200 protein-coding genes and 3 pseudogenes (1 of these 203 running past the window's edge) are annotated in these 219,190 nt (G+C 67.9%); 104 read left to right on the forward strand and 99 right to left on the reverse strand.

Going from position 1 to position 219,190, the window contains the following annotated elements; translation table 11 throughout:
• The 3 genes in view from QRN67_RS07245 to QRN67_RS07255 are tightly spaced (at most 43 nt apart) and all read left to right on the forward strand, a layout consistent with a single transcriptional unit that may run on beyond the window.
• Positions 1–465, forward strand: the 3' portion of a protein-coding gene (locus QRN67_RS07245; RefSeq protein WP_106938277.1) for an ABC transporter permease. Its footprint begins 438 nt before the window's first position; the window shows 465 of its 903 coding nt (coding positions 439–903); its start codon lies beyond the left edge, outside the window; it ends in the stop codon at positions 463–465.
• A gap of 43 nt (positions 466–508) precedes the next feature.
• Complete coding sequence (locus QRN67_RS07250) at positions 509–1,606, forward strand: ABC transporter substrate-binding protein (RefSeq protein WP_285411258.1); 1,098 nt, start codon at positions 509–511, stop codon at positions 1,604–1,606.
• 18 nt (positions 1,607–1,624) lie between these two features.
• On the forward strand, positions 1,625–2,755 hold the full coding sequence (locus QRN67_RS07255; RefSeq protein WP_285411259.1) for an FAD-dependent monooxygenase: 1,131 nt from the start codon (positions 1,625–1,627) through the stop codon (positions 2,753–2,755).
• 113 nt (positions 2,756–2,868) lie between these two features.
• Here the strand turns inward: QRN67_RS07255 and QRN67_RS07260 are convergent, their stop codons facing one another.
• Complete coding sequence (locus QRN67_RS07260; protein ID WP_285411260.1) at positions 2,869–3,825, reverse strand: hypothetical protein; 957 nt, start codon at positions 3,823–3,825, stop codon at positions 2,869–2,871.
• A gap of 609 nt (positions 3,826–4,434) precedes the next feature.
• On the opposite strand from QRN67_RS07260, the gene QRN67_RS07265 reads away from it, so the two are divergent.
• From QRN67_RS07265 to QRN67_RS07285, 5 genes are all read left to right on the forward strand, one after another.
• Positions 4,435–6,888 carry an alkaline phosphatase family protein gene (locus tag QRN67_RS07265; protein ID WP_285411261.1) on the forward strand — a complete coding sequence of 818 codons (2,454 nt, stop codon included), beginning with the start codon at positions 4,435–4,437 and terminating at the stop codon, positions 6,886–6,888.
• 112 nt (positions 6,889–7,000) lie between these two features.
• Positions 7,001–8,398: a cytochrome-c peroxidase gene (locus tag QRN67_RS07270; protein WP_285411262.1), complete on the forward strand. Its 1,398-nt coding sequence runs from the start codon at positions 7,001–7,003 to the stop codon at positions 8,396–8,398.
• A gap of 18 nt (positions 8,399–8,416) precedes the next feature.
• Complete coding sequence (locus QRN67_RS07275; RefSeq protein WP_081267629.1) at positions 8,417–9,067, forward strand: SEN1982 family lipoprotein; 651 nt, start codon at positions 8,417–8,419, stop codon at positions 9,065–9,067.
• Between the two features lie 41 nt (positions 9,068–9,108).
• Complete coding sequence (locus QRN67_RS07280; RefSeq protein ID WP_285411263.1) at positions 9,109–9,780, forward strand: SEN1982 family lipoprotein; 672 nt, start codon at positions 9,109–9,111, stop codon at positions 9,778–9,780.
• Between the two features lie 4 nt (positions 9,781–9,784).
• Positions 9,785–10,663 (forward strand): 2OG-Fe(II) oxygenase, encoded by an 879-nt coding sequence (locus QRN67_RS07285; protein ID WP_285411264.1) that lies wholly within the window; start codon positions 9,785–9,787, stop codon positions 10,661–10,663.
• Here QRN67_RS07285 and QRN67_RS07290 read toward each other — a convergent pair.
• The 3 genes from QRN67_RS07290 to QRN67_RS07300 are packed head-to-tail and all read right to left on the reverse strand — an operon-like array spanning position 10,656 to position 16,422.
• Complete coding sequence (locus QRN67_RS07290) at positions 10,656–12,380, reverse strand: OPT/YSL family transporter (protein ID WP_285411265.1); 1,725 nt, start codon at positions 12,378–12,380, stop codon at positions 10,656–10,658. The two genes, QRN67_RS07285 and QRN67_RS07290, sit on opposite strands and share 8 nt — an antisense overlap.
• Positions 12,380–15,406 (reverse strand): bifunctional diguanylate cyclase/phosphodiesterase, encoded by a 3,027-nt coding sequence (locus tag QRN67_RS07295; protein ID WP_285411266.1) that lies wholly within the window; start codon positions 15,404–15,406, stop codon positions 12,380–12,382. Before QRN67_RS07295 ends, QRN67_RS07290 begins: the two co-directional genes overlap by 1 nt.
• The gene (locus tag QRN67_RS07300; RefSeq protein WP_106938529.1) at positions 15,403–16,422 is read right to left on the reverse strand and encodes a TRAP transporter substrate-binding protein; all 1,020 of its coding nucleotides are present in this window, start codon (positions 16,420–16,422) and stop codon (positions 15,403–15,405) included. The genes QRN67_RS07295 and QRN67_RS07300 overlap by 4 nt, the downstream gene beginning before the upstream one ends.
• Before the next feature lie 189 nt (positions 16,423–16,611).
• Between QRN67_RS07300 and QRN67_RS07305 the strand changes: the two genes are divergently transcribed.
• Positions 16,612–17,823: a serine hydrolase domain-containing protein gene (locus QRN67_RS07305; protein ID WP_285411267.1), complete on the forward strand. Its 1,212-nt coding sequence runs from the start codon at positions 16,612–16,614 to the stop codon at positions 17,821–17,823.
• Here QRN67_RS07305 and QRN67_RS07310 read toward each other — a convergent pair.
• Entirely contained in the window at positions 17,820–18,476 is a 657-nt protein-coding gene (locus tag QRN67_RS07310) for an O-methyltransferase (RefSeq protein ID WP_234383060.1), read from the reverse strand. The genes QRN67_RS07305 and QRN67_RS07310 overlap by 4 nt on opposite strands.
• Before the next feature lie 82 nt (positions 18,477–18,558).
• Here QRN67_RS07310 and QRN67_RS07315 point away from each other — a divergent pair, with 82 nt between their 5' ends.
• From QRN67_RS07315 to QRN67_RS07325, 3 genes are all read left to right on the forward strand, one after another.
• On the forward strand, positions 18,559–19,191 hold the full coding sequence (locus QRN67_RS07315) for a TetR/AcrR family transcriptional regulator (protein WP_285411268.1): 633 nt from the start codon (positions 18,559–18,561) through the stop codon (positions 19,189–19,191).
• Positions 19,192–19,303: 112 nt separating this feature from the next.
• The gene (locus tag QRN67_RS07320) at positions 19,304–20,248 is read left to right on the forward strand and encodes a lactonase family protein (RefSeq protein ID WP_285411269.1); all 945 of its coding nucleotides are present in this window, start codon (positions 19,304–19,306) and stop codon (positions 20,246–20,248) included.
• Between the two features lie 5 nt (positions 20,249–20,253).
• Positions 20,254–20,745, forward strand: a complete 492-nt coding sequence (locus tag QRN67_RS07325) for a lactonase family protein (RefSeq protein ID WP_285411270.1) — start codon at positions 20,254–20,256, stop codon at positions 20,743–20,745.
• 2 nt (positions 20,746–20,747) lie between these two features.
• Here QRN67_RS07325 and QRN67_RS07330 read toward each other — a convergent pair whose 3' ends face one another.
• A complete protein-coding gene (locus QRN67_RS07330; protein WP_285411271.1) occupies positions 20,748–21,731 on the reverse strand; it encodes a GlxA family transcriptional regulator in 984 nt (327 codons plus the stop codon).
• An 83-nt stretch (positions 21,732–21,814) separates the two neighbouring features.
• Here QRN67_RS07330 and QRN67_RS07335 point away from each other — a divergent pair, with 83 nt between their 5' ends.
• Together QRN67_RS07335 and QRN67_RS07340 are read left to right on the forward strand one after the other, a co-directional pair.
• Positions 21,815–23,044 carry an MFS transporter gene (locus QRN67_RS07335; RefSeq protein ID WP_285411272.1) on the forward strand — a complete coding sequence of 410 codons (1,230 nt, stop codon included), beginning with the start codon at positions 21,815–21,817 and terminating at the stop codon, positions 23,042–23,044.
• Between the two features lie 662 nt (positions 23,045–23,706).
• A complete protein-coding gene (locus QRN67_RS07340) occupies positions 23,707–25,143 on the forward strand; it encodes an aminotransferase-like domain-containing protein (protein WP_285411273.1) in 1,437 nt (478 codons plus the stop codon).
• A gap of 22 nt (positions 25,144–25,165) precedes the next feature.
• On the opposite strand, the gene QRN67_RS07345 is transcribed toward QRN67_RS07340, so the two are convergent.
• The 3 genes from QRN67_RS07345 to QRN67_RS07355 are packed head-to-tail and all read right to left on the reverse strand — an operon-like array spanning position 25,166 to position 30,160.
• On the reverse strand, positions 25,166–25,900 hold the full coding sequence (locus tag QRN67_RS07345) for an amino acid ABC transporter ATP-binding protein (protein WP_285411274.1): 735 nt from the start codon (positions 25,898–25,900) through the stop codon (positions 25,166–25,168).
• A 19-nt stretch (positions 25,901–25,919) separates the two neighbouring features.
• Entirely contained in the window at positions 25,920–27,179 is a 1,260-nt protein-coding gene (locus tag QRN67_RS07350; protein ID WP_285411412.1) for a M20/M25/M40 family metallo-hydrolase, read from the reverse strand.
• A 14-nt stretch (positions 27,180–27,193) separates the two neighbouring features.
• Entirely contained in the window at positions 27,194–30,160 is a 2,967-nt protein-coding gene (locus QRN67_RS07355; RefSeq protein ID WP_285411275.1) for an FAD-dependent oxidoreductase, read from the reverse strand.
• Between the two features lie 105 nt (positions 30,161–30,265).
• On the opposite strand from QRN67_RS07355, the gene QRN67_RS07360 reads away from it, so the two are divergent.
• The 5 genes from QRN67_RS07360 to QRN67_RS07380 all read left to right on the forward strand — a co-directional run bounded on the left by QRN67_RS07360 (position 30,266) and on the right by QRN67_RS07380 (position 35,077).
• Complete coding sequence (locus QRN67_RS07360) at positions 30,266–31,162, forward strand: dihydrodipicolinate synthase family protein (RefSeq protein ID WP_106938311.1); 897 nt, start codon at positions 30,266–30,268, stop codon at positions 31,160–31,162.
• A 62-nt stretch (positions 31,163–31,224) separates the two neighbouring features.
• Entirely contained in the window at positions 31,225–32,055 is an 831-nt protein-coding gene (locus QRN67_RS07365; RefSeq protein ID WP_081267647.1) for an ABC transporter substrate-binding protein, read from the forward strand.
• Between the two features lie 40 nt (positions 32,056–32,095).
• The gene (locus QRN67_RS07370; protein ID WP_285411276.1) at positions 32,096–32,815 is read left to right on the forward strand and encodes an amino acid ABC transporter permease; all 720 of its coding nucleotides are present in this window, start codon (positions 32,096–32,098) and stop codon (positions 32,813–32,815) included.
• A gap of 25 nt (positions 32,816–32,840) precedes the next feature.
• The gene (hydA, locus tag QRN67_RS07375; protein WP_285411277.1) at positions 32,841–34,295 is read left to right on the forward strand and encodes a dihydropyrimidinase; all 1,455 of its coding nucleotides are present in this window, start codon (positions 32,841–32,843) and stop codon (positions 34,293–34,295) included.
• Positions 34,296–34,390: 95 nt separating this feature from the next.
• Entirely contained in the window at positions 34,391–35,077 is a 687-nt protein-coding gene (locus tag QRN67_RS07380; protein ID WP_081267650.1) for a GntR family transcriptional regulator, read from the forward strand.
• Between the two features lie 21 nt (positions 35,078–35,098).
• Here the strand turns inward: QRN67_RS07380 and QRN67_RS07385 are convergent, their stop codons facing one another.
• Positions 35,099–35,314: a DUF3606 domain-containing protein gene (locus tag QRN67_RS07385; protein WP_081267651.1), complete on the reverse strand. Its 216-nt coding sequence runs from the start codon at positions 35,312–35,314 to the stop codon at positions 35,099–35,101.
• A gap of 187 nt (positions 35,315–35,501) precedes the next feature.
• Entirely contained in the window at positions 35,502–36,335 is an 834-nt protein-coding gene (locus tag QRN67_RS07390; protein ID WP_106938314.1) for an IclR family transcriptional regulator, read from the reverse strand.
• Between the two features lie 160 nt (positions 36,336–36,495).
• On the opposite strand from QRN67_RS07390, the gene QRN67_RS07395 reads away from it, so the two are divergent.
• From QRN67_RS07395 to QRN67_RS07430, 8 genes are read left to right on the forward strand one after another with little or no spacing between them, the layout of a single operon-like run.
• Positions 36,496–37,794, forward strand: a complete 1,299-nt coding sequence (locus QRN67_RS07395) for a 3-isopropylmalate dehydratase large subunit (protein WP_285411278.1) — start codon at positions 36,496–36,498, stop codon at positions 37,792–37,794.
• Positions 37,791–38,324: a 3-isopropylmalate dehydratase small subunit gene (locus tag QRN67_RS07400; protein WP_106938315.1), complete on the forward strand. Its 534-nt coding sequence runs from the start codon at positions 37,791–37,793 to the stop codon at positions 38,322–38,324. Before QRN67_RS07395 ends, QRN67_RS07400 begins: the two co-directional genes overlap by 4 nt.
• A 16-nt stretch (positions 38,325–38,340) precedes the next feature.
• Positions 38,341–39,204: a branched-chain amino acid ABC transporter permease gene (locus tag QRN67_RS07405; protein ID WP_081267654.1), complete on the forward strand. Its 864-nt coding sequence runs from the start codon at positions 38,341–38,343 to the stop codon at positions 39,202–39,204.
• A gap of 13 nt (positions 39,205–39,217) precedes the next feature.
• The gene (locus QRN67_RS07410; protein ID WP_106938317.1) at positions 39,218–40,192 is read left to right on the forward strand and encodes a branched-chain amino acid ABC transporter permease; all 975 of its coding nucleotides are present in this window, start codon (positions 39,218–39,220) and stop codon (positions 40,190–40,192) included.
• Positions 40,189–41,040: an ABC transporter ATP-binding protein gene (locus QRN67_RS07415; RefSeq protein ID WP_285411279.1), complete on the forward strand. Its 852-nt coding sequence runs from the start codon at positions 40,189–40,191 to the stop codon at positions 41,038–41,040. Before QRN67_RS07410 ends, QRN67_RS07415 begins: the two co-directional genes overlap by 4 nt.
• The gene (locus QRN67_RS07420; protein WP_503010876.1) at positions 41,024–41,767 is read left to right on the forward strand and encodes an ABC transporter ATP-binding protein; all 744 of its coding nucleotides are present in this window, start codon (positions 41,024–41,026) and stop codon (positions 41,765–41,767) included. The genes QRN67_RS07415 and QRN67_RS07420 overlap by 17 nt, the downstream gene beginning before the upstream one ends.
• Before the next feature lie 42 nt (positions 41,768–41,809).
• Positions 41,810–43,024 (forward strand): ABC transporter substrate-binding protein, encoded by a 1,215-nt coding sequence (locus tag QRN67_RS07425; RefSeq protein ID WP_106938320.1) that lies wholly within the window; start codon positions 41,810–41,812, stop codon positions 43,022–43,024.
• A gap of 37 nt (positions 43,025–43,061) precedes the next feature.
• On the forward strand, positions 43,062–43,958 hold the full coding sequence (locus QRN67_RS07430) for an isocitrate lyase/PEP mutase family protein (protein ID WP_106938321.1): 897 nt from the start codon (positions 43,062–43,064) through the stop codon (positions 43,956–43,958).
• A gap of 27 nt (positions 43,959–43,985) precedes the next feature.
• On the opposite strand, the gene QRN67_RS07435 is transcribed toward QRN67_RS07430, so the two are convergent.
• Positions 43,986–44,894 carry a LysR family transcriptional regulator gene (locus tag QRN67_RS07435; protein WP_285411414.1) on the reverse strand — a complete coding sequence of 303 codons (909 nt, stop codon included), beginning with the start codon at positions 44,892–44,894 and terminating at the stop codon, positions 43,986–43,988.
• A 171-nt stretch (positions 44,895–45,065) separates the two neighbouring features.
• Here QRN67_RS07435 and QRN67_RS07440 point away from each other — a divergent pair, with 171 nt between their 5' ends.
• Together QRN67_RS07440 and QRN67_RS07445 are read left to right on the forward strand one after the other, a co-directional pair.
• Positions 45,066–46,274: a CaiB/BaiF CoA transferase family protein gene (locus tag QRN67_RS07440; protein ID WP_285411280.1), complete on the forward strand. Its 1,209-nt coding sequence runs from the start codon at positions 45,066–45,068 to the stop codon at positions 46,272–46,274.
• A gap of 52 nt (positions 46,275–46,326) precedes the next feature.
• Positions 46,327–47,331 carry a Bug family tripartite tricarboxylate transporter substrate binding protein gene (locus QRN67_RS07445; protein WP_106938324.1) on the forward strand — a complete coding sequence of 335 codons (1,005 nt, stop codon included), beginning with the start codon at positions 46,327–46,329 and terminating at the stop codon, positions 47,329–47,331.
• Positions 47,332–47,411: 80 nt separating this feature from the next.
• Here the strand turns inward: QRN67_RS07445 and QRN67_RS07450 are convergent, their stop codons facing one another.
• The 8 genes from QRN67_RS07450 to QRN67_RS07485 are packed head-to-tail and all read right to left on the reverse strand — an operon-like array spanning position 47,412 to position 55,865.
• The gene (locus QRN67_RS07450; RefSeq protein ID WP_285411281.1) at positions 47,412–48,263 is read right to left on the reverse strand and encodes an alpha/beta fold hydrolase; all 852 of its coding nucleotides are present in this window, start codon (positions 48,261–48,263) and stop codon (positions 47,412–47,414) included.
• 34 nt (positions 48,264–48,297) lie between these two features.
• Entirely contained in the window at positions 48,298–50,250 is a 1,953-nt protein-coding gene (locus QRN67_RS07455; protein WP_285411282.1) for a TRAP transporter large permease, read from the reverse strand.
• On the reverse strand, positions 50,247–51,260 hold the full coding sequence (locus QRN67_RS07460; RefSeq protein WP_285411283.1) for a TRAP transporter substrate-binding protein: 1,014 nt from the start codon (positions 51,258–51,260) through the stop codon (positions 50,247–50,249). The genes QRN67_RS07455 and QRN67_RS07460 overlap by 4 nt, the downstream gene beginning before the upstream one ends.
• Before the next feature lie 59 nt (positions 51,261–51,319).
• Complete coding sequence (locus tag QRN67_RS07465; protein WP_285411284.1) at positions 51,320–52,909, reverse strand: acyl-CoA synthetase; 1,590 nt, start codon at positions 52,907–52,909, stop codon at positions 51,320–51,322.
• Positions 52,906–54,075, reverse strand: coding sequence for an acetyl-CoA acetyltransferase (locus QRN67_RS07470; protein ID WP_285411285.1), 1,170 nt, complete (start codon positions 54,073–54,075; stop codon positions 52,906–52,908). Before QRN67_RS07470 ends, QRN67_RS07465 begins: the two co-directional genes overlap by 4 nt.
• 12 nt (positions 54,076–54,087) lie before the next feature.
• Positions 54,088–54,897 carry an SDR family NAD(P)-dependent oxidoreductase gene (locus tag QRN67_RS07475; protein WP_285411286.1) on the reverse strand — a complete coding sequence of 270 codons (810 nt, stop codon included), beginning with the start codon at positions 54,895–54,897 and terminating at the stop codon, positions 54,088–54,090.
• A 22-nt stretch (positions 54,898–54,919) separates the two neighbouring features.
• Positions 54,920–55,318 carry a PPC domain-containing DNA-binding protein gene (locus QRN67_RS07480; protein ID WP_081267669.1) on the reverse strand — a complete coding sequence of 133 codons (399 nt, stop codon included), beginning with the start codon at positions 55,316–55,318 and terminating at the stop codon, positions 54,920–54,922.
• Positions 55,311–55,865, reverse strand: a complete 555-nt coding sequence (locus QRN67_RS07485; protein ID WP_285411287.1) for a PCC domain-containing protein — start codon at positions 55,863–55,865, stop codon at positions 55,311–55,313. The genes QRN67_RS07480 and QRN67_RS07485 overlap by 8 nt, the downstream gene beginning before the upstream one ends.
• Before the next feature lie 120 nt (positions 55,866–55,985).
• Between QRN67_RS07485 and QRN67_RS07490 the strand changes: the two genes are divergently transcribed.
• Positions 55,986–56,912, forward strand: coding sequence for a LysR family transcriptional regulator (locus QRN67_RS07490; RefSeq protein ID WP_285411288.1), 927 nt, complete (start codon positions 55,986–55,988; stop codon positions 56,910–56,912).
• Positions 56,913–56,965: 53 nt separating this feature from the next.
• Here QRN67_RS07490 and QRN67_RS07495 read toward each other — a convergent pair whose 3' ends face one another.
• From QRN67_RS07495 to QRN67_RS07520, 6 genes are all read right to left on the reverse strand, one after another.
• Positions 56,966–57,565: a VOC family protein gene (locus QRN67_RS07495; RefSeq protein ID WP_285411289.1), complete on the reverse strand. Its 600-nt coding sequence runs from the start codon at positions 57,563–57,565 to the stop codon at positions 56,966–56,968.
• A 38-nt stretch (positions 57,566–57,603) separates the two neighbouring features.
• Positions 57,604–58,608, reverse strand: coding sequence for a zinc-dependent alcohol dehydrogenase family protein (locus QRN67_RS07500; protein WP_285411290.1), 1,005 nt, complete (start codon positions 58,606–58,608; stop codon positions 57,604–57,606).
• Between the two features lie 2 nt (positions 58,609–58,610).
• Positions 58,611–59,189, reverse strand: coding sequence for an amino acid synthesis family protein (locus QRN67_RS07505; RefSeq protein WP_081267673.1), 579 nt, complete (start codon positions 59,187–59,189; stop codon positions 58,611–58,613).
• 21 nt (positions 59,190–59,210) lie between these two features.
• The gene (locus tag QRN67_RS07510) at positions 59,211–60,182 is read right to left on the reverse strand and encodes a tripartite tricarboxylate transporter substrate binding protein (protein WP_081267674.1); all 972 of its coding nucleotides are present in this window, start codon (positions 60,180–60,182) and stop codon (positions 59,211–59,213) included.
• Between the two features lie 91 nt (positions 60,183–60,273).
• A complete protein-coding gene (locus tag QRN67_RS07515) occupies positions 60,274–61,134 on the reverse strand; it encodes a fumarylacetoacetate hydrolase family protein (protein WP_081267805.1) in 861 nt (286 codons plus the stop codon).
• 310 nt (positions 61,135–61,444) lie between these two features.
• The gene (locus tag QRN67_RS07520) at positions 61,445–62,167 is read right to left on the reverse strand and encodes a GntR family transcriptional regulator (RefSeq protein ID WP_285411291.1); all 723 of its coding nucleotides are present in this window, start codon (positions 62,165–62,167) and stop codon (positions 61,445–61,447) included.
• A gap of 36 nt (positions 62,168–62,203) precedes the next feature.
• Here QRN67_RS07520 and QRN67_RS07525 point away from each other — a divergent pair, with 36 nt between their 5' ends.
• Both QRN67_RS07525 and QRN67_RS07530 read left to right on the forward strand, forming a co-directional pair.
• A complete protein-coding gene (locus tag QRN67_RS07525; RefSeq protein ID WP_285411292.1) occupies positions 62,204–62,782 on the forward strand; it encodes an NADPH-dependent FMN reductase in 579 nt (192 codons plus the stop codon).
• Positions 62,783–62,956: 174 nt separating this feature from the next.
• Positions 62,957–64,483, forward strand: coding sequence for a GGDEF domain-containing protein (locus QRN67_RS07530; protein ID WP_285411415.1), 1,527 nt, complete (start codon positions 62,957–62,959; stop codon positions 64,481–64,483).
• A 15-nt stretch (positions 64,484–64,498) separates the two neighbouring features.
• Here the strand turns inward: QRN67_RS07530 and QRN67_RS07535 are convergent, their stop codons facing one another.
• Positions 64,499–65,305 carry an IclR family transcriptional regulator gene (locus tag QRN67_RS07535; RefSeq protein WP_199852008.1) on the reverse strand — a complete coding sequence of 269 codons (807 nt, stop codon included), beginning with the start codon at positions 65,303–65,305 and terminating at the stop codon, positions 64,499–64,501.
• A gap of 131 nt (positions 65,306–65,436) precedes the next feature.
• Here QRN67_RS07535 and QRN67_RS07540 point away from each other — a divergent pair, with 131 nt between their 5' ends.
• From QRN67_RS07540 to QRN67_RS07580, 9 genes are read left to right on the forward strand one after another with little or no spacing between them, the layout of a single operon-like run.
• On the forward strand, positions 65,437–66,423 hold the full coding sequence (locus QRN67_RS07540; protein ID WP_081267807.1) for a Bug family tripartite tricarboxylate transporter substrate binding protein: 987 nt from the start codon (positions 65,437–65,439) through the stop codon (positions 66,421–66,423).
• A gap of 6 nt (positions 66,424–66,429) precedes the next feature.
• Positions 66,430–67,350 carry an amidohydrolase family protein gene (locus tag QRN67_RS07545; RefSeq protein ID WP_285411293.1) on the forward strand — a complete coding sequence of 307 codons (921 nt, stop codon included), beginning with the start codon at positions 66,430–66,432 and terminating at the stop codon, positions 67,348–67,350.
• Positions 67,347–68,333, forward strand: coding sequence for a Bug family tripartite tricarboxylate transporter substrate binding protein (locus QRN67_RS07550; protein ID WP_285411294.1), 987 nt, complete (start codon positions 67,347–67,349; stop codon positions 68,331–68,333). Before QRN67_RS07545 ends, QRN67_RS07550 begins: the two co-directional genes overlap by 4 nt.
• Positions 68,334–68,373: 40 nt before the next feature.
• Complete coding sequence (locus tag QRN67_RS07555) at positions 68,374–69,063, forward strand: RraA family protein (protein ID WP_285411295.1); 690 nt, start codon at positions 68,374–68,376, stop codon at positions 69,061–69,063.
• Positions 69,060–70,001 (forward strand): NAD(P)-dependent oxidoreductase, encoded by a 942-nt coding sequence (locus QRN67_RS07560; protein ID WP_285411296.1) that lies wholly within the window; start codon positions 69,060–69,062, stop codon positions 69,999–70,001. Before QRN67_RS07555 ends, QRN67_RS07560 begins: the two co-directional genes overlap by 4 nt.
• A 37-nt stretch (positions 70,002–70,038) precedes the next feature.
• Positions 70,039–71,019: a Bug family tripartite tricarboxylate transporter substrate binding protein gene (locus tag QRN67_RS07565; protein WP_285411297.1), complete on the forward strand. Its 981-nt coding sequence runs from the start codon at positions 70,039–70,041 to the stop codon at positions 71,017–71,019.
• A gap of 46 nt (positions 71,020–71,065) precedes the next feature.
• Positions 71,066–72,022, forward strand: a complete 957-nt coding sequence (locus QRN67_RS07570) for a tripartite tricarboxylate transporter substrate binding protein (RefSeq protein ID WP_285411298.1) — start codon at positions 71,066–71,068, stop codon at positions 72,020–72,022.
• Positions 72,023–72,029: 7 nt separating this feature from the next.
• The gene (locus QRN67_RS07575) at positions 72,030–72,917 is read left to right on the forward strand and encodes an amidohydrolase family protein (protein ID WP_285411299.1); all 888 of its coding nucleotides are present in this window, start codon (positions 72,030–72,032) and stop codon (positions 72,915–72,917) included.
• A 30-nt stretch (positions 72,918–72,947) separates the two neighbouring features.
• Positions 72,948–73,889, forward strand: a complete 942-nt coding sequence (locus QRN67_RS07580) for an SMP-30/gluconolactonase/LRE family protein (RefSeq protein ID WP_285411300.1) — start codon at positions 72,948–72,950, stop codon at positions 73,887–73,889.
• 12 nt (positions 73,890–73,901) lie between these two features.
• Here QRN67_RS07580 and QRN67_RS07585 read toward each other — a convergent pair whose 3' ends face one another.
• Both QRN67_RS07585 and QRN67_RS07590 read right to left on the reverse strand, forming a co-directional pair.
• The gene (locus QRN67_RS07585) at positions 73,902–75,896 is read right to left on the reverse strand and encodes an acid phosphatase (RefSeq protein WP_285411301.1); all 1,995 of its coding nucleotides are present in this window, start codon (positions 75,894–75,896) and stop codon (positions 73,902–73,904) included.
• Between the two features lie 249 nt (positions 75,897–76,145).
• Entirely contained in the window at positions 76,146–76,769 is a 624-nt protein-coding gene (locus QRN67_RS07590; RefSeq protein WP_285411302.1) for a TetR/AcrR family transcriptional regulator, read from the reverse strand.
• 144 nt (positions 76,770–76,913) lie between these two features.
• Between QRN67_RS07590 and QRN67_RS07595 the strand changes: the two genes are divergently transcribed.
• The 4 genes from QRN67_RS07595 to QRN67_RS07610 all read left to right on the forward strand — a co-directional run bounded on the left by QRN67_RS07595 (position 76,914) and on the right by QRN67_RS07610 (position 83,605).
• Positions 76,914–78,122 (forward strand): efflux RND transporter periplasmic adaptor subunit, encoded by a 1,209-nt coding sequence (locus QRN67_RS07595; RefSeq protein WP_285411303.1) that lies wholly within the window; start codon positions 76,914–76,916, stop codon positions 78,120–78,122.
• A 15-nt stretch (positions 78,123–78,137) separates the two neighbouring features.
• On the forward strand, positions 78,138–81,299 hold the full coding sequence (locus tag QRN67_RS07600) for an efflux RND transporter permease subunit (RefSeq protein ID WP_285411304.1): 3,162 nt from the start codon (positions 78,138–78,140) through the stop codon (positions 81,297–81,299).
• Between the two features lie 10 nt (positions 81,300–81,309).
• A complete protein-coding gene (gene adeC / locus QRN67_RS07605; protein WP_285411305.1) occupies positions 81,310–82,770 on the forward strand; it encodes an AdeC/AdeK/OprM family multidrug efflux complex outer membrane factor in 1,461 nt (486 codons plus the stop codon).
• A 190-nt stretch (positions 82,771–82,960) separates the two neighbouring features.
• Complete coding sequence (locus QRN67_RS07610; protein WP_285411306.1) at positions 82,961–83,605, forward strand: SGNH/GDSL hydrolase family protein; 645 nt, start codon at positions 82,961–82,963, stop codon at positions 83,603–83,605.
• Positions 83,606–83,620: 15 nt separating this feature from the next.
• On the opposite strand, the gene QRN67_RS07615 is transcribed toward QRN67_RS07610, so the two are convergent.
• Positions 83,621–84,652, reverse strand: coding sequence for a HAMP domain-containing sensor histidine kinase (locus QRN67_RS07615; RefSeq protein WP_285411307.1), 1,032 nt, complete (start codon positions 84,650–84,652; stop codon positions 83,621–83,623).
• A gap of 6 nt (positions 84,653–84,658) precedes the next feature.
• Positions 84,659–85,354 (reverse strand): response regulator transcription factor, encoded by a 696-nt coding sequence (locus QRN67_RS07620; protein ID WP_285411308.1) that lies wholly within the window; start codon positions 85,352–85,354, stop codon positions 84,659–84,661.
• Positions 85,355–85,478: 124 nt separating this feature from the next.
• On the opposite strand from QRN67_RS07620, the gene QRN67_RS07625 reads away from it, so the two are divergent.
• The 3 genes from QRN67_RS07625 to QRN67_RS07635 are packed head-to-tail and all read left to right on the forward strand — an operon-like array spanning position 85,479 to position 91,113.
• Positions 85,479–86,927: an efflux transporter outer membrane subunit gene (locus QRN67_RS07625; protein WP_285411309.1), complete on the forward strand. Its 1,449-nt coding sequence runs from the start codon at positions 85,479–85,481 to the stop codon at positions 86,925–86,927.
• The gene (locus QRN67_RS07630) at positions 86,924–88,042 is read left to right on the forward strand and encodes an efflux RND transporter periplasmic adaptor subunit (protein ID WP_285411310.1); all 1,119 of its coding nucleotides are present in this window, start codon (positions 86,924–86,926) and stop codon (positions 88,040–88,042) included. Before QRN67_RS07625 ends, QRN67_RS07630 begins: the two co-directional genes overlap by 4 nt.
• Positions 88,039–91,113, forward strand: coding sequence for an efflux RND transporter permease subunit (locus QRN67_RS07635; RefSeq protein ID WP_285411311.1), 3,075 nt, complete (start codon positions 88,039–88,041; stop codon positions 91,111–91,113). The genes QRN67_RS07630 and QRN67_RS07635 overlap by 4 nt, the downstream gene beginning before the upstream one ends.
• A gap of 36 nt (positions 91,114–91,149) precedes the next feature.
• Here QRN67_RS07635 and QRN67_RS07640 read toward each other — a convergent pair whose 3' ends face one another.
• The 9 genes and pseudogenes from QRN67_RS07640 to QRN67_RS07680 all read right to left on the reverse strand — a co-directional run bounded on the left by QRN67_RS07640 (position 91,150) and on the right by QRN67_RS07680 (position 101,666).
• On the reverse strand, positions 91,150–92,322 hold the full coding sequence (locus QRN67_RS07640; protein ID WP_285411312.1) for a CMD domain-containing protein: 1,173 nt from the start codon (positions 92,320–92,322) through the stop codon (positions 91,150–91,152).
• The gene (locus QRN67_RS07645) at positions 92,315–93,637 is read right to left on the reverse strand and encodes an acyl-CoA thioester hydrolase/BAAT C-terminal domain-containing protein (RefSeq protein ID WP_285411313.1); all 1,323 of its coding nucleotides are present in this window, start codon (positions 93,635–93,637) and stop codon (positions 92,315–92,317) included. Before QRN67_RS07645 ends, QRN67_RS07640 begins: the two co-directional genes overlap by 8 nt.
• 10 nt (positions 93,638–93,647) lie before the next feature.
• A complete protein-coding gene (locus tag QRN67_RS07650; protein WP_285411314.1) occupies positions 93,648–95,225 on the reverse strand; it encodes an ABC transporter substrate-binding protein in 1,578 nt (525 codons plus the stop codon).
• Between the two features lie 34 nt (positions 95,226–95,259).
• Positions 95,260–96,273 carry an ABC transporter ATP-binding protein gene (locus QRN67_RS07655; RefSeq protein ID WP_503010881.1) on the reverse strand — a complete coding sequence of 338 codons (1,014 nt, stop codon included), beginning with the start codon at positions 96,271–96,273 and terminating at the stop codon, positions 95,260–95,262.
• A 60-nt stretch (positions 96,274–96,333) separates the two neighbouring features.
• Positions 96,334–97,323 (reverse strand): annotated as a pseudogene (locus tag QRN67_RS07660) (ABC transporter ATP-binding protein); the annotation flags it as partial.
• A complete protein-coding gene (locus tag QRN67_RS07665) occupies positions 97,320–98,219 on the reverse strand; it encodes an ABC transporter permease (protein ID WP_081267698.1) in 900 nt (299 codons plus the stop codon). The pseudogene QRN67_RS07660 and the gene QRN67_RS07665, both read right to left, overlap by 4 nt.
• Positions 98,216–99,190, reverse strand: a complete 975-nt coding sequence (locus QRN67_RS07670; protein ID WP_081267699.1) for an ABC transporter permease — start codon at positions 99,188–99,190, stop codon at positions 98,216–98,218. The genes QRN67_RS07665 and QRN67_RS07670 overlap by 4 nt, the downstream gene beginning before the upstream one ends.
• Positions 99,187–100,680: a SidA/IucD/PvdA family monooxygenase gene (locus QRN67_RS07675; protein WP_503010882.1), complete on the reverse strand. Its 1,494-nt coding sequence runs from the start codon at positions 100,678–100,680 to the stop codon at positions 99,187–99,189. The genes QRN67_RS07670 and QRN67_RS07675 overlap by 4 nt, the downstream gene beginning before the upstream one ends.
• Complete coding sequence (locus tag QRN67_RS07680; RefSeq protein ID WP_285411316.1) at positions 100,677–101,666, reverse strand: LysR family transcriptional regulator; 990 nt, start codon at positions 101,664–101,666, stop codon at positions 100,677–100,679. The genes QRN67_RS07675 and QRN67_RS07680 overlap by 4 nt, the downstream gene beginning before the upstream one ends.
• A 412-nt stretch (positions 101,667–102,078) precedes the next feature.
• On the opposite strand from QRN67_RS07680, the gene mdcA reads away from it, so the two are divergent.
• Genes mdcA through QRN67_RS07720 form a run of 8 tightly spaced genes read left to right on the forward strand, consistent with a single transcriptional unit; the run spans position 102,079 to position 109,165 of the window.
• On the forward strand, positions 102,079–103,725 hold the full coding sequence (gene mdcA, locus QRN67_RS07685; protein ID WP_285411317.1) for a malonate decarboxylase subunit alpha: 1,647 nt from the start codon (positions 102,079–102,081) through the stop codon (positions 103,723–103,725).
• A gap of 12 nt (positions 103,726–103,737) precedes the next feature.
• Positions 103,738–104,055 (forward strand): malonate decarboxylase acyl carrier protein, encoded by a 318-nt coding sequence (mdcC, locus tag QRN67_RS07690; protein WP_285411318.1) that lies wholly within the window; start codon positions 103,738–103,740, stop codon positions 104,053–104,055.
• Positions 104,052–104,981, forward strand: coding sequence for a biotin-independent malonate decarboxylase subunit beta (locus QRN67_RS07695; protein WP_285411319.1), 930 nt, complete (start codon positions 104,052–104,054; stop codon positions 104,979–104,981). Before mdcC ends, QRN67_RS07695 begins: the two co-directional genes overlap by 4 nt.
• Complete coding sequence (gene mdcE / locus QRN67_RS07700) at positions 104,968–105,705, forward strand: biotin-independent malonate decarboxylase subunit gamma (protein ID WP_285411320.1); 738 nt, start codon at positions 104,968–104,970, stop codon at positions 105,703–105,705. Before QRN67_RS07695 ends, mdcE begins: the two co-directional genes overlap by 14 nt.
• Positions 105,680–106,363 carry a malonate decarboxylase holo-[acyl-carrier-protein] synthase gene (gene mdcG / locus QRN67_RS07705; protein WP_503010877.1) on the forward strand — a complete coding sequence of 228 codons (684 nt, stop codon included), beginning with the start codon at positions 105,680–105,682 and terminating at the stop codon, positions 106,361–106,363. The genes mdcE and mdcG overlap by 26 nt, the downstream gene beginning before the upstream one ends.
• Positions 106,360–107,256, forward strand: a complete 897-nt coding sequence (gene mdcB, locus QRN67_RS07710) for a triphosphoribosyl-dephospho-CoA synthase MdcB (RefSeq protein ID WP_285411321.1) — start codon at positions 106,360–106,362, stop codon at positions 107,254–107,256. Before mdcG ends, mdcB begins: the two co-directional genes overlap by 4 nt.
• Positions 107,253–108,221 (forward strand): AEC family transporter, encoded by a 969-nt coding sequence (locus tag QRN67_RS07715; protein ID WP_285411322.1) that lies wholly within the window; start codon positions 107,253–107,255, stop codon positions 108,219–108,221. The genes mdcB and QRN67_RS07715 overlap by 4 nt, the downstream gene beginning before the upstream one ends.
• Complete coding sequence (locus QRN67_RS07720) at positions 108,218–109,165, forward strand: ACP S-malonyltransferase (RefSeq protein WP_285411323.1); 948 nt, start codon at positions 108,218–108,220, stop codon at positions 109,163–109,165. The genes QRN67_RS07715 and QRN67_RS07720 overlap by 4 nt, the downstream gene beginning before the upstream one ends.
• A 132-nt stretch (positions 109,166–109,297) precedes the next feature.
• Here the strand turns inward: QRN67_RS07720 and QRN67_RS07725 are convergent, their stop codons facing one another.
• The 8 genes from QRN67_RS07725 to QRN67_RS07755 all read right to left on the reverse strand — a co-directional run bounded on the left by QRN67_RS07725 (position 109,298) and on the right by QRN67_RS07755 (position 115,798).
• Positions 109,298–110,212: a LysR family transcriptional regulator gene (locus tag QRN67_RS07725; protein ID WP_285411324.1), complete on the reverse strand. Its 915-nt coding sequence runs from the start codon at positions 110,210–110,212 to the stop codon at positions 109,298–109,300.
• 106 nt (positions 110,213–110,318) lie between these two features.
• Positions 110,319–111,500, reverse strand: a complete 1,182-nt coding sequence (locus QRN67_RS07730) for a carboxylesterase family protein (RefSeq protein WP_285411325.1) — start codon at positions 111,498–111,500, stop codon at positions 110,319–110,321.
• Between the two features lie 442 nt (positions 111,501–111,942).
• The gene (locus QRN67_RS07735) at positions 111,943–112,530 is read right to left on the reverse strand and encodes a bacteriohemerythrin (RefSeq protein ID WP_285411326.1); all 588 of its coding nucleotides are present in this window, start codon (positions 112,528–112,530) and stop codon (positions 111,943–111,945) included.
• 376 nt (positions 112,531–112,906) lie between these two features.
• The gene (locus tag QRN67_RS07740) at positions 112,907–113,197 is read right to left on the reverse strand and encodes a tripartite tricarboxylate transporter substrate-binding protein (RefSeq protein WP_350226828.1); all 291 of its coding nucleotides are present in this window, start codon (positions 113,195–113,197) and stop codon (positions 112,907–112,909) included.
• The gene (locus tag QRN67_RS33205; RefSeq protein ID WP_350226829.1) at positions 113,092–113,316 is read right to left on the reverse strand and encodes a hypothetical protein; all 225 of its coding nucleotides are present in this window, start codon (positions 113,314–113,316) and stop codon (positions 113,092–113,094) included. Before QRN67_RS33205 ends, QRN67_RS07740 begins: the two co-directional genes overlap by 106 nt.
• 117 nt (positions 113,317–113,433) lie before the next feature.
• Complete coding sequence (locus QRN67_RS07745; protein WP_285411327.1) at positions 113,434–113,685, reverse strand: high-potential iron-sulfur protein; 252 nt, start codon at positions 113,683–113,685, stop codon at positions 113,434–113,436.
• An 88-nt stretch (positions 113,686–113,773) separates the two neighbouring features.
• Positions 113,774–114,310 carry an NUDIX hydrolase gene (locus QRN67_RS07750; protein ID WP_285411328.1) on the reverse strand — a complete coding sequence of 179 codons (537 nt, stop codon included), beginning with the start codon at positions 114,308–114,310 and terminating at the stop codon, positions 113,774–113,776.
• Between the two features lie 9 nt (positions 114,311–114,319).
• A complete protein-coding gene (locus QRN67_RS07755; RefSeq protein ID WP_285411329.1) occupies positions 114,320–115,798 on the reverse strand; it encodes a trypsin-like peptidase domain-containing protein in 1,479 nt (492 codons plus the stop codon).
• 137 nt (positions 115,799–115,935) lie between these two features.
• Between QRN67_RS07755 and QRN67_RS07760 the strand changes: the two genes are divergently transcribed.
• The 3 genes from QRN67_RS07760 to QRN67_RS07770 are packed head-to-tail and all read left to right on the forward strand — an operon-like array spanning position 115,936 to position 118,358.
• A complete protein-coding gene (locus QRN67_RS07760) occupies positions 115,936–116,463 on the forward strand; it encodes a flavodoxin family protein (protein ID WP_285411330.1) in 528 nt (175 codons plus the stop codon).
• 3 nt (positions 116,464–116,466) lie between these two features.
• Positions 116,467–117,927: a trypsin-like peptidase domain-containing protein gene (locus QRN67_RS07765; protein WP_285411331.1), complete on the forward strand. Its 1,461-nt coding sequence runs from the start codon at positions 116,467–116,469 to the stop codon at positions 117,925–117,927.
• A gap of 56 nt (positions 117,928–117,983) precedes the next feature.
• On the forward strand, positions 117,984–118,358 hold the full coding sequence (locus QRN67_RS07770) for a TraR/DksA family transcriptional regulator (RefSeq protein WP_285411332.1): 375 nt from the start codon (positions 117,984–117,986) through the stop codon (positions 118,356–118,358).
• A 16-nt stretch (positions 118,359–118,374) separates the two neighbouring features.
• Here the strand turns inward: QRN67_RS07770 and QRN67_RS07775 are convergent, their stop codons facing one another.
• The 3 genes from QRN67_RS07775 to QRN67_RS07785 all read right to left on the reverse strand — a co-directional run bounded on the left by QRN67_RS07775 (position 118,375) and on the right by QRN67_RS07785 (position 120,405).
• Positions 118,375–118,926: a hypothetical protein gene (locus QRN67_RS07775; RefSeq protein WP_285411333.1), complete on the reverse strand. Its 552-nt coding sequence runs from the start codon at positions 118,924–118,926 to the stop codon at positions 118,375–118,377.
• 76 nt (positions 118,927–119,002) lie between these two features.
• Complete coding sequence (locus QRN67_RS07780) at positions 119,003–119,746, reverse strand: Crp/Fnr family transcriptional regulator (RefSeq protein ID WP_285411334.1); 744 nt, start codon at positions 119,744–119,746, stop codon at positions 119,003–119,005.
• 74 nt (positions 119,747–119,820) lie between these two features.
• Positions 119,821–120,405: a hemerythrin domain-containing protein gene (locus QRN67_RS07785; protein WP_081267712.1), complete on the reverse strand. Its 585-nt coding sequence runs from the start codon at positions 120,403–120,405 to the stop codon at positions 119,821–119,823.
• 166 nt (positions 120,406–120,571) lie between these two features.
• On the opposite strand from QRN67_RS07785, the gene QRN67_RS07790 reads away from it, so the two are divergent.
• Complete coding sequence (locus tag QRN67_RS07790) at positions 120,572–121,078, forward strand: universal stress protein (protein ID WP_285411335.1); 507 nt, start codon at positions 120,572–120,574, stop codon at positions 121,076–121,078.
• Positions 121,079–121,085: 7 nt separating this feature from the next.
• On the opposite strand, the gene QRN67_RS07795 is transcribed toward QRN67_RS07790, so the two are convergent.
• The 11 genes from QRN67_RS07795 to QRN67_RS07845 form a co-directional block, all read right to left on the reverse strand.
• Entirely contained in the window at positions 121,086–122,609 is a 1,524-nt protein-coding gene (locus tag QRN67_RS07795) for a bifunctional aminoglycoside phosphotransferase/ATP-binding protein (protein WP_285411336.1), read from the reverse strand.
• Positions 122,610–122,657: 48 nt separating this feature from the next.
• Entirely contained in the window at positions 122,658–123,500 is an 843-nt protein-coding gene (locus QRN67_RS07800) for a universal stress protein (RefSeq protein ID WP_285411337.1), read from the reverse strand.
• A 146-nt stretch (positions 123,501–123,646) separates the two neighbouring features.
• Entirely contained in the window at positions 123,647–124,354 is a 708-nt protein-coding gene (locus QRN67_RS07805) for a VIT1/CCC1 transporter family protein (RefSeq protein ID WP_081267715.1), read from the reverse strand.
• Between the two features lie 13 nt (positions 124,355–124,367).
• Positions 124,368–124,925: a cytochrome b gene (locus tag QRN67_RS07810; protein ID WP_285411338.1), complete on the reverse strand. Its 558-nt coding sequence runs from the start codon at positions 124,923–124,925 to the stop codon at positions 124,368–124,370.
• Positions 124,926–124,936: 11 nt separating this feature from the next.
• A complete protein-coding gene (locus QRN67_RS07815; protein WP_285411339.1) occupies positions 124,937–125,725 on the reverse strand; it encodes a hypothetical protein in 789 nt (262 codons plus the stop codon).
• 79 nt (positions 125,726–125,804) lie between these two features.
• Complete coding sequence (locus tag QRN67_RS07820) at positions 125,805–126,260, reverse strand: hypothetical protein (protein WP_285411340.1); 456 nt, start codon at positions 126,258–126,260, stop codon at positions 125,805–125,807.
• A 202-nt stretch (positions 126,261–126,462) separates the two neighbouring features.
• A complete protein-coding gene (locus tag QRN67_RS07825) occupies positions 126,463–126,843 on the reverse strand; it encodes a hypothetical protein (RefSeq protein WP_285411341.1) in 381 nt (126 codons plus the stop codon).
• Between the two features lie 57 nt (positions 126,844–126,900).
• Entirely contained in the window at positions 126,901–127,938 is a 1,038-nt protein-coding gene (locus QRN67_RS07830; protein WP_285411342.1) for a zinc-dependent alcohol dehydrogenase family protein, read from the reverse strand.
• Between the two features lie 58 nt (positions 127,939–127,996).
• A complete protein-coding gene (locus tag QRN67_RS07835; protein ID WP_285411343.1) occupies positions 127,997–128,263 on the reverse strand; it encodes a hypothetical protein in 267 nt (88 codons plus the stop codon).
• Positions 128,264–128,590: 327 nt separating this feature from the next.
• Positions 128,591–129,775 carry a DesA family fatty acid desaturase gene (locus QRN67_RS07840; RefSeq protein ID WP_285411344.1) on the reverse strand — a complete coding sequence of 395 codons (1,185 nt, stop codon included), beginning with the start codon at positions 129,773–129,775 and terminating at the stop codon, positions 128,591–128,593.
• Between the two features lie 63 nt (positions 129,776–129,838).
• The gene (locus QRN67_RS07845; RefSeq protein ID WP_285411345.1) at positions 129,839–130,714 is read right to left on the reverse strand and encodes an MBL fold metallo-hydrolase; all 876 of its coding nucleotides are present in this window, start codon (positions 130,712–130,714) and stop codon (positions 129,839–129,841) included.
• A gap of 86 nt (positions 130,715–130,800) precedes the next feature.
• Between QRN67_RS07845 and QRN67_RS07850 the strand changes: the two genes are divergently transcribed.
• From QRN67_RS07850 to QRN67_RS07860, 3 genes are read left to right on the forward strand one after another with little or no spacing between them, the layout of a single operon-like run.
• Positions 130,801–131,127, forward strand: a complete 327-nt coding sequence (locus tag QRN67_RS07850; RefSeq protein ID WP_285411346.1) for an ArsR/SmtB family transcription factor — start codon at positions 130,801–130,803, stop codon at positions 131,125–131,127.
• Entirely contained in the window at positions 131,127–131,561 is a 435-nt protein-coding gene (locus QRN67_RS07855) for a YeeE/YedE family protein (RefSeq protein WP_285411347.1), read from the forward strand. The genes QRN67_RS07850 and QRN67_RS07855 overlap by 1 nt, the downstream gene beginning before the upstream one ends.
• Before the next feature lie 10 nt (positions 131,562–131,571).
• Entirely contained in the window at positions 131,572–132,009 is a 438-nt protein-coding gene (locus QRN67_RS07860) for a YeeE/YedE family protein (protein WP_285411348.1), read from the forward strand.
• Positions 132,010–132,038: 29 nt separating this feature from the next.
• On the opposite strand, the gene QRN67_RS07865 is transcribed toward QRN67_RS07860, so the two are convergent.
• Positions 132,039–132,338, reverse strand: coding sequence for a universal stress protein (locus QRN67_RS07865; RefSeq protein WP_285411349.1), 300 nt, complete (start codon positions 132,336–132,338; stop codon positions 132,039–132,041).
• Between the two features lie 221 nt (positions 132,339–132,559).
• On the opposite strand from QRN67_RS07865, the gene QRN67_RS07870 reads away from it, so the two are divergent.
• From QRN67_RS07870 to QRN67_RS07880, 3 genes are read left to right on the forward strand one after another with little or no spacing between them, the layout of a single operon-like run.
• Complete coding sequence (locus QRN67_RS07870) at positions 132,560–133,018, forward strand: universal stress protein (RefSeq protein ID WP_285411350.1); 459 nt, start codon at positions 132,560–132,562, stop codon at positions 133,016–133,018.
• 48 nt (positions 133,019–133,066) lie between these two features.
• Positions 133,067–133,684, forward strand: coding sequence for a hypothetical protein (locus QRN67_RS07875; protein ID WP_285411351.1), 618 nt, complete (start codon positions 133,067–133,069; stop codon positions 133,682–133,684).
• 33 nt (positions 133,685–133,717) lie between these two features.
• Positions 133,718–133,969: a BON domain-containing protein gene (locus QRN67_RS07880; RefSeq protein WP_081267811.1), complete on the forward strand. Its 252-nt coding sequence runs from the start codon at positions 133,718–133,720 to the stop codon at positions 133,967–133,969.
• 6 nt (positions 133,970–133,975) lie between these two features.
• Here the strand turns inward: QRN67_RS07880 and QRN67_RS07885 are convergent, their stop codons facing one another.
• The gene (locus QRN67_RS07885; protein WP_285411352.1) at positions 133,976–134,209 is read right to left on the reverse strand and encodes a hypothetical protein; all 234 of its coding nucleotides are present in this window, start codon (positions 134,207–134,209) and stop codon (positions 133,976–133,978) included.
• Entirely contained in the window at positions 134,206–134,616 is a 411-nt protein-coding gene (locus QRN67_RS07890; RefSeq protein ID WP_285411353.1) for a hypothetical protein, read from the reverse strand. The genes QRN67_RS07885 and QRN67_RS07890 overlap by 4 nt, the downstream gene beginning before the upstream one ends.
• Positions 134,617–134,767: 151 nt before the next feature.
• Here QRN67_RS07890 and QRN67_RS07895 point away from each other — a divergent pair, with 151 nt between their 5' ends.
• Positions 134,768–137,137, forward strand: a complete 2,370-nt coding sequence (locus QRN67_RS07895) for a phosphoketolase family protein (RefSeq protein WP_285411354.1) — start codon at positions 134,768–134,770, stop codon at positions 137,135–137,137.
• A 21-nt stretch (positions 137,138–137,158) separates the two neighbouring features.
• On the opposite strand, the gene QRN67_RS07900 is transcribed toward QRN67_RS07895, so the two are convergent.
• Positions 137,159–139,138, reverse strand: coding sequence for a YadA family autotransporter adhesin (locus QRN67_RS07900; protein ID WP_285411355.1), 1,980 nt, complete (start codon positions 139,136–139,138; stop codon positions 137,159–137,161).
• Positions 139,139–139,286: 148 nt separating this feature from the next.
• Between QRN67_RS07900 and QRN67_RS07905 the strand changes: the two genes are divergently transcribed.
• The 3 genes from QRN67_RS07905 to QRN67_RS07915 all read left to right on the forward strand — a co-directional run bounded on the left by QRN67_RS07905 (position 139,287) and on the right by QRN67_RS07915 (position 143,232).
• Positions 139,287–140,288 carry a helix-turn-helix transcriptional regulator gene (locus QRN67_RS07905; protein ID WP_285411356.1) on the forward strand — a complete coding sequence of 334 codons (1,002 nt, stop codon included), beginning with the start codon at positions 139,287–139,289 and terminating at the stop codon, positions 140,286–140,288.
• Between the two features lie 99 nt (positions 140,289–140,387).
• On the forward strand, positions 140,388–141,119 hold the full coding sequence (locus tag QRN67_RS07910) for a winged helix-turn-helix domain-containing protein (protein WP_081267728.1): 732 nt from the start codon (positions 140,388–140,390) through the stop codon (positions 141,117–141,119).
• Positions 141,112–143,232 (forward strand): PAS domain S-box protein, encoded by a 2,121-nt coding sequence (locus QRN67_RS07915; protein WP_285411357.1) that lies wholly within the window; start codon positions 141,112–141,114, stop codon positions 143,230–143,232. The genes QRN67_RS07910 and QRN67_RS07915 overlap by 8 nt, the downstream gene beginning before the upstream one ends.
• A 19-nt stretch (positions 143,233–143,251) precedes the next feature.
• Here QRN67_RS07915 and QRN67_RS07920 read toward each other — a convergent pair whose 3' ends face one another.
• Positions 143,252–143,983 (reverse strand): Crp/Fnr family transcriptional regulator, encoded by a 732-nt coding sequence (locus tag QRN67_RS07920; protein ID WP_081267730.1) that lies wholly within the window; start codon positions 143,981–143,983, stop codon positions 143,252–143,254.
• Between the two features lie 207 nt (positions 143,984–144,190).
• On the opposite strand from QRN67_RS07920, the gene QRN67_RS07925 reads away from it, so the two are divergent.
• The 3 genes from QRN67_RS07925 to QRN67_RS07935 all read left to right on the forward strand — a co-directional run bounded on the left by QRN67_RS07925 (position 144,191) and on the right by QRN67_RS07935 (position 146,515).
• Positions 144,191–144,694 (forward strand): Rossmann-fold NAD(P)-binding domain-containing protein, encoded by a 504-nt coding sequence (locus QRN67_RS07925; protein ID WP_285411358.1) that lies wholly within the window; start codon positions 144,191–144,193, stop codon positions 144,692–144,694.
• Between the two features lie 137 nt (positions 144,695–144,831).
• On the forward strand, positions 144,832–145,485 hold the full coding sequence (locus tag QRN67_RS07930) for a BON domain-containing protein (protein WP_285411359.1): 654 nt from the start codon (positions 144,832–144,834) through the stop codon (positions 145,483–145,485).
• A gap of 34 nt (positions 145,486–145,519) precedes the next feature.
• Positions 145,520–146,515: a zinc-dependent alcohol dehydrogenase family protein gene (locus QRN67_RS07935; RefSeq protein ID WP_285411360.1), complete on the forward strand. Its 996-nt coding sequence runs from the start codon at positions 145,520–145,522 to the stop codon at positions 146,513–146,515.
• A gap of 34 nt (positions 146,516–146,549) precedes the next feature.
• Here QRN67_RS07935 and QRN67_RS07940 read toward each other — a convergent pair whose 3' ends face one another.
• Positions 146,550–147,374: a universal stress protein gene (locus tag QRN67_RS07940; RefSeq protein WP_285411361.1), complete on the reverse strand. Its 825-nt coding sequence runs from the start codon at positions 147,372–147,374 to the stop codon at positions 146,550–146,552.
• A 235-nt stretch (positions 147,375–147,609) separates the two neighbouring features.
• On the opposite strand from QRN67_RS07940, the gene QRN67_RS07945 reads away from it, so the two are divergent.
• Both QRN67_RS07945 and QRN67_RS07950 read left to right on the forward strand, forming a co-directional pair.
• Positions 147,610–149,190 (forward strand): oleate hydratase, encoded by a 1,581-nt coding sequence (locus QRN67_RS07945; RefSeq protein WP_503010878.1) that lies wholly within the window; start codon positions 147,610–147,612, stop codon positions 149,188–149,190.
• Between the two features lie 236 nt (positions 149,191–149,426).
• The gene (locus tag QRN67_RS07950) at positions 149,427–149,708 is read left to right on the forward strand and encodes a hypothetical protein (protein ID WP_285411363.1); all 282 of its coding nucleotides are present in this window, start codon (positions 149,427–149,429) and stop codon (positions 149,706–149,708) included.
• 31 nt (positions 149,709–149,739) lie between these two features.
• On the opposite strand, the gene QRN67_RS07955 is transcribed toward QRN67_RS07950, so the two are convergent.
• Both QRN67_RS07955 and QRN67_RS07960 read right to left on the reverse strand, forming a co-directional pair.
• A complete protein-coding gene (locus QRN67_RS07955; RefSeq protein WP_081267737.1) occupies positions 149,740–149,949 on the reverse strand; it encodes a hypothetical protein in 210 nt (69 codons plus the stop codon).
• 43 nt (positions 149,950–149,992) lie between these two features.
• Positions 149,993–150,562: a hypothetical protein gene (locus QRN67_RS07960; RefSeq protein ID WP_285411364.1), complete on the reverse strand. Its 570-nt coding sequence runs from the start codon at positions 150,560–150,562 to the stop codon at positions 149,993–149,995.
• A gap of 319 nt (positions 150,563–150,881) precedes the next feature.
• Between QRN67_RS07960 and QRN67_RS07965 the strand changes: the two genes are divergently transcribed.
• Both QRN67_RS07965 and QRN67_RS07970 read left to right on the forward strand, forming a co-directional pair.
• Positions 150,882–151,499 carry a LexA family protein gene (locus QRN67_RS07965; protein WP_285411365.1) on the forward strand — a complete coding sequence of 206 codons (618 nt, stop codon included), beginning with the start codon at positions 150,882–150,884 and terminating at the stop codon, positions 151,497–151,499.
• A gap of 221 nt (positions 151,500–151,720) precedes the next feature.
• Entirely contained in the window at positions 151,721–151,957 is a 237-nt protein-coding gene (locus tag QRN67_RS07970; RefSeq protein WP_285411366.1) for a hypothetical protein, read from the forward strand.
• 14 nt (positions 151,958–151,971) lie between these two features.
• Here QRN67_RS07970 and QRN67_RS07975 read toward each other — a convergent pair whose 3' ends face one another.
• The 11 genes from QRN67_RS07975 to QRN67_RS08025 form a co-directional block, all read right to left on the reverse strand.
• Complete coding sequence (locus tag QRN67_RS07975; protein ID WP_285411367.1) at positions 151,972–152,676, reverse strand: sulfite exporter TauE/SafE family protein; 705 nt, start codon at positions 152,674–152,676, stop codon at positions 151,972–151,974.
• 2 nt (positions 152,677–152,678) lie between these two features.
• Positions 152,679–154,082: an oxygen-independent coproporphyrinogen III oxidase gene (gene hemN, locus QRN67_RS07980; protein WP_285411368.1), complete on the reverse strand. Its 1,404-nt coding sequence runs from the start codon at positions 154,080–154,082 to the stop codon at positions 152,679–152,681.
• Positions 154,083–154,084: 2 nt separating this feature from the next.
• Positions 154,085–154,351: a hypothetical protein gene (locus QRN67_RS07985; protein ID WP_285411369.1), complete on the reverse strand. Its 267-nt coding sequence runs from the start codon at positions 154,349–154,351 to the stop codon at positions 154,085–154,087.
• Positions 154,348–154,632 carry a FixH family protein gene (locus QRN67_RS07990; protein ID WP_285411370.1) on the reverse strand — a complete coding sequence of 95 codons (285 nt, stop codon included), beginning with the start codon at positions 154,630–154,632 and terminating at the stop codon, positions 154,348–154,350. The genes QRN67_RS07985 and QRN67_RS07990 overlap by 4 nt, the downstream gene beginning before the upstream one ends.
• A gap of 18 nt (positions 154,633–154,650) precedes the next feature.
• On the reverse strand, positions 154,651–156,066 hold the full coding sequence (ccoG, locus tag QRN67_RS07995) for a cytochrome c oxidase accessory protein CcoG (RefSeq protein ID WP_285411371.1): 1,416 nt from the start codon (positions 156,064–156,066) through the stop codon (positions 154,651–154,653).
• Positions 156,067–156,078: 12 nt separating this feature from the next.
• Positions 156,079–157,017 (reverse strand): cytochrome-c oxidase, cbb3-type subunit III, encoded by a 939-nt coding sequence (ccoP, locus tag QRN67_RS08000; RefSeq protein ID WP_285411372.1) that lies wholly within the window; start codon positions 157,015–157,017, stop codon positions 156,079–156,081.
• A gap of 12 nt (positions 157,018–157,029) precedes the next feature.
• Positions 157,030–157,170: a cbb3-type cytochrome oxidase subunit 3 gene (locus QRN67_RS08005; protein WP_081267746.1), complete on the reverse strand. Its 141-nt coding sequence runs from the start codon at positions 157,168–157,170 to the stop codon at positions 157,030–157,032.
• 19 nt (positions 157,171–157,189) lie between these two features.
• Positions 157,190–157,822, reverse strand: a complete 633-nt coding sequence (gene ccoO / locus QRN67_RS08010; protein WP_106938439.1) for a cytochrome-c oxidase, cbb3-type subunit II — start codon at positions 157,820–157,822, stop codon at positions 157,190–157,192.
• Positions 157,823–157,830: 8 nt separating this feature from the next.
• Entirely contained in the window at positions 157,831–159,267 is a 1,437-nt protein-coding gene (gene ccoN / locus QRN67_RS08015) for a cytochrome-c oxidase, cbb3-type subunit I (RefSeq protein WP_285411373.1), read from the reverse strand.
• A gap of 65 nt (positions 159,268–159,332) precedes the next feature.
• The gene (gene ccoS / locus QRN67_RS08020) at positions 159,333–159,470 is read right to left on the reverse strand and encodes a cbb3-type cytochrome oxidase assembly protein CcoS (protein WP_081267749.1); all 138 of its coding nucleotides are present in this window, start codon (positions 159,468–159,470) and stop codon (positions 159,333–159,335) included.
• Entirely contained in the window at positions 159,470–161,797 is a 2,328-nt protein-coding gene (locus QRN67_RS08025; RefSeq protein ID WP_285411374.1) for a heavy metal translocating P-type ATPase, read from the reverse strand. Before QRN67_RS08025 ends, ccoS begins: the two co-directional genes overlap by 1 nt.
• Positions 161,798–161,901: 104 nt before the next feature.
• On the opposite strand from QRN67_RS08025, the gene QRN67_RS08030 reads away from it, so the two are divergent.
• The 3 genes from QRN67_RS08030 to QRN67_RS08040 all read left to right on the forward strand — a co-directional run bounded on the left by QRN67_RS08030 (position 161,902) and on the right by QRN67_RS08040 (position 165,968).
• Entirely contained in the window at positions 161,902–162,345 is a 444-nt protein-coding gene (locus QRN67_RS08030; protein WP_081267751.1) for a universal stress protein, read from the forward strand.
• A 305-nt stretch (positions 162,346–162,650) separates the two neighbouring features.
• A complete protein-coding gene (locus QRN67_RS08035) occupies positions 162,651–163,712 on the forward strand; it encodes a ThuA domain-containing protein (RefSeq protein ID WP_234383088.1) in 1,062 nt (353 codons plus the stop codon).
• Positions 163,713–163,742: 30 nt separating this feature from the next.
• Entirely contained in the window at positions 163,743–165,968 is a 2,226-nt protein-coding gene (locus QRN67_RS08040; RefSeq protein ID WP_285411375.1) for an outer membrane protein assembly factor BamB family protein, read from the forward strand.
• A 76-nt stretch (positions 165,969–166,044) separates the two neighbouring features.
• Here QRN67_RS08040 and QRN67_RS08045 read toward each other — a convergent pair whose 3' ends face one another.
• Genes QRN67_RS08045 through QRN67_RS08065 form a run of 5 tightly spaced genes read right to left on the reverse strand, consistent with a single transcriptional unit; the run spans position 166,045 to position 170,829 of the window.
• Positions 166,045–167,457, reverse strand: coding sequence for an ELWxxDGT repeat protein (locus QRN67_RS08045; RefSeq protein ID WP_285411376.1), 1,413 nt, complete (start codon positions 167,455–167,457; stop codon positions 166,045–166,047).
• 16 nt (positions 167,458–167,473) lie between these two features.
• Entirely contained in the window at positions 167,474–168,754 is a 1,281-nt protein-coding gene (locus QRN67_RS08050; protein ID WP_081267754.1) for a TRAP transporter large permease, read from the reverse strand.
• The gene (locus tag QRN67_RS08055) at positions 168,751–169,314 is read right to left on the reverse strand and encodes a TRAP transporter small permease (protein ID WP_285411377.1); all 564 of its coding nucleotides are present in this window, start codon (positions 169,312–169,314) and stop codon (positions 168,751–168,753) included. Before QRN67_RS08055 ends, QRN67_RS08050 begins: the two co-directional genes overlap by 4 nt.
• Before the next feature lie 46 nt (positions 169,315–169,360).
• Positions 169,361–169,807, reverse strand: coding sequence for a type II 3-dehydroquinate dehydratase (locus QRN67_RS08060; protein ID WP_081267756.1), 447 nt, complete (start codon positions 169,805–169,807; stop codon positions 169,361–169,363).
• Positions 169,808–169,827: 20 nt separating this feature from the next.
• On the reverse strand, positions 169,828–170,829 hold the full coding sequence (locus QRN67_RS08065) for a TRAP transporter substrate-binding protein (protein ID WP_285411378.1): 1,002 nt from the start codon (positions 170,827–170,829) through the stop codon (positions 169,828–169,830).
• A gap of 137 nt (positions 170,830–170,966) precedes the next feature.
• Between QRN67_RS08065 and QRN67_RS08070 the strand changes: the two genes are divergently transcribed.
• Positions 170,967–171,749 (forward strand): IclR family transcriptional regulator, encoded by a 783-nt coding sequence (locus tag QRN67_RS08070; RefSeq protein ID WP_081267758.1) that lies wholly within the window; start codon positions 170,967–170,969, stop codon positions 171,747–171,749.
• Between the two features lie 25 nt (positions 171,750–171,774).
• The gene (locus QRN67_RS08075) at positions 171,775–172,791 is read left to right on the forward strand and encodes a TRAP transporter substrate-binding protein (RefSeq protein ID WP_285411379.1); all 1,017 of its coding nucleotides are present in this window, start codon (positions 171,775–171,777) and stop codon (positions 172,789–172,791) included.
• A 62-nt stretch (positions 172,792–172,853) separates the two neighbouring features.
• Here QRN67_RS08075 and QRN67_RS08080 read toward each other — a convergent pair whose 3' ends face one another.
• Positions 172,854–173,384 (reverse strand): TetR family transcriptional regulator, encoded by a 531-nt coding sequence (locus QRN67_RS08080; protein WP_285411380.1) that lies wholly within the window; start codon positions 173,382–173,384, stop codon positions 172,854–172,856.
• A 116-nt stretch (positions 173,385–173,500) separates the two neighbouring features.
• Between QRN67_RS08080 and QRN67_RS08085 the strand changes: the two genes are divergently transcribed.
• The 7 genes from QRN67_RS08085 to QRN67_RS08115 all read left to right on the forward strand — a co-directional run bounded on the left by QRN67_RS08085 (position 173,501) and on the right by QRN67_RS08115 (position 180,154).
• Entirely contained in the window at positions 173,501–174,394 is an 894-nt protein-coding gene (locus tag QRN67_RS08085) for an SDR family oxidoreductase (protein WP_285411381.1), read from the forward strand.
• Positions 174,395–174,632: 238 nt separating this feature from the next.
• Complete coding sequence (locus tag QRN67_RS08090) at positions 174,633–175,478, forward strand: STAS domain-containing protein (protein ID WP_285411382.1); 846 nt, start codon at positions 174,633–174,635, stop codon at positions 175,476–175,478.
• Positions 175,479–175,490: 12 nt separating this feature from the next.
• Entirely contained in the window at positions 175,491–175,865 is a 375-nt protein-coding gene (locus QRN67_RS08095) for an STAS domain-containing protein (RefSeq protein WP_081267763.1), read from the forward strand.
• Positions 175,855–176,259: an anti-sigma regulatory factor gene (locus QRN67_RS08100; protein ID WP_285411383.1), complete on the forward strand. Its 405-nt coding sequence runs from the start codon at positions 175,855–175,857 to the stop codon at positions 176,257–176,259. The genes QRN67_RS08095 and QRN67_RS08100 overlap by 11 nt, the downstream gene beginning before the upstream one ends.
• Before the next feature lie 29 nt (positions 176,260–176,288).
• Positions 176,289–177,281 carry an ATP-binding SpoIIE family protein phosphatase gene (locus tag QRN67_RS08105; RefSeq protein ID WP_285411384.1) on the forward strand — a complete coding sequence of 331 codons (993 nt, stop codon included), beginning with the start codon at positions 176,289–176,291 and terminating at the stop codon, positions 177,279–177,281.
• 3 nt (positions 177,282–177,284) lie between these two features.
• Entirely contained in the window at positions 177,285–178,163 is an 879-nt protein-coding gene (locus QRN67_RS08110) for a sensor histidine kinase (protein ID WP_081267766.1), read from the forward strand.
• A 2-nt stretch (positions 178,164–178,165) separates the two neighbouring features.
• Positions 178,166–180,154, forward strand: a complete 1,989-nt coding sequence (locus QRN67_RS08115) for a hybrid sensor histidine kinase/response regulator (protein ID WP_285411385.1) — start codon at positions 178,166–178,168, stop codon at positions 180,152–180,154.
• A gap of 5 nt (positions 180,155–180,159) precedes the next feature.
• Here the strand turns inward: QRN67_RS08115 and QRN67_RS08120 are convergent, their stop codons facing one another.
• The 4 genes from QRN67_RS08120 to QRN67_RS08135 form a co-directional block, all read right to left on the reverse strand.
• Entirely contained in the window at positions 180,160–181,878 is a 1,719-nt protein-coding gene (locus tag QRN67_RS08120; RefSeq protein ID WP_285411386.1) for a thiamine pyrophosphate-dependent enzyme, read from the reverse strand.
• Positions 181,879–182,026: 148 nt separating this feature from the next.
• Positions 182,027–183,529 (reverse strand): tripartite tricarboxylate transporter permease, encoded by a 1,503-nt coding sequence (locus QRN67_RS08125; protein WP_081267769.1) that lies wholly within the window; start codon positions 183,527–183,529, stop codon positions 182,027–182,029.
• Between the two features lie 10 nt (positions 183,530–183,539).
• Positions 183,540–183,962, reverse strand: a complete 423-nt coding sequence (locus QRN67_RS08130; RefSeq protein WP_345891203.1) for a tripartite tricarboxylate transporter TctB family protein — start codon at positions 183,960–183,962, stop codon at positions 183,540–183,542.
• A 149-nt stretch (positions 183,963–184,111) separates the two neighbouring features.
• The gene (locus QRN67_RS08135; protein ID WP_285411387.1) at positions 184,112–184,576 is read right to left on the reverse strand and encodes a phage integrase family protein; all 465 of its coding nucleotides are present in this window, start codon (positions 184,574–184,576) and stop codon (positions 184,112–184,114) included.
• 242 nt (positions 184,577–184,818) lie between these two features.
• On the opposite strand from QRN67_RS08135, the gene QRN67_RS08140 reads away from it, so the two are divergent.
• Complete coding sequence (locus QRN67_RS08140) at positions 184,819–189,189, forward strand: DEAD/DEAH box helicase (protein WP_285411388.1); 4,371 nt, start codon at positions 184,819–184,821, stop codon at positions 189,187–189,189.
• 9 nt (positions 189,190–189,198) lie between these two features.
• Here the strand turns inward: QRN67_RS08140 and QRN67_RS08145 are convergent, their stop codons facing one another.
• Together QRN67_RS08145 and QRN67_RS08150 are read right to left on the reverse strand one after the other, a co-directional pair.
• Positions 189,199–189,918: an MgtC/SapB family protein gene (locus tag QRN67_RS08145; RefSeq protein ID WP_285411389.1), complete on the reverse strand. Its 720-nt coding sequence runs from the start codon at positions 189,916–189,918 to the stop codon at positions 189,199–189,201.
• A gap of 87 nt (positions 189,919–190,005) precedes the next feature.
• The gene (locus tag QRN67_RS08150) at positions 190,006–191,442 is read right to left on the reverse strand and encodes an aldehyde dehydrogenase family protein (protein ID WP_285411390.1); all 1,437 of its coding nucleotides are present in this window, start codon (positions 191,440–191,442) and stop codon (positions 190,006–190,008) included.
• Positions 191,443–191,589: 147 nt separating this feature from the next.
• Between QRN67_RS08150 and QRN67_RS08155 the strand changes: the two genes are divergently transcribed.
• Together QRN67_RS08155 and QRN67_RS08160 are read left to right on the forward strand one after the other, a co-directional pair.
• Entirely contained in the window at positions 191,590–192,492 is a 903-nt protein-coding gene (locus tag QRN67_RS08155; RefSeq protein WP_285411391.1) for a LysR family transcriptional regulator, read from the forward strand.
• A gap of 50 nt (positions 192,493–192,542) precedes the next feature.
• Entirely contained in the window at positions 192,543–193,706 is a 1,164-nt protein-coding gene (locus QRN67_RS08160) for a PDDEXK nuclease domain-containing protein (protein ID WP_285411392.1), read from the forward strand.
• Positions 193,707–193,788: 82 nt separating this feature from the next.
• Here QRN67_RS08160 and QRN67_RS08165 read toward each other — a convergent pair whose 3' ends face one another.
• Positions 193,789–194,265, reverse strand: a complete 477-nt coding sequence (locus QRN67_RS08165; protein ID WP_285411393.1) for an Lcl C-terminal domain-containing protein — start codon at positions 194,263–194,265, stop codon at positions 193,789–193,791.
• Positions 194,266–194,486: 221 nt separating this feature from the next.
• On the opposite strand from QRN67_RS08165, the gene QRN67_RS08170 reads away from it, so the two are divergent.
• Genes QRN67_RS08170 through QRN67_RS08190 form a run of 5 tightly spaced genes read left to right on the forward strand, consistent with a single transcriptional unit; the run spans position 194,487 to position 199,695 of the window.
• Entirely contained in the window at positions 194,487–195,719 is a 1,233-nt protein-coding gene (locus tag QRN67_RS08170; RefSeq protein WP_285411394.1) for a SpoIIE family protein phosphatase, read from the forward strand.
• A gap of 13 nt (positions 195,720–195,732) precedes the next feature.
• Positions 195,733–196,305, forward strand: a complete 573-nt coding sequence (locus QRN67_RS08175; RefSeq protein ID WP_081267779.1) for a SiaB family protein kinase — start codon at positions 195,733–195,735, stop codon at positions 196,303–196,305.
• Between the two features lie 34 nt (positions 196,306–196,339).
• Entirely contained in the window at positions 196,340–196,729 is a 390-nt protein-coding gene (locus QRN67_RS08180; RefSeq protein WP_081267780.1) for a DUF1987 domain-containing protein, read from the forward strand.
• A complete protein-coding gene (locus QRN67_RS08185; protein WP_285411395.1) occupies positions 196,730–197,476 on the forward strand; it encodes a GGDEF domain-containing protein in 747 nt (248 codons plus the stop codon).
• The gene (locus QRN67_RS08190; RefSeq protein ID WP_503010879.1) at positions 197,473–199,695 is read left to right on the forward strand and encodes a putative bifunctional diguanylate cyclase/phosphodiesterase; all 2,223 of its coding nucleotides are present in this window, start codon (positions 197,473–197,475) and stop codon (positions 199,693–199,695) included. The genes QRN67_RS08185 and QRN67_RS08190 overlap by 4 nt, the downstream gene beginning before the upstream one ends.
• Before the next feature lie 23 nt (positions 199,696–199,718).
• Here the strand turns inward: QRN67_RS08190 and QRN67_RS08195 are convergent, their stop codons facing one another.
• The 4 genes from QRN67_RS08195 to QRN67_RS08210 all read right to left on the reverse strand — a co-directional run bounded on the left by QRN67_RS08195 (position 199,719) and on the right by QRN67_RS08210 (position 204,281).
• Positions 199,719–201,527 (reverse strand): acetolactate synthase 3 catalytic subunit, encoded by a 1,809-nt coding sequence (locus QRN67_RS08195; protein ID WP_285411397.1) that lies wholly within the window; start codon positions 201,525–201,527, stop codon positions 199,719–199,721.
• Between the two features lie 266 nt (positions 201,528–201,793).
• Entirely contained in the window at positions 201,794–202,264 is a 471-nt protein-coding gene (locus QRN67_RS08200) for a Fur family transcriptional regulator (protein WP_285411398.1), read from the reverse strand.
• 47 nt (positions 202,265–202,311) lie between these two features.
• A complete protein-coding gene (locus QRN67_RS08205; protein WP_285411399.1) occupies positions 202,312–203,991 on the reverse strand; it encodes a cyclic peptide export ABC transporter in 1,680 nt (559 codons plus the stop codon).
• 50 nt (positions 203,992–204,041) lie between these two features.
• Positions 204,042–204,281, reverse strand: a complete 240-nt coding sequence (locus tag QRN67_RS08210; RefSeq protein ID WP_285411400.1) for a hypothetical protein — start codon at positions 204,279–204,281, stop codon at positions 204,042–204,044.
• 177 nt (positions 204,282–204,458) lie between these two features.
• Between QRN67_RS08210 and fhuF the strand changes: the two genes are divergently transcribed.
• From fhuF to QRN67_RS08240, 7 genes and pseudogenes are all read left to right on the forward strand, one after another.
• On the forward strand, positions 204,459–205,211 hold the full coding sequence (fhuF, locus tag QRN67_RS08215) for a siderophore-iron reductase FhuF (protein ID WP_285411401.1): 753 nt from the start codon (positions 204,459–204,461) through the stop codon (positions 205,209–205,211).
• Between the two features lie 66 nt (positions 205,212–205,277).
• Positions 205,278–206,216 (forward strand): annotated as a pseudogene (locus tag QRN67_RS33295) (alpha/beta hydrolase); the annotation flags it as partial.
• Positions 206,217–206,762: 546 nt separating this feature from the next.
• Positions 206,763–207,359, forward strand: a pseudogene (locus QRN67_RS33300) (GNAT family N-acetyltransferase); the annotation flags it as partial.
• Positions 207,341–208,645, forward strand: coding sequence for a lysine N(6)-hydroxylase/L-ornithine N(5)-oxygenase family protein (locus QRN67_RS08225; protein ID WP_285411403.1), 1,305 nt, complete (start codon positions 207,341–207,343; stop codon positions 208,643–208,645). The pseudogene QRN67_RS33300 and the gene QRN67_RS08225, both read left to right, overlap by 19 nt.
• A 160-nt stretch (positions 208,646–208,805) precedes the next feature.
• The gene (locus QRN67_RS08230; protein WP_285411404.1) at positions 208,806–209,402 is read left to right on the forward strand and encodes an RNA polymerase sigma factor; all 597 of its coding nucleotides are present in this window, start codon (positions 208,806–208,808) and stop codon (positions 209,400–209,402) included.
• An 8-nt stretch (positions 209,403–209,410) separates the two neighbouring features.
• Positions 209,411–210,454, forward strand: a complete 1,044-nt coding sequence (locus QRN67_RS08235; protein ID WP_285411405.1) for a FecR family protein — start codon at positions 209,411–209,413, stop codon at positions 210,452–210,454.
• Between the two features lie 167 nt (positions 210,455–210,621).
• Positions 210,622–213,063 (forward strand): TonB-dependent siderophore receptor, encoded by a 2,442-nt coding sequence (locus QRN67_RS08240; protein ID WP_285411406.1) that lies wholly within the window; start codon positions 210,622–210,624, stop codon positions 213,061–213,063.
• Positions 213,064–213,140: 77 nt separating this feature from the next.
• Here the strand turns inward: QRN67_RS08240 and QRN67_RS08245 are convergent, their stop codons facing one another.
• The gene (locus QRN67_RS08245; protein WP_285411407.1) at positions 213,141–219,185 is read right to left on the reverse strand and encodes a non-ribosomal peptide synthetase; all 6,045 of its coding nucleotides are present in this window, start codon (positions 219,183–219,185) and stop codon (positions 213,141–213,143) included.
• Positions 219,186–219,190: the final 5 nt, after the last annotated feature.

Consider the following 219,190-nt stretch of genomic DNA (forward strand, 5'->3'; position numbering starts at 1 on the left):
GCGGTCGCGCCGATCATCGTCGTGTGGCTGGGCTTCGGCATCGGCTCGAAGGTGATGATCATCTGCCTGCTGACCTTCTTCCCCGTGCTGGTGACCAGCATCGCGGGCTTCAAGGCGGTGGACCCGGACCGCATCGATCTGCTGCGTTCGCTCTCCGCCACGCAGTGGCAGATCTTCCGCAAGGCCAAGTTCCCGAGCGCGCTGCCCTATATCTTCGCGGGGCTGAACATGGCCGCGGCCTTCAGCGTGGTCGGCGCGGTGGTGGGCGAGTTCGTCGGCGCGCAGGCCGGGTTGGGTGTGCTCATCCTGCAGATGGAGGCCCAGGCCGACACCGGCGGCAGCTTCGCGGTGTGCGTGGTGCTCTCGGTGATCGGCATCGTGCTGAGCGACCTGCTGCGCCGCATACAGCGCCGCGTGCTGCACTGGATGCCGGCCGACGCCTCGCAGCGGACGGTGAACGCCTGAGCCCCTGCATCCCCGCATTTTTTTCCGTCTGAAGGAGTGAGCGATGTTGACGCGACGTGATTTCGGGCTGGGCCTCGGTGCCCTGGGTTTCGCTGCAAGCCTGCCGGCACTGGCGCAGGGCGTGCGGGTGATGAAGGTGGCGAACACCGCGGCGGTGAACGATCCGCAGCAGTGCTTCGCCACCGCGGGCCAGCATCCCAGGCTCGACTTCTACAAGCCCAGGGGCGTGGATATCGAATACGTCAACATGTCGAGCATGACGCAGGCGCTGCAGAGCCTGCGCGCCGGGCACGTGGACTTCGGGCCGGCGGTGCCGGCCATCCTGCTGCCTGCGATGGCGAAGGATCCGTCGCTCGACCTGGTGAGCGTCTACAAGTGGCTGCCGCGCAATGCCAACGTGATCGTGGTCAAGCCCGGCAGCCCGATCAAGTCGGCCGCGGACCTTGCGGGCAAGCGCATCGGCGTGCGCAGCCAGGGCGACACCGGCATCGTCATCACCAGGATCATGCTGACCGAACTGGGCCTGAAGGACGACGGGTGCGAGTACATCGCGATCGGCGACGGCGCGCCGGCCGGCGCGGCGATCGACAACGACCGCGTGGACGCGATGGTGGCCTTCGACACCGCCGCCGCGCGCATCGAGCTGGTGGGGACCAGGCTGCGCTATGTGCCGCTCACTCCCAAATTCGCGCAGCTCGGCTCGGGCTGGATGTGCGTGCCGCGCAAGCTGCTGAAGGATGAGCGCAAGGCGCTGGTGGCGCTTTTCCAGGGCATCGCGAAGTCGACCATCTTCTCGAACGCCAACCTTGATGCGGCCATCGACCTGCACTGGGCCACGTACCCCGAGAGCCGGCCCAAGGGCCGCAGCGAGGACGAGGCCCGCAAGGAACTGGCCTTCATCCTCAAGGACCGCAAGAACAGCTGGATGCGCCGCAGCGACGATCCGGACCAGCGCATGGGGGCATCGTCGCTGGCCGAGTGGCAGGCGAACATCGAGATGAGCGCACAGAGCAGCAAGAACCCGAAGCTGGCCGGCGAGCTCGGCGACCCGAACCGGCTGTTCACCAACGAGCTGATCGACGACATCAACGCCTTCGACAAGCAGGCGGTGGTGCGCATGGCCAGGGAATTCAAGCTGTAGTCGGCGAAGGAGAAGCCCATGGACGTACTCATTTCCGGCGCCAGCATGGCCGGCCTCTCGGCCGCCCACTGGTTCGCCCGCCTCGGCCACCGGGTGACCGTCGTCGAGCGCGCCGACGGCCTGCGTCCCGGCGGCGCGCCCATCGACGTACGCGGGCGCGCGCTCGCCACCGCGCGGCGCATGGGCATCCTGGCGAGGATCGATGACGAGAAGGTACGGTTCTTCGACCCGGCACCGGTGCTCGACGGGACGGGGGCGCAGGTCGCGACCCTCGACCTGCGATGGTTTGCCAACGAGACCGACGAGGACGTCGAGATCACGCGCGACCGCCTCAACCGGATCCTGATGAGCGCCATACCCGACGGGGTCGAGTTTCGCTTCAAGGCTTCCATCGCATCGATCGCCGATGGCGCGGGCGGAGTGGAAGTCGGCTTCGCGGACGGCTCGCAGGGCCGCTACGACCTGGTGGTCGGCGCCGACGGCCTTCATTCCAACGTGCGCAGGCTCGCCTTCGGACCCGAGAAGGAATATGTCCGTCACTTCGGCCACTACGTCGCGCTCGTCGATCTTCCTGCCGACCGGCACTGGCACCGCGCCATGCTCAGCGTGCCAGGCCTGACGATCGCCGTGCGTGACGCGGGCGATGGTCCGCAGGGCCTGATGCTCGCCGCCAGCCCCGAGATTGGCTATGACTACCGCGACTTGGATGCCCAGCGCGCACTCATCGATCGGCTGCTGTCCCGTGTCGATGCGTGGCAGGTTCCTGCGATGCGCGCGGCGTTCGCCGACCCTGCGGCCAAGGGCTTCTACTTCGACTCGGTGAGCCAGACCCACATGCCGAGCTGGATACGCGGCAACGTCGCGGTCATCGGCGACGCGGGCCACTGCGCTGCACTGCTGTCGGGCATGGGGACGACCCTGGCGATGGTGTCCGCGGAGATCCTGGCGAACACATGGACCGAGCATGGCGGACGCATGGAGGCGGCGTCCGCGGCCTACCACGCGCAGCTGCGCCCTTATGTGGCGCAGTGCCAGGCATTTGCAGCGGAAGGGGCACCGATCATGGTGCCGCCGACGCAGGAGGCGCTCGAAGAGCGCAATGCGATGTTCCGCGCCTATGCGGCCAGATTCGCGGAGACCGGCGCCTAGTGAAAGAACAGGGCGATCAGGATGATGACCGGGATCGGCACGCCGAGAAACAAGAGCAGAAGCGAACGCATGATGAGGATCTCCTAGGAAGTGTGTTCACGCAGGCCGGTCGTTCAGAGGTCGCGCCGGCGCCCGCCGTAGGTCGCGGCGAAGCTGGCGACGAAGGCGCCGATCAGCATCGAGACCACCAGCCACAAGGCGGCATACGCGGATGCCTTGCGGGCCGCGTCGGCGGCTTCCCGGGCTTTGGCCTGCGCGTCGCGCAGCGTGGCCTGTGCCTTTGCATAGGTGTCGTTCACGCGCTTCTCGGCGTCCTGCTGGCTCAGCCCCGTGCGCTGCGCCACGACCTGGCCGACATACCGCGCATCCTCCGGCGGCAGCGCACCGGTGCGGATGCTGTTCAGGAAGATGCGGCTGACTTCGGCGTTGGCCGCGGCCGTGCCGCGTTCCGGCATGGCGGGCTGCCCGGTGCCCGCGTCGCCGGTCGCGGCGGCAGGAGCGTTGGCGTCGCGACGGAACAGTGAATCGATGAAGTAGTTCATCGGGCCCGTGCCGCCGTCCTGTGCCGACTGCGACGCGGCAGCGCCTGCGCCAGCCCCCGCCATGCCCACAGCCGTGGCCGCGCCGCTCGCGACAGTGGCACCAGCCTGCGCACCCGCGCCCACGATCGAACCCACCACGGAACTGAGCAGCGCGGCGGTCAGCAACGTCGCGACAGACCAGGCCAGGAAGCCATGGGCCGTGTCGCGGAAGTAGACCTCGTCCGTATGCACGCCGGCCCACTTGGTACGCAGCCGGCCTGCCAGATACCCGCCCATGCCCGACGCGGCGATCTGGGTGAAGCTCAGCCACAGGATCGTCGCGACGCCGATGGCGCCCGCACTGGCGCCCTGATGGGTCCAAGGGCTGACGGAGGACATGCCGAGGCCGGTGCCCAGCACCAGCAGGATCAGCGACAAGGATGCGGCGCCGGCCGCGCCCGCGACGATCGCGCCCCATGAGACACCGCTTCGGCTGCCCTCCGCGGCGAGCACGCCGGGGGGTGGTGTATTGACGCCATATGAGCTCATGGTCGCTCCTTGTCTGCTTGTTGTGGAGCTCGCACTTTTTGGCTTGCGCCGCGGCGCTTCGGTCGGTGGCCGGCGCTAGCGGGGGTAGGCAATGAGCCCGAGCGGGGCATCGCTTTGCCGCAGCAATGCGCGGCCGTCAATTCAAGAGCTGATTGATTTGCAAATCAATTTGTGGAAATTTTGATCGCGTGGCGGGCTTGGCAATTGACTAAAAAAGAATTGGAGATCCGGTGATTTTCCAAATCCGGATGCCCAGATGAATTGATTTTTGCCTGGATCAATTGATTTTTGGATTGCGATGTCCGGCTTGGGAAGCGCTGCGTTGCATACCGGGCGGCCTCTATGTGTCGCCCTTGTAATCCACGTCTAACTAATTGCTAACTCTCACCTAAGTTTTAAGTCAGCTTCTGGTCAGTCGATAGCGCCGACAGAAATTCGGATGAAAAAACGCGCGTGAGATTCGAGGATGTATTGCGGTTTGACACACAAATGTCACCCGCGATTTCTACATTTCTCCTCGATGCGGCATTTGTTAATACAAAAGCAGCTGCCTCTGTTGCCGCTTGCAGGCCGGAAAAACCATCCATAACTCTCAGCCCCAAGATTCATATGAACATTCTCAATAGAAAAGCCCTGTTCACGTCCCTGACGACGGTCGCGGCTTGCGTGCTCGCCGCTTGCGGGGGAGGAAACGGCGGGCCCGGCGCGATCGTCTTCCCGGCCGGCACGACGCCCGCCGCCAGCCCCACCACCTACAGCGGCGTGGTCGCCGCCAGCGGCTTCGTGCCGGGCAGCGCCACGGGCAACCCGACCCTCAAGGCCGGCTACTACCAGAAGGCCACGGTCTTCGTGGACACCAATGGCAACGGCGTGCTCGACAGCGGCGAAGCGTCGGCCGTCACGGACGCCAGCGGCAAGTTCACGCTGACCACGACCCAGACCGGCCCGCTGGTGGCGGACATCGGCACGGGTGCGATCAACACCGCCACCGGCACCGCGGTGGCCAGCCACCTGATCCTGCGCGCCTCGGCCGCCCAGATCGCGGACCAGGGCGCGGGGAAGGTCGTCATCAGCCCGCTGTCGAGCGAAGCGCAACGCCTGGTGGAAGCCAACGGCAGCAGCTACGCGGCAGAGAAAGCCAACCTCGTCGCGCGCCTCAACGGACCGGCGTTCAATCTCGGCACGGCCACGGTCGCCGACCCGCTGGCGGACGTCAACATACTGAGCGGCGCCAGCCAATATGCGGTGCTGTACGAAGACAACCAGCTGACCAACCGCTACACCTATGCGACGACCAAGCTCGACCGCAAGGACATGTTCCCCGACAACCTGGCCGTCGCGGGCGGCGACCCGCGCCTGGTGGGCCTGTCGAGCGTGACCATCACCAACAGGGACGGCAGCAAGGTCACGCCGTCGGTGCCGACGCAGAAGCAGGCGCCCATCACCTTCGCGCAGGCGCAGCAGGCGGCCTTCAACGTGGAAGGCGTGCCGGCCTACGACAACATCTTCGTGGTCGTCGAGGAGAACAAGTCGACCGACGTGATCGTCGGCAACTCGCGGGCCGTGAACATCAACTACATCCTGAACAAGTACAACCAGCTGACGACGTACTACTCGACTGGCAACCCGTCCGAGCCGAACTACACCGCACTCGGCGGCGGCGACGACTTCGGCATCAACGACGACAACTGGTTCGGATGCGGCGTGATCGCCGGCAGCGCCAACGCCATCACCGACGTCGCATTCACCGGCGGCACGGCCTCCGACGGCCAGCCGCTGCCGGGTCAAGGCCCGCTGCCACCCGCCGGCAGCGCCACGCGCGCCGGCTACAGCGCGGCCAGCACCTCCTGCGGCGACAACCCGACCAGCGGCACCGTGCACAACGTCCTCGGCGACAACCTGTTCACGCTGATGTCCAGGACGGGCCGCACCATCCGCACCTACAGCGAATCGATGAACCCCGGCCAGGACGTTCGCGCCGACAGCATCGCCGACGCGTCCGTCACCGCCACCTACGACGCAGGCAACCGCCTGAACGGCTTCACCAATCTCGACGGCTCCACCCCCAGCCTTACCGGCACCGCCAACTTCGGCGTGGTGAACGGCCTGTACAAGGTCAAGCACGGCCCGTCGATCGCCTACCAGAGCGCGCGCAACTTGCCCGAGTTCGTGGCCACCAACCGCACCATCTTCGGCACCCAGTACCAGGAAGCGGATTGGCTCAAGTCCTCGGCCTACCCGATTCCGAACGGCTGGGTCTATGACCAGTTCAGCAAGGACCTGGCCACGGGCGACGTGGGCAACATCAACTTCATCGTTCCGGACCAGTGCGACGACATGCACGGCGTCGGCAGCGACACGAGCTGCGTGAGCAACAACAACGGCCAGGCCAACGGCGTCATGCGCGCCGACATCTACCTTGGCATGGTGGTGAAGAAGATCCAGAACTCCGCGCTGTGGAAGAACCCGCAGAAGCGCGTTGCGATCGTCGTGATGTACGACGAAGGCGAAGGCGGCAGCAACGGCTCGTGCTGCGGCTGGAACGCCGGCGGCAAGAACTCGGGCGCCGCACCGGTGACCGTGGATGCGAACGGCAAGGCGACGGCCACCACGGCACCGGTCAACTACACCTCGGGCAACTTCGGCCACGGCAACTCGATCTTCGGGATCATCTCCAACCAGCAGGACGTGGGCACGGCGAAGAAGAAGATCGCGGACAGCGACTCCTACAGCCACTTCTCGTTCGTGCGCACGCTGCAGGACATGTTCCAGATCGCCGACCCGGCCGTGGATGCGACTTACCTGAACCGCGCCAAATACACCGAAGCCTTCATCACGGCCAACATCACGGCGTTGCCGGAATTCGCGGGCAGCGTGGACACGCACTTCGACTCGGTGCGGCCCATCAACCATGCCTACGTGATCCCGGGCAACTACACGCAGAAGCTGTATGCGGCCGACATCGTCGGCCAGGTCGACACGCTCACGGGCAAGCTGGAAGGCCAGATCACCCCGCAAACGGGCCCCGACGCAAGCCAGGCCAACGTCTGGGCAATCAAGTAAGCCGAAGGCCGCCCCGGGGAAACCGGGGCGGTGTTCCAGGCGGAACCCGTTGCGGGGCCGCCTGGAACAGCTTTTTCCGGCCTTCGAGCAACAGTGAATGATGAATCTGGCAATGGAAAAGACGCTCCCCCTCGTCGTGGCGCTCGCGGTGGCGCTTCTGGCTTTGGCGGGCTGCGATGGCAAGGGCACGGCGATGGCGGCAAGCGCCGGCCCGCGCGCGCCGGCCCTGAGCCCGGGCGCCCAGGTCGGGCAGATGTTGTTCTTCGACAAGAACCTGTCGAGCGGCAAGAACATGTCGTGCGCGAGCTGCCACGACCCGCAATACGCCTACGGGCCGCCGAACAGCATCTCGGTGCAACTTGGCTCCGACATCACGCAGGCCGGCGCGCGCGCCGTGCCCTCGCTGCGCTACAAGGAATCGACACCCGCCTTCGACGACGACGCGCCGAACCCGGACGGCGTGACCTCCAACTCGCCCGGCGGCGGCTTCATGGCGGATGGCCGCGCGGCGACGCTGGCGGCGCAGGCCGCGCTGCCGCTGCTCAATCCGCTGGAGATGAACAATCCCTCGAAGGAAGAGGTCGTGAAGGCGGTGCGCAACGCCGCCTATGCCGGCCTGTTCAGGCAAGCCTTCGGCGCCGACGTCTTCAACGACACCGACAAGGCCTTCGACGCCATCGGCACCGCGATCCAGGCGCTGGAGACGGAGGACCTGAGCTTCCACCCGTACAGCAGCAAGTACGACCTCTATGTCTTCAACAAGGCAGGCGGCACGCTGACGCCGGCCGAACGGCGCGGCGAGGTCGTGTTCCACAGCAGCGGTGTTGCCAACTGCTCCGGCTGCCACTACACGGGCGCCAACTTCAACGGCAACTCCGGCCTGATGACGGACTTCACCTACCAGGCCCTGGGCGCGCCGCGCAACGACAGGTCGATCCCGAACAATCCGGATCCGATTCCCGCCAACGACGATCCGAAGTACTTCGACATGGGGTTGTGCGGCCCCTACCGCACCGACCACATGCCCGCCACGCCGCAGACCCCCAACCCCTACTGCGGCATGTTCAAGGTTCCGGTGCTGCGCAACGTGGCGACGCGAGGCGCCTTCTTCCACAACGGCGTGCTCCATTCGCTGGAGCAGGTCGTCAACTTCTACAACACGCGCGACACCAACCCGGAGTACTGGTATCCGGCCGACAAGGACGCCACCGGCGCGCCGCAGGCCAACCCGGCCTGGGCGCTGCAACCCACCCATGTGCCGGGGGCGACGGTCCGCAAGTACAACGACCTGCCGCCTGCGCAGCAGGGCAGCATCGACGAGGAAGTGCCGATGGGCACGGGCGAGGGCGGCGACAAGACGCTGGCCAGCGGCACCAGGCCGCGCGCGCCCGGCTCCCCGCCGGCCATGACGCCGCAGCAGGTCGACGACCTGGTCTGCTTCCTGGGTGTCCTGAGCGACGGCTATCAGCCTGCCGCCAAGCCACCGGCCACCGGCAAATGCGTGAACTGAAGACGGCTCGTTAATTCGATGACGCAAACAACCTCATTCCTCGCACGCCGCGTCGGCGGCGTCGGCTTTCTTCTGGCGCTGCTGGCCTTGCTGGCCGGCTGCGACAACGAACAGGCGCGCTTTCCGGACCGCGACAACTTCACGGCGACGGTCAATGACTATCTCGCGCAGCGCGGCCATGTCTGCCTGGCCAAGTACACATGGCCGATCACGGTGGCGGCCGGATCGCACGAACCCGATGCGCAGCAGATGCCGTTGCTCGAGAAGCTGGGCCTGGTGACGGGCAGGGATGTCGCGGCCAGCCAAGCGAACGCGCCGGCCCGCGAATACGCGCTGACCGACGCGGGCCGCAAGTACTACCTGCAGGTGCCCGTGGTGATTCGCACCACGACGCAGACCGTGACGCACCCGGGCGACTTCTGCGCGGCCACCCTGAGCCTGGACCGCCTGGTCGGCTGGGATCCGCCGCAGACGCGCGACGGCCGCACCGCGACCTCCTTGCTCTTCACCTACCGCATCGCGCCCGACCAGTGGGCCGGCACGCCTGAAGTGCAGCAGGCCTTTCCGCTGCTGGCGCGCGCCATCCAGCGCGAAGGAACCATGCAGGTGCGCCTGGGCGTGCACCTCACGCGGCGCGGCTGGGTCGCGGACGAGCTGGACATGCACTGAGTCCGCGATCGCCCTTGCTCCTGAAAACAACCACAGATCCCATGAATCTCTTTTCCATCTGCCCGAGCCGGTGCCCCCTGGCCTCGATCAAGACTCTGACGGGCATTGCGCTGATCTGCGCACTGGCCGCATGCAGCGCGAGCCACGACCCCAAGGCCCCCACCGCGGAAAACCTCGCGCCCGCACTGGATGAGCATCTGGCCCAGCGCGGCGACATCTGCCTGGCCATGTTCGACTGGCCCATCGATCTGACCGAGGCCGAGGCCGGCTCCGGCGCGCGCCATGCCATCCAGTTCCCGGTGATGGAACAGCTGGGCCTGGTGCACAGCACCATCGTGGCCGTGCCGAAGAGCAGCGAGAACCCGGACGGCGCCGTCAAGCGGTTCGAGCTGACGGATGCCGGGCGCAAGTTCTACAAGCCGCATCCCTACGTCACCCGTGGCGCCGAGCACGCCAACGACTTTTGCGTGGCGCATCTCAAGCGCGAGAAGATCGTCGACGTCAAGGTCGACACCTCCGACGCGAAGCATCCGCTGGCGGTGGTGAGCTACACCTACCAGATCGACACGGCGCCGTGGATGCAGAACGCCGACGCGCAGCGCGTGTTCCCGATGATCACGCGCATCGCCAACGGCGCGGGCGGGCAACTGCAGCTGCGCCAGGGCTTCACCCTCGGCGACAAGGGCTGGGTCGCGCGGCTGGGGCCCGTGTGAATCCATGAGCACCGTCGTCCGCTTCTCGCCCGATCTGGGCCGCTGGCTCACGCACAACCTGAATGCCGGGCGGGCGCCGCAGGCACTGGTCTCCACCATGCTCGGCCAGGGCATGAACGAGCGCTCGGCGCGGGCTATCGTGTCCGCTTACGTCGATGCACGGCAGCGCGGTACCGCGATGCCTGCCGATGCCATCGAAACTCCGGAAGAGTCCCCCGGCAGGCCCGCGGCGCGGCTCGCATCGGGCACGCGGATCCCGACCACCGATCGCGAGGTCGTCGTGCATTCGCGCGGCGGCGATCCGGTATACGCCGCGCTCGGAAATGTCGTGGATGCGCACGAGTGCAAGGCCGTGATCGAGATGGCGCGTCCACGCCTGAAGCCTTCCACGCTGGTCGATCCGATGAGCGGGCGCGACGTGGTGAGCGACAAGCGCACCAGCTGGGGCATGTTCTTTCGCCCGGGCGAGAACGAGCTGATCGCGCGTCTCGACCGGCGCCTGTCCGCGCTGATGAACCTGCCGCTGGAAAACGGCGAGGGGCTGCAGGTGCTGCACTATCCCACCGGCGCGGGCAGCGAGCCTCACCACGACTACCTGGCGCCCACCAACGCCGCCAACCGCGAATCCATCGCGCGAAGCGGACAGCGCGTGAGCACCCTGGTGAGCTATCTCAACGACGTGCCGGACGGCGGCCAGACCGTCTTCCCGCAACTCGGCCTGGCGTTCTCGCCGATCCGGGGCAACGCCTGCTACTTCGAATATGGCGACGACAGCGGGCGCGTCGATGCGCGCTGCCTGCATGCCAGCGCGACCGTGGACCGTGGCGAGAAGTGGGTCATGACCAAGTGGATGCGCGAGCGCCAGTTCGTGGCGGCTAGGTGACGGCAGCGAGCAGGCTGGCCACGCCCAGTCCCACCGCGGCCAGCGCGTCGCCGGCGATCAGGCCGCCGCCGAACAGCGAGGCGCTGCTCATGTCCTGTGGCGCATCTCCGCGCGCGGGTGCGCGGGCGGCCCACAGGCTGCCGGCCACGCCCCCCGCTGCGAACCACAGCGACGCCGACAGCGGCACGAAGCCGCCGAACGACAGCGCATACGGCGACGGCAGCACGATCGCGTCGAGCACGAAGCCGCGCGGCCGGATCCACTTGCGCAGGCCCTCGATCACGAGGCCCGCGGCAATTCCGATGCCGATCGCCGTGCGCTGGTAAGGCACGTCGTCGGTGAGGCTGCGCAGCACGCCGACGAACTTGTAGGTCATGGCCGAGGTCCAGCCGCCCGGCTGCTGATCGGCCTTCAGCACCGTCTGGTCCTGCAGCAGCACCGGGTAGGCCGCCATGAACAGGCGCGCGAACACCACCGCGAGCACGGCGCCCACCACGATGCCCATCACCTGGTAGCGGAACTGCAGCGTGCGCGAGCTGCCGAGCCTCCAGCCCGTGGAGCGGTCCTGCTGCATGTCGCAGGCCACGCCCGTGGCCATGAGCAGCACCGCGCCGGCCATCAGGCCCACCGTGGGGTCGCGCAGTCCGAGCGCGGCGAGGATGACGACGGTCACGACGAAGGCCGACGAGATCGGATTCGAATCGCTCACGCCCACCGAGATCCCGTTGACCAGCGCGAAGACGAACACCAGCGCCACGGCCACCACCAGATAGAACACCGGCTGCGCCAGCAGCCAATGCCCGCAGGCCACGGTGGCGGCGCCCCAGAACAGCACCCAGAGCGCGAGACCGCGCGTGACCCCGGGCCTGGGCATCTCGTCGTGCGCTGCGGCCTGCCGCCGTGCGCCCGGCAGTGCCCGCCGGAAGATCAGCGCCATGTCCAGGATCGCCGCGCCCATGATCGCGCCCAGCGCGATGAGGAACATGACCTTGCGCGGCGCGTCGTCCGCCTGCAGCCAGCCGGCCGAGACGAACCACGGCTTGAGCGCAAGTCCGATGAGGCCTCCGGTCAGCGCCGGGACGCCGATGCGCGCGCCCACCACCAGCCCCGCGCCCAGGGTCGATGCCGACATGCCGATGGCGCCCAGCACCGCCAGCCGCGCGGTGGCCAGCCCCGCCACCAGCCCGATGCCCATGCCGCCGCCGAGTTGCTTGACCGAGCGCCGCAGCAACGCCGGATCGGTCAGCGCGCGCAGGATGTTGGCCACGGCCAGCCCCGACGGATAGGTCAGCCGCATGCGTTCCACCAGCACCGGCGTATAGAGCATGCCCACGCCCGCGCCCAGCATGCCGATGCAGCCCAGGTACAGCATCAGCTGCCATGCCGGCGGCTGCGGCATGCCCATCCACGCCATGGCCTGCAGCAGCACGCCCAGCCCGCTCATGGCGGCCACCGAGGCGGCCGCCGTCTGGATGTAGTTGGCGCCGTGCCGTCCGCTCGCGCCGTAGCCCGCCGTCACGGCCGAGCCCAGCAGGCCGGCGAGCACCTGGCCGCCGACGAAAAAGCCGAGCGAGAAGTTCATGTAGGCCGCCGTCACGCCGGCCAGCGGCCCCAGCACGAGGGCGCCCGCGGCCACCAGCAGCAGGTGGTAGCGCCAGCTGCCCTCGGCCGGCAACCAGCGCCGGCGGGCTCGCGGGGAGGCTTGCGAGGGCGGCATCAGGCGGCCGTGTCGAATTCGAGTTCGCGTTCGTAGAGGTGCAGCGGCTGGGGCCGCCCGAACAGGTAGCCCTGGCACACGCGGCAGCCGTGTCGCTCGAGGAAGTCGCGCTGCGCCTGTGTTTCCACGCCCTCGGCCACGATCTGCAGCTCGAGGTTGCGCGCCATGCCGATGATCGTCTGGATGATCAGCTCCACCTTCGGGTTCAGGCCGATGCTGTGCACGAAGAACTTGTCGATCTTGATCTGGCTCAGCGGCAGCTGCGTCATGTACGACAGCGACGAATAGCCCGTGCCGAAATCGTCCATCGAGAACTGGATGCCGAGCGCCGCCAGCGCGTTCATCTTGCCGATGGCGTCGACCACTTTTTCGTGCAGCAGGCTTTCGGTGAGCTCCAGCTTGAGCTTGCGCGGGTCGGCGCCGGTGCGCTGCAGCACCCGGCTCACCTGGTCGACGAAGTCCGCTTCGCGGAATTGCCGCGCACTCACGTTCACCGACAGCTGCAGGTGGCCCAGGCGCGGGTCGTCCCGCCAGGCCACCAGCTGCATGCAGGCGGCCTCCAGCACCCACAGGCCGAGCGGGATGATGAGCCCCGTGTCTTCCGCCACGTCGATGAATTCGTGCGGCAGCAGCAGGCCGCGCACCGGGTGGCGCCAGCGCACCAGCACCTCCGCGCCCGTGACCTTGTTCTCGTCGGTGACCTGGCTCTGGTAGTACAAAACGAACTGCCGGGCGGCGATGGCCGCGTGCAGCTCGCTCTCCAGCGTGGCGCGCGCGGTGATGGTGGTCTGCATGCCGGCCTCGAAGAAGCGCAGCGCGTTGCCGCCGTCGGTCTTGGCGTAGTACATCGCGATGTCCGCCTGCTTGAGCACTTCCTCCATCGATGCGTTCCCCGCATCGAAAAGCGCGGCGCCGATGCTGCAGGTGCTGTGGTGCTGCTGAAGGCCGAGCTGGTAGGGCTGGCTCAGCCGCGCGAGGATGGCCGCGCCCATGGTCTCGGTCTGCGAGGTGGCGACGACGTTCTGCGTGTCCAGGTCTTCGAGGATCACGACGAACTCGTCGCCGCCCAGGCGCGCCACCATGTCGCCTTCGCGCAGGCATTCCTTCAGCCGCTGCGCCACCTGCTTGAGCATGACGTCGCCGATGTCGTGGCCGAGCGCGTCGTTCAGCGTCTTGAAGTTGTCGAGGTCGAGAAACAGCAGCGCGCAACGGCGCGAACCCCGCGCATTGGAGCCCATGGCCCGCTTGAGCCGGTCCAGCAGCAGGCGGCGATTGGGCAGGCCGGTGAGCGTGTCGTAGAAGGCTAGGTGCTCGATCTCCCGCGCCGCGCGCTTGCTCTCGGTGATGTTGCGCAGGATGACGATGAAGCGCGCGTCCCGGCCGTCGCCTATCGATTTGCGCGAGGCCGAGATCTCGAACCAGTCCTTGTCCCCCGCGTGGCGCAGCTCGAACTGCCGGCCGGCCGAATGGCCCTTGGCGTCGGCGTCGTGCAGCGCGCCCATGACTTCGGCGGTCGCCTCGGCGGGCAGCAGTTCGGACAGCAGGTGCCCGACCGGGTCCGCGATCTCGATGGCCGGGAACGGCACGCGCGGCGAGTGGCAGCCGTGGCAGCGGCCGTCCAGGCCGACCTCCAGCAGCAGGTCGGGCAGCGCATCCAGCGTGGCCTGCAGCTGTGCCTTGCTCTCGATGATGGCGGCCATGTGGCGGCGCTTCTCGGTGATGTCCTGGTAGACGCAGACGATGCCGCCGTCGGGCGTGCGGCTGCGCGCCGCGCGGATCACCTGGCCGCTCTCCAGCAGCGCCTCCTGCTCGGAGTAAGGCTGATCCATCTGCGGCGTGTTCAGCGCCGTCCAGCCGGCCGGGCCCTGGTCGTACACCACATGCCGGGCGGTCTCGTCCATGATCTGGCGAAACGGCAGCTGCGGCGCGATCATCGGCGCGACCCACGGGAACATCGCGACGAAGCCGCGGTTCCAGGTGAGCACGCGGTCGTCCGAGTCGAGCAGGATGAAGCCGTCGATCATCGATTCCAGGGCCTGGTCGAGCGTGAACTTGGAACGCAGCAGCTCCATCTGCGCGAGCCACTGCCTTCGCAGCTGGATGTGCGTGAAGCAGGCCACCGCCAGGATCATCAGCCCGATGGCGACGGCCGTCCAGGCGATCAGGTCGCGCTCTCGGCGCCACTCGCGCAGTGCCGCGGTCAGGGGAATGCTCGCGACGATCAGCAGGTTGCGGTGCAGGGTCGGGCGGGCCACCACGATGGCCGGCAGCCCGCTCAGGCGCGCCGCCATGCGCGAGGGCTTGCCGTCGCTCGTCCTCTCGTGCAGGGCGGGCTCGATCTGCCGGCCGTCGAGATCGTCGCGCGGCGGCAGGCTCGCCAGCAGCGGGCCGCCGTCGCGCTCCAGCGTGACTTCGAGCCCGTAAATGCCGGCGCCCTGGGTCATGATGGTGGCCAGCAGCGAGAGCTGCACCTCGGCCACCGCCACCATGCGCGAGCCGTCGGCCAGCGTCGTGGCGCGCGCGAAGAACAACACCCTCTGCGAGGTGACCAGGCTGGTGGCCGGCTGGCTGATGGCCAGGGTGGACACCGGGTTGGCCAGCACGCTGTCGATGAAGCCGGCGGGCAGCACCAGCGGCAGCTGTGCGCCGCGCCGGTCGGAAGATGCCACCACGGCGCCGCGTGCGTCGACGAAGGCGACGTGGCGCACCAGCAGGTTCTGCCGCACCACGGTTTCCAGCAGCCGATGGTCCTCGAAGCGACCCATGTCGTTGCCGGCGCTGCCGACGGTGGAGCCGCGCAGCAGTTCGTTGGCGCCCGCCAGCAGCATGTCGACGCTCAGCAGCGAGCGGTTGAGCGCCGCCTCGGAGCCGCTGACGAATCGCACGGCCAGGTTCTCGTGGTCGCTGATCGCCTTCTGGCGCCCATCCCAGACGATGAGGCTGGCCACGGTCACCACCGTGGCGAGAAAAAGCACGGCCACGCCGAAGACGATGGCGGTGACGCGGCGCGGGAAATGCGGCTTCACTGAACTGAAGGAGCGCGCAGCCCCACCACCGGCGCCAGCGTGTCGTTCCAGGCCTTGGCGCACTCCGGGCCGCAACGCCGCACCCAGCCGGGCAGCACGCGGTTCGCGAAGATCTCGCGGCGGCGCGCTTCGTCCTGCGGCGACGGCCGGACGGCCGTCATGCGGCCCTTGGTGGGCTTGGTGCAACCCGCCGCACCGGTGTTGCAGGCGATGCCCTCGTCGGTTTCCCGCTCCGACTGGGTCCATACCGCGTTTTCCAGCTTGGGCAGTTCCTTGCGCAGCAATGCCTGAAGATCGGCCGGCAGCGCATTGAAGCTTTCGCGGTTGGCCGCGAACACCGCGACGCCCCAGCTCAGCGGCAAGGTGTAGATGGTGCTGGTCACCTCGTACAGGCCCAGCGTGTGGCCCGACATGGTGCCGGTGACCGCGCAGTCGGTGTTGCCGGACCTCATGTTCGCCATGATCTGCGAGAACTCGGTGTAGACCGGCGTGCCGCCCACCGCGGCGATGAAATCCGCCTGCGTCGAGCTCGACACCCGCGTGCGGCGGCCCGCCAGGTCGGACAGCTGCTGCAGCGGCTTGTTGCAGAACACCTCCTGGGCCGGGTAGATGTACACGGCCAGCAGTTCGGCACCGTAGCGTTCGCGCAGCGCGGCGGCCAGGTAGGGGCGAAATGCGCCGACCGTGCGCCGCAGCGTGGACACGTCGGGGTTCAGCCCCGCCATGTCGGCGGCGCCCAGCTCCGGATACTGCGTCGATACCTGGCTCAGCAGCGCCGTGCCGAAAGGCACCACGCCCAGCTGCATGAGGTTGAGCATCTCCTGTCCCGGCACGCCGGCACGGTCGAAGGGCACGATGCTGGCGGTGTAGCGGCCGCCCGACAACGTGGCCAGATCCCGGGTCCAGAACTGCTCTTCGTGGCCGGTGTACTGCGTGACGCCTCCCAGGCCGCCGACGATGCGCAGCCGTTGCTCGGGCGCCGTCTGCGCGTGGCAGAGCAGCGAGGCGAAAAACATCAGGAGTCCGGCGAGGTAAACCAACATAAGCCCTAAGCGAGAAGGGTTTCAAATCATTACACAGGTTTCACGGGCGGCGATGGGTGAACGCCCTCGGATGTTGTAACGGGCTCGGCGCCGGCCGGGACGGCTTGGTGTCCAATGCGCTGCACATCGTCACTCATCACCGTCTCGCATGGAATTCTCAGCATGAAGCTTGGCAAGATCGTTCTCGGGGGGCTCGCCGTGCTGGCCATCGCCGGGGCCGCGGGCTGGTTCAGCCTGGACAAGGAAACGCGCGGGCTGCTCTCCACGCTGCCCACCAACAGCGATGTGCTGTTCTGGAGCCAGCGCCAGCGCGATGCGGGCTTCCGGGCCCTCGACCGCTTGCCGGTGCTGGCCAAGGCGCACGTCGTGGCCGCCGGTGCCGCGCCGTCGGCCTTGCCGCCGGGGCCGCCGTTGGCGCTGTCCCTGGACGTCGGTGCATACATGGCGCAGCAGCGCAGCGCCGCGCTCGTGATCCTGCAGGACGGGAAGCTGCGCCTGGAGCGCTACGGCCTGGGCTTCGACCGCGAAGGGCGCTGGACCAGCTTCTCGGTGGCGAAATCGATCACTTCCACGCTGCTCGGTGCCGCCGTGCGGGACGGCCACATTCGCAGCCTCGACGACAAGGTCAGCGACTACATCGTGGAGATGAAGGGCTCGGCATATGACGCTGTCAGCATCCGCCAGCTCCTGACGATGACCTCCGGCGTGCGCTGGAACGAAAACTACGGCGATCCGCAGTCGGACGTGGCGCGCTTCAACAACCATCGGCCGGAGCCGGGTGCCGACGCGCTGGTGAGCTACCTGCGCCAGCTCCCCCGGGCGGCACCGGCGGGCACCCGCTGGAACTACAGCACGGGCGAGACCAATCTGGTGGGGGTGCTGGTGGCACGGGCTACGAGCAAGCCGCTGGCTACCTATCTGTCGGAGAAGATCTGGCGGCCCGCGGGCATGGAGCAGCAGGCCACCTGGATCCTGAACCGCTCGGGGCAGGAGATCAGCGGTTGCTGCATCCAGGCGGCCACGCGCGACTTTGCCCGCTTCGGGCAGTTCGTGCTCGACGGCGCACGCATCGGCGGCCAGCCGATCGTGCCGGACGGCTGGCTGGCCGAGGCCACCACGCGGCGCACGGACATCGGCCAGCCGGGCCGCGGCTACGGCTATCAATGGTGGACCTACGACGACGGCAGCTTCGCGGCGCGCGGCATCTTCGGCCAGGGCATCTTCATCGACCCGAAGCGCAGGCTGGTCATCGCCTCGAACGGCAACTGGGCGGGTGGGGCGTCGAACCGCGCCGACAGCGCGGCGCGGGACAGTTTCTACAGGGCGGTGCAAAAGGCCATCGACGACGAAGGCGTGGGGAAGCCCGGCGGCTAGCCCACCCGCATGGACAGTTCCACGTCGGCGGCGAAGGGGACCGACAGGTATCCGCCGTCGGACGCACGCACGCGTGCGAGGTACTCCGGGCTGTGGTCGGCGTTGTCCGCCACGATCAGCGCACCCGGCCGCAGGCGGCTCTCGACCAGCGCCAGGATGTCGGGGTAGAGCGCCTTCGCGCCGTCCAGCAGCACCAGGTCGATGGTCTGGGGCAGGTCGACGGCCAGCGTCTTCAGCGCATCGCCTTCGCGGATTTCGACCAGGTCGCTCACGCCCCCTTCAGTCAGGTGCTCGCGGGCCTTGGCGATCTTCGATGGCTCGAACTCGCTGCTGATGAGCCTGCCGCCGCCGTTGTCGCGTAGCGCGGCAGCCATGTAGAGCGTCGACAGGCCGAAGGAAGTGCCGAACTCCACGATGTTGCGCGCGTTCATGCTGCGTGCCAGCTGGTAGAGCAGCACGCCGGTCTCGCGCGACACCGGCAGCCAAAGATCCTTCATCCGGCCATAGAGGTCGAGGTACTCGGTCTTGCTGTGCATCAGCCGTTCGCGTTCCTCGCGGCTGATGCTGGCGATGGCAGGGCTGGTTGCCGCGGCGGCCTGCAGGAACAGGCGGTCGAGCAAAGGGGCGAGGGGAGGGGAGGTCAGGGTCGTCACCGGGTTCTTTCGTGTGAAAAAGCAGATGCGAAATAATATGAAGAACCCTTCACGTTTTCCATTCGCGTTACGGATCCTGCCCATGACAGACCGCCCGAGTGCCTCCATCTCCTCTCGCAGAAAGCCCAAGCAGGCGCGCTCGGCCGACCTTCTCCAGGCCATTCTTCAGGCAGCTATTCAGGTTTTGGCGAAGGAAGGGGTGAGCCGCTTCACCACCACGCGCGTCGCCGAGAGGGCCGGGGTGAGCGTCGGTTCGGTCTATCAGTACTTTCCGAACAAGGCGTCGATCCTGTTTCGTCTGCAGAGCGACGAATGGCAGCAGACCACGGAAATGATGCGCGGCATTCTGGGTGACATGCAGCGGCCCGTGCTCGAACGCCTGCGCATGCTCACGCACGCCTTCATTCGCTCCGAGTGCGACGAGGCGCAGGTGCGAACGGCGCTCGGCGACGCCGCGCCGTTCTACCGTGACGCGCCCGAGGCCCGGGAAGTGCGCGCCGCCGGCGGCGAGATCGTGAGGGTGTTCATGAAGCAAGCCCTGCCCGCGGCTTCCGATGCCACGCGTGAAATGGCGGGCGACCTGATCGTGAGGACGCTCAGCACGGTGGGCAAGGATTTTTCGGAGAGCCCCCGGACCGCCGCCGAGATCGAATCCTGGGCGGACGCGATGGCCGACATGCTCTGCGCCTACCTGGAAAGCCTCGCATCGCGCTGAGCCCGGCGCTCGGAGTCCACACCGTTCTACCTGTTCTCGGGGATGGCTTCGGAAAGCCTCCTTCGTTAGCCTGCGCGTTCGTCAAAAAACGCTTCACTCGCCGACCATCCCGATGACGCTGCATTCCGCCTTTTCGCGCCGCGCTGGCTACGCCCTTGCCACGGCAATCACCCTCGTGCTTGTTGCCTGCGGCGGAGGAGGAGGGGGCGGGGAGGGCGGCTTCTTCCCGGTCATTCCCGCATCCTCCTCGACTCCACCCGCGTCGACGCCTGAGCCGTCGCCGCCGCCGGCTGCACCGACTTACGCCGTGAGCGGCACGGTCACCGGGCTGCTGGGCTCGGGCCTCGTGTTGCAGAACAACGCCGGCGACGACCTGCCCATCGCCGCCAACGGCCGCTTCAGTTTTGCGACACCGCTTGCCGGCGGTGCGAGCTATACGGTGTCGATAAAGTCGCAGTCCAAGATCCTGACGCGCGTATGCACCGTCGCCAACGGCAGCGGAACCATCGCGGCGGCCGCGGTGGACGACGTGCAGGTCGTCTGCGCCGAGCCTCCTTCACGCTTTGCCTATGTGTCGAACGGCGGCAGCAACAGCGTGTCTGCCTACACCGTCGATGCGTCGACAGGAGCGCTGCGCGCTGCGACGACGCTGTCGGTGCCGAGTCCGTACGCGCTGACCGTCGATCCATCGGGCCGCTTCGTGTACGTTTCGAGCACGTCGGGCGCCGGCGTGTCGGCGTATTCCATCGACCGTGCGACAGGTGACTTGACTGCCATCGGTGCGCCATCCGTGGCAGTTGGTGCCATCTCGGCAGGGATGGCGGTGGACCCCACCGGCCGCTTCGCCTACTTCGTGAACCTGGCGGGCGACCGCGTGCTGGCTTTCGACGTCGATGCGAATACGGGCGCACTGAGTCCGATGGCGGTGTCGTCCGTGGAGACCGGCGGATCGCCTTACGGTATAGCCGTGGACCCCACGGGCCGCTTCGCCTATGTGGCGAACACCGGCGACGGTACCGTGTCGCCTACAACATCGATCCCACGTCCGGAGCGTTGAGCCCGATGACGATTCCCACCGTGACGGCCGGATCCGGAGCCCGCGACATTGCCGTGGATCCCTCGGGCCGCTTCGCCTATGTTTTGAACCAGGGCGACAGGACCGTCATGGCCTATGCCATCGACCCCGTGTCGGGCGTGCTGACGCCGCTTGCAGCAACGCCGCCCGCGACAGGTGGCGGTCCATTCAGCATCACCGTGGACCCGAAGGGACGCTTTGCCTACGTGGCGAACCTGGACAGCCACAACGTGTCGGCCTACGCCTTGAACGCCTCGACCGGCGTGCCGACGCCTGCGGTGACGCCGACGATTTCCACCGGCAATCGTCCCGCTTCCGTGGCGATAGACGCGAGCGGCAAGTTCGCCTATGTGGCGGACAACACGGACGGCAAGGTGTCGATCTACACCATCGATGCGGCGTCGGGTGTGCTGGATCCGCAGGCGACGCTGACGGTCAATGCCGGACAGGCGCCGAACAAGATTGCCCTGTCGAGGTGAGCTCAAGCACGAGGCGCCCCGGCGGGCGCCGCCGCTCGCGCCATGCGCCGCAAGGCCTGCGGCGGTTGGCCATACACGCGCACGAACGCGCGCCGCATGCGCTCCGGGTCCTCGAAACCGGTGAGCCGCGCAACCGCTTCGATGCTGCTGTCGCCGCCTTCGATGTGCGTGCGTGCAACTTCGGCACGGATGCGCTCCACGGCTTTGGCCGGCGTCTGTCCCGTCTCGGCCTTGAAGGTGCGCATGAACTGGCGCGGGCTCACGCAGGCCACTTCGGCGAGCCGGTCGATGTCGAGGTCGGCCGTGAGGTTCTCGCCGATGTGTGCGAGCACGGCGCGCATGCGTTCGCTCTGCGGCGCGAGGTCCTGCAGCGCGGAGAACTGCGACTGGCCGCCCGTGCGCCGGTGGTAGACGACCATCTCGCGCGCCACCGCGCCCGCGATGTCGGCGCCAAGATCCGCCTCGACCAGTGCCAGTGCGAGATCGATGCCGGCCGCGATGCCCGCCGAACTCCACACATGGCCGTCGCGCACGAAGATCCGATCGGCATCGACGGTGATGGCGGGATAGTTGCGTTGCAGCAGCGCGGCCTGGCGCCAGTGCGTGGTGGCACGGCGCCCGTCTAGCAGGCCCGCCTCGGCCAGCAGGAACGCGCCGGTGCACACGCTGGCCACGCGCCGCTTCGCTGCCAGCGCGGCGCGCAGGTGTTGCACCAGCGCGGGCGTGGCCGCGCCGGGCTTTCGTGCGCCCTGGCCGCCAGGAACGATGACGGTGCCGGCCTGCGAATCGCGCCACGAGCGCGTCTGCATTTCGAGTCCGGCCGAACACGCCACGCGACCCCCGCGCTCGGAAAACACCGCGATTTCGTAGGCGGGGCCGCGCCGGCCGCGTCCGATTTCGGCGGCCACCTGAAACACCGACAGCGGGCCCGCCATGTCGAACAGCTGGAACTCCGGAACGAGCAAGAAGGAGACAAAGCGGGTCATGTCGTTTAACGAGGGAAGTATGTCATTCGTGCCGGAGTGTCGTTGCCTAGAGTTCAGGCTGTCAAACCCGCTCCTTCGCTTTCATGACCGACAACACCGCCACCATCTCCACCGGCCGCCGCGATGCGCGAGTGCTCGCGATCTGCCAGGGTCTCTACACGGCGGCCGTTTCGATCGACCTCACACTCACCGCGCTCACGGGCCACATGCTCGCGCCCGACAAGTCGCTGGCGACGCTGCCCTTTGCGCTCATCACGGTAGCGGGGGCGGTGGTGACGTGGTTCGCGTCGCTGCTGATGCAGCGCATCGGGCGGCGTGGCGGGTTCGCACTGGGCGCGCTCGCGGGCACGGCGGGCGGCCTCGTGTCGGTGTGGGCTGTCTTTCACGACAGTTTCTGGGTGTTCTGCGCCGGCACGGCATTGGTGGGCGTCTACCAGGCCTTCGCGCAGTTCTACCGGCTGGCCGCGGCCGACGGCGTGGCGGTTGCCGACAAGAGCCGCGCCGTGTCGACAGTGCTGGCCGGCGGCGTGATCGCGGCTGTCGCGGGGCCGGCGCTCGCGGCCTGGAGCAAGGACCTCTTTCCGCCAGTTCTGTTCGCGGGGGCCTACCTGATGGTGGCGGTTCTGGGTGCGATCTCGGTTGTCTTGATCGTGGCTCTCTACCGCGACACGCAGATGCACTCCGCGGCGGCCGGGCCGGTCGACACTCGGCCGGCCCGGCCGCTGGGCGAGATCGCAAGGCAGCCCATCTTCATCGCCGCGCTGGCCAACAACGTGGTGGGGTCGGTGTCGATGATGTTCGTGATGACGGCCGCGCCGCTCGCGGCCGTGGCCTGCAACCACTCCATCGACGACGGCGCGGGGATCATGCAGTGGCACCTGGTGGGCATGTATGCGCCGGCGCTGTTCGCGGGCGCGCTCATCCAGCGCTGGGGCTTGCCGCGTGTGGTGAGCCTGGGCATGGTGCTCAATGTCGTGTGTTCGGTCTTGGCGATGAGTTCGACCACGCTGCCTGCCTTCTACGCGGCGCTGTTCTGCCTGGGCGTGGGCTGGAACTTCATGTTCGTCGGCGGCACCACGCTGCTGGCGCAGTCATATCGCCCGCAGGAGCGCGGCCGTGCGCAGGGCGCCGCGGAGTTGCTGCGCAACGTGTGCACGGCTTTCGCGACGCTCGCCGCCGGCCCCGCGCTCGATCACTTCGGCTGGGCGCCGCTCAATGCGGCGATGCTGCCGGTGGTTCTGCTCGCTGCCGCCATGACGTTCGTCTGGGCGCGTTCCACGCGCGCTGAACGGCTGCCGAGCCTTCGCGGGTGAGCCGTTTTCCTGGCGCTGTGGCGATCGGTGACGTTAGAAATTCATGCAATGTGTCTTATGTTAACTTTGACTGCTCGCAAAGGAGAGTTGCGGTTAGAAGCAAAGCACGAATTACGAATTTTCCTGCGTACAAGAAAATTCGTATGGTTGGAAAACGTAGCGTGCAAATCGCGACGAGGTTATCGAAAACTTCCAATAACTACATGGTCAGGTCCAAACCCATCCTTTTGCAAAATTCAAGGGTAAGGAACAACATAAGGAAAGACGAAGCGACGAATGCCAATCCCACCTTGATGGACGTGAGCAACACGGCAGCCGTCTTTTGATTCTTGTATTTCTGTCCTCGAACGTAATGCCACTTCACGGCCAAATACATGCCGACGCTGAGCACGAGGATCTTGAAAATAACAAAAGAAACAGGAATCGAATTCATGATTTAAACGAAATGAAAAGCCAATCTGGTAAAGCTACCGACTGGCACCACAGAAGCACTTTCAACGTGTTGTCGAGTGTTCACTTTTCAGACTGATACGTACAGAACCAGATCGGCTCCAGATTTGCATATCAGATGCCGGGCGGCCGGTAGTCGCGCCGGCGCATGCCGACGTCTGATACGAAAATCTGTGAAGCGGTCCCGAATGACCGTATCAGGAGGAATGCCCATGAACCGCTACGAGAAGCTCGCCGACAACATCGCTCAGCGCATTCGCGCCGGCAGGCTGAAGGCGAACGATCGCCTTCCCTCGGTGCGCGAACTGAAGTCGCAGATGGGCATCAGTGCGTCCACCGTGTTCTCTGCTTACTACCTGCTGGAGGCGCAAGGGCTCGTCGAAGCGCGGCAGCGGTCGGGATACTTCGTTCGAGCGGGCGCGGAAACGACGGCCAACGAACTCGCCGCCAGCGCGCCTGTCCTCCGGTCCATGTCAGTCGACGTCTCGTCGCTCGTCTTTCAGGTCCTTGCACAGGCGCGCGAGCGCGACATGGTCCCGCTCGGTTCGGCCTTTCCGTCGCCAGAGCTGTTTCCCTTCGAGCAACTCGCCGCCGGCCTGACGCGAGCGCTCAAGCGGATGGATCCTTGGCAGACCGTCGAGGACCTGTCACCCGGAAACGCGCTTCTACGCCATCAGATCTCCCTGCGTTACGGCAGCGTCGGAATGGATGTTCCCGCGTCGGAACTGGTCATCACCAGCGGGGCGATGGAAGCACTCAATCTCGCGCTCGAATCGGTGACGCAGCCGGGCGACGTCGTGGCGATCGAAACACCGACCTTCTATGGTGCGTTGCAGGCACTGGAGCGGCGCGGTCTTCGCGCGGTCGAGGTCGAGACCCACCCGCGTACAGGTGTAGATCTCGACTCGCTTGCGCGCGTGATCGACCAGCATCCGGTGAAGGCCTGCTGGTTCATGCCGACCTTCCAGAATCCGATGGGCTGCACCATGAGCGACACAGCCAAGGAGCAACTGGTCGGCATGCTCGCCACCCGTTCCATACCGCTGATCGAAGACGACGTGTACGGCGAGCTCGCGCATGGCGCTCGTAGACCGCCACCAGCCAAGGCCTGGGACCGGGACGGCTGGGTGCTGCACTGCAGTTCTTTCTCGAAATCCCTGGCACCCGGATATCGCATCGGTTGGGTAGCGGGTGGCCGCTTTGCAGCCACTTTGAGCCGGAACAAGTTGATGAGCTCGCTGGCGACGGCCCTCCCCTCCCAACTGGCGTTGCAGGAGTACCTGCAACACAAGAGTTTCGATCGTCACCTGCGCGTGCTGCGGCATTCGCTCAGCCGCCAGCAGGCTGAGTGCTTGCGACTTGTCGATCGATACTTTCCGGCTGGCACGCGGGTCACGCGCCCCGAGGGCGGCTACTTCCTGTGGCTCGCGCTGCCGGAAGGGGTCGACTCGCTCGCACTGCACCAGGACGCTCTTCGGCTCGGCATAGGCGTAGCGCCGGGGCATTTGTTTTCAGCCGACCGCCGGTACACCCGGCACCTGCGCATCAACTACGGGTATCCCAGCGATCCGCGCCTGGAAGGGGCGATCAGGAGTCTTGGAGATCTCGCCAACGAGCAGCTCGAATCTAAAACCGGAAAATCGGGGTGATCAGGCTCGGCAACCGCCGGCGTCAGTGCTGGAGGATCTTCGAGAGAAACTGCTGCGCCCGGTCGGAGCGGGCCGACGGGTCGCCGAAGAACTCGTCCTTGGCGCAGTCTTCCACGATGCAGCCGCGGTCCATGAAGATCACCCGGTTCGCCACTTTGCGCGCGAACCCCATCTCGTGCGTGACGCACATCATGGTCATGCCCTCGCGGGCCAGGCCGACCATCACGTCGAGCACTTCGTTGACCATCTCGGGGTCGAGCGCCGAAGTGGGCTCGTCGAACAGCATGGCGATGGGGTCCATGGCCAGCGCGCGTGCAATGGCCACGCGCTGCTGCTGCCCGCCCGACAGCTGGCTCGGGAACTTGTGGGCATGCGCACGCATGCCCACGCGCTGCAGCAGCGCCATGGAAGCGGCGCGGGCTTCGGAAGCCGAGCGCTTGAGCACCTTGACCTGCGCGATCGACAGGTTGTCCTCGATCGACAGATGGGGAAACAGCTCGAAGTGCTGGAACACCATGCCGACGCGCGCGCGAAGCTTGTTCAGGTCGGTCTTGGGGTCGCCGACGGACACGCCGTCGACCGTGATGCGCCCCTGCTGGAAAGGCTCCAGCGCGTTGACGCACTTGATGAGCGTGGACTTGCCCGAGCCCGAGGGCCCGCAGACCACCACCACTTCGCCCTTGCGAATGTGGGCGGTGCAGTCGGTCAGCACCTGGAAGGCGCCGTAGCTTTTGTTGACGTGGCTGATTTCGATCATGGCTCGGCTCCTTGGCGCTTCAGCGCGTCAACAGGTGGTGCAGCGTGTTGGCGACCACGCGGGTGGCCTTGCGCAGTTCGTCCAGCGGCACACGCTCGTCGGCACGGTGGCCGTTGGCTTCGAGCAGCGATTCCGGGCCGGCGCCATACATCACGGTGGGAATGCCCGCTTCGCTGTACAGGCGCGCGTCGGTGTAGAGCGGCACGCCGATTGGCGTGACCGGCTTGCCCATGACATCGCTGGCCTCGCGGCACACCAGGGCGGCCAATTCGTCGGCCCCGGGCGCCGGCGCGAACGGGCGTGCCAGCAGGATCTGGCGGATCTCCACCGAAATGCCGGGCAGCGCGCGGCAGGCCGATTCGATCACTTCGCGCAACTCGGCCTCCACCGCCTCGGGCGATTCCTCGGGCACGATGCGCCGGTCGATTCGCAGGCTCAGTGCATCGGCCACCACGTTGGTGTTGATGCCACCGGCAATGAGGCCAACCACCATGGTCGGATGGGTGATGCCTGGCGTGCGCGAGGGCCGGTCGGCCAGGCCGTCGCGGTAGCGGTACAGCGCAGGCAGCAACGTGGCGGCGGCCTCGATCGCGTCGTGGCCGGTGTCGGGCCGCGCTGCGTGTGCCGAGGTGCCGCGCACCGACACCTCCAGGTGCAGGCAGCCGTTGTGCGCGACCACCACGTGGTGCGAGAACGCGGCGGAGAGCACGAAGTCGGGCCGGCTCAGGCCCTTCGACAGGATCCATCCGGGGCCGGTCACGCCGCCGGTTTCCTCGTCGTAGGTCAAGTGCAGCTCGACCGTGCCGCCCAGCGGCGTGCCCGATGCGGCCAGGTGCTTGAGCGCGCGCATCGCGAACGCGTAGGTCGTGAAGTCGGATTTCGACACCGCAGCGCCGCGGCCGTACAGCCAGCCGTCGCGCACCTCGCCGCCATAGGGGTCGACGCTCCAGCCGGCGCCCGGGGGCACCACGTCGCCGTGGGCGTTGAGCGCGATGACGGGGCCTTCGCCGAAGCGCTCGCGAACGATCAGGTTGGTCACGCTGCGCATGCCGTGCGCGGCGGCGTACTCGGGAGGCACTGCATGGCGCTCGACCTCGAAGCCCATGGCTTCGAGCAGGCGGGCGGTGAGTTCGGCATGCGGCGCGCAGTCGCCGGGCGGGTTGTCGGAGGGGCAGCGCACCAGTTCGGCGAGCGTGCTCACCTGCTCGTCGAAGTGGGCGTCGATGAACTGGCGCAGCGAATCGCGCGCAAGGGTGAAGGCGGGGGCGTGGTCGGTCATGTCGATCATGGCGGTCAGAGAAAGCGTTCGATGCGAAAAGGCGTGATGTCGAAGTCGGTGCGCCCGCGCACGATCAGCTCGGTGACGAGTTGTGCGGTGACGGGCGCGAGCGTGTAGCCGTTGGAAGTCACGGCGTTGTAGAAACCAGGGCATCCCGGCACCTCGCCGAGGATCGGAGCGCCGTCGATGTTGACGTTCATGCCCGCCCAGCAGCGCACCATGTGCAGGCCGCGCACCGCGGGCAGCACGCGGCGCGCGACCCACAGGTTGCCCTCGATGCTGTCGCGCACGGCGCGGTTCAGGCGCATGTCTTCGTTGAAGGCGGCGGTCCAGCCGCCGCCGACGATGAGCCCGCCGCTGGCGGCCTGCTTCAGGCTCAGGTGCCGGTCGGCATGCGCGACCAGGTGATTGACCAGCGGCGGCGCGGGCTCGGTCACGATCATCTGCAGCGGCGCGCCCTTCACCGGGATGGTGATGCCCAGCATGCGGCCGATGGCGCTCGACCAGGCGCCGCTTGCGTTGACCACGCGCCCCGCATGGATGACGCCGCGCGACGTGCGCACGACGTAGCCGGCGCCGGCGCCCGGCAGCCGCTCGATGGCCTGCACGTCGCAACCGCGCAGCACGCGCGCGCCCTGCTGCTGCGCGCGCCGTGCCACGGCGTAGGTCGCCCGCAGCGGGTTGATCTTGCCTTCCATGGGGCACAGCTCGGCGCCGAGCAGCTCGCCCGAAAGCGCGGGCGACAGGCGGCGCAGGTCGGCGCCGTCGATCACCTGCGCATCGATGCCGTGGCGCCGCTCCAGCGCGGCCTTGGCCTCGAGGAAGCGCATGCCGGCTTCGCTGTCGGCGACCATGAGGCCGCCGGTGATCTTGATCTCGAGGTCTTCGCCGCAGTCGGACTCGATCTCCTGCCACAGGCGCACCGACATCGGCCCCAGCGGCAGCGTGGCCGCGGCGGGGCCACCGCCCTCCTGGGCCTTGGCACCGAAGTCGAAGGACAGCAACTGCACGTGCAGGCTGCCCGCATTGGCGCCCGAGGCCTGCAGGTTGAGGTCGTCGCGGTCCACCACTGTGACGTCCCGGCCCGCCTTCGACAGGAAGTAGCCCAGGCATGCGCCGAGCACGCCCGCGCCGATGACCAGCACGTCGGTGCGCAGCGGCTCCAAGGGCGCGTGCTCGACCGGCCGTGCGAGGTTGGGCGTGATGGCGGGCTTGTGGCCGCCCCATTCGGGCTTCTCGAAACCGAGCGCGCCGGCGGGCACCGGCTTGGCGGGCGGACGCGGCGCGAAGTACTGCTCGACCTCCGGCGGCCGGCCGGTGAGCTCGGCCACCAGCCGCCCGGCGGTGACGGCGCAATAGCGTGCCTGGCAGCGCCCCATGCCAAGGCGCGTGTTTCGCTTGATGGCGGCCAGGGTGTCGGCACCGGCACGGATCTGCTCGCGCACCGAGCCGAAGCTGACTTCCTCGCAGCGGCACAGCAGGGTGTCGTCGGGCACAGCGGCCAGCGTGACGGGCGGCGGGGTGTAGATCGACCACAGTGCCTGCTGGAAGCACTCGGCGCGGTGCAGGCGGGCCGGTGCGTCGGCCAGCGTCGCCGACGCCTTCGCATGCAGGCCCAGGTTGTGCGCCGCCGCGGCGCCGGCCAGCGCGCCGCGCGCCAACGCCACGCGTGAGCCGCCCAGGTCGGCACCGTCGCCCACCACGTAGACGCCGGGCACGCTGGTGGCGCCGTCTTCCTGTGTGATGGTGGCCAGGTGTCCCAAGTGCCGGTCGGCGAGCCGGTGCGCGCAGCCGAGCATGCGCGCGAGCTCGGTCGAGGGGATGAAGCCATAGCCCAGGCAGAGCGTGTCAGCCTCCAGCGTGCGCCGGGTTCCCGGCACCGCGCGGCCTTGGGCGTCGATGCGCGCGATCTCCACGCGGCGAAGGCCGCTCGTGGCGTCGGCATCGCCCTGTGCCTCGACCACGGCATGCCCCCACAGCACCGGTACGCCGGCGGCGCGCAGCCGCCGCAGATAGCGCCAGCCGTCGACCACCAGGTCGGGCGCGGTGCGGGCGGCGGCCAGCAACTGGCGCCAGTGGCGCAGCGACGGGCGCGGGGCCGACTCCAGCACGGCAACCACTTCAGCGCCGCCGGCCAGCAACTCCGCGGCCAGTTGAAGGTTGAGCGGTCCGTTGCCCGCGATGACCACCCGGCGGCCCGGCGAGACACGGTAGGCGCGAGCCAGCGTCTGGCCCGCGCCGGTCGTCATCACGCCGGGCAAGGTCCAGCCGGGGAACGGCACCGGACGCTCATAGGCGCCGGGCGCGATCACGAGCTGGCGGCATTCGATGACCGTGGCGCGCCCGTCAATGACCGCCGCGACCTCCGTCGGCGAGAAGGCGGCCCAGACCTGGGCGCCCTGGATGACCGTGACGCCGGCGGCGCGCACGTCCTGCGCCAGCGCCAGCCCCTGGGCGAACTGGCGGTCCGACGGCGTGGCTGCGCGATGGGACGGTGCGAGCGGCTTGTAGAACTGCCCGCCCGATTCCAGGCGCTCGTCGAGCACGAGGACTTCGGCGCCGGCCTGGCGCGCGGCCAGCGCCGCCGAGAGCCCGGCCGGGCCGGCGCCTACGACCAGTACATCGACCTGCCGCCGGGCGGGCTCGGCGCCGGCCTCGGGCGTGAGCGGCTGCAGCGGGTCGTCCGGCGTGCCGGCCGGCAAGGTGGAGCGCACCTGCTGGCCTTCGGCCACCTTGGTCAGGCAGGCGCGCTGGCTGGCCTGGCCGTCCACCGTGACCAGGCAATCGAAACACGCGCCCATGCCGCAGTAAAGGCCGCGGCGCTCGTTGCCGCGGGTATGCCGCATTGCCTTGATGCCACTGGCCGCGAGCGAGGCCGCGATGGTCTCGCCTTCGAGGCCGTCCACCGGCTGGCCGTCGTACCAGAAGCGCACGGGACGTCCGGCCGTGGCGATCGAGGGGTGGTTCAGTCTGGCGCTCATGGGCAGGTGCGAGGAAAAAACGGAATCCGCGTTGACGCGTTTGAATGTATACGTATACTACACGTATACGTATACTTCGTCATCCGATTTTCCAAGGACTGCCCCATGACAGCGTTCCGCGGCACCTATACGGTGCTCATCACCCCCATGACCGACGACGGCCTGCACGTGGACGTGCCGGCACTGAAGAAGCTGGTCAATTGGCAAATCGAGGAGGGAATCCACGGGCTGATCCCCTTGGGCAGCACCGGAGAGTTCCTGTCGCTGACGCCCGATGAGCGCCAACTGGTGATCGAAACCTGCGTGAGCACTGCAGCAAAACGCGTGCCGGTGCTGATCGGCACCGGCGCGGAGTGGACCGACGAATGCGTGCGGCTGAGCCGCGAGGCGCAGAGCATGGGTGCCGACGGCGTCATGATCATTCCGCCCTTCTACAGCACGCCCACCGACGACGAGTTGTTCGCGCACTACCGCAAGGTGGGCGAGTCGATCGACATTCCGATCATGGTCTACAACAACCCGGCCACCGCCAACGTCGACCTCAAGCCGGAACTGGTGGCCCGCCTCTCGCGCATCGACAACTGCAAATACATCAAGGAGTCGACGCTCGAGGTGACCCGTGTGCGCGACATCATCGAGCTGTGCGGCGACCGCATGACCGTGTTCGCCGGCATCCTCGGCTACGAGTCGTTCTGGCTCGGCGCGCAGGGCTGGGTGGCCGTGTGTTCCAACCTGATCCCGAAGATGTCCGCGCGCCTGTTCGAGCTGGTGGCCGACGAGCGCGACATGCCCGCCGCACTCGCCCTCTACAAGCAGATGCTGCCCATCGTGCGCTGGGTGGGCGGCCACCGGTACGTCGCCGCCTCCAAGGACGGGCTCACGATGATGGGCCTGCCGGTCGGCAAGCCGCGCGCGCCCCGCCTGCCCCTGCCCGAGGCCGACGCCGCCGACTTGCGCAGCGCCCTCGCGCGCCTCGACCTGCTGGACTCGATCCACGCCTGAGCGCCCGCCCTCTTACCAGTTCACCTCGTCGCCTCGTTCGTTCATTCCTCAAGGACACTCCCATGAAACTGCTCTCCGCTCTCGCGTCGGCAACGGCACTCTTCGTCTTCTGCGCGGGCGCCGCGAACGCGCAGGCCTGCAAGTCGCCCGTGCCCGACTCGGCGCTCGTCAAGAAGGGCACGCTGACCATGTCGGTCAACCCCACCCTGCCGCCGATGCAGTTCGTCGACCAGACGGGCGCGCTCAAGGGCATGCGCGTGGAACTCGGCGAGGCCATCGCCAAGCGCCTGTGCCTCACGCCCGAATACGTCCGCATCGAGTTCTCCGCCATGATCCCGGGCCTGCAGGCGGGCCGCTGGGACGTCATCAACACCGGCATCTTCTACACGGAAGAGCGCGCCAAGCTGATGCAGATGCTCATCTACGAAGACCAGGCCATCAGCATCAGCACCGCCAAGGGCAACCCGCTGAAGATCACCAAGCCGGACGACCTGTCGGGCAAGAGCATCGGCGTGGAGCTCGGCGGCTTCGAGGAGCGCAAGGCGCGCGAGCTCGACAAGCAGCTCACCGACAAGGGCATGAAGGGCATGACCATCCGCACCTTCGAGAACTTCGCCATGGCGTTCCAGGCGCTGCGCGCGGGGCAGGTCGAGGTGGCACTGTCGATCGACTCGACGGGCGCCGAGTACCAGAAGCGCGGCGACTTCGAACGTGTGCTGCATGGCCTGTTCCCCACGCCCGTCGCGCTGGCCGCGCGCAACAAGGACCTGGCCGCCGCGATGGCCAAGGTCATGAACGACATGAAGGCCGACGGCAGCTTCCAGAAGCTGTTCGACCAGTACGGCGTCAAGGCCGTCGACGGCGCGGTGAGCGTCAAGGGGCCGGCGGGCTGAGCCCCGCCGCCATCGCCATCGAGCACACCAAGGAACACTCATGGGACAAGGCTGGAGCTGGTCGGGGTTCGTCGACTACCTGTTCAATCCGTACATCCTCAGCGGCGCGGTGACCACGCTGTGGCTCACGCTCGCGGCCATCGCGGGCGGGCTGGTCGTGGGCTGCACGCTCGCGCTGGCCCGGCTGTCGAGCCGCCGGTGGATCGCGGGGCCCGCGCACTTCTACATCTGGGTGTTCCGCGGCACGCCGCTGCTGGTGCAGCTGATCATCATCTACACCGGGCTGCCGCAGCTGGGTCTGAAACTGTCGGTCATCGAGTCGGCGCTTCTGGGGCTGATCCTCAACGAGGCGGCCTACCTGGCGGAGATCGTGCGCGGCGGCATCCAGTCGATTTCCGCCGGCCAGACGAACGCCGCGCGCGCAGTCGGCTTCAGCAGCGCGCAGACCATGCGCTACATCGTGATGCCGCAGGCCATGCGACTGATCGTGCCGACGCTGGGCAACAGCATCAACGGCCTGCTCAAGACCACCTCGATCACCTCCGTGATCTCCATGGAAGAGCTGCTGCGCCGCACGCAGGTGCTGATCCAGGAGAAGTTCATGGTGCTGGAGCTGTTCGTGGTCGCGGCCATCTACTACCTGCTGATGACCACCGCGTGGGACTTCGTCCAGCGGCGCATCGAGCGCCACTACGGCCGTGCCTACGGCAACGCGAGCGCGCCGGCGGTGCCCGCCGAACCGGCGCTCGAGCAGCGCTAGAAAGAAAGCCTCCGGAGCACGCCTCATGACCACTTACGACCTGATCCTGCGCAACGCCGACATCGCCACCGCGGGCGACCGCTACACCGCCGACATCGGCGTGCGCGACGGGCGCATCTGCGCCATTGCGCAAGGCCTCGACGCGAGCGCCGGCCACGAGATCGACGCGCGCGGCCGGCTGGTGACGCCCGGCGGCGTGGATGGCCACTGCCACTTCGACCAGCCGACCAGCGACGGCTCGCGCTTCGCGGACGACTTTCTCACCGGCACGCGTTCCGCGGCCTGCGGCGGCACCACCACCGTGCTGCCCTTCGCCGCGCAGCAGAAGGGCCACAGCATCCAGGAGGCGGTGGACGATTACCACCGCCGCGCCGAAGGCAAGGCCGTGATCGACTACGCCTTCCACCTGATCGTGGCCGACGCCACGCGCGACGTGACGCAGCGCGAGCTGCCCGCATTGATCGAGAAGGGCTACACCTCCTTCAAGATCTACATGACCTACGACGACCTCAAGCTGGACGACCGGCAGATCATCGAAGTGCTGGCCACCGCGCGAAAGCACGGCGCCATGACCATGATCCACGCGGAGAACAGCGACTGCATCGCCTGGCTCACCGAGCAGCTGCTGGACGCGGGGCTCACCGCGCCGCGCTACCACAGCAGCTCGCGGCCCATGGCGGTGGAGCGCGAGGCCACGCACCGCGCCATCGCACTGGCCGAGCTGGTCGACACGCCGATCCTGATCGTGCACGTGTCCGGCCGCGAGGCGGTCGAGCAGATCCACTGGGCGCGCGGACGCGGCCTGCCGATCCATGCGGAGACCTGCCCGCAGTACCTGTTCCTGAGCGCCGAGGACCTGGGCATCGACCCCGACGATCCGATGCATGGCGCGCGCTGCATCTGCAGCCCGCCGCCGCGCGACAAGGCCAACCAGCAGTTCATCTGGAACGGGTTGTCGAGCGGGCTGTTCACCATCTTCTCGTCCGACCACGCGCCCTTCAACATGGGCGGCAGCGACGGCAAGCGCGTGGCCGGCGACCACGCGTCCTTCGACCGCATTCCCAACGGCATTCCGGGCGTGGAAACCCGCTTGCCGCTGCTGATGAGCGAGGGCGTGCTCAAGGGGCGCATCGACATTCACCGCTTCGTCGAACTCACGGCCACCAATCCGGCGCGGCTGTACGGCCTCTACCCCCGCAAGGGCACCATCGCGGTCGGCAGCGACGCCGATTTCGTCGTGTGGGACGTGTTCGCCCAGGGGCAGGAGAAACTGCTCACCAACAGCATGCTCCACCACGCGGTCGACTACACGCCCTATGAAGGCATGCAGCTTCGGGCGTGGCCGGGCGTCACCGTCTCGCGCGGGCGCGTGGTGTGGCAGGACGGCGAGTTCCTGGCCGAACCGGGGTCGGGGCAGTTCCTGCCCTGCCTGCGGCCGCGCGTGCCGAACGACGGCAATCCGCTGGACAAATGGCTTTGACGCAACCGGGCCGCACCGCGATGCGGCCCTGCTAAGCTCTCCCGCCCCCACCGGCCTGCTTCGCGGCCTCCCTCGTGGCCTTTGTTCCTTTTCGCATGCCCAGCCTTCCAAGCCCCACGCAGCCTGCCACCATCACGATCGCTCCGCTGGAGGTGCGGTCCGCCAGCCTTGCCGAGCAGGCGTACGAGCGGCTGCGCACGCTCATCCTGGACCGCCAGATCTCCGCCGGCAGCCCGTTGCAGGAAGCCCGGCTCGCGGAAGACTTGCGCATCTCGCGCACGCCGATGCGCGAGGCGCTCGTGCGGCTGGCGGGCGAGGGCTTGCTCGTGCGGCGCGACGCACGCTCCTACGCGGTGCGCGCACTGGGCACCAAGGAATACTTCGACTGCATGCGTGCGCGCGAAGTCATCGAAGGCGAAGCGATCGCCATGGCAGTCGGCAAGATCACCGACGCGGAGATCGATGCGCTGGAAGCCGACATCCAGTCGCTGAACGCCGGCGAACACAGCGAGACCGAGCACTGGCACTTCGACGACCGGTTCCACCTGCTCATCGCCAGGGCCAGCGGCAACGTGGTGTTTCCGCGTCTGGTGGAAGAGCTGCGCGTCAACGCCCGGCTGTTCCGCCTGCACAGCCCGCTGCACAGGCAGCCGGAAAACCACGACGAGCACGGCGCGATCATTCGTGCCTTGCGCGCAAGGGATCCGGAGAGCGCGCGCGTGGCCATGCGCGATCACCTGCGAAGCCTGCAGGAAGACGTCAAGCGTGCGCTGACCGAGTAGGCCAGGGTAACGGCGCGCCTTCTATTTCCCCTTTCCAGCCGCGCTCGCGGTGTCCGCGTTCGTCGAGCTGCGGCTGCCCTTGAGATAGAGCTCCACATCGGCCGCCTTGTCGCCGACCTTGGCAATGGCCTGGGCCAGCTGTTCGTCGGTCACGTCGAATTCGCGCGTCCAGCGCGCGACCTGCGCTGCGTCGCTCTTGTCGATGCGGGGTGTCGTGGAATCGCCTGAATTGGCCATGAGATGTCCTGTGCGAAGTGGGTGGGGAAGTGGGTGGGTTGAGAGAAATCCGTTCGAAGCGGCTGTCCAAAAATTAGGCCGCGTGCCCTGCCCTTCTTGTAGGAGCACAAGCCCTCGCCTTGCGCGTGCGTGCCGTGGACCGGGCTTCGACCGCGCGGCGGATCCGAGGCGGCCGCCCGAGCCCCCTTCAGTCCCCTTCCACGCCCTCGTCCGATGCCGCCGTGGCCGAGCCTGCGGTGCCCAGCATTGACGCCTCGATCTTGCGCACCTCGCGTCGCAGCTCTCGCGCCATGTCCTCGCGACGATCCGCGCCCAGCCGCCCGGAGATGGCCGCGATGCTGATCGCGCCGACGGGGTTGCCCTTCGGGAACGCCATGCCGATGGCGCCGGTACCCGGTGTCACCGCACTGTCGAGGAACGCGTAGCCCTGTGCCCTGCCCCGTGCCACCGCCTCGCGCAGGAAGTCCGCGGTGAACGATGCGAACTTCTCGTAGCGGTGGCCGTTGGCCTGGATGATGGCCTCGGCCTCCGCCTCGGGCATGGCGCACAGCATCGACAGGCCGCCCGCGCCCACGCCCAGCGGCCGGCGGATGCCGATGTCCAGCGGCATCGCCTTGATGGGAAAGTCGCCGAGCGCGCGGTTGGTGCACACGGCCTCCATGCCGCTGCGCTCGCTGAGATAGAGCGTGTCCTGCGTGACGTCGGCCAGCCGGTGCAGTGCACCGTCGCACAGGTCGCTCAGCCGGTAGCGCGGCCGCGCGAGCAGGCCCAGCTCATGCAGCAGCGGACCGAGAAAGTATTTGCGCGTGGCCACGTCGCGGTCGACCAGGCCTTCGATCTCCAGCCGCGCCAGCATGCGCGCGCAGGTCGATTGCGGCAGGCCGCTGGTGGCCGCGATCTCGCCGATGCGCATGCCGCGCCGCCCGCGCGACGCCACAACGCGGAGCATGCCGACTACGCGCTCGATGCTCTGCGTGCCGGTGCGAGTGCTCTCACCTTGTGGCGATTGTTTGTCCGCCATGTCTGGCCTCCTGCTTTTGTCACCTGGGTGTCGCTTTATATTGCATCCACATTGTGGATATTTAAGGGTTAACCTCATCCGGAGCCATACCGCTGCTCATCTGTAATTCATGGAAGACGGCAATACATGCCGCCACATTGTGGATATCCAAGGAATGCAGATGCCCCAGACGATGACCGAAAAGATCCTGGCCCGCGCGGCCGGGCTTGCCAGCGTTCGCGCCGGCGACGAAGTGCTGGCCCGCCCCGACTTCGTGATCGCCTACGACTTCCCCGGCTACACCGACGTGTTCTTCAAGGAGGCGCGTGAAGAGTTCGGCGTGGACAAGGTGCCCAGCCCCGAACGCTTCGTGCTCTTCATCGACCACATGGTCCCGGCCACCGCGCCCAAGGAAGAAGAGCTGCACAAGGTCACGCGCGCCTGGGGCAAGGAACAGGGCGTGCCGGTGCACGAGCGCGAAGGCATCGGCCACCAGGTGTCGGCCGAGCTTGGCTACGCCACGCCCGGCGCCTTCGCGGTGCACTTCGACGGCCACGTGAGCCAGCTCGGCGCCTTCGGCACGCTGGCGATGGGCGCGCGCAAGAGCGTGCTTGAAACCTTCGTGAGCGAGACCATGGCGCTGACCGTGCCCGGCACGGTGAAGATCGAAATCACGGGCACGCTGCAGCCCGGCGTGATGGCGCGCGACGTGTTCCACCACATGGTGCGCGTGCTCGGCCCGTCGTCCTGCCGCTTCAAGGTGGTGGAGCTGTGCGGCCCGGTGATCGACGCGATGAGCATCGAGGGCCGCCAGACCATCTGCGGCCAGGCCATGTTCCTGGGCGCGACCACCATGCTGATCGCGCCCGACGCGAAGACGCTGGCCTACGCCGAGGGCCGCTCGAAGATCGCGCTTGCGCCGGTGTACCCGGACGCCGGCGCCGTGTACGACCGCGAGGTCAGCATCGACGTGAGCGAACTCACGCCCATCGTGGTGGCGCCGCCGAGCCCCGCGAACACGCGCGACCTGAGCGAGTACGCGGGCCTGGAGGTGCACACGGGCTACCTCGGCTCCTGCGCCAGCGGCCGGCTGGAGGACCTGCGCGCCGCGGCCGACGTGCTGCGCGGGCGCCGCATCAAGCCCGGCTTCCAGCTGCACGTGGTTCCGACGTCGCAGGCGATCATGTCGCAGGCCGCCAGGGAGGGGCTCATCGCGACGCTGGTGGATGCCGGCGCGTTCATCAGCTCGTCAAGCTGCGACTACTGCTACGGCCGCATCGCGACCATGACCGACGGCCAGCGGGCGGTTTCCACCGGCACGCTCAACACGCCCGGGCGCATGGGCAGCGCCGACTCGGAGATCTTCATCTGCAACGCGGCGGTGGTTGCGGCCTCGGCGCTCGAAGGCTGCATCGCCGACCCCCGGCCCTACCTGGCGCAGGCTGCGCAGGCCCGCGCCCTCGAAGGGAGCGCCGCATGAGCATGCCGAACCTGCAAGGCCGCGCGGCCTGGATCTTCGAGGAAGACGACTTCGACATCGACCTGATCGTCGGCATCAAGAACATCAAGATCACCGACATCCACGAGCTCGCCGCCGTCACCATGACGAGCTACGACCCCGCCTTTGCCGCCTCGGTGAAGAAGGGCGACCTGCTGGTGGGCGGCCACAACTTCGGCTACGGCCATCCGCACTATCCGGCGATGCGCGCGATGCGCCACCTGGGCGTGGCGGGCGTGATTGCCGAGTCTTTCTCGCCGGGTTTCTTCCGCGGCGAGATCAGCATGGGTTTTCCGCTCGTCACCTGCCCCGGCATCCGCGAGATCACCAGCCGCTGGGATGAACTGAAGGTCGACTGGGAGGCCAGCACGGTGACCCATGTGGCCAGCGGCAGGTCGCTGCCCTTCGAGCGGCTGTCCTCCGTGGAGCGCGGCACGCTCGAAGCCGGCGGCTTCATCCCGTACCTGAAGGCACGGCTCGCGCGGCAGGGCGAAACCCCTGCGGCCGCCTGAGCCCGGAGCGCAACGCATGCTGCAGATGATCGTGAGCGGCGTCGCCCTGGGCGCCATCTACGGGCTCATCGCCCTGGGCATCGTGATGGTGTTCAAGGCGACGGGCATCCTCAACTTCGCGCATGGCGAAGCGGCCATGCTGTCGGCGTTCACCGCGTACACGCTGGTGCGGCTGGGCCTGCCGATGTGGGCCGTGGTGCCCATCGTGCTGCTGTTCGGCGCGGCACTGGGCATGCTGATCGAGCGCTTCATCATCCGGCGCTTCATCGGCAAGGCGCTGCTGTCGTCGGCCATCTGCACGCTGGGCCTGTTCCTGATCTTCGGCGACCTCGCCATCTGGATCTGGGGCAAGGACACGCAGGAGCTGCCGAGCGTGTTTCCCGCCGCGCCCATCGACGTTGGCGGCGTGATCGTCTCGGGCATCGACCTGGGCATCGTGGGCGTGTGCGCCGCGCTGGCCGCGGCGCTGTTCGCGTTCTTCCGCTTCACGCGGCTGGGCATCGCGATGCAGGCGACCATGGAGAACCCGACGGCCGCGCGGCTCATGGGCATTCCCATCAAGCGCATCTACTCGCTGGCCTGGGCGCTGTCGCACGTGATCGCGGCGGCCGCCGGGCTGCTGATCGCGCCGCTGACCTTCGTTCATTTCTCGATGATGCAGAGCGCCCTGCACTTCGCCTTTGCGGCGGCCGTGCTCGGCGGCATCGGCAGCATGCCGGGCGCGCTGCTGGGCGGCGTGATCATCGGCGTGACTTCCAACCTCACCGGCGCCTACCTGTCCTCCGAATGGAAGGACGCGGTGCCCTTCATCGTGATGCTGGCCATCCTGATCCTGCGCCCGCACGGGCTGCTGGCGCGGCGCCAGGTCAAGAAAGTCTGAGCAGGCACACCCCATGACACGCATCTTCGACTCGCGGCCCTGGCTGGCACCGCTGGTGTTCATCGCGCTCTTCGTGCTCGCGCCGCTCATCCCCGGCGGCTATGTGCTCTACATCTTCACGCTGGTGCTGATCTACACGCTCGCGTCCTTCGGCACCAACATCCTCACCGGCTACACCAACCTGATCTCGATGGCCGGCGCGGTGTTCTTCGGCATCGGTGCCTATGGCAGCGCCATTCTCACGACCCACTTCGGCGTGCCGCTGGTGCTCTCGATGCTCATCGCTGCGGCGATCGCCACCGTGGTGGGCGTGTTGCTGGCGCTGCCGGTGCTGCGCCTGGAAGAGGTGTTCCTGGCGATCGCGACGCTGGGCTTCGTGATGATCTCGGTGGAGATCGCCAAGTCCGGCGGCGAGCTCACGGGTGGCGAGAACGGCATGGGCGCGCCCGGGCCCACGCTGTTCGGCTTCGCGCTCGGCGAGCGGGCCTACCACCTGTTCGTGGCGGTGGTGCTGGGCGCGGCGCTGTGGGTGGCGCGCAACCTGTCGCAGAGCCATTTCGGACGCGGCTTTCTCGCGCTCAAGGGCAGCGAAACCGCTTCGCGCGCGCTAGGGCTCAACGCGACCAGGCTCAAGCTCATCGCCTTCGGCGTGTGCGCCTTCTACACGGGACTTTCGGGCGCGCTGTATGCGCCGGTGGTGCGCTTCATCGACCCGTCGCTGTTCAACATCATGGTGTCGATCAGCTTCGTGTCGATGGTGATCGTGGGCGGGCTGGGCTCGATCATGGGCTCGGTGCTGGGCGCGGTGTTCGTCATCGGCGCGCCGCAGCTACTCACCTATTTCGGCTTCGACCAGTTCCAGCGCGCGCTGTACGGCGTGGCGATGATCCTGGCGCTGATGTTCCTGCCCGACGGGCTGGCCAGCCTGCTCAAGCGCAGGAAGCTGCCGGGCGCGGACGCGCCCGCCGGTGCGGAGGTGCCGCGATGAGGGCACTGATCGAAGGAACGCCCGTCGCGACCCGGGCCCGGCTGGTCCCCGGCACCGCGCCCCTGCTGCGCCTGTCCGACGTGCGCATGAGCTTCGGCGGCATCGTCGCCGTGCAGGATGTCGGCTTCGACGTGATGCCCGGCACCGTGCATGCGCTGATCGGCCCGAACGGCGCCGGCAAGACCACGATGCTCAATTGCATCAGCCGCTTCTACACCCCGCAGAAGGGCACGATGCGCCTGCGCACGCCCACCGGCGAGCATGACCTGCTCAAGTGCAAGGCACACCAGATCTCGCGCCTGGGCATCGCGCGCACCTTCCAGAACCTGGAGCTGTTCTCGGAACTCACGGTGTTCGACAACGTGCTCATCGCGCGCTCGGGCGCCATGCGCTGCACGCTGGCCGAGGCGCTGCTGCGGCTGCCGCGCCAGCGCCGCGAGGAACGCGAGCAACGCGAACGCACGCAGCAGATCATCGACAGCCTGGCATTGGGCGCTCACGCCCACACGCTGGTGCGCGACCTGCCCTACGGCACGCAGAAGCTGGTGGAGCTGGCACGCGCCATGGCGCTGGAGCCGGTGCTGATGCTGCTCGACGAACCGGCCGCCGGCATGAACAACCGCGAGATCGATGCGCTGGGCGACACGCTGCGCCGGCTGCAGCAGGCCACGGGTGCGACGCTGCTGCTCATCGAGCACAGCATGCCGCTGGTGATGTCGATCTCCGACACCATCACCGTGATGCACAACGGCGCCTTCCTGGCGCAGGGCTCGCCGCGCGAGATCGAGCAGAACCCGGCCGTGGTCGAGGCCTATCTCGGAGGAGGCAAGAGTGGCAAACGCCGTTGAACCCCCCAAGCGCGCAGGGACGCTGCTGCGCGTGGACAACCTGAGCGCCGCCTACGGCAAGATCCGCGCGCTGCACGGCGTGTCGATCGATGTGCCGGCCGCGGGCATCGTGTGCGTGCTGGGTGCCAACGGCGCGGGCAAGACCACGCTGATGCGTGCGCTCTCCGGCCTGCTGCCGGTGGCCGGCGGCACCGCCGTCTTCGACGGACAGAGCATCGCCAACGTGCCGGCGGAACAGCTGGTGCGCCGCGGCGTGGTGCACGTGCCGCAGGGCCGCATGGTGTTCGCGCAGCTGTCGGTGAAGGAAAACCTGGTGCTCGGCGGCTACACCCGCCCGGCCGCCGAGGTGCGCGAGGACATCGACCGCGTGCTCGGCTACTTCCCGCGTCTGAAGGAGCGCATCACCTCGCGCGCGGGCACGCTGTCGGGCGGCGAGCAGCAGATGCTGGCCATTGCGCGCGGCCTGCTGGCCAAGCCGCGCCTCCTGATGCTCGACGAGCCCTCGATGGGCGTGGCGCCCATCATGAAGGACGCCATCTTCTCCACGCTGCGCGACATCCGCGATCGCGAGCGGCTCACGCTGCTGATCGTGGAGCAGGACGCCGACATCGCGCTGGACATATCCGACGAAGGCTACGTGATCGAGACCGGCCGCGTCGTCATGCACGGGCCGGCGGCCGAGCTGGCCGGCAACGAGGACATCCGCCGCGCCTATCTGGGCGGCTGAGACGCACCTATTTCCCCCTATCAACGACAGGAGACACACCCGATGAAACACATTGCTTCGCGCCGCACGGTGCTCGCCACCACCGCCGCGCTGCTGGGCGTCGCCGCGCTGCCCACGCTCGCCCTTGCGTTCGAGAACAAGGCCGAAGGCGTGCTCGACAAGGAGATCGTGCTGGGCTCGTCGCAGCCGATGTCGGGCACGCTGGCCTACATGGGCAAGGCGGTAGACGAAGGCATCCGCACCTACTTCGACATGGTGAACGAGCAAGGCGGCGTGAACGGCCGCAAGATCAAGCTCATCACCTATGACGACGAGCTCAAGCCCGCGAAGTCGGTGGCCAACGCCAAGCTGCTGGTCGAGCGCGACAACGTGCTTGCGATGGTGGGCAACATCGGCCACGCCACCAACATCAGCGCCTACGAATACAGCTCTACGCGCAAGGTGCCGACCATCGGCGCGCTGAGCATCTCGGACCTCACGAGCACGCCGCCGCGCGAATTGCTCTACGTGCTGCCTTCGCCGCAATCGACGGAGACCGCTGCCTACATCGACTACGCGGTGGAGAAGCTGAAGGCGAAGAAGATCGCGATGCTCTACCAGAACGACGGCTGGGGCAAGCCGGCCTACGACATCGCCATCAAGCAGCTCGACAAGCACGGCCTGAAGCTGGTGGAGGCGCAAAGCTTCGAGCGCTTCGCCACCGACATCACCTCGCAGGTGTTCAAGCTCAAGCAGGCCGAGCCCGACGTGGTAATCGTCTATGCGCTGGGCCAGGAGGCGGTGCTGTTCTTCCGCGGAGCCGAAAAGCTCGGCTGGAAGCCGACCGTTTTCGGCGCGGGCGGGCTGAACGACCCCAAGTTCGTCGAGCTGCTGGGCAAGAGCCCGGCCAAGCTGTACGTGGCCTCCTACTACGACGCGGTGGAAGGCGACAACCCCGCCATCAAGGACTTCTTTGCGCGCTACACCAAGCTGTACCCCAAGTCGGCCCCCTCCTCCACGGCGCTGATGGGCTACTCGGCCGCGGCCGTGACCGTCGAGGCGCTCAAGCGCGCGGGCAACGAGCCCAGCCGCGCCAAGGTGGTGGCTGCGCTGGACGGGCTGTCGGGCTTCGACCAGAAGATCGGGCCGAAGATTTCCTTCCAGCCCATCAGCGCTGGCGGCTATGCGCGGCGCGGCCAGACCGGCGTGGCGCTGATGGAGCTCAAGGACCAGAAGTTCGTTTCGCTCGGCGGCTACATCGATCCCGTCAAGCGTTGATTCCCGCCCGCAACACCCGCAAGGAGCGACTCTTCCAATGACCTCAGTCCGCAAGACGATGCGTGCGCGCATCACCTCAGGCCCCACGTTCTGGATGGCCGGCGCGCAGGACGCGCTGTCGGCCCTGCTCGTCGACCAGTCGGGCTTCGACGGCATCTTCACCACCGGCTTCGGCATCTCGGCGTCGCTGCTGGGCCAGCCCGATGTCGAGCTCTACACGCTCACCGAGAACGTGGGTGTGGTCAACCGCATCGCGAACATCGTGCGCAAGCCGATATTCGCCGACGCCGACACCGGCTACGGCAACGTGATCAACGTGGCGCGCACGGTGCGCGAGTTCGAGAAAACGGGCGTGGTGGCCATCTCCATCGAAGACCAGTTCAGCCCCAAGCGCTGCCCCGCGGCGGCCAGCACCATGCCGCTGGTGCCGGTGCGCGACGCGGTGGCGAAGATCCGCGCGGCGGTGGACGCGCGCCAGGACCCCGACTTCCTGATCGTGGCGCGCACCGACGCCATCGACCCGGCGGAGGCGACCGACCGTGCCTGCCAGTACGCCGAAGCCGGCGCCGACCTGATCCAGCCGATCTCGCGCACCTTCAAGGGCTTCGACGACCTGGTGAAACTCAAGGAGGCCACCGGCCGGCGCCTCTCGCTGCAGCTGATGCAGGGCCTGTGGATGGCCAGCCTGAGCCGCGCGCAGATCGAGTCGGTGGCCGCCTTCGCGACCTATCCCATCGTCACGCTCATGAGCACGGTGCATGCGCTGCAGGCCAACCTGGAGGTGCTGTCGCAGCGCCGCACCGGCGACGTCGATGGCCTGCCCGGCGGCCAGACGACGATGCCGGCGTTCAAGGAAATCATCGGCTGGAACGCGGTGGAGGAACGCCAGGCGTACTACGAGGTGGATGCGCCGGCGCACAAGCGCGCGGCCTGAGGCGCTCGCCGTGCGGGCTCGCGCGCGTCAGTCCATGCGCGGGCGCGATCCCTGTTCCCTTTCCACGAGAAAGTCGATCAGCGTCCGCACGGCTTGCGTCTGGTACCTGCTCGGCACGTAGAGCAGAAACTTCTGCGTCGACAGGAAGTCCAGGTCTTCTTCCTGCAACGCCAGCGCCTGCATTTCTCCGCGCGCAATGGGCGCCTGCACCATGTAGTCCGGCAGCAGCCCCACACCCAGGCCCTGCGCGATCGCGTCGCACAGAAAATGAAAGTTGGCCGAAATCAGCCGAGGCCGTGTCTGCAATGAACGGTGGCCACCGGCCTGCCCGCCGGCCATGCTCAGGCGCTCGCTGGTCTGCTGCGAGGTGATGAGCGGCAGCCGCTTGAGTTCTTCCAGGCTCGTCGGCATTCCATGCCGTGCGATGAACGACGCAGTCGCACACGCCACGTACCGCACGCGCCCCAGCTCGCGGGCGATCAGCTGCGCCGGTGGCTCGGCCATGACGCGCACCGCGAAATCGACCGAGCCCTTCACCAGCTCCTCGATGTCGTTGTCGAAGATCACGTGCAGCGTGATCTCCGGATGCCGCTCCATGAACTCCGCCAGCCAGCCCGACATGCGCAGCTGCCCGTAGCCGCTGGGCACGCTCAGGCGGATCATTCCCTGCAGGCCCTTGCCGAGGCTGCTCACGGCTTCGGCCGCGGCCTTCACCTCGTGGCGTACGGCACGCCCGTGCTCGTACAGCTTCATGCCCAGCTCGGTGGGTTCCAGCTGGCGCGTGGTCCGTCGCAGCAGCTGCGCACCGAGTTCACGCTCGAAGCGGTTGATCCGCTGGCTCACGTTGGCCCGGCTCATGCCCAGCATGGTGGCGGCCTTGCTCAGGTTGCCGGCTTCGATGATGTCGACCAGCAGGCCCAGGGCTTGAACATCAATTGTCAATTTCAGATTTACATCAACGTCAAAAAACCGAACGATTGTAAATTTTCAGGCGGCGGCAAATAATCCGTGCATCCCCTGCTTGCCGCCCGCACGCATCGCAAGGCCCGTCCTGCGGTTGCCGTCCGTCTTCGCTCGTTCTCGTTCGCCTTCGCCCGTCCGTCCCCCATGCCTCAAGCCGCTCCCGTCCAGCCCCTGGCTGGCCTACGTGTTCTCGACCTGTCCCGCGTGCTCGCGGGCCCGATGTGCGCCATGGCGCTGGCCGACCTGGGCGCCGACGTCATCAAGGTCGAGCACCCCAGCCGCGGCGACGACACGCGCGACTGGGGCGTGCGCGTGGGCACCCGCAACACCTCGTATTTCAACAGCGCCAACCGCAACAAGCGCTCCGTCACCATCGACCTGCAGTCCGCCGCGGGCGTGCAGATCGCGCGCGAACTCGCCGCGAGATCTGACGTGGTCATCGAGAACTTCAAGGTCGGCGGCGCCGACAAGCTGGGCCTGGGCTACGAGCAGCTCAGCGCGTCGAACCCGCGCCTGGTCTACTGCTCCATCTCGGGCTATGCGCGAAGCACCTCGGAGGCACAGCGCCCGGGCTACGACCTCCTGGTGCAGGGCGAGGCCGGCATCATGGCCATGAACGGCGAAGCGGGCCAGGGGCCGCTGAAGTTCGGCGTGGCCGCGGTCGACATGTTCACCGGCATGTACGCCGGCCAGGCCATCCTCGCCGCGCTGTACGAGCGGCACGCCACGGGGCGCGGGCGCCATGTGCAGATGGCGCTCTACGACTGCGGCCTGATGATCACCTCTTACTACGGCATGGAGGCCCTGCTGAAGGCGGGCGATCCGCCCAAGTTCGGCAACGCGCATCCTTCGATCGTTCCCTACGGCGTCTTCGATGCCGCGGACGGCCCGGTGGTCATCACCGTGGGCAACAACGGCCAGTTCGTGCGCTTCTGCGAGCAGGTCGTCGGCCGGCCCGAGTGGGCCGCCGACCCCCGCTTCGCCACCAACACCGAGCGCTCGGCCAACCGCGAGATCCTGCTGCCGCTGGTGCGCGAAGCCCTGCGCGGGTTGAGCCGCCGCGAGTTGCTCGCCAGCCTGGCGGCGGCCGGCATCCCCTGCGGCGAAGTGCTGGGCATGTACGAGGCGCTGACCTCGCCGCGCACCGCCCAGGCCAACCTGCTGCACCACTTCGACGACGCGGAAGCCGGGCCGCAGAGCGTGCTCGCGCCCCCCTACGTGATGGACGGCGAGCGCACGCCCGTGCGCCGGCCGCCACCCCACCTGGGTCAGCACACCGACGAGGTGCTGCGCGAAGTGCTGGCCATGGACGACCAGGCCATTGCCGCGGCGCGCGCGCAGCAGGCGATCTGACCCGCCGCGGCCGCACGCCAGGACACCCTTTCATCTTTCAGAAAGAACAGACATGAACCAAGCTCACATCATCAGCCGCCGCCACCTGCTGGCCACCGGCGCCGCAGGCGCACTTTCCACCCTGGGCCTGCCGGCCTTCGCGGCAGACGCCGAATGGCCGGGCAAGATCGTCAAGATGGTCGTGGCCTTCCCCGCTGGCGGCCCGACCGACACCGCCGCGCGCATCACTTCGCAGAAGCTCGGCGAACGCCTGGGCACCTCGATCATGGTGGACAACCGCCCCGGCGCGTCCGGCTCCATCGGCACGGCCCAGTTCATCAAGTCGCCGGCCGACGGCAACACGCTGTCGATGTTCGGCATGCCGGCACTGCTGGCGCCGCTGCTGTACAAGAACGGCGCCTACGACGTGGAGAAGGACTTCATGTGCGTGGCGACCGTGTACGACCTGCCCATGGCCATCGTCGTCAACCCGACGCTGATGCCGGGCGTGGACTCGCTGCAAAGCCTCATCGCCCATGCCAAGGCCGCGAAGACGCCGCTGAACTACACCAGCTCGGGCGCGGGCAGCTTCGGCCACCTGGCCATGGAGCAGCTGAAGGACCTGGGCGGCTTCGACATGCAGCACGTGCCTTACCGCGGCAGCGCGCCGGCCGTGACCGACCTGCTGGGCGGCCAGCTCGGCGTGATGTTCGCGGACGTGGTCGCGGCCCTGCCGCACATCAAGTCGGGCAAGCTGCGCGCCGTCGCCGTGAGCTCGCCGCGCGGCAACGTGCTGCTGCCCGGCGTGAAGACGGTGTCGGCCCAGGGCTTCCCCAACTTCGACTTCGATTCGTGGGGCGGCCTCATCGCACCGCTAGGTACGCCCGCATCGGTGGTGGCACGCATCAACAAGGAGCTCTCCGACATCCTGTCCAAGGACAAGGACGTGCAGGACAAGCTGGTCCACGCCGGCGCCATCGCCGCGTACCAGCCCGCCGCGGCCATGCGCAAGCGGCTGTCCGCGGATGCCGCGCGCTGGACCAAGGTGGCCAAGGACAAGAACATCAGCGCCGTCTGAGTCTTCGCGGCCCGGCCAAGCTTCCCGAAATGCCGGAGGCCGTGTCCGGCATCCGCTTTTCGGGGGCCTCGCACCAGGCATCAACCGGCGAATCCCGCGAGCAGCGCATTGAACTTCCCCGCGTTCTCGATGAACATGAAGTGCGAGCCCGCTTCCCCTTCTTCGAAGATCTCCACCCTGGCGCCGGGCACCTGGGTCGCCTCCCACCGCATGCAGCTGTGCGGCACCAGGCTGCCCTCGCCGCCGATGAAGAGCGTCGGCCGGTCGATGCGCGGGAGCACCTCGCGCCAGTCCTGGTGGCAGTGGTTGTAGAGCAGGTCGGCCGCCGCGGTGCGTGGCATCTTCAAGTTCATGTCGACGATCCACTGGAAGGCCTCGGCGGGCATGTCGGCCGTGACCATGGAGCGCAGGAAGCCGACCGTGGCCTCCACCCCGCCCGCGCCTCGCAATGCATTGGCGGTCTCGACCACGCTGTCGGCCGTGAAGATGGGGCCGTAGTCGGCGACCTGCTGGTCGGTCCACTCGGGGTTGCGCGTGAGGCATGTCGCCTGGTCGCAGAACACGTACCGGCCGATACGCCCGGCTGCGAACAGGTCGAAGTGGCACCAGAGCACCGAGCAGCCCATCGAGTGGCCGACGATGGTCACGTCCCGCAGGTCGAGCGCGACCAGCGCATTCTGCAGGTCGGCCGCAAGGCGCGGGATGCGGTAGCCTCGCCCGGGCTTGTCCGAATCGCCATGGCCGCGCAGGTCGAACGCGATCACGCGATACCGGTCCGCCAGGCCTTCGAGTTGGTACCTGTACTGTTCGGCCGTTTGCGACCAGCCCGGTATGAGCACCAGGGGAGCCCCGTTGCCGGCCTCCAGGTAGCTCAACCGGACGTCGCCGTCCACGGCGACGGTCTTGCGGGCGATGCCTGTCTTGGTTTCCATGCTTTTCTCCTTGGTGTGCGCAAACGGTTGAATTTCAGAGGAACCCGATGGAAAGCCACGGAATGGCCGCCACGGTTGTGGTGCCGACGAGCAGGGCCAGCATGTAGCCGACGATGGGCCTGATGCCCTCGTCGGGCCGCACGCGGCCGATGGCGCAGGCAGCGTAGTAGCCCACGCCCAGGGGCGGCGCGAACAGGCCCAGCCCCATCGACAACACGACGACCATGGCGTAGTGCACTTCGTGGATGCCCAGTTGCCGCGCAATCTGAAACAGCAGCGGGCCGAACAGCACGATGGCCGGTATGCCCTCGAGCACGGAGCCCAGCACCACGAAGGCGACGAGCGATACCGCCAGGAACATCGGCGCGCCGCCGGGCAGGCTGCCCATGACCTCCGCCAGCCAGCGCGAGAAGCCCGATTGCGTCAGCCCCCAGGCCATGGCGGTGGCCGTGCCGATGATCAGCAGGATCGCGCCCGACAGCGAAGCGGTGGCCACGAGCATCGGGCCCAGCCGCCGCCAGTCGAACTGCCGGTACACCACGAGCCCGGCGACGACGGCATAGACGATGCCGATGGTCGACACCTCGGTCGCCGTGGCCACGCCTTCGACGACCGCCGCGCGGATCACGAACGGCAATGCCAGTGCGGGCAGCGCCACCAGGCCCAGCTTCAACACCTGCCGCACCTCGGGCCGCGCGACACCGCTCAGGTCGTCGTGCCGATTGCGCACGTACACCACCACGCACAGCATCAGGCCCAGGACGACGGCCGGCAGCAGCCCGCCCGTGAACAGCGCCGCGATCGACACGCCCGTGACCGAGCCGATGGTGATGAGCACGAGGCTGGGCGGCACGGTCTCGGTTTGCGCGCCTGTGGCCGCGAGCAGCGCCACCAGTTCGCCTTCGGCGGCGCCGCGCTTCTTCATCTCCGGGAACAGCGCGGGCGCGATGGCCGCCATGTCGGCCGCCTTCGAGCCCGAAATGCCCGACACCAGATACATCGCCCCCACCAGCACATAGGAGAGGCCGCCCCTCACATGCCCCAGCAGGCTGGCCAGGAACGAGACCATCGCCTTCGCCATGCCCGTCATCTCGATGAGCAGGCCCAGAAAGACGAACAACGGCACCGCCAGCAGAATGAGGTGCGACATGCCTTCGTCCATGCGCCCGACGATCACGGGCAGCGCGGTGTCGGTGGTCAGCGCGAGGTAGCCGAAGGTGCCGAGGCCGAATGCGAACGCGATGGGAATGCCGCACAGCACGCAGGCCAGCACCACGCCGACGAAGAAAACCAGCAGGTTGAGCCGGCCCAGGTCTTCGAACACCGCGCGGCCCAGGGTGAATGCCGCAATGAGCGTCACGACGATCGCCAGGGCCTGCAACGACGTCTTCCAGTCGAAGTCTCGCAACAGCCGCAGCGCCGCGAACATGGCCATGAGCGCCACGCCCACCGGCAGCGCGGCGGCGCGCCAGGCGTTGGAGATGTCCAGCGCCGGCGTGGTGATGAAGCGCTCTTCCGACGCGTATTCCCACGCAGGCCACACCACCATCGCCAGGAAAGCGAGGGCTGCGTAGAGCGACACGGCCTCGGCGAAGCGGCGGCGCGTCGGCGGCAGTTTCGACACCAGCGCGGTCATGCGCATGTGCTCGCCGCGCCGCAGCGCCACCACCGCGCCCAGCATGGCGAGCCAGATGAAGAGCATCGAAGCGAGTTCGTCCGACCAGATCAGCGGCTGGTGCAGCACGAAGCGCGCGACCACGCCCGCCAGCAGCACCACCACGTCGGCCAGCACCAGGGCGCCGGCCGCGCCGTCCACCAGCGCGCCGAGCAGCCGCTCGATGCGCGAGGTCAACGAGGTGAACGAGCTCGGGTCGGCCTCGTTGGCCGCGTCGCCGTGGCCGTGGCCGTGCGCGCCGGCCGGGTCTTCCACGGTCGGGGAACCCGCGTGATGCTCGGGCGGCCGCGCCGCCGGGCGCGGCGCGTTCATGCGAGCTTGCCCGCGCTGCGCTCCAGCAGCGCCCATGCTTCGTCGCCGTACTTGGCTTTCCACTCCGCGTAGAAGCCGGCCTTGCGCAGCTGGTCGCGGAAGGCGCCGGGGTCGGGCTGGCTGACCTGCATGCCCTTGGCAGCGAGCTCCTTCTGCAGGTTGGCGTTGAGCTCGGCGACGTCGGTTCGCTCCTTCAGCGCCGCCGCGTTGATGTGCTTCGCGACGATGGCCTGCAGCGCGGGCGGCAGCTTGTCCCATGCACGCTTGTTGGCCAGGAACCAGAAGCCGTCCCACATGTGGTTGCTCATCGAGCAGAACTTCTGCACTTCGTAGAGCTTGGCGGTCGAGATGATGGCAAGCGGGTTCTCCTGCCCGTCGACGATCTTCGTCTGCAGCGCGGAATACACCTCGGCGAAATTGATCGACGTGGGCGCGGCGTCCAGCGCCTTGAACATCGAGGTCCACAGCGGCGACACCGGCACGCGGATCTTGAAACCCTTGAGGTCGGCCGGCGACGCAATGGCCTTGTTCGACGACGTGATCTGCCTGAACCCGTTGTCCCAGATCTTGTCCATGGCCACGATGTTGGACTTGGCGATCTGCATGCGGATATGGCTGCCCAGGTCCCCGTCCATGGCCTTCCATACGCTCGCGTAGTCGGGAAATGCAAAGCCCACGCCGCTGATGGAGGCCGCGGGCACCAGCGTCGACAGGATGAGTCCCGACAGCGTGAAGAACTCGACGCCGCCCGCGCGCAACTGGCTCAGCACGTCGGTGTCCGAGCCCAGCTGGTTGTTCGGGAAGATCTGGATGTCGACCTGGCCGCTGGTCTCCGCGCGGATCGCGTCGGCCATCTCCTTGGCCCGGATGTTCATCGGGTGCGAGACCGGCAGGTTGTTGGCGTACTTGTAGTTGAAGACGTTCTTCTGCGCGAAGGCGTGGCGCAGGGGCATGGCGAGGCTGGAAGCAGCGGCGGCGGTGCGCAGCACGGTACGGCGGTTGATGTTCATCTGTTGTCTCTATGTTCTGGTTAGTCTTGAATCCGATCGTCCGGGGAGAAAAGGCAGGCTCAGTGGGTGGTGGCCTCCCCGATCTCTCCGCGCTCCGAAAGGAGCCGGCGTATTTCGTTCTTGGTGACCTTGCCGTAGCCTGACTTGGGCAGCGACTCCCAGAAGAAGACGCGCCGCGGCCAGCGGTACCTGGCGCAGCGGCCGTCGAGGTGGCCCAGGATGTCTTCGGTCGTCACGCCTTCGCGATCGCACACGAGCACGGCCACGCCCACCTCGCCCCACTTGGCGTCGGGCAGGCCCAGCACGGCGGCCTCGCGCACGGCGGGGTGCGTCAGCAGGATCTCCTCGACCTCGCGCGGGTAGACGTTGGAGCCGCCCGAGATGTACATGTCCGACTCTCGGCCCGTGATGTAGAGCAGTCCCTGCGCGTCCATGCGCCCCAGGTCGCCGGTATGGAACCAGCCGCCGCGCACGGCCTTGGCCGTGGCCTCCGGGTTGTTGAAATATCCCGCGAACACGGCCGGTCCGCGGCAGCAGATTTCTCCGACGGCGCCGGCCGGCAGCCTTTGCATCTGCTCGTCGAGGATCGCGACTTCCATGCCGGTGCGCGGCCGCCCGCATGAGCCGATGTGCGCGTTGGCATCCGCGTCGTCGGCCGAGTGCATCGTCGGCGGCAGCACCGTGATGCAACCCGTCACCTCGCCGAGGCCGAAGTACTGCACGAGCACCGGCCCCAGCTTCTGCAACGCGCGCTTCTGGTCGGCGCGGTACATCGGGGCGCCGGCGTAGATCAAGTAGCGCAGCGAGCGGTGGTCGAACTCGTCGACCGACGGGTCTTCGACCAGCATCTTGACGATGGTCGGCACTGTGAAGAGGTTGCTGACCTTGTGGCGCTCGACCAGCGACCAGAACGCGCGCGGCTCCAGCCGGTCCGACGACGGCAGCACCGTGGCCGCGCCGCGCGCGACGTTCAGCAGCGCATGAATGCCCGCGCCGTGCGACAGGGGCGCCACGGCGATGGAGCAGTCGTTTTCGGTCGTGCCGGGAATCAGGTCGGCGAGATGGTTGGCGACGACGAAGGCGAGCTGGCCGTGCGTCAGCACGGCCGCTTTCGGTTTGCCGGTCGTGCCCGAGGTGTAGAAGTACCACAGCGGCGTGCCGGCCTCGACATCGGCAACGGACTTTTGCGCGCCCGCATTGGCGGCGATCAGCGCCTCGTAGCCCTGTTCGCCCTGGCGCGGCGCCCCGATGGTGACGACGTGGCGCAAATGCGCGCTGGTACCGCGCACTGCGTCGACGTGCGCGGCAAAGCCGTCTTCGGCCAGCATCACCGTCGCCTCGCTCGAGCTGCCCAGGTAAGCCACTTCGGGCGGCGTGAGCCGGAAGTTGACCGGCACCCATACCGCACCCATGCGGAATGCGGCCCAGCAGCTCTCGAACAGCGCGAGGTTGTTGCGCGACTGCACGAGCAACTTGTGGCCGCGCTGCATGCCCAGCGCGCGCAGCCCCTGCACGAGCGCATCGACGCGCGAGTCGATCTCGTGCCAGGTCCAGCTGCGGTCCTCGAGGATCAGGCCGGCGCGCGCAGGAAACAGCGCCGCCGTCTGCGACAGCAGCACCGACAGGTTCGCGGCCTGCGCCTGGCTCATGCCGCCTCCAGCACGCTGAGGTAGTTGGCGACGGCGGCGCCGCCCATGTTGAACACGGCGCCGGGCTTGCCCGTGCCCACCTGCATGTCGCCGGCCGTGCCGGTCAACTGCATCGCTGCCATCACATGCTGCGACACGCCCGTCGCGCCGATGGGGTGGCCGCGCGACTTCAGGCCGCCAGAGGGGTTCACGGGCAGCCGGCCGTCCTTGCGCGTCACGCCGTCGAGAATCGCGCGTGCGCCCTGCCCGTGCGGCGCCAGGCCCATCGCCTCGTACTCCAGCAATTCGGCGATCGTGAAGCAGTCGTGCGTCTCGACGAAGCCAAGATCGTCGAGCGTGAGCCGTGCCGCTTCCAGGCCGCGCCGCCACGCCAACGCCGCACCTTCGAAGCGCGTCGGGTCGCGCCGCGACAGCGGCAGGTAGTCGTTGACCTGCGTGTGCGAGCGCCAGCGCACCGCCGGCACCTTGGCCGACCCGACGCGTGTCGACGAGATGACCAGCGCCGCCGCGCCGTCGGACACCAGCGAACAGTCGGAGCGCTTGAGCGGTCCCGCGACGAAGGGGTTCTTGTCCGACGGATTGCGGCAGAAGTCGAACCCCAGGTCGCGCCGCATGTGCGCATGGGGGTTGTGCACACCGTTGGCGTGGTTCTTGGCCGCGATGGCCGCGAGCGCATCGCTCTGGTCGCCGAAGCGCTCGAAGTAGCCGCCCGCGATGTGGCCGAACACGCCCGCGAAGCCTGCGGGCGTCGTGCCTTCCTCCTTCACATAGGAGCAGCGCAGCAGCGTCTGCGCGATGACCGGGCCGGGCACCGCGTTCATGATCTCGAAACCCACCACCAGCGCGCGGCGCACGCGGCCGCTCTTCACTGCGTCCAGCGCGGCCCAGATGGCGGCCGAACCCGTGGCGCATGCGTTCTCCAGCCGCACGGCCGGCACGTGGCGCAGGCCGGGCACGGCCAGCGCGACCAGCGACGCGCTGAAGTCCTGCAGCACGAAGCCGCTGTTGAAGTGGCCGACAAAGATGCCGTCGATGTCCGCGGCCTCGAGCCCGGCTGTCTGCAGCGCGGGCTCGACGGCGTCGCGGATCAGTTGCTCGCCGTCGGCCGCGTCGAGCTTGCCGAAGGGCGTGTGGCCCCAGCCGATGATGTAGCTGTCGTTGCTCATGGGCTTCGCTCCTCAGGCGTGGTCGGCCTGCGCGGTGGCCGCGCCCCGGCGCAGCGTCGGCAGGCCGACGCCGGCAGCGTCGAAGCCGCCGTCCACCGCAATCACCTGGCCATTGATGAAGCTCGCCGCATCGCTGCACAGGAAGCCCACCGCGTTGGCCATTTCCTCGACGCTGCCGTAGCGGCCCAGGGGAATGGCGTCGACGTAGTCGGAGCGGATCGCCACGCTGTGCACCAGCTTGGCCATTTCGGTCTCGACCGGGCCGGGCGCGATCACGTTCACGCGCACGCCCGCGTTGCCCAGCTCCACTGCGTACTGCTTCGTGAGGTGGATGAGCGCTGCCTTGCTGGTGCCATAGGCCACGCGCAGCGTGCTGGCGCGCAAGCCCGAGATCGACGCCACGTTCACCACCGCACCCCTGCCGGCTTCGACCATCGAAGGGCTGAATGCCTGCGTGCAGAGGAAGGCGCCATCGAGGTTCGTGCCCATCACTGAACGCCAGTCGGCGAAAGAGGTGTCCGCGATGCGCTTGAACACCGCGACGCCAGCGTTGTTGACCAGCGCGTCGACGCGCCCGAAGCGGCCGGCGACGGCCTTGGCCGCGGCGGCTACCTGCGCCGCGTCGGACACGTCGCAGTGCACGCCCAGCACGCGATCGGGCAAGGCGAGTTCGGCGACGGCCGCATCGAGCGTGGCATGGTCGTTGTCGAGCAGCGCGACGTGGTAGCCGTGGGCCAGGAACCACTGTCCGATGGCAAGGCCTATGCCGCGCGCGCCTCCGGTGACGACGGCGACGCGGGGAAGGAAGGGGGTGTCTGTCATGGTTGCCTTGGGGTTTTCGAAATCAGGAATCTTCGGAAGGAAGCCACTCTTCGAGCGTGATCTCGAAGGTGACGCAAACAGCGTTGGCGCCGGCCACGAACGGACCGCCATGGACCCGGCCTTCGGTGTCGGCGACCACGCCCGTGAGGGCCGCGCGCAGCGTGCCGTCGGGCTGCAGGCGCACCTCGCCGGCCAGGCTCACGATTTCCACGGCGGGGCCGCGGACTACCTGGCACGCGCCGTCGGGCCGCTCCAGGCATGCGTCGATCAGGCTGCCGAGCGCACCGCGCACGAAGGCATGGCGCATGCCCTGGGCCACGCAGAGTTTTTCCACGCTCTGCACCAGGTCTTCATTGGGGCCGATGCGCGCGTAGGCCACGCGGCCCATGCGGCCGCGCTCCACCAGGCGAACGTCAGCCATGGGCCACCGCCCGCGCCTGGGGGCGCATCAGCGGCATGCGCGTTTCTTCGTCGTAGGCCACGCGCAACTCGAAGCTGTCCAGCGCGGTCACCACCACGGTGACGGGACTCCGGCCGACCAACGTGCGTTCGGCCAGGATGTGCCCGCCGCGCATGCGCCCGTCGACTTCGCGGAACACGCCATGGCAATGGACGATGGGGCCGCCGTCGGGGCGGCGGCCCATCGTGGCGTTGCCGAAGATCAGGCGCGCACAGCGCAGCGCCTCCGGAGCGCCGTAGGTCGCGAGCACACGACCGGCGGGATCGGGCAGCGCCGTGCAGAAGCTCAGGTGTTCAAGTTCGCCGTCGATGAGCGTCATCGAAGCACTGGCCACGTCTTCGGCGGCCAGCGCCTGCACCAGGCAGTCGTGCAGCGTGCGGCCCGCGGGGAGCGACAGCCGGAAGTGCCTGCCCTTGTCGGCATGCATGTGGGCGATCCGCACAGGACCGTAGGGGCCAGGGTGAACCACGGTCCGTGCTCGTGGCAGGGCCGTCGCTTTTTCGGTCATCTCTTTGTCTCCTTGGGGTGCGGCAGCGGGTAGCGCCAGCGTCCTCGGAGCAAAGTCTAGGATCGGACATCCATAGCAACAAATCTACAATTCATATCGATCAATACAGGATTCAGATCGATGGAACTGCGTCACCTCCGCTGCCTCGTCGCTGTGGCCGAAGAGCTTCACTTCGGCCGTGCCGCGCAACGCCTGCACCTGTCGCAGCCGCCGGTGAGCCTGGCCATCAAGGAGCTGGAAGACGAGCTGGGCGTGGCGCTTTTCGAGCGCACGTCGCGTCGCATCGCGATCACGCGCGCGGGCGAAGACGCGCTGCACGACGCGCGCGCCGTTCTCGCGGGCATGGAAACCATGCGCCGCCGCGCGCAGGACGGCGCGGCCGGCATCATGGGCTCGATCGCCGTCGGCTTCATCAGCCTTCCCGCCTATTCGTTCCTGCCGCCGACGCTGCGGCGTTTCAACGAGGCGCACCCCCGGGCCAGTGTGGCGCTGCGCGAAGGCATCACCGAGCAGATCGTCTCGGACGTCGAGGCCGGCCACCTCGACGTCGGCATGGTGCTGCAGCCGTCCGACATGCCGGCCACGCTCGGCTCGCGGCTGGTGCAGAAGGACACATTGATCCTCGCCCTGCCCGAGGCCCACCCGCTCGCGGGCACGGGGCCGGTGGCCCTGGAGAAGTTCTCGAGCGAACGCTTCCTGGGCTTCGAGCGCCACATCGGCCCGCAGATGTTCGATGCCATCGTCGCGACTTGCATGCGGCGCGGCTTCAGCCCGCTGATGTTCCCTGCGCGGCAGATGAATACCATCGTGAGCCTGGTGTCGGGCGGCGTCGGCATTGCGCTGGTGCCGGCATGCGTGAAGGCGCTGCACCGTGAAGGCGTGGTGTACCGGTCGCTGAAGGGCGAGAAAACCTACGTCGACACGCTGGTGGTCTGGCGCAAGTCGGACGAGTCGCCGTTGGTGAAAGCCTTGCTGGCCTTGCTGCCGGACGAAGGCGCGAGCCGGCGCGCAAGGGCGGTTCCTGCGGAGACGAGAGGCAGGCTCTGAACATCGCCAGGGGCGTCATCCTTGTCCAGGAGCCCTGTCGCCCGGGTCGCCGGTCACCGCTGGACCGGCGCCGGCTGACGCTGACGCTCGCCGTCGGCCTTCGATGCGCGCAGTGCCGCACTTCGCTGCGCGAACAAGGCGGCCCATTCCTGTGCGGGCATGAAGCTCGGGTCCGAGCGCACCACGCGCTCGGTCTGCGCCCAGATCGCTTCGTCGGTCTCGTCGAGGTCCAACGGATCGCCATGCGGCTGGCTGACGTACCACGGTGTGTCGAGGTAGACCTCGACCGTGTTGTCCTCCGGGTCCATGCAGTAGATGGACAGCGCGTTGCCATGGTTGAGGCCGCGCATCTTCGTCGCGCCCAGCGACAGCGCGCGCCGGCGCGCTTCGCGCAGGTGGTCGATGGTGTGGATCTTGAACGAGAGCTGCATCACGGTGCTCGGCGCATCCGCGCCGCGGCCGCCCGCCAGCACCAGTTGGTGGTGCTGGTCGTCGCGTCCGCTGAGGAACACCAGCTCGTAGCGGAAGGTGCCGCCGACACCGCGGTCGGTCTCCTGCATGTCGAACACGCCGGTGTAGAAGCGCTTCATCACCGCGAGGTCGCGGCAGAAGATGCCGCAGTGCGACAGGTTGGGAATGTAGGGTGTGCTCAAGACGGTCTCCGCCGGTTTCGGGTTCGTCGGTTGGGGGTTCACGGAACGAGGACAAGCTTGCCGAGCGCGCCGCCGCGGTCGAGCAACTCGTGCGCATGCCGCGCCTCGGCCAATGGCAGGCGGGTGGCGCGCGGCGCGCGCACCCGGCCCGCGGCCATCAGCGCGATGGCCTCCTCCATCAGGCCGCGCCGATGCGCGATGTCCCTGTCGACGGTGTGGATGGAGAAGGTGCGGATCGCCAGGCTCTTGCCGAGCAGCTTTCGCAGTTCGTCGAACACGTCGCCCGCGGGCGGGCCCGCGAGGATGTTGTAGGAGACCGCCATGCCGAAAGGCGCGAGGGAGCGCAGGCAGGCGATGAAGAGCGCGCCGCCCACGTGGTCGAAGGCCAGGTCGGCGCCGCGCCCGCCGGTGAGCGCCATCACGCGTTCGGGCAGCGTGGCAGGGTCGCCGTCGATGACCTCGCTGGCGCCGTTGTCCAGCGCGAAGGCGCGCTTCTCGTCGGACGAGGCGGTGCCGATCACGCGCAGCCCGCGCGCGCGGGCCACCTGCGCCACCGCGGTGGCCACGCCGCCCGCCGCGCCCGGCAGCAGCACGGTCTGCGCGGGCAGGTTGCCGTTGCTCGCCAGCAAGGCGATGGCCAGCTGGAAGTTGCCCAGGCTCACGGCGTCGTCGAAGCCCAGCGCCGGCGGCAGCACGAAGGGCGCAGCCTCGCTCACGCAGATGCATTCGGCGTAGCAGCCGCCGCGCTGCGCGAGTTCGCGCGCGCTCACGAGCACGCGCTGGCCCACCGACAGCCGCGTGACGCCGGCGCCGACCGCGTCGACCGTGCCCGCCATCTCGTTGCCCGGAATGGCCGGCAGCGGCGGCATCCACTTGTAGGTGCCGTTGCGGATGAGCACGTCGGGCCCGCCCGCGCCGATGGCGGCCGCCCGAACGCGCACCTGCCCCGGGCCGGGCTCGGGCAGCGGCAGGTCCACCAGCTGCAGGACTTCGGGGCCGCCCGTCTCGGACAACTGCACGGCGCGCATGGTTTGCGTCGCCATGCTCAGCGCTGCCCGTCGTTCACGCTGACCTGCTCCTTGGCGAGGCCGCCCAGGCGCGAATGGATGCGCCCGCCGTCGGCCATCACCAGCGCGAAGAGGATCTCGTCGGGCCGGGGAGCGTCCTGGATGCCGACCTCGACCGTGTTGAAGTGGCTGCGCACGTAGGCTGCGTGGATGTAGTGCAGCGGCACCATCAGCCGGTAGCCGGTGGCGGCTACCGCCTTGGCCGCGGGCACGATGGCCTTGGGCTCGCCCAGCACCTGGCGCATGGCCCAGCCGCCGGCCTCGTGCCAGACAGCGCCGTGCTCGAGTTCCCCGTTGACGCCGACGATCGCCGCCTTGCTGTAGGCCTCGACGTTCTCCTTGCCCAGCGTGGCCACCAGCTCTTCGGCCAGCGCGGTGCCAAGGCTGCGCAGTTCCGCCATGAAGGGCAGAAGGTCGGGCTCGTAGCGGCCGGCATAGGGGTTGCGGATGACGGCGCACGCGGCGGCGATACGCAGCGGCTTGTCGGGCGGCGGGCCGCCTTCATGGAAAACGGTCTCGACGGTGAGGCTTCGCTTGCGCAGCGCGATCAGTGACATGGCATTGCTCTTTCGTTCATTTCATTGCCTGGGAATCTTTGCATCGGCGACCACCTGGGTCCACTTCTCAAGTTCGCGCGCGACCAGCGCCTTCATTTCCTCGGGCGTGCTGCCGCGCGCCTCGCCGCCCATGTCTTCCAGGCGCTGGCGCACCGACGCGGCCTGCAGCGCATGCAGGGTCTCGGCGTTGAGCCGGTCGACGATGGGGCGCGGCGTGCCCGCGGGCGCCAGCACGCCGGCCCACGAACGCACGTCATACCCCGGCACGCCCTGCTCCGCAACCGTCGGTACCTTGGGCAGGCCCGGCCAGCGTTGCGGCCCGGTGGCGGCCACCGCGCGCAGCCTGCCTGCCTGGATGTTGGGAACCACCGCCGTCGGCGGCGCGATGATGAACGGCACCTCGCCGCCGAGCAGCGCGGTGACCGCGGCCGCGTCGCCGCGGTAGGGCACGTGCATCATCGACACGCCGGCCATCTTGGTGAGCAGCTCGCCCGCCAGGTGGTGCGTCGAGCCGATGCCGGCGGTGCCGTAGGCGACCGTGCCCGGCGCGGCCTTGGCCGACGCGAGGATCTCCGCGAGGCTCTGCACCTTGGAGCTGGCGTTGACCACGATCAGGAACGGAAAGTAGGTGACGGTCGAGACCGCCTCGAAGTCGGCCACCGTCTTGTAGGGCAGCGTGTTGTACAGCGCCCCCGCCACCGCGTGGCCGCCGGTGGCCAGAAGCAGCGTGTAGCCGTCAGGCCTGGCGCGCGCCACGGTGGCCGCGGCGATGGTGCCGCCCGCGCCGGCCTGGGCCTCGACCACGACCGGCTGGCCGAGGGTCTTGCCCATCTCGACGCCTATGGCCCGGGCGATCGCGTCGGCGTTGCCGCCCGGCGCGAAGCCCTGGTAGAGCTTCACTGGACGTTCCGGGTAGCCCTGCGCGAAGGCACGGGCGGCCGGCCATGCGGCGGCCGTCGCCGCGCACGCGGCGAGAAGGGTTCTTCGTTTCAAGTGTGTCTCCTGAGGCGGCGCCCTTTGCGGGCGTCTCGCACGATTGCGGTGGGGCGTTGCGCGGCGATGGGGCCGTTGCAGGCGGGTTGCGTCAGTCCTGCGCAACCACGGGGTTGCGCAGGAGGCCCACGGCCTCGATCTCGACTTCGACCACGTCGCCCGGCTTCATGAAGCGCGGCGGCTTCTTGCTCCAGCCCACGCCGGCCGGCGTGCCTGTGATGACGACGTCGCCGGGCACCAGCGTGAAGATGGTCGACGCATAGGCGATGAGCCGCGGAATCGAGAAGATCATGTGGCCCGTGTGGCTGGACTGAACGACCTCGCCGTTGAGGCGCGTCTCGAGCCTGAGTTCGCGCCCCGGCGCAATCTCGTCGGCCGTCACCATCCACGGACCGAAGCCGCCGGTGGACTCGAAGTTCTTGCCCGAGGCGATCTGCTTGGCGTGGAACTGCCACTCGCGCACGCTCCCGTCGTTGTAGCAGCTGTAGCCGGCCACGTGCTTCCACGCGTCGGCCTCGGCGATGTCGCGTCCGCCCTCGCCGATGATCACCGCGAGCTCCCCTTCCCAGTCGAGCGACTCGGACACGCGCGGACGAACGATCGGACCTTCGTGCGGTGTCTGCGAGCGCCAGACGCGCAGGAAGATCGGCGGCTGCTCCGACAGCTCGCGCTGCATGCCGGCGGCCAGCACCTCCTGGTGGTGGTCCATGTAGTTGCGCACGGCGCACACGATCTTCTCGGGCTTGGGAATCACCGGCAGGTAGCGCACGTCGGACAGCGGCGTGTCGGCCGCGAGCCCCTCGACCAGCGCGTCGCGGCGCGCGAAGTCGGCGCTGGCGATGAAGTCGGCCAGCGTCGCGTGGCCGGTACGCGCGGCCAGATCGACCACGCCGCCTTCGACGACGGCACCCCAGGTTTCGCGGCCCGCGAGCGAGTAGGACATCAGTTTCATGCGTTGCTTCTTTCGGATGGGTACGTTGCACATCGGGCCGCGGTCGACCCGTCGAATGCACAGATTAATGCATGAAGGTATTTTTGTGCATAAAACAAGATTGATGCATAGTGGTTTTTACCGACGGTCTGGCGAGCGCGCGCGGCCTCGCGCCGCGTGCCTGGAACGCGGGACGCGAGGCTGAGAGAAACGGAAAGAAGCAGATTGGGGGATGGCGTCAAGCCACTGGCGAACGCGCGCGCTGCGCGGGGCGTCGCGTTCTCTCCGCGTGCAGGCGGCTGCACGCGGGCGATCCTGGCGCGGCGGCGCGCTAGTTCTTGTCGGCGCGCTCGGCGGCGCCCAGCACCGCCATCACATTGCGCTCGGTGCTGAGGATGTGTTCTTCGAGCAGTGCGCAGGCCGTCTTGGCGTCACGGCGTAAGGTGGCGTCCATGATCTTGCGGTGCTCGTTCGACTTGCGCCGCGCCGTCTTGCGAAAGCGCGCGGAATAGCGGCGGTAGCGCTCCGCCTGGTCGAACAGGCTCGCGCTCCAGGTGCGCAAGCGCTCCGAAGGGCAGGCCGCCAGCAGCGCGGCGTGGAAGGCCGAGTGCAGCTGGGCCCAGTCGTCGTCCAGCACCACGGGCCCGTCGCCGAGGCGGCCTTCGATCTTCTCGAGCCGGTGGTAGGCACCGACCACCGACGCCTCCCAGGCGTCGTCGCCGTTCGCGATGGACTCGCGCAGTGCCTGCACGTCGAGCATGACGCGCATGCGGGTGATGTCCGCGAGGTCTTCGGGCGAGATGTCGGCCACGCGGAAGCCGCGTCGTTCGTCGGCACGGATCAGCCCCTCCTGCGCCAGCCGGCTGAGCGCCTCGCGCAGCGGGCTGCTCGAAAAGCCGTAGGCCGTCTGCAGCTCGTCGAGCTTGAGCTTCGCCCCGGCGCCGTAGGTGCCCGAGAGCACGTCCTGGCGCAGCCGGATGAAGGCCTGGTCGACGAGCGGGAGCGCGCGCTCGGCAGTCGATTCTTTTTTGTACATGTTTTCAATTTTATGCATAAACTCCCGCCGCTTGAAACAGAGGAACCCCCCGCTTTGAACGACACCACCCACCCCACCACGCGACTCGTCGCCATCTCCGGCAGCATTCGCCGGGCCTCGAACTGCACGGCCGTGCTGCGCAGCCTGCAGCCGCTGCTGCCACCGCATGTGGCGCTGGAGATCGTGCCGCTGGACGACATTCCCATCTACAACGCCGACCTCGACGGCGACACGCCGCCCGCGCCCGTGGCACGCCTGAAGAGCGCCATTGCGGGCGCCGACGGGCTCGTGCTGTGCTCGCCCGAATACAACTACGGCATGCCGGGCGTGCTGAAGAATGCCATCGACTGGGCCTCGCGGCCGGGCTTCGCGTCGCCTCTGAAAGGCAAGCCGGCGCTGGTGATGACGGCGTCGCCCGGCACCGCAGGCGGCGTGCGCGCGCAGGCGCAGATCCGCGATGCGCTGGCCGCCACGCTGGCCCGCCCGCTGGTGCGCCCGCACGTGGCCATTGCCAATGTGGCCTCGCGCATCCAGGACGGCCGGCTGGTCGACGCGGCCACGCTGGACTTCATCGGGGCGGCGCTGGCCGAGCTGCTCGAGGAGATCGCGCTGCTCGCCGGCGCGCGCCGATAGTCACGCCGGCTCCTGCCCGGGCGCGCTTCCGGTCAGGTAGTAGATTTGATCAACAACCTGTCCGCGACATATAAACGCGCGATGGCGCCCTCTGTGGCGCCGGTCTCCCTGGTCAGGCATCGCCGCGCATTTCCGCCAAGGTCCTGCACGGCAGCCATCGACAACAAAAGCGTCATGCCCCCGCGTCCCTGCTCACAGAGACTTGCCACGTCGGCAGGTCATCACCCCTTGATCGTCGGTGGGCTGGGGACGCTCCTGACACTGGTCGTGCTGTCCATCAGCGTCCTCACGCTGTGGGCGGACCGGGAAACTGCCGTCGAACATGCGCACGGGATGTCGAAGAACGTCGCAGCCGTTCTGGCGAGCAACATCTCGCGGACCGTCGAATCGGCGGATCAGTCGCTGCTCATGCTGATCGCCTCCTTGGACAAACCCGTTGTGCGAAGCCTGAGTCCGGAGGTGCGGCACGAATTGCTGTTCGGCTCGACCGTCTCCGCCCGCTATGTCACCGGCATGGGCGTCACGGACGACAAGGGCCAGCTCATCGACGGTTGCTGCTCCAGCACGCATCGTTGGGATTTCAGTGACCGCGACTACTTCACCGCGCATCGCGATGCCACGAACCTCGGCCTCTATGTCTCGTCGGCCTATCGGGCACGCGCGCGCGAAGGCGTTGAGGCCATCGCGCTGAGCCGAAGAATCAACCGCCCGGACGGGACTTTCGGGGGCACCGCGCTCGTCGCCATCGACCTCGATTACTTCAAGCACTTGCTGGACGACCTGGAAATCGGCCCGCGCGGCGTGGCGGCGATCGTTCGCACGGATGGCACCCTGGTTGCAAGAAACCCCGCTCCGGGCAAGGCGCTCACCCACGACCTGAAAGGGTCGCCGACGTTTCCGCGCATGGTGAATCGGGAGTCCGGCTTCTATGCGGCGTCCTCGGTCATCGATGGAACGATTCGCCTGTACACCTTCCAGCGCGTGCCCGGAACGCCGTTCATTGCGGTGATTGCCCCGGCCTTGGACGATGCCCTGGCGTCCTGGAAACGGCTGTCGTGGATCGTCGGCCTTTCGTCGCTGCTGGTCAGCAGTGCCTTCTGCGCCGGTGTGTGGCTGCTCGCGTTTGCGCTGCGAGGCCGGGTGATCGCGGAGCAGCACCTGAGGGAGCTGACCCAGACCGATTCCCTCACGGGCCTGAAGAACCGGCGCGCGCTCGACCTGGCGCTGGAGAGCGAATGGGACCGCCTGCAGCGCGGCGACGGTTGCCTGTCCGTGCTCTTCGTGGATGCGGACAATTTCAAACGCTACAACGACGCGCATGGGCATGCCCATGGCGACGTCGCGCTCCAGCATCTCGCCAACTGCATCGCAAGGCACGTGCGGCGACGCGGCGATGTTGCGGCACGGTATGGCGGAGAGGAGTTCATGGCCGTTCTGCCCGACACGGACGAAACAGGGGCCATGCGGGTCGCCGAGGCCATACGCGCCGAAGCCGAAGGCTCCCGCCCCAACGATGGCGCGCAGGACCTGGCACCACTCACCGTGAGCGTCGGCTGTGCCACGGCACGGCGATCGAACGCCGCGTCGCTCGATGCATTGACGAAAGCAGCGGACACCGCGCTCTACCAGGCCAAGCGAAGCGGCAAGAACTGCATCGTCTGGACGTCGGTCGAGGCGACATCCCCGACTCGCACAACGTGATGGAGGAGGCGCGGCCTACGGATGCCAGGTCGAGACGACGGCCGGTGTCTGCGCGGTGGGGCGGCCGGCCAACGCATAGGACAACTCGTTCGCCGCTTTCATGATCGTCTTCGCGTGGCCGATGAGCTTGGCTTTCGGCAAGCGGTCCGCCGGCCCGGAAATGCATACCGACCCGAGCAAGGCCCAGCGCAGGCCGAAGACCGGCGCCGACACCGTCGCCACGTTCTTCTCGCGCTCGCCGATGGAAAAGTGATAGCCCTTCTTGCGGATGTCCTCGTACAGCTTTCCCTGCTCCCCGGAAAACGCGAGGATCACCCGCCCCGGCGACCCCAGCTCCAGCGGAAGCATCGCGCCCATGCGCGCGTGATGGCGGATCGGCTGCGGTCCTTCCACGCGCGCGAGGCAGGTGCGCGAATTGCCTTCGCGCACATAGAAGGCCGCGCTCTCGCCCGTGGCCTGCGATAGCGCAAGGAGCATCGGCTCCACCACGTTGTTGGCGTCGAAGCTGGCCTGGTAGCGGGCACCGAGCCAGCCCGCGGCAGGCCCGAGCCGCCATTCGCCGTCGTCGCGCTGCACCACATAGCCGGCCAGCGCCAGCGTGCGAAGCAGCCGCAGGATGGTGGTCTTGTGCATGCCGGTGCGCCGTGTCAGCTCGGCCAGCGAAAGCCGTTCGTCCTGCATGCCGAAGGTGTCGAGCAGTTGCAGGGCGCGGGTGACCGCGGTCACGCCGCCTGTCGTTTCGAGATCGGCTTCGCGCGGGACCTCGACGACTTCGGTCGGTCGCCTGCGCCTTGTCGTCCCGGCACTTTCCTCAACAGTCATTTTGTTTCACTGGATGGTTCATGGTCCGCCTCATGAACCACCATTGTATGGCGCGAAACGCAAAACCAAAATCGCTGCATGCCCTGGAGCCCGTCTGCCAGGCACTCATCGAACGATTCGGAGACACCTACATGCGTAACTCGAGCCACAGCTCAATTTCCCGCCGTGCAGCGCTCGGCGCCGCCCTCCTGCTCACCTGCGGCATGGCCCTGGCGCAGGCCTATCCCTCGCGTCCGATCCGCCTGATCGTGCCCTTCCCGCCCGGCGGCGGCACGGACATCATTGCCCGCGAAGTCGCCAACAAGGTCGCGACATCCGAAGGCTGGACCATCGTCATCGACAACAAGCCGGGCTCCGGCGGCAACATCGGCGTCGATGCCGCGGTCAAGGCCAGCCCGGACGGCTACACGCTGGTGCTGGGCCAGACCAGCAACCTCGCGATCAACCCGTCGCTGTACGCGAAGCTGCCGTACGACCCGGTGAAGGACCTGGCGGCGGTGGGGCTTGTCGCGTCGGCGCCCCTGGTCGTGGTGGTGTCCGCCGCATCGCCCTACAAGAAGCTCGCGGACGTGGTTGCCGCCGCCAAGGCCAAGCCCACTTCGCTCAACTATGCGAGCTCGGGCAACGGCACCGTGGCCCACCTGGCCACGGAGCAGTTCCAGAAGGCCGCCGGCGTGCAGTTCACGCACGTCCCGTACAAGGGCGCCTCGCAGGGCCTGACGGACCTCGTCGGCGGCCAGATCCAGATGTACGTCTCGTCGGTGCCGACACTGATCGCCCAGATCAAGAGCGGCCAGCTGCGCGCACTGGCGGTGACCTCGCTGCAGCGCAACAGCGACCTGCCCGACGTGCCCACCGTTGCCGAGTCGGGCTACAAGGACTTCGAGGCCGTGACGTGGTTCGGCGTCGCCGGCCCTGCCGCCATGCCGAAGGACGCCATCGCCAAGCTGAACGCCGCATTCAACAAGGCCCTGGCGACGGACGAGGTGAAGAAGAAGCTGGTCGCGCAAGGCGCGGAAGTGATGACCGGCACGCCCGAGAAGTTCGCCTCGCTGATCCGCACCGACGGCGTGCGCTGGAGCGCGATCGTCAAGTCGTCCGGCGCCAAGATGGATTGACTCCGCATGGCCGCGATCGATGCTTCGTGCGCGAATGCGCTCATCGCTCCGTTCTCCGCGGGGCGCGGCCGCACGCCCGTCGACGTTCCGCCCGGTGCCTGCGACTGCCACGTGCATCTGTACGACGCGCGCTATCCCGCGGCGCCCGCTGCCACGCTGCGGCCGCCGGACGCCAGCGCGGCGGACTACCGCCGGCTGCAGCGGCGCACGGGAACGCAGCGGGTCGTGTTCGTGACGCCTTCGACCTACGGCACCGACAACGGGCCGCTGTGCGACGCACTTGCCGCCTTTGGAACGCAGGCGCGCGGCGTGGCCGTGGTCGACGAACGGGTCAGCGATTCCGAACTGGAGGCGCTGCACGCCCGCGGGGTGCGGGGCATCCGCCTGAATCTGTCGCTGGGTGTCGTGAATTCGGCCTCGCAGATCGAACCGCTCGCGCGCCGTGTCGCGCCACTGGGCTGGCACCTGCAGCTGCTTGCACCCGCGCACGCGTGGAGTGACCTCGCAGGCGTGCTGGGCGACTTGCCGGTGCCGGTCGTGTTCGACCATTTCGGCCGGCTCGCGCCCGCCATGGCCGGCAGGCACGCGTCGCATGCGCTGATCCTTCGCTTGCTCGAAGAGCGCCGCGCCTGGGTCAAGCTGTCCGGCGCCTACATCGTCAGCGAGCGGGGCGCGCCGGGGTACGAAGACGTGGCCGCACTGGCACGCGGCTTCCTGGAAGCCGCGCCGGATCGCGTGCTCTGGGGCAGCGACTGGCCGCACGCATCCGCCAGCGCTGGCCACCAGGCGATGCCGGACGACGCACAGCTGATGGCGCTGCTCGCCGGCTGGACCGGCACACGTCCAGCGCTGCACCGCGTGCTCGTCGACAACCCGGTCGCGCTCTACGGCTTCGACCGCCCCACCACAACTCTGGAGACTCCATGATCCGCATTCATCGGCGCCGGTTCGGCGCGCTGGGCCTGGCCGCGCTTGCCGCCGTGTCGTTGCCCGTTCTCGCTCAAGGCCAGTGGCCCACCGGCAAGCCCATCACCTGGGTGGTGCCGTACCCGCCGGGCGGCACCACCGACATCCTCGGGCGTGCCATCGCGCTGCGCCTGGGTACCTCCCTGGGCGCCACGGTGATCGTGGACAACAAGGCAGGCGCCACGGGCACGATCGGCTCCGCCTTCGTCGCCCGTGCGGCACCCGATGGCTACACGCTGCTGGGCACATCGATCGGCCCGCAGGCGATCGTGCCCAACCTGCTGCCGAAGATGCAGTACGACCCGGTCAAGGCCTTCGCGCCGGTGTCGCTCATCGGGACCATCCCGCATGTGCTCATCGTCGGTGCGAACCAGCCGTTCCGGACGGTCGCGGACCTTGTCGCGCAGGCGAAGGCGCGCCCCGACGAGATCTCCTTCGCCTCCGGCGGCAACGGCACGGTGCTGCAGATGCAGGGCGAACTGCTGCGGCTGCAGACGGGCGCGAAGCTGACGCACGTTCCGTACAAGGGCGACACGCCGGCCATCCAGGACGTCCTGGCAGGCCATGCCACCTTCATGTTCGCGCCGGTGGCGGCCGCGCTGCCGCACATCCAGAGCGGTCACCTCAAGGCGCTGGCCGTCACTTCGGCGGCACGCCTGAAGGCCCTGCCCGATGTACCGACCATGGGGCAGGCCGGCTTCAAGGACTTCGTGGTGGAGCAGTGGCAGGCCGTCTACGCGCCGGCCGGCACACCCGCGCCGGTGGTCCAGCGCCTGCACGACGAAATCGTGCGCCAGCTGAAGGACCCCGAGGTCGTCGCGATGGCCGACAAGCTCGGCGTCACGCTGGTGGGAAGCACGCCGCAGCAGCTCGCCGACACCCAGAAAGCCGACCTGTCCAAGTGGGCCAAGGTCATCAAGGACGCCGGCGTCAAGCCCGACTGAACTTCATTCCATTCCTCTTCATTTCCCTGAAAGCACTCCCATGTCCTCGACCTTTCCCGACATCATTCGCAACTTCGAGCGCGTGCCCGCGAACATCGTGGCGCAGGCCGCAGAGTTCCAGCCGGCCATCCTCGCCGACGTGGCCGGCCGCCGCGGCGCGCTCGACGGGCGCATCAAGGCCCTGCGCCCGCGCATGAAGCTGGCCGGCACCGCGCTCACGGTGGAAGTGCGCCCCGGCGACAACCTCATGATCCATGCAGCCATCGCCATGGCGAAGCCCGGCGACGTGCTCGTGATCGACGGCAAGGGCGACCTGACCTCGGCGCTGATGGGCACGATCATGATGACGGCCTGCAAGAAGCTCGGCATCGCTGGCGTGGTGATGGACGGGGCCTGCCGCGACAGCCTCGAGATCGACGAGATGGACTTCCCCGTCTTCAGCGTGGGCACCAACCCGAACGGTCCGACGAAGAACATCGGCGGGCGCATCGGGCACCCGGTGTCCATCGGCGGCGTGACGGTGCGTCCCGGCGACTTCGTGATCGGCGACGGCGACGGCGTGGTCGTGGTCGAGCGCGAGAAGATCGAATCGCTGCTGCCGCTGGCTGCCAAGAAGGTCCGCGACGAGGCCGCGCGCATCGCCGCCATCAAGGAAGGCGACACCGCGGCCAAGTGGCTGGATTCCGCGCTGCGCGCGGCCGGCGTGCTGAAGGAAGGCGAGACGCTGTGACCGCGACCAACGCAAGCTCCATCCTCGTGACCGGTGCCGACCTGGCGCCGCAGGCAATCGCGCTGCTCGAAGGCCATGAGATCGTCTACGCCGGCAAGGCGCCGACCGAGGACGACCTGGTCGCCCTTTGCCGCGCGCATGATCCCGTGGCCATCATCGTGCGCTACGGCAAGGTGGGCGCCGCCGTGATGGACGCGGCGCCTTCGCTGAAGGTAATTTCCAAGCACGGCAGCGGAACCGACACGATCGACAAGACCGCGGCGCACCAGCGCGGCATCGAGGTGGTGGCGGCCGTGGGCGCCAATGCGGCCGCGGTGGCCGAACAGGCGCTCGCCCTGCTGCTGGCCTGCGCCAAATCGGTGGTGGCGCTCGACGCGCGCATGCATGCCGGCCACTGGGACAAGGCGACGCACAAGAGCCTGGAGCTCGGCGGGCGCACCATCGGCCTCATCGGCCTGGGCGCCATCGGCCTTCGCTTCGCGCGCATGGCCGACGCGCTGGGCATGCGGGTGCTGGGCTACGACCCCTACGCCAAGAACCTTCCGGCCTATGTGCAACCCGCCGACCTGGCAACCCTCTGGGCCGAGTCCGACGCCGTGTCGTTGCACTGCCCGCTGACCGACGACAACCGCGGGCTGCTCAATGCCCGCACACTGGCGCAATGCAAGCGCGGCGTGATCATCGTCAACACGGCCCGTGGCGGGCTGATCGACGAAGACGCGTTGCTGGCGGCCGTGCGTTCGGGCCAGGTCGCCATGGCGGGGCTGGACAGCTTCGCGGTCGAGCCGATGACGCCCGGCCATCCGTTCCAGGGCGAAAAAAACATCGTGCTCAGCCCCCACATCGGCGGCGTGACCAGCGATGCTTACGTGAATATGGGCGTCGGTGCGGCAAGGAACCTGCTGCAGGTGCTTTCGCGCCAGGCTGCGACCACCTGAAGCATGGCCGCCGCCGCTCGAAAAAAAGGAGACAGAAATGAAGAGGAATAGAAGCATCCGCGGCGTTGCGGCTGCCTTGGGGCTGCTGACGGTGCTGGCTGCACAGGTGCACGCACAGGCATGGCCCGCCAAGCCGGTGCGCGTGCTCGTGGGCTTTTCCGCGGGCGGCCCGACCGATGTGGTGGCGCGTGCCTTCGCCGACCACGCTTCGCGTGCGCTGGGCCAGCCGTTCATCGTGGACAACAAGCCCGGCGCGAACACGATCCTGGCGGCCGAGGCCGTCGCGGCGGCTCCGGCGGACGGCTACACGCTGCTGCTGGGTGCGACCAACCACACGATGATTCCCGCGCTCTACAGCCAGCGGGTCAAGTTCGATGCCGTGCGCTCGTTCGCGCCGGTGTGTTCGCTCGCCGTGAGTCCCACGGTGCTGGTGGTCGGCCCGTCGATGCCGGTCACCTCCTTCGGGGCGTTCCTGCAGGCGGTGAAGGCGGAACCCGGCAAGCGCACGTATGCCACGCCGGGCTCCGGCAGCTCCGGGCATTTCGCGAGCGCGCACTTCACGCAGCTCACGGGCACGTCGATGAATCACATCCCGTACAAGGGTGCGGCGCAGGCGACCACCGACCTCATGGGCGGGCAGGTCGACAGCTCCTTCGCCACGCTGGGTTCTGTGCTCACGCAGGTGCAGTCCGGCAAGCTGAGGGCCCTGGCCGTGGCGTCGCCCAAGCGCTCGGCGCTGCTGCCGAACGTGCCGATCTTCGAGGAAGTGGGCGTCAAGGGCTACACGGCCGATGCCTGGTACGGCCTGCTGGCGCCCGCGAAGACGCCGCCGGAGGTGCTGGCCGTCCTGCGCCGTGTCGCCACCGAGTTCGCACAGTCGCCGGCCACGCGGGAGAAATTGCGCTCGCTCGGCATGGAGGCGCAGAACACCTGCGGCGATGCCTTCGGCGCGCAACTGGCGCGCGAGGTCAAGCTGTACGGCGAACTGGCCCGCTCGCTCGACCTCAAGACCGAATGAAAACGCTGCGCCCTGCCCGCAGCCGCCACGCCATATTGGAGACAACATGAAATTTCTCGTCCGGGGCATGTTCGCCCTGTGCCTGTGCGCCGCCGCGCTCGCCCACGCCGCCTATCCCGAGCGCCCCATCACCCTCGTCGTGCCGTATGCGCCCGGCGGCTCGGCCGATGCGCTGGCCCGTGTGCTCGCGGTGCGCGTCGGCCAGAAGCTCGGCACCAGCGTGATCGTCGACAACCGGCCCGGCGCCAGCGGCACCATTGGCGCGGCCTTTGCCGCCAAGGCCGCGCCCGACGGCTACACCGTGCTGTACGACGCCACGCCGTACTCGATCAACCCGCACCTGTTCCCCCGCATGCCATATGCGAGCAATGCGCTGCAGCCCCTGGCGCTCGTGGCACTGGCGCCGAACATCGTGATCGTGCGCGCGGAGTCGCCGCTCAAGAGCATCAAGGATCTCGTGGACAAGGCCAAGGCCGAGCCGGGCAAGATGAACTACGCATCGGGCGGCAGCGGCACCGTGCAGCGGCTGGCGGCGGAGCTGCTGCGCCAGCGGCTGGGCCTGGACATGGTCCACGTCGGCTACAAGAGCGGCGGCCCCGCCATCGTCGACGTGATGGGCGGCCAGGTCGACTTCATGTTCAGCACCATCGCCGCCTCGTACCCGCTGGTGTCGTCGGGCAAGCTGCGCGCGCTGGCGGTGTCGTCGCCGCAGCGCTCGGCGCGACTGCCGGAGGTGCCGACCCTGGGAGAGACGGTGGTCCCCGGCTACGAGGCCTACGAATGGAACGGCCTGCTGCTGCCCGCCGGCACGCCCGCCTCCATTGCCGACAAGCTCCACAAGACGGTCGTCGAAGTGCTGAAGGAAGACGATGTGAAGCGCCGCTTCGTGGACGTCGGCGTGCAGCCGGTCGGCTCCACGCCGGCCGAGTTCGCCGACTTCCTGAAGAAGGAAGATGCGAAATGGGCGGACGTGATCCGCAAGGGCAACATCAAGCTCGACTGAAGACGCCATGAACAACGTGCCGGACTCTCGACCGGTTCCCCATTCCGTCGGCATCGACCGGCCCGCGCACGCCCTGCCCCAGGATGCCTGCGACAGCCACATGCACATCTTCGATCCGCGTTTCGCGCCGTCGCCGCACTGGACGCGCCAGCCGCCACACGCCGATGTGGCGGCCTATCGCCGGTTGCAGCAGCGGCTGGGGACCTCGCGCACGGTGGTGGTCAATCCCTCGACGTACGGCACGGAAAACGCCTGCACGCTCGACGCACTCGCGCAACTGGGCGAGCGTGCGCGCGGCGTGGCCGTCGTCGGCCAGCAGGTGGCCGACAGCGAGCTCGATGCGCTCGCGGCGCAGCGCGTGTGCGGCCTGCGCGTGAACTTCGTCACTCCGCAGTCCTGGGGAACGACCACGCCGGAGATGCTGACCACGCTGGCCCGCAAGGTGGCCCGCCTGGGCTGGCACGTTCAGGTCTTCGTTCAGCCGGAGCAGCTGGTGGCGCTGGCCCCGGTGCTCGCCGCGCTCCCGGTGCCGCTGGTCATCGACCACATGGCCCGCATCGATCCGGCGGAAGGCGTCAAGGGCGAGGCCTATGCGGTCGCGCGCCGGCTGCTGGACGGCGGCAACACATGGATGAAGCTGTCGGGCGTGTACATGCGCTCGCGCGACGGGGCGCCCGCCTACGGCGACGCATTCGAGCTCGGCCGCGCGCTGGTCACCGCCGCGCCGGAGCGCCTTGTGTGGGGCAGCGACTGGCCCCACACCACCGAGGCGCCGGACACCGTCAACGATGCCGACCTGGCCGACGTTCTCGCGGCCTGGTGCGACAGTACCGCGGTGCGCGACCGCATCCTGGTGGACAACCCGGCGAAGCTCTACGGCTTTGCGGCCGCCTGAGCCGCAGCACCGCCTTCCCAGGAGACCGATATGTACTTTCTGCAAGCGCCCCAGGTGCTGGAACTGCAGACCTTCACGACCATGCCCGCGTCACTGCGCCGGACGCAGCGCAGTGTCTGGGCCGACGCCAACCGCGGCGGGCAGCCGACCGACTCGTTCCTTGAAGGGCCGGTGTTCGACGACGCCGGCAACCTCTACGTCTGCGACATTCCCTTCGGCCGGATCTTCCGGATCGACCCGGCCGGCGCATGGACGCAGGTGGCCGAGTACGACGGCGAACCCAACGGCATGAGGTTCATCGACGACCACACCCTGCTCGTCACCGACTACAAGAACGGCCTGATGCGCGTGGACGTGCAGACCGGGCAGATCACGCCGCACCTGCAGCGGCGCAACACCGAGAGCTTCAAGGGCGTGAACGACCTCGTGCTCGACGCCCAGGGCAACATCTACTTCACGGACCAGGGGCAAAGCGGGCTGCACGATCCATCGGGCCGGCTCTACCGGCTGCGCCCGAACGGCCAGCTCGACCTGCTCCTGTCGAACGTGCCCAGCCCCAACGGCGTGGCCCTTTCGCCGGACGGCAAGGTGCTCTACCTGGCGGTGACGCGGGGCAACTGCGTCTGGCGCGTGCCGCTGCTGGCCGACGGGAGCGTGGCCAAGGTGAGCCAGTTCTTCACCTCGTACGGGCCCAGCGGCCCCGACGGGCTCGCGGTCGACACGCAGGGCCGGGTGCTGGTTGCGAACCCCGGGCTGGGCTACGTCTGGGTGCTCAACACGCGCGCGGAGCCCGTCATGGTGCTGCGCGGTCCTGCCGGTGCCTCGACCACCAACATCGCTTTCGGCGGTCCGAACCGGTCCACGCTGTTCGTGACCGACTCCACGCATGGGAATGTGCTGACGCATTCCCTCGACACCCCCGGCGTCGAGCTGCACCCTTCCCGCTTGAAGAAGGGGCAGTCTGTCGGCTAGATCAACGGGTGGTCATGCGTCGAAGCGCACGACGAGCTGCGTGCCCGTGTAGGTCGGCGTGACCTTGAAGCCCGGTGCGTTGATGGCCGAGAAGCGGCCGGTCAGGGTACCGCTGCTGATGACGGTGAGCGTGTCGCCCGCGCTGGGCGCAAAGCCAGGCTTGAAGCTCAGGTTCAGCGTTCCGTCGAGAGCGGCCACACCCGCCACGCTCAGTCGGCCCGCGCCGTTGCCGCCCAGGTTCAGCTGCAGCGTCGTGCCCGCCAGCTGCGTGTAGGCGCCCGCCATCGTGACCGTCGAAGCGGCGTTGCAGACGAGCGTGCCGCCACCGACGTAGACGTTGCCCTTGCCGAAGGCGGCTGCCGCGTCCGCCTGCAGCGAGCCTTCCATCAGCTGCGTGCCGCCCGTGTAGCTGTTGCTGCCGCCGAGCGCGAGCGTGCCGCTGCCCTTCTTGGTGAGCTTGCCGGCGCCGGAGATGTTGTTGCGCCAGCTGTCCAGCGCATTGAAGCCGCCGCGGCTGGCGTCCATGGTCACGACCACGTCGCCGTTGAAGACGCCGTAGCCGTCGGCCGCGTCGAACAGGTTGAGGCGGCCCCAGCCTTCGGGGTCGTCCATCACCGGGTAGCCGGAGGCCACGGCCGTGGTCTTGAGCACCACGCGGCGCTGCGTGGCATCGAGGTACGGCAGGCGCGTTTCGAGCAGCACTTCGGCGCCCTTGGGCACCACGGCGGGCTTGGTCGTATCTGCCACCGGCTTGAAGCCGAAGGTCAGGCGGCGCAGGTAGTCGGCCTTGCTCGCGGCATGGTCGGCAAAGCGGTCGGCCGCGGCGCCCTGCGAATGGGCGAAGCTGTTGAAGGCGGCGGCATCGCTGGCGCCCACCGCGGTCATCAGCACGCTCTGTGCCTGGGCATAGGCCGCGCTCTTGCGCGCGGCGTTGGCGCCGGTGGCCAGGCTCGCGGCCGCCACGGCCTGGCCGTGCAGTCGTCCGCCGACCACGTCCAGCGGCGAATGCATGCCGGCCAGGATGCGGTTCTCGCCGAGCTCGAGGCCGCGCGCCACCATTTCCTGGAAGCGCTGCGGCACGACGTAGGCGGAGGCGATGGCATCGCGCACCGCCTCGGCCGTGTGGCCGCTCACGAAGCCGCCGTCGGTGGCGGGCGTGCCGCTCTTGGCGGGCTCCAGCGCGGGCACCACCTTCACGCTGCTGCTCCAGCGCCAGGGACGTGCGTACTTGTAGAAGCGCTTGGCGGGCTCGGTGGAACCGTTCTCGCCGATGTTCTTGAGCAGGTCGACCACGGTGCCGAAGGCCGGGTTCGAGGCACCGCCCACGCCCACGTCGTTGCCGCCGTCGTTGTAGAGCACCGTGGTGGCATCCGGTGCGATGCCGGTGATGGTGGTGACCTGCTGCGTGGCCGCGCGCCAGGCGCTGGTGAGCGGGCCCATGCCGTCGCTGATGCTGTAGCCCTTGCCGCGGCGGTCGTCCAGGTAGGCGGCCAGCTCCTGCGCGCTGGTGCGTGCATTGGTGGCGTCGACGACGTACTGGATGTTGCTGTTCAGCACCCCGCTGTTGAGGATCTTGCCGTCGGAGGCGTCGCCCGGAATGCCGCTCCACGTCGACTGAACGACCGCCGGAAAGCTCCCCTGCGCCGGCGCCGACACGCCCGCGTCGACCAGCAGCGTGCTGGGCTGCCAGAAGTCGAGGAAGCCGGCCACCACGCGCACGCCGGCATTGGTTTCCTTGGTCGCGTAGCGCGCATCGCCACGCTGGTTGGTCGCGACGTTGTCGACGAAGGGCGGAATCGCGGCGGTGTCGGGCACGGGCGCGGTGTCCGTGAAGCCCAGGTCCTTCGGAGGCCCGGCCACCACGACGGCGGCCGGATTCGTGGTGGCCGGCGTGCCCGAGATGGGAAACGAGACACCGTCGTTGCTGCCGCCGCCGCAGGCCGAGAGGCACAGGGCCGCGACGAGGGTGATGGCGAAGGGGCGGGCGTAGGGAAAGAGATGCGGCATGAGGAAGTGAATGGAGGTAAGAAGGCGCGGGGCTCGGCATGTCGGCCCTCTGCGGCCACGCGCAATCTAGGGGGGCAAGAAGTCATTGCCGTGAACGGCAGGCCCATATCGCACGGCTGTGATGAAGCTGCGACAGCCCCTTGATCCGGACGGCCATCGGGTCAGGCGCCGGTCAGGGTCGATTCCTGCCATCAATTGGCAGTTGAATTGAAAAAAGCGATTGCCAGGAGGCGTGCCTGCCTGCCGTCCTCACTCGGCAGGCCGGCCCTCCGCGGCGTATCCGCCAAGAAACACCTGCACGGCGCGCCGCGTCGCCTCGCGAAGCTCCTTGCGTGTCAGCGGTCCCTGGATGCCGATCAGGCTCGGCTTGACGGTCTCCGAATCCAGAAGGCTCATCAGGTGGTGTGCCGCCACGACAGGGTCGGCCGTTCGCAGCCGGCCCTTTTGCATCTGCCGGGCCAGGAAGTCCGCCATTGCGGTCACGCCCTTCCTGGGCCCGCCTTCATAGAAGAGCCGGCCTATGTCGCTGCGGCCGGATTCGGCGATCACCGCCCTCTGCGCCTGGATGACCTCTTGCGAGCACACCACGGCCAGGATCTTCTCGCCGAAACGCTGCAGCACCTGGGCGAGGTCGTCCTCGCCCTCCTGCGCCAGCGCCGTGAAGATCGGATCGAAGTGCTTGCTTGCGGAGGCGTGGATCACCGCAACGAACAGTTCTTCCTTCGAGCTGAAGTAGCCGTACAGGGTCGCTCTGGAGCCCCCTACGCGGGCAGCGATCTCCACCATCGAGGCGCCCTCGAACCCCAGCTCCCTGAAAACTTCCGATGCCACCTGGACGATGGCGTCGCGCTTGGCTTCTGTCTTGACCCGCATACCGTGTGCCTCCTTATTTTTGTACACGTCTGACTATTTTAATTGACACCCTCCTGAAGTCAAAATACATTTCAGTACAGCACTGTCTATTTATGAGTCGGCGAGACAAAACAACGTCCCGTCGTTTTTCCCAGGAGAATCGCGATGCGCCCCCCTCTGACCTACGGCCTGACATTCCTCACGGCCGTCATGTCCACCTGCATGCTCGTGGCCTGCGGCAAGCCGCCGGGCGGCCCGCCTCCGGCGGCCGGCACCCCTGAAGTCGGCGTGGTCACGGTGCAGCCGCAGCGCGTGGCCATCACGACCGAGCTGCCAGGGCGCACCGTGCCCTTTCTCATCGCCGACGTGCGCCCGCAGGTCGGCGGCATCGTCAAGACCCGCCAGTTCCGCGAGGGCAGCGACGTGAAGGCCGGCGAGGCGCTCTACCAGATCGATCCCGCCACCTACAAGGCGACCTACGACAGCAACCTCGCCGCGCTCGCCAAGGCGCAGGCCAGCCTGGTGACCACGCGGCTCAAGGCCGAGCGCTACAAGGAGTTGGTGGCCATCAAGGCCGTGAGCCAGCAGGACTACGACGACGCCGCCGCTTCGCTGCAGCAAGGCGAGGCCGACGTCGCCTCGGCCAAGGCCAACGTCGAAACGAGCCGCATTAACCTCGCCTACGCACGCATCGACGCGCCGATCTCGGGGCGCATCGGCAAGTCGTCGGTCACGCCGGGCGCATTGGTCACGGCCAGCCAGTCGACCGCGCTGGCGACCATCCAGCAGCTCAACCCGATCTACGTCGACGTGACCCAGCCCAGCGCCGCGATGCTCCAGCTCAAGCAGGCGATGGCGCGCGGCGACCTGCAGAAGAGCGGCGCCAATGCTGCGAAAGTGCGGCTGCTGCTGGAAGACGGCAGCACCTACCCGCTCGAGGGCAAGCTCGAGTTCTCCGACGTCACCGTGGACCAGAACACCGGCGCGATCACGCTGCGCGCGGTGTTCCCCAACCCCGACGCGGATCTGCTGCCCGGCATGTACGTGCGCGCGGTGCTGCAGGAAGGCGTGAAGGATCAGGCGCTCATGGTGCCGCAGCAGGCGGTGTCGCGCGACGGTGCCGGCAAGCCCGTGGCCTATGTGGTGGACGCCCAGCACAAGCTGCAGCGGCGCGCACTCGAGACCGAGCGCGCCATCGGCGACCAGTGGCTGGTGCGCAGCGGCCTGAAGGCCGGCGACCAGCTGGTGGTGGACGGCCAGCAGCGCGCGGCGCCAGGCGTCGAGGTGAAGACGGTGCAATGGAACCCCAAGTCCGGGCCAGGCACCGAGACCGCCAAGGCAGCTCCGTCCGAGCCTGCCGGCGCGGCCAACTGATCGCGAAAGACCGTCATGGCACGTTTTTTCATCGACCGCCCCATCTTCGCGTGGGTGCTCGCCATCATCGTGATGCTGAGCGGCGCAATGGCAATCGCCACGCTGCCGATCGCGCAGTACCCGAGCATCGCGCCGCCCGCCGTCGCCATCACCGCCAACTACCCCGGCGCTTCCGCCAAGACGCTGGAGGACACCGTCACCCAGGTCATCGAACAGAAGATGAAGGGGCTGGACCGGCTCAGCTACATGGCCTCGACCAGCGAATCGTCAGGCTCGGTCACCATCACCCTCACCTTCGAGAACGGCACCGACCCCGACACCGCGCAGGTGCAGGTGCAGAACAAGCTCTCGCTGGCCACGCCGTTGCTGCCGCAGGAGGTGCAACAGCAGGGCGTGACCGTCACCAAGTCGGCCACCAACTTCCTGAACGTGCTGGCCTTCACCTCCGAAGACGGCAGCATGAACGGCTCCGACCTGTCGGACTACGTGGCCGCGAATGTGCAGGAAGCACTCAGCCGCGTGGAGGGCGTCGGCGACACCACGCTCTTCGGCTCGCAGTACGCCATGCGCATCTGGCTCGACCCGAACAAGCTCGCCAACTTCAGCCTCACGCCGCTGGACGTGAAGACCGCGATCCAGGCACAGAACGCGCAGGTGTCGGCCGGCCAGCTCGGCGGCATGCCGGCGGCCGCCAACCAGCAGATCAACGCGACCATCACCTCGCAGACGCGCCTGAAGACCGCGCAGGAGTTCGAGGACATCCTGCTGCGCACGCAGACCAACGGCGCCCAGGTGCGCCTGCGCGACGTCGCCCGCATCGAGCTCGGCAGCGAGTCGTACAACACGGTTGGCCGCTACAACGGCAAGCCGGCCGCCGGCCTGGCCATCAAGCTGGCCGCGGGCGCCAATGCACTCGATACGGTCAAGGCCATCGACGCGCGGGTGGCGGAGCTCGAGAAGTTCTTTCCGCAAGGCATGAAGGTGCAGAAGCCCTACGACACCACGCCCTTCGTGCGGATCTCCATCGAGGAGGTCATCAAGACGCTGGTCGAGGCCGTGGTGCTGGTGTTTCTGGTGATGTACCTGTTCCTGCAGAACTTCCGCGCCACGCTGATCCCGACCATCGCGGTTCCGGTGGTGCTGCTGGGCACCTTCGGCGTGCTCGCGGCCTTCGGCTTCACCATCAACACGTTGACGATGTTCGCGATGGTGCTGGCCATCGGCCTGCTGGTGGACGATGCGATCGTGGTGGTCGAGAACGTCGAGCGCGTGATGACCGAAGAGGGCCTGTCGCCCAAGGAGGCCACGCGCAAGTCCATGGGCCAGATCACCGGCGCGCTGGTGGGCGTGGCCCTGGTGCTGGCGGCGGTGTTCGTGCCGATGGCCTTCTTCGGCGGCTCCACGGGCGTGATTTACCGGCAGTTCTCGATCACCATCGTCTCGGCGATGACGCTGTCGGTGCTGGTGGCGATGGTGCTCACGCCGGCGCTGTGCGCGACGCTGCTCAAGCCGGTGCACAAGGGCCACGCGATGGCGACCACCGGATTCTTCGGCTGGTTCAACCGCAGCTTCGACCGCGGCAACGGGCGCTACCAGGGCATCGTGCGGCACATGGTGGCCAAGGGCTGGCGCTACGTGGCGGTGTACGCGGTGCTGCTGGCGGTGGTGGTGGTCGGCTTCATGAAGCTGCCGGTGGGCTTCCTGCCCGACGAGGACCAGGGCACGATGTTCGCTCTGGTGCAACTGCCGCCGGGCGCGACCAACGCGCGCACGGAAGAAGTGATCCGCCAGGTGGAGCATCACTTCCTGGTCGACCAGAAAGATGCCGTCTCGGGCATCTTCACGGTGGCCGGCTTCAGCTTCGCGGGCAGCGGGCAGAACACCGGCTTCGCCTTCATCAAGCTCAGGCCGTGGGACGAACGCAAGGGCGAGGCCCTGAGCGTGACCGGCGTGGCGGCCAAGGCCGGTGCCTTCTTCAACACGATCCGCGACGCCAAGGTGTTTGCCTTCGCGCCGCCGGCCGTTGCCGAGCTCGGCAACGCGACCGGCTTCGACCTGATGCTGCAGGACCGCGCCAACCTCGGGCACGCGGCCCTGATGCAGGCGCGCAACCAGCTGCTCGGCACGCTGTCCAAGGACAAGCGCCTGGTGGCCGTGCGCCCCAACGGCCTGGAGGACACACCCGAATTCAGGCTCGAAATCGATCCGCACAAGGCGCAGGCCCAGGGCCTTTCGATGTCGGACATCAACGACACCTTCTCGGCCGCCTGGGGCAGCAGCTACGTCAACGACTTCATCGACAAGGGACGCGTGAAGAAGGTGATGCTGCAGGCCGATGCCCGCTACCGCATGCTGCCCGAGGACATCGACCGCTGGTACGTGCGCAACAGCGCCGGAACGATGGTGCCCTTCACCTCCTTCGCCAAGGCCGGCTGGAGCTCGGGTTCGCCGCGACTGGAGCGCTACAACGGGGTGCCCTCGGTCGAAATTTTGGGCATGGCGATGCCGGGGAGCGCATCGAGCGGCGAGGCGCTCGCCATCGTGGAAGCGGCGGTTGCGCAGCTGCCGGCGGGCATCGGCTACGAATGGACCGGCCTGTCGCGCCAGGAGAAGGCATCGAGCGGCCAGACCGGCCTGCTGTACGGGCTGTCGATCCTGATCGTGTTCCTTTGCCTTGCCGCGCTCTACGAGAGCTGGTCCATCCCGTTCTCGGTGATCCTGGTGGTGCCGCTCGGTGTGCTGGGCGCACTGGTCGGAGCGATCCTGACCTGGAAGATGAACGACGTGTACTTCCAGGTGGGCCTGCTCACCACGATCGGGCTCGCTTCGAAGAACGCCATCCTGATCGTCGAGTTCGCGAAAGACCTGCATGCGCAGGGCAAGGGACTGGTCGAGTCGGCGCTGGAGGCGGCACGCCTGCGCCTGCGGCCCATCCTGATGACTTCGCTGGCCTTCATTCTCGGCGTGCTGCCGCTGGTGCTGGGCAGCGGCGCCGGGGCCGGCGCACAGCACGCGCTGGGCACGGCGGTGATCGGCGGCATGCTGTCAGGCACGCTGCTCGCGATCTTCTTCGTGCCGCTTTTCTTCGTGCTGGTGCGCGGTCTCTTCAAGGGCGGTTCGGCCACTCCCGCTGCTCCCGTCGCCCCCCACGCACAACCGGCCGCGGCCGCATCCTGAGGCATCCGCCATGAAACCATTCCGTCTAGCGCCCCTCGCGCTCGCAGTCCTGATGGCCGGCTGCAGCCTGATGCCTGCCTACCAGCAGCCCGCCGCCCCCGTGGCCGGCAAATTCGCCGGCGACACGGGTCCCGCCGACCCGGCATCCACGCCAGTGTCCGATCTTGGCTGGCGCGACGTCTTCACCGATCCATCGCTGCAGCGCGTGATCGAGATGAGTCTTGCCAACAACCGCGACCTGCGCGTGGCGGTGCTGAACATCGAGAAAGCGCGTGCCCAGTACCGCGTGCAGGACGCGGCGCTCTTTCCCACCGTCAATGCCAGCGCTGGCGGCAGCGGCAGCCGCACCCCTGCCGACCTGTCGTCCACCGGCGAGGCGCTCACTGCGCGCCAGTACAGCGCGTCGCTCGGATTCAGCGCCTATGAGATCGACCTCTTCGGTCGTGTGCGCAGCCTGAGCGCGCAGGCGCTGCAGCAGTTCCTCTCCACGGCCGAGGCGCGCCGCAGCACGCAGATCAGCCTGGTGGCCGAGGTGGCGACCGCCTATCTCACCCTCGCCGCCGACCAGGACCGGCTGGCACTTGCAGGCGACACGCTGCGCAGCCAGGGCGACTCCTACCGGCTCAACCAGCGCAGCTTCGAACTGGGTGCGGCTTCGGCCCTCACGCTGAGCCAGGCACAGACCAGCGTGGACAGCGCGCGCGTGGATGTCGAACGCTACACCTCGCAGGTCGCGCAGGACCGCAATGCGCTGGTGCTGCTCGTGGGCGCCGAAGTGCCCGACGAACTCCTGCCGCGCGCGCTCCCCGACGGGGCGACGGCCGAGGCCAGCCCGCTGGCCTCCATCCCGCCGGGCCTGCCCTCGGACCTGTTGCAGCGCCGCCCCGACATCCTGCAGGCCGAGCGCGACCTCAAGGCGGCCAATGCCTACATCGGCGCGGCGCGCGCAGCCTTCTATCCGCGCATCAGCCTCACGGCCTCGGCGGGCACGTCGAGCAGCGAACTGTCGGGCCTGTTCAAGGGCGGCTCGGGCAGCTGGAGCTTCGCGCCGCAGATCACGCTGCCGATCTTCGACGGCGGCACCAACCGCGCCAACCTCAAGATCGCCACGGTGAGCCGGGACATCTCGGTGGCGCAATACGAAAAGGCCATCCAGACGGCATTCCGCGAAGTGTCGGACGCGCTGGCGCAACGCAACACGCTCGGGCGCCAGCTCGATGCACAGCAGTCGCTGGTGAACGCGACGGCGAACAGCTATCGCCTGTCGCAGGCGCGCTTCAGCCGCGGCGTGGACAGCTACCTGAGCGTGCTCGATTCGCAGCGCTCGCTCTATACCGCCCAGCAGGACCTGATCGGCACGCGCCTGTCGCGCTTCACCAACCTGGTGACTTTCTACAAGACGCTGGGCGGTGGATGGGTCGAGACCACCAACACGCCCGTGGCCGCGAAGCGTTCGGACAACGCCTCCTGAATCGACGCGCCTGGAATCTCCGCGCATCCATCGCATGGCGCGGCACATCCCCTGCCGCTTCAGCTGCTGACCGGCACGAAGTCTCCATTTTTTCTCCTTCTTTGGCCCCTAGCCTCAGGGAATGCCTGATCTCATCCACGTTCCGCCTCGGCGAGCCGGCCGGTTCGGAACGATCGCCCGCATCTTGGGCATGGCGCTGGCCACCGGTTGCGCGCAAGCCCCCGTGGTCCCCTCGGAAGACCACGTCAAGAGCAGCGGCGTGTCGCCGGCAAGCCGTGCCGTGGCGCGTGCTGCGGCGCCCCAAGGCGCATGCAGTGTCGAGCTCTATGGCGACTCCATCCTTCATGGCGGTTTCCTGGGCGACCGGCGGCTCGATGAAAGCCCGGCGGCCGCTCTGCGCCGGATGCGTCCCAGATACCGGGTGATCGATCATTCCGTGAGCGGGGAAACAGCCAGCGCACGGTCGGCGGCATTCGCAAGCGAAGCACGTTCGAGCCGCATCGTGGTCATCCAGCATGGGCTCAATGACGCGATGCAGAACTTGCCCCTGGAGCCGGCGCTGCGCGCCATGGTCAACCAATCCAGGGCCGAGGGGCGCGACGTGGTCTTGACGGGCCTGTCGCAGACGCTCGCCGGTGCCGACGTGCGTGCACGAGGCGACGCGACGGTTCGGCGACTGGCGGGTGATCTCGCAGTGCCGTTTGCCGACTGGGGCAGCGTGCCGATGCGTCGCGGCGAGATGGCGGACATTCTCCATCCCTCGCAGATCTACTCGACTCGGCTCGTCGAGCGCCTGGTCAAGGTGCTGGACCACCTGGCCCCCGAATGCGTGTGAGGCGCCACGCGCACTTCAGCGCGGCAGTTCGATCCTGATGCGCAGGCCGCCGTTGTCGGCGAGCGATGCCTCGATCGTGCCGTCATGGGCCAGCACCGCGCTGCGCGCGATGGCCAGGCCCAGCCCGACACCACGATCGACCTCGCGGCGGTCGATCCGCACGAACGGCACGAAGATCGCTTCGAGCATGTGCGGCGGCACGCCCGGCCCGTGGTCGCTGATCACCACCTCCAGCAAGCTGCCCTCCGTGCGCAGGCTCGCGCGCACCTCCACCGTGCTTCCCTGCGCCGTGTGCTTCACGGCATTGCGAATCACGTTCTCGAAGGCGCGGTAGATCAGTTCGCCGTCCACCTGGGCGACGAAGTGCTCGGGCGCCTCGATGCTCACCGAGCGGTTCGTCGCGCTTCCCTCGAAGTCGGCGTCGGCCACGATGTCGTGCAGCAGCTCGATCACATCGACCGCGCTGCGCGAGACGGGGGCCGATGCCGTCAGCCGGTGCAGCGTGAGCATTTCGTCGATCAGCGCGTCCAGGCGCCGGGTCTCGCGCTCGACGCGCTCGACCATGGCACCCACCTGCGAGGAATCCTGCTCGAGCAGCCCTATGGCCGCCTGGATGCGCGACAGCGGTGAACGCAGCTCATGCGAGATGTCGTGCAGCAGGCGGTCGCGCGCGGCGATCAGCGCCTGCAGCTGCGCCGCCATGCCGTCGATGTCGTGCGCCAGATCGGTGATCTCGTCGCGGCGCCCTTTCATGAGCGGTTCGACGCGCGTATCGAGGTGCCCTTGCGCCATGCGCTGGAGCCCCCAGCGCAGGTGCTGGAGCGGCCGGGAGAGATACCAGGCCAGGAAGCCGCCGAAGACCAGGCTGGCCAGCACGGCGATCATCGCGGGAACGACGGGAATCCCGCTCACCTTGGGCACCGGATCGCTGGGCGGCGGCACCGCGCCGATGAGCCAAAGATAGAGCGCCGTCAACCCGATGCTCGAGATCATGCAGCTCGACAGCACCAGCAACAGCTTGCGGAACAGGCGCGTGGGCCGGGCCATGGACGTTCAGTCCTTGAGCAGCTGGTAGCCGAGGCCGCGCACGCTCTGGATCCACGAACGGCCGTCGTCGCGCGTGCCCATCTTCTGGCGGATGCTGCTGATGTGCACATCGATGCGGCGATCGAAGCGCGTGAGCGGCCGGTCGAAGGCGGCCAGGGAGATGTCCTGCTTGCTGATCAGCTGCCCCGCATGGCGCACCAGGACTTCCAGCAGGTTGAATTCGGTGCCCGTCAGCTCCAGCGGCGCACCCTGCCAGGCGGCCTGGCGCGTGCCGGGCCAGAGCGTGAGTGCGCCGGCCGTCAGCATCAGCGCGGCGTTCGCGCCTTCGGGCCGGTTGCGGCTTTCGGTGCGCCGCAGGATCGCATGGATGCGCGCCACCAGTTCGCCGGGCGTGCATGGCTTGGGAACGTAGTCGTCCGCGCCCATGTTGAGGCCGACGATCTTGTCGACGTTGTCGCCGCGCGCCGTGAGCATGAGCACCGGCACGTTGCTCGTGGAGCGGATCCGGCGCAGCGCTTCGATGCCGGACAGGCGCGGCATCATGATGTCCAGCACCACGAGCGCATAGCTGCCGCGCAACGCCTCGTTCACGCCCGCCTCGCCGTCATGGACCACACGCACATCGAAACCCTCGCGGGAGATGTAGAGCGACAACATCGATGTGAGGTCGACGTCGTCGTCGACAAGCAGAACCCTGTGCATGGGCGGAGTATGGCGCCGATCCGGCAGAGGCTCGTCAGGCAGGCGCCGATATTTACCCAGCTTAACGCTGGTTGACCGCAGCCAACAGGGGGCGCTTCTAACCTCGGTGGAGGAAGAAGATCTGATGACCACACCGCTGCGCTCCCTCTTCGTCACCCCGCTGGCCGTCTGCCTGGCCTGGGGCCTGGCCGCCTGCGCCACAGGCCGCCTCGAAGGCCCGCCACAACCGCAGGCACCGCCTTCATGGCAGTCCGAATTGCCGCACGGCGGGCGCACCGGCGACCTGCGGCAATGGTGGCAGCAGTTCGACGACACACGTGTCGCCCGCCTGGTCGAGATGGCCGAGCGAGACAGCCCCTCCCTCACGAAGGCCTGGGCCAGCATAGAGAAGGCACGCGCCACCCTGCGCAGCACGCGCGCGCAGGCCCGGCCCAGCGTGACTGGCAGCGCATCGGCCTCGCGCAGCAACCAGTTGCAGTCGGGCGAGTCCACGGCCACCGGCACCTCGCGCAGCGCCGGCTTCGATGCCTCGTGGGAGCTGGACCTGTTCGGCAAGGTCCGCCGCAACACGGAAGCATCCGAGGCGCGCATCGAGGCACGCGCCGCCGACTGGCACGATGCGCGCGTCTCGCTCGCGGCGGAGGTTGCCGACACCTATGTGCAGTACCGCGCATGCGTGTTGCTCGCGGACGCGTACCAACGCGAGGCAGCCTCGACGGCCACCACCGAGAAGGCGACGGAGGCCGCCGTGCAGGCCGGCTTCACCGCGCCGTCGGACGGCGCCCTGGCGCGTGCGAGCCTTGCAAGCGCGCAGTCGAGTCTTCTGCAGCAGAACACGCAGTGCGACATCCTGGTCAAGTCGCTGGTCTATCTCACCGGCAGCGACGAGCCGTCGCTGCGGCGGCTGATCACAGGCGGGGACGACCCCGTGCCGCGGCCGGCCGACCTGCAGGTGCAGGCGGTGCCCGCGCAGGTGCTGCGGCGGCGCCCCGACCTGGCCTCGCTCGAGCGCGAGGTGGCCGCCACCGGCGCGGAGATCGGCGCGGCGCAGGCGGATCTGTATCCGAGCCTTTCGCTCAGCGGATCGGTCAGCGTGTCGGCAAGCAGCCTGGCCTCGCCGGCCACGCTCTGGTCGTTCGGACCGTCGCTCTCGATACCGCTGTTCGACGGCGGCAAGCTCGATGCCGCGGTCGATACGGCGCGCGCCAGCTATACGTCTGCACTCGCCGCCTATCGGCAAGGTGTGCGCACCGTGGTGCGGGACGTGGAAGAAGCCCTCACGAACCTCAACGGCGCCGCCCTGCGGGCGGATCAGGCGGAGAAGGCCGCGCGCGAGTACCGCAGCTACTTCCTGTCTTCCGAGACCAACTGGCGCGCGGGGCGCGCCAGCCTTCTCTCGCTGGAGGAGGCCCGGCGCTCGGCGCTGTCGGCGGAGATCACCGAGATCACGCTGCAGCAGAACCGCGTCCAGTACTGGATCGCCCTCTACAAGGCCGTCGGCGGCGGATGGCAGCCCGGCACGCCGGCCGTGTCGCCCGGAGCGCTGGCCGATGAAAAGACGAGAACGCCATGAACATCACATCGAAACCCAAGCTTCGCCGCGGCGCCGCCGTCGCCGTGGTCCTTCTCCTGGCTGTCGGCGGCGCGATGCTGCTTCTGCGGCCGCCGACCCGGGCGCTTGCGCCGAGCGCGCCTGCCAGCGCGATGACGGTCGAGGTCGTGACGCCCGACAACCGGGTCTGGCCCCGGACCCTGCAGGGCAGCGGCCCCGTGACGGCATGGCAGGAGATCATCGTGAGCCCCGAGACCGGCGGCTACCGCATCGCCGAGTTGATGGTGGATGTCGGTGCCACCGTGCGGCGCGGCCAGGTGCTCGCGCGTCTGGCGGACGAAGGCCTGCGGGTCGACCTGCGCAAGCAGGAAGCGGTGGTCGCGCAGTCGCGCAGCAGCCTCGAGCAAGCCAGCGCGAATGTGCGGCGGGCGAAGGTCGTCGGCACGACGGGGTCGCTCTCCGCGCAGCAGATCGAGGAGTACCGCATCACGGAGGACTCGGCGCGCGCGACCCTTCAGTCCTCCCAGGCAGACCTCGACAGCGTGAAGCTCAAGCTCACGCAGACGCGCGTACTGGCTGCCGATGACGGCGTGGTGTCGTCGAAAACCGGCGTGGTCGGCAATGTGGTGAGCGCCGGCACCGAACTCTTCCGCCTCGTGCGGCAGGGCCGGCTCGAGTGGCGGCCCGAATTCGATGCCCGCGAGCTCGCCTCGGTGCAAGCCGGCCAGAAGGCCGAGCTGACGCTGCTCAACGCAGAGCGCGTCGAGGGCACCGTGCGCATGGCGGCGCCCACCTTGTCGACGACCACCGGGCGCGCCACGGTGTACGTCAGCCTGAACGGCGGCAGCACTGCGCGCGCAGGCATGTTCGCCAGCGGCCTGGTCAGGCTGGGCAATGCGCCGGCCGTGACGCTTCCGCAATCGGCGATCGTGATGCGCGACGGGCGCGCCTATGTCTATCTCGTGGATGGGAGCAGCAAAGTCTCCGCGCAGGCCGTGGCGACGGGCCGGCGCCAGGACGACCGGGTCGAGCTGCTGTCGAAACTGCCCGCTGACGCGCAAGTGGTTGCCAGCGGCGGCGCATTCCTGTCCGACGGTGTGCAGGTGACGGTGAAGCAACCGGAGGCCAAGCGATGAATATCTCGTCCTGGTCGATCCGCAATCCGGTCCCCGCCATCCTGACCTTCATCCTGCTCACGGTGCTGGGGCTGATCGGCTTCAGGACGCTGCAGATCCAGGATTTTCCCGACACCGACCTGCCGACCATCCAGGTCTCCGCTTCGCTCGAAGGCGCCGCGCCGGCACAGCTCGAGACGGAGGTTGCGCGCAAGATCGAGGACAAGCTCGCGTCGCTGAGCCGGCTCGACCACATCACCACGACCATCACCGACGGCCTGGTGAGCATCAGCGTCAGCTTCGAGATCGACAAGAACTCGGAGGAAGCGCTCAATGAAGTCCGCAACGCGGTCGACAGCGCCAAGGCCGACCTTCCGGCCAGCATGGCGTCGCCGACGGTCTCCAAGCTGACCACGGCCAGCAGCGCGCTGCTCACCTACACCATCGAATCGAAGACGATGGATGAGAAAGACCTGTCCTGGTTCGTCGACAACCAGGTCACCAAGAGCCTGCTGGCCGTCAAGGGCGTCGGTTCCGTGTCGCGGGTGGGGGGCGTCAGCCGCGAAGTCCACGTCGATCTCGATGCGCGGTTGATGGCGGGCCTGGGTGTCACGCCTTCCGATGTGTCCACGAGGCTCAAGGCGACGCAGAAGGAAGCCTCGGGCGGGGAAACCTTCGTGGGCGGCCAGAAGCAGTCGAGCCGCACCCTGGCCACGGTGGGGTCGGCCGCCGAAGTCGCGGCCATCACGCTGTCGCTGGGCGACGGCCGCTATGTGCGGCTCGACCAGATTGCGCGCATCAGCGATGCGAATGCCGAGCGCACGACCATGGCGTTTCGCGACGGCAAGAAGGTGATCGGGTTCCAGGTCACGCGTTCCCGGGGATTCTCGGACGTCGGCGTCGCCAACGATATCCGCGAGGCGCTGAAGAAGTTTTCCGCCGCGCATCCCGAGGCAAGGGTCGTCGAGGCCAGCAATACCGTCACGCCGATCCAGGAGAACTACCAGGGCTCCATGGAGCTGCTGCTCGAAGGCGCCGTGCTCGCGGTTCTGGTGGTGGGATGGTTCCTGCGCGACATGCGCGCGACCTGGATCGCAGCGGCCGCGCTTCCGTTGTCCATCGCACCGGCCTTCGCTTTCATGGCGCTGGCGGGTTACTCGCTCAACACCGTCACGCTCCTCTCGCTTTCCCTGGTCATCGGCGTGCTGGTGGACGATGCGATCGTGGAAATCGAGAACATCGAGCGGCATCTGCTGATGGGAAAGACGCCCTACCAGGCGGCGATGGAGGCCGCGGACGAGATCGGCCTGGCGGTGATCGCCACGACGTTCACGCTGGTGGCGGTGTTCCTGCCGACGGCCTTCATGGGCGGCATTCCGGGCAAGTTCTTCCGGCAGTTCGGCGTGACCGCCTCGGTCGCGGTGCTCGCATCGCTGCTGGTGGCGCGCCTGCTCACGCCGATGATGGCCGCCTACCTGCTCAAGCCCAAGGCCGCCCATCTGCACAACGCATCGACGGACGGCCCCACGATGACGCGCTACCTGGCGTGGGTACGCGGCGTCCTTCAGCATCGCAAATCCACCGCCGCGGCCGCGCTGCTCTTCCTGGTGCTTTCGATCGGGCTGGCGCTGTCGATCCCGACCGCTTTCATGCCCGCGCAGGACAAGGCGCAGAGCACGGTGACACTCAAGCTCGGGCCCGACGCCACGCTGGAGCAGACCGTCGCCGTCAGCCGGCAGGCGCAGCAGATGCTCGGCGAGATACCCGAGGTGCGCTCCGTCTTCGTCGCCGCCGGGACGGCCAGCACCGGAAGCGGCATGGGCGCGACGGCCACGACCGACGTCACCAGTTCCACGCTCACGGTGGACCTGGTGGACCGCGGGGACCGCACGCTCAAGCAGTCCCAGGTCGAGTCGAAGATTCGCGACCGGTTGAAGACCATTCCCGGCGTGCGTGTGACCGTCAGCGGCAGCAGCAACGGATCGACGCTGGAGATCACGCTCGCCGGCGACGATGCCGACACGCTCGACAAGGCCGCCAAGCAGGCGGAGCAGCAGCTCCGTACCTTGAGGAATGTCGGCAACGTGACGTCGAGCGCGGCGTTGCAGCGCCCGGAGGTTCAGGTGCGTCCGGACTATGCGCGCGCCGCCGCCCTGGGCGTCACGTCCGAGGCGCTCGCGGACGCCGTGCGACTGGCGACCTACGGCGACTACTCGACGGCGCTGCCCAAGCTGAATCTGCCCGAGCGCCAGATCGCGATTCGCGTGCGCATGGATGCCTCGGTGCGCGCCGACATGGATGCGATCGCCCAGCTGCGCGTCAAGGGAGATGACGGCGCGGTCAGCCTCGGCTCGGTGGCGGACGTGGCCATGGGCAGCGGCCCTTCGCAGATCGACCGACTGGACCGTTCCCGCAACGTGACCCTGAGCGTGGAGCTCAACGGGCGTGCGCTCGGCGAAGTGCAGCAAGAGGCCATGGCCCTGCCGGCCTTCAAGTCGCTGCCCGCGGGCGTGCGCGTCGTGGAGCAAGGCGAGTTGCAGCGCATGGCCGAGCTGTTCACGAGCTTCGGCACGGCGATGGCGATCGGGGTGTTCTGCATCTATGCGGTGCTCGTGCTGCTGTTTCACGACTTCATGCAACCCGCCACCATTCTCTGCGCGCTGCCGCTCGCCCTGGGCGGCGCGTTTGGCGCGCTGTGGCTCACGAACCAGTCGTTCTCGATGCCGGTGGTCATCGGCGTGCTGATGCTCATGGGCATCGTGACCAAGAACTCGATCCTGCTGGTCGAGTACGCGATCCTCGCGAGGCGGCAGCGCGGAATGACGCGTCTGGAGGCGGTGATCGACGCTTGCCACAAGCGGGCGCGTCCGATCGTCATGACGACCATCGCCATGGGCGCCGGCATGCTGCCCAACGCCCTCGGCCTCGGCGCGGAGCCCAGCTTCCGGCAGCCGATGGCGATCGTGGTCATCGGCGGCCTGATCACCTCGACCGTGCTGAGCCTTCTGGTGGTTCCCGTGGTTTTCACCTATGTGGACGACCTGCTGCAGTCGCTGCGCCGGCGGCTGCCGCAAAGGCAATCGGCCGCGTAGACCACCGATGAGCGGTGCGCCCTGGCCGAGAGCGTGTCAGTCGCGCAGTGGAAACACCGGCTCGCCGAGGTTGAGCATCAGCCGGTTGGCCCACGCGAAGATCGCCACCGCGTGGATGGTGTCCAGGATCTCGAGATCGGTGAGGCCGGCGGCGCGCACGGCGCGCAGTTGCTCCGCACCGAAGCCGGCCGGGCTGCGCGTGAGCTCGATCGACAGGTTCACGATGGCGCGTTCGCGCGGCGTGGTGCCCGCGCCCTGCGGGTCGGTGAAGACCTGTGCGATCACGTCGTTGCGCTTGGCCAGCTGCTCGAAGCGCTGCGCGTGCACCGAGGCGCAGTACACGCAGCCGTTGATGCGCGACACCACCGCGCTCGCCAGTTCGCGCTCCGCGCGCGACAGGCCGCCGGGCGCGTACATGATGGCGTTGAACACCGTGGCGCGCTCCTGCAGGATGCGCGGCTGGTGCACCAGCAGCAGGTAGTAGTCGGAGCTGCGCGCCTTCGGGTGACTGGCGTCCAGCACCTGCACCTGTTCGGCGGAGGCCTGCGTCAGGTCGATCACCGGCAGCCAGGCCTTCCAGCCCAGCGTCTCGCTGGTGTAGCCGTTGATGCGCAGCGGCTCGCCCGGCGGCGGCAGGTTGGCCGGGTGGACGAAGGGGGCCGTGTTCTCTTCCACGGCCGCTGCGGCGCTGTCGCCGCCGAGCGCGGCCAGCGCCTGCAGGCCGGCGACCACGCGAACCTGGTAGGCGACGAAGGCGATCAGCTGCGCCAGCGCCACGACCTCGGGCGTCGCCAAGCCGGCGGCCGGCAGCTTGAGCAGGGCCTCGCGATCGCCCTCGACCGGGTGATCGGTCAGCGTGCGCGTGAACGCGAGCACGGCCTGCAGCCGCGCATCCGCGCCGAGCGATTCGACCGGGGCGCCGTCGGCGGCGGCCTGCTGCGTCGCGCTCAGCGGCGCCAGCGCATCGAGCCGCGCGCGGTAGTGCGCCTGCAGCGCGACGCTGCCCGCGCTGCGCGCGATGGCATGGGCCGCAAGCAGCCGCTCGACCAGCGGCGGGCCCGACAGTGCCGGATCGAACAGGGCCTCGTAGCTGCCCTGGGTGGCGGCGGCCACCTTGTCGCGCTGGTGGCGCACCGCATGCACGGCGCTGCCCTCGGCGAGCGGCACGCAAGCGTCGACGAGGTCGGGGGAAATCTGTGAGTCAGTCATGGGTGGTGTCTCCGGAAGATGTGGTGCGCGCGGCCACGGCCTGCTGCAGAAAGCGCAGCACGCCCTGCCAGGAAGCCTCGTCCGCATGCGCGTTGTTCGCGGGCGTGCCGCCCGAGGTGCTGCGCCGGCCCGACACCGGATGCGCATAGCCGAGCTGCGTGGTCGGCACATAGGGGAACAGGATCGAATGGCCCGCGCCTTCGAAATCGAGATGAGCCACCGCGTGCGGATGCCCGAACTGCGCGAGGCGCTCGGTCACCATGCGGCTGTAGAGGCTGGACGGCCAGGAGCCGTCGTCCGTCGCGGACAGCAGCATCACCGGGCCGCGGATGCGCTCGACCCGGATGCGCGCGCGCTCGACCGCCTCGGGGTCTTGCAGCGCGGTCAGCAGCGCGTCGGCATGGCGGCGCGGCTCGGGGCCTTCGTCCCAGGGCGCCCAGGTCGCGGTGCGGTTGTTTTCCCACACATGCGGCAGCGGCTGCCCGCGCAGGAGCCATGCGGGCCCTTCGCGTCCGAGCGATGGATCGCAAGCGTTCTGCGCGCAGTGCACCACGGCGCCGGGCACATAGCCGATCACCGCCGAGACCGATTCGGGAAACAGCGTGCCCAGCAGCAGCACCAGTTCTCCGCCGCGCGACTGGCCGCTGAGCGCGACGAAGCCGTGCGCCGGGCGCACCGTGCGGTGCAGCCAGGCCAGCGCTGTCTCGAAGTATTCGAGCCGGGTGTTCGAGATGTAGTCCGAGAGGCCCGGCGCCTTGAAGTAGGCGAGCGCGAAGGCCGCGTAGCCGTGCGAGGCATACAGCGCTGCGCGCGGCTCGTTGATGCCGCCGCCGGAGCCGTTGAGGATCATCACGGCCGGATGCGGGCCCGGCCCCGCAGGCAGGTAGAGCGTGCCGACCAAACCCTCTTCGCGCACATCGCGGCGGGTCACGCCCTCGCCGGCCAGTCGCTGCAAGAACCCGCCATGGAGTTCTTCGGCCGCATCGCCGCTTCGGCGCACGCCGATGTCGGTGCGCAGCGCCGCGCCCGGCACGGCGCCGAACTGCTCGCGCGCACCGGGCGTGTCCGGCACCTGGGACCAGATGAGGCCCATCGCCGACACGCCTTCGTAGCTGCTGCCGGCGATCGGCGCGTCGCGCTGCAGGTCGACCGTGCCCGCGGCGTCGGCCACGAAGCGCGCCGACGCGCGCCACGGCACGCCGGCACCACGCTGCGTGCAGCTGGCGATCTCGATCTGCTCGCCCGGCGCCAGGCCATCGACCGCGATGCGCCGGGACACATCGATGAGCGCGTCCTCGGGCGTGATGCTCAACATGCGCGCGCCCTCACTTGACCGGCGTGACCTGCATCGCCGTCGTGCGGTCGCTCAGCAGCGGCACCACCTTCAGGCCCTTCTTCGCGGCCCAGATGTTCTGGTAGTGGTAGAGCGGGATCTGGCCGACGTCGTCGGTCACCAGCTTGGCGGCGTGGCGGAAGATGGCTTCGCGGCGCTTGGCATCGAACTCGACGGTGGCGGCGTCCAGCGCCTTGTCGACCGACTCGTTGCTGTAGCGGCCCCAGTTGTTGGAGCCGCGGCCGCGCTTGGCGTCGGGCGTGGTCAGCGTCTGCAGCAGCCCGTAGCCTGCTTCGCCCGTGCCGTTGCCCCAGGCGATCACGCTGACCGCATATTCGTTCTTGTTGGCGCGGCTCGAGTACACGGCCCACGGCACCACCTCGACCTTGGTCTTCACGCCGATGCGGCTCCAGAACTGCGCCACGGCCTGCACCGTCTCGGGCGCCTGCGGGTAGCGGTCGCCGGGCACGTGGATCGCGATCTGGAAGCCCTGCGGGAAGCCGGCTTCTGCCAGCAGCTTCTTCGCCTGCTCGGGGTTGTAGGCGATGTCCTTGACTTCGGGGTTGTAGCCGAAGCTGCCCTTGGGCATCCACTGGTTGGCCTCGGTCACGGTGCCCTGCAGCACGCGGTCGACGATGGCCTTGCGGTTGATCGAGAGCGACAGCGCCTGTCGCACCTTCACGTCGAGCAGCGGGTTCTTCTCGAGCGGCTTGCCTGCGTTGTCGGTGATGAACTCGTTCGGGCCGGGCTTGAAGGTGGGTTGCAGCAGCAGCACGCGCAGGCCCGGGTAGGTGTACACGCTGACCTTCGGGTCCTTGCGCAGCTTCTCCACGTCGGTCACGGCGACCTTGTCGATCACGTCCACGTCGCCGGCCAGCAGCGCGGCCGTGCGCGCCGCGCCGTTGTTGATGAAGCGGTAGTTGACCTTCTCCCACAGCGGCTTCGGGCCATAGTAGCCGGGGTTGCGCTCGAACACCGTGCGGTCGCCGGGCACGTACGAGATGAACTTGTAGGGGCCGGTGCCGACCACGGCGCGGCCCGCGTTGTAGTCCTCGGTCTTCGACTTCTCGCCGACATGCTTGCTCACGATGTAGATCGATGCGATCTCCAGCGGCAGCATCGGGTTGGGCGTGGTGGTCTTGACGATCAGCGTGGCCGGGTCCTTGGCGGTGGCGGACTCCACCGAGCGCAGCGCGCCCGAATACGAGGCCACGCTGCCCGGCACGTTGCGCGCGCGCTGGAAGGAGAACACGATGTCGTCGGCCGTGAAGGGCGTGCCGTCCTGCCACTTGATGTCGGTGCGCAGCTTGAATTCCCAGGTCTTGTCGTCCAGCGTCTTCCAGCTCGACGCGAGCGCGGGCTCCAGCTTGCCGCCGTCGCGCGAATTGATGATCGAGTCCCAGAAATGCAGCGCAAGCGATCGGTCGCCCGCGTGGTTGTTGAGCTCGGGGTCGACCGATGAGATCGGGTCGGCGAAGCCGATGGACAGCGTCTGGGCGGAGGCCGATACGGAGGCCAGCGCGCCGGCGGCGAGCAGTGCGGCGGCGGCGATGGGGAGCAGGCGGTTCATGAAGATCCTTTGGCGAAGACAGTGAATCGGGAGGTCAGTTGGTGTCGTAAAGGTGGCAGGCCGTGGCATGCCGGATCGCGATGCCGCGCAGCTGCGGCACCTCGGTGCGGCAGCGCGGCATCGCCTTGGGACACCGCGGATGAAAGTGGCAGCCCGAGGGCGGCGCGATCGGGCTCGGGATCTCGCCGCGGATCGCGCTGAAGGTGGTGCGCCGCGCGTCGATGCTCGGAATCTCGGCCAGCAGCGCCTGCGTGTACGGATGGGCCGGCCGCGCGAACAGCTCGGCCACCGGCGCGCTTTCGACCACGCGGCCGAGGTACATCACGACCACGCGGTCGCACAGATGCTCGATCACGCCCAGGTCGTGGCTGATGAAGAGGTACGCCAGCCCGAGCTGGTCGCGCAGGTCCATGAAGAGGTTGAGGATCTGCGCCTGGATCGACACGTCCAGCGCCGCCACCGCCTCGTCGCACACCAGCATCGAAGGCTGCACCGCGAGCGCCCGCGCAATGCCGATGCGCTGGCGCTGGCCGCCGCTGAACTGGTGCGGGTAGCGATGGCGCAGCGCGGGGTCGAGCCCGGCGCGTTGCAGCTGGGCGCTCACGTAGTCGTCCTGCCCCGCCGCATCGGTCAGCCCGTGGAGCAGCGCCGCCTCGCCCACGATGCGCGAGACGCGCAGGCGCGGGTTCAGGCTCGCATACGGGTCCTGGAACACCATCTGGATGCGCAGGCGTGCCGCCAGCTGCTCTGCGGCCGAAAGGCTCGCCACCGGCTTGCCGCCGACGATCACTTCACCCTCCGTCGGTGTCAGCAGGCCCGCGGCGATTCGGCCCAGCGTCGACTTGCCGCAGCCGGATTCGCCGACCAGGCCGACCACCTCGCCGGGCCGCACGGACAGGTCGACTACATCGACCGCGTGCGTGACCACCGGCGGCTTGCTCATGCCGACGCTGCGCAACGCGCGGCCGACAGCGCCGGGCGGCGGCGCGACGCCGAAACGCTGCGCGACCCGGCGCAGTTCGACCAGCGGCACATCGTTGTCCTGCACGGGGGCGCGCGCCGCGGCGGGCACCGCGGCCGGCGACGTGCGCACGGGCTTGTCGCGCTGCGGATGAAAGCAGCGCACCTCGTGCCAGGGCGCGTCATGCCGCGGGCGCGAAACCTCGGGCCGCGTTTCGCAGGCCGCATCCGCATGCGGGCAGCGCGGCGCGAAGGCGCAGCCGGCCGGCATGTCGAGCAGGCTCGGCGTCATGCCCGGGATCTGGCGCAGCCGCGCCCCGCGCGCGTTGGCACTCGGCAGGCTGTCGATCAGCCCGCGCGTGTACGGATGCTGCGGATGGTCGAGCACGTCGGCCACCGTGCCGTGCTCGACGATGCGACCGGCATACATCACGGCGATCTCGTCGGCCAGGCTCGCCACCACCGAGAGGTCGTGGCTGATCCAGATCAGAGAGGTGCCGGTGTCGCGCACCAGTTTCTGCACTTCGGAGAGGATCTGCGCCTGGATCGTCACGTCCAGTGCGGTGGTCGGCTCGTCCGCGATGATCAGGTCGGGGCCGTGCAGCATCGCGATGGCGATTGCCACGCGCTGGCGCATGCCGCCCGAGAGCTGGTGCGGGTAGGCGCGCAGCCGCTCCTCGGGGCTCGGGATGCCCATCAGCCTCAGCGTGTCGCGCGCATGGCGGCGTGCCTCTTCGGTGGAGACGCGCTTGTGCGCCTTCACCGCCTCGATCATCTGGGTGTCGACCCGCAGCACCGGGTTGAGCGTGGCCATCGGATCCTGGAAGATCATCGCGATGCGGTTGCCGCGCAGCTCGCGCCGCTCGGTTGCCGCCAGCTGCGTGAGTTCGCGGCCCTGGAACAGCACCTGCCCGCCCTCGACCTTTCCTGGCGGATCGACCAGGCCCATGATCGAGAAGCCGGTGACCGACTTGCCCGAGCCCGACTCGCCCACCAGGCCCAGCACCTTGCCGCGCCCCAGCGTGAAGGACACGCCGTCGACCACCGGCAGCACGCCGGCGCGCGTGTGGAAGCGCGTCTGCAGGTTGCGCACCTCAAGCGTCGGCACCTCGAGGTCTTGCACGGGAACGGCGCTCATTTCTGCAGCCTCGGGTTGAGCACGTCGCGCAGCTGGTCACCGACCAGGTTGATCGCGACGATGGCGGCCAGCAAGGCGACGCCGGGGAAGAAGCTGATCCAGTATTCGTTGGACAGCAGGTATTGGTAGCCGTTGGAGATCAGCAGCCCCAGCGACGGCTCGGTGATCGGCACGCCCAGCCCCAGGAAGGACAGCGTGGCCTCCAGCGTGATGGCGCGCGCGATCTGCAGCGCGCCGATCACCAGCAGCGGCGGCAGGCAGTTCGGCAGGATGTGGCCGGTGACGATGCGCCAGCGCGGAATGCCCTGCCCCTGCGCCGCGTCCACGTACTCGCGCCGCGCCTCGACCAGCGCCTGGCCGCGGGCGGTGCGCGCGTAGTAGGCCCACTCCAGCAGCACCAGCGTGAGCATCACGTTGCCCACGCCCTTGCCGACGTAGGCCAGGATCATCAGCGCCATCAGGATGGTCGGAAACGACAGCAGCAGGTCGACCAGCCGCATCAGCAGCGCGTCGACCTTGCCGCCGGCATAGGCGGCAATGAGGCCGACCAGCGTGCCGACCACCGCGGCGATCAGCGCCGAGCCCACGCCCACCGTCAGGCTGATGCGCAGCCCGTAGACGATGGCCGAGTACAGGTCGCGGCCCTGCCCGTCGGTGCCGAGCCAGTAGGTGTAGCCGCCCTCGCTGCTGTGCGAGCCCGGCGGCAGGCGCGCGTCGAGCACGTCGAGCTGCAGCAGGTCGTAGGGGTTCTGCGGCGTGATCCACGGCGCGAGCAGCGCGGCCAGCACCACGATGCCCAGCACCACCAGCCCGCCGACGGCGATGCGCGAATGCAGGAAGTCGGCGGCCACGCGCCACCAGATGGAGCGCTCGTCGTAGCTTTTCACTGCGCTCATTTCGCGCCCTCCAGCCGCACGCGCGGGTCGAGCAGCTTGTAGAGCAGGTCGACGATGAGGTTCAGCGTCACGAAGATCACGACCACCACCATCAGGTAGGCCACCACCACCGGGCGGTCGAGCGAGTTGATGCTGTCGAGGATCAGCTTGCCGGCGCCCGGCCAGGCGAAGATGCTCTCGGTGACCACCGCATAGGCGATGGTCGCGCCCAGTTCCAGCCCCAGCACCGTGACCAGCGGGATCATGGTGTTGCGCATCACGTGCATCAGCACCACGCGCGTGGGCGTGAGGCCCTTGGCGCGCGCGAACTTCACGTAGTCCTGCGGCAGCACCTCGCGCACGCCGGCGCGCGTGAGCCGCAGCACCAGCGAGATCTTGAAAAGCGCCAGGTTGAAGGCCGGCAGCAGCAGGTGCTGCCAGCCGTCGAGCGTGAGCCAGGACCACTGCACGCCGAACAGCTCGCGCGTGGCGCCGCGTCCGCTCGCGGGGAGCCAGCCGAGCTGCACGCTGAACACCATGATCAGCATCAGCGCGACCCAGAAGGCCGGCAGCGAGAAGCCGACGATGCTGGTGGCCATCAGCGTTCGCGACACCGGATGCTCGGGCTTCATGCCCGCGAACAGCCCCAGCGGCACGCCCACCATGATGGCCATGAGCAGCGCCGCGAAGGCCAGCTCCATCGTGGCCGGCAGGCGCTGCAGGATCAGGCGAACGGCGTCTTCCTGGTAGACGAAGCTGCGCCCCAGGCTGCCGTGCAGCGCGCCGTCGACGAAGGCCAGGTACTGGCGCCACAGCGGCTGGTCGAGCCCGAGCCGCGCGATGGCGGCCAGGCGCTCCTGCTGGTTCATGTCCTCGCCGATGAGGATGTCGATCGGGTTGCCGATGGCATGCAGGCCGATGAAGACGATCACCGTCATCGCCACCACGACGCCCAGCGCCTGCAGCACGCGGCGCAGGAGCCAGCCAGTCATGGCGACACCTCGCGGTCGCCGGCTTCGATGTACGGCGGCAGCTCCGAGGGCGTCCATTCGTCGCCGTCGAGCTCGGGCTCGGCGTAGCGCTGCATGGCGGCGAAGTGCTGGCCGGCATCCTCGCCCAGCAGCCTGGCCGCGAGGCCGCGTGCCAGGCGCTGCGCGCCGTCGGTGATCTGCGGGATGTCGCCGGCCGCGGCGCCGTGCGAGAGCGAGGCGGCATAGTTGAAGCAGTGCACGCGCTCCAGCCCGGGGCAGGCGCCGGGCGTCTTCTCCTGGAACTCGAACAGCGGCCCGAGGTCGGGAGATTCGGCGAGCTCGCTGTCGGCCATGCCTTCGGGCGGCGCGAAGCGGTCCTGCCAGACGCGCACCTGCGAAGAGAACGCGACGAACTCGGGCCGCAGCGCCCAGTCGGTGCGAAAACCCGTGCTGAACACGACGAAGTCGGCCGCCAGCGGGCCCTTGGCCGTGTCCAGCCGCAGAGCGCCGTCGGGCCGCTGCGCGGCACCGAGCACCGGCGTGCCGAGCTGGAAATGCGCGTTCGCATGGCGCGACACACGCAGCGTGCTGCCGTGCGGCGGCGGCACCTGCTGCACGTTGATGTAGTGGCGGATGCGCCACTTCCATTCGTCGGGCAGTTGCCAGAAGCCGTGGACCATGCCCGGACTGCCCGCGCCCTTGCCCTTGTTGACGCGCGGCAGGTCGGCGCGGCGGATCAGCAGGTCGACGCGCGCGGCACCGGCTTCGAGCGCGCTCGCGGCGGCGTCCATCGCCGAGGCGCCGCCGCCGACCACGGCGACACGCTTGCCGCGCAGGCTTTGGGCGTCCCAGCGTTCGGACGAATGGGCCCAGCGATCGCGCGGCAGCGAAGCCGCCCAGTCGGGCACCCAGGCACCGCCGAGGCCGTCGCGGCCGGTCGCGAGCACGACGTGGCGCGCCTGCACGCTGTAGTGCCCGCCGCCCGCGGCGAGATCGGCCAGGTCGAGCTGCACCACGCCGTCGGCGCGCGGCAGCACCGCCCTCACCTGCTGCTCGTTGCGCACGTCGAGGTCGAGCACGCGGCGGTACCAGCGCAGGTACTCGGCCCATTGCAGGCGCGGGATCTTGTCGAGCGCGTCCCAGGCCGCCAGGCCCCACTGCGCCTCGAACCAGGCGCGGAAGGTCAGCGCCGGCAGGCCCAGCGCGGGGCCGGTGAGCTCCTTGGGCGAGCGCAGCGTTTCCATGCGCGCGGTGGTGGCCCAGGGGCCTTCGAATCCGGCCGGCGAGCGGTCGTAGATGCGGGCGTGCACGCCCAGGTGCTTGAGCGTCGCGAGCAGCGCGAGGCCCGCCATGCCGCCGCCGACGATGGCGACGTCCAGCAGCGCATCGCCGTGCGCCGGGTTGGGGGGCACCCAGCGTTTTGCGGGCAGGCCGAGCCACGACAGGTCTTGCCGCAGGCGCACTTCGAGCGCGGGAAGGCCGAGGGGTACGTTCGTCACAGGGGCTTTCAGGAAATGCTTTCTTCGTCCGCGGCGGCATCGCCGCCGCCGTACAGGGTGCGCAGCAGCGCCGCGTGCGCCGACACGTCGTGCTGCACGAAATGCGGCAGCTCGCTGGCGGCGGCCAGCAGGGCATCGATCAGCGCGCGCACCGGCGCCGTGATCGGCTTGGCCTGCGGCGTGACCACACCGAAGACGAAGGGAATGTCGGTATCCAGCGGCCGCACGGCCAGGCCTTCGAGCGGCGCGCCGCAGGCGGTCAGCGGCTCCAGCACGGCCACGCCGAGCCCGGCGCGCGCCAGCGCCTGGGCGTTGACCGAAGAATTGGTCTCGATCAGCGCGTCGCGCCGCGCCGGCGAATGGCCGGCGCGCGCCAGCGTGGCGTCGAGCCGGTGGCGCAGGCGGAACGGGTTGCTCATCGTGATGATGCGGCGCTGCGCCAGCGCCTCCAGCGGCACGACGTCGAGCGCCGCCAGCGGATCGTCCTGCGGCAGCACGGCCACGCAGGGCATCTGTCCGATCCAGTGCACTTCCAGCCCGCGGTGCTCCAGCGGCAGGCTGCTCGCGCCGAGCTGCGCCGCGCCGCTGAGCACCGCGTGCACGACCTGTTCGGCCGAGGCACTGCGCAGCTGGATGGGCATGGTGCCGGCCTGCGCCTCCATTTGCCGCAATGCCCGCGGCAGCAGCCCGAGCGCCAGCGCGGAGGTGGCGGCCAGCAGCAGCGGCTGGGCATTGCCGCGCGCGATCTCGGCCGCGCGCAAGTGGATCTGCTGCAGGCTGCCGAGGGCGCGGTCTACATCTTCATAGAGCAGGAAACCCTGCTCCGTCGGCGCCACCCGGGGTCCGTGGCGGGTGAACAACGCATAGCCGATCTCGGCTTCGAGTTCCTGCACCAGGCGCGACACCGCCGGCTGCGAGCGCGCCAGCAGCCGGGCGGCGCCCGTGACGCTGCCGGTCGACATGACGGCGGCGAAGGCTTCAAGCTGCCGGAGTTCCATGGGATTCAGTATCCATTTTCATCATCATGAAGCATTTAGCATGTGAATTGCAAATACTTCATCCGCATGAGCTTAGATGCGGGGTTTCTAAGCGGCGGATTCGAAAGTGCCTCATCGAGACGGTGCGTGACTTCGTGAGCGAGCCTGTTTTCCGAAATCTGGTGTCGGTTGGCGATGAATCGTTTCGCGCAGCGTAAAGATCCGACGCGGTCCTTAATTGATTCCGGGACTTCGTGCCGGTAACTTTGATTCCCAGACACGGCGTTCTTTCTCCCCCCTTTTTTGCGGGCGCCGTCATTCGGAAAGCAAAGCGCATGACCCCCCACCACACTCCGTTGACGGCCGCCACGGCCGACACTTTCGGCTCCGGTAGCTCCAGAGTTTCGATTCCGCGCGAACGGAAGGCTCCCCAATGACAACCTGGGACACCGCGAAACGCGCACGAGAAGGGCGGCTGCAAGCCGGCGCGCCCTATGCCAAAGGCAAGCACGTCGCGGCCAGCGACGCCACGGCGCTGCTGGAGGCCGTGCTGCAGCCGGGCGACCGCGTCTGCCTGGAAGGCGACAACCAGAAGCAGGCCGAGCTGCTGGCGGCCGCGCTGGCAGCCGTCGACAGCGCCAAGGTCCACGGCTTGCACATGGTGCAGTCCGGCGTGGTGCTGCCCGAACACCTCGACGTGTTCGAGCGCGGCATCGCCAAGCGGCTGGACTACGCCTATTCGGGCCCACAGTCGCAGCGCATCGCCAGGATGCTGTTCGGCGGAAAGATCGAGCTCGGCGCGGTGCACACCTACCTGGAGCTGTTCGCGCGCTACTTCATCGACCTCACGCCGCAGGTGGCGCTGATCGCCGCCGTGAGCGCCGACCGCGAGGGCAACCTCTATACCGGCCCCAACACCGAAGACACGCCCACCGTGGTGGAGGCCACCGCCTTCAAGGACGGCGTGGTCATCGCGCAGGTCAACGAGATCGTCGACAAGCTGCCGCGCATCGACATTCCGGCCGACTGGGTGCACTTCGTGGTGGAGAGCGGCAAGCCCTTCTACGTGGAGCCGCTGTTCACCCGCGACCCTGCCGCCATCACCGAGACGCAGATCCTCACCGCCATGCTGGCGATCAAGGGCATCTACGCACCCTACGGCGTCAAGCGCCTGAACCACGGCATCGGCTTCAACACGGCGGCCATCGAGCTGCTGCTGCCGACCTACGGCGAGCGCCTGGGCCTGAAGGGCAAGGTGGCCAGCCACTGGGCGCTCAACCCGCATCCGACCATGATCCCGGCGATCGAATCGGGCTGGGTCGAGCAGATCCACAGCTTCGGCTCCGAGGTCGGCATGGACGACTACATCCGCGCGCGCCCCGACATCTATTTCACCGGCCCCGACGGCTCGCTGCGCTCGAACCGCGCCTTCTGCCAGACCGCGGGCCTGTATGCCTGCGACATGTTCATCGGCTCCACGCTGCAGATCGACCTGCAGGGCAACTCCTCGACGGTGACCACCGAGCGCGTGGCCGGCTTCGGCGGCGCGCCCAACATGGGCAGCGATGCGCGCGGCCGGCGCCACCCCAGCGCCCCCTGGCTGCAGGCCGGCAAGGAGGCCGACCCCGACAGCCCGCCCGCGCTGCGCCGCGGCCGCAAGCTGGTGGTGCAGATCGGCGAGACCTTCGGCGACAAGAACGTACCGCTCTTCGTGGAGCACCTCGACGCCCTGCGCCTGGCTGAGAAGCTCGACCTGGACCTGGCGCCGGTGATGGTCTACAGCGACGACGTGACGCACATCGTGACCGAGGAAGGCATCGCGAACCTGCTGCTGTGCCGCGACCGCGACGAGCGCGAACAGGCCATCCGCGGCGTGGCCGGCTACACCGAGATCGGCCGCCGGCGCGACGCGAAGATGGTCCAGCGCCTGCGCGAGCGCGGCGTCATCCGCCGCCCGGAAGACCTGGGCATCGACCCGATGGACGCCGACCGCCGCATGCTGGCCGCGCGCTCCATCAAGGATCTTGTGAAGTGGTCCGGCGGCCTTTATGCGCCCCCCTCCAAGTTCAGAAACTGGTAAGGAAACACATCGATGGAACAACTCAATTTTCGGCACGCGGCGCGCCAGCGCGCGGCGGGGTCCATGCGCCAGGCCATCGTGGGCGTGGTCGCCTCCGGCAACCTGGAAGTGCTGGTGGAGCGGCTGCTGCCCGACGGCGAATGCGAGGTCGACATCCGCACCGCGGCCGAAGGCTTTGGCGAGGTCTGGCAGGCCGTGGTCCAGGATTTCGTCGAACGCCGTTCGCCGGGAGGGCTGAAGCTGTCCGTGAACGATGGCGGTGCCCGTCCCGACACCGTCGCGCTTCGGCTGGCACAGGCGGTGCGCGCCGTGGAAGGAGACCCCGCATGAACGCCCTCGTGCACCACGACGACCAGCGGCTTGCGGCCAGCTGGTACGAAGCGTCCGCGCGCCAACGCGTGGACGGCCTGCTCGACGCCGGCAGCTTCGAGGAGTTCATCGGCCCGGAACTTCGCGAGACCAGCCCGCACCTGCCGTTGTTCGATCTGCCGCAGCAGTTCGACGACGGCATGGTCGTGGGCCGCGGCCGACTCGACGGCGCACCGGTGCTGGTGGCCGCGCAGGAGGGCCGCTTCATGGGCGGTGCCTTCGGCGAGGTGCATGGCGCCAAGCTCACGGGCCTGCTGCGCGCCGCGCGCGACATCGGCACCGTGCCGGTGCTGATCCTGTTCGACACCGGCGGTGTGCGGCTGCAGGAAGCCAACGCGGGCGAACTCGCGATCGCGGAAATCATCCGCGCCCTGCTGGACGCGCGCCTGGCCGGCGTGCCGGTGGTGGGCCTCATCGGCGGGCGCGCCGGCTGCTATGGCGGCGGCGGCCTGATCGCGGGGTGCTGCTCGGCGCTGGCCGTTTCCGAGCAGGGCCGCATCAGCGTGTCCGGCCCCGAAGTCATCGAGACCAACCGCGGCGTGGAAGAGTTCGACGCCAAGGACCGCGCGCTGGTGTGGCGCACCATGGGCGGCAAGCACAGGCGGCTGATCGGCGGTGCCGAGCGGTTCGTGGACGACACCGTGGCCAGCTTTCGCGCGGCGGCGGTCGACCTGGTCCGCGGCACTTCGACACCGGACGAGGCCACCCTCGAGGCCGAGCAGGCCCGCCTGGCGCGGCGCATCGAACGCTTCGGCGAATGCCGCGACGCACTGGACGTCTGGCAGGCGCTGGGCGCCGACCACCCCGACGCCATTCCCGGCATGCCCTTCGAGGCATTCGTCGCCCTGGCCCAACGACTGGAGGCGCCTCGCCATGACGCTCGCTGAAATTCTTGCTTCGCTCTTTCCGAAGGGCCACCAGGTGGTGATCGAGGACGGCCTGCTGTCGGGCCAGGGCCCGCGCGCCGACGGCACGGAGATGGCCGTCATAGGTGTCGACGGCCGCAAGGCCATCGGCATCGACGAGGCGGCCTGGCTCGCGCGCAAGGTGATGGACACGCTCAGAGCGGGGGGCACGACACCGATCCTGGTGCTGATCGACAGCGACAGCCAGCGCATGAGCAAGCGCGACGAGATGCTGGGGCTCAGCGAATACCTTGCGCACCTTGCCAAGTGCCTGAACCTCGCGGACGCGCGCGGCCACGCAACCGTCGGCCTGCTCTACGGCCACACGGCCGCGGGGGCCTTCATCGCCACCGCGCTGTCGACCCGCACGCTGGTGGCGTTGCCGGGGGCGGAGCCGATGGTGATGGACCTGCCGTCCATGTCACGCGTGACCAAGCTGCCCATCGAGGTGCTGCAGGAGAAGGCCAGGTCCACCCCGGTGTTCGCGCCCGGCCTGGACAACCTGATGCAGACCGGTGCGGTGGCGTCCGTGCTGGACCCCGAGCGCCCTCTCGACCTGCAGCTCGACGAGGTGCTCAAGTCCCTGCCCCGGCAGGGAGGGCATGCGCCGGACCTGCGAGACCAGCTCGGCAAGGAACGCCATGGCCGCCCGAAGGCCGCTGACATTGCAAGGCGCGTGTATGAGCTTGCCCGCCCTGCCCTCTGACTCGTGCCTGCCGCGGCACCAGCTGGTGCGGGCCGCGCCGCCGGCCTGGGCCGCGCTGATGGCTTCACGCCAGGACCTGGCCGATGAGCCACTGCTCGAAGGCTGGGCGCACCGTGGTTGGCCGCTCGTCGTGCGGCGTCGCCTGCCGGGCGAACCTGGCGGCGCGTCATGGTTGCCGGTGGGCCTGCCGCTGCCCCCGATGGCCGGCAAGCGGCGCATCGCCTTGCAGGTGCAACTCGCCCACATCGTCTCGGTTTCGGGATTGCCGCAGCTGTACGAAGTGGTCGCCTCGGCGCCGCGGGCCTGGCACCCCGCCCTGCAGCAGCTCCTGGCCGTCGGTGAACACTTCGGCGTGCAGACCCGCGTGTTCGGCAGCCTCGCCTGGCAATGGCTGACCGGGCTGGAGTACCTGAGCCAGGGCTCGGACATCGACCTGACCTGGACGCTGCCCCCCGGCGACCGCATCGAGGAATTCCTGGTGGCCTTGGCCCGCATCGACGCCGCCGCGCCGATGCGGGTGGACGGCGAGCTGCTTCGGCCCGACGGGTCGGGCGTCAACTGGCGCGAACTTCATTCGCGCAGCGCCGAAGTGCTGCTCAAGACGGCAACCGACCCGCTCCTGTGCGCCCGCTCGCAGTTCCTGGAGCCGGTCGCATGAACGCGGCAGCGCCGGCATGGATCGCATCGGCCTCGGTTCGCCACGACCGAGCACGCGCCTGCGCGGAACATCTGAGTGCACTGGCCGAGCGCAGCCTTCGGCTGGAGGTGCGCACCTGGCCGAAGCCGGGGCTGGTCAGCCACGTCGACTGTGGCAGCCACAAGGACATGGACGCAGGCACCTTCCACCGCAGCGCGGCGGCACTTCGGCCCTACTTCGCGGAACTGGCCGAGGCCGGCATGCAGGACGCCGACATGACCGTGCTGCGGAAGATCGGCCTGCGCGCCGAGTGCGCCATGACTGCGGCGACTGGTGGCGTGAACACCCATCGCGGCGCCATCTTCGGGCTCGGCCTGCTGTGCGCCGCGGCCGGACTGCAGGCGCGACGCGGCGTCGAGGGCGGCCCCTCGCAGTCACTGGGCGACACCGTCTCGCGCCGCTGGGGCAGCGACATTCTTGCCGGCCCGCGGCCGAGCGACAGCCACGGCGAAGCCGTGAAGCGCCGCTACGGCGCAGGCGGCGCCCGGCAGGAAGCCGCGCTGGGCTTTCCGAGCGTCTACGACATCGGCCTGCCCGCCCTTCGCCAAGCCGCGCAACTGGCACCGCGCGATGCACAGGCCGCAAGGGTGCAGGCATGCTTTGCGCTCATCGCCGAGCTGGAGGACACCAACCTGCTGCACCGCGGCGGTGCCGCCGGCCTGCGCTTCGCCCAGCGAAGCGCGCGCGCCTTCCTGGCCGCCGGCGGCGTCGGGCGGCCCGGCTGGCGTCGCGCCGCCGAGAAAATCCATCTCGCCTTCGTGGCGCGCTGGCTGAGCCCGGGCGGCGCGGCCGACCTGCTGGCGATGAGCCTGTTCGCGATGGCGATCGAACACGAACACGAGCCCGCGCCGTGATCGCGATCATCCTGCTCGCGCTGGTGCCGATCTACTTCGTGCTTCTGCTGGGCTACACCGCCGGCAAACGGGGTGTGATCAACAACACGCACGTCGGCGAGCTCAATACTGTCGTCATGACCTATGCGCTGCCCGCCTCGCTGTTTGCCGCCACCGCCGCCACGCCGCGCGACACCCTGCTGTCACAGTGGCCGCTGCTCGTCATCCTGGGGGGCGCCATGATGCTGGTCTACCCGCTGTGGTACGGGCTGCAGCGCCGGTTGATGCGGCGCAGCGCCAGCGAGGCTGCGCTGCAGTCGCTCACTGTGGCGCTGCCGAACTACGCGGCGGCGGGCCTGCCCATCGTCGTGGCGCTTCTGGGGCCGACGCACACGGTGCCCGTGGCCGTCGCCATCGCGGCGGGCTCGCTGCTGCCCTCGCCCGTCACCTTGGCGCTGCTGGAGCTCTCTGCAGCGCGGCCGGGCGAAACGGCGACAGCCGGCGCCAAGGCCGTGCGGTTTGCACGTGCCATGGGACATGCGCTGGTAAAACCCATCGTGCTCGCTCCGATCGCCGGCACGGCAATCGCCCTGCTCCAATGGAAGCTGCCGCCTGTCGCCGCTGCGTCGCTGGGACAGATCGGACAGGCCGCGGGCGGCATGGCGCTGTTCGTGACCGGGTTGATCCTTTCGGCGCAACGTTTCCGCTTGAGCTGGAACACCACGCTGGCGACCGTCACGGTCACCGTCGCCCAGCCGCTGCTGGCGCTGGGCATCGCCAAGGCCATGGGCGCACCCGCGGACATCACGCGAATCGCGGTGCTGATGGCGGCACTGCCTTCGGGCTTCTTCGGTGTGCTCTTCGGCGCCAACGCCGGCGTGAAGTCGGAGGAATCAGGCTCCACCGTGATCGCCAGCACGCTGACCGCCATGCTCACCGTGGCCGTGACCATCGCATGGCTCTATGGGCCGGGCGGCATGCCATGACGCTCGCCATCCTGTGCCCCGGGCAGGGCAGCCAGAACGCCGGCATGTTCTCGCTGACGGGCCCCGCCGCCGAAGCGCAAGGGCTTTTCGCCCACGCCACCCGGCTGCTGGGACACGACCCGCGCACGTGGGTGCGCGAAGCCGCCACCGACGCACTGCACGAGAACCGCTCGGCGCAGTTGCTGTGCACGCTGCAGGCCCTCTGCGCCTGGGCCGTGCTGTCGGACGCGTTCGCGCCGCGCCGCTGCATCGCGGGCTACAGCGTGGGCGAGATGGCGGCATGGCACATCGCAGGCTTGACGACAGCAACGGACACGCTCGACCTCGTCGCCGCGCGCGCCGAGGCCATGGATGCCGCCCAACGAGCCAGGCCGGGCGAGCAAGGCCTTCTGTTCGTGCGCGGCCTCGAACGGGCCGGCATCGACCAGCTGTGCGCACACCGTGAAGCCGCCGTCGCCATCGTCAACCCCGGCGACGCTTGGGTGCTGGGCGGCATGCGCGACGCGCTCGCGGACATCGCGCCGCAGGCGCTGGCGCAGGGCGCGACGAGGGTCGTGCCGGTCGAGGTGAAGGTGGCCTCGCACACCTTCCTCATGGGCGATGCCACGACCTCCTTCCGGAACACCCTGGCCGGCGCCACCATCGCACGCGCTCCCCTGTCGGGCGCGCGCTTGTTCAGCGGCATCGACGGCGAAGTGGTGCTGAGCGCCGCGCAAGGCACGCAGAAGCTGGCCCTGCAGATTTCCCGGACGGTGCAGTGGGCGTCCTGCCTGGAAGCCTGCGTCGAAGCCGGCGCCACGGCCTTCTTCGAACTCGGCCCGGGCCGCGCACTCAGCGAGATGGTCTCCGGCGCGTATGCGGGCGTCGACGCGCGCAGCCTCGACGATTTCAAGACCCTGCAAGGGGCGCGAGACTGGCTGGTGCGCGCGCAGTCACGCACCTAGCAACGGCGGGCCAGGCGCCCCCGTTGGTCCAGCGGGACGACCACGCCGGCAAACATCAGGACGAACGCGAACACGAAGCACGTTCGCACAGCCAGCCATCAGGGCGTACAGGATCCAGCCTGCGTATGGGCCTCAGGACAGCTCGGCCTTCGCGCCGCGGCACACCGCCAGCAGCGCAAGCAGGTTCGGGTCACGTTCTCGCGTGCGCAGGAAGCTGACGCCCAGGGTTTGGCGCATCAGGTACTTGGGCTGTACGGGAATCAGCTGCACGTTCTTCGAGAACACGTCTCGTACGCGCCCCGGCAGCAGCGTGCAGCCGATGCCGCCGCTCACCAGATTCATCAGCGAGAAGATGTCGCCGGTCTGCATCACCACGTTGGGCGTGAACCCGGCTACGCGGAACGCTTCCACAAAGCCGTTGTATGTGGCAAAACCTTCCTTCAGGCTGACGAAGTTCTCGTCGGCGCAGGTGCTCAGGTCCACACGCTTGTGTCGCGCATAGCGCGAGCCCACGGGTGCGGCGAAATGGATTTCGTCATCGAACAGCGGCTCCGACACCAGGTCGGCCTCGTCTTCGGGGAGCGCCATCAGGGCCGCGTCAATGGCGCCGTCGCGCAGCTTCTGCAGCAGGTCGGCATTGGAGCCGAGTACGAGCTCGGTCTCCAGCGCCGGCTTGCGCACCTTCATGTGGATGAGCACCGTCGGCACCGTGCGGATGGTGAGCGAATAGAGCGACCCGATGCGGATACGGTCGGCCGAATAGCCTGCGATCTCCCGCGTGGCTCGTACGCCCTGCGCCAGCGTCTGCAGCACCTCGCGTGCCACCTCGGCCAGCGTTTGCGCTGCCTCGGTCGGATGCAGGTTGCGGCCCTCGTGCCGGAACAGCGCGCAGCGCACCCCCGACTCGAGCGAGTGCAGCGCGCGATGCACGCTCACGGGGCTCACGTCCAGCCGCTCGGCGGCGCGCGCCAGGTTGCCCGTTTCCATGAACGCGATCAGCGTTTCGAGCTTGCGGAAGGTGATTTCTTCATCAATGCGAGGTTGCATGCTGGGCCCGGAAGTGAATGGTGCATCGTAGCGATTCGAGTTGTCTTTGACTGTCGAAGGCCAAGAATGATTCGCTGCGTACGCACTCGGCGGCTCGCACAATCGCTCAGGGCAGATGCCTCACCGATCCGGCTTGCCAACCTTGCGTCGAGCCGCGGGCAAAGTCCGCCCAGATCCGGCGCATCTCCATGCCGAGCTGCTCTATGTCCGCCCAGCGGGCCTTGCCAAGTTCCGGCGCCGCCGACCACGCTTGCGCGCTGCCGAGCAGGAATGGCAGATCGATGCAATGGCAGGCACCGAATCCGGTATCCGGTGATTGCCAATCGAATCGAAACAGGTAGGCATTGCAGCCCTTCGCAGCCACCTCTTGAACCAGGCTGCGGGCCCCACCTTCAAAGAGCACATTCATCCGTGCCGTCTCGGCGGCGTAGCGCACTTGCGTACCGGGTGTTGCAGCGACGTGGTTGTTCAGGAGAACAAAGGGCAGCGCGTCATCCTTGCACCATCCAGCGATGGTGTCGACGGCAGATCCCGACGGAGTGTCGGGTGAGACAGGGGCCCAGACAATCAGTTGATTCAGGCTTTTGGCGAGTCGACTCTGAGCGGCAATGAGGTCGTCGACGCTCGCGACGCGAGGATCCTGTCCAAGTTCGTCGATAAACATCGACGATACCCTGTCTGCCTCGTCCCGCGTGCGGGCGGCACCGTTGGCTCCACTGTGCAGGATGGCACGCTGAAACAAGGTGCCTCCGTGGCCCCAAGCAAGCATTGCCACGATCGAGAACCCGCCAGCCGACTGTCCGAACACCGTCACGTTGTCCGGATCGCCACCGAACCGCGAAATATGCGTCTTGACCCATTGCAGCGCCGCGACTTGGTCGGCCATCGCAGGGCTGGGTCCGGTGCTCGACGGAAACTGCAGGTAACCGAACACTCCGAGACGGTAGGTCACCGACACCACGACGACGTCCTGCTCTGCCGCCAGCTTGTCCCCGTCGTGCCATGGCAACTCGCCGCCGCCGGTGACGAAGCCACCGCCATGGATGAACACCATCACCGGGCGCCGGCCCACGGTGCCCGGCGTGAACACCGACAGCACCTGGCAGTGCTCGTCGACGTCCATGGGTGCCAACGGTCCTTGCACGACCTCCAGGCGAGAAGGCGCCTGCGGACAGATCGGGCCGCGCTCGGTGTGATGCTTGCCATCCCAGGCCAGGACCTCGGGTTGCTCGAAACGCTCGGCCCGTGCATATCGGATGTTGCGAAAAACTTCGACTTCGGTGGTCATTGCTCTTCCTTTCAAGATCGTTGAGGTTCGGAAAAAGCCGTCGACAGCGCGCAGCTTTCTGTTCCTGAACACGATCGTGCCGGCCCGGCGCAATGCCATCAATCAACGTAAGGGATGAAAAGTTAGCTTGAGCGAAACGGTTCGGCCAGTCCAGAAGACATCGGTGGTCCGCATCACCATGTTGGGCATGAATCCTGCCTATCGAAGCGCTTTCACCAGCGCCTCGGCGAAGTAGACTTCGTCCGCGAAAAGAGACTGCGACAGCAGCTCAAGGTTGCCTTCGGACATGGTCCTCAGCACGCAACCTCGAGCGAGTGCACCGCGCGGTGAACGCTCACGGTGCCGACCTCCAGGCGCTCGGCCGCGCGCGCGAGATTGCCGGTTTCCATGAAGCAGACGGTTCGGGGACATCGCACATGCACGACGATGTCCGTCAGCACGGTTACCCCGCGAACAATCTCTTCAACCAACCCTGCTTGATCTGGCCGCCAGCCCTTCCCTGCGCCAGTTCCTTGCTTGCCTGCGCCTTGACGATCCTTTCGGCCGTCGACCCGGTGACCTCCAGATGCGCTTTCACGGCAGGGACATAGGCACCGTCTTCGTGACGAATGTGGTTGAACAGCCAGCGCGAAAGCATGTCGTGGAGCTCGGCCAGCACATCCTCGCCACGCTCGAAACGGGTCCGAAACTCGACCACGCGGCGCACGAAGATCTCATGCACCTTCCTGTGCGGGCCCACGAACGAGTAGCCGGCGTCTTCGATCATGGCTTCCTCGAAGGCGAAGTGCGACGCGGTGTAGTCAATCGCCTCGTCGATGATCTTGCCGACGGCCCTTTGATCGTCCGTCAGCTTCGCATCGCCCAGCGCATTGATGTACTGGACGATGCGTTGGTGCTGGGTATCGATCTCGCGGATTCCTGTGTCGAGTTCGGTCTTCCATACGAGATGCGCCATGACTTCCAAAGATGAATTGCAGTTTGAACGATCAGTATCCGTGCGGCCAGCCTGCACACCGTTGATCCAGATCAAGCGCGTTCGATCGCGTGGGCGATGAAATCGGCCTTCCTGAAGTGCCCCCAATTCATCGCATTGCGGGGCACGAGACCGGCATGACCCATGAGCACGTACACGAGGAAAACCATGGCACGTCACTTCCGCCTGCCCGACATCACTGTGCGAATTCCCTTCGGGACCACGGAATCGGAACGCGTCGCCCTGTTAGGCGCCGCTGGTGTGCCGTTGGACGCGCAAGGTGATGTTGCCTGGGGCTTCCTGCATGAACGCACGCCCTTGCGGATCGGCGGCGACACCATCTGCCGCTGGCTCTGCGCCGGTGATGCGGTGTCTCCTGGATCCGAAGCCGGAGGCCAGTCCGGGGCCTCGATGCCTGCATGCGCGAGGTGCGCTAGTTCCGGGGCGCGTTGCTCTGCTTGACGAGCTGTTCGTATTGCGCACTGCTTTGCGCGACGAATGCGCCGAACGCCTGCGGATTCGCCGGATCGGAAATCTTGACGCCCAGTTCCGCGAAGCGTGACTTGACCTTCTGTTCCTTCAGCACCTCCGCGAAGGCGAGGTTGAGTTTGTTGACGATTAGGGCAGGCGTCCCCTTCGGCGCGAAGAGACCGGTCCAGAAGAAGAAATCGGCGCCTTTGAGCTCGGGCGTTTCGCCTGCGGACGGCAGGTCCTTGTTGCCCAGGTCGCGGTGCCCTTGATGTGCTCCAGCAGCGCGGGCAGCCCGGAGACGCCCACGTCGAGGTGGCCGCCCATGACATCCACCGCGATCTTCGAGGCGCTCGCGTAGGGAATGAAGTTCATGTCCACCTTCGCGCGCCTCTTGAAGTCCTCCATGGCCAGCGCGGGCAGCTTCCTGGCCGACCTGGTGTCGTCCGCCCTTCGCAACGCCTGAGTGAGGTGTCGCCGGTCCACCCTGATTCAGGCCTTCCTGGACCAGGCGCTGCACCAGCCTTTCGCGTGGACCGGCTTGCCCGCGAACAGCGCGCAGTTGCCCACGGCGTCGGTGGGTTTGGACTGCCACAGCGCGCAGCCGTTGCAGACCTGCGTGTTGTCGTGCTTGGGGTACTTCCTGGCATCGGCCTTCGTCGTGTCGGCGACGTAGCCGAGGGCCGCGGCCTGCGGATCCTTTTCATCGAGCGCGGCCTGGGAGAAGGCCTCGGTGACGGACATCAATCCACCGGTTGCGACAAGGGTCAGAAGGAAGGTGCGGCGATGTGAGGGCATTGTCGTTCTCGCATTGAGAGGAAAAAAAGCGGATCTACTCCGCCGCGCGGGGGGCGGTCCGTGCCTTCATTCTTGTGCGATGAACTCTTGGTGACCTTGCGCGGGGATCAACATCGGTGTGCCGCTGTTTCAGCGCCTGCAGTTGCGCCAGGATCGCCTTCAGCGAAAGTGCTCGCGTTAGCACGGCGACCAGGCTCTTCGCGCACCATTGCGGCAATTCGTCGAACCCCGCCCATCGGTAGGCATCCATCTCCGGCCGCGGCCGGCCGCGGCGGTCGACGAACTGGCTGGCGCATGTGCACGCATGCGCGTCGAAGTTGCCGCTCAGGACCGCGTAGAGCTGCAGGTCCTTCCCCGCTCGATAGGCGAAGCATCCCAGCGGCAGGAGGTCTTCGGGTGCCAGTCGCAGGCCGCATTCCTCGAAGGTCTCCCGCACAGCCGTCTGCCGGCCGGTTTCCGTCAGCGTGCCGCCGCCCTTGGGAATGTCCCAGTACGGGCTGCCGGTGGCGTGGCAGAGCAGCAGTTGCGCGTCGCCATTGAAGATCAGGACGCCGTGGCTGATCGATTTCATCGCCGGTTCTCAGTTGGCCGCCGCGGCCGCGGCGGCATCCAGCCGGCGCGCCGTCGAGACTGCGCCCGACCTGCGCGGCGCGATGGGCACGAAGGCTCTCGCGTTGCCGCGCATGATGAGCAATGCGACGGTCTCTTCGTCGCCGATGGATTTGATCGCCGCATCGAACTCGGCCTGTCCCGAGACGCTCACGTCGTTGACCGCGAGCACCATGTCGCCGAACCTCAGTCCCGCCCGTTGCGCCGAGCCCGTGACGGACTTGACGTAGAGCCCGGGGTCGAGCAACCCGACGCCCGGCGGACCCTTGCGCTCCGCGAGTTCGAGGCCGAACCGGACCTCGTGCATGTCGGTTCGCCGCGCGACCTGCGGCACGGCGTCCGCCACGCCTTGTGCCACCGCCACCTGCACCGGCAACGCGGATCTGTGGCGCCAGACGTTCAATGCCAGCCGGCTGCCGGGACGGGCCGAGGACACGCGGTTCTGGATGTCTTCATAGGACATCGGCTGCGCCGCGTCGACGGAAAGGATCACATCCCCGCTGCGAAGGCCCGCGATCTCCGCCGGGCTTGCCGCATCGACACGCACGATCAGGGCCCCTGTCGCCGCCGCCAGGCCGAAGGCCGGGGCGAGTTCGTCCGTCAGCGGCTGCGTCCTGGCACCGATCTGTCCCCGCGTGACCTTCCCCGTTGCACGAAGTTCTTCGGCGATGCGCATGACCGTATCGATAGGGAGGCTGAACGACAGGCCGATGTAGCTGCCGCCAACGGCGTAGATCATCGAGTTCATCCCCACGACCTCGCCTCGTTCGTCGAACAGCGGACCGCCCGAATTGCCCGGGTTGAGCGCGACGTCCGTCTGTATGAGCGGCACGCCGCCGCCGCCCGGCATGTAGCGCGGATTCGCGCTGACCACGCCCGCCGTCACGCTGCGCTCGAATCCGAAGGGCGCGCCCATGGCGGCAACCCATTCCCCAGGGCAGAGCCTGCCTGTCCGGTCAACGGCCACCGTCGGGAGGTTGCCGCCCGGTATCTTGAGCAGCGCGACATCGGTGCGCCGGTCGAGCCCGACGATCACGGCGTCGAAGCGATGCCTGTCGGCCGTGGACACGACGACCTGCTGGGCGCCAAGGACGGCATGCGCACTGGTGAGGACATAACCGTCGCGGCTGAAGATGAACCCCGAGGCCAGGCCACGGCCCGGGGCCTGGTCGAACGGTGCCGGCACGCGCGCCGAGGTGTCGACGGTCGGCCAGTCGTCGCGCTGCCCGATCACGCTCACGCCGACGACGGCCGGTGCCTGGCGAGCCGCCGCGGCGGCGAAGTCCACGCCTTGCGACGACGGCTGGGTCCGCTGCGCGCACGCCTGGTCTTGCGACCATGCGACATGTGGCCCGAGCAGCGCGAGCATGCCCAAGACGATTGCGGCGGCGCGGCCGGCCGGCCTGCGCTTCGCGTGGTCGCCACCATCGAAGGCAGGCGGAATCTTCATGACGGTTCTTTCGACGGGGACATTCCCGATGGCCGGATGGTCGCCGCGACGCCTTCGCACCGCCTTGCGCCACATCAAGCCGGCCACGGGCCGCGAGGCCTAAATTGCCCTCCATGAATGCAGCAGCAGAGGCCAGCATGAACAACGTCCTCGTGATCGTCTATTCCTACACCGGCACCTGCCGCCGTCTTGCCCAGCTTCTTTGCAGCCAGCAGGGCTGGGAGATGGCCGAAATCCACGACCTGCACCCGAGAAGCGGCGCACTCGGCAACTGGCGCTGCCTGATCGACTCGTTCTTCCGGCGGATGCCCGCCATCCGCTACGACGGGCCGCCGCCCGGCGACTACAAGGCTGTGGTGCTGGTCTCGCCGATCTGGGGCCTCCGGCTGGCCGTCCCGATGCGCACGTTCGTGGACCGCAAGGGTGCCCGCCTGCCCGACGTGGCACTGATCTCCGTCATGGGCGGACGCGGTGCCCCCAACGCCGTGGCCGAAGTCGGCAAGCGGCTCGGCCGCGCGCCCATCCTGAGCACCGCATTCACCATGCACGAGGTCGACGACGGCAGTTGTGCCGCCCGGCTGCAGGCATTCGGCACCGCGGTGCAGAGCGCGGAGGATTCGCGCGCCGTGGTGCGCCCCGCCACCTTGTCGCCCCAGGCGGTCTGACGCATGCGCTCGCCCGGCGCCATCCGCACGGCGGCCCTGCTGGCCTGCGGCTGTTTCCTGAGTGCCTGCACGAGCGGGCCGACGGTGGCGCAGCCCCATGCGTCGACCGCGACAGCGGCAAGCCCTGCCACCGCGCCGGCCGTTCTCGATTTCGCGTCCCTCGTGGCCAGTCGCAGGGCGTGGGTGGTCGACATCAGCACGCTGCGCGTCGGGCGCGACGAGAACTCGCAAGACATCGAACTCGAAATCGCCCCGGAGCGCGACTTCGCCGATCGCCTGGCCTGGCCGCTGCCGACGAGCGCCCGGATCAGCCAGATCCGCGACCTCGCCTCGGGCCTGATCATCGGCAGCGACGGGCTGATTCTCACCAGCGCCCACGTGGTCGCGAACATCGACGAGGCACAGGTCCAGCTGGATGACGGGCGCCGCTTCACGGCGAAGGTGGTCGGCGTCGACAAGCGCACCGACGTCGGGCTCCTGAAGATCGATGCGCACGCGTTGCCCGTGGCCGTGATCGGGGACTCCGCGTCGCTGGCCGCTGGCGACTGGGTCGCCGCGATCAGCTCGCCCTTCGGGTTCCACGGCAGCGTCACGGCCGGTGTCGTCAGCGCCGTGGAACGCGTCATGGGCGGCGCAGGCGAGATTCCCTTCATCCAGACCGATGTCGCCATCAATCCGGGCAGCTCGGGCAGCCCTCTGCTCAACAGCCGGGGCGAAGTGGTCGGCATCAACTCGCTGATCTACAGCGGCAGCGGCGGCTACATGGGCCTGTCCTTCGCGGTGCCGATCAACCTGGCGATGCAGGTTGCGCAGCAGTTGCGCGCGCATGGCATGGTACGGCGTGCCTATCTGGGCGCCGAGTTCCAGGAGGTGACGCCAGCGCTGGCCCAGTCCTTCGGCCTGCCTGCGACCACAGGCGCGCTGGTGGTGCGGGTCGAGAAAGGCAGCCCCGCGGACGCGTCCGGCCTCGCCCAGGGAGATGCAGTGCTGGAGTTCGACGGCAAGCCTCTGGCGCATGTCATCGACCTGCCGCAGCAGATCGCGCAACGCAAGCCGGGCAGCCGCATGCAGCTGGAGGTGTGGCGCAACGGCAAGAGCCGCCTGCTCCAGGTGTCCCTGGCGGCGCAGCCCGGGACGCCGGAGACATCCCTCACGAGCGCGGCACCCGAATGGAACGACGGATTGGGCCTGAGCCTGGGTGATCTCTCGCCTGCGCAGCGGCTGCAGCTGCGCATCGACAGCGGCCTGATCGTGAGGGAGGCGGACGGCATTGCACGCAGCGAAGGCATTCGCGGGGGCGACGTGATCGTCGCGCTGAACACCGTGAAGCTCCATCGTCTGGAAGATTTCAGGCAAGGCCTGTCGCAGCAGCCTGCCGGGGGCATGGTCGCGCTGCTGGTGCTGCGCGACCGGCGGCTCGCTTACCTGGCGGTGCGCATGCCGGCATCGCGCGGGCGCCCCTGACCCGGCCCAAGCGGAATCTCGGCGGTCTTCTCTTCACTTTTCTGCAAGGACACACCATGAGACATCTGGACGCAAGCGATCGCCTCGCGATTCGCCAGCAACTCGACCTGCTGAAGGAGCAGGTGCTCGAGGAACTCCGTGCATCGGCGCCTTCGGCGCACCTCATGCCCGCCGAGGACGCGCACGAAGTGAAGACACATGCCGACGAGGCCGAAGCGGAGCGTGCCGCAGACGTGTACATGGCCGAGGTGGAGGTCGACTACGCCAGGCTCGAAGAGATCGAGCGGGCGCTCGCGCGCATGGAGGACGGACGCTACGGCATCTGCGAGGACTGCGGCGTGGAAATTCCGCGCGCGCGATTGCTCGCGCAGCCCACCGCCGTTCGCTGCACTGCATGCCAGACGGCGGCCGAGGCGCGGCATCGGACCTGAAGGCGCAAGGCCGCGCTCATTCGTGATCGTCCTTGCGGCGATCCTTCGCCTTCTTCGCTGACTTTGTCTTCTTGTCCTTTTTCTTTCCGTCGGGCGCATGCACTTCGTCCGCGACCTGCTGGCGGCCGGCGCCATGGAGCAACGACTTCTTGACATTGCCTGTCGCGGCTTCGTCTCGCGCGTAGCTCACGACGCGGTATACGGAGCGGTTGGCGCCGCCGCAGCCCAGGTTGCAGATGACCGTGTCGTTCCTGCTCGCGCTGTCGTTCTCGAAATCGGGGGCCTCGTCTTCGAGCCAGCCGTGGTTCTCGATCGTCGTCTCGATGCGGCACTCGCGTGGCACCACGATGCCGAGCCTGCGCAGGAATTCGCGCGGCCGTCCCAGATAGGCGCGGAACTCGGCGGGCGTGCAGGCCCAGAAATGCGCGTTGAAAGGTTCGGCCCGAATGACTTCGGACCGGGCGGAAAAATCGACGACTCTGTTTGGCATGGGCGGCTCCGGTGGGGTTGCAAGGCGCGTTGTCCATAGCGTAGGGACACTTGCCCGTGCCGCCTTGACGCTGGTCAAGGCGCGGGGTGAGTGCACCCCGCAGACGCGGCGCCAACGGCCGGACGCCCCGCCCCTGGCCCGAATGGCGATTCGCCTAGTGCTTGTGGCCGCCCGGTGGTGTCGACGCGCGGCTCGCGGACGATGCCAAGGCTGCCCCGTCCATCAGCACGCCGAAATCGGTCACCGCCGCCTCGCCGGTCACGTAGACCGCCTCGTTGTCCCGGCGCACGAGGCCCCGGCTCTCCATGTCGCGCATGGTCTTGTTGACCACCTCTCTCGAAAGGCCCGCGTAGGACGCGATCACCGACTGCGAAATCCGCTTGTCGAAGCCGCCGGTGCCGGAAGAAGGCGCCAGATCCGTGAGCTGGTGCAGGACGCGGTGCACCACGGCTTCGGGCGGCAGCGAGGAGATGCGGCGCATCTGGGTGCGCAACATGCTCGTGCGCTTCATTGCCAGCCCCAGCAGACCGAAGACCACCTCGGGGTGCCGTGCGCAAACGTCGCGCATCGCGGCTATCGGCACGAAGTAGACCGCCGAGGGAAGCGCGGCGACCAGCTTGTGCTTGGAGAGGTAGCTGTCCTCCCGGATCGACAGGTCGAAGAAGAAGTCCTGGCGTGCGACGAATTCGGTCGTCACATCGAAGCCATCGTCGCGTGCCGGCGTGACGACCCGCAGCAGGCCGCTTGCAACGTAATAGACCTGATCGGTCGACTCTCCCACGTCCAGCAAGGTTTCGTTGCGCTTGTATTCGCGAAGTTCACTGCACTTGATGAGCGCCTCGCGCTCTGCGGCCGGCAGGCCGGCAGTCAGGGGATTCAGGTACATGGCGCGCATCATGGAGGGCCTCCGCCTGAACATCAATCACCCGGATATGGGATTTTCAGCGTCAGGCGCACGCGCACATACAGGCCCTAGAGCTCCGGCCCCAGGCCGATGGGCGCAGGCACGATGTTCACGATGCGCGTGAAGAGCGCGTTGTATTCGAGATCCGCCACGTGCCCGGTCAGCGGGTCCCGGTTCTGCGAGAAGGCCTCGTCCAGGTCGCGCCAGTCGTTCTCGGTCAGCACGCGCTCGGCCAGGGGCAGGATCTCCCGCTCCTCCAGGGCCATGTGGTTCAGGTAGAAGTCCACATAGTCGTTCACCGCGCTTTCGAAGGCCTCGCGCCGCGGCTCGCCCAGCATCTCGAACGCCAGCAGCGCATGCTCGACGTTGCGGATCCGGCGCTCGCCCCAGGCATGGTCGCTGTCGAGCCGGTCCATCAGCTCGCGCGACATCGGCGTCCTGGCGCGCAGCTTGGGGAAAAGCAGGTCGGTTTCCTTGCGGTGATGCCGCTTCTCGGGAAACTCGTCGACGTAGAAGAGCATGGCCCGCAGTGCCGCGAAATCGGGCAGTGTGCCTTTCTTGCGGTGCTGCTCGAGCAGCATGACGATGGAGCGAAGCATGGCCGCAAGCGCGGCATGCTCCTGGCGAATGATGCGGGTGGTGGCGTGGATCATGGGGGGCTTCCTGTGCATGCCCGCAGGGTCGCGCGTTCGGCAGTGCGCGGGGTTGCTCCAGATCAAGGACGGGCCCTGGGCGAGCCTCGCGCTTGATCAATGTCAATCCGCGCGGCAACTTCGTCCGGATACTGGGCCGATCCCATCAGCCCATCGGAGTCTTGCCATGTACCAGAAAATTCTTGTTCCCATCGACGGCAGTTCCACGTCCGCCCGGGGCCTGGCCGAAGCCATCCGCCTGGCGAAGCTCACCGGCGGGCGCCTGCGCCTCGTCCACGTCATCGACGAGCTGTCGTTCGCACTGGCCATGGATGCCTATTCCGGCTATGCCGGCAACTGGCTCGAGGAACTGCGCAAGGATGCCAGGAAGCTGCTCGAGGACGCGCGCGCCGAAGCCGCCGCGGCAAGTGTCGCGTCCGACGCCGTGCTACTCGACAGCTTCAGGGGCGCCGTGCATGACCAGGTGATCGCCGAAGCGGTGTCGTCGAAGGCCGATCTGATCGTGATCGGTACGCACGGCCGGCGTGGAATCGGCCGCTGGGTCATGGGCAGCAGCGCGGAACACATCCTGCGCATGTCGCCGGTGCCGGTGTTGCTGATCCGCGCGCCCGAGAGCGCGAAGGCCGAGTCCGAGCACTTCACGTTGCCGAGCGGGATGCTTGCCAGCCAGTGATTCGTCGTCAGCGGGCCGTCGCGCGCCAACGCGCTTCGACCTGTGCAACGTCCACGGTGCCTTCCGTGGAGACTTCGATGGTCAGCGCCTGCTCGCCGGGCTCCAGCGACTCGTGGTTTTCCAGTTGGCGCTGCAGCACCGGCAGGCCGGCTTCCGATGCGTCCAGGCGCGCCGCGTCGCGCTCGGCCACACGGCGGCGCAGCGTGGCGTGCGCGGCGCGGCAATCGAGGATCGCGAAGGGCACGTGCAGCTCCGCGGCCAGCGTATCGAAGCTGCGGCGTTCCGCACGGCGGAGAAAGGCCGCATCGACGATCACCGGGTAGCCTGCCAGCAGTGCACCGCGCGCGCAGGCGCGCAGCCTGTCGAAGGTGAGCCGCGTTGCCTGCTCGCCGTAGATGTCGAGCCCGAGGTCGGCGGAGCGCGCCAGTGGTGCCAGTCCGTGCAGCCGCTTGCGTTCCACATCCGAGCGCACGCGTACAGCCCCCGCGGCGCATAGCAGTTGCAGGGCGACGCTGGATTTGCCCGAGCCCGAGAAACCGTGCGTGATCAGCAGCCGGGCATCCTCCGGCGGCCGCGCGGCCGGCTGCGCCGCGCACGCCAGATAGTCGGGCCGCACTCCGCGATCGGCCCCCTGGGGAAGGAGGCCGCAGGCCATGGCACGCACCAGCGCACGATAGACCTCGTAGAAGCGCAGCACCTGCAGGCCTTGGTAGTCACCGCTGTGCTCCAGCCATGCGTCCAGAAAGCGGTAGGCCAGATCGGGGCGCCCGTGGGCCGTCAGGTCCATGGTGAGGAAGGCGATGTCGTTCACGACGTCGATGCTTCTCAATGCCGGGTCGAACTCGATGCAGTCGAAGGGCGTGAGCGCGCCGTCGACAAGGACGACATTCGCCATGTGCAGGTCGCCGTGGCATTCGCGCACCGCACCACTCTGCTGACGCACGATCCAAGCCATGCGCAATGCCTGTGCCTGCTCGCCGATCCACGCGCGCAGCGCCACGAGGCGGGGGTCCTCGCCCTGCGCCTGCAAGGCGTCGAGGATGTCGGTGGCCGCGCGCGTGATCAGCTCGGGACTGCCGAATTCGGACACCCCTGCCATCCGCGGGGCAGCCTCATGCAGACCCGCGAGCCGCTCCGCAAAGTCGTCGAGCCATTCGGGTCGGAACTCCCGGGTCGGCAGCAGGTTGCGCAACAGCGACGACTCGGGAAAGCGCCGCATCCGGACCACGTGGTCGATCGGCGTGCCATCGCCCCCGATCCGCGGCGACGTGCGCGTGCCGCAGACCGGCGCCACGTCGATGTACAGCGAGGGGGCGAAGCGCCGGTTCAGGCGAAGCTCTTCCTCGCAGAAATGCTTGCGGGCTTCGACGCTGCCGAAGTCCAGGAACGGCAGGCGAACCGGCTTCTTCAGCTTGCAGGCCAGCGTCGCAGTCAGCAGCACCCAGGAGATGTGCGTCTCCACGAGCGCTACCGGCTCACCGGTTTCCCGCCGGAGCGTTTCCCGCAGCGCATCGACCAGCGTGGTGTCCATGGCGCGAATTCTCGCTGCAACTGCGCCGGCAGGCCCACGCCGGGCGGTTCAATGCGCGATGAGGACGGGCACGGTCATCTGCGCGAGTATCTGCCGCGTCACGCCACCCAGCACTCGCTCGCGCAGGCGCGAATGACCGTAGCCGCCCATCACGAGCAGGTCGGCACCCAGGTCCGAGAGCCGCGACAGGAGCGCATCGGCGATGTCGATCTCGGTCACCTCGGATTCGGCATGCGCCTGCACGCCGTGGCGCAGCAGGAACTGGATCATGTCCGGCAGCAGCAGCCGTTGCGTGTTGTCTTCGTCATGCGGATGGCGCAGCGAAATGAGCGTGACGCGCGCCGCCTGGCGCAGCGCCGGCAACGCCGAGCGAAGCGCGACGGCGGATTCGCGCGAACCGTCCCACGCCGCGACGATGGTCCTTGGGCGGCCCTCGAAGACACCGGCCGAAGGCACGACCAGCACCGGCCGCCCCACCTCTATCAGCACGTCCTCGGCCAACCCGCGGGTCGTGGTGTCGCCCCGGTTCGGGGCGTCGCTTTGACCGAGCACGACCAGGTCGCTCGCGCGTCCGTACCGCACCACGGCGTCGGCCGCCACATCGTCGACCATGCGCACCTCGTACGACAGCGGTCCCGATCTGGCTATGTCCGTCCTGAATTCCCGGGCGACGGCCTCGGCGCGCCGCCGCAGATAGTCGCTCGATTCCGCGATGTAGTCGGTCATGCCGGTGGCGATGGCACCGGCGGGAATGATGCCGTCGTACAGCCCCGAAGGCAGGAGCCCGACAAGATGGCTCTCGTGCGCCCGCGCCCAACGGGCGGCCATGGCGGCGCGCACGGGACTCCTGAGCGAGTGATCCAGGTGAACGAGGATGGTCTTGTAATTCATGCGTGCCCCGCGGGATGGCGCACCGCAAGCGGCGCAGTGGATGGACGGCAGGGCTGATGTTCATGCCGTGAGAGCAACGCGGCATTGACGACGATCAAGCCGGCGTCATCTCGGTTGCGGCTCGCGCGGCCGCGAAGCCGCGAGGCTCACGCCTGCACGCCGAACAGGGCTCCCACGCCGGCGGTGACTCCCATGGCCAGCGTGCCCCAGAAGGCCACGCGCCAGACGCTTCGCGCGATCGGCGTGCCCCCGATCCTGGCGGCCGCAGCCCCCAGCAAGGCGAGGAATGCGATCGCGGTGCACACGGTCCAGGGCAGGAGCGCGCCGGAAGGCGCACAGGCGACCACCACCAGGGGCAGCGCGGCGCCCACGGAAAAACTCGCCGCCGAGGCCAGCGCGGCCTGCAACGGCCGTGCGCTGAGCGTTTCCGAGATGCCGAGTTCGTCACGCGCGTGCGCCCCGAGCGCGTCGTGGGCCATGAGCTGCGCGGCGACCTGCTGCGCGAGCTTGTACTCGAGACCGCGCCGCACGTAGATCGCCGTGAGCTCCCGGTGCTCCGCGTCCGGCTCCGTGGCGAGTTCGATGCGCTCGCGCTCGAGGTCGGCCTTCTCGGTGTCGGCCTGCGAATGCACCGACACGAACTCGCCGGCGGCCATCGACATCGCGCCCGCGACCAGCCCCGCGATGGCGGTCGTCAGGATGGCCTCGTGGCTGGCGTGGGCGGCGGTGACGCCCACGACAAGGCTGGCGGTGGAGATGATGCCGTCGTTGGCGCCCAGCACGGCGGCGCGCAGCCAGCCTATGTGTTCGGTGCGATGACGCTCGGCGTGCGCGCGGTAGTGGAATGATTTCATGTGAGATTGGCAGTCAGCGTGAAGAGCGCCCGGGCAGCATGCGAGCGAGCGTGTTGTCGTGCGTGAGGTAGTGATGGGCCAGCGCCGCGGCGGCATGCAGCCCGATGAGGAAATAGCCGGCCGTGGCCAGCGTCTCGTGCACGTCCTTGAGCTGCTTCGACAGGGTGTCGTTTGCCCCCAGCAGCGAAGGCACGGACAGGCCGAACAGCACGATGGGCTTGCCCTCGGCGCTGAGCGTGAGCCAGCCCAGCAAGGGCGTGGCGATCATGAAGGCGTACAGCGCCAGGTGCATGAGCTGCGACAGCCTGCGCTGCCATGCCGGCGGTGCCGGCGCGATCTCGGGCGCCGCCCCCGTGCTCCAGCGCACGGCGATCCGCGCGGCCACCAGCGCCAACACACACAGGCCCAGCAGGAAATGCAGAGGTTTCAAGGCGCCGCGCAGGTCACTGCCCCTGGGCGCAAGCCCGCGCAGTTCCATGCAGGCATAGACAGCGGCAAGCAGCAGCAACATCGCCCAATGCAGAACGATGATGGGAGTGCCGTAGCGGGAGGTCGAATTTTTCCAGGGCATTTCGAGCGCCTTCAAAAGTGCGTACCGACGATGAAGTTCAGCAGCCAGCGGTCGGCCTCGCTGGTCAGGCCCTTGCCGATGCCGACGTTCACGTCGAAGCGATCGAATTCGTGGTCCAGCGCCACGAACAGCGTCTTGCTGTTCTTGCGCAGCGCATCGAGATGCGAGAGCGCACCGAGTTCGTTGTAGGTTTCCAGGCCGATCTGGGTCTTGTCGTCCAGGGCATAGGCGATCCTGGCGTCCAGGTCGAGCGTGATGGGCCCGCCGTGCCGCGCCAGGCTCCAGTCGATGTTCGGATTCACCGCCAGCGTCCAGGGGCCTGTGCGGTATCCAAGAATGCCCTTGAGCTCGGCGTTCCATGCGGTGAGAGATACGCGAAGGCTGGTCTCGCCGATCTCCAGGTTCGCGCCCCAGAACATGCCCTGCGTCTTGTCGTGCGGTGCGATGTATTTGATGCGGACCTTGGCGCCATCCACCTTGGGATCGGCATTGGGGGCGCGGCTCGAGAGCACGTAGAGCCCGAGTTCCAGCGTCTCGCTGACGCCGTAGTAGAACTCCGGCGTGAGGCGGTAGACATGCCGCGGCGGCTGTTCGCCAGCGTAGCCCGGCGTGGACGCGCCGGAGAAGACGTAGTTGTTGTGGACATCGACACCGAATTGCCCCGGCGCACTCATGTCGTCGAGATAGACCTGGATTTCCTCGGGGGCGGCCGAGGCCGGCGGCGCTACGGACATTGCGCCGGCAAGAAACAGGATGCCGATGGCGGGATGGACGCGCGCGCGGCTTGAAGATGAATTCACGATAGAACCTCTCGACACTGAACAAGATCGCTGCGCGAGCGCGCGCAGCAGGGTCGACATCGCGTGGCGACGTCGCTGCTCAGGTCGACGCAGGAGGTGCGGTCTTGGGCGGAAGGCGGCGCCATATGGCGGTGGGCGGAGGCGCCCGGCAACGTGCATGCGGACGCCCGTTCGGGCCGCGCGAGGACAGCGGCCGGGGCACGGGCAGGCGCACGATCAACGGCAGCAAGGCCAGGACCAGGGCCATGAGGCCGGCCAGCCCGTCATGGAATGCACCGGGCTGGTCGATGCTGGCGCCCGAGGGCACGAACACCGTGGTCTCGGGGCTGGCCACGTGGCCGGGCCGCTCGTCGGGCTCGAACTGGACGGTGGCACTGACCGCGCGTATGCGAAAGCCGGGTTCGTCCTCCCAGCCGTCATCGCGGAAATGGATGGCAATGAAAGGCTGCAGGGCAACCAGCATCATGGCGAACAGCAGCCACCACACGGTGGATTCCGGGCGTTGGCGCAGATGCCGATGCGGCTGCAGTTTCATGCGATCTCGAGCCCTGGTCAGAAGGCGGCTGTGCCAGGACAGGATGGTCCGGGTGCACAAGCCCGAATGCGCCAAGGGTAAGCAGGTTGAGCGCAGGCGCAAAGAAGCGCGCCGCAATGTGCCCGGGATGCCAAAGAGAATCAGTCTTCTTACTACCTCCCACCAGCACCACCAGCAGCGACGTCCTCCTTGGCGGACGGCCTCATCCGGCCTTCATCGGCGTTGCCATGCCAGCATGCACCGAGAAGTAGCGCCGCACCAGGGCCACGAGTTCGCCGTTGCCCAGATGCCCCACCGTCTCCCATCCGACGATGCGACCCGCCACCTCGGGGCGATGCTTCTCGACGTAGTGGCGGAAATCGGCCTGTGCGGTGTAGGAGCCGGCGACGAGCACTTCGGTGATCCCCGCCATCGCATCGCATACCTCGCCGAAGAATTCATGCTCGCTGCGAACACTGCTGCCATGCTGGCGCGTGTAGTGGACATGCGCCCTGACCTGCTGCGCGATGACCTGAGAAGCGTCGAACTGGAGGATTTGCGCCGAGTGGTGATCGACCCAGGCGACGGCATGGAAAAGCGACATGGAGGAACCCGCTGGAAAAAAAGTGGAAGGCAAAGACCGTCCGGCAGCCGCGAGGGCCTACGCCTCGATGATCACTTTCAGCGCATGCGTCTCGGCCGCGCGACCGAAGGTGTCGTAGGCCTCCAGGACCTGGTCGAGCCTGAACCTGTGGGTGATCAGCAACTTCGGATCCACCTTGCGCGACTGCACCGTCTTCAGCAGCATCGGTGTCGACACCGTGTCGACCAGCCGCGTGGTGATCGCGATGTTCTGCGACCACAGCCGCTCCAGATGGAGTTCCGCCGGATGCCCGTGAACACCGATATTCGCGATGGTGCCGCCGGGCGCCACGATGTCCTGGCAAAGCACGAAGGTGGCCGGTATGCCAACCGCCTCGATCGACACGTCGACGCCACGCCCGCCCGTGAGCGCGAGCACGGCCTTGGCCGCCATGCCGTCGGCGCTGTTGATCGTTTGCGTCGCGCCGAAGCGGCGCGCGACCTCGAGACGGCCGTCGTCCAGGTCGATCAGGATGAGCTGCGAAGGCGAATAGAACCGGGCGGTGAGCAGCGTGGCCAGCCCGATCGGGCCCGCCCCCACGATCGCCACCGTGCTGCCGGGCGCGACCTTGCCGTTGAGCACGCCGCACTCGAAGCCGGTCGGCAGGATGTCGCTGAGCATCACCAGCGCCTCCTCGTCCGCGCCCGGCGGTATCGGATAGAGGCTGGTGTCCGCATGCGGGATGCGCACGTACTCGGCCTGCGTGCCGTCGATGGTATTGCCCAGGATCCAGCCGCCGGTGGCGCAGTGCGAATACATGCCGCGCCGGCAGTACTCGCACTTGCCGCACGACGAGATGCACGAGATCAGCACGTGATCGCCCGGATGGAAGGCCGTCACGCCGTCGCCGACGGCTTCCACGACACCCACCCCCTCGTGCCCGAGGATGCGGCCCGGCGTGCAGGTCGCCACGTCACCCTTGAGGATGTGCAGGTCGGTGCCGCAGATGGTCGTCTTGAGGATCCGCACGATGGCGTCGCCCGCTGCCTGGATCTGCGGCTTGGGACGGTCTTCGAGCGACTTGAGGCCGGGGCCTTGGTATACGAGTGCTTTCATGGCCCGACGTTAGGTGCTTCCGAGCGCGCATTCCTTGAGATAGCGCAAGGAAAGCCGTTCACGGGCCGTCGATCAGACCGCGGCCTCGCCTGCGCGAGTTTTCCGAATTCGAACCGCGTCCGAGGATCGACCACCCCTGCGGCGTGATGCCGAGAACGGTCGCCGGATCCTGGCGCATGCAGTCGTCGCAATCGACATGCGGAGGCGGAATGAAGGCGCGAACGTACCCCGCGGCCTCGAGCTTCCTGAGGTTCTCGATCTGCCGCCGGTCCGCCACGTCGACCGGAAACCTTGCAAGGGACAGCCGATAGAGTGTTTCAAACATGGTGGATGCCTCCATGGAGCGTGCCTGCCGGAACGTGAGCGATCCGGCGGCGGCCCGAGCCAGGCACTGATCGTAGGCATCTCGCCGAGCCGGTGCGTTGCGCTGCATCAAGCGCAAGCTCGGGGCTCGGCCCAGTACGCGCTCGCGAATGGCAAGGTTTCCAGCGCGCTCGACGCGCGGCGACGGTCGCTGTCGTCCATGGCCCTGGCAGCCACACTGCCGGGGGTCGCGCCAGCCAGCGAGCCGACCAGCATGCCGCCCGCGGACGCACGCATGGACCGGCTGCCACAGCCGGCCAGTGCCAGCGCGGCGCACAGGCCGCTTCGTTCAGGCATAGGAGCGCAGGCGTCGGGAGAAGTCCGCCAGGGGGGCGATGCCGCTCGCCTCGGCGCGCTGGCACCAGTCCTGCAGTTGCCTTGCGAGCTGTTCGCCGGTGGCTGCGGATCGGCTCCACAAGGCGGTCAACTCCCCGCGCATCGCATACATCGTGGCCAGCACCTGCGATGCGCTCAACGCCTGCATCACCTGCTGTTGCCGTGACGGGCCCAGCACCCCATGGTCCTTGCCGAGCAGCGGCTTGACCGTCTTCAGTGCGCGCGCGGCCTCTGGCGACATGCGGCGCAGGCGCTCGAGTTCGGCGACGCAGGCCTTCTTCAGCGAGCGCGTGTAGTTCGACAGCACGTCGTAGTGGCAGCGAATGACGGCCTGCACGGTGGCAAGGTCGATGTCGGCCTTGGGCGCCACGAGGCGCGGGCTCGGCGCCACATGTTTCACCTTCGCCAGGCCCAGGGCCTGCAGCACGCGGATGTAGAGCCAGCCGATGTCGAACTCGAACCACTTGCTCGACAGCTTGGCCGAGGAAGGAAAGGCATGGTGGTTGTTGTGCAGTTCCTCCCCGCCGATCAGGATGCCGATCGGCGAGATGTTGGTGCTGGCGTCCGTCGCCGGCCAGTTGCGGTAGCCCCAGTAGTGGCCGATGCCGTTGACCACGCCGGCCGCCCAGAACGGGATCCACGCGATCTGCGTGAGCAGGATCAGGCCGCCCGGCACCGCGCCGAACAGCGCCATGTCCACTACGCCCATCAGCACGATGCCGAGGATCTTGTATCTCGAATAGAGGCGCCGTTCGATCCAGTCGTCGGGCGTGCCGTGCCCATAGCGCTCCAGCGTTTCGGCATGCGCCGCCTCGCGCACGTAGAGGAACACTCCGCCCCACAGCACCCGGTTGAGGCCGTACACCTGCGGACTGTGCGGGTCTTCGGGGGTCTCGCACTTGGCGTGGTGCTTGCGGTGCACGGCGGCCCACTCCTTGGTCACCATGCCGGTGGTCAGCCACAGCCAGAAGCGGAAGAAATGGCTGGCCACGGGGTGCAGTTCGAGCGCGCGATGCGCCTGATGGCGGTGCAGGAAGATGGTGACCGACGCGATGGTGACGTGGGTGAGCGCCAGCGCGACCAGCACCGCACCCCACCAGGGAAGATCAAACACGCCGGAATAGAGTAAGGATTGCATTCGTACCTCATGGACAGTGCGCAGCATTCTGCGGACCGCGCCCGGCCGGGACCTTGACGCAGGTCAAGGCAGCGGCAGTGCATTCAATGGGATGCGAAGGTAGGAGACGCCGTTGTCGTCGGCGGGAGGAAAGCGCCCGCCGCGCACATTCACCTGGATCGACGGAAGAATGAGCGTCGGCACCTCCAGAGTCGCATCGCGGGCCGTGCGCATCGCCACGAACTCGTCGACACCGATGCCGTCGCGCACATGGATGTTGTGCGCGCGCTGCTTCGCCACCGTGGTGTGCCAGCAGGCCTGCCGCGACGCGGGCGGGTAGTCGTGGCAGACGTACATGACGGTGTCGGGCGGCAGGTCCAGCAGCCTGCGCATCGACGCGTGGAGCTGCCGGGCGTCACCGCCGGGAAAGTCGGCGCGGGCGCTGCCGACATCGGGCATGAAAAGCGTGTCGCCGACGAAGACGGCACCGTCCACCAGATACGCCATGTCGGCCGGCGTGTGGCCCGGCACCGCCAGCGCGGTGATCTCGACCTCGCCGATCCTGAAGACCTCGCCGTCCTGGAACAGGTGATCGAACTGGCTGCCGTCCGGCAAGAACCCCTGCTCGAAGTTGAAGAGCTTCTTGAAAGTCGACTGGACGACACGGATGTGCTCGCCGATGGCGATTCGTCCTCCCACCTGCGCCTGGACGTGGCGGGCGCCGGACAGGTGATCGGCGTGTGCATGGGTCTCCAGGATCCAGTCGACCTGCAGGCCGTGGTCCCTGACGTGGGCGAGCAGCCTGTCGGCCGACACCGTGCGCGTGTGCCCGGACTTGAAGTCGTAGTCCAGCACCGGGTCGATGACGGCGGCGTGCCTCGTTGCGTGTTCCCACACGACATAGGAAATCGTCCATGTCGCGGGATCGAAGAAACCTTGGGTCGTCGTGCGGGTTGTCATGGGGCTCCATCCATGGATGTCCGGTGGGGTCGAAAACAATATATATTTAAATATAATATATCGGCAGAAAGCGAAGTCGGAAAGCCATGAATTCCTCCTCCCCCATGACCATCGACCCCGAAGCGCTGCGCGGTGCCGCCGGCCGTGCGGTCGCAGCGCTCAAGCTCCTGGCCAACGAACACCGCCTGCTGCTGCTGTGCCAGCTGTCCCAGGGCGAGATGTGCGTGAGCGACCTGGAGCAGAAGCTGGGCATCCACCAGCCCACGCTGTCGCAGCAGCTGGGCGTGCTGCGCAACGACGGCGTGGTCGACACACGTCGCGAGGGCAAGAACATCTTCTACAGCGTGGCCGACCCGGCGATGCTGGAAATCCTCGCGGTTCTCTACCGCCTCTACTGTCCCAAGGAGGAATGATGTCCATCGACTGGGCCCATTTCACGCCGCTCGCCGCGCTCGCCGGGGGCGCTCTCATCGGCCTCGCCGCGGCGATGTTCGTGCTTCTGAACGGGCGCATCGCCGGTATCAGCGGCGTGCTTGGCGGCCTGCTCAGGCCGTCCCGTGGCGACGTCGCCTGGCGTGTCGCCTTCTTGCTCGGACTGGTCGGCGCGCCGTGCGTCTATCTGCTTTTCGCGGCGCTGCCGAGTGTTCGCATCGATGCGGACTACGGCGCTTTGATCCTGGCCGGACTGCTGGTGGGCGTGGGCACCCGATACGGGGCGGGCTGCACCAGCGGCCACGGGGTCTGCGGCCTGTCCCGCCTGTCGCCTCGCTCGCTCGTGGCCACGGTGGCGTTCATGGGCGCCGGCTTTGCGACGGTGTTCGTGGTGCGCCATCTGTTCGGCGCCTGAGGAGATTGCCATGATCGCTCTCGCTTCGTTGCTCGCCGGGCTGGTCTTCGGCCTCGGGCTGATCGTCTCCGGGATGGCCAATCCGGCCAAGGTGCTGGGCTTTCTCGACCTGGCCGGCGCATGGGATCCCTCGCTCGCCTTCGTGATGGCCGGTGCCATCGCCGTCGCCATGGTCGGCTTCCTGGCGGCCCGGCGCCGCACGCTGTCGATCCTGGGCGCGCAGATGCGCGTGCCCTCCGCGCGGCGCATCGATCGCCGCCTTGTCCTGGGCAGCCTGCTCTTCGGCGTGGGCTGGGGCGTTGCCGGCTTCTGCCCCGGGCCCGGGCTTGTCGCCCTCGGAATGGGCGAGCCCAAGGCCCTGGTCTTCGTGGCCGCGATGCTGGCCGGCATGGGCATCTTCGAACTGCTCGAGCGTCGGGTGCGGCAGACAGGATCGCACAGCACCTGAAACGGGCTGCCCCGGTGGCTTGCGACGGCTCAGGCCTTGGCCGCGACGCGGGAGGTCGCCGGTGCGACGGCTCCCGCGCGCGGCGCATGCACCAGCAGCACGGGTACCGGGGCGCTGCGCAGGATCTGTTCGCCGGCCTTCTGCATCAGCGGGATCAGATCGCTGCCGCAGCCCGCGAGGCTGTCGAAGCTCCAGGCGTACTTCAGTTCGTCCACGACGTGCAGCAGCCGCAGCGTCGATCCCTCTATCCGGGCCAGGCGGATGGCCTCGTCCAGCCCTGCCAGCGAGGTGGGACTGCCGTCCAGGGGAACAAGAATGCGTGAATACATGGCGGGCTCCAGTCGTGGCTCCGATCGGATCGAATCGGTGTGCATCCACTGTGTCGCGCACCCTTTCGTGCCCGCTTGACGCGCATCAAGCCGCCGGTGAGTTCGAGCGATGTTGACGTGGCGCAAGCCCGCTTTGTCCGCGCGGCCGAAGAATGCACCTGCCCGTCGCGCCAGGGCCGGCGGCAGGCAAGTGTTCCATGCGGCCCCAAGGAGAGAACGCCATGTCCCTGTACGCGCACATCCTGGTCCCGGTGGACGGCAGCCCCACGGCCGACCGCGGCCTGCGGGAGGCCATCCGCCTGGCTTCCGCGCTCGGGAGCAAGCTGCGCCTGCTGCATGTCATCGACGATTTCCCGATGCTCGTGGAGCTGTCGACGATCTCCAGCTTCGAGGCCGGCATGCAGCAGATGCGCCAGTACGGCAAATCGGTGCTGACGAAAGCCTTGTCGGAGGCCACGGCGGCCGATGTGCAGGCGCAGACCGTACTGCGCGAGATCACGCAGGGCCGCGTGGCCGATGCCGTGATCGACGAGGCCGCCAAGACCGCCTGCGACCTGATCGTGATGGGCACCCATGGCCGCCGTGGCCTGGGCCGGCTGGCGCTGGGCAGCGACGCGGAGCGCGTCGTCAGGGGCAGTGCCGTGCCGGTGCTGCTGGTGCGCATGGAAGCGGCCGATTGAGCATTCCCCGGACCGCTCCCCTCCAACCTTCATTCAAGCGAGACCCCCATGACAAGCACCCACCCGCTTCGCACCTTGCTGGCGCCGATCGCCATCGCGCTCAGCGCCACGGCTTTCGCAGCCGACTACACGGCCCCCGCCCAGCTGACTCCGCCCGAAAGCGCGATGCAGAAAAAGACCCGTGATGCCGCCCACAGGGCCGCACAGGATGCGGAACGGGCGGCCCGCAAGGCCGCCGACGCCGCCAGGGACGCGGCAGAGAAAGGCAAGGTCGGTGCGGGCAAGGTGTCGCGTGCCGTGGCCGAGGGCATCCGCCGCGCCGCGCAAAAGGCCGCGCAGGCCGCCACCCGGGTGGAGGAAAAAACCGCCGCTGCGAGCGCTCGCGCGCTCGATGAAAGCAAGGACGCCGCGCGCGCCGCCCAGGAAGAAGGCCGCAAGGCCGCCGCCGCGACCAGTGAAGCGCTTGCCAGGGCCGAGGAGTCGGTCGCACGCTCCGCGCAGGCGAGCAAGGAAGAGGCCGAGAAGGCAGCGCGTGCGGCGCGCGAGGCGCTCGACAAGGCGGAGGAAGCCACCCGCGCCGCCGCCAAGGCCGCTGCGGACGCCTCTGCCCGCACGCTCGAAGCCATGAAGCGTGCCACCCGCCCCGCGGGTGCCGACAAGACCTGAACTCGTTCGCCTGCTTTTTCCGAAAGGATCGCCATGAACCCGGACATTCAACTCAGGCACGACGTCTTCGCCCAGCTCAATTGGGACCCTGCCGTCAACGCATGCGACGTCGACGTGTGCGTGGAGAACGGCGTCGTGACATTGCGCGGCGAGGTCGCAGACGAAGCCCAGCGGCAGGCCGCCGAACGTGCCGCGCGCCGCACCGAGGGCCTGACCACGCTGCAGAACAGGCTCATCGTGCGTGACTCCGCTGGCCTGCACACGCTGACTCAACGCACCGCTTGACGCGGATCAAGGCGCGTCCGAAGGCACGCCCGAAGAATGAAATCCGCAGCAAGACAGAGGGAGGTTGATCTTGGATGCGTTCCAGTCCGGCACATCACCGCTGACGCGCGGATCCCCGCCATGTGTGACGATGCCCACGAGATGGCTGGAATGCCGCCTGGCGAGCCGTGCCGCCAGAAGGGTGCGGACCTCGCAACGCTCGGTGTGGTCCAGGTGGACGGCGATGGTCGGGAGCGTCATGCCTTTCCTCGCGCCGCGGCCACCGGGGCCTTGGGCCTGGATCGGCGCGGCGCCGATCCAGCAGCCAGCGCCGTGTGAAGGGTGCACAGCGCGTCGTGCACCACGTCGTTACGGGAGGCCGGCGCATCTGCCGCATGCGCCTGAGCGCCCTTGTTTTCCGGCGCTGCGCTCAAGGCCGGTTCCTGACGTGTTCCGACGGCGGCATCGGGCCAGAACGCGTGCAGCGGCGCCAGGGCCAGCGCTTGCCAGTCCTCGGCGCGCATGACCGCATCCGTCCCGGCGCGGGTCTCCTCGATGCCACGCTGCAGCGCGCTGGACCCGATGGTCTCCAGCATTTCGAGCGCATGCAGCCAGATGCTCCACTGCGCCTTGCACAGTGCCAGCGGAAATGTGATCTCGGTGCTCATGGTGTGTCCTCTCGGCCAAGGCCTGCAGGAACGAATGCTGAAGCCGCGGCGGCGCGCCGGGCTTGCGCGGGATCAACATTGACCGAGCGCAAGCCGATGCACGGCCGGCTCCGCATACTGTGGCGCTCTTCCATCAAGAAAGCGGCCCGACATGGTCTCCTCATCCACACCGGCGGTCCCGAGCGAATTCCGGCTGCTCGATGCCTGGTGGCGCGCCGCCAACTACCTCTCGGCCGGCCAGATCTACCTCATGGACAACCCGCTGCTGCGCGAGAAGCTCACGCTCTCGCACATCAAGCCGCGCCTGCTGGGGCACTGGGGCACCACCCCTGGCCTGAACTTCATCTACGCGCACATGAACCGCGCCATCAATGCCAGGGATCTCGACGCGATCTTCATCGCGGGCCCGGGCCATGGCGGACCGGGCGTGGTCGCCAACACCTACCTCGAGGGCACCTACAGCGAGGTGTATCCGGCCATCGGGCAGGACGCCATCGGCCTGCGCCGGCTGTTCACCCAGTTCTCCTTTCCGGGCGGCATTCCGAGCCATGTATCGCCGGAAACACCCGGTTCGATCCACGAAGGCGGGGAGCTGGGCTATTCGCTGCTCCACGCCTATGGCGCGGTCTTCGACAACCCCTCGCTGCTGGCCTGCTGCGTGATCGGCGACGGCGAGGCCGAGACCGGCGCGCTCGCGGCGAGCTGGCACTCCAACAAGTTCCTGAACCCCGCGCGCGACGGCGCGGTGCTGCCGATCCTGCACCTCAACGGCTACAAGATCGCCGGCCCCACGGTGCTTGCGCGCATCGGCGACGAGGAGCTGGTCCAGCTGCTGCGCGGCTACGGACACGAGCCGTACTTCGTGGTGGGCGACGATCCGGCGCTGATGCATCCGCTGATGGCGCAGGTGCTCGACAGCGCGCTTGACCGGATCCGGTCGATCCAGGCGCAGGCGCGCGAGAGCGGCTTCCGCGAGCGGCCGCGCTGGCCGATGATCGTGCTGCGCTCGCCCAAGGGGTGGAGCGGACCGCGCCGGGTCGACGGCGTGCAGATCGAAGGCACTTTCCGTGCGCACCAGGTGCCGCTGGCCGACTTCCGCGCCAAGCCCGAGCACATCGGCCTGCTGGAGGACTGGCTGCGCAGCTACCGCCCCGAGGAACTGTTCGACGCGGCCGGCACCCTGCGTGCGGAGATCGCCGCACTCGCGCCGCGGGGCGCCCGCCGCATGAGCGCCAACCCGCACGCCAACGGCGGCCTGCTGCTGAAGGATCTGGCGATGCCGCCTTATCGCGCGCATGCGGTGGCGCTCGATGCACCCGGCGCCACCGACGCCGAGGCCACGCGCGTGGCCGGCGAGTTCCTGCGCGAGGTGATGCGGCTGAACGCGGATGCGGGCAACTTCCGGGTCATGGGGCCGGACGAAACCGCATCGAACCGGCTCGGCGCGCTGTTCGAGGTGACACAGCGCACCACCAGCGCGCAGATTCTTCCGGGAGACGACCATCTCTCGCCCGACGGCCGCGTGATGGAGGTGCTGAGCGAACATCTCTGCCAAGGCTGGCTCGAAGGCTACCTGCTGACCGGCCGGCACGGCTTCTTCTCCTGCTACGAGGCGTTCATCCACATCATCGACTCGATGTTCAACCAGCATGCCAAGTGGCTGAAGGTGTCGCGCGGCATCGGCTGGCGCCGGCCCATCGCCTCGCTGAACTACCTGCTGACCAGCCACGTCTGGCGGCAGGACCACAACGGCTTCAGCCACCAGGACCCGGGCTTCCTGGACCACGTGGTCAGCAAGAAGGCCGAGGTCGTGCGCGTGTACCTGCCGCCGGACGCCAACACCCTGCTCTCGGTGACCGACCACTGCCTGCGCAGCCGCGACTACGTGAATGTGATCGTGGCCGGCAAGCAGCCTTCGCCGCAGTGGCTGGACATCGACGCCGCGACGCGCCACTGCGCCGCGGGCCTCGGCATCTGGGACTGGGCGAGCAACGACGAAGGTGGCGCGCCCGACGTGGTGATGGCCTGCGCCGGCGACGTGCCCACGCTGGAGACGATGGCGGCCGTCGACCTGCTGCGCGACGAAGTGCCGCAGTTGAAGGTGCGGGTGGTGAACGTGGTCGACCTGATGGCGCTGCAGTCGCCCTCGGCGCATCCCCACGGCATCGCGGACGAGGAGTTCGACGCCATCTTCACCACCGACAGGCCCGTGATCTTCGCGTTCCACGGCTACCCTGCGCTGGTCCACCGGCTGATCTACAAGCGGCGCAACCACCCCGGCTTCCACGTTCACGGCTACTGCGAGGAAGGTACCACCACCACGCCCTTCGACATGACGGTGCTCAACCGGCTGGACCGGTTCCACCTGGCGGCCGATGCCATCTCGCGCACGCCCAGGCTTTGCGACAGCACGGGCCATGTGCAGCAGCACCTGCGCGACAGGCTTCTGGAGCACCGGGCCTACATCACCCGCCATGGCCGCGACATGCCCGAGATCGAGACGTGGCGCTGGAAGGGCTAGCCGGCGCCCGGCCCGCCACTGCTACCACTGGTAGCCGGCTTGCACCCGTCCTCCGACCTGCGCGCCGGAGCCGGTGGCGATGGACAGGCCACCGCCGATCTGCCAGTGCTCGTCGAACTGGTACGCGAAGCCCACACCGACCGCGCTCTGGCCCGCGTAGTTCGCGGCCGCCGCACCCACCCACCGGCGGCCGGCCTGCAGCATCGGCACCGAGGGCATGGCCATGGCCTGCGCGATGCCGCGCGCCGCGAACTCGCGCACGGACTGCACCTGGGCGCCGAGCTGTGCGCTCGAGCGTTCCAGCTGCGAGAGGTTGACGGCGTCCGTGGGCAGGGTGCCCGGGGCCACGTTGGCGACCTGGCGCGGCGCGCCCGCGCTGCCCACGCTTACCGTGGAGGGCCGGTCGGCCACCGAGCCCTGGCCGAGCGCTACCGACTCGGGCGCCAGTGCCTGCGCGTTCGCGCCCAGCGCCACCGCGTTGGCCCCGTTGGCCAGCGAACCCGCGCCGATGGCGACGGTCGGGTCGGCCAGCGCCCGCGCGCCGTCGCCGATGGCCAGCGAACCCGCATGGAGCGCCTGCGCATTGCGCCCGATCGCCTGCGCCCCGTCCCCCTGCGCCGAGGCACCGATGCCCACCGCGACGGCGCCCATCCCGGTAGCGGTGGCAGCGGCCTGCCCGGCCACCGAACAGCGCAGCGCGCCACCGTCCACGGTGCACACGCCCAGCTGGCCGTTCACCACTGCCTGCAGCTGCACCGACTGCGCCTGGATCTGCGTGGTGTGCGACTGCAGCTGCTGCGTCATGTCGATCACCTGCGAGCCCTGCGTGGTCGCGAGGGTCAGGGCCTGTTCGGCAGTGGTGCGCACGCCATGGAGCTGAGCGCCGTTGACGGCATCGGTGGATGTGGCGCTGACATCGCCCGCGGTGACGCCGCCGATGCGCCCTGCATTGGCGATGCCGGCGCCGCGGTTGTCGATGCCGCCCTGGGTGACCAGCCGACCGCTCACCACCGCGCCCCCGCCGACGGACAGGGAGCCGGCGCTGACCTGGCCGCTGGCCTCGACGCCCGCGACGTTGGTCAGCGTGCGCCCGCTGCCCGGGCTGCCGAACGACACCACGTCGCTGCGGCCGCCGTCGCTGCTCTGGGCGCCGATGGCCACCGAGTTCTGCCCCCGCGCCTCGCTGAGCGCCCCAAGGGCCATGGAACCCAGGCCGCTGGCCAATGCACTGCGGCCCATCGCCAGCGCGCCGTCGGCATTGGCGAAGCTGGCATAGCCCAGCGCCAGGGCGCCGTAGCCGGACGCGCGCGCCGCCGAGCCCAGCACCGCGCTGCCATAGCCGCTGGCATCGCTGTCGGCGCCGACGGCCACGCTGCGTTCTTCGCGGGCCTTGCTGTTGACGCCCAAGGCGCTGGCGCGCACGCCGCTCGCCTGGCTGTCGTTGCCCACCGCGACCGACCGCTCCGCGCTGGCCGCGCTGTCCGCGCCGATCGACACCGCCTCCACGGCCGACGCCGCGCTGCGGTAGCCCAGGGCTACCGATGACTCCCCGCTGGCCTTGGCGACGTTGCCCACCGCCAGGGCCGAGCCGGCACTGGCCTCGGTGAAGGAGCCGATCGCGGTGGCCGAATTCGCGCTGGCTTTGCTGGAGAGGCCTATTGCGGTCGCGCCGTTGGCCGCCGCCTGGGCACGGAGCCCGTAGGCCGAAGCCGAGCCGCCGCTGGCCGTGGCCGATCGCCCGATCGCCGTGTTGCCCGACGTCAGGTCGATGCCGGCCTGCGACTCGGCGCCGCCGGCGATGTTGCTCTGGCAGTCGGCCTGCACCACGTCGCGGGCCGTGCTGAAGCCGGAGTAGGCGCCTTCGTCGCGGCTGCTGTAGAGCGTGCCGCCCGGGCACACGTTGGGATTGAGCACCTGCGCCTGCGCGTGCGGCGTGCAAAGGTGCAGCGCGCACAGCGCCGATGCCGCAGTCAGCAGGCGCGGTGATGGATGACGTTGCATGATGGTTTCTCCTCGCTGAAGCGGCTCCGTGGGCCAACACGGCGATGCTGCGTGCGCGAAGCGCCTTGCCCCTACCACGCTTTGTGGTAGCCTGCGGCGCCCCCGCCTGCCCGGCCCCTGCCCGGCCCTTGTGCACAGCCCGCGCGCCATGCCTCCACGGACGTCACCCTCCGATCCAGCCGCCCTGACCTCTTCCGGCGCCGAGCCGCTGCCGCTGCTGCGGATGGCACGCACCACCGGCAGCGAACGCTTCCAGCATGAGCTGCTGCGCCGCCTGCTGGATGAATTCCGTGCCGACCATGGCGCCATCAACACCTGGCATCCGCGCAGCTTTGTCTCGTCGGTGGGCATCGGCTACGACCTGGCCGCGATGAGCGAGCAATGGAACCGCATCAACGGTGCGGAGCTGGACTTCATTACCTTCGCCATGCGCGCGCAGCCCGAGCAGGCCGCATTCGCCAACGACGACGACCCGCGCTGGAAGCAGACGCCGCCGGCATGGCGCGAATTCCTGTCGCGCCACGGCATCGTCCACCAGATGGGCGTGGCGATTCCCTTCGAGGGCAGCGACACCTTCGTGCACCTCTACCTCAACCGTGGCCCGGGTTCACCGGCGCACACCGAGCGCGATGCGCGCGCGCTGACCGCACTCACGCCGCAGATCCGCGAGGCCATGCTGGTCAACCGGCTGTACGCGCATGCCCGCCAGGGCCTGGACGAGGAGGCGCAGCCGCTGGCCCTCACCGACTCGCAGGGCTGGGTGTTGTTCGCCAACCGCGCCTTCTGCGCAGCCTGGCCTGCGCTCGCGGAACTGGCGGGCGCGACCTCGCCGCGCCTGCCCGATGCCTGGCTGTCGGGCAGGCGCGGGGCGCTGCGGCGGCTGGAGGCCGCCGGCTGGTCGATCGAGGTCGGCCGCGACGACAGCGGCCTGCGCGTCGCCTTGCGCCGTCGCCCCTCGCGCGACGGCGTCGCCACCCTCACGCCCCGGCAGGCCGAGATCGCGCGGCTGTATTGCGCGGGGCATTCCAGCAAGGATGTGGCCCTGCGGCTCGGCCTGTCGCCGGCCACGGTGCGAGTGCATCTGCGCAACGCCTACGACCGCGCGGGCGTGGGCAGCCGCGCGGCGCTGCGGGCCTGGCTGGCCATCTGAGGTACCCATCCCGGGGTGCCGCGGCGCGGCATGCGTGCTACGCTCCCGGCGATACAGGATGCCCACGGCATCCGCATTCCATTTCCCTCCTGCCATCGCATGAAACAAGCCTCCCACATCGCGGTGCTCGACGATGAAGTCGACATCACGCTGCTGCTGGCCAACTACCTTCAAGGCCACGGCTTCCGGGTCACCCAGGTCCACGACGGCCGCTCGCTGACGACGCTCATGGGCACGGACCCGGCGGACCTCGTGCTGCTCGACCTGGGCCTGCCCGGCGAAGACGGCTTTTCCATTGCCCGCCGCATCCGCGAAAACTGGCGCTGCGGCCTCGTCATCGTCACAGGCCGCGGCGACGCCGTGGACAAGATCGTGGGCCTGGAAGTCGGGGCGGACGACTACGTCACCAAGCCCTTCGACCTGCGCGAACTGGTCGCGCGGGTCAAGGCGGTGCTGCGGCGCCTGACGCCGGATGCGCCCGCCGCGCCGGCCGCGGCCGCCACCGCCTCCCCCGACCGGTTGCGCTTCGCCGGCTGGCGGCTGGACACCGCCGCGCGCAGCCTGCACAGCCCGCAGGGCGAAGAGGTGCCGCTCACGGGCGGCGAGTTCGATCTCCTGTGCGCCTTCGCCCGGCACCCCGGCCGCGTGCTGTCGCGCGATTTCCTGCTCGAGCAGACTCGCGGCCGCGAGGCGGCTCCCTTCGACCGCACGATCGACGTGCAGGTCGGCCGGCTGCGCAAGAAGATCGAGGCCGATGTGGACGACCCGCAGCTCATCAAGTCGGTGCGCGGCGCGGGCTACATCCTGGTACCGCCCGTTTCCAATGACTGATTCCGGAAACACCCCGCCTTTGCGGCCCGGCCGGCTGCCCATCCCGGGTCTGCCGTCGGGCATCGAGGAAGGCAGCGTGTTCCGCTCGCTTTTCATCGCCTATCCGGATTCGCTGCTGCTGGTGGACCAGTCGGGCCACATCATGCTGGCCAACCCCTCGGCCGCCGCGCTGATGGGCTACACCGTCGACGAACTGGTCGGGCTGAACGTGGACGTGCTGGTGCCCGACAGCATCCGTCCGCGACATGCGTCCTACCGGGAGGCGTATGGCCGCGCCCCGCGTCCGCGTCCCATGGGCACGCACATGGAGCTGGTGGCCAAGCGCAAGGACGGCAGCGAGGTCATGGTCGAGATCGCGCTGAGTCCGCTGCAGGACCACGGGCTGCCGTTCGTGGTGGCGGCCATCCGCGACATCGGCGCCTATCCCCGCGTGAAGCAGGCACTGCAGCGCGCCCGGTACAGCGAGCATCTCGCCCAGTTGGGGCGCCTCGCCGTCGACACGCGCGACTTGCAGGTGGTGCTCAAGCATGTGCCGGAGATCATCACCACGGCGCTGCAGGTCGAAGTGGCGGTGGTCTGGCTGCTCGACAACAACCGCCTTGAATTCCGCGTGGCCAGCGGCGTCGGCCTGATCGCGGGCGAGGAGGTCGGGATGCGGCTGGCCAACCGGCCCGACACGCCCCCTGGCTTCGTGCTCTCACAGGGCCGGCCTGTCGTGGTGCCCGACTACCGCACCGAGCAACGCTTCGCGGTGCCCCAGGCCTACCTCGACGCCGGCCTGACCAGCGCGCTGGCGGTGCCGTTGTCCGATCGGGGACGAGTGATCGGCATGCTGTCGGTGCGCTCGAAGGAGGCCAAGCGCTTCGGCGACGAGGAGCTGCGCTTCCTGGAGTCGCTGTCCAGCCTGCTCGCCACCAGCCTGCAGCGCGTGCAGACCGAGGAGGCGCTCAACCATGCGCAGCGGCTCGAAAGCGTCGGCCAGCTCACCGGCGGCATCGCGCACGACTTCAACAATCTGCTGACGGTGATCCAGGGCAACCTGCAGGTGCTGGGAGAACTGCCCGCGCTGGCGCAGGACGCCTACGCGCAGCAATTGGTGAACGCCGCCACGCGCGCCTCGCGGCGCGGCGCCGAACTGACGGGCAAGCTGCTGGCGTTTTCCAGGCGCCAGGTGCTGCAGCCGATGGCGGTGGACACCCATGCGTTGCTGCATTCGCTGGCCGACATGCTGCGCCGCACGCTCGATCAGCGCATCGGGATCGAGATCGATACCGCCCCCGGCTGCCCGCCGGTGCTGGCGGACCCCGGACAACTGGAGTCGGCGCTGCTGAACATCGCGATCAATGCGCGCGACGCCATGCCTGAAGGGGGCATCCTCCGGTTCCGTACCGAGATGTGCGATGCGCTGCCGGCCGTCCTGCACAGCCCTCACAGCGACTTGCAAAACCCTGCCCACGGCCGCTTCGTGGCGATATCCGTCGCCGACAACGGCACCGGCATGGACGAAGAAGTGAAGGAGCGCGCCTTCGAGCCCTTCTTCACCACCAAGGAGGCCGGACGCGGCACGGGCCTGGGCCTGAGCACGGTCTATGGCTTCGTCAAGCAGTCCAGGGGAGGAATCGTCATCGACAGCAAGCCGGGCCAGGGCACGACGGTGAGGCTGTATCTGCCGCTGCTCGAAGCGGCCGACCCGCCCGGCGTCGAGGATGAGGAGCGCCCCGACGAGACCATCGCGCCAGGCCTGCGCGTGATGCTGGTGGAGGACGACGCCGAGGTCCGCAACGTGGTGCACACCTTCCTGACAACGCTGGGCTGCGAAATCACCACGGCCGCCACGGGCGAGCAGGCACTCATGGCGATGGACGCCGGCGGTGTCGCCTTCGACCTGCTCCTGAGCGACATCGCGCTCGGCCCGGGCATGCGCGGCACGCGGCTGGGCGCCGAGGCACGACAGCGCTTTCCACAGATGGCGGTGCTGCTGATGTCGGGCTTTTCGTCCGAGTTGCTGGATGCGGACCGCGAGGTCCCGCAGGATTGGGAGTTGCTGCGCAAGCCCTACACGCGCTCCGAACTCGCGCGGGCGATTTGCAGGGTGATGGCCGGCCGCGCCTGAGCGCGGCGGCTGCGCCCGTTCATTGCAGCATCGCGGGTGCCGGCGCCAGGCAGCGCTGCACGAAGGCCGACAGCGCCCCCACGTCGGGAATCTGCACGTCGCGGCGGCCCTTCTCGGCAAAGCCGATGACGTTGTCGCGCGCCAGCCGCGACAGTGCCCGGCTCACGGTTTCCAGCGTCATGCCCAGGTAGTTGCCGATCTCCGCGCGGGTCATGCGCAAGGTGATCTGGTCGGTGCGCATGCCGCGCTCGGCCAGCGATTCGGCCCAATAACGCAGGAAGTCGGCCACGCGCGCATCGGCCGGCAGTGTGCAGACCGACATCAGCGAATCGCGGTCGTGGGCGATCTCGCGGCTCATCGCGGTGTGCAACACCTGCAGCAGGGCAGGATGCGAGACGCAGGCGCGCATCAGTGCTTCGTAGGAAACCATCCAGATCTCACCCGTGTCCATCGCCACCGCGTCGCAGGAATAGCTGCCATCGGCGATGCCGTCGAAGCCGAGCCAGTCGCCGCGGAACTTCAGGCCGACCACCTGTTCGCGGCCGTCCGCCGTGAGGTTCACGATCTTGAAGAAACCCGAGTTCAGGATGTAGAGATTGCCGAAGCGTTCGCCGGCCTGGTAGATCACATCGCCCGTATGCACGACACGGCGCTGCGGCTTCAGCTGCTCGGCCAACAGCCTGAGGTTGTCGGACGTCTGCTGGCCCGTCATGGCCGTTGCTGTCTTCTCGTTGGTGGCAATCGTGAGCATCTGGAACTCCTGGGTTGTCTGTCGCGTGTCTTTCGATGGATGGATGCTAGGAAGCCGACGGCAATGCAGAGACAACGTTCGGAATCGGTGCGTAACGCTCGGTGAACCGAATGTGTCCGGCGTGTATCAGCGCCGCGGCCTTGACCTGAATCAAGTTCGGTGCGAGCAGTCTGACTAGCCTCGACGGGTCACATACCGATCATTCCCATGCGCCTTCCGAACCGACTCCGCGAGCCCGAGGCCGGGCCCCAGCTTTCCCCGCTGGACGTGGCGAGCCTGCTGTGCCGGGCGCGCATGCTGCAGCGCGCCGCGTTGGAGGGAACCACGCCCAAACCGCTGCGCGGCAAGAATCTGGGGCTGCTGTACGAAACCCCCTGCGATGCGGCGCATGCGCTGTTCTGCGATGCCGCGGAGCGGTTGGGAGCGCGCGTTGCCACGATGCGCTCGAGCCTGTCGCTCGACACACCGCCGCAGGAGCTACGGCACACCGCCCGCATGCTCGGGCGCCTCTACGAGGCCGTGGAGTGCCAGGACATGGACCCGGCCCTGGTGCGGCAGATCGGCGAGCACGCGGGCATTCCGGTGTTCTACGGCGCCGCCATGGAAGACCATCCGGCCGTCCGGCTTGCCGAACTGCTCGGCGACGGGACTTCCCTGGCCGACAACCGGCGTTTCATGGTGCAGGCCCTGCTGCTGGAGCACATCGGCTGAGCCGCCTGGCGCATTCCGCGCCGGCCTTGATCCAGCGCAATGCGCCCGGGCGGGCTGCTTCCTACAGTGGATTGCACGGCCGTTTCGATGACAGCGCGACGCGCCGACTTTCCAACCACTGACCGCAAGGAATTCCCATGAAGACCGATACCCAATTGCGCGACGATGTCCAGGCCGAACTGAGCTGGGACCCGGCTTTCAAGGCGTCCGACATCGGCGTGATCGTCAAGGACGGCGTGGTGACCCTCACCGGCCACCTCTCCAGCCATGCGGAGAAGTACGCCGCGGAGCGCGCCGTGCAGCGCGTGCACGGCGTGAAGGCGGTGGCCGTCGAAATGACGGTGAAGCTGCCGTTCGGCAATGAGCGCACCGACGCCGACATCGCCATGGCGGCCGAGCGCGCGCTCGAATGGAACGTGCTGGTGCCGGACGGCAGGATCCGCCCCATGGTCGAAAAGGGCTGGCTCACGCTCCAGGGCGAAGTCGAGTGGGGCTACCAGCGCAGCGCCGCCGAAGGCGCGGTGCGCGACCTCATGGGCGTGACCGGCGTGTCCAATCTCGTGAAGGTCAAGCCAAAGCTGAGCCCCGCCGACGTGGAAAAGAAGATCCACGACGCGCTTTCCCGCCAGGCCGACCGCGAGGCCCGCCGGCTCTCCATCAGCGTCGACGGTTCGCAGGTCACGCTGCGCGGCGTCGTGCATTCCTGGGCCGAGCGCGACGCGGTGCAAGGCGCCGCGTGGGCCACGCCCGGCGTCTCGGTCGTTGTGAACGACCTGCTCGTGGACGCCTGAGCATGCGCGTCGCGCTCGTGAGCGCCTGAACATCATGCGTGCAATGGTGCTCGGCGCGGCGTGGCTTCCCCTCGAACTGGAGTGCCGCGCGACTCCGCAGCCCGGTCCCGGCGAACTGCGCCTGCGCGTGCTGGCCTGCGCGGTCTGCCGTACCGACCTGCACATCGTCGACGGCGAATTGCCGCTGCCCGTGCTGCCGATCGTGCCGGGGCATGAAATCGTCGGGGTGGTGGATGCGCTCGGAGCGGGCGTCGAGGGCTTTGCCATCGGCGAGCGGGTGGGCGTGCCCTGGCTGGGCCACAGCTGCGGCTGCTGCGCCTTCTGCCTGGACGCGCACGAGAACCTGTGCGATGCGCCGCGCTTCACCGGCTACCACCGCGACGGCGGCTTCGCGAGCCACGTGATCGCGGAGGCGGCGTTCTGCCTGACGCTGAAGCTGCCTGAAACCGACGCAGCGCGCATCGCTCCCCTGCTTTGTGCGGGCCTGATCGGCTGGCGCAGCCTCAAGGCCGCGGGCGAGGTCGCGCATGCGCGCCGGCTGGGCCTCTACGGTTTCGGCGCCGCCGCGCATCTCATGACGCAGGTGGCCGTCGCCCAGGGGCGCGAGGTGTACGCCTTCTCGCGGCCCGGCGACCATGCCACCCAGGCCCTTGCGCGCAGCCTGGGTGCGGCATGGGCTGGCGGCTCGGACCAGCGCCCGCCCGAACCGCTGGATGCGGCCATCCTGTTCGCGCCTGCCGGCGAGCTCGTGCCGGCCGCTTTGCGCGCCGTGCGCAAGGGCGGCCGGGTCGTCCGCGGCGGCATCCACATGAGCGACATCCCGTCCTTCGCCTACCGCTTGCTCTGGGAAGAGCGCAGCGTGGTCTCCGTGGCGAACCTGACGCGCGCCGATGCGCGCGAGTTCCTGGATTTCGCCCAGTCCCACCCGCTGCGCGTGCACGTGAAGACCTATGCGCTCACCCAGGCCAACGAGGCCCTGGCCGATCTGCGCGCGGGGCGGATCGAGGGCGCGGCGGTGCTGGTGCCGTGAGCCGGCACGGCACCTGCCGTGCCTGCCTTCGCGCTCAATGCGACATCAGCACCGGCAGCGTCATCCACTGAAGGATCGACAGCGTCGCCCCGCTCATCACCCATTCGCGTGCCCGGCTGTGGCCGTAGCAGCCCATGACCAGCAGGTCCGCGCTCAGGTCGGCCGCGAAGGACAGCAGCTTGTTGCCGGCGTCGTCCTCCTTGTTGCCGCCCGGGTGCAGGGTGGCATTGGCGACACCCTGGGCCCGCAGGTACTCCTGCAGGCGCTGCAGTGCGCCCTCGGCGTCCTCGCCATAGGAGACCACGTGCACGCGAGCTGCGGTGCGCAGCCATGGCAGCGCCGCGGTCACCGCGCGCGCGGCTTCGCGGGTCTCCTTCCATGCCACCAGCACGTTGCGGCCGATGGGGCCGATGGGCCCCGCATAGGGCAGCACCAGCGCCGGCCGGCCGCTTTGCACCAGCACGCTGGGCAGGAAGTCGCCGGGCAGCTCGCCGTCCATCGGGTCGTCGCGGTCGCGCTGGCCCAGGATCATCAGGTCCGCATAGAGCGCGCGCCGCGCGAACCCCCAGGGCCCGTCGCTTTCGGGCTCCGCCCAATGAAGGCGCTGCGAGCCCGCGGTGTTGGCCATGAACGTGGCGTGCATCTTGTCGCGCGCCGCCTTGTCGATCTCCTGCATGATCGCGACGGCTTCGGCCGCACCCTCGATGGCGTACGGATAGCGCATGAGCGCGGACAGGGTGCACGGGCGGGCCGTGACCTCGGCATCGAAGGTCTCGGCCAGCTGGCGCGCCAGCTTGATTCGCTCCACCGTGCGGGCGGAGCCGTCGAGGTGAAGCAGGATGGATCCGGGCGTTTGCATGAAAGCTCCTTTGGTCGGCGGCCTGTGATGCGCAGACCTTAGGCCGTGGCTCGCGGTGCGGCATTGCGCTGCATCAACCGCGCGCTCCGGCGTGACCGCGGTGTTGCTTGATCGGGCGCAAACCCGCACGGTGGGCTCCAGCCTAGCCTCGGGCGAGTGCCCGGCTTGGCCTCGAAGCCGCATCCGGACATCGCGCTTGCCGTGGCACCGCCGGTATCACCAAAGGAACGACGAAATGACCTCCTTCCAACAAGCCTGCATCGTGGGTAGCGGCATCGGCGCGCTGTCCGCTGCGGTTCTGCTGATCCGCGATGCCGGCATGCCGGGCTCGCACATCCGCATCCTCGAGGAGTCCACGCTGCCCGGCGGCGCGCTCGACGGCGGCGGAGATGCGCGCCAGGGTTACGTGACGCGCGGCGGGCGCATGTTCACCGACGAGACCTACACCTGCCTGTGGAATGTGCTGGAGAGCATTCCCTCGCCCGGCACGCCGAACCGCACGGTGCGCGACGAGATCATGGCCTTCAACGCACTGTGGCGCTCCGATGCGCATGCCCGGCTGATCGACCGCAACCGCCGCATACTCGATGCCAGCGACCTGGGTTTCAACTTCCAGGACCGGCTGGAGCTCATGCGCCTGCTCGCCACACCCGAGCGCGCCCTGGGAACGAAGCGCATCGAGGAGTGCTTTTCCACGCACTTCCTGGACACCCATTTCTGGGCGATGTGGCGCACCACCTTCGCGTTCCAGAACTGGCACAGCGCGGTCGAGCTCAAGCGCTACATGCTGCGCTTCCTGCAGGAGCTGCCGCGCATCCACACCCTGGGCGGCGTGCGGCGCACCGAGTTCAACCAGTACGACGCCATCGTGCGCCCGATGGTGAAGTGGCTGCTGGAACACGGCGTGCGCTTCGACTACGGAACGCGCGTGTCCGATGCGGACTTCACCGCCGGCGCGCAGGGCCTGCGGCTCGACACGCTGCATTGCCTGCGGGAGGGGCGCCCGTTCACCTACAGCCTGGGCGCGCACGAGTGCGCCTTGATCACCATCGGGTCGATGGTGGCCGACTCGCGCAACGGCAACGATCACCAGGCACCGGAGCTGGTACGCGACCAGCGCGACGGCGCCTGGACGCTGTGGCGGAACATGGCGCGCAAGGCACCGTGCTTCGGCCGGCCCGAGGTTTTCTGCGGCAACGTCGACGAGAGCAAGTGGGAGTCGTTCACCCTCACGATGCGCAGCCCTCTGCTGATCCGGCGCATCCAGGCCTTCTCAGGCAACGCCCCCGGCACCGGCGGGCTCATGACCTTCAAGGACTCGAGCTGGCTGATGTCGATCGTGGTGCCGCACGCCCCGCATTTCGAGGACCAGCCTGAAAGCGTCTTCACCTTGTGGGGCTACGGCCTGCTGCTGGATACGCAGGGCAACTACATCGAGAAGACGATGTCCCAAGCCGGCGGCCAGGACATATTGACGGAGCTCATGCACCACCTGGGCTTCGAGGACATCCTCGAAGAAGTCCGGCGCACCACGACCGTGGTGCCGGTGATGATGCCGTACATCACCAGCGAGTTCGAATGCAGGAGCGCGTCGGACCGGCCTCCGGTCATACCCGCCGGCGCACGCAACTTCGCCTTGCTGGGCCAGTACGTGGAAATTCCCGAGGACGTGGTCTTCACCGTCGAGTATTCGGTGCGCGGCGCGATGCACGGTGTCTACGGACTCATGGGCCTGGACACGGAGGTGCCCGCCATCTACCACGGGATCGCCGACCCGAAGGTGGCGTTGGCCAGCCTGCGCACGCTGATGGGCTGACGCCGGGGACGGCACGCGTCGGCGCGCGAAGATTGATCCATATCAGGCGCTTGGCCGTGCGACCGCGCAAGATGTTTCTTCATCTGGCTCGACGAGAAACTCCCATGACCTTCTTCTTCTGGCTACGCATTGCGCTGTGCATTGCACTGGGCGCGGCCATCCTGTGGTGGGCATTGCGGCTGTTCATCATTCGGCTCACGCTCGACTGAGCCCTGCGCGGAGAAACGCTCATGTGCATGGCCTTGCTGAGGAAGCTCGCCAGCGTGCGGCTTCCCTGCACCGAAGCCGATCCCGCGATGATCGACAGGCTGCGTGTGCTCGAGGCCGCCGGCCATATCAGGGTGCTGATCCCGCCCGTGCATGTGGACTGCGATCACTGCATGCGCCAGCCCCCGGCGACCGTGCTCGAGATCACGCCTCGGGGGCGCAGGGTCCTGAGCACGGGGACGATCGAAGAGGAAACGCCATTGCCCGCCATGCGCAGGCGGCATGCCTTGACCGCCCGGTCAGGAGACTGAGGCCGGGCTCATCGCCGCGCCCCCCGCGAAACTACTGGATGCTGGAGGCGAACCATCGAAAGGTGTTCTTCCGGTTCTGCGAGTTTCCTCCCGTCCGGATGAACAGGAAGCCGAACTGCGCATTGCCCAGCGAGTCGACTGGAATGCCTGCGGCGCGCAAGGCCGCGATTTCATCGCGCAGGCTCAGGTCGAGCGGCAGTTTCAGTGTGATGGTCGCACTGTGGATCGTCTGCTTTTGCATGGTTCACTTCCCTTGCGTATCCCCGATGAATCCAACCGTTCCCTTACGAAGGTCCGGCAGCCAGGAGCCTTGCGCGCAGCATGCCTTCGCGCAACGCATCGACAACATCGGCAGGCATGCCGCCCGCTTGTCGAAAGTCGAAGGTCGTTGTCTCGCCCTCATCCGATCGCACGACGATGACGTCGCTCCCGGCGTTCGGTGAAACATCCCCGATGGCTTGATGCGCATCGACCGGCATCTCGGTCGCTCGCCGCAGGTACAGGTCGAAGCGTCCATGAAAACCGAGCGGCAGCAATTCACCCTGCCCCCCGCGGACGACTTGCCGATGACGCGGTCCGGGATAGAAAGCGGACGTCCAGCGAATGCGCGCCTTCGTGTCGTCGACGGAGGTCACGCGGGCTCCGATGAAAACCGCGCCGGGCGCGAACATGCGGAACTCCCCGAGTGCCTCGAAATACCGGAACTGACGGTCGACACGGTCCTGAACCCAGGCGATCCCGTACCCGTTGGACTTCCACGCACGCGAGGCCAGGCAGGCGGCCCTCACACGCTCGCCGAGCGTTCTGCCCGCAGCGAATTCGCTGACGGTTGCCAGGCGCAGATAGCGGTACATGGCCGTCAGAGGACGCGCACGGCGCCACTGACCAGACGATGCAACAACGGCATTGGCATGGGATTCCCTCAAGAACTGCCGGCAGCGAATGATTTTTTGGGGGCCGGCGCGAACTCATCCTAAGACTGCGCAACGACTAAATCCAGGATAGAAATTTCGTCTGGTGGACACAAGACTATCCGCGTCGGATGGGTGGGGTGCCTCACGAGTCGGAGCGACTCATCTGGTCACATGAACCATCGCCGATAGCCCCTGTCCGGGTGATGGAAGAGCTATCATCGATTTTCTTTCTATCTCAAACAGCGCCTACCCTAGGGCTGTGAATAGCCGTCAACTAATTCGCGAAGGACGCAAGCGCCTCCAGATGAGCGAGCAGCAATTTGCTGATGCGCTGGGGGTTAGCCGTGGCGCAGTACAGCAATGGGAAAAGCAAGGCGGCACAGCTCCGAAGCGGGCCAATCAGGCACGCGTGGCGAAACTGCTCGGGATTTCCGTCGCCGAACTGGTCTCGGGCGTGTCGGCGGGCGCACGAGGGGTCGACGTGCGTGCTGAAGTTCCCCTGGTCTCCGAGGTCGAGGCGGGCAACTACACCGTCATCGACAACTTCAAGCCGACGACGCAATTCGACGCCATCCCTGTGAGCGTGCCGGTCAAGCGGCACACCTACGCACTGCGGGTTCATGGCGACAGCATGGTCAGCGAAAGCGGCGACTCCTTTCCCGCCGGATCCATCCTGATCGTCGAACCCGAGATGGAGGCCCTTCCCGGCGACTATGTCATCGCGGTGAACCATGCCAGCGAGACCACGTTCAAGCAACTCGTGAAAGACGGCGGAGACCTGTACCTCAAGCCGTTGAACAGCCGATATCCCATCAAGCTGCTCGGCAATGCGCGGGTCATCGGCGTCGTGCGCGAATTCACCAAGCGTTTTCGGTAGCGAGCGCAAAAAAATCGCAAGTATGTAGATAGATTTTCTACAAAGCGATACATTTTCCATCCTGGCGCGGCAATCGCCTGGCTCATTCGGGCAAGACGGCTGCGGTGGAAAGGATCGAACATGGATCCCCCGCAGCGGGTCGACCCCGGCGCGAGTTTTCGATGGCCGAAAGAACCGGTCGAAAACCATGGTTGCCGCAATCCTGGCGGAAGCAGGCGGCAATGAAGCTGATCCTGCCGCCACAGTACCGGGACCGGTTCGAATTCGTGTTCCACGTTGACCAGAGCTTCGATAGCCGGACAGTCGTGTGCAGGGCCGAGATCTTCGAGCATTCCGTCCTCAAAGCCGTCCTGCAGATCGTGGACACGAAGCGCACGCGGCTCGAAGTCGTCGATGCAGTCCTGGTTCGCTGCATCCGCTGGGCGGACCTCCGGATTCAGGACGAAGCGGGCGTCTGATTCATCTCTCTGCGTTAGCGGCACCAGGCGTCGATCTGTCGAACGAGGTCCGACCACAGCGCCTGCACGGCCACTGCGGCCAGCAGCACGCCAGCCACCCTCGCGCCCCAGGCCTGGCGTGTCCTGCCGCCAGCCAGCCGCAGACGCTGCCAGAGCCATGGCCCGACCAGCAGCGAGATGCCGCTGCCGGCAGCAAACAATGCCATCAGCGCTGCGCCCTCCAGCGCGCCGTTGGCCAGGCCTGCCAGCATCAATGCTGAGTACAGCAGCCCGCAAGGCAGCGCCACCCACAGCAGCCCGGTTGCAAGCACGCCCAGCCACGTGCCGCCGGCATGCGAGCGAAGACGCGATTCGAGCGAGCGGCCGATGCGCTGCGCCCACAGCGGCTGCCGGCCCGTGGCGGCCAGCATCGCGCCCCAGGCGAACACGAACACATGCAGCAGCACCCACAACGGCCGCAGCGCGGCAACCTGTGTGCTGGCCAGTGCGAGGCTGTCGACGCTGGCGGCGGCGACGGCGCCCGCCGCCGCGTAGCTCGCGAAGCGCCCCAGGTGGAAAGCGCCAGGTGCTGCGAACGTCGCCATTGCGCCGTGCTGCGCCGTGGGCGCGAGCGGCACGATGCGAATGACCGCCGACGAAGCCGCACCGCACATCGCCACGCAGTGCGGACCGCCGGCAAGGCCCATGACGAACGCGGCACCGGCGAGCGCGACCTGCATGTTCAGACCACGCGCGAAAAGCGCGTGCGGTTCGCGCGGGCGTAGCGGTCGAACACCATCGCGATGGCACGCACCAGGAACCAGCCTTGTTCGGTGACCGTGATGTCGTGATCGCTCAACCGCACCATGCCGCAGGCGACCAACGGCCCGAGCGCCGCGAATTCGGTGGCGAAGTAGTGCCGGAAATCGACGGCATGGGCCTCGCCCATGGCATCGAAGTCGACCCGGCCGCGGCACATCAGCGCCATGATCACCGCGCGGCGCAGCAAGTCGTCGCGCGACAGCACGAGGCCGCGCACCACGGGCAGGTGCCCCCGATCGAGAAGGTCGTAGTACTCGTCGAGCGTCTTGGCGTTCTGGCTGTAGGTGGCCCCCACGCGTCCGATGGCGGAGACGCCCAGCGCGATGAGGTCGCCATCGGGCCGCGTGCCGTAGCCCTGGAAGTCGCGCTGCAGCGTTCCGTGCCGCTTCGCGACGGCAAGCGGATCGTCTGGCAAAGCGAAATGATCCATGCCGATGTACACGTAGCCGGCTGCCGTGAGCACGTCGATCGCCCGCGCGAGCATGCGCACGCGCCCGGCCGCATCCGGCAGCTCCTCGGCCAGGATGCGACGCTGCGGCTTGAAGCGCTCCGGCAGGTGCGCGTAGGCGTACAGCGCGATGCGATCGGGCCGCAGTTCGCGGATCTGCGACAGCGTGCGTTCGAAGGAGGCATCGTTCTGCCGCGGCAGCCCGTAGATCAGGTCCACGTTGATCGACTCGAACCCCAGCGCACGCGCGGCCGCCATCAGAGAGAAGACCTGCGACGCCGGCTGAACGCGGTGCACGGCTTGCTGCACCGCGGGGTCGAAGTCCTGCACGCCGAAACTCAGGCGGTTGAACCCCAGCGCCGCGAGGTTCGACAGCCGCTGCGCGTCGACGGTGCGCGGGTCGATCTCTATCGAGCGCTCGCCGCCGCGCTCGAAGGAGAAGGAGCGGTGCAGCAGCGCGGCCAGCTCGGCCAGTTCCTGGTCGTCCAGGAAGGTCGGCGAGCCGCCGCCCAGGTGCAGCTGGCTCACGGTCGCGCCGCGCCCCAGCTGCGCCGCCTGCAGCTCGATCTCGCGCGCCAGGTAGGCGAGGTACTGGCGTCCCCGCTCCTTGTGGCGCGTGACGACCTTGTTGCAGGCGCAGTAGTAGCACAGCGATTCGCAGAACGGGATGTGCACGTAGAGCGACAACGGCGCCGCTTGCGCGCCGGCGTCGCGTCGCTCGCGCAGGGCCTGCAGATAGTCGTCTTCGCCGAAGGCCTCGACGAAGCGGTCGGCGGTGGGATAGGAGGTGTAGCGCGGCCCGGGAACGTCGAACTGCCGCAGCAGTTCGATCGGCAAGGCGGGCGCGGGAACGTCGAGGACAGCTGCTGAGGACATGTTCATCCCGAAAATGTTTGAGGCGGCGTGCCTCGGCGCTCGGCCGCCGGCGGCCTGGCGAGCAGCACGGTGCAGGCGCTCGATGCCGCCGCCATCAGCCAGAAGACGAAGAACGCCGCCGTGTACAGGCTCTGGCGGGACATCCGCAGCGCATCGGCGCCGCAGAAGGTGTTGAGCGGGTCGAACAGCGCGAACACCAGCACCTCCATGCCGCAAGCCACCAGGAAGGAGGGCCAGAGGATGGTCGCCAGCTGGCGCCACCCGTTCATGACCCGGGTCTCCCCGACGGCGGCGGCACATCCTCGGCGGGCGTGAGCGCATGGTTTCGCCCTGCGAGCGCGGGCATGAGTTTCTTGTCGCCCAGCGTCTTGTTGATCTCGATGCCCTCGCGGTAGTAGTCCTCGGACACCAGTGCTTCGGGGCGGGAGAGCGCGAGCCAGAGCGTCACGAAGCCCGCGACCACCACCACCGCGGGCCCCGCGATCACCATCCAGAGCATCGGGTAGCGCCACCATGCGAGCGCCGCGGGTTCGGTTGTTGTTGTTGCCATCGTGTTCATCTCGACCTTTCAGCGCGGCACCAGGAAGACCGCTTTTTCGGAGACCTGCACCGCGCCACCCTCTTCCCGGATGTCGAAGTGCACCGTGTGGGAGCCGGCCGGCGCTGCGCCGTAAGGCACCTGCAGCCGCACCGCGACCCAGCGCGACTGGGCCGGCTCGACCGCAACCGCTTCGTCCGGCGAGACACTGAGGCCCTCGATGCCGTGCGCGGCGATCCGGTAGCGCTGCGGCTGCTCGGTGGCGTTCATGATCTGGAGCCGGTAGACGTTCTCCAGGCGCCCGCCTTCCACGATGCGCGCGAGCGATGCGCGGTCGCGCACCACGTCCACCTTCAGCGGCGTGCGCGTGACGAGGCTGGCCAGCAAACCGGTCACCAGCAGCGCGAGGATCGCCGCGTAGACCAGCACGCGCGGGCGCAGCACGCGGCGCAGCAGCTGGCGGCGGCTCCAGCGGCCTTCCATGCCGTTGTGCGTGTCGTAGCGGATCAGCCGCGGCGCATAGCTCATCTTCGTCATGACGGTGTCGCAGGCATCCACGCACAGGCCGCAGCCGATGCATTCGTACTGCAGGCCTTCGCGGATGTCGATGCCGGTCGGGCACACCTGGACGCACAGGCCGCAGTCGATGCAGTCGCCCAGCGCCAGCGTGCGCGGATCCGGCCCCTTGCGGCGCGGCGCGCGCGGCTCGCCGCGTGCGGGGTCGTAGGTGACGATGAGCGTGTCGCGGTCGAACATGGCGCTCTGGAACCGCGCATAGGGGCACATGTACTTGCAGACCTGCTCGCGCATGAAGCCGGCGTTGCCGTAGGTGGCCAGGCCGTAGAAGAAGACCCAGAACACTTCCCAGGAGCCCATTTGCGTCTGCAGGAAGGCCATGCCCAGCTCGCGGATGGGCGTGAAGTACCCCACGAAGGTGAACCCGGTCCACAGCGCGATGCCGATCCAGATGATGTGCTTGGCCCACTTCTTCACCAGCTTCTCGAGCGACATCGGTTCGGCGTCCAGCCGCATGCGCGCGGTGCGGTTGCCCTCGATCCTGTGCTCCACCCACATGAAGATCTCGGTGTAGACCGTCTGCGGGCAGGCGTAGCCGCACCACAGGCGGCCCGCCACTGCGGTGAACAGGAACAGCGACAGCGCGCTGATGACCAGCAGGCCCGACAGATAGATCAGGTCCTGCGGGTACAGCACCAAGCCGAAGATGAAGAAGCGGCGCGCGGCCAGATCGAACAGCACCACCTGCCGCCCGCCCCACTCCACCCAGGGCATGCCGTAGAACACGAGCTGGGTCAGGAACACCATGGCCCAGCGCCAGCGCGCGAACACGCCGCGCACCGTGCGGGGATAGATCTTCTTCGAAGCCTCGTAGAGGCCGACCTCCTCGGCTACCGGTGCGCTGGCAATGGGAATGATCTTGCGCGGCATGGACGCGCGGCCTCAGGGTCCGGCCGCCGCGGGCGCGGCGGCGGCGGTGGTGTTCGAGTTCGAGAAGCCCCACACATAGGAGGCCAGCAGCTTGATCTGGGCCTCGGTCAGACGGCCCTGCTGCGCCGGCATCTCGTTGCGCTTGCCCTCGTTGATCATCTGGATGATGGCGGCCTCGCCGTAGCCATGCAGCCAGATCTTGTCGCTGAGGTTGGGTGCCCCCAGCGCCTGGTTGCCGACGCCGCCGATCCCATGGCAGGCCGCGCAGGCCGTGAACTTCGACTTGCCGAGGCCCGCGCGCACCGAATCATGCGGCTCACCCGACAGGCTCAGCACGTAGTTGGCCAGGTTCTTCACGTCCTCCGTCGTCCCGACCGCCGCGGCCATGGGCGGCATGACGCCGATGCGCCCGTTGGTGATGGTCTCGACGATCTTGTCGGGCGCGCCGCCGTGCAGCCAGTCGTTGTCGGTGAGATTGGGAAACCCCTTGCTCCCGCGCGCATCGGAGCCATGGCACTGGGCGCAGTTGTTCATGAACAGGCGCTCGCCGATGGCCCTGGCCTGCGGGTCGCGCGCCACCTCCTCGACTGGCATGGCCGTGAAGCGGGCATAGACCGGGGCGAGGGCCTGCGTGGCCTGGGCGACCTCGGCGTCATAGGCGCTGCGCGAGCTCCAGCCGGACTGCCCCCCGAAGCTCCCCAGGCCGGGGAAGACAGCCAGATAGCCCAGGCCGAAAACAATGGTCAGCACGAACAGCCCGATCCACCACATCGGGAGCGGGTTGTTGGCTTCGCGCAGGTCTTCGTCCCAGACATGGCCGGTGGTGTTGTCGGCGCTTGCCGGCACGCGCTTTCGCGCCGTCAGCCACAGCAGCAGCACGCAGCCGAGGATGCTCAGCAGCGACGCCACGGCAACGTAGTTCGACCAGAAATGGCTGATGAAATCGCTCATGTGGGGTCTCCTTCAGTCCTGCTCGAACGGCAGGCGGGCCGCTTCCTGGAAGTCGCGCGCATTGCGCCGCGAGTACGCCCAGATCACGATGCCGATGAAAAGCACGAAGCAGACGACGGTGGCGGCGACGCGCAAGGTGGTGATGTCGATCATGGTTTCGCTCCTTCGCTGCCTACTTGAGCGCCAGGCCCAGCGACTGCAGGTAGGCCACGGTGGCCTCCATCTCGGTCTTGCCCGTGACCTCTTCCCGGGCCTTGGCGATCTCCGCGTCGGTGTAGGGCACGCCGGCGACGCGCAGCGCGCGCATGTGGGCCGGCAGGGACTCTGCGTCGACCAGGCTCTTTTCGAGCCATGTGTAGGCCGGCATGTTCGACTCGGGCACGAGGTCGCGCGGATTGTTCAGGTGGATGCGATGCCATTCGTCGCTGTACTTGCCGCCCACGCGCTGCAGGTCGGGCCCGGTGCGCTTGCTGCCCCACTGGAACGGGTGGTCGTAGACGAACTCGCCGGCCACGGAGTAGTGGCCATAGCGCAGCGTCTCCGAGCGGAAGGGGCGGATCATCTGCGAGTGGCAGTTGTAGCAACCCTCGCGCAGGTAGATGTCGCGCCCGGCGAGCTGCAGCGGCGTGAGCGGCTTGACGCCCTGCACCGCTTCGGTGGTGGACTTCTGGAAGAACAGCGGCACGATCTCGACGAGGCCGCCGATGGCCACGACCACCAGGATCAGGACGATCATCAACAGGTTGTTGGTCTCGATCTTCTCGTGGGAGAAGCCGGTGGACGCGGGTGTCTTGGGGTTGTTCATGGATGTCCTCAGGCGTGGGCGATGGCGGGCGGAACACTGGCGCGCACCGAGAAGCCCGAGATGACGGTCATCCAGACGTTCCAGGCCATCACCAGCATCCCGCTCAGGTAGAGCAGGCCGCCGATCAGGCGCACCACGTAGAACGGGAAGGTGGCCTTCACGCTCTCCACGAAGGTATAGGTGAGCGTGCCGTCGGGGTTGATGGCGCGCCACATCAGGCCCTGCATCACGCCGGCGATCCACATGGCCGCGATGTACAGCACGATGCCGATGGTGGCGATCCAGAAATGCGCCTCGATGGCCTTCACGCTGTACATGGTGGTGCGGCCGTACATGCGCGGGATCAGGTAGTACAGCGAGCCCATGGTGATGAAGCCCACCCAGCCGAGCGCTCCGGAGTGCACATGGCCGACGGTCCAGTCGGTGTAGTGGCTCAGGGCGTTGACCGTCTTGATGGACATCATCGGTCCTTCGAAGGTCGACATGCCGTAGAACGACAGCGCCACGATCAGGAAACGCAGGATCGGATCGGTGCGCAGCTTGTGCCAGGCGCCCGAGAGCGTCATCACGCCGTTGATCATGCCGCCCCAGCTCGGCGCCAGCAGGATCAGCGAGAACACCATGCCCAGCGACTGGGTCCAGTCGGGCAGCGCGGTGTAGTGCAGGTGGTGGGGCCCCGCCCACATGTAGGTGAAGATCAGCGCCCAGAAGTGCACGATGGACAGCCGGTACGAATACACCGGGCGGCCCGCCTGCTTGGGGATGTAGTAGTACATCATCCCCAGGAAGCCGGCCGTGAGGAAGAAGCCGACGGCGTTGTGGCCGTACCACCACTGCACCATCGCATCCTGCACGCCCGCATAGGCCGAGTAGCTCTTCATCCAGCCGGCGGGAACCACCGCGCCGTTCACGATGTGCAGCAGCGCCACCGCGATGATGAACGCGCCGTAGAACCAGTTGGCCACGTAGATGTGGCGGACCTTGCGCCTGCCGATGGTGCCGAAGAACACGATCGCATAGGCCACCCAGACCACGGCGATCAGGATGCCGATGGGCCATTCGAGCTCGGCGTATTCCTTGCCTCGGGTGTAGCCCAGCGGCAGGCTGATGGCGGCCGCCACGATCACCAGCTGCCAACCCCAGAACACGAAGGAAGCGAGCGCGGGCGCGAACAGCCGGACCTGGCAGGTGCGCTGCACCACGTGGAAGCTCGTGGCCATCAGCGCGCAGCCGCCGAACGCGAAGATCACCGCGTTGGTATGCAGCGGCCGCAGCCGCCCGTAGCCGAGCCATGGAATGCCGAGGTTGAGTTCGGGCCATGTCAGCTGGGAGGCGATGATCACGCCGACCAGCATGCCGACCACCCCCCAGACCACGGACATGAGAGCGAACTGCCGCACGACCGTGTCGTCGTATGTCGCGGCGGGTGGGTGCGTTGCTTGCATCGTCGGGCCTCTTGTTGGATGACGGGAAGTCTCTCCGGGGCCCCGCTCGCGAGCCTTGATGCAAATCAATCGTTGTGCAGGATGCGGTCGCCCTCGACCTCGATGTCCTCGAACTGCCCGCGCTCGATCGCCCACCAGAGCCCGCCGAGGATCGCGAGCACCAGCACCACGGACAGCGGGATGAGCAGGAAGAGGATGTCCATCAGCGCACCGCCGGGCCGGCGGCGGCGAGCCGCGCCGCGTTGAGGACCACCACGAGCGAGCTCGCGGCCATGCCGAGGCCGGCAAGCCACGCCGGCAGCCAGCCGGCGACGGCGAGCGGCACGCACAGCGCGTTGTAGCCCGCGGCCCACGCGAGGTTCTGGCGCACCACGCGCACGGTCCGGCGTGCCTGCGCGATCGCCTGCGGAATGGCGCACAGCCGGTCCCCCAGCACGACGAAGTCTGCGCGCGCCCGCGACAGCGGCACGGCGCGGCCGAAGGCGAAGGAGGCGTCCGCGCGTGCCAGCGAAGGGCCGTCGTTCAGCCCGTCGCCCACCATCGCGATTCGCCGGCCCTCGGCCTGCAGCCGCCACAGCACGTCGAGCTTGTCCTCCGGCGTGCAGCCGCCCTGCGCGAAGGCAATGCCGGCCTGCGCGCCCACGTCCTTCGCCGCGCTGTCGCGGTCGCCCGACAGCAGCCGCACCGTCACGCCCTGCGCACGCAGGGCCGCCACGGCCGCACCGGCATCCGCGCGCAGTTCCTCGGCCAGCACGAAGCTGGCGACCCATCCCTGTGCGTCGCGCAGATGGACCTGCGCTGCTTCCACCTGCAGCGGTGGCACGCCGCAGAACGCGGCCGATCCGAGGCGCACGTGCCGCGGAGCGCCCGAGCGATCGCGCACGCGCTGCATGAGGCCTTCGAGCCCGAGGCCGGCGGTCTCGCCGGCATGCGCCACGTTCCAGCCGGGCGGGGTGCGGAACTGCGCATGCCATGCCTTCACCAGTGCCTGCGCGACCGGATGCAGCGATTGCGCCGCGAGCGCAGCCGCCATCTCCAGCGCATCGCCGGGTCGCAGGCCCTGCCGGCAATAGATGCGCTCCAGGCGCAGCACGTCGCCGGTCAAGGTGCCGGTCTTGTCGAACACCACGGTGTCGACGGATGCCAGGGCCTCCAGCGCCTGCAGGTTGGACGTCAGCACGCCGCCGCGCGCCAGCGCGCCGGCGCTCGCGAGCATGGCGGCCGGCGCCGCCAGCGAAAGCGCGCACGGGCAGGTCACGATCAGCACCGCCACCGCCACCATCAACGCCCGGCCCGGGTCCACCCGCCACCAGAACGCCGCGGCGCCCACCGCGCAAGCCAGCACCACGACGAGGAAAGGCCGCGCCACCCGGTCCGCCAGCAGCGCCAGGCGCGGCTTGTTCAGGGCCGCGCTTTCCATCAGTCGCGCGATCTGGGCAAAGCGCGTGCCCTCGCCCACCGATTCGATGCGCACCTGGACCACCGCCGACAGGTTGTGGCTGCCGGCCAGCACACGGTCGCCGCAAGGACGCGGCACTGGGCGTGATTCGCCGGTGAGCAGGGCCTCGTCCGCGCTGGTGTCGCCGTCGATCACCACGCCGTCGGCCGGGAACGCCTCGCCGGGGCGCACCCGGACCACGTCGCCGGCGGCGAGCCCGCGCGCGGCCACGCGGACCCAGCTGCCGTCGCGGGCCAACCGCTCCACGCTGTCGGGAAGCCGGTGCATCAGGGCCTCGAGCGATCCGGCGGTGCGCTCGCGCAGGCGCGCCTCCAGCCAGCGCCCGGTCAGAAGGAAGAAGACGAACATCGTCAGCGAGTCGAAATAGACCTCGTGGCCCAGCGGCCCGCCGCTGTCGAAGGTGGCGGCGCTGCTGACGGCGAAGGTCGCGAGCACGCCGAAGGCCACGGGCAGGTCCATGCCGATGCGCCCCGCGCGCAGGTCGCGCCAGGCGCTGCGAAAGAATGGACCGCAGGAGAACAGCAAGACGGGCAGCGTGAGCACCCAGGAGGCCCAGCGCAGCAACTGCGCCGCGTCGGCCGTCATGTCGCCGGGCCTGGCGATGTAGGCCGGGTAGGCGTACATCATGACCTGCATCATGCAGAAGCCCGAGACCAGCCAGCGCCAGAGCGCCATGCGCAGTTCGCGCGCGCGCTGCCGGCTCGCCGGCTGGCTGTCGGCGGGAAGCAGCGGGTAGCCGGCCGCGGCCGAGACCTCGAACCAGCGCGAGGGCCGCGTGGCCGCGGCAGACCACACCACGCGCGCGCGCCTGCTCGCGGCGTTGACCTGCGCTTCGATCACGCCCGGCACTTTCCGCAGCGCATCTTCGACGGTGAAGGCGCAGGCGGCGCAGTGCATGCCCTCGACCGCGACCTGCGAGGCCCATCGGCCCGTGGCCGCATCCCCCTGCTCCAGCTGGCTGAAGGCCGGCCACTCCAGCGGGTCGTCGAGCAGCCGCCAGCTCTCGGCTGCGGCCGTTGCAGCGGGTGCGGAGGATGGATGCGGAGAGAACGAGGCGAGCGCGGCTTGCATCGCAGCGAGGCTAAGGCCGGACTCGGCCGCTCTTGTTGATCTGCATCAACGCGCGGGGCGCGGGCCTGCCTAAGCTCGCGCAACACCTTCCCCGGAGACCCCTCATGTTCAAACGCATCCTCGTTGCCACCGACGGTTCCACGCTCTCGAAGAAGGCCGTGACGAGCGCGATCGCACTCGCCGCCCGGAACGACGCCGACCTCGTGGCGCTCAACGTGATTCCGCGCTATCCCAGGAGCTACCTGGAAGGCGCCATGACTTTTTCGGCGGAAGACATCGGGCGCATCGAGAAACAGTGGGCCGAGAAGGCACAGGCAATGCTCGACACCGTGAGCGCGCGCGCCAAGGAAAGCGGCGTGCGGATCAAGACGGCGACGGCCAACTCCGACCTGGTGGCGGAATCGATCATCGCGGCGGCCAAGAAATACAAGAGCGACCTGATCGTGATGGCCTCGCACGGACGCAAGGGCATCAAGCGCCTGCTGCTGGGCAGCGAGACGCAGCACGTGCTGGCGCACTCGACGCTGCCCGTGCTGGTGCTTCGCTAGTGCGTTTCCGAAGATAGAGAGTCAGGGAGTCGCGCGTCCGCGCGACCTCCCGAACCTGCCTCCCCGCTCCCCTGCCCGCGGGGATTGCCCGCGACCGTTCCGGCCGTCCGGCAGCCTGACCTTCCGACTCATCTGAAGCGGCGGTTTTCGCTCGCTTTCGAAATAGGAAGGGATTTCCATAATGGAAATTATTTCCACAAAATTCCTATGATCGCCTCCGGCCGACTCCGTGACAGCGGAGCCGCCGGCCAGCACCAGCAGAGCGCTCGCACCTCTGCGCCATCGATCAGAACGAGGAGACTCCCTTGGAATTTGGCAAATCTTTGACTTTCAGGCTTGCATCGACTGCGGCCCTGGCACTGGCCGTGACCGCATGCGGAGGAGGAGACGGCGGTGGCGGCGGCATCCCCTTCACGGCCCTGCCCGCTTCGCCGGCCGCACCCAGCAGCCCGGCGGCGCCCGTCCAGGAGGCGCCGCCCGCGCCGGCGGACCCGGTCGCGGAGGCGCCCGACGACAGCTTCGACACCTACTACAACGTCTGCAGAGGCACGAACCCCAAGTGCTACAACGACTGGGGGGCCTTTGCCACCACGCCGGACCGGGTGCTCGTTTATTCGCGCACGGCCGGCCCGCGGCATGCAGTGCTGGGCACGCCGATGGCGGCCGGCCTGAACCCCGTGATGAACCCGGACAACGTGATGCAGGCGGGCCTGGTGCGCATGCTGTCGGCCGAGGGCATCACCGTCGACTGGACGGAAGACGTCGCGATCCTCAGCGGCCGCATCAACAACTACAAGGCGATCATCTTCGCGAGCTCGAACCGGGACACCTTGTGGAACGGCGCGGTCAGCACGAGCCAGGACGCGGCGCGCACCGCGCTGCGCAACTACATGCGCCGCGGAGGCGGCTTCGTCGGGCTGCACAACGCCTTCGGCGCGGAATACAACTGGCCCTACTACGAAGGCCTGCTCGGCAACGCGAACTTCTACAACCACGGTCCGAACCGCGGCGGCGATGTCGAAATCGTCTCGGACGATCCGTCGACGAAGGACGTGCCCAAGCGCTTCTCCTTCCAGGACGAGTGGTACAACCTGATGCCCTTCCCCACCAAGGTGAAGTTCCTGGCCAAGGTCGATACCTCGACCCTGAAACCGCTCACCTCGGCGCCGCACCCGGGCCACGCCGACTTCCATCCGGTCGCGTGGTGCCAGTACTACGACGGCGGCCGCGCATGGCTCACGACCCTCGGCCACAACGCCCACTCGTTCACCGCCGACCTGCAGGGCGTCGGTGCCATCGAGTTCCAGAAGCTCGTCGTCCAGGGCGTCAAGTCGGCCATGGGCCTCACGCCTTTCTGCACCGAGTAACGCCGGCAACCGTTCACGGGACAGACATTCATGAAGCAAAAATCATTGGTCACGTTGCTGATTTCCTGCGGCGTGCTCGCATCGCCATTGCTGATCACTGCCTGCGGCGGCTCGAGCGGCGACGGCGCACCCTTCCTGCCGGTAGCGCCGGCTCCCGCGCCGCCACCGTCATCCAGCGCGCCGCCGCCGCCAGCGCCGCTCCCGGCGGCCGGCGCGCCAGCGGCCGACCTGTCGGACTGCTGCACCGCCGGCGACAAGGACTTTCCCAAGGTGGGAGGCAACCTCGGCAACCAGAACTATTCCAGCCTGCGCAAGATCGACAAGGCCGCGATCGGCCGATTGGGTGGCGCCTGGGTCAACCAGATCGAAGGCGGCATGACCACCGGCAACAACCAGAGCACGACGGTGGTGGTCGATGGCGTCATCTACATCGAGTCCGCCCTCGGCAACGTGATCGCGGTGGACGGCAAGACCGGCCTCACCAAATGGAAATGGACCACACCCTACGGCGGCATCACCCGCCGCGGCGTGGCCGTCGCAAAGGACCTGGGCCTGGTGTTCACCGTGGCCACCGGCAACCGCCTGGTGGCCCTGCGCACCGACACGGGCGCCATCGCCTGGATCAAGCAGTATCCGAGCAGCACCACCGACCCCGACTATCAGGGCGCACTGCAGAAGGTGGCCCTGGTCTATCACGACAAGCGCCTCTACCTGGGCACCAACGACGGCAACCGCGGCGCCGCCTTCTCCGCCGATGCACTGACCGGCAAGGTGCTGACGTCGTTCTGGGGCGTGCCGCGCGCCGGCGAGATCGGCTACGACACCTGGGGAGGTGCCGCCGAGTCCGATCGCACGGGCGCGACACCCTGGATCCATCCAGCCGTGGACCCGGAGCTGGGCCTCGTCTACTGGACCTTCGGCAACGTGCGTGGCGGCTCGTCGCAGAACGGTTCCGCACGTCCCGGGCTGAACCTGTTCGCCAACTCGATCGTCGCCCTCGACCTCAAGACCGGCGAGTACAAGTGGCACTTCCAGTCCGTCCACCACGACATCTGGGACATGGACAACGTCATGTCGCCGGTGCTCGCGGACGTGAAGATCGACGGGCGTGATCGCAAGGTCGTGATCTACGGCAGCAAGACCGGCATGTACTACATCCTCGACCGAAAGGACGGCAGCGCCCCGCTGGGCATCGACGAAGTGCCGGTCAAGCAGGATGCCCGCCAGGCCAGCTGGCCCACGCAGCCCATGCCGCGCCAGGGCGCCTGGACCGAGACCTGCATCGTGGACCAGCCGCTGGGCACGGCGATTCCGGGCGACCCCAACCGCGCGGTGCCGAACTATGTGAAGGGTTGCCTGTACGACGCGCATTGGGACGTGCCCATCCTCTCCATTCCGGGGCACGGGGGCGGTGCCAACTGGAACCACCAGTCGTACAGCCAGCGCACCGGCCTGGTCTACACGGGCATGGGCTACGTGTCCGCCGCGCACTCGCTGACCGAGGCGAGCAACGGCCTGCGCCCGCCAGGCACCTACATGACGGGCGCCGTGGTGGCCGTCGATCCGGGCACCAACCTCGTCAAGTGGAAGAAGCAGATGCCGTACTCCCTTGCGCACGGCAACGGTATCCTGACCACGGCGTCCAACCTCCTCTTCATCGGCCAGCCCGACGGCAACCTGCTGGCCATGGATGCCAACGACGGCAGCGAACTGTGGCGCTTCCAGACCGGCGCCGCGATCAGCGCCAGCCCGATCACCTACGAGATCGACGGCGAGCAGTACGTCGCCGTGTTCTCTGGCGGTACGAGCATTCCGTATGGCGACTCGGCCCCTCGGGGCGACCGCCTGTGGGCGTTCAAGGTCGGTGGCACGGTGCAGCCGCCAGCAACGCCGATTCCGCCCGTCGTGCGTCGCCCGGTGTCGGGGTCGGCCGTGGAAGGCGCGGCGCTGCCCACCCCCAACACGGTGTTCCTGGCACGTGTGCAGACCGCCGGGAACGCGCCCGGGGCTGCCGAGTCGACGGCGGTCAACGCCATGACCCCGACCTTCATGCGCGTGCCGGTGAACACCACGGTGACCTTCACCAACCCGGCCGACAACGCCAACACGCACTGCGCCACCCAGTTCTTCGAGGGCCGCTTCAACTTCAGGCTGGCGCCTGGACAGTCCGCGAACCACACCTTCGACGCGCCCGGCGAGTACTTCTACAACGACTGCCACAGTCCGCGCCCCACGGGCAAGATCGTCGTGTACTGATCTGCGTCCTTCGCAGGATCCATGCAAAAAAACACCGGCATTTGCCGGTGTTTTTTTTTGGAGCGGCGCAGTGCGATCAGCGCAACCGCTGCTCGAGCGGGTCTCCGACCAATGCGACCCGGCCATCGGGACGGCGGATCCACAGGCGCTCGTTGCCATGGCCGTCATCGGCCACGAAGAGCACCGCATCCGCGAGCGCGCGAAAGCCCAGCGGCATCGAATTGCGCGGACCCGCCGCGACATCGGCCACGGCGCGGGTACCGGCCGACGAACCGTCGCTCGTCCAGGGCTCGACGCCGCGCGCGGCCCCGCCGTTCGCCGAGAACCACAGCCGCGAGCCGATGGCGGCGAAGCGTGCCGGAGAGCCGCTTTCGGCGCCCGGTGCGATGTCCTTGACGAGTGCGGTCCCCTTTGCCGTGCCGTCGCTGCGCCAAAGTTCGGCACCGGACACACCGTCCGTCGCGGCGAAATAGAGCCGTCCGCCCATCGTCGACAACGGGCTCGCAATGGCCCCCTCGGCGCCCGGACGGATGTCCGCCACAAGCGTCGTGCCGGCCGTGGTGCCGTCGCTCCTCCACAGTTCGGTGCCATGGACACCGTCGTTGGCGGCAAAGTACAGCATGCGGTCGAGTGCGACCAGGTGCGCGGGGCGCGAGGACGCTTCGCCCGGGCGGATGTCCTTCACCATTCGCGTGCCCTGATCGGTGCCGTCGCTCTTCCACAGCTCGGCCCCGTGCACACCGTCGTTCGCGGTGAAGTAGATGCTGTCGCCCACGGCGGTCAGGCCTTGAATGTCCGCATCCTCGATGCCCGGGCGGATGTCCTTCACCAGGCGTGTGCTCTGCGGCGTTCCCTCGCTGACCCAAAGCTCATGGCCATGCTCGCGCGTGGTCGCGGTGAAGAACAGGCGCTTGCCGGCCACCGTGAGCTGGCGTGCGACCGCCCGGGGGCCGGTGTTGATCGAGGACACGCGCGTGGTGGTTGTCGCGCTGCCCGACGTCTTCCACACCTGGAAGCCGGTGCTGCCGTCGTTGGCGACAAAGTACAGCGCGTCCCCGAACACCGTCAGCTCGCTGGGCATGGAGCCTTCCTCGCCTGGGCGCAGGTCGATTACCGGCGAAGTGCCTGCAGCCGTTCCATCGGTGCGCCAGAGCTCGAGGCCGCGCTCGCCGTCCGTGGCCGTGAAGTACACACGGCCACGGAACGGCGTCTGCCAGACGGGGAAAGATCCCCGGAAGCCAGGGCGGATGTCCTTGAGCATCCTCGTGCCCGCGGCGCTGCCGTCCGTGATCCAGAGCTCCTGGCCCGAGCTCGCGTGGAAGGCGGAAAAAAGCATCCGCGCGCCCAGCGGCGTCAGTCCGGTGGGAGAGACGAAGGCCAGCCGCTGGCGCTGCTCGGGAAGAACTTCGCGCTCGGGATCCTGCGCGAACGCGGCCGATTGGGCGAGGAGCGCCAGCGCGGCGAACCACGCGGGGCGCGCGAAGCGCATCGCAGCCTTGGGCATCTCAGCCCCCGAACCACCGGGCCGGCACCGTCACCAGTTGCGGGAACAGCACCATGACGAACATGATGGCGAACTCGGCCGCCATGAACGGCAGCACGCCGCGGGTGACGTCGTCCATCTTCATCTTCCCGACACCTGCAACGACGTTCAGCACCACCCCCACGGGCGGGGTGATGAGCCCGATGGAGTTGTTGATGATGAACATCACGCCGAAGTAGACCGGATCGATGCCCGCGGCAATGACGACCGGCATCAGCACCGGTGTCAGGATCAGGATGGTGGGCGTCATGTCCATGGCCGTGCCCACGGCCATGACCAGCACCATGATCGTGATCATCAGGAGGATCTTGTTCCCCATGAAGGGCTGGAGCAGACCCACCACCTTGGACGGCAGGTCCGCCACCGTGATCAGCCAGGCGCTGACCATGGCCGCGGCAATCAGGAACATGACCACGGCGCTCGTCTTCGCGGCGCTCACGAACACCTTGTAGAGCTCGCCAAAGCTCAGCTCGCGGTAAATGAAGGTGGCGACGAAGAACGCGTAGACGGCCGCGACCACGGCAGCTTCCGTCGGCGTGAAGACACCCATGCGCAGGCCGACCAGGATGATGACGGGCAGCATCAATGCCCAGCCCGCATCCCGCGCGGCCTTCATGACTTCGCGTGCCGGCTTGCGCGGCGGCGGCTGGATCTTCTCGTGCCGCACGAGCCATGCCCAGGTCACCCACAGTGCGCCGCCGATCAGCAAGCCCGGCACGATGGCGGCCAGGAACAGCTTGGAGATCGACACATTCGCTGCAACGCCGAAGATCACCAGGCCGATGCTGGGCGGAATCACGGGGCCGATGATCCCCGTGGCGGCGATGAGGCCGCCCGCCCGCGCCTTGTCATGGCCCGCCCTGACCATCATCGGCAGCAACAATGCGGTCAGCGCGGCGGCGTCCGCGACGGCCGAACCCGAGAGCGCCGAGAGCAGGCAGCCGGCCATGATGGTCACGTAGCCCAGGCCTCCTCGCACGTGCCCCACCAGTGCCAGCGCAAGGTCGACGATGCGCTTGGACAGGCCGCCGGCATTCATGATCTCGCCGGCCAGCATGAAGAACGGCACCGCCAGCAGCGGAAAACTGTCGGCACCGCCGATCACGTTCTGCGCGAGGATCTGTGCGTCGAACAGATCGAGGTGCCACATCAGCGCCACGCCGCATGCGAGCAGCGAGAACGCGATGGGAATGCCCATCGCCATGGCCAGCAGCAGGGAGCCCACGAAAACGAGTATGGTCATTTGCGCGCTCCTGGAGCCTCATCTTTCGATCCGAGGATCTGCTTGAGCTGGACGGCCTCCTCCGACTCCTGGATCATCACGAGCTCGTCATCGGCGATGCGCCCCGTGAGCAGCCGAAGCAGATCGAGCGCCAGGATGAACCCGGCCAACACCGAGAACACCACGCCGGAGGCATAGACGATGGCCATCGAAGCGCCGGTGACCGGTGCAGTGACGTCCCAGTTGATGCGCGCCTGCGCCATGCTGCCCTGGAACAGGAGCCAGACGATGTAGAGCATGACCACGTGGCCTACCGCCAGGCAGATCTTCTTGCCGACAGGCGGCAGCTTCTGGACCACCATGTCCACGCCCAGGTGGCCGTGCTCCTTGAGCGCGACCACCGCGCCAAGGAAGGTCATCCAGATGAAGAGCCAGCGCGACACCTCTTCGGACATGGTGATGCCCGAATTGAAACCGTATCGCAGCACCACGTTGCCGAACACCAGCACCACCATGACCGCGAGCGCGGCGGCGATCAGTGCCTCGATGCCGGCACAGCACCGATCGATCCATTGATTCATCTTGTTTTCTCTCTCGCGGTCCGTCCTCGCCGGACAGCACGGTGTTTCAGGAGGCGGCCACCTGCTTTTGCATGTCGACCAGTGCGCGCAACGCCGCCAGGTAGGAATGCGGCCCCAGTCCCTGCACCGTGCCTTTCACCGCCGGCGAGATGATCGAGTGCGCACGCCAGGTCTCGCGTGCGGCGATGTTCGACATGTGCACCTCGATGGTCGGAAATGGCATGGCCTTGATCGCGTCATGCAGCGGCACGCCGTGCTGGGTCAGCCCTGCGGGATTGACCAGCGCGCCTTGGGCATCGTCGATGTGGGCATGCAGGAAGTCGATGAGATCGCCTTCGTGGTTCGACTGGATCGTCTCCAGTGCCACGCCGAGTTCGCTTGCCAGCGCTTGCAGCTGGGCATTGATTTCCGCGAGCGTGGTCTTGCCGTAGATGTGCGGTTCGCGGCGCCCGAACAGGTTGAGGTTCGGGCCGTGGAGAACGAGGATTTTCATGAGGAAAGCCGAGCGGGCGGTCATTGTTTGCGGATGCGGGCGAGCTCGTCGTTGTAGAGCTTGACGATGGCGGGGTCGTACTGCGCCGCGAACTTGTCGATCGCCGGCTTGGCGATCTCGCGCATGCGCACTTGTTCTGCCGCGCTCACTTCGTTGAACTGCGCGCCCTTGGCTTGCAGGTCGCCGATCGCCTTCTGGGCAGCGGCACGGCTGACCTGGCGCTGATAGCCGCGCGCCTCGTTGGCGGCCTCATTCATCATCTTCTGCTCGGCGGCGCTCAGCGAGTCCCAGAACTTCTTGCTGACCAGCACGATGTTGGCCGCATACACGTGGTTCGTGGCGCTCACGAACTTCTGCACCTCGAAGAACTTGTTCGACAGGATCACCGAATACGGGTTCTCCTGGCCGTCGACCGCTTTCGACTCGAGCGCGCCATAGAGCTCGGCGAAGGGCATCGGCACCGGATTGGCCTTGAACGACTTGAACGTCTCCAGGAACACCGGGTTGGGAATGACCCGGATCTTCAGTCCCTCGAGATCCTCCGGCTTGGCGATGGGGCGCTTGCTGTTCGTCACGTTGCGAAAGCCCAGGTCCCAGTAGCCCAGCGCCACGAGGCCCTTCTCCGGCAGCTTGGCGATCAGTGCCTGTCCCAGCGGGCCGTCGAGCAACGCATCGGCCTGCGCGAAGTTGTTCACCGCGAACGGGAAGTCGACCAGGCCGAACTCCTTGACGATCCCCGCCAGCGAGGTGGTGGCCGGTGCCGACATCTGCTGCACGCCGCCCTGCAGGGCGGACTGCTGCTGCATCTCGTTGCCGAGCTGGGAGGCCGGGTACTCCTGCACTTTCATCTTGCCGCCGCTCTTGGCGGCGAGCAGTTCGGCGAAGCGCTTCACGCCGAAGCTCACCGGATGGTCCGCATTGTTGAGATGGCCGAAGCGGATCACCCGCTCCTGCTGGGCCCAGGTCGGGGCGACAAGGCCGATGCACAGGCCGGCGACGGCAAGCGTTCGAAGAAGTTTCACAGGTATCTCCAAAGGGGTGCAGAAAAGTCTGACTGGCCCGATTCTGAGTTTTTCGGAAAAACTTTCCATAATGGAAATCCCTTCCCGTGATCTGATAGAGTGACGATGTCGCAACGCCACGCAACCGGAGACACGAAATGAGCGAAATGCTGGGACGCAGCTTCAAGGTCTTGGAATACCTGGCGGAGCATCCGCACGGCGTCGCACTGTCCACCGTGGCCAGTCAACTGCAGATCCCGTTGAGCGCATCGCACCGATTGCTGACCGAACTGATTCGCTGCGGCTACGTGCGCCAGGACATTGCCGACGGCCACTACGTGCTGACCATCAAGCTCGTCTCCGTCGGTCTGTCGTTCCTGAGCAATTCGGGCATCGTGGACGTGGCGCAGCCACTGCTCGACCAGCTTGCCGCGACCTCCGGCGAACTCGTGCGCCTGGCGGTGGTCGACGGTGAAGACCTGACCTTCGTGGCCAAGGCGCAAGGGGCAACGCACGGACTTCGCTACGACCCGGACATGGGGCTGTCAGTCACCCTGTCGTGCAGCGCGGCCGGGCATGCGTGGCTTTCGACCATGAGCGAGGACGATGCGGTGGCGCTGGTGGCCAAGAAGGGCCTGGGCAAGCCCGAAGACTACGGCCCGAAGGCGCCCACCACGCTCAAGGCGGTGATGACCTACGTGAAGGCGGCCCGCCAGCGTGGCTTCAGCATGATCAACGAGGTCTTCGCACCGGGAATGACCGCCATGGCCGCGCCGGTCTTCGCTTCCGGCGGTTCGGTCATCGGTGTCATCACCATCGCGGGGCCCGCCGTCAGGCTGACGCAGCAACGCATGGAGGCACTGGGGCCCGCGCTGCTCGCCACGGTCGAGGAAGTCGCGCGTGCCAGCGGTGCTTCGGCGCTGTTCAAGAAAAGAGCATGAATGACACAACGAGGAGACAAACGCCATGAGGAAGAACTTGATTCACAGGCTGCTGGCAGCCGCTGTTGCCGCCACGGCCTTGCTTGCGGCATCGGGTGCGGCTGCGCAGGTCAAGGAGCGCACGCTGAAATTCGCGTTCCAGAACCAGGCGGGTCATCCGCAGGCGCTGGGCGCGCAGAAATTCGCTGACCTCGTGGCCGCCAAGTCCGGCGGCAAGATCGCGGTGAAGCTGTTTGCCGGCGGCGTGCTGGGCGGCGACCTGCAAACCGTGTCGGCCCTGCAGGGCGGAACCATTGAGCTCACGGTGCTGAACGCGGGCATCCTCTCGGCGCAGGTGAAGGAATTCGCGGCCTACGACTTGCCGTTCCTCTTCAACAGCGCCAAGGAGGCCGATGCGGTCACCGATGGCCCCTTCGGCCAGAAGCTCATGGCCAAGCTGGAAGACAAGGGCCTGCACGGCCTGGGCTACTGGGACCTGGGTTTCCGCAATCTCACCAACAGCAAGCGGCCGATCACGAAGGCGGACGACATTGCGGGCTTGAAGATCCGCGTGATCCAGTCGCCGATCTATATCGACCTGTTCACTGCACTGGGCGCAAACGCCACGCCGCTGCCGTTTCCCGAGCTCTACCCTGCGCTCGACCAGAAGGCCGTCGACGGCCAGGAGAACCCGAACACGACCATCCTGTCGTCGAAGTTTTCCGAAGTGCAGAAGTACATCACCCAGACCCGGCACATCTACAACCCGCAGGCGCTGCTGATCAGCAGGAAGACCTGGGACGGCATGAGCGCGGACGAGAAAAAGATCATTGAGCAGGCGTCGGCCGAAGCCACGCTGTTCCAGCGTGCAGCCTCTCGCGGCGCCGCCGATGGCGCACTCGACGCCCTGAAGAAGGCTGGCATGGTCGTTTCCGAGATTCCGCCGCAAGAGACCGCGAAGCTGCGTGCCAAGGTCCAGCCGGTGATCGACAAATATTCAGCGTCCGTGGGCGAAGCCACCGTCGCGGAGTTGATGGCCGAAGTCGAGAAGGCGCGGAAGTAGCGCGAGCTTCAGCTCTGGCCGACGCAGCTTCGCACGCAGCAAGGCCCTTCACGGCCTGGGCCCTACTGGGCCGTCGAGAGCGTCTTCAGCCGCGTCAGCAAGGCGCCGACGATGTCGCCCCATGGCCGACGCTCGGCCGGTGCGACCCACAGCCCGAATGCGACGCGGAAGACCGCGATGCCCGACTCCGCCAGCAGGCTCGCGTCGGGCTCGGCGAATCCCCTGGCGCGCAGAGCCTCGGCCAGCGCCGTGGACAGCCTTGCGAGCTTGATCAGCTCTCGCTCGCGCAGTTCACCGTTGGCTGCGATCACCGCAGCGCGCAAGCGGGCGAAGCCGCGGCGATCCTCGTCGAAGAAATCGGCAGGCGCCTGCAGCGCGAAGGCAATGGCATCCATGGCCGTTGCATCCGTCGGAGCGCTGTGCAGCGCGGCCACCATCGATTCCTGCAAGACCTCCGATCCGCTGAACAGCACCTCGCGCTTGTCGGCGAAATAGCGGAAGAACGTTCTTGAAGTCAGGCCCGCGCGCTCGGCGATGGCGGCGACAGTGGTCTGCTCATAGCCGATCTCCGCGAACAACTCCATGGCCGCCATGCGCAGGCGCCCTTCCCCATCCGGCTCCCAGCGACCCATCGCATCCTCACAGTGTTGACACAGAGTGACATCATAGGCCTACAATGATGTCACTCAATGACATCAAAGGAGCGCACATGCGAATTCTCGTCACCGGAGCCTCGGGCTGGATCGGATCGGCCAGCGTCGTCGAGCTGATCTCCGCGGGACACCAGGTGCTCGGCCTCGCCCGCAACGAAGAGGCCGCGGCCAAGATCCGAAAGCTCGGCGCTGAAGCGGTGAAGGGCTCGCTCGACGATGTGGCCAGCCTGCGCGCCGCCGCCGAACGCGCCGAGGGCGTGGTGCATCTCGGATACAACCACGACTTCTCGCAGATGGCCGATGCGGCGCGCACCGACCGGGCGGCCATCGACGCCTTCGCCGATGTCCTCCACGGCACCGGCGGCCCGCTGCTGATTGCGTCGGGCACGCTCGGCCTCGCGCCCGGACGAGTCGGCACCGAGAGCGACATGCCGAATCCGGCGGTGCACCCGCGCGTGGCCAACGCGGCATACACGCTCGGCCTGGCCGAGCGCGGCATCCGCTCGCTCGTGGTGCGCTTTGCCCCGACAGTGCACGGCGCCGGAGGCGACCACGGCTTCGTCGCCACGCTGGCGAAGATCGCCCGCGCGAAAGGCGTGTCGGCCTACCTCGGCGAGGGCCGCAACCGCTGGTCCGCCGTCAACCGGCTGGACGCAGCCAGGCTCGTGCGGCTGGCGGTAGACAAGGCGCCGCCCGCGACCGTGCTGCATGCGGTGGCCGAGGAAGCCATCGCCACGCGCGACATTGCCGAGGCCCTCGGCCGATCGATTCAGGTGCCGGTGGAGTCGGTTCCGGTCGATCGCGCGGCTGCGCACTTCGAGTGGATCGGCCTGTTCTTCGGCGCCGACGCGCCTGCATCCAACGCCAGGACGCGCGAGCTCCTGGACTGGGAGCCGAGCCACGCGACGCTGCTGGAAGACATCGCCGCCGGGCACTACCCCGGCCGCTGAAGCCGCTGCCGAGTCGTGGCGCGCGTTCGATTTCTTCCTCGCTAGCACGGCCGTAGGAATCCACCTACGTCAAAAGACGCAGCTTGGCGCTTCTTGCGGCGCGTTCTGGCGGTTTCCCAAAGGTAGGATCGTCCATAGTGAAACTTCACGCCAGCAGCTCAACTGCATGGCGCATGCGTTCGGGCAGGGGCGCTGCACGTTTCACCGGACGACTCCAAAAACATCCGATGAGGAACTCATGAGAGAAGAATTCGAAGCGCTGCTCGCCACCGTGCGGGAAGAAGAAAAAGACGTCGTCGATGCCTGGCTGACCGAGGCAAGGCTGACGGACACCGGCGCGAGGCGCGCAGCCGAGACCGAGGCCCGCGACATCCTGAGCCAGCTGCGCCAGGCGCTGGAAAACGGCGGCGACCCCTCCCGTCTGGACACCGCCGCATGGGCGCCGTTGCGCGAGGTGCTGGGCGACCTGTCGAAAACCCGCGCGGCCAAAGGCCAGTCGGCGGCGGACACCAGCATGTTCCTGCTCGCTCTCAAGAAGCCCCTCTTCTCTTCGTTGCAGCGCCGCCTTGCCGCCAACCCCGAAGCCATGGCGACGTCGCTCTGGTCGCTCTCGACGACCGTCGACAAGCTCGCGCAACACACGGTGGGCATCTACCAGCAGGCGCGGGAAGAAATCATCCGCCGCCAGCAGGAAGAGCTGCTCGAGCTGTCCACACCCGTGGTCAAACTGTGGGACGGCGTGCTCGCCGTGCCGATGATCGGCGTGCTCGACAGCAGTCGCACGCAGATGGTGATGGAAGCCCTGTTGCAGAAGATCGTGGAAACCGGCTCCGAGCTGGCCATCATCGACATCACCGGGGTGCCCACGGTCGACACGCTGGTGGCACAGCACCTGCTCAAGACGGTCACGGCCATTCGCCTGATGGGCGCCGACTGCATCATCAGCGGCATCCGTCCGCAGATCGCGCAGACCATCGTGCACCTGGGCATCGACCTGCAGGGGGTGCGCACCAAGGCCACGCTCGCCGATGCGCTCGCGCTCGCGCTCCAGCAGACCGGCTGGCGCGTCTCGCGCGACAAGTGAGCGGCGGGCTTCATGGACCGCATCCCAATTCTTCGCATGGGTGACACGCTGCTGGTCACCATCCAGGTCGACATGCAAGACCAGACAGCGCTGACGCTGCAGGACGATCTGTCCAATCAGATTGCCAAGACCGGCGCATCGGGCGTCATGATCGACATCTCCGCGCTCGAGATCGTCGACTCCTTCGTCGGCCGCATGCTCACCAGCATCTCGGGCATCGCCCGCATCCTCTCGGCCACGACCGTCGTCGTCGGCATGCAGCCGGCGGTGGCGATCACGCTGGTCGAGCTCGGGCTGTCGCTCGACGGTGTGCGGACCGCGCTCAATGTCGAGCGCGGCATGGAGCTCCTGCGGCGTTCCCGTCAGGAGAACGCCTTTGGCCACTGAACAATCCGGCACGTTGCCGTTGCTCAGCGAGCAGAACATCGTCGCGAGCCGGCAGTTGGTGCGCACGCTCTGCCAGGAGCTGAAGCTGTCCCTGGTCGACCAGACCAAGATGATCACCGCGGCCAGCGAGCTTTCGCGCAACACGCTCATCCACGGCGGCGGTGGCCGGATGCGATGGGAATTCGTGGAGCGCAACGGTCGCCGAGGCCTGATGCTGCACTTCGAGGACGAGGGTCCGGGCATCGCGGATCTCGCGCTCGCCCTGACTGACGGCTGGACCAGCGGCACCGGCATGGGCCTGGGCCTGCCCGGGAGCAAGCGGCTCGTGAACGAGTTCGACATCGCATCGGCGTCGGGACAGGGCACCCGAGTGAGCATCACCAAGTGGAAATAGTCACCGGCTGGACCCACAAGGCCTTCCCCATGAGCGACGCCAGTTGCGTCGGCGAGGCACGGCGCCACGCCGCGCAGGCAGTCGCGAACATGGGCTGGAACGAGGTCGATGCGGGTCGACTGGCACTGGTGGTGACGGAGCTGGGCACCAACCTGCACCGGCACGCAATGAACGGGCGGCTGTTGATCGCGGCGCACCGGGAGACGGGCGAAGCCGGCGAGGTCGAGGTCATCTCGATCGATGACGGACCCGGCATCGCGGACCTTTCCCTTGCGATGCAGGATGGCCACTCCTCGGGCAGCACGCCGGGTACCGGGCTGGGCGCGGTGCGCCGCCTGGCCAGCGAATTCGACATCCACTCCAGCATGCCGGGCGGCACGGTGAGCGTGGCGCGCGTGCGTCCCGACGCGTCTTCCGCCGAGGGGACATGGCACATTGCCGACAGACAGATCGGCGCGATCTGCCTGCCCGCGCCGCACGAAGCCGTCTGCGGCGACGGCTGGGCGGCCGCGATCCATGGCGAGCGGACCACCGTACTGCTGGCCGACGGCCTGGGGCACGGCCCCGAAGCCGCCAAGGCCTCGCAGGCCGCCACGGCCGCCTTTGCCTCTTGCTGCGAAGGAGATCTGCGCGAGACCGTGCAGAAGGTGCACCGCGAACTTCAGACCACCCGGGGCGCCGCGGTCTGCGCCCTGCGCATCGACACGGCCGACGCCACCGTCACCTACACCGGCGCCGGCAATATCGTGGGCCGGGTACTGTCGGGTGTGTTCGACAAGTCGCTCGTCACCCAGCATGGCACCGCGGGCATGCAGATCCGCAAGCCGGAGATCGCCTCGCTGGCGCTGCCTGCGCACGCGCTGGTGATCCTGCACAGCGACGGCATCGAGACGCGCTGGAACGTCGATCGCATCCGGCCACTGCTGCAAAAGGACCCGACGCTGGTGGCCGCGGTTCTTTTGCGCGACCATACACGTCACCGCGACGACGCCACCGTCGTGGTGATCCGTCAAAAGGAATAACCGATGAACAGCACCGGCCTGGCCGACTGCGACGACTCGCAAGCAGCGCTGGCAGCCAGCCGACGCGAAGTCGATGAACTGCGCGCGGAACTCGAGGAAACCAACCGCGGCGTGGTGGCGCTGTATGCAGAGCTCGATGCGCAGGCCGAGCAACTCAAGAAGGCCACCGAACTCAAGAGCCGGTTCCTGGCTTACATGAGCCATGAGTTCCGCACCCCGATCAGTGCGATCCGCAGCATCGCTCGCCTGCTCAGCGACCGCCTGGACGGACCGCTGACGCCGGAGCAGGAAAAGCAGGTCGGCTTCATCGACGGCACCGCGACGGAACTGGCCGAGATGGTCGACGACCTGCTGGATTTGGCCAAGATCGAGGCGGGCCGCGTCGACATCTCACCGGCCTGGTTCGAGATGGTCGACCTGTTCTCCGCGCTGCGCGGCATGTTTCGCCCGGTGCTGCACAACCCCGCCACCGCCCTCATCTTCGAGGAGCCTGAGGGCTTGCCCAAGCTCTACACGGACGACCGCAAGCTTTCGCAGATCCTGCGCAACTTCATCTCGAACGCGCTCAAGTTCACGCCGCAGGGCGAGGTTCGGGTGAACGTCATTCGCGTGGGCGAGGATGCCCTGAAATTCTCGGTCTCCGACACCGGCATCGGCATTGCACCTGAACACCACGCCGCGGTGTTCGACGATTTCTCGCAGGTCGATTCCCCCGTGCAGAAGCGCCTGCGCGGCACCGGACTGGGCCTGTCCCTCAGCCGGCAGCTCGCTGTGCTGCTCGGGGGACATGTCGAGGTGGCGAGCGAGCTGGGCAAGGGTTCGGTGTTTTCGGTGACGGTCCCCGTGCAGTGGCCCCGCCAGGCATCCGCGCCACAGGAATAGGCATGCCGAGCGGACCCCTGATCAACACCACGATCGACCGGTCGCGCCATACGGTGCTGGTGGTCGACGACAACCCCACGACGCGCTACGCGACCGCGCGCACGATCCGCGCGGCGGGTTTCCAGACCCGTGAAGCAGGCACTGGCGGCGAGGCGCTGGAACTCGCATCCCGGCAGATTGCCGCCGTGGTGCTCGATGTGCATCTCCCGGATTTCAGCGGCTTCGAGGTATGCCGCGAGCTGCGGGTGCAACCATCGACCGCCACCCTGCCCGTGGTGCACCTGTCGGCCACCTTCGTGCGCAACGAGGACAAGGTGGCAGGCCTCAACGCCGGCGCCGACGCCTATCTGGTGCACCCGGTCGAGCCACCGGTGCTCATCGCCACGCTGCAGGCCCTCATCCGTGCCCGCATGGCAGAGGAGAAGCAGCGCAACAGCGAGGCGCGCTTCCGTGCGATCCATGACCATGCACCTACCGGCATCGCACTGATCGATGCCGAGGGGCGCTTTGCCGACGTGAATCCGGCGCTGGTCGCCATGCTCGGACAGCCGCGCGACGTCCTGGTCGGCCAGCCGGTCAGCGCCTTTGCACCCGGCGAGTGGACCGCATTCGTGAACGCCCACACGCAGGGGGCGCAGCTCCCCTCGGCGCCATGGAAAGGCGAATTTCCCCTGTTGCGGCTCGACGGCTCCTGGATACGGCTCGAATGGACCATGTCCGGCCACATCGAGCCCGGCCTGCGCGTGGGCATCGCGCTCGATGTATCGGAGCGCTTCGAGCTGGAGGCGCGCCGCCGCGAAGTGCTGGAGCGCGAGCAGGCGGCGCGCGTTGCCGCCGAGCGGCTGAGCCGGACCAAGGACGACTTCGTGGCGGTGCTCTCGCACGAATTGCGCAACCCGCTCAACGCGATCAGCGGGTGGGTGCATGTGCTCAAGGTCGGTGGGCGAACCCCCGAGCAGATGGAAAAAGGGCTTGCCGCCATCGATCGCAGCGTCAAGGCGCAGACACGGCTCATCGCCGACATCCTGGACGTCTCACGCATCAGTTCCGGAAAACTGCGGCTTCACCGCGAGTGGGCGGAGCCACGCGCCCTGGTGAGCGCGGCGATCGAGGCGCTGGCCGCCCCGGTGGCGGCCAAGCGGCTGGACATCGTGTTCGACCGGCAGGAGGCCGACGCGCCCGCCTGGCTCGACGCCACGCGGTTCCAGCAGATCGTCTGGAACCTGCTTTCGAATGCCATCAAGTTCTCCGGCGAGGGCGGGCGCATCCTGATCGAGCTGCAACGGCAGGACCACATCTTGCATCTGTCGGTGCGGGACTTCGGCCGCGGCATCCGCGCGGACTTCCTGGAGCACCTGTTCGACCGCTTTTCCCAGAGCGACTCCCCCGACAACCGATTTCATGGCGGGCTCGGTTTGGGGCTGTCCATCGTGAAGAACCTCGCCGAGCTGCATGGTGGCGGCGTGTCGGCCCACAGCGAGGGCGAAGGCCACGGCGCGACGCTGCGCGTGACGCTCGGCGTCGTTCCTTCGGACGAAGCGTCGATCCTGCTTCTGGATACGCCGGATTCGCAGGCGGGCAGGCCGGCCCCTGCCATGAGCGGCGCGCTTCATGGCCTCGATGTGCTGGTGGTCGAGGACAACGCGGATGCGAGCGAGATCATCACGGTGGTGCTGGCCGACGCCGGCGCCAGTGTCCGGCTGGGCGTCGATGTCGAAAGCGCGCTGCAGCTGTTCGACCAGAAATGGCCCGATGTGCTGATCAGCGACATCGGCCTGCCGGGCCGGGACGGCTACGACCTGATCCGAGAAGTGCGCGAGCGCGAGCGCCTGCTCGGCAAGCCCAGGCTGTTCTCGGTCGCCCACACGGCTTTCACCCGTCCGCAAGACCTGGCGAAGACCACGGAGACAGGCTTCGATGCACACCTCGGCAAGCCGTTGCAGCCGCATGCGCTGGTCGCGCTGGTGGCCAGCCGCGCCACGGCGGGCTGATGACGCTACTGCGTGAAATTGTCTTTGAGCAGATCGATCACGTCTGACGAGCGTCCGCTCAGGACGGCCTTGGCCGAATACAGCATGGTGCCTGCGACCTGGGCGAATTCCACCTTCGGCGGCATCACCAGTTCGGTCCGGTTGACGCTCACGTCCAGCAAAGCGGGGCCGGGATGCGCGAGGAACGCGCGCACCGCGTCGGGCAGATCCTCGGCGCGCTCGACCTTCTGCCCGTAGAAGCCGATCACCTCTGCCAGCCGGGCGAAGTCGGGGTTGAGCAGGTCGGTGTAGTTGTCGAGCAGGCCTTCGACCTTCTGCTCCAGCTCGACGAAGTTGAGGCTCGCGTTGTTGTAGACCACCACCTTGATCGGCAGCTTCTCCTGCACGGCGGTCATCAGGTCGCCGAGCAGCATCGCGATGCCGCCGTCGCCCGAAAGTGAAATGACCTGGCGCCCGGGATAGGCCTTCTGCGCGCCAAGAGCCTGAGGCATGGCATTGGCCATGGTGCCGTGCAGCAGGCTCACCAGGGTGCGCCGGCGTCCGTTCATCGTCAGGTGGCGCAGCGACCACACCATCGGGCTGCCGCCGTCCGCCGTGAAGATCGCATCGTCGGCGGCCATCTCGTCGATGACGCGCGTCAGGTGCTGCGGATGAATCAGGCCTTCCTTGCCCGGACGCTCGTCGCGGCGCAGCGTTTCCACCGCCTCTTTCCTGTGGCGCAGGCAATCATCGAGAAAGCTTCGGTCGCTGCGCTCTTCCAGCAGCGGAATGAGCGCCTCGATGGTGGCGGCCACGTCGCCGACGAGCCCCAGCGCCACGGGATGGCGCCGCCCGAGGTGGCTGCCGTCGATATCGATCTGCGCGATGGTGGCCTTGGCCGGGTAGAACTGGCTCCACGCGAAGTCGGCGCCGAGCAGCAGCAAGGTGTCGCACTCCTGCAAGGCGCGGTAGCCCGACTCGACACCGAAGATGCCGGTCATGCCCATGTTGAAGGGGTTGTCGTACTCCACGAAATCCTTGGCGCGGGAGGTGTGCGCGATCGGTGCCTTCAGGCATTGCCCCAGCGCGAGCAGCATCTCGTGCGCGCCTTCGCAGCCGTGGCCGGCGTAGATCGCGATCTTGCGTCCCTTGCCGAGCAGCGCGGCCAGCTGCGACAGCTCCGCATCGTTCGGCCGCAGCACCGGCCTGGCGCGGTGCACCGCGTACGTCAGGCCTTCCTTCACCTCGGTCTGCGCGATGTCGCTCGGCAGGATGATCACCGCCACGCCCTTGCGCGAGAGGGCCGCCTGTGCCGCGAGCGCAGTGAGCCGCTGCGCCTGTTCGGCCGAGTACACCTGTTCGCAGAACACGGTACAGCTCGCGTAGAGCGACTTGAAGTCGACCTCCTGGGGGAATTCCATGCCCAGCTCGGTCGTGACGACCTGGCTGGCGATCAGCACCACAGGCGCACGATTGCGGTTTGCCTCGAACACGCCGTTGATGAAATGCAGGCCGCCCGGGCCGCAGGATCCGGCACAGGCCGTGAGTTCGCCCGTCAGGTAGGACTCGGCGCCGGCGGCGAATGCGGCCGCCTCTTCATGCCGCACGTGGACCCATTCGATGTCGCTGCGGTGGATGGCATCGGTGACATGGTTCAGCGTGTCGCCGACGATGCCGTAGCAGCGCTTGACGCCCGCATGCTGAAGGGTTTCGACGACGAGTTCGGCGACGTTGCGTTGAGCCATGGAGAGGGTCCTGGGGGCGTTGTCTCAGGCATATGCCTGATCCCAGGAGGCTATGGCCATGGCGCGAAGACATCGTCGGCAGGCGTCGGCAGCACCGGTAGGATGGCGCCGCACCGGCCCGCGAAGGCCGATGCGGCGCCACATCAGTTCACTTCGCCTCGATGGCGACTCCTCTCTTGCGCGCCTGGAAGACGAACGAGACAACCTGCCAGGCCACGAAGACCGCGATCAGGCTCAGCAGCGTGCCGCTGATGGGACGGGTCACGAAGGCGCCGAAGCTGCCGCGGCTCAGCAGCATCGCGCGGCGGAAGTTCTCCTCCAGCATCGGGCCGAGGATGAAGCCGAGCATCAGCGGCGCCGCATCGAGTTCCAGGCGCATGAACATGTAGCCCATGAAGCCGAAGGCGGCCGTGATGAAGACGTCTTCCAGGTTGTTGTTCACGCTGTAGGTGCCGATGCAGCAGAAGAACAGGATCGACGGAAACAGCACGGCGTACGGGATCTTGAACACCGACAGCCAGTACCGCACCAGCGGCACGTTCAGCACGAGCAGGAAGACATTGCCGATCCACATGCTGGCGACCAGGCCCCAGAACAGGTCGGGATGGCTGCCGATCATGTTCGGCCCCGGCTGGATGCCCTTGATGATGAAGGCGGCCAGCATCAGCGCCATCACGGCGTTCTCCGGAATGCCGATGCTCATCAGCGGAATGAAGCTCGTGCGTGCGGCGGCTTCGTCGGCAGCGGCCTGCCCGGCCACGCCTTCGATGCAGCCTGAGCCGATCTCGTGCTTGTACTTGCTGACCTTCTTGTCGATCGCGTAGGCCGCGAACTGCGCGATGGTGGGGCCGCCGCCGGGCAGGATGCCCAGGAAGGAGCCGATCACGCTGCCGCGCAGCGCGCTGGGGATGATCCGCATGAACTCGGCCCGGGTCGGGATGAGATTGATCTTGCCGTTGAAAGGCGAGCGCTCTTCGCGCGAATCGAGGTTCTTCGTGATCTCGGCGATGCCGAAGCAGCCCAGCGCAATGCTCACGATGCCGACGCCGTCCACCAGGAATGGCAGGTCCATGGTGAAGCGCTGTGCGCCGCTGTTGACGTCGGTGCCGATCGTTCCCAGCAGCACGCCGATCATGCACATGGCCAGGCCGTTGAGCAGGCTGCCCGTGGTGACGAAGCTCACGCACACGAAACCCACCAGCATCATCGCGACGTAGTCGGCGGGGCCGAACAGGAAGGCGACCTCGCCGAGCACCGGAGCCAGGAAGGTCAGCACCAGGATGGCGACCGTGCCGCCGATGAAACTGGAGAAGCCCGCGGTGAAAAGCGCCAGCCCCGTCTGCCCCTTGAGCGTCATCGCGTACCCGTCGATACAGGCCACGATGCTGCTGGCGTGCGGGATCTTCATCGTGATGGCACTCACGCTGTCGCCGTACTGCGCGCCGTAGTAGATGCCGGCCAGCATGATGAGCGCGCCAGTCGTGGGAATGGAGTACGTCAGCGGCAGCAGCAGGCTGATGGTCGCCAGCGGCCCGAGGCCGGGCAGCAGGCCCACCAGCGTACCCACGGTGCAGCCGATGGCGCAGAACATCAGGTTCTGCCACGTCAGGGCATGCGAAAAGCCGAATGCGAGATTGTTCAGGACTTCCATGATCGTCGCCTCAGAAGAGTGGCAGGTTCAGGCCGAGGAGCTTCTGCAGCGCCAGCGCCATCACGATCAGGCCGGCCGAGACCTTGACGTTGCGCACCCACGAGTACGAGCTGCCGGCGAACGCCGAGCAGAACACCATGAAGACGATGCCCGCGATCATGTTCAGGAAGGTGGAGATCAGCGCGAACCCGCAGAGGCTTCCGAGGATGAGCGAAATGTTCTTGAAGTTGAAGTCGAGCTTCACCGGCGCGACGAAGAACGACCGGATCACGGTCGACACGCCGATCACCAGCAGCATCGCGCTGACCATGGCCGGGAACAATCCCGGTCCTGCGCGACTCAAGTCTCCAATGGGGTAGCGAAGCGCCGTGAGGCCGAAGGCCAGCGCAATTGCCATGAGGAAGAGTCCCCTGACAAGGTTCCTGTTTTTCATAGTTCCCGATTTACTGGGTTGTCCAAAGTCACCGGCGCGGACAACTCCGCCCCGGCCCCGTCTCCATCCGGGTGGAACCCGGACGAACGGATGCTCTCGGGCGTACCTGAGCGTTGTCTGACGCCGCGGTAAGGGGAACTACGTATCTCTCAGGGAGCAGAAAACCAGGGCGGGCTTGCGGCCGGCCGTGCCGGTGCGTGGCGGACGGGCCTGTGCCTGTGCCTGTGTGCCTGCAGGTTGCCCAGGTCCACCTGCATGCCCGTGCTTTCCTGCTGTTCATGCAGCCACTGCACCAGACGCTCGGCACGCGTGACACCGATGCCTCGCACCGGATACCACCAGGTCGTTCCGGTGTCGTTGATCCGTTGCACCAATTGCCTGAGCGTGCCGAAGCCGGCCTGCTCAAGCCGTTCGGACAACAGCGGGTCGAACCACGCGGCCACGCTGTCGTGTGCCTGAGGTACGTTGTCGAGCGATTGAAGCGTGTCCATGCGATGTCCCTGCGCGATGTGTGACAGCCCCGAGGCGCGGGTGTGATGGTTGGTGACCTGCGCGACCAGGGGATCGCATGCTTCTTTGCATGGCCCGTGCCAGACGCCGAAACGTTGATTCACAAGGACATTTCTTGCGAGACGCTGGGCGTGTGTCGTTGATTCAGACAAATAGCGTGATCAATATTTGGACACATGCATGTCGAACACGCAGGGTTTACCAGCGTGCGCTGGGCGGGCGGCGGTTGACTGGCGCGCCGCCGGCCGCTCTGAGCCGGGTTGAGATCGGGCGCCATGCCCCGATCTCTTGAGCCAGGACCTGCCGCATTTGCGCTCGCTGGGCGCCTGCCGTAGCCTTTCTTCCCGTGCCCCTGCATTCATTCCATCCCGCCGTTGCCCGTTGGTTCCTGAGAGCCTTTCCCGGGCCCACGCCCGCCCAGGCCGAGGCCTGGCCGGCGATCAGCGCCGGGCGTGACACGCTGGTGGCCGCACCCACCGGCTCCGGCAAGACGCTGACCGCTTTTCTCGCCGCCCTGGACGATCTCGTGCGCCGGGGCCTCGAACCCGGCGGCCTGCCCGACGAGACGGCGGTCGTCTACGTGTCGCCGCTGAAGGCGCTGTCGAACGACATCCGCCTGAACCTGGAAGCGCCGCTCGCGGGCATCCGCGCCGAACTGGCGGCACTCGGGCTTGCCGATGTCGACATCCGCACCGCCGTGCGTACCGGCGACACGCCGCAGCGCGAGCGCCAGCAGAGCCTGCGCCGGCCGCCACACGTGCTGGTGACCACGCCGGAATCGCTCTACGTGCTGCTGGGTTCGGCGTCCGGACGGCGGATGCTCGCAACGGTGCGCAGCGTGATCGTCGACGAGATCCATGCCGTCGCCGCGAGCAAGCGTGGCAGTCACCTGGCGCTGTCGCTGGAGCGATTGCAGGCGCTGTGCGCGGCACATTCGGGCGCGCGACCGGTGCGCATCGGCCTGTCGGCCACGCAAAAGCCCATCGACGAGGTGGCGCGCTTCCTGGTGGGCGCGGGCGCACTGCGCGCTGACGGCACGGCCGACTGCGCGGTCGTCGACATCGGCTATGCCAGGCAGCGCGATCTGGCGCTCGAACTGCCGCCGACGCCGCTGGAAGCCGTCATGTCCGGCGACCAGTGGACGCAGGTGTACGCCCGCGTGGCCGAGCTGGTGTGGCTGCACAAGACCACGCTGGTGTTCGTCAACACGCGCCGCATGGCCGAGCGGGCGGCGCGGCACCTGGGCGACATTCTCGGCAAGGAAGCGGTGGCCGCGCACCACGGCAGCCTGTCGAAGGAAACGCGGCTCGACGCCGAGCAGCGCCTCAAGCGCTGCGCGCTGAAGGTGCTGGTGGCCACGGCCTCGCTGGAGCTGGGCCTGGACATCGGCGACGTCGACCTGGTCTGCCAGATCGGCTCGCCGCGTGCCATTGCCACCTTCCTGCAGCGCGCGGGGCGCTCGGGCCATGCGGTGGGCGGGGTGCCGAAGGCGCGGCTCTTCCCGCAGTCGCGCGACGAACTGGTCGAATGCGCCGCCCTGCTCGACTGCATACGCCGTGGCGAGCTCGACGCCTTGCGCATACTGCCTGCGCCGCTGGACGTGCTGGCCCAGCAGATCGTCGCCGAGACCGCTTGCCGCGAGTGGGACGAGGACGCACTCTTCGCGCTGGTGCGCCGCGCCTGGCCTTACGCGCGGCTCACGCGCGAGAGCTACATGCAGGTGGTGCGCATGGTGAGCGAAGGCTTCACCACGCGCCAGGGCCAGCGTGCCGGCCATGTGCACCGTGACGCGGTGAACCACCTGCTTCGCGAACGCAAGGGTTCGCGCATGACCGCGCTGACTTCCGGCGGCACTATTCCGGAGACCGGCGACTACACGGTGGTACTGGAGCCGCAGGCCGACAAGATCGGCACGGTCAACGAGGACTTCGCGATCGAGAGCCTGGCGGGCGACGTGTTCCAGCTCGGCAACACCAGCTACCGCATCCTGAAGATCGAGCCGGGGCGCGTGCGGGTGGAAGACGCGCACGGGGTTGCGCCGAACATTCCGTTCTGGCTCGGCGAGGCACCGGGGCGCAGCGACGAGCTGTCGTCCGGTGTGTCGCGCCTGCGCGAGGAGGTGGCGCGGGCCCTGGAAGCCGGCGGCCGCGACAGCGCCATGCGACTGCTGACGCAGACCCTCGGCCTCGACGCAGAAGCGGCGCGCCAGATCGTCGAACACCTGGCGCATGCACACGCGGTGCTCGGCGCGCTGCCGACGCAACGCACGCTGGTCATGGAACGTTTCTTCGACGCCTCGGGCGGCATGCAGCTGGTGATTCATTCGCCTTTCGGCAGCCGGCTCAACCGTGCGTGGGGTCTGGCGTTGCGCAAGCGCTTTTGCCGCACCTTCAACTTCGAGCTGCAGGCCGCGGCCACGGAAGACGCCATCGTGCTGTCGCTGTCCGCCAGCCACAGCTTTCCGCTCGACGAGGTCGCGCGCTATCTGCATTCGGCCTCGGCGCTGCACGTGCTGGTACAGGCATTGCTCGACGCGCCGCTGTTCAACGTGCGCTGGCGCTGGAACGCGACCACGGCGCTGGCACTGCCGCGCTTCAGCGGCGGGCGCAAGGTGGCGCCGCAGCTGCAGCGCATGCGCTCCGAAGACCTCCTGGCGGCCGTGTTCCCGGACCAGGTCGCATGCGCGGAGAACATCGTCGGCGAGCGCGAAGTGCCCGCGCATCCGCTGGTCGCGCAGACCCTCGACGACTGCCTGCACGACGCGATGGATGCCGACGGCTGGCTTGCGTTGCTGCGCCGGATGGAGTCGGGCGAGGTGAAGGTGATTGCGCGCGACCTGCCGGCACCCTCGCCGCTTGCGATGGAAGCGTTGAACGCGCGTCCCTATGCCTTCCTCGACGACGCCCCGCTGGAGGAGCGCCGTACGCAAGCCGTGCAGAACCGCCGCTACAGCGACCCCGAAAGCGCCGACGATGTCGGCCAGCTCGACGCCGATGCCATCGCCAGCGTGCGCGAGGAAGCATGGCCGCAACCGCGCAACGCCGACGAGATGCATGAGGCGCTGGGCATGCTCGGCGCGGTGGGCGACGACGAAGTGGCCCGGCAGGCGGACTGGAAGCCCTGGCTCGCGACGCTCGCCAAGGCAGGCCGCGCCACGCGCCTGCTGTGCGAAGGCAAGGGGCGTGCCGCGCGCGGGCTGTGGGTGACGGCCGAACGGCTGCGGCTGCTGCAGGCCGTGGCGCCGGATGCACCGCTGCAACCCGCCATCACCCCGCCCGCCGATGGCGAACAACCGCCGGACCGCGATGCCGCCTTGCGCGAGCTGCTGCGTTCGCGCCTCGGCGGCCTTGGGCCGGTGACGGTAGAACAGTTGGCCCGACCGTTGTTCCTGCAGCCTGCCGATATCGAAGGCGCGCTGCTTGCGCTGCAAGCCGAGGGCAGCGTGTTGCAGGGCCGCTTCACACCGGGCACGACGGCCCTCGAGTGGTGCGAGCGGCATCTTCTGGCGCGCATCCACCGCTACACGCTCAAGCGCCTGCGCCGCGAAATCGAACCGGTGGAGCCGCGCGACTTCGTGCGCTTTCTCTTCGAGTGGCAGCACATCGGCGCGTCCGCGCGGGTGCGCGGTCCGGAGGCGCTCTCGGGCATCCTGTCGCAGCTCGAAGGCTACGAGGCGCCTGCGCCGCTGTGGGAGGCCGAACTGCTTCCCGCGCGCGTGGCCGATTACGCCGGCGCATGGCTCGACGACCTGTGCACCGCCGGCCGGGTGTTGTGGACACGGCTGCGGCCCAACGCCACGGAGAGCCGCAAGGGCGCGGGCAGTCTGTCGCTGCGCGCCACGCCGGTCGTGCTGCTGCCGCGTCGCAGCGCCGCGTTGTGGACCACGCTGGCACCCGCGCCGGCCGATGACGAACACCTGGGCTCGCGGGCCGCGCGTGTGGCGGCGCACCTTGCGCAGCACGGTGCCTGCTTCTTCGACGAGATCGCGGCCGGTACCCGGCTGCTGCCCGTCGAGATCGAGGAGGCGCTGGCCGAACTGGTCGCCAAGGGCCGTGTGCGCTGCGACAGCTACGCCGGCCTGCGCGCCTTGCTGGTTCCGGCGTCGAAGCGTGCCTCGGCCGACACACGGCGGCGCCGTCGCGCGCCGCTCTTCGGCATCGAGGATGCGGGCCGATGGACGCTGGTGCGCCCGCCGGCCGCTGAAGCCTTGCCGACCGGTTCCGCGGAGGCCATCGAGCAGGTCGTGCGCGTGCTGCTGCGCCGCTATGGCGTGATCTGCTGGCGCCTGCTGGAGCGCGAGGCTGCATGGCTTGCGCCGTGGCGCGATCTGGTGCGCGTGTGCCGGCGGCTGGAAGCGCGCGGCGAGATCCGCGGCGGGCGCTTCATCGCCGGTGTATCGGGCGAGCAGTTCGCGTTGCCTGAAGCCATCGCGTCGATGCGGCAGGTGCGCCGCCAGCCGGACACTGGCGAGCTGGTCGCACTGGCGGCCAGCGACCCGGCCAACCTGCTGGGCACGCTGGTGCCCGGGCCGAAGGTGCCCCGCGTGGCGGGATCGCGCGTGGTGTACCTCGACGGCGTGCCGGTCGCCACCAGCGTGGCCGGGGAAGTCACGATGCTGGTGGCGCTCGATGCCGCGCAGAAGCAGTCCGCCCTGCGCGCGTTGTCGCTGGACGCGCCGCTGCGGTTCTCGGAGTTGGCCGCACTGCAGCCTGGATGATCCGCAGGCTCAGTTGACCTCGGTGCCATGGCCGCCGCCACGGGTCATGACCTCGACGGAGCGCACGCCAGGCTGCTGCTGCAGGCGCTGCACGAAGCGGTCGATGTCGGCCGATGACACGCGCACCAGCTGAACCGTGATGTCGTCCAGCTGACCGCCCGGCTGCACCGCCACCAGGAAGCGCCGCAGCCGCGCAGGCTGGATGCCCAGGCCGCGTTCCAGCGTCTCGGGGCTCACCGCGCCGTGGTCCGCGACCACGCCCAGGCGGCAGCTCTGGCTGCGGGCACGATAGGCCTCTTCTAGCGGTTTGATTCCCGCCAGGATCACGAGGATGATCACCGTCGAGGCAGCGGCCGGAAAGTAGAGCCCGCCGCCCACCGCGAGTCCGATCGCTGCCACCGTCCAGATGCTGGCTGCCGTAGTGAGCCCACGCACGATCTCTCCACGCGCCAGGATCGCGCCCGCGCCCAGGAAGCCGATGCCCGACACCACCTGGGCGGCAGCGCGCGACGGGTCGAGCACCACATGCTCGCCGCGCAGGCTGTCCGCAAAGCCGTATGCCGATACCAGCATGAACAGACAGGCGCCGACACTCACGAGCATGTGCGTACGGATGCCCGCGGCCCAAAGCAATCGTTCGCGCTCCAGCCCGACGAGGCTGCCTAGGGCAGCAGCGACGAGAAGACGCAGCAGCGTTTCACCATGGGGGATAAGGACAGAGGTCTGCATAACGCAACCATGCGGGCGTCCATGCACCTGGTGCATCGGAATGGCGCTTCATCGGCCGTCAGAGTGCGCCGCGAAAGCTGCGGTCCGTCAACGCCGGGGCACCCCCGCTTCCATCAGCAGCGTCTTGGGCTCCAGATAGGCGTTCACTCCCCATCGCCCCATCTCGCGCCCGAGCCCCGAGTGCTTGAAGCCGCCGAACGGCGCGCGCGGCTCATGGGACAGCGTGTTGACGAGGACCCGGCCCGCATCGATCTGCCGCGCCACCCGTTCGCAGCGCGCGGAGTCCTTGCCGAGCACGAGGGCGCTCAGTCCGTAGCGCGTGTCGTTGGCGATGGCAATGGCGTCGGCCTCGTCTTCATAGGGGATCACGGTCAGCACGGGGCCGAAGATTTCCTCGCGCGCAATGCGCATCTGGTTGGTTGCGCCGGTAAAGATTGTCGGCTTCACGAACCAGCCTCTGTGCAGTCCCTCGGGCCGCCCTTCACCGCCGACGAGCAGCTTCGCGCCTTCGGCTTGGCCAAGGCGGATGTAGCTCTGCACGCGCTCCCATTGCTTTGCGCTCACCATGGGGCCGATGTCGGTGTCGGCTTTGCTCGGGTCGCCCGACTTGATGTGCGACACCGCTTCCCTTGCGATCTGCTCGAACTCGGCCAGCCGCGCCCGCGGCACGAGAATGCGCGTCCCCGCGATGCAGGCTTGTCCGCTGTTGGCGAAGCCTGCCTGGAGCACGAGAGGCATGACGCTCGCGAAGTCGGCGTCCTCCAGCACCACCGTGGGCGACTTGCCGCCCAACTCCAGCGTCACGCGCTTCATCGTGGCCGCACCGGCGGTCACCAAATGCTCGCCGACGGCGGACGATCCTGTGAACGATATCTTGGCAATGTCGGGATGGCGTGCGATTTCCTCGCCGACGACATCGCCCCGGCCATTGACGATGTTGAACACGCCGGGAGGCAGGCCGGCGTCATGCAGCGCCTCGGCAATGACCTGCGTTTGCAGCGCGCTCATCTCGCTGGGTTTGATGACGACGGTGCAGCCTGCCGCAAGCGCCGTGGCGAGCTTGTTGCAGATGAAGCCCGCATTGCTGTTCCAGGGGGTGATCAGGCCAGCGACGCCCACGGGCGTCTGGATCACCCGCGCGGTTCCCGCCTGCTCCTCGAACGCGAAGGATTCCAGCACTTCGACGGCCTGCTCGATGACGGCGGCCGGATAGGTCGCCATCCAGCGCCCACGCACCGAAGGCGCGCCGTATTCCTCCAGGATGGTTTCCATCAATCGGTCTTCGCGTGCGACGACGGCCCGGTGCATGCGCTTGAGCGCCGCCACGCGTTCCTCGCGCGTAGTGCGCGACCAGGCGGGGAACGCGGCCTTGGCAGCCGCGATTGCGCGCCTTGCATCGTGCGCATCGCCAAGCAGCACCTGGCCGATGACTTCCTCGGTGCTCGGATTGTGAAGATCGAACCATTCCTGGCCGTGCGGTGCGACGAATTCGCCGTCGATGTAGATGCGTTCAATGCGGTGCATGGTGACTCCTTGGAAGTGACTCGCGGCCTTCGGCGCCATGGAAGGAACGGGGGCCCGAATCCGCGGTGACATGGAGTCTAGGAATGGTTTATTGTTCTGATAAGCCGCCTTTTCGTGGATGGCATATCCGGATAATCAGGACAATTCATGCATCGCACAGGAATGACCGAGCTCGAAGTGGTGCTGGCGGTGGCACGCCGCAACAGCTTTCGCGCCGCGGCGCTGGAACTCGGCATGTCGACCACCGCAGTGAGCAGCGCCGTGGCTGGGCTGGAAGCGCGGCTGAAGGTGCGCCTGTTCAACCGTTCTACGCGCAGCGTGGCACTTACCGATGCCGGCCAGCGCTATGTGGAGCGCATCGCGCCGGCGCTTGCCGAGATCCGCAGCGCGGGTGAAGAGGCCGGCACCGGCTCAAGCGTGCCCAGCGGCACGCTGCGGATCAATGCGCCGCAAGGGGCGGCTTTTCTGCTGCTGGAGCCTTTCTTCAGCACGTACGCGCAACGCTATCCGCAGGTGCGGATCGACATCTTGAGCGAGTCGCGCATGGTCGACATCGTGGCCGGTGGCTTCGATGCGGGCATCCGCCTGGCCGAGTCCGTGCCGCAGGACATGATCGCGGTCGCGCTCTCGCGCGACATACGCATGCTCGTGGTGGCAACGCCGGCGTACCTGGCGCGCCACGGAACACCCAGGCATCCGCGCGACCTGCTCAAGCACCAGAGCATCGGCATGCGCATGTCGCACGGCGGCATCTATCACTGGGAGCTGGAGCGAAACGGCCAGAAGCTGCAGATGGACCCGCCCGTGCGCCTGGCGCTCAACGAGATGCCAGCCATCAAGCAGGCGGTGCTGCTCGGCCTGGGCATCGGCTTCATCTCCGAATGGTTCATCGAGGAAGAAATCGCGTCCGGCGCGCTGAAGCCTCTGCTGGTTCCGTGGTGCCCGCCGTTCGGTGGCCTGAGGCTCTACTACCCAGGCCGTCGCTTCGTGCCCGCGCGGCTGCGGGCGCTCATCGACCTGATCCATGAGCTGCGCCTGGCCGCGAACTGAAGGTCGCCACTGCCAGCAAGCCGCCGGACGCAAGGCACTATATTCCCCTGGTGCCCACCACCACTGCCCCCACCCCGTTCGACTACGCCCGCTTCGTCGAGGACCTGAAACAGCGCATCGATGGCGCACGGCTGTCGGCCGCGCGGGCCGTCAACCGCGAACTGGTGGCGCTGTACTGGGACATCGGGCAGGCCATTCATGAGCAGCAGGCGCGCCGCGGATGGGGCGACGCGGTGGTCGACCGGCTGGCGCGTGATCTCAAGACCTTCTTTCCCGGGACGGCCGGTTTTTCGGCGGCGAGCCTCTGGCGCATGCGGCAGTTCCACGCGCTCTACACCGCGCCGGAATTTCTCGCACAGCTTGTGCGAGAAAACGAGCGCGATGCCAAGCGCCCGCGGGCGTCCAAGGCGCTTGCGGTGACCGGCGATCGACAACTCGCACAGGCTGTGCGAGACATGGTGGAGGCCGTGCCCTGGGGCCATCATGTCAACCTGCTGTCCAAGCTCGACGACGCCGGCCAGCGGCTTTTCTACCTCAAGGCCACCGCGCGCTTCGGCTGGAGCCGCAACGTGCTGCTCAACCAGATCAAGGCGCAGGCCTACGAACGGTCGCTGGCCGAGGGCAAGGCGCACAACTTCGCACTGGCGCTGCCAGAGCACCTCGCCGAGCAGGCCGAGGAAGCCCTCAAGAGCAGCTACAACCTGGAATTTCTCGGCATCCGGCGAGAGATCAGGGAGCGCGAGCTGGAAGATCACCTGATCGACAGGCTGCGCGACTTCATCCTCGAGCTGGGCTACGGCTTCTGCTTCGTCGGGCGCCAGTACCGCCTCACGCTCGGGCGCAAGGAGTACTTCATCGACCTGCTCTTCTACCATCGCTTTCTCAAGGCGCTGGTGGCCATCGAACTGAAGATCGGTGCCTTCGAGCCGGAATTCGCCGGCAAGATGGACTTCTATCTCAACCTCCTCAACGAGAAGGAGCGTGCGCCGGACGATGCACCGTCCATCGGGATCATCCTGTGCGCCGAAAAGGACAACCTCGAGGTGGAGTTCGCGCTCAAGAGCAAGTCGAACCCGATCGGCGTGGCCGAGTACCACCTCCAGGGCCGGCTGCCGGCGGAGATGAAGGGCAAGCTGCCGTCCCCGCGCCAGCTGCAGGAGGTGGTGCGGGCCAGCTATCCCGGGCTGGTTTCGCGGGATCGGAGGTCCAGATAGTTCGGCCGACGCAGGCACGCGGGCGCAGCAGGCGGGTGTACGCCCCGAGCCTTTCCGGCACCTGAGCGGCCGCGGAGGCCGATCAGCGCGCCTGGTCGGCCACCGGCCGCACGGCGTGGGTGGATTCGGCGTCCTCGTTGAGGCCGATCCACGCATTGCCGAAGTTCACGGCGTAGAAGTGCTGCTCGGCTTCGCTGCCGGAGCCCGACCAGAACTTGACGGCTGGCGTGTCGGGAAAGCGCGCCGTGTCGATCGTGGGGATGCGGGTCTCGCCTGCGCACCATCGGGGCAAGGTCACGGGGGCCTGCTCGGCGCCCAGTGCAAGCGTGAAGCTCTCTTCCACCAGTCCATGGTCGCATTGCCGCAGGGCTGCCAGTTCCGTGATGGTCGGCAGCCGCCACTGCTCGATGCCTTCGTGGCCCTGGGCATTGAGCGCGTGAACGCGCGCCTGGGCATCCATCAGGCCCAGTGCCTCGGCGTTGCCCACGCAGCGTTCTTCCTTCAAGGTCTGGCCCAAGGCGCATCGCAGCCATCGCAACCCGGTGGTGGGATCGGTCACGACGGCCGCTGTCGTCGGACCGGGTGAAGATGAAGCAGGCTGCTCGTTGCAGCCGACCAGCAGAGACAGCGCCATCAAGGCAACCACGGCCCCCCTCGGCGACCAAGGCTTCGCATTGCGCACTCAAATCCTCCATCGGCGGTAGCCGTCATTCGTTTGTCATGGATACGAAACGTTAAAAACATAACATAAGTACACATATATCAGCAGGCGACGTTTCCATGCCCGAAACCTCCGAGTACTTGAGCGATTTCCGGCCGCGTTTTCGCCAGCCCAGTGCGGCGGATCTCTGCACGGAAGTGCCGTGCATGACGACCGAGGAAACGAACGAGAAAGTGCTGGAAGTCTTCAACCGGCACCGCGACCTCGTCAGCCTGCCGGTGGTGGAGGGAAACCAGCCGATCGGCCTGATCAACCGGAACATCTTTCTCTCGCAGATGAGCAAGCCGTTTCGCGTGGAACTGTACGGCCGCAAGAGCTGCATCGCCTTCATGGACAAGGACCCGCTGATCGTCGATGCGGCGCTGGACCTGGAAGCGCTGACCCTCAAGACCGTGGCGCACGGCGAGAAGGCCCTGTCCGACGGCTTCATCATCACGCGCGAAGGCGAATTCGCCGGTGTGGGCAATGGCCTGCAGCTCATGCGCCTGGTGGCGGACCTGCAGGTGTCGCGCAACCGCCAGATCATGCACAGCATCGAATACGCCAGCGTGATCCAGCGCTCCACCTTGCGCAGCTCGCTCGATGCCTTGGCACGCGCGTGCCCGCAGGCGCACCTGGTGTGGGAGCCGCGCGACGTGGTCGGCGGCGATTTCTACCAGTTCAGCACCGCGCCGGACGGCTGGTTCGCCACCGTGGCCGACTGCACGGGGCACGGCGTTCCCGGCGCCTTCATGACGCTGATCGCCTCCACCAACCTGAACCGCGCCATCGAGCAGCACGGCCCGCGCGACCCCGCCCGGCTGCTGGGCAACGTGAATCGCAGTATCAAACATATGCTGGGCCAGATGGACGGGCAGGACGCGACGCCCGGCTCGGACGACGGCATGGACGCCGCATGCTTCTGGTTCGAGCCCGCAAATGGCCGCCTGGTGTTTGCCGGCGCACGGCTGTCCCTGTTCCTGCTGCGCCCCGACGCCGATGCCCTGGAGCTGGTCGAGGGGCAGCGCAAGGGCGTGGGCTACATGGACACCGAGTTCGACTTCAGCTGGGTCAACCAGGAACTGCTGTTGCCCCCGGGCAGCCTCGTCTTCGTCAGCACCGACGGGCTGATAGACCAGGTCGGTGGTCCCCGCGCCATCGCGCTGGGCAAACGGCGTGTGCGCGAACTGCTGCTCGAGCAACGCGGGCGCACGGCCGCGCAAGTCAACCAGGCCGTGCTGGACGCCCTGCAGGCCTGGCAGGGCGAGCACCATCGCCGCGACGACCTGACATTTTTCTGCTTCCGCACCTGACACGGAATCACCCATGCCCTTCCCTCAGATCGCCGACAAGTACGGCTCCTTCTTCAACGTGGCGCGCCAACACCAGGTCATCTTCTATTACGTCGGCTACTTCTCCCAGCACATCGTGGCCGCCATGTCCGACGCCGTGAAGCTGCAGCTCGAGGTGGCCGGCGTCGCCGGCCCAACCCGGCGGAGGCTGTTCTCGTCGTTCGTGGAAATGGCGCAGAACATCATTCACTACTCTGCCGACACGCTCACCGCCGCGAGCACGCACAGCGGCGAGCTGCGCCACGGCTCGGTCTGCATCCGCCGCGAAAGCGATGGCGGCTTCCTGCTGCTGTGCGCCAATCCCGTGGAGCCCGAGATCGCCGATGCGCTGCGCGCGAAACTGGAAACCCTGCGCAGCATGACGCTGGAAGAGATCAAGCAGGCCTACCGCCAGACACTGCGCGAGGAAACGCCCGAAGGCAGCAAAGGCGCGGGCATGGGGCTTCTCACGGTCGCTCGCGACGCCCGCGAACCGCTGGAGTTCGATTTCGACGCCGCGGACAGCGACGGCGGCGCCCCGGTGTTCTACCTGAAGGCGGCGATCTGACACGCCCAAGCCCGGCAACGAATCGAGATTACAGATGGAAAACCTCTACATCGCCCCGACGCCCAGTTCACCCCAGGTGGACTTCAAGTTCGACACTCGGACACTCAGCCTGCGGGGCGAGTCCTACCCCGAGAACGCAGCCGCCTTCTACGGCGAGGTGATCTCGCGGCTCAAGGACTACCTGGCCCAGCAGAACGGCACCCAGATCGAGGTCAATATCGCGTTGGCCTACTTCAACAGCTCCAGCACCAAGATGCTGTTCAACCTGATCGCGGCGCTCAACGACGCCGTGGAGGCCGGCAACCGCGTCACCCTGAACTGGTACCACGACGAGGACGACGACACCATCCTCGAATTCGGCCAGGAGCTCAGCGAAGACTTCCCCGCGATCGATTTCGCGAGCCATCCCGTGAAGTCGAGCTGAATGGACACCGCCGCACCACCGGACCTGTTCGATGCCGAGAGCCGGGCGCTGCAAGCCGCGCGCGCGGCCTACGACACTTGTGCCGCGACGCAGCCCGCACCCTGCCACCGGGCGTTGGGCGAACTGCTTACCGCCTACGAGCGGCTCCTGCGCGAAACGCGCCGGCTGGTGCGGCGCAGCGATCGCGCCGAGCTCGAGATGAATCAGCTGAACCTGCGCCTGCAGGATCTGGCCGCCGAACTCGAATACCGCGCCACGCACGACCCCCTGACCGGCGTGCTCAACCGGGCAGCCGTCATCGAGCTCGTGAACAGCCATTTCGTGGACGGCGACATCGCGCTGATCGTGCTGGACATCGACCACTTCAAGCGCATCAACGACAGCTTCGGCCATCCTGCGGGCGACCGGGTCATCCAGGCCGTGGTGACCTGTCTGCAGGCGCAGGTGCCGGCGACTGCGCACATCGGCCGTGTCGGCGGCGAGGAGTTCACCGTGGTGCTGCCAGGGCAGCGCGGCGATACCTGCGGGCAGGTCGCGCAGACGCTGCGAAGCGCCATCGAGGCGTACGCCTTCGACTTGCCCGACGGCAGCGGCGTCACGGCCAGCTTCGGCGTTTGCTGGCTTCCGCGCGGCAGCAACTTCGACATCGCCTACGGGCTGGCCGACGAAGCCTTGTACGTTGCCAAGCGCGGCGGCCGCAACCAGGTCGCGCTCGCATCCGGCCACGTGCATGTGCAGCCCGCATGAGGCGCGCGGCTGAGCCGGGGCGGCCGACCCAAGCGAGGCGCCGGACGCCCGACTGGCGCGTGCTCGTGGTGGACCAGGACGCCGATGTGCATGCCGCAGCGCGCGCCGCGCTGCAGGGCCTCACGCTGTTCGAGCGGCCATTGGTGTTCGTGCATGCGTACTCCGGCGAGGAGGCACGCGCGCTGGTGCTGCGCGAGCACGACCTGGCCGTTGTGATCCTGGACGTGGTGACCGAAAGCACGAAGGCCGGCCTGGACCTGGTCGACTTCATCCGCCACACGGCAGGCCTGCGCAACACACGCATCGTGCTGCGCACAGGCGGCCCCGGCCATGTGCCGGCGCTGGACACGCTGCTGCGCTACGACATCAACGACTACCGGACCAAGGCCGAACTCACCCAGGACCGCCTGCTGGCCATGGTCGTCACGGCCGTGCGTTCCTACAAGCAGCTGTGCGCCATCGAGGCCAACAGCCGCAGCCTCGAACTCATCGTGCGCTCCAGCGCCTCCTTGCTGGAGGAGACAGACCTGCGCGCGTTTGCCCGCAGCATCATCACGCAGCTCGCCGCGTTGCTGGGCGCGGCCGGCGACGGCCTGGTCTGTGCACCCGGCATGCAGCAGGGCAGTCCGTACCGCGTGATGGCGGCGGCTGGCCGGTTCTCAGGCCTCGTCGATCTGCCGCTGGATGCGGTGCCGCAGCTGCCCGAGTTGTCCGGCCTGCACCTGCTGCGCCGCGCGCTGGCGCTCGGCTGCAATGTCTACGGCGACGAAGGCGGGGTGGCCCTGCACATCGGACGCAAGGACGAGCAGGACATGGCCGTCTTCATCGACACGACCGGGGTGCGCGGCACCATCGACCGGCAACTGCTGGACGTCTTCTGCGTCAACCTCAGCACGCTGCTGCACAGCCGGGGACTGCTGGAGCGGCTGCATGAATATGCCTACTACGATCCGCTGGTGCGCCTGCCCAACCGCACCCACTTCGTCGAGGAGGTCGACGCCTGTGCACGGCAAGGCAGGCGGGACCACATCCTGGCGCTGGTCGACATCGACGATTTCAGCGCCACCAACGATGTCATGGGCCACCGATTCGGCGACCGCCTGCTGGAGACCGTGGCCCGGCGCCTGGCCGACGCATTGCCGGCCGGCATCATGCTGGCCCGCCTGGGCGCCGACACGTTCGGCGTGCTCGGCCCGGTGGGCCAGGTGTCGCCGCCGCAACTGCTGGAGTGCGTGCGCCAGCCGCTCGCGGTCGACGGCGTGCCGCACAAGGTCTCGCTGACCTGCGGCTACGTATTGCTTCCGGAAGATGCGCAGGCCGGCGTCGACCTGGTCAAGGACGCCACCATCGCGCTGAAGCGGGCCAAACGTGACCACCGCGGCCAGCACCTGCAGTACTCCGGCCACATGGGCACCGAGGCGCGCGCCCGCGCCTTGTTGCTGTCCAACCTGCGTGCCGCGATCGACAACCGGCAGCTGTTCCTGGTCTATCAGCCGCAGATCGACCTGGGCACCTGCGCGCTGGTGGGCCTGGAGGCACTGCTGCGCTGGCGTGCCGAGGACGGCAATCTGGTGCCGCCGGACCGGTTCATTCCGGTGGCCGAGCACTCGGGGCTGATCGTGGCGCTCGGGCAATGGGTGTTGTCCACGGCCTGCATGACCATGCGCGAGCTGCTGGACACGGGGCGCGCGCCGCTGCGCATGGCCGTCAACGTCTCGACCGTTCAGTTGCAGGACCCCGGCTTCTTCGAGAGCGTGTGCGCGGCGCTGGCGCACAGCCGGCTCCAGGGCCATCACCTGGAGCTGGAGATCACCGAATCCGTGGCTGCGCTGCCCACGCAACTGCTCGAATCCACCCTCACCGCCTTGCGCGCCCAAGGCATCTCCATCGCCATCGACGACTTCGGCACCGGCTATTCGTCGCTGAGTTACCTGGAGCGGCTGCCGCTGGACCGCATCAAGATCGACGGCACTTTCGTACGCCAGCTCAGCGAGACACAGGGGGCGCGCATCGCGGAGATGGTCGTGCAACTGGGCCGCAAGCTCGGCCTGCACGTGCTGGCCGAAGGCATCGAGGACGCCGCGGCCTGGCAGGCGCTGCTGGCCATGGACTGCAACGAAGGCCAGGGCTACTGCATCGCAGCGCCCATGGACAAGGAGGCTTTGTCCTGCTGGCTGCAGGAGCGGGCAGAGAAAACCCCCTGCCCGGCAGCTTGCTGATGGTCGGCAAGGCGCCTTCCTGCTCAGAGGTCTTCGCTTCCCAGCAACATCTCGTTGATGCCCTTGCCGACCTCCACCACGGGGAAAACGTTCTCCGTCGGATCGATGCGGAAATCGAGAAGCACGGTACGGTCGCGCATGGCCCGGGCTTCTCGCAGCGCAGCTTCGATATCGGCCGGGCGTTCGATCAGCATGCCGACATGGCCGTAGGCTTGCGCGAGCTTCACGAAGTCGGGCAAGGCGTCGAGATAGCTTTGGCTGTATCGGCCCTCATGGCTGATCTGCTGCTGTTGCCGGACCATCCCGAGATAGCGGTTGTTCAGAAGAACGATCTTGATCGGCGTGTCGTACTGCAGGCAGGTCGACAGCTCCTTGGTGCTCATCTGCACCGATCCGTCGCCGACGATGCAATAGACCTCGCTGTCGGGCCTGCCCATCTTCACCCCCATCGCGAAGGGGATGCTCACGCCCATGGTGCCAAGCCCACCTGAATTGATCCAGCGCCGCGGCTTCTCGAAGCGGAAGTACTGCGCGGCCCACATCTGGTGCTGCCCGACATCCGATGCGATGTAGACATCTTCATTGCGGGTGATGTCGCACAACGTCTCGATGACGCGCTGCGGCTTGATGACGTATGTGTTGCCGCGATCGTAGTCAAGGCAACGCCGGGCGCGCCACGTCCCGATCGCCGACCACCATTGCGCCATGTCCTGCGGCGCGGGCCGAACGTCCGAAGCATCGAGCAGCGACAGCATTTCCACGAGAACAGTCTTGACGTCCCCGACGATGGGAACGTCCACCTTCACGCGCTTGGCAATGCTCGAGGGATCGATATCGATGTGAATGATCTTGCGCTTGCCTTGCGCAAAGTGCTCCACATTGCCGATGACCCGGTCGTCAAAGCGAGCCCCGATGGCCAGCAGCACGTCGCAGTCCTGCATGGCGTTGTTGGCCTCCCAGGTGCCGTGCATCCCCAGCATCCCGAGAAACTTGGGATCCGACGCCGGGTAGGCGCCCAATCCCATGAGCGTGCTGGTGACCGGGAAACCCAGCCGGTCGACCAGCGTGCGCAGTTCGTCGCAAGCACCGCTGAGGATCACGCCCCCACCTGTGTAGACATAGGGACGCCTGGCGGTCAGAAGCAGTTGCAGCGCCTTTCGGATCTGTCCGCCGTGTCCCTGCAACGTGGGTTTGTACGACCGCATTTCCAGCGTTTGCGGGTAGCCCGCATGGATGATCCTGCTTGCCGACACGTCCTTCGGAAAGTCCACGACCACGGGGCCTGGACGACCGCTGCGCGCGATGTGGAAGGCCTTCTTCAAGGTCTGCACGATGTCGCGCGGATCCTTGATCAGAAAGTTGTGCTTCACGATCGGGCGCGTGATGCCGACCGTGTCGCACTCCTGGAACGCGTCCTGCCCAATGTCGCGGGTCGGCACCTGGCCGCTGATGACGACCATCGGGATCGAGTCCATGTAGGCCGTCGCAATGCCGGTCACGGCATTGGTCAGGCCCGGGCCGGATGTGACGAGCGCCACGCCGACATGGCCCGTGGCACGCGCATAGCCGTCGGCCGCATGCACGGCCGATTGCTCATGCCGGACCAGCACATGCTGGATCTGCTGCTGCCTGTGCAGGGCGTCGTACACATGAAGAACGGCACCGCCGGGGTAACCCCACAGGCAGGCGACACCCTCTGCCTGAAGGCATCGGATGAGGATTTCAGAGCCTGTGAGCTCTTCGCTGGATGCGTCGTGTGAAGCCGGCGCGGCGGATGTTTCGCGCGGCAATGCCGCGGCTGCCGGGATGTGCCCGGCGGGGAAGTTTTGCATGGTCTACCTTTGTGAATTTCTCTGACGAAATACCTCGGGTGCCCCTTCTCCCGACCCTTGTGAGGTGGTGTTGGGACCTTGGACCCAGCGGCCATGGACGCAATGCTTGCTGCGCCGGACCGGGATCTGTCTGCCGTTGAAGTGCAGCGGCGATTATCTCCGCATCGGTCGTTCGTGCAGTTCGCGTTGGGCAATGGGATCGCGGATCTTCGAGCTGCCCCTGTTCGATCTCCTCGATGGCATCGGAAAGACGCCGGCCCCGCGTCTCAACGAACGCAGTCCGCCCGCGCGCAGGCGAGCTGCACCGTGAAGGGCCCGCCTGCCGGCATGCCATGCGCCTGCGCCGCGCGCAGCAGGCCCTCGTGCAATGCCTCGTCGACCACCTCGACGCTCGCGTTGCAGCCCCCGCAGCGCAGGCGCACCGTGCTTTCTGGCGTTTGCGTGCGCCGCAGCCGGTGCACCGCGCGCGCGCCGCCCAGGCCGCGCTCCCATTCGCGCTGCACGAGCCTGGCTTTTTCCAGCTCTTTGATCACGCGGTAGACGCTCGCCAGGCCGGTGGCCGTGCCGCGCTTGAGCATGCGGCGAAACACTTCCTCGCCGCCGAGCCATTGGGAATCGCTTTCCGCCAGCGTCTGCAGCACGCACAGACGGATGACGGTGGGCCGAATACCCAGGCTGCGCAGTTGCTCTGAAAAGCCGCTGCTCGCCGGCACCTGCGCCCCGTGCGTGCCTGACACTGCCGTCGACTTGCGCACCTTCCGCTGCCGCCCGTGTTGCCGTGCGTTCAGGCCGCGAGGCCTGGCGCCGGCGCCTTGGTGTCCTGCGCGATGCGCCCGGCCTTCATGTGGACGATGCGGTCGGCCACGTGGAAGTAGCGGTCGTCGTGCGAGATGACCACCAGCGAATGCCCTTTGGCGCGCAGCTCGGGCAACAGCTCGGTGTAGAAAAGGTGGCGGAAGGTCGGGTCCTGGTCGGCGGCCCATTCGTCGAACACCAGCACGGGGCGGCCTTCCAAATAGGCGTGCACCAGCGCGAGCCGCTTGCGCTGGCCCGTGGACAGATCGGTGGTGCTGAACGCGCCGTCCTTCACAGACACCTTGTGCGCGATCTCCAGCCGCTGCAGGTAGGGCAGCGCGGTCTCGGGCAGCGCCTGGTGGCCGCCCTCCTCGCCTGCCACGAGGTCCTCGAACAGATAGAAGTCGGAGAACACGGTGGTGAACAGCTGGCGGTAGTCGTCGCGCGTCTCGGGTGTGATGGGCTTTCCGTCGAGCAGGACCTCGCCCTGCTGCGGCACGTAGAGCCCGAGCAGCAGCTTGATGAGCGTGGTCTTGCCCGAGCCGTTGTCGCCCACGACGAAGACGATCTCGCTGCGCCCGATCTGCAGGTCGACCGGCCCCAGCGAGAAGGCCTCGCTGCCCTCTGGCGTGTCGAACGCGTAGCGCACGCCGCGCAGCTCGATGGCGTTGCGCAGCGGCGGCGAAGTCGGCGGGGAGCCGAGGTGCAGGTGCGGCTCTGGCGTGGCGAAGCGGGCCGACAGGTCGGCGATGCGCTCGAACGCCACCCTGGCGCGGCCCAGGTGTGGCAGGGCACCGACGATCTGGTCGATCGGCCCCTTGATGAACAGCAGCACGAGCACGAAGCCGCTGAGCACCACCGGGTCGGTCGTGCGCCAGGCGGCCCAGCCGAGGATCAGCGCGATCAGCAGAAAAAAAAGTGCCGAGCCGAAGGACGTGGCCAGCACGAAGATGTTGATCGCGCGGCGGTTGATGTCGCGGATGTTGTCGACTGTGCGGGCGATCTGCCCCTCGTACACCCTGGCGCGGCGGGCACGGTGCATGCGCAGTTCCTTGGCGCCTTCGCTGATGCCGCGGTAGGCCTTGTGCAGCAGCTCTTCCTGTTCGCGCGACTGGAAGAAGCCCGCGATGCCACGACCGTGGGCCCAGGTCTGGACTGCCACGCCGATCAGCATCGCCACCACCAGCAGGCCGAACAGCGGCAGCGACAGCCACGCGAGGTAGCCCAGGCAGCCCAGCGCGATGGCCAGCGAAATCATGGTGGCGGCCAGCATGAAGGCCACGTCGCTGATCATGTCCACGTCCTGCGTGAGCACGGGCATCAGCCGGTGCATGCGGTAGCGCTCCAGCGCATCGATGGGCGCCGCGAGAATTTTCTGCGCCAGGTCCTTGCGCACCTGCGCGACCAGCCGCTGGCCCACGACGTTGTTCGAGATGTCGGACACCGCGCGGCCGACGAGCGCCAGGGCGCACAGCGCGACAAAGGTCAGCAGCAGGCCGCCGGCCATGCCGCCGGGTCGGCTGAGCACCTCGTTGATGGTTGCCAGCAGCGCCACGGTGGCCACGCCCGCTCCGATGCCGGTGACGGACGAGAGCGCGATCCAGGGAGTGAAGGGTTGCAGCAGCCGAAGCAGGTCGGACGCCTTGGCGCTGGCGGGTTGGGTTTGCATGACGGGTAAGACGGTCCGGCGGCCGGAATGTTTAGCGCGCGCCGGTGCCGCTATTGCAGTGTCGATTCGTGCCTGGATTCCTCGCCGGACGCGGAGCCGACCATTGCTGCACCGGCCAGCGCCCAGAGCGTCAGCGCCTCGTCGAACGCACGCACATGCTTCGCATCGCGCCCCAGCCACAGGACCAGCTTTTCCGCGCGGTCAAGCGACGGCGCGTCGTGCAGCGCGCGAAAAAGCCGCCAGGCCTCGCTGAAAGCCGGATCGGAAGGAGCCTGGTGTCGGGAGTTCATCGCATTCGGGAGGCCGGATTGCTGTGGATGCGTGGATAGACGCGACCCGCCGCCGTATGTTTAGCGCGTGTCATCCGCGCGTCGCAATTTCGTGGACCGGTGCGCCGCACTAAACCCGGGGGCGCCCGATCCGTCTCCATCTGCGATGAGCTTCATTTGCGCGGCTGCGCCTTTTCGATGATTCCCCTGCTGGTGCCGATCTTCCAGGGCGAATGGGCGGCCTACGGCGAGGCGCTGGCATGTGCGCCGCAGCCACCGGCCGGCGCGCTGCGGGTGGCCGACCTCGTCGCCGATCCCGCGCTGCTCGCCGGGCTGCTGCAGGCGCACGCGCGCCACCTGCGGGTGCGCAAGCCCGACCTGCGCCCGGTGGCCTCGGCCTGGAGCATGCATTACCTGAATGCCCTGCTGCCACCGGTGACGGCGGCGGCCAGCCTGCTGCAGCACGTCTTTCCGATGGCGCCGGCGCAGGTCTGGCTTTCATTGGCCGAAGGGTCCGTGCCGCGACGTTTTCACATTCCGCACGAAGGGCAGCCGTTTCCGGGCGCCGACACGGCGGCGCGCTACGCAGGACTGCTCGGTGAGCACCTGGCCCCGCTCTTCGAGCAACTGACACGTCTCACGCGCATTGCGCCGAAGATTCTTTGGGGCAACGCGGCACGCTATCTGGAGCCCGTGCTCGAACAGGGACTGGCATTGAGCGGACATGCGCCAGCCATCGCGAAAGACCTCCAGTACCTGCTGCATCAGCCGCGCTGGGACGGCGAGGACAACCCGATGTTCGCGGTGCAACGCAAGGTCGTGCGGATGCACTCGGGCATGCCCGAGCATCTCTCGCTGCACCGGCAGTGCTGTCTCTACTACCTGCTGCCCGAAGAAGGCTATTGCGGCGCATGTCCGCTGGCGCCGGAATCCCGCAAGACGGCTGCCTAAACAAACGCACTGGCCGCGCGTCATTTGCGGTTAAGCATCCATTCATCGGTGCCACTGCAATTCCCCATGCCACTGCATCCCGATCTCGAAGCCTTCCTCGAACTGGCCACTCTCGCCGAAGAAGACGGGCGCCCGCCGATGTGCGAGATGTCGCCCGCGCAGGCCCGCGAGAGCTACGACCAGTCGACCTTGGCGCTGGACGGCGTCGGCCCCGACCTGCCGGTCGAGGACATCGCCTTTCAGGCGCGCGACGGCGCGACGCTGCGGGCCAGGCTCTACCGGGGCGTCGCTACAGCGGCGCCGCTGCCGACGCTGCTGTATTTTCACGGCGGCGGTTACGTGGTCGGCGGCCTCGACTCGCACGACGCACTGTGCCGCGCGATCGCGCTGCGTACGCCCTGCGCGGTGCTGGCGGTCGACTATCGGCTAGCGCCGGAGCACAAGTTTCCGACCGCGTTCCACGACGCCGAGGACGCCGCGGCGTGGCTCCTGGCGCACGGCGGCTCGCACGGCCTCGATACCACGCGCGTGGCCTTCGGCGGCGACAGCGTCGGCGGCACGCTGGCCACCGCCTTGACACTGGCCGCGCGTGAAGCCCGCCGCCAGCAACCGCTGCTGCAACTGCTGCTCTATCCATGCACCAGCATCCGACAGGACAGCGCCTCGCACCAGCGTTACGCGCGCGGGCATCTGCTCGAACAGCGCACGCTGCAGTGGATGTTCGACCACTACCTGCGCCGCGACGAGGATCGGCAGGACTGGCGCTTCGCGCCGCTCGCCGCACAAGACCTGTCGGGCCTGGCGCCCGCGCACATCGTGCTGGCGGAGTACGACCCGCTGGTGGACGAGGGCAAGGCCTATGCGCAGCGACTTCAGGCCGCCGGCGTGCGCACACAGCTGGACGTGCACGAGGGCATGGTCCACGACTTCGCGCGCCTGAGCCAGGTGGTGGAGGAAGCCGACACGCTGCGCACCGCGATCGCGCGGACGCTGGCCGACGCGTTCTGCCCTCCGGCCGTCTCCGCAGCGCCGATCACGCCGGCTTCGATCGGTGCCTGGGTGTTCCATGCGCATCCTGATGGCCATCCGCTCGAAGTGCGGCTCGACGGGGCACGGCTGACCGTCGGACCGCAGGCGAGCAAGGAAGGCGCGAGCCAATGGGCGCTGCGCGAGCAAGCCGATTCGCTGCGTCTGGAATGGCCGGGCGACAGCGTCACGGAACCCGAGGAGCCTCATCTGCTGGCAGCGATCGAGGCGGCCTTCGTGCGTCACCCCGGGCATGGCCTGCTCTTGCTGCAGGTGCCTGCGTCGCGCATCGCACGGTTGGTGGACGCGGGTGCGGCAAGCGAGGCTTCCGGTTCGCGGCCGGCGATCGTCTCGCGCGAAGCCTTCTGGCAATTGCCTCGCGTGTGGCAGCGCAACCCGCGCGAGCCCTTCGCGCAGCGCTACACCATGAGCCAGGGCAAGCGCCATCCGTTGCGCCCGGCCAAGCCATCGGGCACCGTCTACCGGCGCCACATTCCGTGGCTGTCGCAGACGCTGACACTGGACGCCGTCGACATCGAGCGCGACCTCCCAGCCTTCAACCGCTGGATGAACGACCCGGTGGTGGCCCACTTCTGGGAGGAACAGGGCGACCTCGCCAGGCACCGCGCCTACCTCGAGGCCATTGCCGCCGATCCGCGCGTCACCGGGCTCGTCGGCCGGCTCGACGGCGAGGCATTCGGCTACTTCGAGGTGTACTGGGCCAAGGAAGACCGCATTGCGCCCTTCTGCGACGCCGGTGACCACGACCGCGGCTGGCATGCGCTGATCGGCGAGCCGCGCCTTCGTGGCAAGCCGTTCCTCACGGCGTGGATGCCTTCCGTGTCGCACTACCTGTTCCTGGACGACTGCCGCACGCAGCGCATCGTGATCGAGCCGCGCGCGGACAACCACAAGATGATCAAGAGCCTGGGCCGCTGCGGCTATGCCCACGTCAAGGAGTTCGACTTTCCGCACAAGCGGGCCATGCTCGGCGTGCTGCTGCGCGAACGCTTCTTCGGCGAGGCCCTCTGGATTCCCCAAGGGGAGTCGAGCATTTCGCCAACTTCGGCCAAGGGCGCCGAACTTCCCATCGAGGACACCCCATGCAAATCCATGACCTGATCGGCGTCGGCTTCGGCCCGTCCAACATCGCCCTGGCGATCGCCCTCGACGAGAAACGCCACCACGGCCAGTTCGTGGATGCGCTGTTCATCGAGAAGCAGCCGGGCTTCGTCTGGCACAAGAACATGCTGCTGGACAACGCGCACATGCAGATCTCCTTCATCAAGGACCTGGCGACACTGCGCAACCCCGCAAGCCGCTTCACGTTCCTGAACTATCTGCACGAAAAGCAGCGCCTGCAGGACTTCGTCAACCTCAAGACTTTCTTCCCGAGCCGCCACGAGTTCAACGACTACCTGGGCTGGGCTGCCGCGCAGTTCGAGGACCGCTGCGCCTACGGCGAGGCGGTGTTCGAGGTGCTTCCGGAGATGCGCGGCACGGATGTGCAGCTGCTGCGGGTGCGCTCGCGCGAAGCGGGCGGCGCCGTGCGCGAACGGCTGGCGCGCAACCTGGTGGTGAGCGTGGGTGGTGTACCGAACGTTCCCACGCGCTTCCTGCCCTTCAGGGACGACGCGCGCGTCTTCCATTCGAGCAGCTACCTCGAGGCGATTGCCCGGCATCCGGATGCCAAGCGCATCGCCATCGTCGGCGCGGGGCAGAGCGCTGCCGAACTCTTCATGGACCTGCAGAGCCACCCGAACAAGCCCGCGGTCGACCTGATCATGCGGGCCCGCTCGATCAAGCCGTCGGATGACAGTCCCTTCGTCAACGAGATCTTCAATGCCGACTTCACCGACTTCGTGTTCAACCGCTCGGAGCCCGAGCGTGCCGAGCTGCTGGAGGAGTTCTGGCACACCAACTATGCCGCGCCCGACCTGGAATTGATCCAGCAGATCTTCAACGTGTTCTATCGCCAGCGCGTGGCCGGCGTGGCGCGCCACAGCTTCCTGCGCCGCCACGAGGTGTCGGCGGTGCGCGCGGCCGCCGACGGCATCCACCTGGCGCTGCACGACATGAACACCGGCCGGCGCGGCAGCCAGGCTTACGACGTGGTGATCCTCGCGACCGGCTACAAGCGCGACGGCCACAAGGCGCTGCTCGATCCGATCGCGCCGTACCTGGGCGACTTCACGGTCGACCGCCACTACCGGCTGCAAGCCGCACCGGAACTGAAGCCGGCCATCTTCCTGCAAGGCGCCTGCGAGATGAGCCACGGCCTGAGCGACACGCTGCTCTCGGTCACGGCGATCCGCTCGGATGAGATCGGACAGGCGCTGCTGAATGCGAATCCGCGGCCGGCGGCTCAAGCGGCAGAACGCGCGCCTCAGGCGGCAGCCGTTCTTTGAGATTTGCTGTTCCTCGGACGCGGCTCGGTGATACACTCAATAAGAATAGTTCTTATTAACACCCGTCCCCGGGTTCACCGAAGCGCAATGTCGGCACCGCCAGCATGATCGACGCCCGGTATCCGGGGCTTATCGTCGATGCTTGCGAGAAGGCGGCCGGATGCGCGACCTCGTCCAGGAACTTGTAGCTCACTATGCGGACTTGCGCCGGCAGCTGACTCGCGACCTGAGGGATCCCCACTACGCGGCCGACATCGCGCAGTCGAGCTTCGAGCGGGTGTACGCGCAGGCCACGAAGCCGCGTGGTGCCGCGTGCGACGACGCGACCGGCGGCATCGAATCGCCGCGCGCCCTGCTCTTTCGGGTGGCCCGCAACCTCTGCATCGACGAGGCGCGCCGCCGCAAGGTGGCGCAGGAATGGGTCGGCACGCACGCCACGCTCGGCACCCACCTCGTGGCACCTTCCAGTGAATTCATCCTGGCGCAGCAACGCGTGCTTGCGCGCGTGGTCGACACCATGGAAAAGCTCCCGCCGCGGCGACGCGAGGTGTTTCTGCTGTTTCGTGCCTACGGCCACACCCGCGCCGAGATCGCCGAGCGCCTGAACATCACCGAGATGGCGGTGGCCAAGCACCTGCTGCGCGCCACCATCGATTGCTCTCGGGTGTTCGCCGAACTGCGCGCCGAACTGATCGAGCCGCAGCACGTGCACAACCACGCAGGCTTCGACACTGCGCTCGCCGAAGACTTCTCGTGAGCGGCGGCATGGCGATCGGCGCTCCGCGCGAACGGCTGATCGAGCGTGCGCTCGCGCTGATTGTCGAAGGCGAGATCGCGCCGGGCGAGGCCGCGCAGCGCGCCCGCGCGGCCATGAACCAGTGGCGCAGCAAGTCGCCGGAGCACGCGGCGGCCTTGCTGGAGGCGCGCCATCGCTGGGACGCGCTCGGCGGCATGGCAGGCGAACTGCGTGCGCACTTCGACGATCCGGCGGCCGGCATGGCGGCAGCGGCGGCGCAATCCGGCCGGCGGTCGCAGCGCCGCAAGATCCTGCTTTCCATCGCAGGGTTGCTTGGCGGCGGCCTGGTCGCGGGCCGCGGCGTGCAGTGGTATTGGCAGCAGCCAGTTTTTCAAGCGGCCTACAGCACCCGCACCGCCCAGATGCTGAAAGTCACGCTCGCGGACGGCGGCGGCAACGCGGCGGGCAGCCAGCTCGACATCGCGCCGCAAAGCGCCATCGACGTCACGCTGTACCGGCAGCGCCGCATCGTCGACATGTCTCGCGGCGAGGTGCGCTTCGAAGTCGCGCACGATACGCAGCGCCCCTTCCTGGTCCGCACGCGTGCAGCCGTGATCGAGGTGGTCGGTACGGTGTTCACCGTGCGCGACCGTGGCGGGCCCGTCACCGTGGGTGTGGAACAGGGCCATGTACGTGTGCAGGTCCATGCCCGTCAGGGCGATGGAGCGTCTTCTCGGAACGCGCCGCAAGCCATCGACCTGCGCGGGGGTGAACTCGTGGAGGTGCAGGATGGCCATGCCGACGCGGTGCGGCAGGCCGATATCCGGGCCATGTCGGCCTGGCGCGACGGCTGGCTGGTTTTCGACAACACGCCGCTGGGCGAAGCGCTGGCGGTGGTCAACAGCTACCGCGCCAGTCCGATTGTCAGCGCCAGCGAGCGCATCGACGCGCTGCGCCTGTCGGGCCGCTTCCGCGCCAACGACTCGGCCGCCTTGGTGGCGGTGCTGCCGACGATTCTTCCAGTGACGGCCGTCTCCCGGGCGGGTGGCGGCGTGGAACTGCAGCCCCGCTGACAACGAACTGCGCCGGGCCTCTGGCGCGTCGTGCCTGAAACAGGCTGTCTCTGTTTGACGAGTTCAAACGTCTTACTTTGAGAAGCGCCAGGGACCCGATCAATTCGGGGGCTCTGCCGCCCAAAAGTACGAATACGTCGCATTTACTTGACCTGGAGCCCTGACCCATGCGTTCTTCGCCTCGCCACCGCCTTCTGAGTGCCGCGCTTGCCGCTGCCTTTGGAACCACATTCGTCAGCTGGAGCGGCATCGCTGCCGCCCAAGCACCCGGGCAGGCGGCCACGCCGACATTCGATATCAATGTCGGGCCGCAGCCGCTGGCGGCGGCCCTGAACGAACTCTCGCGCCAGACCAGCGCTCAGGTGCTCGCAGCGGGTGACGTGGTGACGGGCATCAACGCGCCCGCCGTGTCGGGGCGGCTCACGCTGCAGCAGGCGCTGGACCGGCTCCTGGTGGGCAGCGGCCTGGTTGCCGTTCGCAACGGATCGTCGCAAGTCACGATCCAGCGTGCCTCGGCCGCCGCCGCAGGCTCATCGCTGCCGACGGTGACCGTCCAGGCCGACTCCGACGGCACCACCGAAGGCACCGGCTCCTACACCACGCGCTCCACGGCGACGGCCACGCGGCTGGACCTGTCCCAGCGCGAGACGCCCCAGTCCGTGAGCGTGATCGGCCGCCAGCAGATCGAGGACCAGAACCTCGTGACGCTCGACGACGTACTGCGCCAGACGCCCGGCATCGTGTCCGACCGGCTGGACGAGCGGGTCAAATTCACCTCGCGCGGCTTCGATCTGGGCACCATGATCGACGGTGTCCCCACGCTGTCCTTCAGCTCCGTGGCGGGCGAGGCCAGCATGCTGAGCACCGCCATCTACGACCGCGTGGAAGTCATCCGCGGCTCGGCCGGCCTGCTCAGCGGCTCGGGCTCGCCGGGCGGCGTGGTGAACCTGGTTCGCAAGCGGCCCACCACCGAGTTCGCGGGTCACGTGACCGGGGGCATCGGCTCGTGGAACCGCTACAACGCCGAAGTCGACGTGGGCGGCCCGCTCAACGCCGCAGGCACACTGCGCGGCAGGTTCGTGGCTTCGCGTACCGAAGGCAAGAGCTTCATCGAATCGAAGAAGACCGCCGAGGACGTGCTGTACGGCATCCTCGAGGCGGATCTCTCTCCCACCACGATGCTTTCCATCGGCGTCGAACACCAGAAGACCGCCACCGACGGCGCCAACTACGGCCAGGCCCCGCTCTTCTTCAGCGACGGCACGCGCACGAACCTGCCGCGCTCCTTCAACTCCAGCGCGCCATGGAGCTACTGGAACATGTATTCGGACAAGGTCTTCGCGAGCCTCGACCAGCAACTGGGCAGCGGCTGGCGCCTCAAGCTCGATGCGAGCTACACGAAGACCAAGCGCAAGCGGGCCTCCGGCGACCTCAACACCTACTACCCCGTCGACGGCGTGACGGGCGACTCCACCATCGATATCCGGGACAACCCCGCGAACGGGAAAAACACCTCGTTCGACGCCTACCTCCGCGGGCCGTTCGAAGCCTTCGGCCGCCAGCACGAGGCAGTCCTCGGGCTGAGCTACAACAACTACGACTACGCCATCGACACCAACCTGGCAACCTCCACGGCCTTCGACACCCGGCCGCTGAACTTTTACACGCTGCAATCCTTCCCCGCGGTCACGTCCTTCCCCTACAAGTCGTACACCCTGTCGGGCCAGGTGACCCAGAAGGCAATCTATGCGTCGACGCGGCTGCGTCTTGCCGATCCGCTTTCGGTCATCGTGGGCGCACGGGGGACCTGGTACACGGACAGCTCCCTGAACCGCAACCAGGTGGCGGGCACGCTGACCCGGAACCCGGGTTCGCACGAGAGCGGCGTCATCACGCCCTATGCGGGCATCGTGTACGACCTGAGCAAGGAGTTCTCGATCTACGGCAGCTACACCGACATCTTCCTTCCGAACTCCCAGCGCGACAGCAACAACAGGCTGATCGCGCCGCAGCGCGGCAAGAACTACGAGGTCGGCATCAAGGGTGAACATTTCGGCGGCAAGCTCAACACCAGCCTCGCGGTATTCCGCACCAAGCAGACCAACGTTCCGGTGGAAGACACCAGCGCAGGCATGCTGCCAGACGGCAGCATCCCCTATCGCGCCGTCCCGGGTGCGCACAGCAAGGGCTTCGAGTTGACCGCCTCCGGCGAACTCGCGCCCGGCTGGCAGGTACTGGCGGGCTACACCTACTACGCCAAGCGCGACAAGGATGGCGCGCTCCTGGAACCTACCATCCCCAACCGCCTGTTCCGCGTCAGTACGAGCTACCGCCTGCCGGGCGAATGGAGCAAGCTCACCATCGGCGGCAGCGTGAACTACCAGAGCGGCATCTACTACGACGAGTACTCCGGCCTGGGCCGCGCGAGCCAAGGTGGGCTGACGGTGATCGGCCTGATGGCGCGCTACGAGTTCAGCAAGAAGCTGAGCGCGTCCCTCAACATCGAGAACCTGGCCGACAAGCGCTACTACAGCGGTCTTGGCGGCTACAACGGCTACACCTACGGCCGTCCGCGCAACGCCTGGCTGAAGCTGACCTACAAGCTCTGACGCTCCGCGCAACAGCGTACGAAAAAAACATGGCCGATCCCGAAAGGGGCCGGCCTTTTTTTACCCCTCGCCGGTGCCTACCCGCGGGCCCGCTGCGCGACCTCGACGCAGTGGTCCACGATCTCCTCCAGCGCTTCGCGGTAGAAGCCGATGAGTTGCTGTACGGTTGCCTCGTCGTACATGGCCCGGCTGAAGATCCAGCTCATCGAGAGCTGCCCCTCGTACACGTTGCCTGCAATCTCCAGCCAGTTGGCCAGCGGCGACTCCTCGTCGTGCACCGGCCCGGGATGCTCCTCGGCCGGCTTGAACATGGCGTCGTCTCCCCCCAGGCTGCGGTCGAACTGCCCCAGGTAGTTGAAGGTGATGCGCGGCTGGGCTTTGCCAAGCGTGGCGCCGTGAGGCCGGAGGTACTTCAGCACGCCATGGCCGACGCCGCGGCGCGGCACGTCCTGCCGCTGCTGCCTGGCGGAAAGGATCAGCGCTTCGACCGGCGAGCTGCCCTCGCGCAGCCGCACCGGATACACGCTGGTGAACCAGCCCAGCGTGCGGCTCAGGTCGAGCCCGGCGGCATCGCCCTCCCGCCCGTGGCCTTCCAACTGCACCAGCGTCTCGGACTCGCCGCACCAGCGCCAGACGGTTCTAGACAGGGCCGCCAGCAGCAGGTCGTCGATAGACGTACCGTAGGCCGACGGCGCCACGCGCAGCAGCTGGGCCGTGCGCTCGCTGTCCAGGCGCAGGCGTTGTGTCACCGCATCGCGATCCAGCAGCGCATCGACCGGGCGGTCGCGTGGAATATCGGTCACCGGCTGCATCTGCGCCTGCCAGTACGCGATTTCGCTGTCGAGCTCGCCGCTCTGCGCCAGGCTTTGAAGATGCTCGGCCCACGCTTTGAAGGACGCACTCTTGCCGGGCAACTGCACCGCGCGGCCGTTGCTCAGCTGGTCGTAGACCGCTTGAAGGTCTTCCAGCAGCACGCGCCAAGACACACCGTCGACCACCAGGTGATGCACCACAAGCAACAACCTCGCGCTGCCGTCCGCATGCCGCATGTGCACTGTGCGCCAGACAGGGCCTTCGCTCAGGTCGAGGCTGCGCTGTGCGGCGTCGGCCACGCGCACGATCTCTTCGGCATCGGCAACCTCGCGGCTCCAGAGCAAGTCGCGCGGCTCGGCCTGCGCGCTATAGCGCTGCTCCCAGCTTCCGTCGGCCCGCGGCGCATAGCGCAGCCGCAGCGCATCGTGATGCGCCGCCAGCGCATCCAGCGCTTGCAACAGCAGCGATTCGTCCAGCGGCTGCGCGGTCTGCAGCATCAGCGCCTGGTTGAAATGATGACGCCGCGGAATGGCCGTGTCGAAGAACCAGGCCTGGATCGGAATGAGCGGCAGCGTGCCCTCAGCCTCGGCCTCGGCGGTGGCTGGCACCGGCTGTGCGGGCGCAGCGTCGGCGAACTGTTCCAACAGCGTCTCGATGGTCGGGTGGCGCATCAGGTCGCGAAGGCGCAACTGGAAGCCGATCCCGGCTTGGCGCACCTTCGAGATCACCTGCAGGCTCAGGATCGAGTCGCCGCCCAGCTCGAAGAAGTTGTCCGAGATGCCCACCGAATCTACGCCCAGCACGCCGGCCCAGATGGCCGCGAGCTGGCGTTCCGTGTCGTTGCGCGGCGCCTTGATTTCGCGTTGCGCGTCTATGTCGGGTTCGGGCAGCGCGTGACGGTCCAGCTTGCCGCTGATCAGCCGTGGCAGCGCCTCCAGCACGATCAGGTGCGCGGGAACCATGTGCTCGGGCAGGCGCCGGCGCAGTTGCTGCAGGGCCTGTTTCGACAACTGCGCGCGCGGTCCGTTCGGCATGCGCACGATGTAGCCGACCAGCTGCCGCCCTGCCGCGCCTTCGTGCAGTTGCACCGCAGCTTCGAGGACGCCCGGCACCTCGCGCAGTTGCGCCTCGACTTCGCCCAGCTCGATGCGAAAGCCGCGGATCTTGACCTGCTGGTCGGCACGCCCGATGTAGGCAACGTTGCCGTCCTCGCGCCACCGCACCAGGTCGCCCGTGCGGTACAGGCGGCCACCGCCGCCGCCGAACGGATCGGCAACGAAGCGTTCGGCCGTCAACGCGCTGCGCCCCAGATAGCCGCGGGCCAGGCCATAGCCGCCGATGTACAGCTCGCCGACGCTGCCCCGGGCCACCGGCCGCAGTTCGGCGTCGAGCACGTGGACCGTGCGTTCGCCGACCGGGCGGCCGATGGGTGCATAGGCTTCGTCGAAACCGCGGTCCGCGCTGGTCTTCCAGATGAGGGGCGTCACGACGGTCTCCGTCGGCCCGTAGCCGTTGATCAGCGTGCGCGGGCGCAGCGACTGGCAGACCTTGTCGTAGGCGGCGCGCGGCATCGCCTCGCCGCCGAACACGTAGAGCTCCACCGGCGGGGCCTCGCCGCGCGCATGGGCCCAGTCGGCCAACTGGCTCAGGTAGGCCGGCGGGAAGGCGGCGTTGGTGACGCCGTAGCGGTACAGCGCGTCGCAGGTCTGCTCCGCCGTCCAGAGTTCGTTGTCGCGCAGCGCCAGGCTGGCGCCCACCGTGAGCGCGGTCAACCAGCGTTCGTGGGCCCCGTCGAAGGAGAAGGACATGAAGTGCAGTTCGCACGAGCGCGCCACCATGCCGTAGATCTCCGCCGTGGCCTGGCAATGCATGCTGAGCGGCCCGTGCGACACCGCCACGCCCTTGGGCTGGCCGGTGGAGCCCGAGGTGTAGATCACGTAGGCCAGTTGGTCCACGTGAACCTCGGTCCCGGGATCATGGTCGGGCCAGCAGCAGAGATCCGTTTCGTCCAGCACGAGCGTGTCGTCCATCGAAGGCAGGCGCGGCAGCACCGCGCGCTGTGTGAGCATCAGCCGCGCGCCGCTGTCCTTGCACATGAAGTGCAGGCGGTCTTGCGGATAGTCCGGGTCCAGTGGCAGATAGGCGGCGCCGGCCTTGAGCACCGCGAGCAGCGCGACGATGGTCTCCAGCGAGCGCTGCAGCGACACCGCGACCACCGCATTGCCGTGCACGCCCCGGTCGATCAGCGCATGGGCGAGCCGGTTGGCGCGTGCGTTGAGGTCGGCATAGTTCAGCTCGGCATCTCCCATCAGCAGGGCAATGGCCTCGGGCTGCAGCTGCGCCTGCTGCGCGATCAACTGGTGCACCGGCGTGCGCAGGAAGCCGTGGCGTCCGCTGCGTCCCAGCCGCGCGATCTCGGTCTGCTGCGTGGGCGTCAGCGTGTCCAGGTCGCGCAGCGCCTTCGAGCCGTCCTCGCGCATCCGCTCCATCAGGCCGAACAGCTGCTGCGAAAGCGCCTGCACGTCGGCTTCCTTGAAGCGTTCGCGCAGGTACTTGAGCTTGATCGTCAGCACTTCGCCGAGATGGACTTCCACGTCCATCGGGTAATGGGTCACGTCGACCGACTCTGCCTGCTCGAATTTCAGCCCCTGGTCGGCGCGGCCGGCGAGCGTCTGGTCGATCGGGTAGTTCTCGAACACCACGATGCTGTCAAACAGCCCCTGCCCGCCGCCCTGCCCGGCCCAGCGCTGGATGTCGTGCAGCGGCGTGTATTCGTGCTCTCGCGATGCCAGGTTCTGCGCCTGCAGTTCGCGCAGCCAGTCGCCCAACTGTTGCGCCGACGTGGCGTCGACGATCACCGGCAGCGTGTTGATGAACAGGCCCAGCATCCGGTCCGCGCCCACCAGTCCCGCGGGTCGGCCCGCCACTGTGGCGCCGAAAACGACCGTGTCCTGCGCGGTGTAGCGCGCGAGCAGCAGCGACCAGGCGCCCTGCACGAGAGTGTTCAGCGTCACGCGCTCGCGCCGGGCGAAGGCCTGCAGCGCCTGCGTTCCCGCGACATCGAGCGCGGCCCCGACTTCGCCGTGGCCCTCCCCGGTGGCCGGCGGCTCCAGCGCCGTGCCGAGCAGCGTCGGCGCATCCACCTGCCGCAGCCTGCCGCGCCAGTAGGCTTCCCCGTCCTTTGCAGGACGCGCGGCCAGCCATGCGATGTAGTCGCGATAGTTGCATGCCGGCTCCTCGACCGCCACGCCGTCGTAGGCCTGCAGCACCTCGCCAAACAGGCGCGACATGCTCCAGCCGTCCAGCAGCAGGTGATGGCAGCTCCAGATGAAACGATGGCGCTTGTCGTCGATACGGATTGTTGCGAGCCGCATGAGCGGTGGTGCCGCCAGGTCGAAGGCCGCCTGTTGTTCCAGCGCCAGCGCCTCGGTGGCCTGCGCCTGGTCGGTGCGCCCGCGCCAGTCGTGCTCGACAAACGGCAGCACCACCTGGCGGGCGACCCACTGCATCGGAGGCTGGGCCATGCTCAGGAAGCCTGTTCGCAGCACGTCATGGCGCTGCACCACCTGCTGCCAGGCGTGCCTGAAGCGCTCCACCTGCAGTCCCTGCACTTCGATGCGCAGCTGCGTCACATAGGCGGTGCCGCCCCCGTCGTACACGCTGTGGAACAGCATGCCCTGCTGCATCGGCGACAGCGGGTATAGGTCTTGCACTTTCTGTGCTTCCAGCGGCAAGGCGTCCAGCTGCGCCTGCGTCAGCGCGGCCAATGCGAAGTCCGAGGGCGTCACGCCTGCGGCACCGCCCGTGCAGTGCGCCACCAGCGCCTGCAGCTCCTCGCGCAGTCGGGTGGTCCACGCCCGCACGTCTTCTTCCCGATGGCGCTCGCGCCCGTAGCTCACCGCCAGGCTCAGCTCGCCCTCGTAGACCCGCGCGTTGATCGCGAACTCGTGCGCCTGCGGCGCGTCCGCGCCCATCGCCTGGCCGCCGCCTCGCGCCGCCGGGCGCCACGGTGCCTGCTCGTCGAAGCTGCCGTCGAACTGGCCCAGGTAGTTGAAGACCACCTGCGCCTTCGGCAGTGCCGCGATGGCCTGCCTCTGCGCATCGCTGCCCAGGTGCTGGAACACGCCGTGGCCCAGCCCCTTGCGGGGAACCTGGCGCAGTTGCTCCTTCACGCGCTTGAGCGCTTCGCCGATCTCGCCCTGCGGCGCCAGCGCCACCGGGTACACGCTGGTGAACCAACCCACGGTGCGGCTGAGGTCCAGGCCTTCGAAGATGTCTTCGCGCCCGTGGCCTTCGAGGTCGATGAGCACGCCAGGCTGGTCGCTCCAGCCGCACAGGGCGCGTGCCAGCGCGGTCAGCAGCAAGTCGTTGACCTGGGTGCGGTAGGCGGCGGGGGCGTCCTTGAGCAGGCGCTGGGTGGTGGCCGCGTCCAGGGTGATGGTCACGCTGGCCTGGTCGCTGGCGCGGCGGCTGCCTTGCGGGTTGGCAAGCGGCAGCGAGGCGGGCGCATCGCCCAATGCCTGTTGCCAGTAGTCCAGCTCGTCAGAGTGGACCTGGGCGTAGCCCTGCAGGGCCTGCGCCCAGTCGCCGTAGCTGCTGCTGCGCGCGGGCAGCTCGACGCCCTGGCCCTCGACGCGGGCGCGGTAGATGCTCTGCATGTCTTCGAGCAGGATGCGCCAGGACACGCCGTCGACCACCAGGTGGTGGATGGTCAGCAGCAAGAGCCAGCGGCCGTCGGCCACCTCGATGGCCAGGGCGCGGATCAGCGGACCGCGCTGCAGGTCCAGGCTGCGCTGGGCTTCGTCGCACAGGGCCTCGATGCCGGCGTCGTCCTTCGCCTTGCGCACCCACAGCAGTTCCTGCAGTTCGGGCTCGGCAACGGGTTCGTAGCGTTGGGTCCAAGTACCTTGTGCCTGGGTGTAGCGCAGGCGTAATGCGTCGTGGTGCTGCACCAGCACGGCCAGCGCCTGGCGCAAGGCCTTCACATCCAGCGGTTCGCGGCTTTGCAGCAGCACCGACTGGTTCCAGTGATGGCGAGCCGCCATCTGCATGCCGAAGAACTCGGCCTGGATCGGCAGCAGCGGCACCTCGCCTTCGGCCGGTGCGCGCACCTGCGCCGCAGCCGCCTGATGGTCCAGTTCCTGCACCACGCCGGCGAGCTGGGCGATGCTCTGGCGCTCGAACATCTGTCGCGGGGTGAGCTGCCAGCCAGCGCGCCGCGCCTGCGCGACGATCTGCAGGCTGAGGATGGAGTCGCCGCCCAGCTCGAAGAAGTTGTCGTGGCGCCCGACCTGGGGCAGGCCCAGCACCTGGG

It is taken from the genome of Variovorax sp. efr-133-TYG-130 (genome assembly GCF_030208835.1).
Taxonomy (GTDB): Bacteria; Pseudomonadota; Gammaproteobacteria; order Burkholderiales; family Burkholderiaceae_C; genus Variovorax.

Bases quoted from the DNA above. Each gene is read 5' to 3' on its own strand.
- QRN67_RS07250 (WP_285411258.1), top strand. From the start codon at position 509: ATGTTGACGCGACGTGATTTCGGGCTGGGCCTCGGTGCCCTGGGTTTC.
- QRN67_RS07255 (WP_285411259.1), top strand. From the start codon at position 1,625: ATGGACGTACTCATTTCCGGCGCCAGCATGGCCGGCCTCTCGGCCGCC.
- QRN67_RS07260 (WP_285411260.1), bottom strand. From the start codon at position 3,825: ATGAGCTCATATGGCGTCAATACACCACCCCCCGGCGTGCTCGCCGCG.
- QRN67_RS07265 (WP_285411261.1), top strand. From the start codon at position 4,435: ATGAACATTCTCAATAGAAAAGCCCTGTTCACGTCCCTGACGACGGTC.
- QRN67_RS07270 (WP_285411262.1), top strand. From the start codon at position 7,001: ATGGAAAAGACGCTCCCCCTCGTCGTGGCGCTCGCGGTGGCGCTTCTG.
- QRN67_RS07275 (WP_081267629.1), top strand. From the start codon at position 8,417: ATGACGCAAACAACCTCATTCCTCGCACGCCGCGTCGGCGGCGTCGGC.
- QRN67_RS07280 (WP_285411263.1), top strand. From the start codon at position 9,109: ATGAATCTCTTTTCCATCTGCCCGAGCCGGTGCCCCCTGGCCTCGATC.
- QRN67_RS07285 (WP_285411264.1), top strand. From the start codon at position 9,785: ATGAGCACCGTCGTCCGCTTCTCGCCCGATCTGGGCCGCTGGCTCACG.
- QRN67_RS07290 (WP_285411265.1), bottom strand. From the start codon at position 12,380: ATGCCGCCCTCGCAAGCCTCCCCGCGAGCCCGCCGGCGCTGGTTGCCG.
- QRN67_RS07300 (WP_106938529.1), bottom strand. From the start codon at position 16,422: ATGTTTTTCGCCTCGCTGCTCTGCCACGCGCAGACGGCGCCCGAGCAA.
- QRN67_RS07305 (WP_285411267.1), top strand. From the start codon at position 16,612: ATGAAGCTTGGCAAGATCGTTCTCGGGGGGCTCGCCGTGCTGGCCATC.
- QRN67_RS07315 (WP_285411268.1), top strand. From the start codon at position 18,559: ATGACAGACCGCCCGAGTGCCTCCATCTCCTCTCGCAGAAAGCCCAAG.
- QRN67_RS07320 (WP_285411269.1), top strand. From the start codon at position 19,304: ATGACGCTGCATTCCGCCTTTTCGCGCCGCGCTGGCTACGCCCTTGCC.
- QRN67_RS07325 (WP_285411270.1), top strand. From the start codon at position 20,254: ATGACGATTCCCACCGTGACGGCCGGATCCGGAGCCCGCGACATTGCC.
- QRN67_RS07330 (WP_285411271.1), bottom strand. From the start codon at position 21,731: ATGACCCGCTTTGTCTCCTTCTTGCTCGTTCCGGAGTTCCAGCTGTTC.
- QRN67_RS07335 (WP_285411272.1), top strand. From the start codon at position 21,815: ATGACCGACAACACCGCCACCATCTCCACCGGCCGCCGCGATGCGCGA.
- QRN67_RS07340 (WP_285411273.1), top strand. From the start codon at position 23,707: ATGAACCGCTACGAGAAGCTCGCCGACAACATCGCTCAGCGCATTCGC.
- QRN67_RS07345 (WP_285411274.1), bottom strand. From the start codon at position 25,900: ATGATCGAAATCAGCCACGTCAACAAAAGCTACGGCGCCTTCCAGGTG.
- QRN67_RS07350 (WP_285411412.1), bottom strand. From the start codon at position 27,179: ATGACCGACCACGCCCCCGCCTTCACCCTTGCGCGCGATTCGCTGCGC.
- QRN67_RS07355 (WP_285411275.1), bottom strand. From the start codon at position 30,160: ATGAGCGCCAGACTGAACCACCCCTCGATCGCCACGGCCGGACGTCCC.
- QRN67_RS07360 (WP_106938311.1), top strand. From the start codon at position 30,266: ATGACAGCGTTCCGCGGCACCTATACGGTGCTCATCACCCCCATGACC.
- QRN67_RS07365 (WP_081267647.1), top strand. From the start codon at position 31,225: ATGAAACTGCTCTCCGCTCTCGCGTCGGCAACGGCACTCTTCGTCTTC.
- QRN67_RS07370 (WP_285411276.1), top strand. From the start codon at position 32,096: ATGGGACAAGGCTGGAGCTGGTCGGGGTTCGTCGACTACCTGTTCAAT.
- hydA (WP_285411277.1), top strand. From the start codon at position 32,841: ATGACCACTTACGACCTGATCCTGCGCAACGCCGACATCGCCACCGCG.
- QRN67_RS07380 (WP_081267650.1), top strand. From the start codon at position 34,391: ATGCCCAGCCTTCCAAGCCCCACGCAGCCTGCCACCATCACGATCGCT.
- QRN67_RS07385 (WP_081267651.1), bottom strand. From the start codon at position 35,314: ATGGCCAATTCAGGCGATTCCACGACACCCCGCATCGACAAGAGCGAC.
- QRN67_RS07390 (WP_106938314.1), bottom strand. From the start codon at position 36,335: ATGGCGGACAAACAATCGCCACAAGGTGAGAGCACTCGCACCGGCACG.
- QRN67_RS07395 (WP_285411278.1), top strand. From the start codon at position 36,496: ATGCCCCAGACGATGACCGAAAAGATCCTGGCCCGCGCGGCCGGGCTT.
- QRN67_RS07400 (WP_106938315.1), top strand. From the start codon at position 37,791: ATGAGCATGCCGAACCTGCAAGGCCGCGCGGCCTGGATCTTCGAGGAA.
- QRN67_RS07405 (WP_081267654.1), top strand. From the start codon at position 38,341: ATGCTGCAGATGATCGTGAGCGGCGTCGCCCTGGGCGCCATCTACGGG.
- QRN67_RS07410 (WP_106938317.1), top strand. From the start codon at position 39,218: ATGACACGCATCTTCGACTCGCGGCCCTGGCTGGCACCGCTGGTGTTC.
- QRN67_RS07415 (WP_285411279.1), top strand. From the start codon at position 40,189: ATGAGGGCACTGATCGAAGGAACGCCCGTCGCGACCCGGGCCCGGCTG.
- QRN67_RS07425 (WP_106938320.1), top strand. From the start codon at position 41,810: ATGAAACACATTGCTTCGCGCCGCACGGTGCTCGCCACCACCGCCGCG.
- QRN67_RS07430 (WP_106938321.1), top strand. From the start codon at position 43,062: ATGACCTCAGTCCGCAAGACGATGCGTGCGCGCATCACCTCAGGCCCC.
- QRN67_RS07440 (WP_285411280.1), top strand. From the start codon at position 45,066: ATGCCTCAAGCCGCTCCCGTCCAGCCCCTGGCTGGCCTACGTGTTCTC.
- QRN67_RS07445 (WP_106938324.1), top strand. From the start codon at position 46,327: ATGAACCAAGCTCACATCATCAGCCGCCGCCACCTGCTGGCCACCGGC.
- QRN67_RS07450 (WP_285411281.1), bottom strand. From the start codon at position 48,263: ATGGAAACCAAGACAGGCATCGCCCGCAAGACCGTCGCCGTGGACGGC.
- QRN67_RS07455 (WP_285411282.1), bottom strand. From the start codon at position 50,250: ATGAACGCGCCGCGCCCGGCGGCGCGGCCGCCCGAGCATCACGCGGGT.
- QRN67_RS07460 (WP_285411283.1), bottom strand. From the start codon at position 51,260: ATGAACATCAACCGCCGTACCGTGCTGCGCACCGCCGCCGCTGCTTCC.
- QRN67_RS07465 (WP_285411284.1), bottom strand. From the start codon at position 52,909: ATGAGCCAGGCGCAGGCCGCGAACCTGTCGGTGCTGCTGTCGCAGACG.
- QRN67_RS07470 (WP_285411285.1), bottom strand. From the start codon at position 54,075: ATGAGCAACGACAGCTACATCATCGGCTGGGGCCACACGCCCTTCGGC.
- QRN67_RS07475 (WP_285411286.1), bottom strand. From the start codon at position 54,897: ATGACAGACACCCCCTTCCTTCCCCGCGTCGCCGTCGTCACCGGAGGC.
- QRN67_RS07480 (WP_081267669.1), bottom strand. From the start codon at position 55,318: ATGGCTGACGTTCGCCTGGTGGAGCGCGGCCGCATGGGCCGCGTGGCC.
- QRN67_RS07485 (WP_285411287.1), bottom strand. From the start codon at position 55,865: ATGACCGAAAAAGCGACGGCCCTGCCACGAGCACGGACCGTGGTTCAC.
- QRN67_RS07490 (WP_285411288.1), top strand. From the start codon at position 55,986: ATGGAACTGCGTCACCTCCGCTGCCTCGTCGCTGTGGCCGAAGAGCTT.
- QRN67_RS07500 (WP_285411290.1), bottom strand. From the start codon at position 58,608: ATGGCGACGCAAACCATGCGCGCCGTGCAGTTGTCCGAGACGGGCGGC.
- QRN67_RS07505 (WP_081267673.1), bottom strand. From the start codon at position 59,189: ATGTCACTGATCGCGCTGCGCAAGCGAAGCCTCACCGTCGAGACCGTT.
- QRN67_RS07515 (WP_081267805.1), bottom strand. From the start codon at position 61,134: ATGAAACTGATGTCCTACTCGCTCGCGGGCCGCGAAACCTGGGGTGCC.
- QRN67_RS07520 (WP_285411291.1), bottom strand. From the start codon at position 62,167: ATGCATAAAATTGAAAACATGTACAAAAAAGAATCGACTGCCGAGCGC.
- QRN67_RS07530 (WP_285411415.1), top strand. From the start codon at position 62,957: ATGCCCCCGCGTCCCTGCTCACAGAGACTTGCCACGTCGGCAGGTCAT.
- QRN67_RS07535 (WP_199852008.1), bottom strand. From the start codon at position 65,305: ATGACTGTTGAGGAAAGTGCCGGGACGACAAGGCGCAGGCGACCGACC.
- QRN67_RS07540 (WP_081267807.1), top strand. From the start codon at position 65,437: ATGCGTAACTCGAGCCACAGCTCAATTTCCCGCCGTGCAGCGCTCGGC.
- QRN67_RS07545 (WP_285411293.1), top strand. From the start codon at position 66,430: ATGGCCGCGATCGATGCTTCGTGCGCGAATGCGCTCATCGCTCCGTTC.
- QRN67_RS07550 (WP_285411294.1), top strand. From the start codon at position 67,347: ATGATCCGCATTCATCGGCGCCGGTTCGGCGCGCTGGGCCTGGCCGCG.
- QRN67_RS07555 (WP_285411295.1), top strand. From the start codon at position 68,374: ATGTCCTCGACCTTTCCCGACATCATTCGCAACTTCGAGCGCGTGCCC.
- QRN67_RS07565 (WP_285411297.1), top strand. From the start codon at position 70,039: ATGAAGAGGAATAGAAGCATCCGCGGCGTTGCGGCTGCCTTGGGGCTG.
- QRN67_RS07570 (WP_285411298.1), top strand. From the start codon at position 71,066: ATGAAATTTCTCGTCCGGGGCATGTTCGCCCTGTGCCTGTGCGCCGCC.
- QRN67_RS07575 (WP_285411299.1), top strand. From the start codon at position 72,030: ATGAACAACGTGCCGGACTCTCGACCGGTTCCCCATTCCGTCGGCATC.
- QRN67_RS07580 (WP_285411300.1), top strand. From the start codon at position 72,948: ATGTACTTTCTGCAAGCGCCCCAGGTGCTGGAACTGCAGACCTTCACG.
- QRN67_RS07585 (WP_285411301.1), bottom strand. From the start codon at position 75,896: ATGCCGCATCTCTTTCCCTACGCCCGCCCCTTCGCCATCACCCTCGTC.
- QRN67_RS07590 (WP_285411302.1), bottom strand. From the start codon at position 76,769: ATGCGGGTCAAGACAGAAGCCAAGCGCGACGCCATCGTCCAGGTGGCA.
- QRN67_RS07595 (WP_285411303.1), top strand. From the start codon at position 76,914: ATGCGCCCCCCTCTGACCTACGGCCTGACATTCCTCACGGCCGTCATG.
- QRN67_RS07600 (WP_285411304.1), top strand. From the start codon at position 78,138: ATGGCACGTTTTTTCATCGACCGCCCCATCTTCGCGTGGGTGCTCGCC.
- adeC (WP_285411305.1), top strand. From the start codon at position 81,310: ATGAAACCATTCCGTCTAGCGCCCCTCGCGCTCGCAGTCCTGATGGCC.
- QRN67_RS07610 (WP_285411306.1), top strand. From the start codon at position 82,961: ATGGCGCTGGCCACCGGTTGCGCGCAAGCCCCCGTGGTCCCCTCGGAA.
- QRN67_RS07615 (WP_285411307.1), bottom strand. From the start codon at position 84,652: ATGGCCCGGCCCACGCGCCTGTTCCGCAAGCTGTTGCTGGTGCTGTCG.
- QRN67_RS07620 (WP_285411308.1), bottom strand. From the start codon at position 85,354: ATGCACAGGGTTCTGCTTGTCGACGACGACGTCGACCTCACATCGATG.
- QRN67_RS07625 (WP_285411309.1), top strand. From the start codon at position 85,479: ATGACCACACCGCTGCGCTCCCTCTTCGTCACCCCGCTGGCCGTCTGC.
- QRN67_RS07630 (WP_285411310.1), top strand. From the start codon at position 86,924: ATGAACATCACATCGAAACCCAAGCTTCGCCGCGGCGCCGCCGTCGCC.
- QRN67_RS07635 (WP_285411311.1), top strand. From the start codon at position 88,039: ATGAATATCTCGTCCTGGTCGATCCGCAATCCGGTCCCCGCCATCCTG.
- QRN67_RS07640 (WP_285411312.1), bottom strand. From the start codon at position 92,322: ATGACTGACTCACAGATTTCCCCCGACCTCGTCGACGCTTGCGTGCCG.
- QRN67_RS07645 (WP_285411313.1), bottom strand. From the start codon at position 93,637: ATGTTGAGCATCACGCCCGAGGACGCGCTCATCGATGTGTCCCGGCGC.
- QRN67_RS07650 (WP_285411314.1), bottom strand. From the start codon at position 95,225: ATGAACCGCCTGCTCCCCATCGCCGCCGCCGCACTGCTCGCCGCCGGC.
- QRN67_RS07665 (WP_081267698.1), bottom strand. From the start codon at position 98,219: ATGAGCGCAGTGAAAAGCTACGACGAGCGCTCCATCTGGTGGCGCGTG.
- QRN67_RS07670 (WP_081267699.1), bottom strand. From the start codon at position 99,190: ATGACTGGCTGGCTCCTGCGCCGCGTGCTGCAGGCGCTGGGCGTCGTG.
- QRN67_RS07680 (WP_285411316.1), bottom strand. From the start codon at position 101,666: ATGGAACTCCGGCAGCTTGAAGCCTTCGCCGCCGTCATGTCGACCGGC.
- mdcA (WP_285411317.1), top strand. From the start codon at position 102,079: ATGACAACCTGGGACACCGCGAAACGCGCACGAGAAGGGCGGCTGCAA.
- mdcC (WP_285411318.1), top strand. From the start codon at position 103,738: ATGGAACAACTCAATTTTCGGCACGCGGCGCGCCAGCGCGCGGCGGGG.
- QRN67_RS07695 (WP_285411319.1), top strand. From the start codon at position 104,052: ATGAACGCCCTCGTGCACCACGACGACCAGCGGCTTGCGGCCAGCTGG.
- mdcE (WP_285411320.1), top strand. From the start codon at position 104,968: ATGACGCTCGCTGAAATTCTTGCTTCGCTCTTTCCGAAGGGCCACCAG.
- mdcG (WP_503010877.1), top strand. From the start codon at position 105,680: ATGAGCTTGCCCGCCCTGCCCTCTGACTCGTGCCTGCCGCGGCACCAG.
- mdcB (WP_285411321.1), top strand. From the start codon at position 106,360: ATGAACGCGGCAGCGCCGGCATGGATCGCATCGGCCTCGGTTCGCCAC.
- QRN67_RS07720 (WP_285411323.1), top strand. From the start codon at position 108,218: ATGACGCTCGCCATCCTGTGCCCCGGGCAGGGCAGCCAGAACGCCGGC.
- QRN67_RS07725 (WP_285411324.1), bottom strand. From the start codon at position 110,212: ATGCAACCTCGCATTGATGAAGAAATCACCTTCCGCAAGCTCGAAACG.
- QRN67_RS07730 (WP_285411325.1), bottom strand. From the start codon at position 111,500: ATGACCACCGAAGTCGAAGTTTTTCGCAACATCCGATATGCACGGGCC.
- QRN67_RS33205 (WP_350226829.1), bottom strand. From the start codon at position 113,316: ATGAACTTCATTCCCTACGCGAGCGCCTCGAAGATCGCGGTGGATGTC.
- QRN67_RS07745 (WP_285411327.1), bottom strand. From the start codon at position 113,685: ATGTCCGTCACCGAGGCCTTCTCCCAGGCCGCGCTCGATGAAAAGGAT.
- QRN67_RS07750 (WP_285411328.1), bottom strand. From the start codon at position 114,310: ATGAAATCGATCAGCCACGGCGTCCTGATCTTCAATGGCGACGCGCAA.
- QRN67_RS07755 (WP_285411329.1), bottom strand. From the start codon at position 115,798: ATGAAGATTCCGCCTGCCTTCGATGGTGGCGACCACGCGAAGCGCAGG.
- QRN67_RS07760 (WP_285411330.1), top strand. From the start codon at position 115,936: ATGAACAACGTCCTCGTGATCGTCTATTCCTACACCGGCACCTGCCGC.
- QRN67_RS07765 (WP_285411331.1), top strand. From the start codon at position 116,467: ATGCGCTCGCCCGGCGCCATCCGCACGGCGGCCCTGCTGGCCTGCGGC.
- QRN67_RS07770 (WP_285411332.1), top strand. From the start codon at position 117,984: ATGAGACATCTGGACGCAAGCGATCGCCTCGCGATTCGCCAGCAACTC.
- QRN67_RS07780 (WP_285411334.1), bottom strand. From the start codon at position 119,746: ATGATGCGCGCCATGTACCTGAATCCCCTGACTGCCGGCCTGCCGGCC.
- QRN67_RS07785 (WP_081267712.1), bottom strand. From the start codon at position 120,405: ATGATCCACGCCACCACCCGCATCATTCGCCAGGAGCATGCCGCGCTT.
- QRN67_RS07790 (WP_285411335.1), top strand. From the start codon at position 120,572: ATGTACCAGAAAATTCTTGTTCCCATCGACGGCAGTTCCACGTCCGCC.
- QRN67_RS07795 (WP_285411336.1), bottom strand. From the start codon at position 122,609: ATGGACACCACGCTGGTCGATGCGCTGCGGGAAACGCTCCGGCGGGAA.
- QRN67_RS07800 (WP_285411337.1), bottom strand. From the start codon at position 123,500: ATGAATTACAAGACCATCCTCGTTCACCTGGATCACTCGCTCAGGAGT.
- QRN67_RS07805 (WP_081267715.1), bottom strand. From the start codon at position 124,354: ATGAAATCATTCCACTACCGCGCGCACGCCGAGCGTCATCGCACCGAA.
- QRN67_RS07810 (WP_285411338.1), bottom strand. From the start codon at position 124,925: ATGCCCTGGAAAAATTCGACCTCCCGCTACGGCACTCCCATCATCGTT.
- QRN67_RS07820 (WP_285411340.1), bottom strand. From the start codon at position 126,260: ATGAAACTGCAGCCGCATCGGCATCTGCGCCAACGCCCGGAATCCACC.
- QRN67_RS07825 (WP_285411341.1), bottom strand. From the start codon at position 126,843: ATGTCGCTTTTCCATGCCGTCGCCTGGGTCGATCACCACTCGGCGCAA.
- QRN67_RS07830 (WP_285411342.1), bottom strand. From the start codon at position 127,938: ATGAAAGCACTCGTATACCAAGGCCCCGGCCTCAAGTCGCTCGAAGAC.
- QRN67_RS07835 (WP_285411343.1), bottom strand. From the start codon at position 128,263: ATGTTTGAAACACTCTATCGGCTGTCCCTTGCAAGGTTTCCGGTCGAC.
- QRN67_RS07840 (WP_285411344.1), bottom strand. From the start codon at position 129,775: ATGCAATCCTTACTCTATTCCGGCGTGTTTGATCTTCCCTGGTGGGGT.
- QRN67_RS07845 (WP_285411345.1), bottom strand. From the start codon at position 130,714: ATGACAACCCGCACGACGACCCAAGGTTTCTTCGATCCCGCGACATGG.
- QRN67_RS07850 (WP_285411346.1), top strand. From the start codon at position 130,801: ATGAATTCCTCCTCCCCCATGACCATCGACCCCGAAGCGCTGCGCGGT.
- QRN67_RS07855 (WP_285411347.1), top strand. From the start codon at position 131,127: ATGTCCATCGACTGGGCCCATTTCACGCCGCTCGCCGCGCTCGCCGGG.
- QRN67_RS07860 (WP_285411348.1), top strand. From the start codon at position 131,572: ATGATCGCTCTCGCTTCGTTGCTCGCCGGGCTGGTCTTCGGCCTCGGG.
- QRN67_RS07865 (WP_285411349.1), bottom strand. From the start codon at position 132,338: ATGTATTCACGCATTCTTGTTCCCCTGGACGGCAGTCCCACCTCGCTG.
- QRN67_RS07870 (WP_285411350.1), top strand. From the start codon at position 132,560: ATGTCCCTGTACGCGCACATCCTGGTCCCGGTGGACGGCAGCCCCACG.
- QRN67_RS07875 (WP_285411351.1), top strand. From the start codon at position 133,067: ATGACAAGCACCCACCCGCTTCGCACCTTGCTGGCGCCGATCGCCATC.
- QRN67_RS07880 (WP_081267811.1), top strand. From the start codon at position 133,718: ATGAACCCGGACATTCAACTCAGGCACGACGTCTTCGCCCAGCTCAAT.
- QRN67_RS07885 (WP_285411352.1), bottom strand. From the start codon at position 134,209: ATGACGCTCCCGACCATCGCCGTCCACCTGGACCACACCGAGCGTTGC.
- QRN67_RS07890 (WP_285411353.1), bottom strand. From the start codon at position 134,616: ATGAGCACCGAGATCACATTTCCGCTGGCACTGTGCAAGGCGCAGTGG.
- QRN67_RS07895 (WP_285411354.1), top strand. From the start codon at position 134,768: ATGGTCTCCTCATCCACACCGGCGGTCCCGAGCGAATTCCGGCTGCTC.
- QRN67_RS07900 (WP_285411355.1), bottom strand. From the start codon at position 139,138: ATGCAACGTCATCCATCACCGCGCCTGCTGACTGCGGCATCGGCGCTG.
- QRN67_RS07905 (WP_285411356.1), top strand. From the start codon at position 139,287: ATGCCTCCACGGACGTCACCCTCCGATCCAGCCGCCCTGACCTCTTCC.
- QRN67_RS07910 (WP_081267728.1), top strand. From the start codon at position 140,388: ATGAAACAAGCCTCCCACATCGCGGTGCTCGACGATGAAGTCGACATC.
- QRN67_RS07915 (WP_285411357.1), top strand. From the start codon at position 141,112: ATGACTGATTCCGGAAACACCCCGCCTTTGCGGCCCGGCCGGCTGCCC.
- QRN67_RS07920 (WP_081267730.1), bottom strand. From the start codon at position 143,983: ATGCTCACGATTGCCACCAACGAGAAGACAGCAACGGCCATGACGGGC.
- QRN67_RS07925 (WP_285411358.1), top strand. From the start codon at position 144,191: ATGCGCCTTCCGAACCGACTCCGCGAGCCCGAGGCCGGGCCCCAGCTT.
- QRN67_RS07930 (WP_285411359.1), top strand. From the start codon at position 144,832: ATGAAGACCGATACCCAATTGCGCGACGATGTCCAGGCCGAACTGAGC.
- QRN67_RS07935 (WP_285411360.1), top strand. From the start codon at position 145,520: ATGCGTGCAATGGTGCTCGGCGCGGCGTGGCTTCCCCTCGAACTGGAG.
- QRN67_RS07940 (WP_285411361.1), bottom strand. From the start codon at position 147,374: ATGCAAACGCCCGGATCCATCCTGCTTCACCTCGACGGCTCCGCCCGC.
- QRN67_RS07945 (WP_503010878.1), top strand. From the start codon at position 147,610: ATGACCTCCTTCCAACAAGCCTGCATCGTGGGTAGCGGCATCGGCGCG.
- QRN67_RS07950 (WP_285411363.1), top strand. From the start codon at position 149,427: ATGGCCTTGCTGAGGAAGCTCGCCAGCGTGCGGCTTCCCTGCACCGAA.
- QRN67_RS07955 (WP_081267737.1), bottom strand. From the start codon at position 149,949: ATGCAAAAGCAGACGATCCACAGTGCGACCATCACACTGAAACTGCCG.
- QRN67_RS07960 (WP_285411364.1), bottom strand. From the start codon at position 150,562: ATGTACCGCTATCTGCGCCTGGCAACCGTCAGCGAATTCGCTGCGGGC.
- QRN67_RS07970 (WP_285411366.1), top strand. From the start codon at position 151,721: ATGAAGCTGATCCTGCCGCCACAGTACCGGGACCGGTTCGAATTCGTG.
- QRN67_RS07975 (WP_285411367.1), bottom strand. From the start codon at position 152,676: ATGCAGGTCGCGCTCGCCGGTGCCGCGTTCGTCATGGGCCTTGCCGGC.
- hemN (WP_285411368.1), bottom strand. From the start codon at position 154,082: ATGTCCTCAGCAGCTGTCCTCGACGTTCCCGCGCCCGCCTTGCCGATC.
- QRN67_RS07985 (WP_285411369.1), bottom strand. From the start codon at position 154,351: ATGAACGGGTGGCGCCAGCTGGCGACCATCCTCTGGCCCTCCTTCCTG.
- QRN67_RS07990 (WP_285411370.1), bottom strand. From the start codon at position 154,632: ATGGCAACAACAACAACCGAACCCGCGGCGCTCGCATGGTGGCGCTAC.
- ccoG (WP_285411371.1), bottom strand. From the start codon at position 156,066: ATGCCGCGCAAGATCATTCCCATTGCCAGCGCACCGGTAGCCGAGGAG.
- ccoP (WP_285411372.1), bottom strand. From the start codon at position 157,017: ATGAGCGATTTCATCAGCCATTTCTGGTCGAACTACGTTGCCGTGGCG.
- QRN67_RS08005 (WP_081267746.1), bottom strand. From the start codon at position 157,170: ATGATCGACATCACCACCTTGCGCGTCGCCGCCACCGTCGTCTGCTTC.
- ccoO (WP_106938439.1), bottom strand. From the start codon at position 157,822: ATGAACAACCCCAAGACACCCGCGTCCACCGGCTTCTCCCACGAGAAG.
- ccoN (WP_285411373.1), bottom strand. From the start codon at position 159,267: ATGCAAGCAACGCACCCACCCGCCGCGACATACGACGACACGGTCGTG.
- ccoS (WP_081267749.1), bottom strand. From the start codon at position 159,470: ATGGACATCCTCTTCCTGCTCATCCCGCTGTCCGTGGTGCTGGTGCTC.
- QRN67_RS08025 (WP_285411374.1), bottom strand. From the start codon at position 161,797: ATGCAAGCCGCGCTCGCCTCGTTCTCTCCGCATCCATCCTCCGCACCC.
- QRN67_RS08030 (WP_081267751.1), top strand. From the start codon at position 161,902: ATGTTCAAACGCATCCTCGTTGCCACCGACGGTTCCACGCTCTCGAAG.
- QRN67_RS08040 (WP_285411375.1), top strand. From the start codon at position 163,743: ATGAAGCAAAAATCATTGGTCACGTTGCTGATTTCCTGCGGCGTGCTC.
- QRN67_RS08045 (WP_285411376.1), bottom strand. From the start codon at position 167,457: ATGCGCTTCGCGCGCCCCGCGTGGTTCGCCGCGCTGGCGCTCCTCGCC.
- QRN67_RS08050 (WP_081267754.1), bottom strand. From the start codon at position 168,754: ATGACCATACTCGTTTTCGTGGGCTCCCTGCTGCTGGCCATGGCGATG.
- QRN67_RS08055 (WP_285411377.1), bottom strand. From the start codon at position 169,314: ATGAATCAATGGATCGATCGGTGCTGTGCCGGCATCGAGGCACTGATC.
- QRN67_RS08060 (WP_081267756.1), bottom strand. From the start codon at position 169,807: ATGAAAATCCTCGTTCTCCACGGCCCGAACCTCAACCTGTTCGGGCGC.
- QRN67_RS08070 (WP_081267758.1), top strand. From the start codon at position 170,967: ATGAGCGAAATGCTGGGACGCAGCTTCAAGGTCTTGGAATACCTGGCG.
- QRN67_RS08075 (WP_285411379.1), top strand. From the start codon at position 171,775: ATGAGGAAGAACTTGATTCACAGGCTGCTGGCAGCCGCTGTTGCCGCC.
- QRN67_RS08080 (WP_285411380.1), bottom strand. From the start codon at position 173,384: ATGGCGGCCATGGAGTTGTTCGCGGAGATCGGCTATGAGCAGACCACT.
- QRN67_RS08085 (WP_285411381.1), top strand. From the start codon at position 173,501: ATGCGAATTCTCGTCACCGGAGCCTCGGGCTGGATCGGATCGGCCAGC.
- QRN67_RS08090 (WP_285411382.1), top strand. From the start codon at position 174,633: ATGAGAGAAGAATTCGAAGCGCTGCTCGCCACCGTGCGGGAAGAAGAA.
- QRN67_RS08095 (WP_081267763.1), top strand. From the start codon at position 175,491: ATGGACCGCATCCCAATTCTTCGCATGGGTGACACGCTGCTGGTCACC.
- QRN67_RS08105 (WP_285411384.1), top strand. From the start codon at position 176,289: ATGAGCGACGCCAGTTGCGTCGGCGAGGCACGGCGCCACGCCGCGCAG.
- QRN67_RS08110 (WP_081267766.1), top strand. From the start codon at position 177,285: ATGAACAGCACCGGCCTGGCCGACTGCGACGACTCGCAAGCAGCGCTG.
- QRN67_RS08115 (WP_285411385.1), top strand. From the start codon at position 178,166: ATGCCGAGCGGACCCCTGATCAACACCACGATCGACCGGTCGCGCCAT.
- QRN67_RS08120 (WP_285411386.1), bottom strand. From the start codon at position 181,878: ATGGCTCAACGCAACGTCGCCGAACTCGTCGTCGAAACCCTTCAGCAT.
- QRN67_RS08125 (WP_081267769.1), bottom strand. From the start codon at position 183,529: ATGGAAGTCCTGAACAATCTCGCATTCGGCTTTTCGCATGCCCTGACG.
- QRN67_RS08130 (WP_345891203.1), bottom strand. From the start codon at position 183,962: ATGAAAAACAGGAACCTTGTCAGGGGACTCTTCCTCATGGCAATTGCG.
- QRN67_RS08145 (WP_285411389.1), bottom strand. From the start codon at position 189,918: ATGCAGACCTCTGTCCTTATCCCCCATGGTGAAACGCTGCTGCGTCTT.
- QRN67_RS08150 (WP_285411390.1), bottom strand. From the start codon at position 191,442: ATGCACCGCATTGAACGCATCTACATCGACGGCGAATTCGTCGCACCG.
- QRN67_RS08155 (WP_285411391.1), top strand. From the start codon at position 191,590: ATGCATCGCACAGGAATGACCGAGCTCGAAGTGGTGCTGGCGGTGGCA.
- QRN67_RS08170 (WP_285411394.1), top strand. From the start codon at position 194,487: ATGCCCGAAACCTCCGAGTACTTGAGCGATTTCCGGCCGCGTTTTCGC.
- QRN67_RS08175 (WP_081267779.1), top strand. From the start codon at position 195,733: ATGCCCTTCCCTCAGATCGCCGACAAGTACGGCTCCTTCTTCAACGTG.
- QRN67_RS08180 (WP_081267780.1), top strand. From the start codon at position 196,340: ATGGAAAACCTCTACATCGCCCCGACGCCCAGTTCACCCCAGGTGGAC.
- QRN67_RS08185 (WP_285411395.1), top strand. From the start codon at position 196,730: ATGGACACCGCCGCACCACCGGACCTGTTCGATGCCGAGAGCCGGGCG.
- QRN67_RS08190 (WP_503010879.1), top strand. From the start codon at position 197,473: ATGAGGCGCGCGGCTGAGCCGGGGCGGCCGACCCAAGCGAGGCGCCGG.
- QRN67_RS08195 (WP_285411397.1), bottom strand. From the start codon at position 201,527: ATGCAAAACTTCCCCGCCGGGCACATCCCGGCAGCCGCGGCATTGCCG.
- QRN67_RS08205 (WP_285411399.1), bottom strand. From the start codon at position 203,991: ATGCAAACCCAACCCGCCAGCGCCAAGGCGTCCGACCTGCTTCGGCTG.
- QRN67_RS08210 (WP_285411400.1), bottom strand. From the start codon at position 204,281: ATGAACTCCCGACACCAGGCTCCTTCCGATCCGGCTTTCAGCGAGGCC.
- fhuF (WP_285411401.1), top strand. From the start codon at position 204,459: ATGATTCCCCTGCTGGTGCCGATCTTCCAGGGCGAATGGGCGGCCTAC.
- QRN67_RS08225 (WP_285411403.1), top strand. From the start codon at position 207,341: ATGCAAATCCATGACCTGATCGGCGTCGGCTTCGGCCCGTCCAACATC.
- QRN67_RS08230 (WP_285411404.1), top strand. From the start codon at position 208,806: ATGCGCGACCTCGTCCAGGAACTTGTAGCTCACTATGCGGACTTGCGC.
- QRN67_RS08235 (WP_285411405.1), top strand. From the start codon at position 209,411: ATGGCGATCGGCGCTCCGCGCGAACGGCTGATCGAGCGTGCGCTCGCG.
- QRN67_RS08240 (WP_285411406.1), top strand. From the start codon at position 210,622: ATGCGTTCTTCGCCTCGCCACCGCCTTCTGAGTGCCGCGCTTGCCGCT.